Consider the following 228,117-nt stretch of genomic DNA (forward strand, 5'->3'; position numbering starts at 1 on the left):
CGGCGGCTTCGCCGGACAGGCCGGTGTTCTCGGCCAGCAGGTCGGAAAGTGTCGTCACGCTGGTACTCCTTCTCGGGGCAGCTCAAGTGAACCAGAGCGGGACCTTCCCGGCACCCGCCGGGGCGAGCCTGAGACACTGGTGGGCAGATCGCGACCAGGGAAGGAGCAGGCATGTCGAAGCGAGCCCGCAAGCGCCGCGACCGCCGGAAGAACGGCGCCAACCACGGCAAGAAGCCCAACAGCTGAGTTCGGGCACGAACAAAGGCCCCGGCGCGGCGCGCCGGGGCCTTCGTCGTCTTCGGGTCTACTCCGCGTTCTGCTCCAGCCGGACCTCGGTCCGCTCGATCGTCACGTCGCCGTGCCGCTGGACCGTCTGGTAGATCGACGCGCGCAGCTTCTGCTTGAACTCGTCGGGGGCGATGTCGCCTCCGCACTTGCGGTGCAACAGCTGCTTGAGCTGCTCGTCGATGCCGTACTCCTCGAGGCACGGCGGGCAGTCCTCGATGTGCTTGCGCAGCTGCGCGTCCCGTTCCGGACTGCACTCGCGATCCAGCAACAGGAAGATCTCGGCGAGCGCCTCGGAACAGCGGACGTCGTCCTTGTGCGGCTCACGACCGGTGGTCATCGCGCTACCTCCTGCTTCGCGCCCCGGATGAAGCCGCGCTCGCGCGCGACGTCGGCGAGCAGGTTGCGCAGCTGGGCGCGGCCACGGTGCAGGCGGGACATCACGGTCCCGATCGGCGTGTCCATGATCTCGGCGATTTCCTTGTAGGCGAAGCCCTCGACGTCGGCGAGGTACACGGCGAGCCGGAACTCCTCCGGCAACTGCTGCAGCGCGTCCTTGACGTCGCTGTCGGGCAGCCGGTCCATCGCCTCGACCTCGGCCGACCGCAGACCGCTCGAGGTGTGGCTCTCCGCCTGGGCGATCTGCCAGTCGGTGATCTCCTCGGTGGGCTGCTGCACCGGCTGACGCTGACGCTTCCGGTACCCGTTGATGTAGGTGTTGGTGAGGATCCGGTACATCCAGGCCTTGAGGTTCGTGCCCTCCTTGAAGGAGGCGAACGCGCCGTAGGCCTTGAGGTAGGTCTCCTGCACGAGGTCCTCGGCGTCCGCCGGGTTCCTCGTCATGCGCAGAGCGGCCGAGTACAGCTGATCCAGCAGCGGCATCGCGTCGCGCTCGAAGCGCTCGGCGCGCTCTTCGGCCGGCTCCTGCTCGGAGCCGGATTCGGGCACCGCGGGGTTCTGCGTGCTCGGCAAACCGTTCCCTTTCCCATCCGCGTCGAAGCGGTCCGCACCCGTGGCCGGGTACGCATACGACAGCTTCGAGGATACGCGGACGGGCTTCGCCGGGCCGGGTACACCGGCCAGCGGGGTGACGGCCTCCACACGGGCTCGTCGATCAGCAAGCTTTGACGGCACGTCCCTCACAACACCGCACGATCCGGGCACATTCCCCGCCGCGGGAAAAGGACTTGCGCCTCCCGGTTACCGTGCACGCCATGGCCGGGAAGGGAACGCCGGCGACCGCCCTGCTCGCGAAGCAGAAGGTCGCGCACCAGCTGCACGCCTACGACCACGATCCGAAGCACGAGTCCTACGGTCTGGAAGCGGCCGAGGCGCTGGGGCTCGAGCCCGACCGCGTGTTCAAGACGCTCGTGGCCGATGTGGACGGAAAGCTGACGGTGGGCGTGGTGCCGGTCACCGGGCAGCTGGACCTGAAGGCACTGGCGGCGGCGGTCGGCGGCAAGCGAGCGAAGATGGCCGAGGCGGCGGCCGCCCAGCGCGCGACCGGTTACGTCCTGGGTGGGATCTCGCCGCTGGGCCAGCGCTCGCGGCTGCCGGTGGTGATCGACGCGTCGGCGGAGAAGTTCGAGACGATCTACTGCTCGGCCGGGCGGCGCGGGCTGGAAGTGGAACTCGCGCCGGCGGACCTGGTGCGCCTGACGTCGGCCACGGTGGCGCCGATCCGGGCCTGACCACACGGCCGACGACAGCTCCGGGGCACCGAGGCGAGGGGTGCACGCTCCGTGGCGCGCCTCCGCAACGCGCACGGCAACGACCCACTCGGGGTGAGCAACCGCGGAACCGACCGCCGCCCCGCGGGACGGCCACGCCCTGCCATCGGCAACCACAGCGCCTCACCACCGTTGGCCACGCGCCGCCCGCAGGGGCGGCCTCACCCCACCGCCCGCGCCGGCAGCCGCAATGCCTGGCATCGCCGCGCCACCGGGGCGGCCTCGCCGCGCCACTCGCGCCGGCAACTGCGGCGCCGCACAACACGGCCACACGCCGCCCTGTGCGGGCGACCCCACCCCACCCCTCGCGCTGGCAGCCGCAATGCCTCACAACCGCCGCGCCGCCGGGGCGGCCTCACCCTGCCACCGCAACGCCTCACAACAGCCACACGCCGCCCGTGGGGGCGGCCTCACTCCGCCGCCCGTGGGCAACGGCAGCGCCTGCCACCGCCACGCGCCACCCCGTGGCTACCCCGCGGGCAACCCGCATTGCCTCGCCACCACCGCGCCACCGGAGCGGCCTCAGCCCACACCGGCCAGCAACGCCCCGCCAACGTCCCCACGGGGCTGCCTCACTCGACCGGCAACGGCAGCGCCTCATCACCGCCACGCGCCGCCCAGCAGCTATCCAGTCGCCGTCAGGGGAGCACGCGGCACCCACGCAGCCACCTCAGGTCAGCGGCCGCAGCACCTTCGCCAGCCACTCGTGCACCGTGCGGTACACCGACTCCAGGTCGGCGTCCAGGGCGTGCGTCCCGCGCACCACGACCACCTCGTGGTGCGGCCCCGGCTTCGGGCAGCCGAACGCGTCCGTCTCGCCCTGGACGACCAGCGTCGGCACCTCCACGGCGTCCAGTTCGGCCTGCCTGCTCTTCTCCGGCTTGCCCGGCGGGTGCTCGGGGAACGCCAGGCACAGCACCGCCACCGCCTGCCCGGCCGCCGCCGTCCGGCACGCCACCCGCGCCCCCGACGAGCGGCCGCCGAACACCATCGGCAGGTTGTCGAACCGGTCGCACAGCTCCTCGGCCACCGCGAGCCACGCCGCGTCCAGCTGCTTGGCCGGCGCGGGCGCCCGGCGGCCCGCCACCCGGTAGGGCTGCTCGACCAGCGCGACGTGCACCCCGGCCGCCTGTCCCGCGCGCGTGGCCGCCACCAGGTCCTTCGCCTCGATCCCGCCCCCGGCGCCGTGGCCGAGCATCAGCACCGCCTCCCCGTCCGGCGCGCAGTGCAGCTCCGCCCTGGCCGGGCCGTGCGGTGTCGGGATCTCGATGCGGGTCATGGCTTCGGCAGGTCGAACAGGGCTTCCGTGGCGTCCAGATCGGTCGCCGGCTCGGCCCGCTCGATCAGCTCGGGGCCGTTGTTGCGCACGTTGTTGACGCGGTCGGACACCGGCCGCAGCTCGATGGTCTCCATCAGGTCCATCGGCGGGGCCAGCAGCTCGTCGACCTCGGTGCGGTCCGGGTCGAGCCAGTCCGCCCAGTTCCGCTCGTGGATGACCAGCGGCATCCGGTCGTGCACGTCGGTCAGCCGCCCGGCCGCGTCGGTCGTGATGATCGAGAACGTGATCAGCTGCGGCGCGTCGGGATCCTTCGGGTCGCGCCAGGTGTCCCAGATCCCGGCGAAGGACAGCGAGTGGCCGTCCGGCCGGGTCATGAAGAACGGTTCCTTCTGCTTGCCCGTGCGCCGCCACTCGTACCAGCCGTCGGCGGGCACCAGGCAGCGCCGCCGGGCCAGCGACTTCTTGAAGGCCGGCTTCTCGGCGGCCGTCTCGGCGCGGGTGTTGATCATCCGGTTGCCGACGGAGACGTCCTTGGCCCAGAACGGCACCAGCCCCCAGCGCATGACGCGCAGGCTGCGCACGGCGGGCTCGTCCTCCAGGACCTGGCCGTCGGCGTCGCGCGGGTGCCGCTGCACCACGGTGACCACGTTCTTGGTCGGCGCGACGTTGTAGTCGGCCTCGCGGGCCTTGCCGTCGGTCTCGTCCACGGCGTCGAACTCCTGGGCCAGGTCGGCCGGGTTCTTCTTCGCCGCGTAGCGGCCGCACATGTCGCCCAACTCCTTCGAACCGGCTCCTGAAAACCCATCGTGACACGGGTGGCGCGCCACTGGCGAGCGGAATGGGGGATCATCTGTGCTCGGAAGGAGGGCACGGGGCTTGGCACGCAGGGACTGGCGCGATCTGGACGAAAGCGACGTCCGCGTGCGCCCGGGAAAGGGTTCGCGCCCGCGCAGCAAGCGCCGCCCGACCCACGCCGACGCCACCCAGGCGATGGTGATCGCGGTGGACCGCGGCCGCTGGACTTGCGCGATCGACAGCGACCCCGGCCGTCTGGTCACCGCCATGCGCGCCCGCGAGCTGGGCCGGACCCCGGTCGTCGTGGGCGACCAGGTCGGCCTGGTCGGCGACACCAGCGGCGAGCCCGGCACGCTGGCCCGCATCGTCCGGGTCGACGAGCGCACCAGCCTGCTGCGCCGCACGGCCGACGACACCGACCCGTTCGAGCGCGTCGTCGTCGCCAACGCCGAGCAGCTGCTCATCGTCACCGCGCTGGCCGATCCGCCGCCGCGGTCCGGGTTCATCGACCGCTGCCTGGTGGCCTGCTACGCCGGTGGCCTCCAACCGGTCCTGTGCCTGACCAAGGCCGACCTGGCGAGCCCGGACGAGCTGCTGTCCCGCTACGCCGAGCTGGACGTGCCCGCGGTGGTGACCCGCTTCGACGAGGATTCGCTGCCGCTGGCCGCCACGGTGCGCGGCCGGGTGTCCGCGCTCGTCGGCCACTCCGGGGTCGGCAAGTCGACACTGGTGAACCGGCTGGTGCCGGACGCCGAGCTGGCCGTCGGCGAGGTCAGCGCGATCGGCAAGGGACGGCACACCTCCGTGGCGGCCGTCGCGCTGCCGCTGCCCGACGGCGGCTGGGTGATCGACACGCCGGGCGTGCGGTCGTTCGGCCTGGCCCACGTCACCGCGAACGACATCGTGGCCTCCTTCGACGAGTTCGCCGAGGCGGCCGAGGAGTGCCCGCCGGGCTGCGGGCACCTGGGCCCGCCGGAGGACCAGGGCTGCATGCTCGACGAGGTCGAGGACAAGCGCCGCCTGCCGTCGCTGCGCCGCCTGCTGGCCTCCCGGGCCGGCATGGAGGTTTGATTTCCGCCCGTTCTGCGCATTCAGGTCGATGACAACCCACTTGGGGGACATTCGACTGAGGGATTCTTGTCATGCGCAAAATCGCTCTTCTGGCGGGTGCGCTGGCGCTGGTCGCCGGCACCACCGCCTGTGGTTCCACCACCGATTCGGGGCAGGCGAACGAGCCGCCCAAGCTGTTCGGCACCGCCCAGGAACTGGTGCTGGCCTCCTCCGGCAAGGCCGACCAGGTGCAGACGGCGAAGTTCACGCTCACCGGCACGGTGGCCGGCCAGCGGCTGGACGCCAGCGGGGAAGGCCGGTTCACCGGGCCCTCGCCCGCGATGACCATGACGATGAACGCCGCGGGGCAGAGCCAGGAAATGCGGGTCGTGGACAAGGTCCTCTACCTGAAGCTGCCGCCGGAGCAGGCGGCGCAGGCGGTCGAGGGCGGCAAGCCGTGGGCGAAGATCCCGGAGGACAGCGAGGCGGGCAAGGCCATCGGCGCGAGCATGGACCAGGCCGCGCAGGGTGACCCGACGCAGATGCTGGAGCAGATCCAGCAGGCCGGCACGATCACCCGCAGCGAGCAGACCACGCTCGACGGGCAGCAGGTCAGCCACTACTGGGTGAACATCGACGTCGCGAAGGCCACCGGCTCGCTCAAGATGGGCGAGCTGCCGCCGGAGGTGCTGGACAAGCTGAAGAACTCCGGCGCCGTCCTCCCGATGGAGGTGTGGCTCAACGCCGACCAGCTGCCGGTGCAGGTGACGCAGGACCTGACGCCGCTGATGCAGGCGGCGGGCGCGCCCGCCGAGGCGCAGCACGCCACGATGACGATGAAGTACCGCGACTGGGGCGCGCCGGTGAACGTCACGGCCCCGCCCGTGGATCAGGTCGGCGATCTGAAGACGGTGGGCTGAACGGCGTAACGCGGGAGACCCGTTCGGACATATCCCGGTTAGCCACCCGAGGGTGGGTGGACCGATCAAGGGGATTTCCGAATGAAGAAGACCGCTCTGGTCTCCGGCCTCCTGGCGCTGGTGCTCGGGCTGACCGCGTGTGGTGGGCAGTCCGGCTCCGGCGGCGGGAACGCCGGGCCGGCGCTGTTCGGCGATGTGCAGGAACTGGTCCGGGCGGCGTCGGCGAAGACGGGGCAGGCCCAGTCGGCGAAGTTCACCATTTCCGGCTCGATCGCCGGTCAGCAGATGACCGGTTCGGGTGAGGGCCGCTTCACCGACGGGGACAGCGCGATGGCCGTGACCATGACCGTCGGCGGGCAGATGCAGGAGATGCGCGTCGTCGACAAGGTGATGTACCTGAAGCTGCCGGAGGAGGCCCAGGCCGCGACCGGTGGCAAGCCGTGGGCGACGTTCCCGGCGGGCAGCGAGGCGGCGAAGGCGCTCGGCGCGAGCCTCGAACAGGCCGAGTCGAACGACCCGTCCAAGACGCTGGAGCAGATCCAGAAGGCGGGCCGGATCGACCGCAGCGAGCAGACCACGCTCGACGGGCAGCAGGTCAGCCACTACTGGGTGACGATCGAGGTCGCGAAGGCCGCCGACGAGCTGGCCGCGTCCGGTCTGCCCGCGGAGACGCTGGCGCAGCTGAAGTCGATGAACGTCACGTACCCGGTGGAGCTGTGGCTCAACGGCGACCAGCTGCCGGTGCAGGTCACGCAGGACCTCAGCCCGGTGATGAAGGCCGTCGGCGCACCGGCGGACGCGCAGCAGGCGTCGATCACGATGAAGTACAGCGACTGGGGCACCCCGGTCACCGTGGAGGCGCCGCCCGCCGACCAGGTGGGCGAGTTCAAGATCGGCGGCTGACACCGACCGGTAGTCACGGCGCGGTTCCGGTTTCCCGGGACCGCGCCGTTTCGGTTCTGGTCATCGGCGCTGGTGGCGGCCCGAGAGCCTGCGGCACGACGTCCGAGGCAGGCCCCGCCGCGTCCGGCGACGCGGGCGCTCGTCCGCGCCGCGACCGGGCCGGACGGCTAACCCATGTGCGGATAGCCGATCGCCGTGGGGGCGTCGAACGTCTCCTTGATCGACCGCGGGCTCGTCCAGCGCAGCAGGTTGAACATCGACCCCGCCTTGTCGTTCGTGCCCGAGCCGCGGGAGCCGCCGAAGGGCTGCTGGCTCACGATCGACCCGGTCGGTTTGTCGTTGACGTAGAAGTTGCCCGCCGCGAACCGCAGCGTCTGGTGCGCCTGCTGCACCGCCGCCCGGTCGTCGGCGAACACGGCGCCGGTCAGGGCGTACGGCGAGGTCCGGTCGACCAGCTCCAGGATCTCGCCGTAGGACGCGTCGTCGTAGACGTGCACCGCCAGGATCGGCCCGAAGTACTCCGTCGCGAACGCGGTGTGCGCCGGATCGGCCGACACCAGCACGGTCGGCTCGACGAAGTACCCGATCGAGTCATCGCAGTGGCCGCCGACCAGCACGTGGAGGTCGTTGTCCCCGTCCACGCTGTCCAGCAGCTTCCGGTGCTTCGCGAACGCCCGCGCGTCGATCACCGCCCCGCCGAACACCGACAGGTCCGTGACGTCGCCGTACTTCACGGTCCGCGTCAGGTCGGCCAGCTCGTCCCGCAGCCCGCTCTCCCACAGCGACCGCGGAACGTAGGCGCGCGAGGCGGCCGAGCACTTCTGCCCCTGGTACTCGAACGCGCCCCGCACGAGCCCGGCCAGCAGCTTCTCCCGGTTCGCCGAGGCGTGCGCGACGACGAAGTCCTTGCCGCCGGTCTCGCCGACGATCCGCGGGTAGCTCGCGTAGGAGTCGAGGTTCTCCGCGATCCGCCGCCACAGGAACTTGAACGTCGCCGTCGAACCGGTGAAGTGCAGGCCCGCGAACCCGGGATCGGCCAGCGCCACCTCGCTGACCGCGTGCCCGTCGCCGGTGACCAGGTTGATCACGCCCGGCGGCAGGCCGGCCTCCTCGAACACCTGCATCGTGTAGTGCGCGGCCAGCTGCTGGGTCGGCGTCGGCTTCCACACGACCGTGTTGCCCATCAGCGCGGGCGCGCTGGGCAGGTTCCCGGCGATCGCGGTGAAGTTGAACGGGGTGATCGCCACGACGAACCCGTCCAGCGGCCGGTAGTCCATCCGGTTCCACGCGCCCGGCACCGAGTTCGGCTGCTCGGCGAGGATCCGCCGCGCGTAGTGCACGTTGAACCGCAGGAAGTCGATCAGCTCGCAGGCGGCGTCGATCTCGGCCTGCTGCACCGACTTCGACTGGCCGAGGATCGTCGCCGCGTTGAGCGTGTCGCGGTACCGGCCCGCCATCAGGTCCGCGGCGCGCAGGAACACCGCGGCGCGCTCGTCGAACGGCATCTCCCGCCAGGCCGGGGCGGCCTCCTTCGCGGCGGCCACCGCGTCCGCGACGTCTTCGGGCGTGGCCTGCGCCGACGTGCCCAGGACGTGCGCGTGGTCGTGCGGCTGGACGACGTCGAAGGTGTCGCCGCCGGCCATCCGACGCCTGCCGCCGATCGTCTGCGGCAGCTCGTGCTTGTCGCCCTCCAGCTCGGCGATCCGGCGTTGCAGGGATTCCCGCTCGGGACTGCCCGGCGCGTAGGTCCGGACGGGCTCGTTGACCGGAACGGGCACGTTCGTGATGGCGTCCATGCCTACCTCCTGTGACGGGGCTTTTGGCCTGCCCCCAACGCTAGAGCAGGTCGAGGAGGAACGGCAGCTCCTGAGGCGCGTACCAGGCCAGTTCGTGGTCCTCGGCCTCGCCCAGGACGAACTCCGCGTCCGGGTCGCCGAGGTCGGCCGCGTCGATGACCCGGGCGGCCGCTCGCACCGCCTCTTCGGCCTCCTCCGCGTCGACGTGCACGGCGGCCACGTCCTCGTAGCTGATCGGCCCGGACAGCTTCACCACCGGCGCGTCCAGGTCCGGGCGCGGGGTCGCGTTGTCGACGTCGACCGAGATCACCACCCGGCGCGGCAGCTCCTTGGCGTCATCCTCCGCGGCGCCGATCAGCCGCAGCGACGCGCGCGCCGCGTCCAGCAGCGCGACGTACTCCAGCTCCTCGGTGTCCCCGCTGAGGTAGGACTCGCGCAGCGCCGGGGTGAGGGCGAACCCCGTCCCGCCGGGCGGCTGCAGCCTGCCGTCCGCCACCAGCCTGCGCAGCATTCCGATCGTGCCCGGAAGGTAGACCCTCACCAGCTCGCACCCTTCAGCTCTTCCAGCGAATCCTCGATCATGCCCGCGAGGACGTCCACATCGGACAGCGCCTTGCGGTCACCGTTCAGTCCGAAGTAGACGCCGCCGTGGTAGGACGTGACCCCGATGGCCAGCGCCTGGTTGCGCGCCAGCGGGATCACCGGGAACATCTCGGTCATCCTCGCCTGCCCGGCGTACAACGGTACCTGCGGCCCCGGCGAGTTGATGACCAGCAGGTTGAAGATCCGCCCGGAGAACGCCCCGGCCGCGCGCGCGGCCAGTGCGTGCATGGTCGCCGGGGCGAACCCGCCCACCTTGAGCATGGCGCGCGCGGCGACCGAGCGGCCGGAGTCGGCGTGCGCGCGCAGCGTGTGGCTGATGTGCTGCAGCCGCAGGACCGGGTTGGGCTCGCCGACCGGCAGGTCCACCAGGTACGGCTCGACCTGGTTGTTGACCAGGCCGGCCGGGGAGAATTCGACGGTGTCCGGTTCGAGCACGGCCAGCGGCACCAGCGCGCGCACGGTGGTGGCCTCCGACACGCCCTCGCCGCGGGAAAGCAGCCACTCGCGCAGCGCGCCGGTGATCGCGGCCAGGACGATGTCGTTGACCGTGACGCCGTGCTCGGCGCGGACCTTGCGGTAGTCCTCCAGGCGCGTGCGGACCACAGCGAACACCCGCCCGCCGGAGACGTGCCGGTTGAGCGGCCCGGACGGCGCCGGCTGCAGGACGCGGTGCAACGCGGCGGCGACCCCGCCCACGGCGTCGGTGACCTTGTCGGCGGTCGCGGTCAGGTCGCTCACCACGTCGCGCACGTTCTCGACGAGTTCACCCGGACGACGGACCGTCTCGCTGACCGCGTCGAGCACCAGCTGGGTGGCGCTGGGCGGGCGCCGCGGCACCCAGGTGTCCTCGAACGGCTCGCACGCCTGCGGCGTGGTGTCGAGGATCAGCTGTCCCAGCTCGACGGTGCCGCTGCCGTCCACGACGGACTCGTGGGTCTTGGTGACCAGCGCGATCCGGTCGCCTTCGAGGCCCTCGACGAAGTAGGCCTCCCACAGCGGGCGCTCGTGGTCCATCGTGCGCGCCATCAGGCGGGCGACCAGGTCGTACAGCTGGTCGTCGGTGCCCGGGGCGGGCAGCGCGGAGCGGCGGACGTGGTAGTTGAGGTCGAAGTCGACGTCGTCCACCCAGACCGGGCGCGCGAGGTGACCGGGCACGCTGACCACGCGCTGGCGGTAGCGCGGCAGATAGCCGAGGCGCTGCTGGATCAGGCACAGCACCTGCGCGTGGTCGAACCCGTCCCGCGGGCGCTCGAACACGGCCACCCCGCCCACGTGCATCGGCGTCGTGGCGTCCTCCAGGTAGAGGAACGACGCGTCGAGGGCGGAAAGACGGTCGGGCATGACGCGATCCTGACACAAGCTGGTGTACTTGTGCTCGTGCGTGAAACGACCGTCTCCCCCAAAGACCGATTCCTCACCGTCTACGGGCGCAAACCGGTCCTGGAAGCCCTGGACGACCCGGAGCTGCGGGTGGACAAGGTCATCCTCGCCGACACCGCCCGCGGCCCGGCCGCGGCGGAAATCCAGCGGGCCGCGCGGGCCGCGGGGGTGCCGGTGCAGCGGGCGAGCGCGCACCGGGTGAAGGTGCTGGCCGGCAACGGCAAGCAGGACCAGGGCGTGCTGGCGGACGTGGTCGCGCCCCGGATGCGACCGCTGAGCGCCGCGCTGGCCGACGCGCCGGCCCGGGTGCTGCTGCTCGACGGCATCACCACCCCGGCGAACGTCGGGATGATCCTGCGCACCGCGACGGCGGCCGGGCTCGGCGGGATCGTCGTGCCGCGGCGAGGGGTGGCGGCGCTGGATCCGCTGGTTGTGAAGGCTTCGGCGGGGGTGGCGTTCCGGGCGCCGGTCCTTCGCTGCGCGACGGCCGCCGAAGCCGCGTCGATGCTGGTCGAGGCGGGATACGGATTGTATGCACTTGGTGCACAAGGCCGTCCGTCGCTGTTCGAGGCGTCGTTGCCGGAGCGGGCGGCGTTCGTGCTGGGCGGGGAGACGGCGGGGGTGAGCGACGAGGTCGCCGCGCTGGTGACGGGATGGCTGTCGATCCCGATGCCGGGCGAGGTCGAGTCGCTGAACGTGTCCGCGGCCGCGGCCGTGCTGTGCTTCGAGCTGGTCAGGCGGGGAACAACGCGCTGAGTTCGGCGAGGGTGCCGGCGACCGAGGTGTGGTGCACGCCGACCATTCCGGCCGCGGCAGCGCCGTCGACGTTGGCGCGGGAGTCGTCGACCATGACGCATCCGGTCGTGGGGAGGCCGAGGCGTTCGGCGGTGAGGCGGAAGACGCGCGGATCCGGTTTGGCGATGCCGACCTCGCCGGAGAAGACGAACGCGTCGAAGTGCCGGGCGAGGTGCCCGCGACCGGCGCCACCATCCGCATTGGACAGTAGTGCGGTCCGGATACCGCGCTCCCGCAGCACATCGACGGCAGCGAGCAGTTCGGCGGCGTCCGGATCGGTCAGCACGCCGGCGTAATCGAGCACCAGTCCTCGCAGCACGACTCGACACTATCGGCCCGGATCACACCATCGGGCCACGGCTGTCCGGTTCTCCCGGGACTGCCGCTCTAGAGAGCGGCATGACTCGACTGAGGGGGACTGATGATGACGCTGCAGACGCTGCTCCAGTACGAGCCGAACAGGGGCACGACTCCGCCGGTCGTGATTCCGGGACAGGCGGGGGCGTCGCGGATCCGGATGCGCGGACGGCCCGGCGAGCCGCTCGAACTGCGCCACGCGCGGACCGTCCTGACGGCGATCCTGGAGGTCCGCGCCGGGCGGCGAGCGCCGGGCCAGCTGCGGACGGTGGTCACGCCGAGGATGTACCAGCACCTGCGGGTGGTGCCACCATCGCCGGGCCCGCGCTACACGGTGCGCTCGGTGCGGGCGAGCCAAAGCGCACCGGGCGCGGTCGAGATCTGCGGAACGGCGCACGCGGACCAGCGGGCCACCGCGGTGATGGCCAGGTTCGAACACTCCGAGGCCGGCTGGCGGTGCGGGTTCTTCACGGTGGTGCAGCCGCAGCGACACCGCTGACCTGCGCGGTTGCGGGGCCGGAGGCCGGTTCGTTCGCGGACCGGCCTCCCGGCGCCGCCGGTGCTTGGTGAGCAACGCTGCCGGGTGGAGCCGGCAGCAACTGGCAGACCGCCCGGATGCCCGTGGGCACCCGGGCGGTGGCGCTTCTTCCCCGCCTGCCGAACCGCCGCCCCGTGGGACTCCACCCCGCCCAGCAGGGGCGAGGCACACCGCGAAACGGAACCCCAAGCACGAAGGGCCGGCACCATCCGGCACCGGCCCCCGCGAAAGACCCAGCTCAGCGACGCTTCTTCGTCTTCTTCGCCTGCGTCCGAGCCGCCGCGCGACGCTCCCGCCGCGTGCCCGCCGCGCCCTGGCCGTCCGAGGACGCCGTCGCCGTCCCGCGGGACTGCACGCCGCCCTGCTCGGCCGGGCCGGAGAACGTCAGGCCCTGCTGCGGGTTCTCGTTGCCGAGCCCCTTGCCGCGCAGCGCGTTCGGCACCGCGGGGCGCGCCGGCTCGGTCTGCTGCGGCGGCACCGGCTGCGCGTGCCGCCCAGCCGCCGCCTGCGCCGGCGCGGCCGCGGCCGGAGTCGCCTCCTGGGGCTGCGCCGCCTCGACCTGCAGGTTGAACAGGAAGCCGACGGCCTCCTCCTTCAGCGAGTCCAGCATGGCGTTGAACATGTCGAAGCCCTCGCGCTGGTACTCGATCAGCGGGTCGCGCTGCGCCATGGCCCGCAGGCCGATGCCCTCCTTGAGGTAGTCCATCTCGTAGAGGTGCTCGCGCCACTTGCGGTCCATCACCGACAGCAGCACCTGCCGCTCCAGCTGGCGCATCGCGCCTTCGCCGACGCGGCCGTCGATGTCGGCCTCACGCCGGGCGTAGGCCGCCTTCGCGTCCTCGACCAGCGCGTCCCGGAGCACCTCGGCGCTGAGGTCCTCGTGCTCCTCCATCAGCTCTTCCCAGCTCACCGACACCGGGTAGAGCTGCTTGAGCGCGGTCCACAGCTTCTCGTGGTCCCAGTCCTCGGCGTAACCCTCGGACGTGGCGCCCTCGACGTAGGCGGTGAGCACGTCGACCAGCATGTGCTGCATCTGCTCAGAGAGGTCCTCGCCCTCCAGCACGCGGCGGCGCTCGGCGTAGATCACCTTGCGCTGCTGGTTCATGACCTCGTCGTACTTGAGGACGTTCTTGCGGATCTCCATGTTCTGCTGCTCGACCTGCGTCTGAGCGCTCTTGATGGCCCGCGACACCATCTTGTGCTCGATCGGCATGTCGTCGGGTAGCCGCATGGTCGTCATGACCCGCTCGACCATCACCGCGTTGAACCGGCGCATCAGCTCGTCGCCGAGCGACAGGTAGAACCGCGACTCACCGGGGTCGCCCTGACGCCCGGAGCGGCCACGCAGCTGGTTGTCGATGCGGCGGGACTCGTGCCGCTCGGTGCCCAGCACGTACAGGCCGCCGGCCTCGCGGACCTCCTCGGCCTCGGCCTTGACCTCGGCCTTGACCTCCTCGAGCACCTTCGGCCAGAGCGACTCGTACTCGGCGGAGTTCTCGACCGGGTCCAGGCCGCGCTCGCGCAGCCGCTCGTCGGCGATGATGTCCGGGTTGCCGCCCAGCACGATGTCGGTACCGCGGCCGGCCATGTTGGTGGCGACCGTGACCGCGCCCTTGCGGCCGGCGCGAGCGATGATCAGCGCCTCGCGGTCGTGGTACTTCGCGTTCAGCACCTCGTGCGGCACGTTCAGCTTGACCAGCAGCTTCGACAGGTACTCGGACTTCTCGACGCTGGTGGTGCCGACCAGCACCGGCTGCCCCTTGGCGTGCCGCTCGGCGATGTCCTCGGCGACCGCCTCGAACTTGGCCTCTTCGGTCTTGTAGATCAGGTCCGGCTGGTCCTTGCGGACCATCGGCCGGTTGGTCGGGATCGGCACCACACCCAGCTTGTAGGTCTGGTGGAACTCCGCGGCCTCGGTCTCGGCGGTACCGGTCATGCCGGAGAGGCGGTCGTAGAGGCGGAAGTAGTTCTGCAGCGTGATCGTGGCGAGAGTCTGGTTCTCCGCCTTGATCTCGACGCCTTCCTTGGCCTCGATCGCCTGGTGCATGCCCTCGTTGTAGCGACGGCCGGCCAGGATGCGGCCGGTGAACTCGTCGACGATGAGGACCTCGCCGTTGCGGACGATGTAGTCCTTGTCGCGCTTGTACAGCTCCTTGGCCTTGAGCGCGTTGTTCAGGTACCCGACCAGCGGGGTGTTCGCCGACTCGTACAGGTTGTCGATGCCGAGCTGGTCCTCGATGAAGGCGACGCCCTTCTCGGTGACACCGACGGTCCGCTTGCGCTCGTCGACCTCGTAGTGCGTGTCGCGCTTCATCAGCGGCGCCATGCGGGCGAACTCGACGTACCAGCGGGCCGACTGCTCGGCCGGGCCGGAGATGATCAGCGGCGTCCGCGCCTCGTCGATCAGGATCGAGTCGACCTCGTCGACGATGGCGAAGTTGTGGCCGCGCTGCACGCAGTCGTCCAGGCTCCACGCCATGTTGTCGCGCAGGTAGTCGAAGCCGAACTCGTTGTTCGTGCCGTAGGTGATGTCGGCGTGGTAGGCCTTGCGGCGCTCCGCCGGCGTCATCTCGGACAGGATCGCGCCGACCTCGAGACCGAGGAAGCGGTGCACGCGGCCCATCCACTCCGAGTCGCGCTTGGCGAGGTAGTCGTTGGTGGTGACGACGTGGACACCCTTGCCGGAGATCGCGTTCAGGTACACCGGCATGACCGAGGTCAGGGTCTTGCCCTCACCGGTCTTCATCTCGGCGACCTGGCCGAGGTGCAGTGCCGCGCCACCCATCAGCTGGACGTCGTAGGGGCGCTGGCCGAGCACCCGCAGGGCGGCCTCGCGGGCCACCGCGAACGCCTCGGGCAGCAGGTCGTCCAGCGACTCGCCGTCCCCGCCGTCGTGCCGCTCGCGGAACTCGGCGGTCTTGCCGCGCAGCTCGTCGTCGGTGAGGTCCTTCACCTCGTCTTCGAGGGTGTTGATGTGTTCGGCGATGTTGCGCAGCCGCTTGATCATCTTGCCCTCGCCCGCACGCAGCAGGCGGTTGAGAACCATCCGGTCGACCTCACTAGCTGTTGGGACGCACCCAGGCTCTGTCCCTGGACCGCGCCGTCTCCGACACCCTGTCCGGCCCGTGGTGCGGGCCGTGCGCACCCTCCATCGTAGGGAAGGAGCGCGCGTCGGCGCACGCAACGTGCGTACATGCGCGAAACGGCCCGCGCACTCCGGGCGCGCGGGCCGTTTTCGGACGCCGCTAGTGGTCGAGGCGGATCACGCCGTAGGCGAAGCCCTTGCGCCGGTAGACGACGCTCGGGACGCCGGCTTCGACGTCGTTGAAGAGGTAGAAGTCGTGTCCGACCAGCTCCATCTCGGAGAGGGCCTGGTCGATGGTCATGGGTTTGGCGGAGTGGTGCTTCTCCCGGACGATCCGGCCGGGGAGGTGTTCGGCCTCGTCGTCCCAGCGCTGCTGGGTGGGCAGCTCGATGTCCTCCGGGAGGGCGGTGCCGACCTCTTCGGCCGCGGGAGCGGGCGCCTCGAGCACTGCGGTGGACGCGCGGCCGGTGGCCGGCATCGCTCCCGCCGCGATGGCGTTCGACGTCGCTTCGGCGACGGATTCCGGGCAGCGGCGGCCGTAGTGGACGCGCCGGCGGTCGTGCATCTTGCGGAGGCGGTTTTCGAGCTTGTTCAGGGCGGTGTCGAGGGCGGCGTAGAAGTCACCCGCGGTGGCCTCGGCCCGGACGACCGGACCCTTGCCCCGGCCGGTGATCTCCACCCGCTGGCAGTTCTTCAGCTGCCTGCGGTTGGGCTCGTGGAACAGCTCGACCTCGTAGCGGTAGACCTTCTTGTCGTAGCGCTCCAGGCGCTCGAGCTTGTCACCGACGTGTGTGCGGTAGTGATCCGGCACCTCGACGTTACGGCCTTTGACGACGATTTCCATACACGACCTCCCTCATTGCGGAATGAGTTCGAGAGCTCTATCGATGGATCGGCGCCGACGCCGCTCCCGCCCGACCGGTCTGATGGCAGAACCGGGGGTCAATCTTCCGTCGGCGCCAGGGTCATCGGCTGTTCACCTCCCTGCCGGCGGGACTTGCTATAGCGCAGCACGCTAGCGCGGTAACGCGGATCACAAAACCCCCCGAGCCGGGGGATGTCACGGATCGGGAAGTGGTGACGGTGCGCGTCTGAACCCGTCCAGGCGCGTTGACCTGCTGCTCCGTTCGGAGCAGGCCGCGCGACCGGTTTTCACCTTGACATTGCGCCGTTCTCCGGCGTCCCGGCCCGTGGGTGACGAGACCGCGTTCCGGCCGCAGCACTCCCCCGGACGCTTGCGCGTGAGCCGCTCCGGCGTTCCAGGGCCTCATGTCCGGACAACGGCCGGCAGGGGCCCCGCGTTCCCGGCGAGGTGCGCCCGGCTGGGTGAAGCAGGGTTGGGCCGCCGGGCGCTGATCGCCGTTCAAGGAGTGAGCGACGCGCGGCCACCCCATCTCCGCGCCTGGCGCCACGACTACCGCCCCCGCCTCACAACCCGGAACGGCGCAGCCACCGCCCCGCCCCAAGCCCCAGGCGCGCGACCAGCGCCCCACCCTGAGCCACGCCGCCACCACCTCACCTCCCGCCCCTGACCGACGCAGCCACCGCCCCACCTCCAAGCCCAGGACCGACGCAGCCACCGGCCCCACCTCCAAGCCCAGGACCAGGCGACCACCACCCACCGCCCCACCGCTGCCAGCGGCGCGGCCGTTGCTCCATTTGATCTAATCCCCTCCGCTGGTCGCCGGAGCGCCCGGAACTGTCGGTCCCCCTCCGCACACTCTCCGCATGAACCTCGGAACCCTTGCCCTCGACCTGCTCCTCCCCGCGCTGTGCGCCGGCTGCGGCGTGGCCGGCGCCGCCTGCTGTGCGGCCTGCCTGCTCGAACTCGCGCGCCCGCACCCGGCGCCCCGCGGGGCGGCCGGGGTGCCGGTCTACGCGCTGGCTCCCTACGGCGGCACCCCGCGCCGCCTGGTGCTGGCCTACAAGGAGCGCGGCAGGCGCGACCTGGCCGATCCGCTGGGCCGCGCACTGGCCGGCGCCCTGCCCCATCTCCCCGAGGCCAGGGCAGCCCCGGACGGCACGTGGTGGCTGGTCCCGGCGCCGTCCCGCCGCTCGGCGTCCCGGCGACGAGGTGGCGCGCACCTTCTCCGCCTGGCCCGCCGGTGCGCCGCACACCTGGCCCTGGCAGGCCATGCGGCCGCCGTCGCCCCGGCGCTGGGCTTGTCGTCGCGCGCCCGGGACGCGGTGGGGCTCGACCGCGACCAACGGGCCCAGAACCTCGCGGGCCGCCTCCGGCTCGATCCACGGGGCCACCCACCACCCCGCACACCGGTCGTCCTGCTCGACGACGTGATCACCACCGGCGCGACGATCGCCGCCTGCACCCGGACGCTCGCCTCCGCGGGCTGGGAGGTGAGCGCAGCACTGGTACTGACGTCAGCGAGCTGACCGAAAGACTCGCCGTCCGTCACCCGTGGCGAGCACGCTCCACCGGGCACGGGTAACACCGCGCACGAACGTGCGGCGGCGGCAGCGCCAAACGGCGGGATCAGCCGCCCCAACGGCGGGATCAGCCGCCCCAACGGCGGGATCAGCCGCGCAACGGCGGTGCCCAACCGTCGTGGTGGCGGCGACACCCTCCCCGCCTGGAGGGCGGCGGCCGCCCGGCCGGGTGCCGGCTAGTGACGGGCAGGCAGTAGGCAACGGTCCCGGAGGCACCAGCGGCCGCCACTCGCCGACCCCAAGAGGCAACAGCCGATCAACCACCCCAAAGGCTGCAACAACCCAGCCCGAAAGCGGCAACCGCCCAAACCCCAGGCGACAACCGCCCACCCCCGAAGACAACACCCGCTCAACCGCCCTGCGGGTGGCGGCTGCTCACGGGCCGGCGGTGCAGCAACTCGAAACGGGACCACATCGCCTCGGCCGCCTCGATGGAACTGTTCGTGCGCTGCGGATCGACCGCGGCCAGCTGGGCCACGATCGCCTGCACCAGGGCCATTCCCGCGGTCAACGACGGAAAGAAGGTGACCCCTCGGCCGGAACCATCAACACCCGCTCGGCGGCACCCGCCAGGGCCGGGCTCGCGGCATCGCTGATCGCGAACACCCGCGCGCCCCGGTCATGGGCCTCGTTCGCCGCGCGGACGGTGCTCTCGTACAGCCGCCAGAAGCTGATCGCCACCAGGACGTCGTCGGCGGTGAGCTTCGCCGTGGCGTTGGCCAGTTCGGCGTCCCCCGCGGTCACCGCGTGCACGTCGTACCCGGCCAGGCGTGCGTTGTGCGCGAAGGCGATGCCGACGGCGGCGTAGCTGCCGTCCGCGATGACCGTCGTCCGCCGGGCCGCGGCCACCGCTTCCGCGACCGCGCGGATCTCGTCCTCGTCGAAACGCCGGTTCACCAGGGCCAGGCTGTCGAGGTCGCGCCGCAACGACGCGGACGCCGGCGAGCCGGCGCTGTGGTGCTCTTCGGCGACCTGGGGCGCGCTCAACGACGACAGGTACCGCGCCCGCAACTCCTGTTGCAACGCGGGCCAGCCGGCGAACCCGAGCGCCTGCGCCGTCCGGGTGACCGTCGCGACGTTGACCCCGGCCAGCCGGGCCAGGTCACTCGTCGAACCGAACGACGCCTGCCTGGGCTGCGAGACCAGCACGTCGACCACCGCCGCGGACTTCGGCCGCAACCCCCGCGGCGGCATCCGCTCGCGCAGCCACTCCTCGAGACCCTCGTCCGCCACCGCCAGCCCTCCTGCCGCGCACACCGTATCCCACCTGAAAGGTGTTACAGACATGCAAAGCGTATTGCAGTTCCTCCGATTTGCAGTTTATGTTGACCCGACCATCCCTCCCCCACCTCAACGGAAGGCGTGTCATGACCCTGCTGGCACGACTCGACCGGCTCCCGCTGAGCCGTCCGCACTACCTCCTCCTGCTGATCGGCGGGCTCGGCTACACCTTCGACGGCATGGACTCGGCCGTCGTCGCGTTCCTCCTGCCCAGCGCGAAGGAGGCTTGGGGCCTGAGCAACGGCGAACTCGGCCTCATCGGCTCGGCCACCCCGTTCGGGTTCCTCTTCGGCGCGATCGCGGCCGGCCTGCTCGGCGACCGCATCGGCCGCAAGAAGGTCATGATGTACGCGCTCGCCTTCTACGCGGTCTTCTCGGTGGTCGCCGCGTTCGCGCCGAACTACGAGGTCTTCCTGGCGGCGCGGGTGCTGGCCGGTACCGGGGCCGGGGCGGAAAGCGCGATCATCGCGCCGTTCCTGTCCGAGTTCGTGCCGGCCAAGCGGCGCGGCTGGTTCGTCGGGGCGCTCGCCGGGTTCTTCTCGTTCGGGTTCGTCGCGGCCGCGCTGCTCGGCCGGTTCGTGGTGTCCACGCTGCCCGAGGGCTGGCGCATCGCGCAGGTGATCACCGCGCTGCCGATCGTGCTGCTGCTGTGGTGGCGTCGTTCGCTGCCGGAGTCGCCGCGGTTCCTGCTCACCCAGGGCCGCGCCGAAGAAGCCGAACGGGTGGTCGCGAAGATCGAGCGGGACGTCGAGAAGGCCACCGGCAAACCCCTGCCGCCGGTACCGGAATCGGTCACCGAACCGCTCACCAGGACGCCGAAGGTCGGCCTGTTCACCGCGCTGAAGTTCCTGTGGAGCCGCAAGATGGCGCGTCGCACCGCGGTGATCTGGGCGGTCTGGTTCGTCATCACGTTCTCGTACTACGGCTTCTTCTCGTGGATCCCGACGCTGCTGATCGAACGCGGCATCACGGTGACCAAGAGCTTCGAGTTCTCGATCATCATCTACCTCGCCCAGGTGCCCGGGTACTTCTCCGCCGCCTGGCTGTCCGAACGCCTCGACCGCAAGCACACCATCGCGCTGTACCTGACCGGCTCCGCGGTGAGTGCGTTCTGGCTCAGCCAGATGAACGCGCCGTGGTCGATCACGCTGGCCGGCGCCGTGCTGTCGTTCTTCCTCAACGGCACCTACGCCGGCGTCTACTCCTACACGCCCGAGGTGTTCCCGACCTGGATCCGCGCCACCGGAACCGGCCTGTCCAGCGCGTTCGGCCGCGTCGGCAGCATTCTCGCGCCCTCGATCATCGGCGTCTTCGCGGCGAGCCTCGGGTTCGGCGGGGTGTTCGGCCTGACCACCGCGGTGCTCGCGATCGGCGTGCTGTGCGTGATGGTGTTCGGCCTGTCCACGGCCGGGCGCTCGCTGGAGGAACTGACCGAGGAGGGCGCGCCCGTCGCCGCCACGAAGGAGATGACCAAGTGACCGATCTGTCCACAGTGGAAGAACGAGTGGCGGAAGCCGTCGGCGCACGGCTGTTCACCGTGCTCGCCTGGTTCCCCGAGCGCCGCGCGATGCGCCGCGTCTACAGCAACCACCCCGAGCAGTACCCGGTCGGTGGGGAGAAGACCGTGGAGATCTCCGCGGGCTGGCTCCGGCAGTGCGTCGAGCTGCAGCAGCCCTACCTGGGCGCCGACCGCGACGCGGTGCGGGCGGTGTTCGCCGACGCCGGGCTGATCGAATCGCTCGGCTGCGGCGCGGTGATCAACGTGCCGGTCGTCGACGACGGCCGGACGCTGGGCGCCCTGAACATCCTCGACGCGGAAGGAAAGTACGACGAGGCGTCGGTGGCCGCGGCGGTGGAGCTGGCGCCGCTGGCCGTCCCGGCCCTGCGGAAGGTGGTGGACGCACGATGAGCGGGAACCTGTTGCTGCGCAACGCGACCCTGCTGGATCCGGAGACGGGTGAGTACACCGAGGGCGACCTGCGGTGCGCGGACGGCCGCATCGCCGAGACCGGCCGCGGCCTGAGCGCGGGGGACGCCCGGATCGAGGACGTGCGCGGCGCGGTGGTGCTGCCGGGGTTGATCGACGCGCACGTGCACGTCACCGCCTCGACCGCGGACCTGGGCTCGCTGCCGTCCACCGCACCGTCCTACGTGGCCCTGCAGAGCGCCCACACCATGGGCCGGATGCTGGACCGCGGGTTCACCACGGTGCGGGACGCGTCCGGCGCCGACTACGGCTTGGCCGACGCGCAGGCCGAAGGGCTGTTCCGCGGGCCGCGGCTGTTGTTCTGCGGGCGGGCACTGAGCCAGACCGGCGGGCACGGCGACAACCGCAACCGCGGCACCCGCGTGCACGACGACCACCCGTGCTGCGCCGGGCTGGGCCGGATCGCGGACGGGGTGGACGCGGTGCGCGAGGCAGCGCGGGACGAGCTGCGCAAGGGCGCCCACCACATCAAGGTGATGGCCTCCGGCGGGGTCGCCTCGCCCACCGACCGCATCGACTCGACCCAGTACTCGGCCGACGAGCTGCGTGCGATCGTGGAGGAGGCGGAGGCGGCGAACCGCTACGTCGCCGCCCACGCCTACACCGCGCGGGCCGTGAACCGGGCGCTGGAGCTGGGTGTGCGGTCGATCGAGCACGGCAACCTGATCGACGACCGCAGCGTGGAGCTGTTCCGCGAGCACGACGCGTTCCTGGTCCCGACGCTGGTCACGTACTGGGCGCTCAAGCAGGAGGGCCGCGAGTTCGGGCTGCCCGAGGCGAGCTGGCGCAAGGTCGACGAGGTGCTGGGCGCCGGGCTGGCCGCGCTGGAGCGGGCCGCGCGGGGTGGCGTGCGGATCGTGTACGGGACGGACCTGCTGGGCGGGATGCACCGGCACCAGAACCACGAGTTCCGCCTGCGGGCCGAGGTGCAGTCGCCGCTGGAGATCATCCGTTCCGCCACGACGGTGGCCGCGGAGCTGGTGAACATGGCGGGCGAGATCGGCACGCTGCGGCCGGGTTCGTTCGCCGACCTGCTGGTGGTGGACGGCGACCCGCTGGCCGACATCGGCGCACTCGCCGAGCCGAAGCACTTCCGGCACGTGATCCAGAGCGGCGAGATCATCCCCCGGTGACGCGACCCGCCGTTCTGCCCGGGCCGGCTCAGCCCGGGCAGAACGGCGATCCGCTCGCCGAGCACTAGCGCCCCGGCGCGTGATCGGCGGGATCGTCCCCGGGTGAGCGCGGCCGAGCGTTTTGCCAGGGCAGACCCAGCTCGGGCAGAACGGCACCCCCAGGCCGACACCGACGTGCTCGCGCCCAGCACGCCGGCAGGTGATCCAGAACGACGAAAACGCCCCGGGGTGATGGCGAGCCGCCGCTGCCCGGGTAGAAACCCCCGATCCGAACACAACTGGCGCCTGCTCCAGAAACGCCGCCGGCCGTTCTACCGGACAGGCTCAGCCCGGGCGGACGCGATCCGCCGGCCGGATGTCGGCGCGCTCGCCCAGCCCAAGTACCTGCGGCAATACTCCAGAGCAGCGGGATCCGGATGAGCGCGACCCGCCCTGCCCGCAGACGCGCCCCGCCCAAGCACCTCCGCCACATCCCCCACAGCGCCGCCAGCCGTTCGGCCCGGCAAAAGTTCAGCCCGGGTAGAACGGTGACGCGTTGCCGCCGAAGCTGTGGGGGTGTGGGCGCCACACCTCGCCCACGTCGGAGGCTGTCCAGAGGCCTCCGTCGTCCGCCACGACTATCGACCGGCCCGGTGCGGCGGTGATCGCGTGGACCGGGAGTGTCAGGTTCGAGATGTTGAACGGGTCCAGCCGCAGGCCGTCGATCGGGATCTTGACCACCGGTTGTGACGGCATGGTCGTCGCGGCGACCAGGGTGTCCTGGCTGAGCCAGTCGACGTCCACGACCCCGCCCAGCGTGCCGCCCTGCAGGATCCGCGGCGCGCGCAGCGTCACCGAGTCCTGGGTGCGCACCACGGACGCCACCAGCAGCTGCCCGCCGGCGACCACCGCCGCCCGCGCGCCGTCCCGGGACAACCGCAGCACGCTGATCGGCCCCACCTGGAGGATCTCGTCCGCGTTCACCACCTGCGGCACCCAGCTGCCGTCCGGCGTCCGCAGCGCGCGGACCACCGTCTGCCCGTCCACGACGGTCCACACCTCGCCCGAACCGTCCGCCGTGGCCGTGGGCCGCCAGGTGGGCCGGGTCATCGTCGCGCCAGCCAGGTCGACCGCCGCGGCCTCCCGCCCGAACTGGCCCACCCGCAACCGCTGCCGCCCATCGGCGTACTCGACGATCGCCAGCTGACGGCCGTCGATCGACTGCGCCGCGCTCGCCACCTGGTAACCGCTGCCCTGCCCGGCCGGACCCGAGATCAGCGAACCGTCACCCAGCGACCGCACCCGCCCGTTCACCGTCACCAGCCCGGGCTGGTCCGCGCTCGGCGACGCCAGCGCCGTGTAGGACGGCAGGTCGCTCGGCACCCAGTCCTCGTGCCCGTCCACCAGCGGCGCACCGTCGGACAACAGCCGCACCCGGTTCGTCGTCACCGACTGCAACGACAGCACGATCTGCGCCGCGATCAGCCGCCGCACGTCCGCCGTCTGGTCCGCCACCCCGGTCAGCGGCACCACGAGCGCACCGTCCGGCGCGGTCGTCACGTTGCCCTCGGTGTTCGCGTCCTCCGGCAGCAGGTTCCGCACCGCCCCGGCCAGGCTGGCCGACGGCCCGGCCAGCAGCAGCCCGACCACGCGCCCGGCCAGCCCGGTCTGCGGTTTGCCCGCCACGTACCGCAGGTCCGGCACCACCGTGTTCGAGTCCTGCGCGAAGAAGAACGCCTGAACCCGCACGTAGTTCGCGGTGAAGTCGCTGTAGGGCATCACCAGGTTCGGCGGCGGGTTCGTGATCCGCCACTGCCCGTCGGACTGCCGCCGCACCAGCAGCTTCAGCTCGACCGGCGTGCGCAGCGAGATGAACGCGCCGTCCTCACGCAGCGTGCCCAGGCCGGTGCCGCGCAGCACGACGTTGACCTCGTTCGGGTTCGCCGTGGTGTCCGCGCCGCTCGCCGGGACGGTCGCGAACACGTCGTCGATGATCGTGATGACCTTGCCGGGCGTCCACGCCTTGCCCGCGGCCTCGTCGAGGTACATGCGCGCGGCGGCGTTGTTGCTGATCGGCTGGGCGCTCGCGCGGACGAAGTCGCGGACGACGGTCAACGCGTCCAGGTCCTTCGCCGGCTGCGGCACGTCCGGGTTGACCGGCTGCCCCAGCTCCTGCTGCGGAACGGCGACGGGCTGCGACTCCTCGGGGACGTTCGCGCAACCGGCGGCCAGCACGAGACAGGCCAGCAGGGCGAACAGCCGCGGCAGGAGCTTCACACGTCCTCCTTGCGCATCTCGCCGATCGTGATCGTGTACTCGGTGGGCAGCCCGACCTGCAGGTGGCCGTTGGTCGCCGGCGCGTCGTCCGGCACCAGCGGCAGCGGGCTCTCCTCGAACGGCTCGCCCTGCTTGCGCGGCAGCGTCAGCCGGAAGCACGCCCCCTGCCCCGGCGCGCCCCACGCCTCCAGCTGACCGCCGTGCAGGCGCGCGTCCTCGTGGCTGATCGCCAGCCCCAGGCCGGTGCCGCCGGTGCGGCGGTTGCGGGACGGGTCCGCGCGCCAGAACCGGTTGAACACCAGGTCCGCCTCACCGGGCCGCAGGCCGACACCGTGGTCCCGCACCGTGATCGCCACGGCGTGCTCGTTCGCCGCCAGCGTGAGCCGCACCGGGTTGCCCTCGCTGTGGTCGACCGCGTTGGCCAGCAGGTTGCGCAGGATCCGCTCGACGCGCCGCGCGTCGATCTCGGCGAGCGTCTCCTCCTCCGGCAGCTCCAGCTCGATCTCGGTCTCCGCGTTGCCCGCGATCACCCGCACCTGCTCGACCGCCCGCCGCGCGATCGACGACACGTCGATGAACTCGGCCGCCAGCTCCTCGACACCGGCGTCCAGCCTGCTGATCTCCAGCAGGTCGCCGAGCAGCGCCTCGAACCGGTCCAGCTCGTCGACCAGCAGCTCGGTGGACCGGGCCAGGCCGGCGGGGAACTGCTCACGCGAGGCGTGCAGCACGTCCGCCGCCATCCGCACGGTGGTCAGCGGGGTGCGCAGCTCGTGCGAGACGTCCGAGGTGAACCGGCGCTGCAACGTGCCGAACTCCTCCAGCTGCCGGATCTGGTGCTGGATGCTCGCGGCCATCTCGTTGTAGGACACGGCGAGTTTCGACAGGTCGTCCTCGCCCGTCACCGGCAGCCGTTCGTCCAGCTCACCGCCCGCGAACCGGGCCGCGGCCGCCGCGGCCTGCCGCACCGGGCGCACGACCTGGCGGGTGACCAGGTTCGCGATGCCGGCCAGCAGCGCGAGCAGCACCAGGCCACCGACCAGCAGCGTGTTCTGCACCGTCTGGACCGTGCTCTGCTCCGCGGTCATCGGGAACAGCAGGTACAGCTGGATCGGGCGGCCGGTGCTGGTGACCGGCGCGCCGACGATCAGGTGGGTGGTGCGGGTGCCGTCCGCGTCGGTGTCGGTGTTGATCTGCCAGGCGACCTGGTTGTTCTCGACGAACCGCTGCAGGCCGTCCGGCACCTTCGTGATCGGGCCGGCCGAGTCGGTCGAGTCCTCCCCGCCCGCGGTCAGCACCGGCTCGAACGCGCCGGCCGCCGACGCCGCGGTGCCCTGGTCCTCCGACGAGCTGCTGGTGATCTTCTTCAGCGCGTTCTGCAGCCGGTCGGCCAGCGCGTCCTGGTCGCTGATGCCGACCAGCTCGTTCTCCGCGGTGCGCACGACCTGCAGGGTCTGCGCGACCGCGGCCTGCCGCTTGGTGTCGGTGAGCCGCTGGGTGATCTGGTTCTGCAGCACCATGCCCAGCACGAGCCCCACCGCCGAGGACAGGGCGAGCGTCGACACGGTCACCTTGAACTGCAGCGACCGCCGCCACAGCACGCCGAACGCGACGGCGCGACCGCGGGCGTAGGCACCCGCGCGGGGGGCCAGCCGCAGCACCGCGCGGACGAAGGCCAGGACTCTTCGCTTCATTTCGCTGTTACGGCGGGCCCGCCTTGTACCCGACGCCGCGGACGGTCAGGACGACCTCGGGGTGCTCGGGGTCCTTCTCGACCTTCGAGCGCAACCGCTGGACGTGCACGTTGACCAGGCGGGTGTCGGCCGCGTGCCGGTAGCCCCAGACCTGCTCGAGCAGGACCTCGCGGGTGAACACCTGGCGCGGCTTGCGGGCCAGCGCGACCAGCAGGTCGAACTCCAGCGGGGTGAGCGGGATGGACTTGCCCTCCCGGGTCACCTCGTGGCCGGGCACATCGATGGCCAGGTCACCGATGGTCAGCGTCTCGGCCGGCTCGGCCTCGGTGCGCCGCAGCCGGGCGCGCACGCGGGCGACCAGCTCCTTCGGCTTGAACGGCTTGACCACGTAGTCGTCGGCGCCGGACTCCAGGCCCAGCACGATGTCGACCGTGTCGCTCTTCGCGGTGAGCATGACGATCGGCACACCCGACTCGGCCCGGATCGCCTTGCAGACGTCGATGCCGTTCATGCCGGGCAGCATCAGGTCGAGCAGCACGAGATCGGGCTTCAGCTCCCGCAGGGCGGGCAGCGCCCGGGAGCCGTCCGCCACCACCGCGGTGTCGAACCCCTCGCCGCGCAGCACGATGGTGAGCATCTCCGCGAGAGCGGGGTCGTCGTCGACGACCAACACACGTGCCTTCATGACCACATATTCGCACTACGGAGACCGTTCGTGACGGCCGACCCTGCGAACGGCTCACGGACCCGCACGCCCGTTACCCCGGATGGACGAGCGCGGCGACGAGCCGGGCGTGGTCGACGCCCGCCGCGCCGTCCACCACGTGCCAACCGGACAACCAGGACACCGCCGCCAGCTCGTCGTAGACGGCGGCGCAGCGGGACTGCAGGTCGTCGTCGGACTCGAAGGCGTCCTTGGCTCGCCCGGCGTCGGCCGAGGCGCGGCGCTCGGCCCGCTCGGCGGCCACGGCGGGCGGCACGCGCAGCAGGATCTGGGCGTCCGGCAGCGGCAGGGCGAAGCGGTCGATCTCGATCTCGCGCACCCACCGGACGAACTCGCCGTCCGCGTGCTGCCGCAGGCGGGCCGCGCCGTAGGCGGCGTTGGAGGCGACGTACCGGTCGAGCAGGACGACGTCGTGGGTGGCCAGGTCGCGGCGCAGGTCGGCGGCGGCATCGCGGCGGTCGAGGGCGTAGAGCAGGCCCATGCCGTAGACGGAATCGGTGAGGTCACCGTGGCGGCGGTGCAGGCCCTCGTGGATGAGGTCGGCGTGCACGCTGCGGCCGTACCGGGGGAAGGCCTGGGTGGTGACCGTGTGGCCCTGGTCGTGCAGTGCCTTGGTGAGGCCGTCGGTCAGGGTGCGCTTGCCCGCACCGTCGAGCCCCTCGATGACCACCAGCCGTCCCACGCGCCCAGGTTATCGGGCGGCGGTCAGCGGACTTCGAGACCGTGCGCCTTCGCGGCGTCGGCCTGGCGCTGGTCGCGGGTGACCATCACGACGGACTCCCCGTCGGCCAGTCCGGTCGTGTCGTGCAGTGCGACGGCCAGGTGGATCGCGTCGAGCGTCCGGAGCGCGTGGTGGTCGGACACCAGCCGGTACGCCGCCGGCATGATCACCTGCGGCGCGAACGGGACGAGGCTCAACGCGCCCTCCCCACCGGCTTCGGCGTCGAAGCGCGCGAGCGCGAGCTTGGTGTCGCGGATCCGGCCGTTGTTCCACGCGGTCGCCATCGCACTGGCGAACTCGACCCGTGTCAGCTCGCTCGTCAGCACCAGGTCTTCGTTGTCCAGGAGCAGCTCGATCATCTGCTCGTGCTCGGGCTCGTCGGGGAGGAACGCCCGGACGACCGCGCTGGTGTCGGCGTAGAAGACCGTCACCACTCGCCTCGCGACCAGTCCAGGGCCTCACTGACGGCGGTTCCGCTGCCCTTCAGGACCTCGTCGAGTTGCTCGCGGGTGGGCACTGGCCCCTCGGGAGCGAACGAAACGATCTTGCCTTCGGCGAGCAGGCGTCGCTTGCGTTCCGCGCGGGACTCGGGGCGATCGACCGCCGCCTTGAGGAGCTCGGTGACGAACTCGTTCACACTGCGCCCCTCCGCCTCGGCTTTCGCCTTCACGCGGGCGTGCAGCTCGTCGTCGATGCGCGTGATCATCTGCCGCATACTGCGATGCTATCACGGGCAAGCCCCGATGATAGCACCGCAGAGTGGCCGTACGCGGTCAGTAGCGGTAGTGCTCGGACTTGAACGGGCCCTCGACGTCGACGTCGATGTACTCGGCCTGGTCCTTGGTCAGCTTGGTCAGCTCGCCGCCCAGCGCCTGGAGGTGGATGCGCGCCACCTTCTCGTCCAGCTTCTTCGGCAGGCGGTAGACCTCCTTGTCGTACTCCTCGTGCTTGGTGAACAGCTCGATCTGCGCGATCACCTGGTTGGAGAAGGAGTTCGACATCACGAACGACGGGTGCCCGGTCGCGTTGCCCAGGTTCAGCAGCCGGCCCTCGGACAGCACCAGCACGCTGTGCCCGTCCGGGAAGACCCACTCGTCGACCTGCGGCTTGATGTTGATCCGCCGGATACCCGGGTACCGCGCCAGGCCGGCCATGTCGATCTCGTTGTCGAAGTGGCCGATGTTGCCCACGATCGTCTGGTGCTTCATCCGCGCCATGTGCTCGGCCATCACCACGTCCTTGTTCCCGGTCGTGGTGATCACGATGTCGGCCTCCGGCAGCGCCGACTCCAGCGTCTTGACCTGGTAGCCGTCCATCGCCGCCTGCAACGCGCAGATCGGGTCGATCTCGGTCACGATCACCCGCGCGCCCTGCCCGGACAGCGACTCCGCCGCACCCTTGCCCACATCGCCGTACCCGCACACCACGGCGACCTTGCCGCCGATCAGCACGTCCGTGCCCCGGTTGATGCCGTCGATCAGCGAGTGCCGGATGCCGTAGCGGTTGTCGAACTTCGACTTGGTCACCGAGTCGTTGACGTTGATCGCCGGGAACAGCAGCTCACCCGCCGCCGCCAGCTGGTACAGCCGCAGCACGCCGGTGGTGGTCTCCTCGGTCACGCCACGCACACCCTGGCCGATCCGGGTCCACTTCTGCCCGTCCGCCGCCAGCGACGCCCGCAGCAGCTCCAGCACGACCTTCCACTCCTCGGAGTCGTTGTCGTCGGGCTGCGGCACCACCCCGGCCGCCTCGTACTGGGTGCCCTTGTGCACCAGCAGCGTCGCGTCCCCACCGTCGTCGAGGATCATGTTCGGACCCTCACCGTCGTCCCAGGTCAGCATCCGCTCGGTGCACCACCAGTACTCCTCCAGCGACTCACCCTTCCAGGCGAACACCGGCACCCCCCGCGGCGCCTCCGGAGTCCCGTGCGGGCCCACCACCACCGCGGCCGCGGCATGGTCCTGCGTGGAAAAGATGTTGCAGGACGCCCACCGGACCTCAGCACCCAGCGAGACCAGCGTCTCGATCAGCACCGCGGTCTGCACCGTCATGTGCAGCGAACCCGACACCCGCGCACCACGCAGGGGGTTCACCTCCGCGTACTCACGGCGCAGCGCCATCAGCCCCGGCATCTCGTGCTCGGCCAGCCGGATCTCCTTGCGGCCGAACTCGGCCAGCTCCAGGTCCGCGACGGCGAATTCCACCCCGTTGCGGGTGTCGTGCCACTTCGCAACGCTTTCGGGGGTCATAGCGGCATTTCCTCCAACGATCGACTCCACCTGAACAGTACCGTTGTCCGTTCATCGCAGGACACCCGGAAAAGGAGACAGCCGACGTGCCGCTTCCTGGCCCCGACACCCGAGTGGTCGAACTACGCGTGCCGGGCCTGTCCGGCACCAGCGGTGAGCAGCTGCTCGACGCGGCCGGGACGGTGGAGGTCGCCGGGGACGGGGTGGGCCGGGTCATCCGCCCGTCGGACCGGCTGCGGCGCCCGGCGCCCGGCCCGGTGCTGCAGGCGCTCGGCCGGTCGGTGCCGCGCACGCTGGAGGGGTACCTGTGGAGCGGCATGACCTCCGGGGGCGCGGCGAAGGCGGCGTGGGCGCTGCTGTTCCCGTTCTCGCTGGCCAACGTGGCGCACTGGATGCTGCCGCCGGTGCCGGCGGGCAGCCGCGCGGCGGCCGTGCTCGGCGGGCTGTGCCGGGGTGTGCTGCGGATCGCCGCGCTGCTGCTGACGATGCTGCTCGTCGCGCAGGTCGCGGTCATCACGCTCGACCTGTTCGCCGCGCAGTGCCTGGCGCCCGGCCGCCGCTGCCTGACCGGGCTGCCGGGCTGGATGCGCGACGTCGAGCAGGTCCGCCTGGCCGCGGGGCTGCTGCCGGTGGCGCTGGTGGTCCTCGTGCTGTACCGGGTGTCCGGGACGAACTGGACGGTCCGCGCGCACACGCCACCGCCGCCCGGCGACACGCTGCCCGGTGACGTGCTGCGCGGCGACACGGACTCGCCCGTGCTGCGCTGCGTGCACACCGTCGCCGCGCTGAGCACCGTCGCGCTGCTCGCCGTCGGCGGGCCGCTGGACGTGCCCGGCGACGTGTCCGGGCGGCTGCTGTGGGCCGCTTCGCTCGTGCTGACCGGGGTCGCGCTCGTCACGTCGGCGTCCGGGGCGCGGGACCTGCCGGGGTGGGCACGCGGCGGGCTGCTGTTCGTGGCGGTCGCGTTGCTGGTCGCGGTCGGCGTGCGCGGTGCGGTGCCCACCGGCTCGGACGCCACCGTCGAAGGCGTCGGCGCGGCGCTGATCGGCGCGTGGCTGGTGTTCGCGTTGCTGCTGGTACCCGCGGCGCTGCTGGCCCGCCGGACCTGGCGCGAGCTGCCGAAGCGGCTGCGCCCGTGGGCCGGTGGCTGGGCGGCGGCGCCCGCGCTGGCGCTCGCGGCGCTGCTCGGCGCCGGGTTCGGCGCGGGGCTGGCGACCGGGTTGCGGCGGCTGTCCGGGGCCGGTGACCTCCGCCTGCCGGACAGCTACCGGCTGGTGACCGCGCTGTGGGGTGGCGGCCTGGTGCTGGCGATCGTGCTCGGCGTGCTCGGGTTCGCCGTGGGCGTGCCGCTGCGACGGCGGTCGCGCGGGGTGCCCGCGATCGTGCGGATGCTGCAATCCCCGGCGGACGAGCAGGCCGCGGCCGCCGCGTGGGCCCGGTCCGCGTGGGAACGGCGGCACCTGCACCACCTCGCGCTCGGCGTGATCGCGGGCCTGTCCCTCGGCGCGGCCGCGCTGCTGGTGGCCTGGTACGGCTTCGGCACGCTGCCCGGCTGGCTCGACCCGCTGTCCGCGGCCGGGGTGTTCGGGCTCGGCGTGCTGGCCGTCGGGTTGCTGCGGGTCGTCTACACCGCGGCGACGAAGCCCGGGCGCAACCGGCACCTCGGGGCGCTGGCCGATCTCGTGTGCTTCTGGCCGCGGGCGGCGCACCCGGCGATCCCGCCGTGCTACGCGCTGAAGGTGGTGCCGGACCTCGCGGCCCGCGCGAAGGAGCACCTGGCCGAGCCGAACACGCGTGTCGTGCTGGGCGGCGAGAAGCTGGGCAGTGTCCTGGCGGTGATCGCGGCCGCGCGGCTCGTGCACAGCGTCTCGCCGGCCGACCGGGAACGGGTCGGCCTGCTCAGCGCGGGGTCACCGCTGCAGTGGGGGTACCAGCGCGCGTTCCCCGCGGTGCTGCCGCACGCCGCGCTCGCCGCGCTGTACGGGTCGCTGGACGGGCGGTGGCGCGGGCTGGCACGCGGCACGGACATCTTCGGCGGCGGCGTGACGACGTGGCGGCACCAGGTCGACGGCGACAAGCTCACCGGCGAGGGCTACCTGCCCGACGGCGGCTGGGGCGCGCTCCCGCCGGCCGCCGCGGGCGCGACCGGAGCCCTCGTCCTGGGCGGCGACCACTGGCTACCCGACCCGGTGCACCCGCCATCCGGTGCGCGCCGGTGGACCGCCGGGGTGCTGGGGCACGCGGACTACCTGGTGGACCCGGAATGGGACCAGGCGGTGGCGATCGCGGCCGGCCTGGAGACGCCGGGCAAGCCGGCCCGCGGGGAGGCCGAGCAGGTTCCCCTGTTCCCCGACCTCCCCCGGTTCCACCTGAACTTCGCCCGCTGAGCACAACGAAAAGGCCCCCTCCGCGCGAGGGGGCCTGTTCGCTACGGTCTCACGGCTTCGTCGGGTCGGCGCCGTCCACCGGCAGCGGCGTCTCCGTCGCCTGGCGCTTGCCCAGCAGCGAGTGCCGGCGGCTGTAGACGAAGTAGATGACCACGCCGAGCGCCATCCACGCCAGGAACCGCAGCCAGGTCAGCACCGTCAGGTTCAGCATCAGCCAGAGGCACGCCAGGATCGCGAGGATCGGCACCACCGGCACCCACGGCACCCGGAACGCGCGCGGCAGGTCCGGCCGCGTCCGGCGCAGCACCAGCACACCCGCCGACACCAGCACGAACGCGAACAGCGTGCCGACGTTGACCATCTCCTCCAGCTTGTTCGCCGGGAAGAACGTCGCCGCCACCGCGACCAGCAGGCCGACCAGAACGGTCGCGCGGGCCGGGGTGCCGCGGTCGCTCGCGCGGGCCAGCGAGCGCGGCAGCAGGCCGTCCCGCGACATCGCGTACAGCACCCGGACCTGGCCGAGCATCAGCACCATCACCACGGTGGTCAGACCGGCCAGCGCGCCGACCGAGATGACGTTCGCCGCCCAGTTGACGCCGTTCGCGGCGAACGCGGTCGCCAGCGTCTTGTGGCTGCCGTCGCCGGCGTCGGTCGCCAGGTCGGTGTAGGGCACCATGCCGACGACCACCAGCGACACCGCCACGTACAGCACGGTGACGATCGCCAGCGAGCCGAAGATGCCGCGCGGCACCGAGCGCTGCGGGTTCTTCGTCTCCTCCGCCGTGGTGGCGACGATGTCGAACCCGATGAACGCGAAGAACACCAGCGAGGCAGCGGCCAGCAGCCCGAACGGGCCGAACGAGCTGCTCGCCCCGCCCGCGATGACCGAGAACAGCGACTGGTCCACGCCCGACTCGCCGGCGGCCGCCTCCGCGGCCGGCGGGATGTAGGGCGTGTAGTTGGCGCCCTTGACGTAGAACAGGCCGAGCACGATCACGAACAGCACGATGCCGACCTTGATCGCGGTGATCACCATGGAGACCCGGGACGACAGCTTCGTGCCCATCGTGAGCACCAGGGCCAGCGCGATCACCAGGATCAATGCACCCCAGTCCACCGTGACGCCGCCGATGGCGAAGCTCGTCTTCGCCCCGTCGCCGACGATGTAGCCGAGCACCGTCTCCAGGTACGCCGACCAGCCCTTGGACACCGCGGCCGCGCCGACGGCGAGTTCCAGCACCAGGTCCCAGCCGATGATCCAGGCCATGAACTCGCCGAACGTCGCGTACGAGAACGTGTACGCACTGCCCGCGACCGGCACGGTCGAGGCGAACTCCGCGTAGCACAGCGCGGCGAGACCGCACGCGATCGCGGCGAACACGAACGCCAGCGACACCGACGGGCCGGCGTAGTCACCGGCGGTGCGCGCGGTCAGCGTGAAGATGCCGGCGCCGATCACGACCGCGACCCCGAACACCGTCAGGTCCCAAGCGGACAGGCTGCGCCGCAGCCTGGTATCCGGCTCGTCGGTGTCCTTTATGGACTGCTCAATCGACTTCGTGCGCCACAGCCCGTTACCTGGCAAGGGTGTCTCCTCCCGGTGTCCTGGGTCTCAGGTCCGGTTGGTCACCCTAACGCGAACGGGTGAGGCGAGCGAATCGGAGGTCAGACGAGTTGACGATCCAGGTCCGGCTCCAGGTAGATCAGCCGCGCGGACGGCACCCGCTCGCGCACCCGGGCCTCCGCGGAGTCGATCTCGCCGGCCACCTCCGACAGCTCCAGACGCGGGGCGAGCGCGAGCTTCGCGGCGACCAGCAGTTCGTCCGGGCCCAGGTACTGGGTGCGGATGTGGATCACGCGGTCGACCCGGCCGCCGGTCAGGGCCTCGCAGATGCTGTCCAGCTCGCGGTCGGTGGCGCCCTCGCCGATCAGCAGGCTCTTCATCTCGACGATCAGGATGATCGCGATGATGCCGAGCAGGACACCGATCATCACGGTGCCGATGCCGTCCCACACCGGCTCGCCGGTCACCACCGACAGCCCGACGCCCATCAGCGCGAAGACCAGGCCGAACAGGGCGCCGGCGTCCTCCAGCAGCACGACCGGCAGCTCCGGGGTGCGCGACTGGCGGATGAACTGCCACCAGGTCGCGTCGCCCTTGATCTTGCGGGACTCCGTGATCGCGGTCCGGAAGCTGTAGGTCTCCAGGCCGATCGCGACGACCAGGATGCCGACCGCGACCAGCGGGCTGGTCAGCGGTTCCGGGTGCTCGATCTTGTGGATGCCCTCGTAGAGCGCGAACACCGAACCGAGCGTGAACAGCATCAGCGCGACGACGAACGACCAGAAGTACCGCTCCCGCCCGAAACCGAACGGGTGCTCCCGCGTGGCCCGCCGCCGCGCCTGGCGCTGGCCCAGCAGGAGCAGGCCCTGGTTGGACGTGTCGGCGACCGAGTGCACCGACTCGGCGAGCATCGACGACGATCCGGTGATCAGGAACCCGACGAACTTCGCCGCGGCGATCCCGGCGTTGGCGATCAGAGCCGCGACGATCGCCTTCGTTCCGCCACTTGCCGACACGCTGACCCCCTGCTGAAGTCTTTCCGTTTTGTCGCAGTGAGCCTAGAGCTTCCCGCCTCAGCGCAGCAGTGGGAGTCCGCCGACCAGTTTGTCGATCTTGTTCCGCGGTCCCACCAGGCTCACGGCGTAGTACTCGAAGGCCTCCTCCTCGGTACCCGCCATCGCCTCGGTGTACTCCACGTAGGACCGGCTGGCCTGCGCGTGCTTCGACATGTCGGCGACGAAGATCCCCTCCCGGTTCGCGGCCTTCGTGCGGATCTGCAGCAGCTTGACGGCGTCCGCGGCCAGGATCGAGCAGCCGGTCCACGGCAGCCCGGCGTGCGGGCGCCCGGAGGCGTCCGCGACCTCCGGGCCGAGCAGCGACGGCAGGACCTTGCCCACCGCGGCGCCCAGGCACGCGGTGGCGTTGGCGACGAGCCCCGGCCCGAGCGAGGGATCGGCGACGATCACCCACTTGACCTTCGCGGTGCGGGTGGTGGCGTCGAGCTGAACCTCAACCTGATGATCTGTGGTCACGAGCGCACAAGTTAGGCAAAGATGTGAGTTGCATCCAGCAGAGCCGAACTTAATTCGACAGGAGACCCGTTTTGGCCGGTTTGGACGAACTTGATCAGGCACTGCTGCGGGAACTGCAGCGCGACGGACGGCGGACCAACCGCGAACTGGCCGCCGCGACCGGCGTCTCGCCGTCGACCTCGCTGGAGCGCATCCGGGCCCTGCGGGAGCGCGGGGTGATCCGCGGGTACAACGTCGACCTGGACCTGGCGAAGATCGGCCGCCCGGTGCAGGCGCTCATCGCGGTCCGGGTGCGCCCGCCGTCCCGGCCGGTCATCGATGCCTTCCGGGAATGGGTGACGCTGCTGCCCGAGACGCTCGGCGTGTTCGTGGTGACCGGCGGCGAGGACTTCCTCGTGCACGTGGCGGTGCCGGACAACGACAGCCTGTACGCGTTCGTCATCGACCGGCTCACGCAGCGCCAGGAAGTGGCCGACGTCCGCACGAACGTGATCTACGAGCACATCCGCAGCCGCGTGATCGAGCCGGCCTAGCGGGCCCGGAGCACCTCGACGCCGTCGCCGTCGAGTTCGTCGCAGTACGCCGTGCGGCCGGTCATCGCCATGATCAGCGCCAGCGTGCGGCCGCTGACCAGCGGGCCGGAGCCGGTGGCGAACGGGCCGTCGGTGGCCGCGAGCCGCAGGCCGCCGACGCGACCCTTGGCGGCGACGACGAGGTCGGAGCCCGCGTAGTACTCCGCCAGCCGGGTCAGCGTGGCGATCGGGTAGTCCCGGCGCACGCCGAGCGGCCGCCGGATGTCCTCGCCGTGCACGACCGCCTCGCCGAGCATCGCGACCACCGGCAGGGGCGGTTTGGTCGTGCTCGCCACCACGCGGCGGAACCGGGCGAGCGTGTCGGCCGGCGCGGCGCCCAGCTGCTCGGCCAGCCGCATCGCCACCTGGCGGTCGAAGTCGAACCGGCAGCGGATCACCCCCGCCAGCCATCGCACGGGGGTCAGGCTCGCGCCCGCGGTGAGGTGGGCCAGCACCTCGCGCACCGACAGCCCGGCGCACAACGACGGCGTGGCCCACTGCCCGTCCGTCAGATCGGCGAGGTCATCCGCGAGCGCGGCCCGTTCGGCGTGCACCAGCGGCCAGAGGTTTTCGGTCATGCCGGTGAGACCGCCCCGGCGCGCCGGAATCATCGCTACAGGCAGCCGGAAGTGGCGCGGAACAGTTGCGTCCGCCCGATTTCCGCCGGGTGCACGGCGACCGCCGGGTCCGACGCCGGCACCCACACCGACTGGCCGCGGCGCAACTCGATCTCCTGTCCGCTCTCCGCCTTGACCCGCACCGAGCCCTGGGTGCACAGCAGGATCTGCGGCTTGCCGTTGTCCACGGTCAGCGAACCGGTCTCCCCCGCTTCCCACTCGCACCGGGACAGCTCGAACTCCGGCGCGTCGGTCGTGTAGACCTCGCCGCACGCGGACGGCTCGCCACGCAGGATCGGCATGTCCGCGCACGTGAAGTCGACCACGCGGAGCAGCTCGGGCACGTCCACGTGCTTCGGCGTCAGCCCGCAGCGCAGGATGTTGTCCGAGTTCGCCAGGATCTCCACCGCGGTGCCGTGCAGGTACAGGTGCAGGTTCCCGGCCGGCAGGTAGATCGCCTCGCCCGCGCTCAGCGTCAGCCGGTTGAGCAGCAGCGCGGCCAGCACGCCCGCGTCGCGCGGGTGCGCCTCGCCCAGTTCGAGGATCGTCCGGCACTCCACGTCGAACTCGCCGTGGTCCTTCACGTGCAGCACGCACGCGTCGAGCACCTCGGGCAGCAGCTCGTCCAGCACCGGCTGCGGCAGCGTGATCCACGTGGTGAACAACGCGCGCAGGCCGTCGGAGTCCGGCTGGGCGGCCAGCAGCTCGGTGTACTTGGCCAGGCCCGGGGTCTCGATGGCGCGCAGCAGCTCGACCGTGCGTTCCGGCTCGCGGAACCCGGCCAGCGCGTGGAACTCGGTGAGCGCGCACACCAGCTCGGGCTTGGCGGTGGGGTCCGGGTAGTTCCGGTTCGGCGCGTCCCGCGGGATGCCGGCGGCTTCCTCGCGCGCGTAGCCCTCGGCCGACTGCTCGGCCGACGGGTGCGCCTGCATCGACAGCGGCTCCTCGACGGCGAGGATCTTCAGCAGGAACGGCAGCCGGTTGCCCCAGTGCTCGGCGCACTCCCGGCCCAGCTGGCCGAGCGGGTCGGCCTCGACGAGTTCCAGCAGGCTGCGCTCGACACCGTCCGGACCCACGATGCGCGACGGGTCGCCCGGGTGGGCGCCCATCCACAGCTCCGCCTCCGGGTGCGGCGCGGGCACCTCGCGGCCCAGCAGCTCGGGGATGGTCGTCCGGGACCCCCAGGCGTAGGGCCGCACCGCATTGCGCAGCAGCTCCACTGTCGTCTCAACTCCTTGGTTCTTCCAACCCCTCGCCCGATTCCCGCGGGATCGGGCCCGAACCGGCGTCAGGCGGACGCGGGCTCGTAGTGCCCGCCACCCCCGGTGGCGCCAGTGGCCAGCCCGAGGTAGACCGCGGCCAGCTCGAACCGTAGCGCCAGCACCCCGGCGCGCACAGGCTCGTCACCGACGATCTCGTCCGCGGGGGCGACCACTCCGGCACCGGGAAGCGTATGCGAAGCGTCGAGGCGCGCCGCGTCGACCGCCGGGCCGCTGTGCACCGCGAGCAGCAGCACCCGGTAGTTCGGCAGGTCGGTGTCCAGATCGGGGTCGGCGAAGATGTCCCGCTCGCCGGAGCTGTTCGCCGCCGCCTGACGCAGAGCGCGACGGGTCAGCGCCTGCCGGTAGTCGGCGATGTCGGCGACGACGCCGGCGAACGAGCCCAGCGCGTAGCCGGCGTGCTGGGCGACCGCGACCGCGATCGGGTCCAGCCCCCACAGCAGCGGGATCCGGTCGGCCAGGCGCAGGGCGAGCGCCTTGGCGGGGTTGGCGAAGGAGTCGCGGCCGAGGTGGCCGCGCTCGGCCTCGGCATCGAGCTGGTCGGCCAGCAACTGCACGTCGGCGACCAGCAGGCCGAGGGCGTTCGCGGTGAGCAGCCCGGCGGCCAGGCCGCGGGCGAAGGTCAGCTCGGGCGGCACCGGGACCCGCGGCACGAGCTGGACGCCCTTCCCGGCGACCGACGCCGCGACCGGGCCCTCGTTCGGCGCGGACAGCACCACCGTCGCGCCGTACCGCGCGGCCCGCTCGATGCCGGCGGCCAGCTCCCGGTCGAACGGGTCGTCGGTGTGCGCGAAGACGACGTCCAGCGCCCCGATCCACGGCGGCACCGCCTCGGAGACCAGGACCGGCGCCGGGCAGGCCGGGGCCAGCAACGCGTACAGCAGACGGGCCACGCTGCGGCTCACCCCGGGACGGACGACGAGCACGAGCGCCCGCGGACGGCCCAGGTCGAGCCGGTCGGCCAGCTCGGCGTCCGCGGCGACCTCGGCGGTGGACCGCACCTGGGCGCCGGCCATCGCCGCCGCCCTCAGCAGTCCTGCCGTGTCGGCCTCCGCCAGGCGCGCGGGGTCGTCCAGGAGGGTGTCGTCAAGCACCGTCGGCACGGGACTCACCCGGAATCGTGGCCTCGTCGAGCAACAGCACGGGGATGCCGTCCCGGACCGGGAACTCGCGGCCACAGGAGGTGCACGTCAGCGCGTCGGCCTCCGGGTCGCTCGCCGTTCCCGGGCGCAGCGGCGCGTGGTCGTCGGACGGGCACGCCAGGATCTCCAGCAACTGGGCATCGAGCGCGACTGCCATGTGGAACCTCCCTAGCTGCGAACGATCGCGAGGACTTCGTCGGTCAGCGCGCGGACCGCGTCCTCGTCGGCGGCCTCGACGTTGAGCCGCAGCAGCGGCTCGGTGTTGGACGGGCGCAGATTGAACCACGCCTTGCCCGGCAGCTTCACGGTCAGGCCGTCCATCTCGTCGATCTCCACGCCGGGACGGCTCGCGAACGCGTCCTTGACCGCGAGCTGCTTGGCGACCTGGTCGTCGACCGTCGAGTTGATCTCGCCGGAGGCCGCGTAGCGCGAGTACTCCGCGGTCAGCTCGGACAGCGGCCGCTCCTGCTCGCCGAGCGCGGCCAGCACGTGCAGCGCGGCCAGCATGCCGGTGTCGGCCCGCCAGAAGTCGCGGAAGTAGTAGTGCGCGGAGTGCTCGCCGCCGAAGATCGCGCCGGTGGCGGCCATCTCCTGCTTGATGAACGAGTGCCCGACGCGGGTGCGGACCGGCTTGCCGCCGTTCTCGGCGACGATCTCCGGGACCGCCTGGGAGGTGATCAGGTTGTGGATGATCGTGCCGCCCGGGTCCTTGGCCAGCTCGCGCACGGCGACCAGCGCGGTGATCGCGCTCGGCGACACCGGGTCGCCCTTCTCGTCGACCACGAAGCAGCGGTCGGCGTCGCCGTCGAAGGCCAGGCCCGCGTCGGCGCCGACCTCGCGGACCTTGGCCTGCAGGTCGACCAGGTTCTTCGGGTCCAGCGGGTTGGCCTCGTGGTTGGGGAAGCTGCCGTCCAGCTCGAAGTACATCGGCACGAGCTCGATCGGCAGTCCCTCGAACACGGTCGGGACGGTGTGGCCGCCCATGCCGTTGCCCGCGTCGACGGCGATCTTCAGCGGGCGGCTGCCGGACAGGTCGACCAGCTTGCGCAGGTAGGCGGCGTAGTCGCGGAGGACGTCCCGCTCGGTGACGCTGCCCGGCTGCCCGGCGAAGGACGGCACGCCCTGCTCGACGGTGTCGCGGATCTCGGCGAGCCCGGACTCCTGCCCCACCGGGGCGGCGCCCGCGCGGCAGAGCTTGATGCCGTTGTACTTGGCCGGGTTGTGGCTCGCGGTGAACATCGCCCCGGGCAGGTTGAGCGAACCGGAGGCGAAGTAGAGCTGGTCGGTGCTGCACAGGCCGATCGACACGACGTCCAGGCCCTGCGAGGTGACGCCCTCGGCGAACGCGGCGGCCAGTCCCGGCGACGACTCGCGCATGTCGTGGCCGATCACCACCGACGGCGACTCCGGCTTGATCAGCAGCGCGAAGGCGGCGCCGAAGTCCCGGACGAGGCCGGCGTCCAGCTGCTCGCCGACGACACCCCGGATGTCGTAGGCCTTGACGATGGCCGACAGGTCTGACACGCGCTCTCCCCGAGAGTTGTCCATGGGCTGCGGATACCCGAGAGCCTACCGGGGGAACGCTCGGCGGATGTGGCGTGACCTACGAGATCGGGTCGGGCAGCACCCGCAGGTGGCCGCGACGGCCGGAGGGACCCTCCGGTTCCGGTGGCGGGGCGGGCCGGTCGGACCGGCCGGCTTCGCGGACGGCCTCGGCCAGCGCCGTGAGCTCGTCGTCGGACCGGTCCGGGGCGGCGAACTCGCCCTCGTGCCGGACGACCTCCCAGCCCCGGGGTGCGGTGAGGCGGAGCGCGTGCTCCTCGCACAGGTCGTAGGAATGCGGCTCGGACGCCGTCGCGAGGGGACCGACCACCGCGGTCGAATCGCTGTAGGCGTAGGTAAGCGTGGCGACGGCCGGGTTCAGGCACCCCGTTCGCGAACACTTTCGTACGCTCGACACGATCGCAGACGATAGCGCTTCCCCCCGGCAAGTGCGCGCAGGCGCACCGGTGGGGGCCACCGACCGACGCCAACGCGTAACCTTCCGGATGTGTCTATGGCTCGAAGTTCCCGGCATCGGCGGCGCGTCCGCCGGGACCGGCATGGCCGCGGGCTGCGTGGGCCGCTGTACCCGGCGACCCTGCCAGCCGCGGCCAGCCGCGCGGAGAAGTTCGACCAGCTCGTGCTCGACGCGCTCGAGCCGATCGAGGCCCGGTGGCGGGACCAGCTGACGAAGCTGGACGTGGCGGTCGACGACGTGCCCGAGATCCGGGGCGCGGGCGGCCCGGCGGACGACGGGGTGCTCCACGACGGGGCGGTGCCGCTGTCCCGGCTGGTGCCGGCGGGCGTGGACCGGGCCGGCCTGCCGACGCGCGCGCGGATCGTGCTGTACCGGCGGCCGCTCGAGGCGCGGGCCAAGGACCCCGGCGAACTGGCCGAACTGGTGCACGACGTGCTGGTGGAGCAGGTGGCGGGCTACCTGGGCGTCGAACCGGACATCATCGAGGGCGGCGAGTAGTTCCCGGAACGGGTGGTTTTCCGGCGTCCGGTTCTCAGCCGGAGGCGGCGGCTGCCGGGCGCAGCCGCGGGCCAGCTTCACGGCGGCCAGCACCGCCCCACCCGACACCAGCACACCAGGGCTCAGGCGCGCGCCGGCTCCAGCGGGCGTGGCTCGCGCAGGCGGGTGGGCACCGCGGTCAGCAGGGTGAACAGCGCGGCCGCGATCTGCACCAGCAACAGCACGTCCCGCAGGGTCGAGGGGTGTTCGAGCGTCACCTCGGCCTGGGTGGTCGGCACCGCGACCGCCACCTGGTGCCCCCACGCCGGCACGATCGGCACCGGCTTGCCGTCCACCTGCGCGCGCCACCCGTCCTCGTGCTCGGCGGCCAGCACCAGCAGCCGCCCGGGCACGCCCTCCGACACCCGCACCCGCACGTCCGGCAGCTCCGCGTCCACCGGCGTCACCCCGAGCGTGCTGGTCGGCGCCTGCGACGTCACCGCCTGGCGCGCCACCCCGGGCGGGATCAGCACGACCTGCCCGCCGGGCTCCAGCAGCCGCAGCACCGGCCGCCCGTCGGACGTCGGCGCGACCGACGACGCCAGGTCGCCCGCCATCGTGACGATCGGTCGCGGATCCGCCCCCGCCGGGAGCACCACGAACAACGCCCCCGACGCCGCCGCGCCCGAGAGCGCCGCCCGCGTCCGCTGCGCTTCCGGGTTCACGAGCGCGTCCTGCCACCCGGCCAGCCGCCCGGGCGTCGCCGCGCTCACCGCCAGCTGCTCGTCCCCGAACCGCGGCATCCGGCCGCCCGTCTGCAGCGCGGGCGCGGGCCCGGTGCCCAGCACCAGCACCGACCGGCCGGTGCGGGCCAGCTCGTCAGCCTGGTCCGCCGCCAGCGCCGGCCCGCCGCCGGAGTGCAGCGGCCCGCCACTGCCCGCCACCACGACCCCGACGGCCAGCGCCACCACCAGCGCCGCCCCACCGGCGAGAAAGGGCTTTCCGGCCGCGCCGCGGCACGCCGACAGCACGATCCACAGCAGCCCGGCCCCGATGACCAGCAGCGGCACCCCCGCGAAGCCCGGGGACACCGGCCCGCCCTGCAGCGGCGTCACCGCCACCAGCCGCACGACCAGCAGCCCGGCGACCCCGAGCACCACCACGGCGAGCCCGGCCCCGGCCGCGCGGCCCGGCCGCACCGCGAACGCGATCACGGCGGCCAGCAGCACCGCGAGCCCGACCGGCCACGCCCCGGCGCCGCCCGGATCCAGCCCGGCCAGGTCGACCGCGGTCACCGGATCGCCCGGGCCGCTCAGCCCGTGCAGCACCAGCTCCGGGTGGTTGACCAGCACGGTCGGCCAGGGCATCAGCAACGCCAGCGGCACCAGCACCACGATGACCACCGACGCCGCGCGCTTGAGCAGCGGCGCGGGCGAGGGCAGCACGACGAACCCGATGACCAGCCCGGCCAGCGCGAGCAGGTGCGCCAGCGGCGAGAACGCGCCCAGCAGCGCCAGGCCCAGCGCGCACAGCGACGACGAGTGCAGCCACCGCTGCCCGGGATCGGACAGCACGCCCGCGATCCCGGCGATCACCGGCGGCAGCAGGATGTGGACGGCCACGACGTCGAGCCGGCCCTGCGCCACCCCGGCGGTCGCGGCGGGCAGCAGCCCGTAGGCGGCGGCGATCACCGCGCGGACCCACGGCTGCACCGGAAGCCGCCGGGTGGCGAAGAACGCCGACACCCCGGCCAGCGGAGCATCGGCGATCATCAGCAACGACACGAACCCGTGCGGGGTGAACACCGCACCGAAGATCCCGAGCACGGCCAGCGCGGCCGGCGCCGCGCTCGCGGTGCCGCCGTCCACGGCGTGCCAGCCGGCCAGGTAAGCCGACCAGACCTCGCTCAGCGAACCGGCTTCGAGGAGCCGTCCGCCGGCGAGGTCGAAGCCCAGTCGTCCCGCGTTCACCGACAGCCCGAGCGCGGCGAGCACCACGAAAACGCCCGCCACCGGGGCGATCCTGGCCACCGTCGAGATCCTGTCCGGGACGTTCACGTTGTCGGGCAAGGCTTCTCCAGTGGGCGGCGGCGATCGGTGAGATCTTCTGCCGCGCCAGCCTAACCGAGCCGACCGTGACTCCACGCACCCGCACGAGCACGCGCCAGCCCTGCCACCTCGTTGTGAAGCAGGTGTTAAATTTCCTTACACAGCCCGCTTTTTGAGCTTCCGACGCTCCCGTTCGGACAGACCACCCCAGATGCCGAAGCGCTCGTCGTGGGCCAGCGCGTACTCCAGGCATTCGCCCTTCACTTCGCAGCCCTGACAGATCCGCTTCGCCTCACGGGTCGAGCCGCCCTTCTCCGGGAAGAACGCCTCGGGATCGGTCTGCGCGCACAGTGCGCGGTCCTGCCACTCGGGGGGCTCGTCGTTGTCGAAGAGGTCGACGAGCTCGCCCAGTTCCACCTCCGGGCCTTCTCGCCACTCCACGACGTTCCCCCAATCCCTTCCGTCGGATTCCAACCGCACGTCCGCCTCCTCTGCTTCCACGCACTCCCCAGGCTGGCGGTCTTGCATCGCCGTACCCGTCGCCCCCTTGCAGCAACGAATAACAGCACTGTGATTACACCCGTGTAATGAGGCTAGGTCAAGCGGAGTAGCGAGGTTGGGGGATGCTTCTGCCCCGTCGCGCAAGCGGACACGCCGAACATCAACTCGCCAGGATGCGAGAGACTGGGCCCCGTGCAACGATCCGCGGTCCGACCCAGTCCTGTCTTCTTCGGCATTCTCGCACTCACCGTAGTGGGTGGTGTACTCGCCGCTTTCGGTCAGCCGAGCAACGACGATCCCATGACGGTGGGCGGCATCTTCCTGCTCGTCATCGGCGGGTGGGCGCTCTCGCTCACCCTGCACGAGTTCGGGCACGCCTTCGTCGCCTTCAAGGGCGGCGACTACGAGGTCGCCTCGAAGGGCTACCTCAACATGGATGTCCGCCGGTACACCGACCCGGTGCTCTCGCTCGTGCTGCCGCTGCTCTTCCTCGCCATCGGCGGGATCCCGCTACCGGGTGGCGCGGTGTGGATCAACCGGTGGGCGCTGCGCAACCGGGCGTTCGCGTCCTGGACCTCGCTCGCCGGGCCGCTGACCAACCTGCTGTTCGGCATCGTGCTGGCGGTCGCCGTGCAACTGATCCCGATGCCCCTCACCCTGCTGATCGGGCTGTCGTTCCTGGCGCTGCTGCAGATCGCGACGTTCGTGCTGAACATCCTGCCGGTGCCCGGTCTGGACGGGTACGGCGCGATCGAGCCCTACCTGTCCCCGGAGGCACGGGAGTTCGGCGCCAAGGCGCGGCCGTGGGCGCCGCTCGTCCTGTTCGCCCTGCTGTTCGCGGTTCCCGCGGTCGGAGCGACGTTCTGGGACGCCGTCTACTGGCTGTACGAGGTGTGCGGGGGCGACTCGTACTCGGCCCGGGTGGGCGGCGGAACCTTCCAGTTCTGGCGTTAGCGGTCAGGCCGCGCGGGCGAACCACTCGTCCGCGCGGCGCACGACCCGCTTGAGCCCGCTGCGCTCGCCGAGGTAGTCGCCGACCAGGCCGACCACCGGCAGCATCCCGACGGCCCGGTGGTAGAACCGGCCGTGCGGCCGCTTCTCCAGCTCGTCGGTGATGGCCATGAGCGAGCGGCCCATCCGCCACAGCGTCTTGCCGGCCGACTTCAGCGTGATGCGCCGCGGCCGGTGCTCCACCTGGGAGAACTCGCCGGCCAGCTTCGCGGTCTCGGCGTCCTCGTCGGCCGTCGAGTACTCCTCGTGCTTGCCCGCGGCGAGCGCGGCGTCGATGTCGCGCTGGAACAGCACCCACGCGACCAGCCGGACCTTCTCGCCGATGTCGGCGATGCCGTGCTCCTCGGCGATGGCGGTCAGCAGCAGCGCCTGCGCGGCCGTGCCCAGCGCGTCCTGCACCGGCAGCCGGTCGGCGAGCACGCCGCCGAGCCCGGGGATCGAGGTGACCAGCGACGTCAGCCGGCCCAGCCGGTTGACCCACCAGTCGATGTGGCCGTCCCGGTCCATCGCCTCCCACGCGGCCGACCCCGGCACGCGCACCGACGCCAGTCCTTCCAGGCGGCCGGGTGTGCGCAACGCGTGCAGCACCGGGCCGGACGCGCGCACGATCGGGCGCAGCACGGCGACGACCTGACGGTCGGAAATCGCTTCACCCACGACTGGTTGCACTCCTCTTCGGCGGCACGGCGAGCACGCCACCGAGGCTCATCGCCGCCGGCAGCGCCCCGCCGGCGATGAGCAGCAACGCTCGCCAGTCCTGCAGCAGCACGAGATCACCGCCGGGCCCGAACAGCCCGACGATCACAATCACCAGTACCCACGCGACGAGCGGGGCAAACGCGGCCCGCGGCGCGACCAGCCGCCCGGCCAGCCGCACGAGCAGCGGGGTGGTGAGCGCCGCGACGAGCACGGTGACCGGGAACGGGATCGTCCCGCCGACGTGGAGCGGCAGGAAGAACAGCTCGAGCACGGCCAGCAACGCCGCGTCGAGCACCAGCAGCACCAGCAGCAGCCTGGACACCTACAGCCCTCCGAACAGGTCGCGCTCCGCGCCCTCGGCCGGGCCGTGCACCAGTACATAGTGCTCGATTTCGTCGATGGGCTGCGCGATGCCGTTGGACAACGCGAACGCCGGGGGCCGGACGCTGATCTGCGTCTCGTGCGCGGCCAGGGCCGCGATCTTGGCGTCGAGGTGGTCCCGCACGTCGATGGCGGTGGTGATCTCCTCGTCCGGCGTGGTCGGCAGCTCGCCGTCGGCGGGCAGCCGCCACGGCAGGCCGGGCTCCTCCCGCAGGCGCGCCACCCCGCGGTCGAGGGCGTCGCGGGAGGCGGCGATGTGGAAGACCCGTCGCACGTACGGGGCATCCTGGACGGCGATCATGGTTACTGCGTGTGCCCGGATGTGGTCCGGGTGCCCATACCCGCCGAAGGCGTTGTAGGTCACGACCACATGCGGGCGCACGTCGTCGAGAACGGCCCGCAGCTGGGTGGCCTGCTCATGTGGATCTCCTCCGGAAAACGCGCGCGGGTGGCCGGCCGACGGCGTGCCCGCCATGCCCGAATCACGCCAGCGCCCGATACCTCCCAGATAACACTGCCGGGTCAACCCGAGCGCCCGGACGGCGGAAGCCAGTTCCCCCGACCGGTAGCCACCGAGCTGGTCCCCGGCCCACGCCCCGAGCTGGTCCAGACCCTTGGGGATGATCTCCCCCTCCTCGCCGAGTGTGCAGGTCACGAGGGTTGTGTCGACCCCTTCGGCGGCGTAGCGGGCGATGGTCCCGCCGGTCGTGATGCTTTCGTCGTCGGGATGGGCGTGCACGAGCAGGAGCCGGCGTGCGGAGGTAGCGGTCACGAGTTCAGGTTAATTAGAAGATTGTGTGGCGTTCCTGTCACAGGCGTATGACTAGTCCTTTCGTGGGGTCCACAAAGTGGGACGCGTCGGTTATTCTCCCCCGAGCTACGCACCGCGCCGTAGCAGGGGATATCCAAGAAGGGGTGCCCGTGCACCGAGTTCCGGGGGGAAGGTCAGGCGGCCACGAACGGCAACGCTCCTCACCCGTTCGAGTGAGGGACGGCGCGTCACTGTTCCATCACAATCTCACGCTGAGTGGCCGTCTCGGCTGTTCCTCTGCCTAGGTTGCACGACTACGGTGAGCAAACTCGATCACCTCGACAGTTCGCCGCCACAGGACGAGGCCGCCTCGCTACCCACGACGGCGTCGAGCAAGGAGAATGAATGTTAGGGAAGACCAAGTCACGTGCCGCCAGAATCGGCGCGCTCGCCGCGACCGCCGCGCTGGTCCTCGCCGCCTGTGGCGGTGGCGGCGGTGACAACAGTGGCGTCCAGACCGGGCAGGCGTTCGCCGAATGCGACGCCAACCCGAACGCGTGCAACTCGGCCGCCGCTGACCAGCTGCAGGACGGCGGTGACGTCACCTTCGCGATCGAGAAGAACATCCCGAACTGGAACGTCACGTCCGGTGAGGGCAACGTCTTCGAGACCGGCATGGTGACCAAGGGCATCCTGCCCTACACCTTCTACACGACGCCGGACCTCAAGCCGACCCTGGCCACCGACTTCGTGACCTCGGCCGACATCACCAGCACGAACCCGCAGACGGTGGTCTACAAGATCAACCCGAAGGCCGTGTGGTCCGACGGCACGCCGATCACGGCCGACGACTTCGTCTACAACTGGAAGGTCCAGAACGGCAAGGACTGCCCGGACTGCGCCCCGGCCAGCTCCTCCGGCTACAACCTGGTCAACTCCGTCGTGGGTTCGGACAACGGCAAGACGGTCACCGTGACCTTCGACCGGCCGTACACCGACTGGAAGAACCTGTGGAGCTCCTCGGGCGCCATGTACCCCGCCCACCTGGCCGCGCAGCACGGTGACGTGAACACCCCGGCCGGCCTGGCGGAGTCGTACAAGTGGTTCGGCGAGACGGTCCCGACCTGGTCCGGCGGCCCGTGGAAGATCGACAACTTCCAGAACAACGTGTCGATCACCATGGTGCCGAACCCCGCGTGGTGGGGTGCCAAGCCGAAGCTGTCGCGCGTGATCTTCCGGATCATCACCGACGCCTCGCAGGAGCCGACGGCCCTGCAGAACAACGAGGTCCAGGTCATCTACCCGCAGCCGCAGGTCGACCTGGTCAACCAGGTGCGCAACATCCCGAACGTGTCCTCCTACATCGGCCTCGGCCTGACCTGGGAGCACTTCGACTTCAACCTGAAGAACCCGGCACTGGCGAACAAGGCGCTGCGTCAGGCGCTCTACACCGCGGTCAATGTCCAGGGGATCATCGACAAGACCGTCGGCCAGTTCACCGACAAGGTGAAGCCGCTGCACAACCACAACTTCATGCCGGGCCAGGAGGGCTACCAGGACGTCATCTCGTCCACCGGCCAGGGCACGGGTGACATCAACAAGGCGAAGCAGATCCTCACCAGCGCCGGGTACAAGCTGCAGGGCGACCAGCTGATCGACCCGAGCGGCGCGCCGGTGCCGACCCTGCGGATGCGCTACACCGTGGGCAACCAGATCCGCCAGAACGAGTGCGAGCTGTTCCAGCAGGCCGCCAGCCAGCTGGGCGTCAAGGTCGACATCGTGCCGACCGACGACCTCGGTGACACCACCAGCAACGGTGACTTCGACGTGATCGTGTTCGCGTGGGTCGCCTCGCCGTTCCCGTTCTCCGGTGCCGAGCAGAACTGGACCACCGGTTCGGAGAGCAACTACGGCGAGTACAGCAACCCCCAGGTCGACCAGCTGATCGCGCAGGCCAACGCCGAGACCGACCAGGCCAAGGCGGCGGAACTGCTCAACCAGGCCAACCAGCTGATGGCCGAGGACGCGTACGTGCTTCCGCTGTACCAGAAGCCGACCTTCATCGCGTCGTACGACAACATCGCCAACATCCGCAACAACTCGACCCTCGACGGGCCGGTCTACAACATGCACGAGTGGGGCATCCGGAAGGGCTGATCGCTCCGCCGGAGTACATTACTGAGAAGTAATTCGGTGGGGGAGGCCGGCATCGCCGGTCTCCCCCACCCCCTAACCGCACGAAACCACCCCAACCAGACAGGTCGCGCCGCCCGGTTCCGCCGTCACGAGCGGCGTGCTGGTCGAACTTCAGCAGGAAGACCTCCATGCTCGCCTTCGCATTGCGCCGGCTGCTCGTGTCGGTGCCGATCCTCATCGTGTCGACGTTCGTCGTCTTCGTGATGGTGTCGCTGTCGGCCAACCCGCTCAGCGGTCTCCTCACCCGGAATCCGCCACCACCACCGCAGACCATCGCGGCCGAGACCCGCCGGCTGCACCTGGACCAGCCGCTCATGGAGCGGTACTGGAACTGGATCACCGGCATCTTCCGCGGCGACTTCGGCCCGTCCGTCAACTCGACGATGGACATCGGGTCCGAGGTCATCTCCCGCTTCGCCGTCACCTTCCGCCTGATCTTCCTCGCGATGATCATCGCGTTGATCCTGGCGATCGTGGTCGGCGCCGTCAGCGCCGTGAAGCAGTACTCGAAGCTGGACTACACGGCCACCTTCTTCGGCTTCCTCTTCCTGTCGATGCCCTCGTTCTGGCTCGCGGTGCTCCTCAAGCAGGGCGGCATCTCGGTCAACAACGCCGTGGGCGACCAGGTCTTCTACACGATCGGCGCGAGCTCGATCTACGTGACGGGCGGGTTCTGGGCCCACCTCACGGACGTGCTGGGGCACATGATCCTGCCGACCATCTCGCTGGCGCTGATCTCCTACGCGTCGTGGAGCCGCTTCCAGCGCGGCTCGATGCTCGAAGTGCTCAACAGCGACTACGTGCGGCTCGCCCGCGCCAAGGGCCTGTCCCGCGGCGTCGTGATGCGACGGCACGCGCTGCGCAACGCCCTCATCCCGCTGACCACGGTCACCGCGCTCGACCTGGCCTCGATCATCTCCGGCGCCGTCGTCACCGAAAAGGTGTTCCAGTGGCAGGGCGCGGGTACGTTCCTGCTGGACGCCATCGCCGCGAGCGACGTGTACGCCGTCGAGGCCTGGCTGTTGATCTCGGCGACCTTCGTCATCCTGTTCAACCTTGTCGCCGACCTGCTGTACGGCGTGCTCGACCCGAGGATCCGCCATGCCTGAGCGCTCGACCACCGAAACCACCGTGACCGCCCAGCTCCAGGACGCGACCCCGAAGGGGACGGTCGAGCGGGAGTTCACGGTCCAGGAACGCGGCCAGTTCCAGCTGGTCCTGCGCCGGTTCATGCAGCACCGGCTGGCCGTGGCGAGCCTGATCCTGCTGATCGTGATCGTGCTGCTGGCCTACGTCGGCGGCTGGCTGTGGAAGTACGGGCCCGAGGACATCACCCCGGACAACTCCGAGGGGCCGTCGCTGGCGCACCCGTTCGGCACCGACGCGGTCGGCAAGGACATGCTCGCCAACGTGCTGCGCGGCACCCAGATCTCGCTGCAGATCTCCGTGCTGGTGGCGATCTTCGCCACGGTCGTCGGCACTATCTGGGGTGCGGTGGCCGGCTACTACCGGGGCTGGATCGACACCATCCTGATGCGCATCGCCGACCTGGTGCTCACGCTTCCGCTGCTCGCCGTCGCCGCCGTGCTCGCCCACAACGTGGGTGGCAGCTGGTGGCTGATCGCCGTCGTCATCGCCGGCCTGTACTGGGCCTACGTGTCGCGCGTCGCGCGCGGTGTGGTGCTGTCGCTGCGGGAGAAGGAGTTCATCGAGGCGGCCCGCGCGCTCGGTGCCGGTGACGCGCGGATCATCTTCCGGCACCTGGTGCCCAACGCGCTCGGCTCGGTGATCGTGAACGCGACGATCCTGGTGTCCATCGGCATCCTGCTGGAGACCGCGCTGTCGTTCCTCGGCTTCGGCGTGCGGCCCCCGGACACCTCGCTCGGCCTGCTGGTGAGCAGCGCGCAGACGGCGGTCGACACCCGCCCGTGGCTGTTCTACTTCCCGGGCCTGTTCATCATCCTGATCGCGCTGACGATCAACTTCATCGGGGACGGGCTCCGCGACGCGTTCGACCCCCAGCAGACGAAGGTGCGCGCATGACCTCGTTCGACTCCCAGACGACGGCCGACCCCGTCCTCTCGGTGGAGGACCTGACCGTCCAGTTCCCCAGCGACGACGGCCTCGTGCAGGCCGTGCGCGGCGTGACCTACCAGCTCGGCCGCGGTGAGGTGCTGGGCGTGGTCGGCGAATCCGGCTCCGGCAAGTCGGTGACCTCGCTGGCGATCATGGGGCTGCTGCCCCGCACGGCGCGGGTCAAGGGCACGATCAACTTCAGGGGCCGGAACCTGCTGGAACTGTCCGAGAAGGAGATGACCCGGGTCCGCGGCAGCGGCATCGCGATGGTCTTCCAGGACCCGATGACGTCGCTGAACCCGGTCTACCCGGTGGGCGACCAGATCGCCGAGGCCATCACCGCACACCACGACGTGCGCAAGGACGTGGCCCGCAAGCAGGCCGTGGAGCTGCTGGACCTGGTGCGCATCCCGAACCCGCAGCAGCGGGCGACGGAGTACCCGCACCAGCTCTCCGGCGGTATGCGGCAGCGCGTGGTGATCGCGATCGCGATCGCCAACCGGCCCGAGGTGATCATCGCCGACGAGCCGACGACCGCGCTGGACGTGACCGTGCAGGCGCAGGTGCTGGACGCGCTGCAGGCCGCGAAGCAGGAAACCGGCGCCGCGATGGTGCTGATCACACACGACCTGGGCGTCATCGCCGGCCAGGCCGACCGGGTGCAGGTCATGTACGCGGGCAAGGTGGTCGAGGCCGGCACGGTCGACGACATCTTCTACACCCCGCGCATGCCCTACACGCTGGGCCTGCTCGGCAGCCTGCCGCGGCTGGACATCAAGACCGACCGGCTCACCCCCATCGCCGGCTCCCCGCCCTCGGTGGTCAACATGCCGCCGGGCTGCCCGTTCAGCCCGCGCTGCCCGATGGCGCAGGAGATCTGCGACGCCGAGGAGCCGGCGCTCGAACCGACCACGGACGGTCTGCACAAGGCGGCCTGCCACTTCAGCGACGAGCTGGCCGGCCGCGAAGCCACTGATCTGTTCAACCCGACCTCGGTCGACGACGTCGACGCGGTGGCCGCGGTGACTCCCGGGGAGAAGACCGAATGAGCGAGAGCGCAGCCGGCGTGCTGCCCGAGCAGGACCAGCGGACCCCGGTGCTGTCCGCCCGCAACGTCGTCAAGCACTTCCCGGTGCGCAGCGGCGGGCTGATCCGGCGCCAGATCGGCGAGGTCCAGGCCGTGTCCGGGGTGTCGTTCGACATCTACGAGCGGGAGACGCTCGCCCTGGTCGGCGAGTCGGGGTGCGGCAAGTCGACCACCGCGCGGGTGGTGCTGAACCTGCAGCCGGCCACGAGCGGTGAGGTGTTCTTCGAGGGCACCGAGCTGCACAAGCTGAACCGCAAGCAGATGCAGTCCCTGCGCAGGCAGATGCAGATCGTGTTCCAGGACCCGTACGCCTCGGTCGACCCGCGCATGCCGGTCAACGAGATCATCGCCGAGCCGCTGCGGATCCACAACCTGTACGAGAAGGGCGGCCGGGAGCGGGTGCGTGAGCTGCTCGCCACGGTCGGCCTGCGGCCCGAGCACGGCAACCGGTACCCGCACGAGTTCTCCGGCGGTCAGCGGCAGCGCATCGGCATCGCCCGTGCGCTCGCGCTGCAGCCGAAGCTGCTGGTGCTGGACGAGCCGGTGTCGGCGCTGGACGTGTCGATCCAGGCCGGTGTGCTGAACCTGCTGCAGGACCTGCAGTCGGAGTTCGGCCTGTCGTACCTGTTCGTCTCGCACGACCTGTCGGTGGTCCGGCACATCTCCAACCGCATCGCGGTGATGTACCTGGGCAAGATCGTGGAGACGGCGCCGTCGGAAGAGTTGTTCTCCAATCCGGCGCACCCGTACACGCAGGCGCTGATCTCGGCGATCCCGGTGCCGGATCCGCGCAAGGAGCGGTCGCGCGAGCGGATCGTGATCACCGGCGACGTGCCGAGCCCGGCGAACCCGCCGAGTGGGTGCCGGTTCCGGACGCGGTGCCCGAAGTTCGCGAACGAGTTGTCGGATGCGGAGCGGACCAAGTGCATCGACGAGGAGCCGTTGCTCGTCGATCGCGGACAGGGTCATCCGGCGGCTTGCCACTACGCACAGGCGCGGCAGTTGATCTGATTCTCGTGGCTTGCGGAGCCGCTACGCGGGTATCTACTGCGCCGGCTTCGCTTCGCTACGCCCGGATCTGCCCCTCCGAACCCGATCTTTCAGTGTTTGGCTGGGGATCGGGTTGCGGGAGAGGGGTGGCTGGCTTTCGTTGCCGGCCGCCGGTTGATCCAGCCGCGCGCCGCTCAGCGGGGGCTGCGGGTCCAGTTCACCGCTTCGCCGAAGGGGCCCAGCAGTGGGGGTCCCACCGTCATCCCGGAGATCCCCTGTCCCGTCGCCAGCGTGTCGGCCAGCTGGAACAGCGGCATCACCGTGTGCTGGGCCCACAGCTTCGGCTCCAGCTCGGCCAGCGCGTCGGCCAGGGGCTTCTTTCCCGTGAGCGCCTCTTCGATCGTCGTCTGCAGTGTCTCGTCGCAGACGGCGGCCGGGTTGGCCGGGATCACCGCGACGTTCGCCGACGGTGTGGACTGCCCGGGGCGGCATCCGAACGTCGAGGCGAGCACCGTCGCCGCGTCGCCGCCCACCGGGAGTGGCACCACCGCTATGTCGACCCCGACGGCACCCGAGTTGCCCGCCGGGGCGGTCGAGCCCTGGCTGACCGGCAACGCCAGCAGGTTGGCGAACAGGTCCCGCGGCTGGGCGTTCAGCGTGTTCACCTGGATGCCGGCCGCGATCAGCTGGTTGCTCAGCTCCTTGGCCATGCTCGCGTAGGGCTCCTGCTGCCCCGGCGACGCGACGACCAGCGTGAGCGCCTTGCCGTCCTTGCGCCAGATCCCGGCTTCCTTCACGTAGCCCGCCGCGGTCAGCAGCGACTCCGCCTTCGCCGGGTCCGGCACTCCGTACCCGGCGGGGATCGTGGGCGCGTACCCGGCCTGCGACGGCCACCGCACCTGCGCCTCGGCCCGCAGCCCGGCCGACGGGCCGCCTCCGGTGCCCTCGTCGATCAGGGCGTTCCGGTCGATGAACGCCGACACGGCCTCGCGGACCTGGTCGTCGACGAGCGGGCCGTTCGCCGGGCGCAGCAGCACCTCGGCCACCCGCGGCCCGGCCACCGTGGTCAGCTGGACCGCCGGGCCGAGCGCCTGGAACTGGTTCAGCCCGGCGCTGTCGGTGCGGGACATCACGAACTGGTCGTTGCCGCTGCGCAGTGCCCCGGCCAGGCCGGTGGCGTCCGACCGGCGCAGCACGATCTGGTCCACCGCGGCCGGCTTGTCCCAGTAGCGCTCGTTGCGCTCCAGGATGATCTCACCGCGCGCGTTGTCCCGCGTCTTGATCGAGAACGGGCCGCCGTAGGCCGGGAAACTGTCCTGCAGCGCACCCTGCCAGCCGCCCGGGGCGTCCTTGAGCAGGTGCTGCGGCAGCAGGTTCGAAAACAGCGTCTGCCAGCCCGGGTACGGCTCGGCGAACGTCACCTGGACGCCCTTGCCGCCCTCGCTGGGCTGGATGCCGCTGATCAGCCGGTACCCGGCGGGCTGCACGACACCGGGCTGGTCGCGCATCGCCTCGGCGAGGTAGACGAAGTCCTCCACCGCGATCGGCGCGCCGTCGGACCACGAGGCGTCCTGCCGGATCAGGTAGGTGACCGTGAACGGGTCGGTCGAGGTGACCTCGGCCGAGCGCATCAGCGTGGTGTCGAGCTGGTACTCGCCGTGGGCGTCGGGCCGGAACACCGACGGCAGCAGCATCTGCGACAGCGCCGTGGTGATGGTGGACTGGTCGGCCAGGTTGTGCGGGTTGTACCCGCCCGCGATGTCGTCGACGCCGATCACGATCTGCGACGCCGTCGGCACCGCGGGGGTCGACGAGTGGGCCACCGGCGAGGTCACCACCGGCGGCGGCGGGGTGCTGGTGCAGGCGGCGGCCACCGCGGTCAGCAACACCGTGACCAGTGCCGCCGCTTTACCGCTTCCCCGCACGCTGCCTCCCCTGATGAGCCCATGATGGTGTCACAAGGCCTGTAGCCGCGGTACCGAGATTGCCAGACCGGCCGGGACTCGCTGTCACCGGATCAGGTACCGCCGAAAGGTGGACGTTGCTGAGCGTGTCGTGGTTCCCCCGGACAACGAAACGGGGGACGTCCACCGCGATGGACGTCCCCCGCTCAGACCTCAGCCGCGCGACTTGGCGCGCGAACGCTCCTTGGCCCGCTGCGTGATCTCCAGCGTCACCTTCCGCACGCGCACCGCGTTCGGCGCGACCTCGACGCACTCGTCGGCGGCGCAGAACTCCAGCGCCTCCTCCAGGCCGAGCTTGCGCGGGCGCGCCAGGCGCTCCAGCTCGTCACCGGTGGAGGAGCGCATGTTGGTGAGCTTCTTCTCCTTGGTGATGTTGATGTCGAGGTCCTCGGCGCGCGGGTTCTCGCCCACGACCATGCCCTCGTACACCTCGGCGCCCGGCTCGACGAAGAACGTGCCGCGGTCGGCGAGCTGGATCATCGCGTAGGAGGTCACCGGGCCGGACCGGTCGGCGACCAGCGAACCGCTGTGCCGGGTGCGGATCTCGCCCGCCCACGGGTGGTAGCCCTCGAACACGTGGTTCGCGATGCCGGTGCCGCGGGTCTCGGTCAGGAAGTCGGTGCGGAACCCGATCAGACCGCGGGCCGGGAGCACGAATTCGAGCTTGATCCGGCCGGTGCCGTGCCCGCCCATGTCCTCCATGCGGCCCTTGCGCGCCGCGAGCAGCTGGGTGACCGCGCCCAGGTGCTCCTCGGGGATGTCCAGCGTGAGGCGCTCGAACGGCTCGTGCAGCTTGCCGTCGATGGTCTTGGTGACCACCTGCGGCTTGCCCACGGTCAGCTCGAAGCCCTCGCGGCGCATCTGCTCGACCAGGATCGCCAGCGCCAGCTCGCCACGGCCCTGGACCTCCCAGGTGTCCGGGCGCTCGGTGGGCAGGACGCGGATCGACACGTTGCCGATCAGCTCCTGGTCCAGCCGGGCCTTGACCAGGCGCGCGGTGACCTTGTCGCCGCCGTTGCGGCCGGCCAGCGGCGAGGTGTTCACGCCGATCGTCATCGAGATGGCCGGCTCGTCGACGGTGATCCGGGGCAGCGCCACCGGGTTCTCCACGTCGGCCAGCGTGTCGCCGATCGTGATGTCCGGGATGCCGGCGATGGCGACCAGGTCACCGGCCGAGGCCTCCTGCGCGGGCACCCGCTCCAGCGCCTCGGTGACCAGCAGCTCGGAGATCCGGACGTTCTGCACCGCGCCGTTCTCGCGCAGCCACGCGACGGTCTGGCCCTTGCGGAGCTTGCCGGCGTGGATGCGGATGAGCGCGATGCGGCCGAGGAAGTTCGACGCGTCGAGGTTGGTGACCAGGGCCTGCAGCGGGCTCTCCGGGTCGGCCTGGGGCGGCGGCACGTGGCGCAGCAGGGTGTCGAACAGCGGGTCGAGGTTCTCGCTGTCGGGCAGCTCACCGTCGGCGGGCTGCTCCAGGCTCGCCCGGCCGGCGCGCGCGGAGGCGTAGATCACCGGCAGGTTCAGAATCGAGTCCAGGTCTGTGTCTTCCAGGTCCTCGATGTCGCCCGCGAGGTCGAGCAGCAGGTCGTGGGTCTCTTCGACGACCTCGGCGATGCGGGCGTCCGGGCGGTCGACCTTGTTGACCACCAGCACGACCGGCAGGCCGGCCTGCAGGGTCTTGCGCAGCACGAACCGGGTCTGCGGCAGCGGCCCCTCGCTGGCGTCGACCAGCAGCAGGACGCCGTCGACCATGGCCAGGCCGCGCTCGACCTCGCCGCCGAAGTCGGCGTGGCCGGGGGTGTCGATCACGTTGATGGTGACCGGGCCGTCGGCGGTCTGGCGGCGGATGGCGGTGTTCTTGGCGAGGATCGTGATGCCCTTCTCACGTTCCAGCTCGCCCGAGTCCATGACGCGGTCGACGAGCTCGGCACGTTCGCCGAAGGCACCGGACTGCCGCAGCATGGCGTCGACCAGGGTGGTCTTGCCGTGGTCGACGTGCGCGACGATGGCGACGTTGCGGAGGTCGGTGCGGACCTTCTCGGCGGTTGCTGTGGGCACGCGAGGGCTCCTGAACATTTCGAAGGGATGAATCGCGGGCCCGCTTTGGCATACGCGATCCCGTTCAGGATACCCGGTACCACATTGTGACCAGGGCCACGGTGGATGATCACTTAGGTTCACCTAACCTAAGGGCACCTCGGAGCTGTGGAGTGGTGGTTTGGGCAAGAAGGACGCGGACCCGCGCAAGGTGGTCCGCAAGCTCATGAAGGCCGGCAAGGTCAAGAAGAAGTGCTGCCGGTCGAAGCCGCGCTGCAAGAAGTGCCCGGTCCTCGCACTCCAGCGGGCGAAGGCGGACCTGAAGAAGGCGGCCTAGGTGTACTTGGCCATCAGGTTGGTGGCAGTCGGCTGGTGATGGGTGGCTGCCGAGTGCGCCGCGGCGGTGTTGGGTGTTGTAGTGCTTGAGCCAGGGTGCAAGTGCGGTTGCTCGTTGGGTGTTGCTGGTGAAGACCCTGCCGGTAGGCCCACTCGGTGTGCAGGGTGCGGTGGTAGCGCTCGACTTTGCCGTTTTGCCAGGGGCAGTGGGGTTTGACGAACCTCTGGCGGATGCCGTGCTCGGCGCAGTCTGGCGTAGGGACCAGCGGTAGGCCCAGGCGTTGCCGGTCATCAACCGCTCGATCCGGGGATGCCGCGACGGGCGAAGGAAGGCAGGGCACGTCGCGCCTTTGTCGTCGGGCAGGATCGCGGAGCAGGCCGGCCGGGAGTGTTCATCGGCCAGGGAGTGGACGTCGTCGAACCCGACTTTGGTCGTGCGGTCCCGAGTGGTTTCCTGCTGGGTGCGGCCGTGGGCCCGCCACCCTCCTCCGCCGGGGATGCGGCCGATCTTGTTCACGTCCATATGCACCAGCTCGCCCGGTCGGTCGCGCTCATACCGCACCGCACTGGCCCTGCTTGACCGGATACCCGCCCCGGTCAACGGGTCCAGCATCGACAACGACGGAACCTGACGGCAGGCCAGTACCCGCGACACCGTCCGTGCCGGCACACCCAGTTCCGCGCCCAGCCAGCCCGGGGCTCCGACGCCCCCGCTCCCGCAGCTCGACGATCCGTCGAGATATGAGCCTGCAGCCACCCCGCGTGATATCGCTGGACGATCAGCAACATGCACAGAAACGTGGTGCGCGCATAACAGTGAGGCACGAAAGCCGCCGGTCAAGCGTGGCCCTAGACAAGCACACCCAACCAGGGGCTCCCCCATCTCAAGATCACCCCACCCCTACCAACGTCCTGGCCGAGTACACCTAGACGGCCAGCGCTTCGTTCACCAGGCGGAGTTCCGGCGCGGTGCGGGTGGCGCCGAACTCGACGATTTCGTGCCGCGCCAGCCGGCGCAGGTGGAACGGATCCGAGGCGAGGATCGCCTCCAGTTTCACGCGGGGCATCGGCCGCGTGATGATGACGCAGCCGGAATGCGGCGTGCGCCGCCCGGCGGTCAGGAACTCGCCTGACCGGAAGTGCCGGTCCAGCCATTTCGCGTGGTCAGCCAGGTAGTAGTCGACTTCCTCCACCGGGGCCGTGTAGTCGATCAGCACGATGTACATACCTTCACGGTAGCCCCGGGAACGGCCCCCGGGAAATGATTCTCAGCCATTTGCCAGTAATCTGTGCGACACCGGTTCGACAATCCAAAGAATTGCTTTCCGGAAGGCAATGTGGATATTACTTTCGGCCGCTGCTACGCTGCTGGTGTGCGCACGATCGCGAACTTCTGGTGGCCGCCGGCAGGCGGTCCCACCGACGTGCGCTGACACCAGCACCCACGACGAGGCCGCCCGCGCAGGCGGCCTTCGTCGTTCCCGGGGGCCGTGGCGGGGGTGGCCACCGACCCGAGGACACCACCGATGCGAATTTCCGGGATCACCCCGTCCGGCCACACCCACCTCGGCAACCACCTGGGCGCGATCCAGCGCTGGGTGACCGACGGCGGCCCGGACGACCTGTACTTCGTGTCCGACCTGCACGCCATGACGACCACCCACAACCCGGCGAAGCTGCGCGGGCGGACCAGCGAGATGCTGGCCGTCCTTGTGGCGGCCGGGATCCCCGCCGAGCGCGTGTTCGTGCAGTCGGACCTGTCCCGCGAGCTGGGCGCGCTCACCTGGATCCTGGAGTGCACCTGCAGCTACGGCGAGGCCGCGCGGATGATCCAGTTCAAGGAGAAGGGCAGCGGCCAGCCGGGCGTGCGGCTGAGCCTGCTGACCTACCCGGTGCTGATGGCCGCCGACATCCTGCTGCAGGGCGCGGCGGAGGTCCCGGTGGGCGAGGACCAGAACCAGCACGTGGAGCTGGCCCGCGCGCTGGCCCGGCGGTTCAACAGCACCTACGGCGAGGTGTTCACGGTGCCGCGGCCGGTGCTGCCGCCGACGGGCGCGCGGGTGCGGAACCTGTCCGACCCGGCGCGGAAGATGTCGAAGTCGGCGCAGGAGGAGGCCGGGGTGGTGTTCGTGCTGGACGAGCCCGACCTGATCCGCCGCAAGGTGCGCCGCGCGGTGACGGACGGGTTCAGCGGGGTCGCGTACGCGCCGGAGGAGCGCCCCGGGGTCGCCAACCTGCTGGAGATCCTGGCCGGCTGCCGGGGCGCGCGTCCGGCGGACGTGGCGGCGGAGTTCGCGTCGTACGGCGAGCTGAAGGAGGCCGTGGCGGAGGCGGTGATCGAGACGCTGCGCCCGATCCGGGAGCGGACGCTGGAGCTGCTGGCGGACCCGGCGGAGCTGGCCCGGATCCGCAAGGAAGGCGCGCACCGGGCCGCCGAACGCGGCGAGCACCGCCTGACCTCGGCGATGCGGCTCGTCGGCGCGGGCATGTGACCCGGGATTGCTGATCCGGCAACTTTCCGTGCCCGCGAGGAGCGCCCGTGCCAGGGGTGGCGGCCACGCCTCCCATCACGCGCCGTCGTGACCGCCCGCAGAGGACCGGTCAAGGGGACCGGGACGTGCTGGCGGGTCCCCTCGCCTACCTGCGCTGCGCTGGACCCTCACCCACGACGCCACGCCGGGCATCCTGGACGCTGACTCAGCGCAGCAGCAGCCGCAGGTCGGGGAGCAGTTCCAGGTCCGCGGGCAGCCACTGGACGCTGTCCAGGCCCGCCTCGTCGAGCCAGCGCAGCGCCTTGTGGTCCAGCGCCTCCGGCCGGGCGCGCTCGTCGGTCAGCGAGGCGGCGAACACGCGCAGCACCAGTCCGGCCCGCAACGGCACGTCCGGGCCGACCCGGGCGCCGACCGCGACCTCCACCCCGAGCTCCTCGCGACACTCCCGCCGCAGGGCGTCCACTTCGGACTCACCCGGCTCGACCCGGCCGCCGGGCAGCTCCCACAGGCCCGCCACCTCACGCGGATACGCGCGCTGCTGGGCGAGCAGGGACCGGCCCCGCACGATGGCCGCTCCCACGATCACCTTCACGAGGTGGAGACGTTACCGGCCGCCCGCCACACGATCTGGAAGCGGGCACCGCCCTCGGGGGACTCGCCCACCGACACCCGCCCGCCGCGCCGCCGCACGGTTTCGGCGACCATCGCCAACCCGAGCCCGGTGCCGCCGGAGGTGCGCGCCCGGTCGTCGCCGACGCGGTAGAACCGGTCGAACACCCGGTCGCGGTGCTCGGGCGGGATGCCCGGCCCGTCGTCGTCCACCACCACCCGCACGGTGGAGTGCCCGGGCAGCACCGACACGACGATCTGCGACGAGGCGTACCGGCAGGCGTTGCGCAGCAGGTTGTTCAGCACCAGCTCGACCTCGGAGTGCGCCGCGTGCGCCCACGCCTGCCCGACCACGCCCGTCACGCGCACCGCGGGCGATCCGGGCGGCAGGCGGTCCGCGGCCGCGCGCGCTTCGGTGAGCAGTTCGACCGCCTCGGCGGGCGGCAGCTCCCCGGCGTCGGACCGGGCCAGCGTCAGCAGCCCGTCCAGCAGCGCGGACAACCGCTCGGCCTCGGCGAGGATGTCGGCCAGCGTCTCCTGCGCCAGCTCCGGATCGGGGTTGGCGACGGCCACCTCGGCCTGCACGCGGATCGACGCAACCGGCGAGCGCAGCTCGTGCGCGGCGTCCCCGGTGAACCGCCGCAGCCGCTGGGCCGCCTCCTCCTGCCGCGCCAGCAACGCGTTGAAGTCCGCCGCCAGCGCACGCAGCTCGTCGTCGGCCTCGGGCAACGGCACCCGCTCCCCCGGCGGCAGCGCGCGGACCGTCCGGCGCAGCCGGCTCACCCGCCGCAGCGCGAACCGCACCACCAGCCAGGTCGCGACCGCGGCGAGCGCCGCGCCGAGCCCCGCGGCCCACAGCAGCCAGGTCGCCGCCTTCTGCACGGCCGCCCGCTGGCCCACCAGCCCGGTGCCGGCGGCGACCAGCCGCAGCTGCCCGTCCGGCGCGGTCGCCACCGCGCCCAGCCACCGCATCCGGTCCACGGTCACCGGCTGCCCGGCCTTGAGCGCACGCACGTCACCCGGCCCGAGCGGGGGCGCCGGACCGCCGTCGACCGGTGCGCCCGCGGTGTCGAGCACGCGCAGGACCACGCCGTCCGGCGGCCCGGGCAGCCCTCCCGCGGACACGGTCGCGACCGCCGGGCCGAGCGCCTCGGCCAGTTCGGTGTCCACGGAGGAGTCCCGCAGCGGCCCGAGCCCGCGCCCGGCGACAACGGCGAGGCCGAGCAGGAACGCCAGCGTGACCGCGGCGGCCGGCGCCGTGATCCGGAACTGCATGGACCGGCGTTCCCACCACCGGCGGAGGAAGCTCACCCGGGCAGGACCTCGTCCAGCGCCGCGTCGGAGGCCAGGTAGCCGTGCCCGCGCACGGTCCGCACCAGCGCGCCCGCGCCGACCGCGTCGAGTTTGCGGCGCACGTACCCGACGTAGACCTCGACGACGTTGCGGGTCGCCGCCTGCTCGTCACCCCACACCGCGCGCAGCAGCTCGTCCTTGGTGACGACCGTTCCGGCGCGCCCGACCAGCACCTCGAGCAGGCTGAACTCGCGCGGGCTCAACGCCACCGGCTCGTCGTGCCAGCGCACCTCGCGGGTGGCGCGGTCGACGACGAGACCCCCGATGCGCAGCGGCCCGCGCGTCCCCTCGGTGGCGGCGCGCCGCAGCACGGCGCGGATCTGCGCGACCAGCACGACGAACGAGAACGGCTTGACCAGGTAGCCGTCGGCGCCCAGGTCGAGCCCGTCGGCCTGGTCGACCTCACCGTCCTTGGCCGAGACCATCAGCACCGGCGTGGTGATGCCCTGCGCACGCAGCGCCTGCAGCACCCGGTACCCGGACAGGCCGGGCAGCATGATGTCCAGCAGCAGCACGTCGAACGACCCGGTCTGCGCCAGGCGCAGGCCGCTCGGGCCGTCGGGGGCGGTGACCACGTCCATGCCCTCCGCCCGCAGTCCGCGGTGCAGCGCCTTGCGCACGCCGGGCTCGTCGTCCACCACGAGAATCCGAGGGTTCACGATTGACAAGCATGCCCGGTTTTTCCAGCTCGGGCGCGCGCTCTCAGCGGTCTCTCAGCATCTCAGGTCCATCTCAGGGCCGACGGAGGAGTGTCAGCGGCGGGGAAAGAGCACACTGGTGCTCGCCGACACAGGGAGAGCGAAATGCAGCCGAAGACGAAGGCCATCACCGCGGCGGTCACGGGGTCCGCGCTCGGCGCCGCCGGGCTCGCGTGGCTCGCGATGCCGGCCACCGCGGGCGAGGCCCCGGAGCTGCCGGCGATCAGCGCGGAGGAGCTGGTGCAGTCGGTGGTCACCACCAAGACGCCGGCGCTGGCCGGCACGGTCGAGGTGGACAACAACCTGGGCCTGCCGGTCTCGGCCCTGCCGGGTGGCACGAGCCTGGACATCGACGCGGCCCGCGTCTACAACGACGGGGCGGGCAACAGCAAGCTCGCCATCGAGCAGGGCGCCAGCGAGCACACCGTGGTCCGCAACGGCGCGACCGTGTGGACGTACGACTCGGCGGAGAACGCGGCGACGAAGGTCACCGTGCCGCCCGAGGCGCTGCAGAAGCCCGGGGAGTACGAGCTGAGCGACCCGGCGACGGCGACGGCGCAGCTGCTCGCGAAGGTGCGGGAGAGCAGCACCGTGACCGTCGAGGGGACGGCCCGGGTGGCCGGCCGGCCGGTCTACGAGCTGGTGCTGACGCCGAAGCCGACCGAGCGCACGCTGCTGCGCGAGGTGCGCGTCGCGGTCGACGCCGAGAAGCGGGTCCCGTTGCGGCTGGCCGTGATGACCTACGGCACCTCCGACCCGGCGTTCCAGGTCGCGTTCAGCGACATCGCGTTCGCGCCGCAGCCGGCGAGCGAGTTCCAGTTCACGCCGCCGCAGGGCGCGAAGGTGACCGAGGAGCAGGTGCCCGCCGGCCGCCCGGAGCAGCGGGACCTGGAGAACGCGGTCCAGGTCAGCGGCGACGGGTGGGACAGCGTCGTCACCGGCACGTTCCCGGCCGACGCGCTCGCGCCGCAGCAGGGTGAGCGCGGCGACAGCGTCGACCCGAAGGCCCTGCTGGCGCAGTTCGGCAAGCCGGTCAGCGGCGCGTTCGGCACCGGCTACGTGATCACCACGAAGGTCGGCACCGCCCTGATCACCGACGACGGCCGCTTCGCCGCCGGCGCGGTGCCGGAGCAGGTGCTGGTCGAGGCTCTGGGAGCGAAATGACGGAGACACTGCCGGTGGGCGCTTCGGTCGAAGCGCCCACCGCGGGTCCGGCACTGGCCGCGCGGACCAGGGGGTTGCGCAAGGTGTACCGGACCGCGGTCGCGGTGGACCAGGTCGATCTGGACGTGCCGGAGGGCGCGGTGCTGGGCATGCTCGGGCCGAACGGCTCGGGCAAGACCACCACGATCCGGATGCTGCTCGGCCTGGTCCGCCCGACCGAGGGCGAGGTGGAACTGCTCGGCAGGCGGATGCCGGAGGGCGCGCAGCGGGCGTTGCCGGACGTCGGCGCGCTGGTCGAGGGGCCGGGCTTCCACCCGTTCCTGTCCGGGCGGGAGAACCTGCGCCGCGTCGCCGCCGCCGAGCCGCGGCTGTCGTCGGCGGCCATCCCCCGCGCGGTCGAGGACGCGCTGGAGCGGGTCGGGCTGGGGCACGCGGCGCACCGGCGCTACCGGGGGTACTCGCTGGGCATGAAGCAGCGGCTGGGGCTCGCCTCGGCGCTGCTCGTGCCGCGGCGGATGGTGGTGCTGGACGAGCCGACCAACGGCCTGGACCCGGCGGGCACGCGGGAGATCCGCCGGATCATCGGCGAGCTGCACGCCGAGGGCGTCACCGTGCTGGTGTCCTCGCACCTGCTCGCCGAGGTCGAGGCGACCTGCACGCACGTGGCCGTCCTGCACGACGGCACGGTGGTGGCGCAGGGCGAGCTGGACGAGCTGCTGGAGTCCGGCACGCCGTCGCTGGTGGTGTCCACTCCGGACGGTGACCAGGCGCTCACCGCGCTGCGCGAGAACCGCATCCCCGGCCGGCTCACGCCGGAGGGCGTGCGGGCGGACCTGAGCGCGGCGACCGCGCCGCAGGTGATCGAGACGCTGGTGCGGGCCGGGGTGTCCGTGCACGAGGCGAAGCGGGCCCGCACCGGGCTGGAGGACCTGTTCGCGCGGCTGACGCAGCGGGATTCCGAAACCGGTCGCCTGCCGGATGTGGACGAGGGGGCGGCATGACCGCGACACTGGACGCGACGCCGGTGGAACGGTGGAGTGTGCCGTTCCACCGGCTCTACCGCGCCGAGCTGCGGTGGATCTTCCGCCGCCCGCGCACCCTGATCGTGCTGGGCCTGCTCGCGCTGATCCCGGTGATCATCGGGATCGGGCTGACCATCGCGGCGAACAACGACGCCCAGCCCGGCGGCGGTGGCGGCAACGACTCGCTGCTGACGTCCGCGGCCGGGAACGCGCTGGTCCTGCCGCTGGCCACGCTCGGTGTGACGCTGAACCTGATGCTGCCGCTGATCACGGCGATGTCGGCCGGGGACGCGCTCGCCGGTGAATCGTCCGTGGGCACACTGCGCGGGCTGCTGCTCGCGCCGGTGAGCCGGGGCAGGCTGCTGATGATGAAGGCGCTCGGGGTGGCGACGTTCACGCTGGCCGCGGCGCTGCTGATGGCCGTGGTCGCGATGGCGACCGGGCTGGTGATCAACGGGACCGGTTCGCTGTTCACGCTGTCCGGCAACACGCTGTCCGTTGTGGACGCGATGGGCCGGGTGGCGCTGGCGGCGGCGTGGGTGACGCTGCAGCTGTGGGCGGTCGCGGCGATCGCGCTGGCGATCTCGGCGTGCACCGAGCACCCGATGCTCGTGGTGGTGTCGATACTGGCCGGCGTCGTGGTGTCGTCGGTGCTGCTCCTGCTCTCGGCGGTGGACTGGCTGCACCCGTTCCTGCTGCCGCAGTCCTGGACGGCGATCGCGGACATCCTGCGCGACCCGATCCCGGCCGACCAGCTGGGCGAGGGCGCCATCCGGGCCGCGTGCTACGTCGTGATCGGCCTGTCCCTGGCCTACGCGCGGCTGTCCACGAAGGACGGTTAGCCGACCAGGGCCACCCCGTCCGGGTCGAGGGCGAGGTGGATCTCGTCACCCGGGTTGACGTCGGCGGACACCGCCGCGACCGCGTCCACCGTGCCGGCACCGGTGCGGACGGAGAGGCGGACGTTGTCGCGGCGGTGCACCTTGCTCAGCACCTCGCCGGCGATCCCGGCGCTTGCCAGCCTAAGGCCGGTGGGGCGCAGGCCCAGCCGGACCGGCCCGTCGAGCGCCTCGGGCACGGCGACCTCGCCGAACGGGCAGCGCACGATCCCGTCCGCCGCCCGGCCGTCGACGACCGTGATGACGCCCAGGAAGCGCGCCACGTTCTCGTCGGCCGGACGGCGCCACACCTCGCGCACGGCCCCGGCTTGGCGGATCTTCCCCGCCTGCAGCACGGCGACGCGGTCGGCGAGCGTGAACGCCTCCTCCTGGTCGTGCGTGACGAGCAGCGCGGTGATCTTCGCGCTGCGCAGCATCTCGGCCAGGTCCACGGCCAGCTGTTCCCGCAGCCCGGCGTCCAAACCAGACAGTGGCTCGTCGAGCAGCAGCAGGCGGGGCTCCGGCGCGAGCGCGCGGGCCAGCGCGACCCGTTGCGCCTCACCGCCGGACAGCTCGGTCACCCGCCGCTTCTGGTAGCCGGCCAGGCCGACCAGGTCGAGCAGCCGGCTCACCCGCTCCGCGCGCCCGGCCGCCGGCATCCCGTGCATCCGCGGCCCGAACGCGATGTTGCCTGCCACGTCCCGGTGCGGGAACAGCTGGCCGTCCTGGAACACCAGGCCGAACCCGCGCTTGTGCACCGGCACCCGGGCCAGGTCGGCGCCGTCCCAGCGCACGCTGCCCGCGGTGATCGGCTCCAGGCCGGTGATCGCGCGCAGCAGCGTCGACTTCCCGGAACCGGACGGGCCGAGCAGCGCGAGCACCTCGCCGTCGGCGATCTCCAGGTCCACGCCCGACACGGCGGTGAAACCGCCGTACCGCACGGTCAGGCCGGACACGGTCAACGCCATCGTCAGAACTCCCCAACCCGGCCGGACGCGAGCCGGTCGATCACGATCACCGCGGCCGCGGTGACCAGCATGAGCAGGGCGCACGCGGCGTACGCCATCTGGTTGTTGAGCTGTCCCGGCCGCGCGATCAGCGCCGCGATCGCGACCGGCAGCGTCGGCGTCTGCGGGCGCGCCAGGAAGCTCGTCGCGCCGAACTCGCCGAGCGCGACCACGTATCCGAACCCGGCCGCCGCGACCACCGCGCGGAAGGTCAGCGGCACGTCGATCTCGCGCCACACCCGGGCCGGGCTCGCGCCGAGGGTGGCGGCGGCCTGGCGCAGCCGGTCGTCGATCGAGCGGACCACCGGCAGCACCGTGCGGATCACCAGCGGGATCACCACCAGCGCCTGCGCGAGCGGCACCAGCAGCGGCGACCGGCGCAGATCGCCGGGCAGCGCGTCGAGCGTGATGAGGTAGCCGAACCCGACGGTCACCGCGGACACGCCGAGCGGCAGCATCAGCGCGGCGTCCATCGACTCGCCGACCCCGCGCGCGAGCCGTCCCGGTGCGCGGCGCAACGCGACCAGCAGCACCGACGCCGACACCCCGATGACCATCGCCAGCACCGTCGCGTCGGTGGCGGTGCGCAGCGAGTTCAGCGCCGCCTCCCAGCCGGAGACCTGGAGCGTGCCGTCGTTGCCGGTGCTCGACAGCGCCCGGTAGCCGGCCAGGCTCCAGCCGTCCGCGGTGGACACCGAGCGCACCAGCAACGCGACGATCGGGGTCAGCAGCAGGCCGAGCACGACGACCGCGGCGCCGACGACGGCCCACTCCCCGCCGACCGGGCGCCGGGCGGTCTCCCGCCTCGACCGCAGCCGGAGCGCGCTCTCCCGGCGCTTGCGGGCCGCGGCGCCGAGCAGCAGCGCGGCCAGGACGGCGGCGATCTGCACCAGCGACAGCGCCGCCGCGCCGGTCAGGTCCAGCAGGTTCTCGGTGCGCAGGTAGATCTCGGTCTCCAGCGTCCGGTACCGCGCGCCGCCAAGGATCAGCACCACGCCGAAACTGGTGGCGCAGAACAGGAACACCACCGCGGCCGCGGACGTGATCGCCGGCATCAGCGCGGGCAGCGTCACCGAGCGGAACGCCCGCCAGCGGGACGCGCCCAGCGCGCGGGCGGCGTCCTCGGCCCGCGTGTCGAGCACCGCCCACAGCCCGGCGACCGTGCGGCCGACGACGGCGACGTTGAAGAACGCGTTGGCCAGCACGATGGAGATCCAGCCGCCGTCCGTCCACAGTGCCCGGAACGCCAGGCCCACCACCACGGTGGGCAGCACGAACGGGACCAGCACCAGCGTCCGGACCACCGCGACCCCGGGCAGCCGCACGCGCGCCAGCAGGAACGCGACCGGCAGCCCGGCGACCACCGCGATCAGCGTCGATCCGGCGGCCTGCGCGACGGTGAACCAGGCCAGCCGCCACGTCTCGCCCTCGGCCAGTGCCGCGAGCACCTCGCCGTCGACGAAGCCCAGCCGCAGGATCGCCCCGACCGGCCAGGCGAAGAAGACCACCAGGAACCCGAGCGGCAGCACGGCCAGTGCCGCCAGCCCGAGCCCGGTGCGGCTCAGTGGCCGAGTGCTGGTCACTGGCCGAGCAAGGAGCGCCACTGTTCGATCCACCGCTCACGCCCGGCCTGCACCGTCTCGGCGGGCAGGCTCGCCGGGTTCTGCGGCAGCGGGGCGGCCGTCGTCCAGGACGCGGGCAACGCCACGCCCTCGCGCGCCGGGTAGACGTACATGTTCTCCGCCACCGTCGCCTGGAACTGCTGGGACAGCAGGAAGTCGATCACCTTCCGGGCGTTGGCCGCGTTGGGCGAGCCGGCCAGCACACCGGCGTACTCGACCTGGCGGAAACAGGTGTCCAGCAGCGCCTTGGTGCGCGGCTTGCCGTCCTCACCGATCTCCGCGGCCGGCGAGGAGGCGTAGGACACCACGACCGGGCGCGGGCCCTTGCCGGAGGAGCCGGAGAAGTCCTGGCCGTAGGCCTCCTCCCAGCCGGCGACGGCGCGCATGCCGTTGTCCTTGAGGCGGGTCCAGTAGTTCTGCCAGTTCTGCTCGCCGTAGCGGGCGATGGTGCCGAGCAGGAACGCCAGGCCGGGCGAGCTGGTGGCCGGGTTCTCCACCACCAGCAGGTCCTTGTACTCGGGCTTGGCCAGGTCGTCGTAGGTCGCCGGCTCCGGGATGCCGCGTTCGGCGAACCAGGTGGTGTCGATGTTCACGCACACGTCGCCCAGGTCGACGGCGGACAGGCGGTGCTCGGAGTCCACGGCGTAGCGCTGCGGGCCGCGGTCGGCCTCGGGGCTGGTGTAGGGCGCGAAGACGCCCTCGGCGAGCGCGCGCGAGGCGAAGGTCGAGTCCACGCCGAAGGCCGCGTCGCCGATCGGGTTGGCCTTCGTGAGGACCAGGGTGTTGGTGAGCGCGCCCGCGTCGCCCTTCTTCACGACGTTGATCGTGATGCCGGTCTGCTGCTGGAAGGCGTCCAGGACCTGCTGCGGCGCGGCGAACGAGTCGTGGGTGACCAGCGTGACCGTGGCCGGGCCGTCTTCCGCGTCGTTGCCGGCCAGCGTGCAGCCCGCGGTCAGGGCGGCGACCAGGCCGACCAGGACGCCCGTGCGGAATTTCATGACCACTCCTCGCTCGTTCCGGCGAGAAAGGTCGGGGCCCTCCCTGCGCCGGCATGATCCGGATCAGGTGCGAACGGTCGCGGGGCGAACCCGCCTCTCAGCCCGGTGGACCCGGACTCCCGTGGCAACCGTGCAGCGTACCCGCCCCCGTACCACCATGGAGCACATGGCGGAACTACTGAGCGAAACCGAGATCTCCGAGGCCCTGAACAAGCTGCCGTACTGGCAGCGCGCGGGCGACGCGCTGGAGCGCACGGCCGAACTCGCCGACTTCCCGCAGGCCATTGCCGTGGTCAACCGGGTCGCGGAAATCGCCGAGAACGTGAACCACCACCCGGACATGGACATCCGGTGGCGCACCGTGACGTTCCGGTGCAGCACGCACTCCGCGGGCGGGATCACCGCGAAGGACGTGTCGCTCGCCGAGCGGATCGACGGCACGATCGACGCGCTGTGATCTAGGCCGGACCGGCAACATCGGAGCCGGTCTCGTGCGTTCCCCGGATGGAGGGAACGCATCATGAGGAAGGTTGTCGCGCGACTGGCCGCCGTGGGGGCCGCCGTCGCCGTGTTGCTGGGAGTGCTGGCCGGAACCGCGTCGGCGGTCTCGTCCACCGGGGTCGCCGCCGAACCGCCGAGCGAGACGCGCGCGGTGGTCGTCGGGACGCTGTCGTTCGGGTTGATGATCGCCGCGGCGGGCGCGGTGTTCTGGTACACGGCCCGCCACCGAGGGCCACAGGAGTGATTTCGGTCACGTCTGGTTCGGCGCGGTAACGACCACGGGTACGCGGGCGCTGTACGCGCAGAAGTCCCTGATCACCGCGAGGTTCGCCATGAACAGCACGCCCGCCCTGTCGCCGGCCCAGCGCGCCTGGATCACCGGCCTGGCCACCGCCATCACCCTGATCGCCGTTCTCGTGCTCGCCGCGCTGGGCTGATCCCAGCTGGTCAGCGGCCCGCCGGTGCGCCGGCGGGCCGTTTTTCTGCGCAGTTGATCTGTGTCCATGACCACGGATTGGTGACTTTTCCGTGTCCTATTCGTAATCTCACGGACGGCCATCCCCCGAACGGCCGAAACAAGTCCCCTCCCCGAAAATGGTGATCTTCCGAAATGGTGGGTCGACATAGATCCAAAGCGAAATCGCTGACAGTTTCCCTGGCGATCGGCCTGGCCGCGGCGTCCGTGCTGGGCTTCGCGGTGTGGCTGACCGGCAACTTCAGCCGGCAGGACACGGCGAGCATGGCGGCGCAGATGAAGCCGCTGCCGACGACCTCGACCCCGACGAGCACGTCGAGCAGCACGACCACCCCGCCGCCGCCCCCGCCGCCGGTGACGACCACGCCCCCGGTGGCACCCCCGCCGCCGACGACTACGAAGCCGACGCCGAAGTCCACGAAGACGACCCCGAAGACGACGACCAAGGCGGCGAACGCCTGCTCGTCGGTGCTGGAGGGCACGCTGCCCCACGTGGCGAAGGTGGGCAACCACATCGCGGCGAAGTTCGGCGTGGACGACATCGGAGGCCGCGCGGGCCGGGCCGGAACCAGCGACCACCCGAGCGGGCTGGCCCTGGACTTCATGGTGGACACGTCCACGGGCAACGCCATCGCCGACTACCTGCTGGCCAACCAGTCGGAGTTCAACGTCAAGTACGTGATCTGGCGGCAGCGCTACAACGACGGCAGCGGCTGGTCAACAATGGAAGACCGCGGCGGCGCCACGGCCAACCACTACGACCACGTGCACGTGTCCTTCAAGTCGAGCGGCTCGGTGAACGTGACCTGCTGAGCACGGCCGGTTTCGTGACGGTCCGGTGCACGTGACGCTGGCTGAGCACGGCCGGTTTCGCTTCGGTCGGGTGCACGTGACCCTGCTGGCTGCGGTCGGTCCCGTGACCACCGCCTCGGTCCGGTGCACGTGACCCTGCTGGCCGCGGTCGGTCCCGTGACGACCGCCTCGGTCCGGTGCACGTGGCCCGCGTGGTTCCGGAAACGCCCAGGCAGCCCCCGGCCTGGGCGTTTCCGTCTTTCCGGGGGCCACGGGCGCACGAGCCACAGCCCGACTCCGGCCGTCCCTGCGCTGAAGCACCCTTGACGGCACGACCTCGGACACCTCTTCGCCCCGAGATTCGAAGCGTGGACCAGGTCCGGCGCCGCTGTCCCGCTCGACACCTCCGCCCGGCTGCCGGCTATCCCCTGGCCACCAGGGAAACACGCCCGCATCAGACGTTGAAGCGGAACTCCACCACGTCGCCGTCGGCCATGATGTAGTCCTTGCCTTCCATCCGGACCTTGCCCGCGGAGCGCGCGGCGGCCATCGAGCCGGCCTCCATCAGGTCCTCGTAGGACACGACCTCGGCCTTGATGAACCCGCGCTCGAAGTCGGTGTGGATGACGCCCGCCGCCTGGGGCGCGGTCGCGCCCTGCGGGATCGTCCACGCCCGCGACTCCTTCGGGCCCGCCGTCAGGTAGGTCTGCAGGCCCAGCGTGTGGAACCCGGCGCGGGCCAGCGCGTGCAGGCCGGGCTCGGTCTGGCCGACCGACTCCAGCAGCTCGCGCACGGACTCCTCGTCGTCGAGTTCGAGCAGCTCGGCCTCGACCTTCGCGTCCAGGAACACGGCGTCCGCCGGCGCGACCAGCTTCGTCAGCTCCTCGCGCTTCGCCTGGTCGGTCAGCACGCCCTCGTCGGCGTTGAAGACGTACAGGAACGGCTTCAGGGTGAGCAGGCTCAGCTCACGCAGCAGCGCGGTGTCGACCTCCTGCTGCGCGGAGAACAACGTGCGCCCGCTGTCGAGGATGTCCTTCGCCTTCTGCGCGGCCTCCAGCGCGGGCCGGTTCTCCTTCTTGGTCCGGGCTTCCTTCTCCAGCCGCGGCAGCGCCTTTTCCAGCGTCTGCAGGTCGGCGAGGATCAGCTCGGTGTTGATCGTCTCGATGTCCGACGACGGGTCGACGCGGCCGTCGACGTGCACCACGTCCGGGTCGTCGAACACCCGGATGACCTGGCAGATCGCGTTGGCCTCGCGGATGTTCGCCAGGAACTTGTTGCCCAGGCCGGCGCCCTCGGAAGCGCCCTTCACGATCCCCGCGATGTCCACAAAGGACACCGTGGCCGGCACGGTACGGGCGGAGCCGAACATCTCGGCGAGCTTGTCCAGCCGCTCGTCGGGCAGCGGCACGACGCCGACGTTGGGCTCGATGGTGGCGAACGGGTAGTTCGCGGCGAGCACGTCGTTGCGGGTCAGCGCGTTGAACAGGGTCGACTTGCCGACGTTGGGCAGGCCGACGATACCGAGGGTCAGACTCACGGCTCCGAAGTCTACGGGGCGAGCCCGCCACCCGGCCCGGCAGCCGTTCGCCCACCCGGCCCGGCAGCACCTTCACCACCCGCCCCGGCACCCATTCGCGGCCCAACCCAGCAGCCGGTCCACCACCCGGCCCGGCAGCACCTTCGCCACTCCCCCGGCAGCACCTTCGCCACTCCCCCCGGCAGCACCTTCGGACGCGGCCCGGCGGCCGTCCACCGCCCGCCCGGCACCCATTCGCCACCCAGCCCTGCTGCCGGTCCACCACCCGGCCCGGCAGCCCGTTCACCACCCCGCCCGGCAGCGCCTCGCCACTCAGCCTGCAGCGCGTCGCCACCGGCCCGGCAACCCGTTCACGGCCATGTCGGATTTCCGCCAGTCGAGTGGCTGACCTGCTGGCAGGATCGAACCCATGACAGCCATCGCCGCACCGGCCGAGCAGGCGCTCTGGCGCGACCCCGAGCGCTGCTACCGCGCCGTCGCCTCGCGCGACGCCCGCTTCGACGGCCAGTTCATCACGGCCGTGCGCACGACCGGCATCTACTGCCGGCCGTCCTGCCCGGCGCTCACCCCACGGCAGGAGAACGTGCGGTTCTACCCGACCGCGGCCGCCGCCCAGGCCGCCGGGTTCCGCGCCTGCCGCCGCTGCCTGCCCGACGCCGTGCCCGGTTCGCCCGAGTGGAACGTGCGCGCCGACCTGGCCGCCCGGGCCATGCGGCTGATCGCGGACGGCGTCGTCGAGCGTGAGGGCGTGCCCGGCCTGGCCCGCCGGCTCGGCTACTCGGAACGCCAGCTCGGCCGGGTCCTGACCACCGAACTCGGCGCCGGGCCGCTGGCCCTGGCCCGCGCGCACCGGGCGCACTCGGCGCGGCTGCTCATCGAGCTGTCCGAGCTGCCGCTGGCCGACGTCGCGTTCGCGGCCGGCTTCGCCAGCGTCCGGCAGTTCAACGACACCATCCGCGAGGTCTTCGCCCGCACACCGTCCCAGCTGCGCACGGCCGCCGCCGCGGCACGCCGCCGCGCCGGCGCCGCCGAACCGGAAACGGGTACCGCCGGGACCCGGCTGTCCCTGCGGCTGCCGTTCCGCCCGCCGTTCGACGCCGCCGGGATCCTCGGCTTCTTCGCCGCCCGGGCGGTGCCCGGGGTCGAGTCGGCCGATGACCACAGCTACACCCGCACGCTGCGGCTCCCGCACGGCGCCGCGTCGGTGACCCTGACGCCGCAGGACGGGCACGTGCGCTGCGACCTGCGGCTCGCCGACGTCCGCGACCTCGGCGCCGCGGTCACCCGCGCCCGGCGCCTGCTGGACCTGGACGCCGACCCGGATGCCGTCGCCCGCGTGCTCGGCGCCGACCCGGCGCTGGCCCCAGCGGTCGCCGCGACCCCGGGCATCCGGGTCCCCGGCGCGGCCGACGGCGGCGAGCTGGTGCTGCGCGCCATGCTCGGACAGCAGGTCTCGGTCGCCGCCGCGCGCACCGCCGCGGCCCGGCTCACCGCCGCGCTCGGTGATCCGGTCCCGTGGCAGGACGACCTCCTGCTGTTTCCCACCGCCGAAGCCGTGGCCGAGCGGGGCCACGAGGTGCTCCGCGGGCCGCAGCGCCGCATCGACGCCATCCTCGGCGCCGCCGCCGCACTCGCCTCCGGCGAGGTCGACGTACACGTCGGACGCGACCCCGGCGAGCTGCGGGACGAACTGCTCGCACTCACCGGCATCGGACCGTGGACCGCCGACTACGTGCTGATGCGCGTCCTCGGCGCACCCGACGTGCTCCTCACCGGCGACCTCGTGCTCCGCAAGGGCGCCGCCGCACTCGGCATCGCCGACGACATCCCCGCCCTCACCGAACGCGCACAGGCCTGGCGACCGTGGCGGTCCTACGCCGGCATGTACCTGTGGCGCTCGAGCCAGGCCTGAACCCCGTAAGGAGAACCGACATGAGCATCGCCCACTGGTCCACAACCGACACCCCGGTCGGCCCGTTCACCGCCATCGTCGCGAGCGACGGCGCCGTCCTGGCCTCCGGCTGGACCGCCGAGCTGGCCGAACTGACTCCCCAGATCTCCCCCTCCCTGCGTCCGTCCGACCTCCGCGAGAAACACGACCTCGGCGCGGTCAGCACCGCGGTCCGCCGCTACCACGAGGGCGAGCTGGACGCGATCGACGACATTCCCGTACGCCAGCGCTCCGGCGAGTTCCTGCAGCACGCGTGGGACGTGCTGCGCACGGTGCCCGCCGGCAAACCGGTCACCTACAGCGAGTACGCCGCTCTCGCCGGCCGTCCCGCCGCCATCCGCGCCGCGGCCTCGGCGTGCGCCCGCAACGCGGCGGCGCTGTTCGTGCCCTGCCACCGGGTGCTCCGCATCGGCGGCGCACTGGGCGGCTTCCGCTGGGGCGTCGACGTCAAGCGCTGGCTGCTCGACCACGAAACCCCGTACCGCTCCTGAAGATTCACGCCATCTGCAGCTCCAGACTCGACCCGGTGCGGGACTTGCGCACCCGCAACCGGGTCGGGATCCGCTGCCGCAGCTCCTCCACATGGGACACCAGGCCGACCACCCGGCCTCCGGCTCGCAGGTCGTCGAGGATGTTCATCACCACGTCGAGGGTTTCGGCATCGAGCGTGCCGAAACCCTCATCGACGAACAGCGTGTCCAGCAGCGAGCCACCGGTCTCCGCCGCGACCACGTCGGCCAGCCCGAGCGCCAGCGCGAGTGACGCGAGGAACGACTCCCCGCCGGACAGGGTCTTCGCCGGCCGGACGGTGCCGGAGAAGTCGTCCAGCACGTCCAGTCCCAGGCCGCCCCTCGTGCCGTGCGATCCGGCCGCATCGGAGTGCACGAACGAGTAGCGGCCCTGGCTCATCGTCTGCAACCGCGCTGTCGCGGCGATGGCCACCTCTTCCAGCCGGGCCGCCAGGACGTACGACCGCAGCGACATCTTCCGCGCGTTCTGCCCGCGCCCGTTGACCACGTCGGTCAGCGCGTCGAGCTCCGCGAACTCCTCCTCCAGCGGCCGCAGCCGCTCCGTCGCGGCCGCCAACCGCTCGGCCAGCGTGCCCAGCGCATCCGCTTGCGCGGTCGCCGACCGGAGGACGGCGACCGCCGCCTCGGCCCGTTCCCGCGCTGCCTGGGCCTTCGCCCTCGCCGACTCGACGTCCACCTCGTCGTCCGGCCCGACCCCGAACAGTTCGGGCTCGTTCAGCGTCGCCCGTGCCGCCGCTTCGGCCGCACTGGCATCGGCCAGGTGCTTTTCCAGCTCCCGGACCGTCGCCTCGTCCCGGGCGGCGGCCCGCATCTCGTCCACGGTCTCGAAACCGGCCCGCCACAGGGCGTCCCGCACCTCGGCGCGCTGACGTTCGAGCTGCTCGGCGGCACTCGCGGCCGCGGACCGCGCCTCGGCCAGGGCGTCCAGCGCGCGCACGATCCCCGTCAGGTGCGCGCGGCGGGCGGCGACATCCGCGTGCTCGCCCCGCGCCTCCTCCAGCCGCCGTGCGCGTTCGGCGACGCGATCGGACAACGTCTGCCGCTGGGTCTCGGCAGCCGTCGCCGCCTGCAGCGCGGCCGACCGCTCCTTCTCCAGTTCCCGTTGCTCGGTTTCGGTGGCCTGCACCTGTTTCGCGAGCGGCACCCGCTGCTTCGCCAACGCGTCCAGACCCGCGATCTCCTTGCGCAGCACCGAGAGTTCCTCGTTCAGCTGGGCCCCGTCCCGCCCCCGCAGACGTTCGCGCAGCGCCGCGAGCTTGGTTTCGGCCTCGTGCTTGGCCGCCTCCGCGGCCTTGCGCCGCCGCTCCGCCCGGCTCTCCGCCTCTTCGGCCGCCTGCTCCTGCTCGGGCGAGACCGCTTCGGGCGCGGCCATGGCCGGGGCCGGGTGATCACACGAACCACACACCGGGCACGGCGATCCGGACGTCAGCCGGGCGGCCAGCTCGGCCGCCATCCCGTCCAGCCGCCACCGGCGCAGCTCGAGGAACCGCTCACGTGCCTCCTGGTGCTGGTCGATCGCCTGCCGGGCCAGCTCTTCGGCGTCCGTCAACGCGCGCTCGGCCGCGGGCAGGCGCTCCGCGTCCCGCACCGCGGCGACCAGTTCGGACTCGCGCTTGCGGACCTCACCGAACTTCGCCTCGGCGTCGATCGCGGTGTCCAGCCGCTCCCGCAGGTCCCGTGCCCGCTCCGGGATGCCGGCCAGCTTCTCCCCGAGCACCTCGACCCGGGCACGCGCCTCGGTCGCGGCCTCGGCGAACCGCTCGATGTCCCGCTGGTCGCGGACCTGCTGCGCGGCCTCGTCCACCAGCCCGGCGAGCGCACCGGCCTCCTCGCGCAGCTTCCCGGACAGCTTGCGCAGGTCCGCGGTGCCCACCCGCGCGTCCGCGAAACCCGTTGCGGCGAGCGCCTGCGCCCGGCGTTCCTCTGCCACGCGGGCCTCGTCCAGCTGGGTCGCGCACCGGTCCGCCTGAGCCGCGACACCGATCACGGCCGCCGCCCGCCTGGCGGCCTCGAGTTCACGGGCCCAGCGGTTCCGTTCCTCCTCCTGCTCGGCCAGCGCCGCGAGCCGCTGGTGCGCGTCCCGCACCCGGCGCACGCGTTCGGCCGCGGCGAGCCGCTCGGCCAGCAGCTCGTCAGCGGATTCCCGCGCCGCGCGCGCCCGCTTCTCGTCGTCCTGGGCCTGTTCCACGGTGGACCTGATGCGCTCGCCGGTGCGCGCGACCCAGCCCGCGATGTCCTCCTCGGGCACGTCCTCCCCGGCCACCTGCGCGAACCGCGCCGTCCACTCCCGCAATTCCAGGCGCTGCTGATCGAGTTCGCGCCGCCGGTCCGCGCGCCGTTCCCGGAACCACGCCTCGACGTCGGCGAACCGCTTGGTGCCGAAGAGCCGCTCCAGCAGCTTCTCCCGCTCGTCGGTGTCGGCACGCAGGAACCTGGCGAACTCCCCCTGCGGCAGCAACACGACCTGGAAGAACTGTTCCGCGCTCATCCCCAGCAGACGCTGGACCGTGCGGCCGACCTCGTCGATCCGGGTCAGACCCTCGGGAGGCTGGCCCGCGGGCGGCGGACCGACCCACCTGAGCACCGCCTTCGCCTGCTGTGTGGTCGTTCCTTCGCCACGCCGCTTCGGACGCTGGTACTCCGGGCTGCGCGACAACCGCAAACGCTGACCCTGGACGGTCAGTTCGAGCACGACCTCGGTCGGGTCCTCCGGATCCGCCAGATCGCAGCGCAACCGTTTGACCTGCCCGCGCGCGCCGGGCACGGTGCCGAAGAGCGCGAACGCCACCGCGTCCAGCAGCGTGGTCTTGCCCGCGCCGGTATCGCCGTGCAGGAGGAACAGCCCGTCGGCGCCGAGCGCGTCGAAGTCGACGACCTGCCTGGTCCGGTACGGACCGAAAGCCGCCACCTCCAGCCGGTGCAGTCTCATGCCGCGTCCTCCCTGTCCGCCTTCTCCAGGGCCGTCCGCAGCAGCGCGGCCTCACGCTCGTTCGGCGGAGCGCCCCGGCAGTCGTCGAGGAAACCACGGGCGATCTCCTCGTCCGACCGCCCGCGCACCGCCGCGGCGTACCGCAACGCCGAGGACGTCTTCCCGTTCTCCGGCTGCCACTCCAGGTGCACGGCGTGGGGGAAACGCTCCCGCAGCAACCGCATCGCGTCGACCGGGCGGACGTCGTCGGTGAGCGTGACCGACAGATAACACTCGGCCAGCTCGTCGTGCGCCGGATCGGCCAGCAGGTCAGCGAGGCGGCCGGTGAGCTTGGCGAGCCGGCGCGGCACCGGCAGCTCGTGGCGACGCACCTCGGCCAGGCCGGACGCGTCGAGGTCGACCAGCCACACCGATTTCCGTTGCTGCGCCTCGGAGAACGAGTAGGCGACCGGGCTGCCCGAGTACCGCAGGTGCTCGGCGAGCGTCTGCGGGCCGTGCAAGTGTCCCAACGCGACGTAGTCGGCGCCGTCGAACACCGCGCCGGGGACCTGTTCCACGCCACCGACCGCAATGGACCGCTCCGATTCCGTCGGCGCGCCACCGGTGACGAACGCGTGCGCGAGCACGACCGAACGGGTTCCCGGTGCACGCTCCGCCAGGTCGGCCCGGATGCGCCGCATCGCCTCGGTGAGCACGCCCGTGTGGCCCCGCGCCCCCGTCACGCCGAGCGCGTGCCGCGCCGGTTCCGGCTCCAGGTAAGGGATTCCGTAGATCGCGACCGGACCGTGGTCGTCGTCGAGCAGGACCGGGTCGGCGATGCGGTCGATCGTCGTGCGCAGGTGCAGACCGCCGGCGGCGGCGAACTCACCGAACGCTCCCAGCCGCGGCGCCGAGTCGTGGTTGCCGGACGTGAGGACGATGTGCGCACCGGCGTGCCGCAGGCGGCTCAGGGCGCGGTTGGCGACCTGCACCGCCTCGGCGGACGGCACGGCGCGGTCGTAGATGTCGCCCGACACGAGGACGACGTCCACCCCCTCGGCGGCCACCAGGTCCGCGAGGTGCGCGAGCACGGCGTCCTGCTCGGCGAGCAGGTCCAGGCCGTGGAAGGTGCGTCCGACGTGCCAGTCGGAGGTGTGCAGGAGTCTCACGCCGCCCAAGTTACGAGGGGGGTCCGACAGAATCCCGCAGACACCCCGCGATGCTTCACCCGAACGTGTGTTCGGAGTGGATTCGAGCGGGCGGGCCCCGTTTTTGTCGGTGCCCTCCGTCATGATGCGGTCACGTTCTCGACGATCAAGAAAGGAGGGCGGCAGTGGCCTCCACCGTGATCAGCACGGCAGCCGTCGCGATCGCTTTGGTCCTGGTCGTGGCGGTCGTCCTGCTGTGGCGGCTCTACAGCGACAGCATGCGCCGCGCGGACGCGGCGGCTCGCCAGGTCGAGGCCGAGCGGTCACGCGTGGATCAGCAGCAGGCGGCGTTGCGCCGGTACGAAGTGGCCTTCGCCTCGATCAGCGGCCGCGGCGAGCTGGGCGAGCAGGTACTGGCGGAGACCGCGCGGGCGCTGGGGTTGCGCGAGGGGCTGCACTACACACTGCAGACGGACCTGGGCGGTGGCGGATCGGCCAAACCGGACATGGTGCTGCGGGTGGGCGGTGACCGGAGCGTGCCGGTCGACGCTAAGGCGAGCCTGGCGTGCTGGGCAGAAGCGGTCGAGACCGACGATCCCGACGAGCGGATGGACGCGTTGCGGGTGCACGTCCGGAACCTCCGGTCCCGGGCGGCGGAGCTGGCGGGCAAGGGGTACCAGCGCTGGGCCGACGCGATCTACGGCACGGTGATGTTCGTGCCGTCCGACGCGGCCGTGGTGGCGGCGCTGGACACCGATCCCGAACTACTGCGGTGGATGCTCGACCGGCGGGTGTTCCTGTGCGGACCGACCGGGTTCGCGGTGGTGGCGTCGGCCGCGCTGTTCGCCGCGAGCGACCGGGCGGTGGTGGAGGACATCGAGCGGGTGCGGGCCGGCGCGGCGGCGGCGCACCGGGCGGCGGGCAACGCGATCGAGGCGCTCAACCTCAGCAGTACCCACCTGCAGCGGTTCCTGTCGGCGCGGCGGCGGGAGCTGGACGCGCTCGAGGGGTTCCGGGCGGCCGTGGCGCCGCTGTCGGACGCGGCGGCGAGCCCGACCGAGGTGGCCACCATCCGGAGGGGGGACGAGATGGCCGCGAGCTAGGGGAAAACTTCACGTTACCGGCACGTTGCCAACACGGCCGGGGCGGCCGAAACCGCTGATCAAGGCGGGTGCCGGGTGGGCCGATCCAGTGGTCTGAACCGCAACCTCCGCGGGATGGGGAGCCGTTGGGGCCGGCTACAGGTTACGGTGTTGCCTCGTGACCGCCATTCCCGATCGCCGGAGCGATTCCGACGCCGACGACATCCCGGTGCCGTGGGATCAGCGTCCCATCGTCGGGGAACGCCGCGGCTTGCCGTGGTGGGGTGCCGTGCTCCTCGCGTTCGGGCTGGCGGTGATCGGTGCGGTCATCGACATGCAGACGCAGAACACGCTCGGCTGGCTGTTCAAGGGCGCGTACTTCGTCGGCGCGGTGGGCGCTGTGGCGGGGGTGCAGCGGCGCAGCCTGTTCGGGCCGATGGTGCAGCCCCCGCTGGTCCTGGGGATCACCGTGCCCGGGGTGGTGCTGCTGGTCTCCGGGCTGCCGGACAACAGCGACATGCTGACGCGCGCGCTGGCCGTCGGCACACCGCTGATCAACGGGTTCCCGACCATGGCGATCACGACCGGCTGCACGCTGGTGCTGGGCATCGTCCGGATCTACCGCGAACGCAACCCGGACGCGGCGCCGAAGGCGAGCGACAAGCGGCCCACGGACCCGAAGCGTCCCGGCGGTGCGGGACGTGGCGGTGCCGCGCGGGGTGACGCGCCGCGTGGCCGCCGCCCGGCCGACGGGCGTCCCGGCTCCGGTGCGGGCTCTGGTTCTGGTGCCGGTTCTGGCTCCGGTGCGGGCTCCGGCTCTGGTGCGGACCGCCCTGCGGGGCAGGGCCGTGCCGCGGGTGCGGTCGCGGCGGCGCGTGGTGTGGCTGGTCGGCGCCCTGGACGCCGCCCGCCCGAGGACGATGCGCGCCGCGCCGCGGATGAGGCGCCGCGACGTGGGCGTCGGGGCGCGGACGGCGGTGCGCGCCGCCCGGCGGAGGACGACCCGCGCCGTGACGCCGCTGCCCGGGGCGCGAAGACCCCGCCTCCGGGGCGCCGCCCGCGGCAGCGCGCCGTACCGCCGGAGGACGCCGACCGCCGCGCCGGGGAGCCACGCACCGGCGGCCCCGCGGCCGACCGCCCCCGCCGGGTCCCCCCACGAGCCGGCGACCCACGCCGAGCGCCCGAGGGCCGTCGCGGAGGCACCCCACGCCGCCGCCCCTGGGACGACGAAGCCTGAACACCGGGCGACGCTCCCCCTGGGGCGAGGCCTGAACACCGGGCGACGCGCCCCCTGGGGCGAGACCGGAGCACGGGAACACGCCCCTGAGGCGAGCCCTGAACACCGGGCGACGCCCCCTCGGGCCGAGACCGGAGCACCGAGAACCACACCCCCTGGGCGGAACCGGAGCACCGAGAACCACACCCCCTGAGCGGAACCGGAGCACTGGGCAACAGCGTCCCGGGGGCATGACTTCAGCTCCGGGCCGCAGGCGTCCAGGAGGGCAACGGCCTCAGCCCCGACTGCATGCCCCAGGGGAACGCGACCCTGGGTGCGCCGGGACTACCCGGCCGGCGGGACCTGGCTCGAAGGCCTCTGGGCACGGCGGGACCCACCCCGCCGCGACGACTCCTGACCGCCGCTGGATGCGCCTCCCGGCACAAGCACCGGAGAACTCGCCTGTCTTGGAGTTGAAACACTCGCCTGTCCTGAAACAGCATCCGGCTGGAGTCGGATGCCTTGAAACAGCATGCGACTTGACGGCGGATGTCGTCGAGCAACAGCAGGCGTGGAGTAGACATGCTCACGATCGCTAGGGCTGGGGAAGGCCCACTGGCTGTCGGGTGAGGAGTTGGTTTCCGGGCTCAGCGGGGTGGGGCACGGTCGTGTGGGCATCACGGTCGGTTGCGGATCGCGTATACGAGGCCGGAGGGGACGAACTCGGCGTGGGGACTTGCCATCCGCGCGCCCAAAGTGCGCTTCCCATCCGCAGGGCCGGACGTGACAAGTGCCCGGGACGAAACTGTCCCGGGCACTCGAAACCCGCACCTACCGAAAGCAGCTCACCCAAGCACCCAGCCACCACGCGAACCAGGCGGTCGCTGGGGCCTGCCGGAAGCGATCCGACGCTCAGACGCTGCGCAGCTCGCGCGGTAGGGCGAACGCGATCTTCTCGTTGGCGGTCGTCACTTCCTGCACCTCGCCCCAGCCGCGTTCGGACAGCCAGGTCAGCAGGTCCATCACCAGCACGTCCGGCACCGACGCACCACTCGTCACGCCGACCGTCGTCACGTCCTGCAGCCACGCCTCGTCGACCTCGTGAGCAAAATCGATCAGGTGCGCGTCCCGGGCGCCGGCCTGCTTGGCGACCTCCACCAGGCGCTGCGAGTTCGACGAGTTCTTCGACCCGACGACCAGCACCAGATCACACTCCGGCGCCATCGCCTTCACCGCCGTCTGCCGGTTGGACGTCGCGTAACAAATGTCGTCGCTGGGCGGGTCCGCCAGGTTCGGGAAGCGGTCCTTCAGCTGGTCGACGCGCTCCATCGTCTCGTCCACGCTCAACGTGGTCTGCGACAACCACACCACCTTCGACGGGTCCCGCACCTCGACCTTCGCCGCGTCCTCGGCCGTGTCGACCAGCTGGACGTGCGTCGGCGCCTCACCGGCGGTGCCCTCGACCTCCTCGTGGCCCTCGTGCCCGATCAGCAGGATGTCGTAGTCCTGACCGGCGAACCGGTTGACCTCCTTGTGCACCTTCGTCACCAGCGGGCACGTCGCGTCGATCGTGCGCAGGTTGCGCTCCTTCGCCTCCGCGCGCACGGCCGGCGACACCCCGTGCGCCGAGAACACGACCAGCTCGCCCTCGGGCACCTCGGACGTCTCCTCGACGAAGATGACCCCGCGCTCACGCAGCGACTCGACCACGTGCCGGTTGTGCACGATCTCCTTGCGCACGTACACCGGCGGCCCGTACAGCTCCAGGGCCTTCTCCACGGCGACCACGGCGCGGTCGACGCCGGCGCAGTAGCCACGCGGCTTGGCCAGCAACACACGCTTGACGGGCTCGGAGACAGCAGTCATAGCTCCAGGGTACGGGCCGCCCGGCACCCGCACCCCGCCCCCACCGGGCACCCACCACCCGATTCGTGTGCATCCCGTCACGTCGCCACGCCGCGCCGGTTGGGCTGAACCGCCAAGGTGCGGCACGCTGTACCCATGAAGCCACTCCCGCTTCCCCTCCGCGTCGCGGCGGGCCTGGCCGTGACCGCCGCCGAACGCGCCCGCGACCTGCCCAAAACCCTGCTCGGGCTGCCGGTCACGGTGATCTCCGGCGTGCTCCAGTTCTCCATGCGCATGCAGCAGCAGATCACCGAGCTGGCCATCCGCGGTGACGACGCCCTCGCCTCGCTGCGCCCCGTCGAGGACACCCCGAGCTGGGCCACCTTCGACGAGGACCTCCCCGCCGACCAGCCGGCCGGCCAGTCCGCCGAGTCCGGCCAGCCGCGCACCGACCTCAACGGCCACCGCGCGGACGCGGTGCTCACCGACGTCGGCGACAGCCCCTGGGAACAGGAGGAACGCGCCCTGGGCGAAGAGCACGCCGAAGGCGAGTTCGACAGCCCGGCCGGCACTGCCGACGGCCCCCTCGGTCTGGCCAACTACGACGAGCTCACCCTGCCGCAGCTGCGCGCCCGCCTGCGCCGCTTCTCCCTCGCGGAGCTCGAGGAGCTGCTGGAGTATGAGCGCGCCCACGCCAACCGGGCGCAGTTCGTCGGCATGCTGGCCCGCCGCATCACCAACGTGCAGCGCGCCAACGCCGCCGGGGACGCCGAGGCGGAGTGAGCGCCGAACCCACCACCGCGGAGAACCCGTGGCCGGTGCGCACGGTCGCGCGCAAGATCGCCGAGTGGATCAACCGGCTCGGCTCGGTCTGGGTCGAGGGCCAGGTCACCCAGATCAACGCCCGCCCCGGCACGCAGACCGCGTTCCTCACCCTGCGCGACCCGGCCGCCGACGTCTCCATGACCGTCACCTGCCCGACCGGCCTGCTGCGTGGCATCGAACCGCCGCTGCGGGACGGCGCGAGCGTGGTCGTCTACGCCAAACCGACGTTCTACCTGGGCCGCGGCACCATCTCGCTGCGCGCCACCGAGATCCGCGCCGTCGGCATCGGTGAGCTGCTCGCCCGCATCGAACGGCTGCGCCGCTTGCTCGCCGCCGAGGGCCTGTTCGCCAAGGAACGCAAGCGCCGCCTGCCGTTCCTGCCCAAGGGCATCGGCCTGATCACCGGCCGCGCGTCCGCCGCCGAACGGGACGTGCTGGTCAACGCGCACAACCGATGGCCCGCCGCGCCGTTCCAGGTGGTCAACACCGCGGTGCAGGGCGTGCAGGCGGTGCCGCAGATCGTCAAGGCGCTGCAGATGCTCGACGCCGACCCGTCGGTCGAGGTCATCGTCATCGCGCGCGGCGGCGGCAGCGTCGAGGACCTGCTGCCGTTCTCCGACGAGACCCTGTGCCGCGCGGTCGCCGCCGCCCGGACCCCGGTGGTCAGCGCGATCGGGCACGAACCGGACACCCCGCTGCTGGACCACGTCGCCGACGTGCGCTGCTCGACCCCGACCGACGCCGGCAAGCGCGTCGTGCCGGACGTGAAGGAGGAGGCCGAGCGCGTCCGGCAGATGCGCGACCGGGCCCGCCGCGCGCTGCACGGCTGGGTGGACACCCAGTGCCGCCTGCTCGACCAGCTGCGCAGCCGCCCGGTGCTGGCCGACCCGCTGGGCCCGATCAACCGCCGCGCCGACGAGATCGAGCTGCACCGGGAACGCGGCCGGCGCGCGGTGCTCAACCTGGTCTCGCACGAGCAGGCCGCCATCGCGGGCGCGCGGGGCAAGCTGACCGCGCTCGGACCGGCGGCGACGCTCGAACGCGGGTACGCGGTCGTGCAATACCGCGACGACGCAGGCAACCTCCAGGTGCTCCGGCACATCTCTGAAGTAGCGGAGGGAACTCCGCTGCGCGTGCGCATCGTCGACGGAGCCGTGCACGCGGTCGCGCGATCCACCGAACCAGGAGAGTAGGAAGTGCTGCGTTCCGCTCGAGCGACGTTCCTCCCGCTCACCACCGACGCCGCGGCGCGGGCCGGCGCACAGGCCGTCCTCGACCGGGCCGGCGCCGCCGAGGCCGCGGCCGGCGCCTGCTGGGCGTCGCTGCTGGCCGGGTGCGCCGTGCCCGGCCGCTGGGACCTGGACACCCGCCTGCGGCAGCTGTCGGAAGCGACCTCGGCGTACGTCGGTGTGCGGTGGTGGTTCAACGAGGGCGCGCCGCACCGCAGGCGGGTCGCGCAGGCGCAGGGGTCCATCGAGCTGGCGATCACCGAGGGTGACGGCCAGGAGTTCGCCACCGCCTTCGCCGGTTACGACCACGCGATGGCGAGCGCGGTAGTGTGCGCTCGTCGACCCGCGAGGAGCACAACCCGGTGACCGAAGAACTCGGCTATGAACAGGCCCGCGACCAGCTCATCGAGGTCGTCCGCGAGCTGGAGGCGGGCGGCCTGTCCCTGGAACAGTCGCTCGCGCTGTGGGAGAAGGGCGAGCACCTCGCCAAGCTGTGCGAGCGTCACCTGGACGGGGCCCGCGAGCGCATCGAGGACGCGCTGAAGTCCGTCGAGGACGCAAACAGCGACGAAGGGTGACATTCGCCATCACGACGCTGCCCTGCGAGCCCGCGCGAGTCTGAGAGAATCGTTACCCGCGCCAGCACGACCCTGGAGGGCAGCAATGACCAGCGGCACCCCGTCCCCGAGCACGACGAGACGCAAGGAAGCGCCGGATCGCAACCTCGCGATGGAGCTGGTGCGCGTCACCGAGGCCGCCGCGATGGCGGCCGGCCGCTGGGTCGGCAAGGGCGACAAGAACGCCGGCGACGGTGCGGCCGTCGACGCGATGCGGCAGCTGATCTCGACCGTGTCGATGCGCGGTGTCGTCGTCATCGGCGAGGGCGAGAAGGACGAAGCCCCGATGCTCTACAACGGCGAAGAGGTGGGCAACGGGGACGGCCCGGCCTGCGACGTCGCGGTGGACCCGATCGACGGCACGACCCTGATGTCGAAGGGCATGCCGAACGCGCTGGCGGTCCTCGCGGTCGCCGAGCGCGGCGCGATGTTCGACCCGTCGGCGGTCTTCTACATGGAGAAGCTGGCCGTGGGCCCGGAGGCCGCGGGTGTGGTGGACCTGTCCGCGCCGATCGCGGAGAACATCCGCCGGGTCGCGAAGGCCAAGCACACCGAGGTCTCGGACGTGACGGTCTGCATCCTGGACCGGCCGCGGCACGAGAAGCTGGTCAAGGAGGTCCGCGAGGCGGGCGCCCGGATCCGGTTCATCTCCGACGGTGACGTGGCGGGCGCGATCGCCGCGGCCCGCCCGACCACCGGTGTCGACATGCTGCTCGGCATCGGCGGCACGCCGGAGGGCATCATCACCGCCTGCGCGATGAAGTGCCTGGGCGGCGAGCTGCAGGGCCGGTTGTGGCCGAAGGACGACGCCGAGCGCGAGAAGGCCATCGGCGCCGGGCACGACCTCGACCGGGTGCTCACCACCGACGACCTGGTGCGCGGCGACAACGTGTTCTTCTGCGCGACCGGCGTGACCGACGGTGACCTGCTGCGTGGCGTGCACTACCGCTCCGGCGGCGCGACGACCCAGTCGATCGTGATGCGGTCCAAGTCCGGCACGGTGCGGCTGATCGACGGCTACCACCGCCTGACCAAGCTCCGCGCGTACTCCTCCGTCGACTTCGACGGCGTCCTGACCGAGGCCCCCGACGACGACGTGGTGCCACCGCTGCCGTGAAACGTCTCCTGCTGATGGCCGCCGCCTGCCTGCTCGCCCTCGGTGGGGTCGCGGGCTCGGCGGCGGCCCGGCCGGACCTGGTCGGCGGGGTGTCCGCCGACCAGCCCTACTCGTTCGTCGCGTCGCTGCAGACGACCGCGGGCCGGCACTTCTGCGGCGCGTCGCTGATCGCGCCGCAGTGGCTGCTGACCGCGGCGCACTGCGTCCAGGACCAGCCCGCGAACACCTTCACCGCCCGGATCGGCAGCAACGACCGGACGCAGGGCGGTGAGGTCGCGCAGCCGGACCGGGTGATCACGCACCCGAGCTTCAACCCGTACGGGCCGGGCGGCGACATCGCCCTGGTCCACCTGGCGAGCCCGGTGCAGGCCACGCCGGTCGGGCTCGGCACCTCGACGTCGGTCGGCACGTCGGTGCGGCTGCTGGGCTGGGGCCAGCTGTGCCCGACACCGGGTTGCGGCTCCGCGCCCGTCGACCTGCAGCAACTGGACACGACCCTGGTCGACGCGGCCCGCTGCGCCGCCATCGACCCGCTCACCGAGCTGTGCACCGACTCGCCCGGTGGCAAGGCGGGCGCCTGCTACGGCGACTCGGGCGGGCCGGAGCTGGTCCGCGCCGGTGACCGGTGGCTGCTGCTGGGCCTGACCAGCCGCTCCGGCAACAACGATCCGGCGTGCACGACGGCGCCGTCGATCTACACCTCGGCCGTGGCCCACGCGAAGTGGATCACCGAGCAGACCGCGCCACCACCGCCGCCCACCCCGGCACCGGCGCCCACCCCGGCGCCGACCCCCACGCCGACGCCCACGCCGGCACCCACACCGAGCCCGACGCCGACGCCACCGCCGCCCGCCTGACCTCACAGATTGCTGGAGTGCCCGGGGAACAGGTGCGCCTCGGGGTCCAGGGTGACGGCGATGTTGTTGATCGCGGTCGCGGCCTCGCCGAACCCGGTCGCGATGAGCTTCACCTTGCCCGGGTACGCGGCGACGTCCCCGGCCGCGAACACCCGCTCCACGCCGGTCGCCATCGTCGAGTCGACCCGGATGGCGCGCTGGTGGATGTCCAGTCCCCAGTTCTCGATCGGCCCGAGGTCGGCGGTGAACCCGAGCGCGGCCACCACCGCCTGGGCCGGCAGCCGGATCGGCTCCTCGTCCTTGACCCGCACCTCGACCTCGGCGAGCGCGCCGTCCGGCCCCTCCCGCAGGGCCGTGACCTCGGCGTCGGTGATGATCCGCACCCCCAGCTCACGGGCCTGCGTGACGATCGACTCGGCGGCGCGGAACTTGGCCCGCCGGTGCACCAGCGTCACGCTGGCGGCCAGCGGGTGCAGCGCCAGCACCCAGTCGAACGCCGAGTCCCCGCCGCCGACGACCACGACGTCCTGCCCCGCGTGCGCGTCCAGCGAGGGCACGAAGTGGACCATGCCGCGGCCGAGCCAGCCGTCCCCGGCGGGCAGCGGGCGCGGGGTGAACTCGCCGATCCCGGCGGTGATCAGCACCGCGCGGGCGTGCACGACCTCACCGCCGTCGAGCACCACGTCCAGCCCGTCGTTCCCGCGGCGCAGCTCCTCGGCCTTGCGCCCGAGCAGGTAGTGCGGCTGCCACGGCGCAGCCTGCTCGACCAGCCCCTTGACCAGGTCCCGGCCGCGCACCGCGGGGAACCCGCCGACGTCGTAGATCAGCTTCTCCGGGTACATCGCGGTGACCTGACCGCCGGCTTCGGGCAGCGAGTCGACGACCGCCATCGACAGCCCGCGGAACCCGGCGTAGTACGCGGCGAACAGACCGGTCGGGCCCGCCCCCACGATCAGCACGTCCACTGACAGATCCATGGATCGACCGCCCTTTCGCCGTGATCCACCTCACCTCCGATCTAACCATTCCGGGTGCGCAAACACACGGAGCGAGCGCCCGGCGGACGGGCCAGACTCGGGTTATGGCTGAACAGGAATACCGGATCGAACACGACACGATGGGCGAGGTGAAGGTGCCCGTCGACGCGCTGTACCGGGCCCAGACCCAGCGCGCCGTCGAGAACTTCCCGATCTCCGGCCGGGGCCTCGAGCGCGCCCAGATCCGTGCGCTCGGCCTGCTCAAGGCCGCCGCGGCGCGGGTCAACGCCCGGTTCGGCGTGCTGGAGGGCGACCTGGCGAACGCGATCGCCGCGGCCGCCGACGAGGTGGCCGAGGGCAGGCACGACGCGCACTTCCCCATCGACGTCTTCCAGACCGGGTCCGGCACGTCGTCGAACATGAACGCCAACGAGGTCATCGCGACACTGGCGAGCCGGGCCCTGGGCGGTGACGTGCACCCGAACGACCACGTCAACGCCTCGCAGTCGTCGAACGACACGTTCCCGACGACGATCCACATCGCCGCCACCGAGGCCGTGCTGACCGACGTGATCCCGGCGTTGCAGCACCTCGCCGAGACCATCGAGGGCCGCGCGCAGGAATGGCAGGACATCGTCAAGTCCGGCCGCACGCACCTGATGGACGCCGTGCCGATCACGCTGGGCCAGGAGGCCGGGGCGTGGGCGGCGCAGGTCCGCTTCGGCATCGAGCGGCTGGAGTCCGGGCTGGGACGACTGGGTGAGCTGCCGATCGGCGGCACCGCGGTCGGGTCCGGCCTGAACGCGCCGGACGGCTTCGGCGCGGCGGTGGCCGAGGAGCTGGCGAAGGTCACCGGGCTGCCGCTGACCGAGGCCCGCAACCACTTCGAGGCGCAGGCCAGCCAGGACAGCGTGGTCGAGACCTCCGGCCACCTGCGCACGGTCGCGGTGTCGCTGGCCAAGATCGCCAACGACCTGCGGTGGCTGGGCTCGGGCCCGCGCACCGGGCTGGCCGAGCTCCAGCTGCCGGACCTGCAGCCGGGGTCGTCGATCATGCCGGGCAAGGTCAACCCGGTCATCCCGGAGGCGACGCTGCAGGTGGTCGCGCAGGTGATCGGCAACGACGCGGCGGTGGCCTACGCCGGTTCCCAGGGGAACTTCCAGCTCAACGTGAACCTGCCGGTCATCGCGCGCAACGTGCTGGAATCGGCGCGGCTGCTGGCCGCGGTGTCGCGCCTGCTGGCCGACAAGGTGATCGCCGGGATCACGGTCAACGAAGAGCGCACCAAGGCCTACGCCGAAGGCAGCCCGTCGATCGTGACGCCGCTCAACAAGTACATCGGTTACGAGGAGGCGGCCGCGGTCGCGAAGCAGGCGCTCAAGGAGCTGAAGACGATCCGCGAGGTCGTCATCGAGCGCGGCTACCTCGAGCAGGGCAAGCTCACCGAGGCCCAGCTCGACGAGGCCCTCGACGTGCTCCGGATGGCGCGCGGCGGCAAGTGAGCGGTGGCGGCCACCCGGGCGCCGGGTGGCCGCCACGGCCGGTCAGCGGCGGCGCAGGGACTTGTCCGCGAGCGCGGGCGGGGTGTAGTCGGGGTCGACCGCGTTGAGGTCGACGCCCGGCGGGACGATCTCGTCGATCCGGTCCAGCACGTCGTCGTCCAGCACCAGGTCCGCGCCGGCCAGCAGGTCGGCGAGCTGCTCCGGCGTGCGCGGGCCGATGATCGCCGAGGTGACCGCCGGGTGCGAGCGCACGAACGCGAGCGCCAGGTGCGTCAGCGGGCGGCCCAGGTCGGCGGCGACCTTCTTCAGCTCGTTGGTCGCCGCCAGCTTCGCCGCGTTGCCGGGCAGGGCCGGGTCGAACTTGTGGTTCTGCAACGCCACCCGGCCGGCCTGCAGGTCCACATCGGACGCCGTCGAGTACCGCCCGGACAGCCAGCCCGACGACAGCGGGCCCCAGGTCAGCACGCCCATGCCGTAGCGCTGCGCGGTCGGCAGGACGTGCCCCTCGATGCCCCGGTTGAGGATCGAGTACGGCGGCTGCTCGGTGCGGAACCGCACGTGCCCGCGCCGCTCGGCCACCCACTGCGCCTCGACGATCTGCTCGGCCGGGAAGACCGACGAGCCGATCGCGCGCACCTTGCCGGCCCGCACGAAGTCCGACAGCGCGGACAGGGTCTCGTCGATGTCGGTGGTGTGGTCGGGGCGGTGCACCTGGTAGAGGTCGACGTGGTCGACGCCCAGCCGCCGCAGGCTGGCGTCCAGCGCCTTGGTCAGCCAGCGCCGCGAGTTGCTGCCGGAGCCGCCGAGGCCGTAGAAGTGCCCCTTGGTCGCCAGCACGACGTCGTCGCGGCGCCCCTTGAGCGCCTTGCCGACGATCACCTCGCTCTCGCCGTCGGAGTAGATGTCGGCGGTGTCGACGAAGTTGATGCCCGCGTCGAGCGCGGTGTGGATCATCCGGACCGATTCGTCGTGGTCGCGGTTGCCCCACGCGCCGAACATCATCGCGCCCAGCGTGTACTCGCTGACCTCGATGCCGGTGCCGCCGAGAATCCGTCGTCGCATTTCGAGTTCCTCCCTCGTGGTGCCTGTGCCGACCACGTTCCCGCCGGTGGGAGGTCCGGACCAGGCAACGCTCGACCTGGGTCTGGCAGTACCAGGCAACGCGGTCGCCGCATCCGGATACTGGAGGCATGGACGGAGCTGAACTGGGGGCGTTCCTCAAGGCGCGCCGCGCGGCGCTGGACCCGCGCGACCTCGGCCTGCCGCAGGGTGTGACGCGGCGGCGCGTCGCCGGGCTGCGCCGGGAGGAACTGGCGCAGCTGGCCGGGATCAGCGTCGACTACCTGACCCGTCTGGAGCAGGGCCGCGCGCGGAACGTGTCGGAGGAGGTGCTCGATTCGCTCGCCCGGGCGTTGCGGCTCAACCCGGACGAGTGCACCTACCTGCACAACCTCGCGACGCAGCGGCGCAAGCGGAACGGACGATGCCCGGTGCAGCAGGTGCGCCCGGCCCTGCAGCAACTGCTGGACGCCATGTCGGTGCCCGCCTTCGTCTTCGGCCGCTACCTCGACGTGCTGGCCTGGAACCCGCTGGGCGGCGCGATCGCGTTCGACTTCGGGTCGTTGCCGCCGGAGGACCGCAACCTGCCGAAGCTGTTCTTCCTCAACGAGGCCGAAGCTCGCACCCTGCACCCCGAGTTCGACCAGGTCTGCGAGGAGGTGGTGGCGAACCTGCGGGCCGAGGCGGGCCGGTGCCCGGACGATCCCCGGCTGGCCCAGCTGATCGGTGAGCTGTCGCTGCGCAGCGACCCGTTCCGCCGCCTGTGGGCGAGCCACCACGTGCGGGACAAGGCCCACGGCCACAAGCGCATCCACAACCCGCTGGTCGGGGAACTGCACCTGCGGTACGAGACGCTGCGCCTGCCCGACGAACCGGACCAGGCGATCGTGACCTACACGGCGGAGCCCGGCTCGGAGTCGGAGCGGGCGCTGGGCCTGCTGGCCAGCTGGGTCGCCACGGACGACATCGATCAGGCGACGTTGCGCCGCGCCGCCGGCGGCTGATACTCGCGCGACCGGTCGGCGGGCTCGGCGAGTTCCCGGCCGGTTTCGTCGAGGCTGGTCCGGTCCACCGGCTCGGCGCCCGCCCGGTTGCCGGGCCACGGCCACCGGCCCTCGCGCCGCGCGACCAGCACCGCGCAGACCACGCCGAACAGCAGCGGCAGGTGGCTGGCCAGCCGTTCCCAGCCGACCCGGCCGCCGAGCACGTCGAACAGGGACAACCCGGCCAGCACGGCGGCGAAGCTGAGCAGGACCGGCAGCTGGCTGCGCGCCTGGCGCGGCTTGGCGGCCGCCCACAGCAGGGCGATCGCGATGGCGAAGTTGAACGCCGCGGCCTCGTGCTCGACGTGCGAACCGGGCTGGACGACCATCCCGTCGCCCATCCGCTGCGGCACGAACAGCAGCGACACCACAATGGACAGCTGGGCGACCGCGGTGATCACCAGCGCCCACCGCGGCCAGTCGTGCCGGGCCGGCCGGGCGGGCGCGTGGTCGAGCACGCGCCCGGCCACGTCCGGCGACGCCGCGGCCGGTTCCAGGCGCACCAGCCGCGTCACCGCCGCCGCCTCGTCCTGCCAGGCCAGGCAGGCCGCGCAGCGCGTCACGTGCTCGTCCAGCGCAGCCGGATCCACCCCCGGGTCCTCACCGTCGAGGGTGGCCGAGATCGCCTCGCGCGCGGTCGCACAGTCCATGTCTGCCAGGTCGTCCTATCCCGCGGGATAGTTCCCGCACCCCTTCGACCGCGGGGACCGGTTGGCCATAAGGTCATCGGCCAGGGCCTGCACTGGGAGGAACGCGCAATGGACGACGACGAGATCACCCGGCACGCCTTCCTGGCGGCACGCGGGATCGGGCGGCCGCCGAGCGTTTCGTGTCCGCGACCCAGCGCCAGCTGCACCGGCTGCTGACCTACCTGTCCGACCCCGGTGTGGCCGAGGACCTGGTGCAGGAGACCTATCTGCGGGCCTTCGCCGCGCTGCCGTCGTTCGCCGGCCGCTCGCCCGCCCGGATGTGGCTGCTGTCCATCGCCAAGCGCGTCGCGGCCGACCACCTGCGCACGACCCGCCGCCGCCCGCGGACCAGCCAGGTCGAGGACTGGGTGGCGACCGCCGAGCAGAGCGGGGCCCGGACGCCCGACCACGGCCGGCTCGTCGTGCTGCGCGAGCTGATCGCCGAGCTGGAGCCCGAGCGCCGGGAGGCGTTCGTGCTCACGCAGGTGATCGGGCTGTCCTACGCGGACGCGGCGGAGGTGTGCGACTGCGCGGTCGGCACCATCCGGTCCCGCGTGTTCCGCGCCCGCGAGGACCTGACCAGCGCACTCAACTCGAACGGGCGAGCGGCGTCACTCGGCTGAGCTCCAGCGGTGCTCGACGCGGGCGAGCCGCCAGTAGGCGATGGCGGCCACCCACACGACGACGAACAACCCGACGACGATGTAGCCGACGTTGTCCAGCTCGATGTCGGCGATCCAGTCGATCAGCGCGCCGGACCAGCCCAGGTCGTCCCTGGCCACGCCGACCAGTTCGATCGTGCCGATGACCAGCGCCACCGCGACGGACAGGCCGGTGATCGTGAGGTTGTAGTAGATCTTGCGGACCGGGTTGGCGAAGGCCCAGTCGTAGGCGAAGTTCATGAACGTGCCGTCGAGCGTGTCGAACAGGCTCATCCCGGCCGCGAACAGCAGCGGCAGGCACAGGATCGCGTACCAGGGCAGGCCGGCCGCGGCGCCGGACCCGGCGAGCGCCAGCAGGAGCACCTCGGTGGCGGTGTCGAACCCGACGCCGAACAGCAGCCCGACCAGGTACATCTGGCCGGGGCGGCGGATCGAGCGGGTGAGCCGGCCGAGGAAGCGGTTGACGAACCCGCGCGAGTCGAGCCGGGCCTCCAGCTCGGCCTCGTCGAAGCGGCCGCGACGCAGCTCGCGCCACACCTTCCAGATCCCGATCAGCGCGACCAGGTTGAGGATGCCGATCAGGTACAGGAACCCGCCGGACGCGCCGGTGGAGATGAGGCCGAGCACCCGGTGCGCGGACGAGCCGTCCTCGGTCCAGCTCAGGATGCCCTTCGCGCCGATCGCGACGAGCACCGCCAGCACGACGACCACGGTGGAATGCCCGAGGGCGAACCAGAACCCGACGGAGAGCGGGCGTTGGCCCTCGGCCATCAGCTTGCGGGTGGTGTTGTCGATCGCGGCGATGTGGTCGGCGTCGAACGCGTGCCGCATGCCGAGCGTGTAGGCCGTGAGCCCCAGCCCGAAGCCGAACACCTGCGTGCCGACGGCGTAGTGCCCGGGCACCACGAGCAACGCGAGGATCCCGAAGGCGACCGCGTGCAACACGACGATCGCCAGCAGCAACAGGCCCGTGCGGTAGGTGTCCTGCCTGCGCCAGGACAGGGTGGGTGAAGTCCCCATGGAGACCGCCTTCCAGCACCTCGTGGATGGTCCAATCGGTGCCGTGGCCGGTCTCCTGGCTTCGGATCGACATCCGCGGCCCGCCTTCCCGGACTCGCGTCCAGTGGCTGTCCCGGGCCGGGACTTCCCGTTCACAGTGGCGAGGGCCGCGCCGGTTTCACACCGGACTTCCCGAGCACCACGGCCCGCCCACGGTACGGTTCGGCCGCGCGGCGGAGCAAGAGCCATCCCAGTGACCGGGGCCCTACCGCTGGGGACGGGGAATGTGCTGGGTGTCGGCGGCCCTGCCCGGCTCTCCGGGCTGTCCGCTCAGCTCCCGGTCGCCTCCTCGATCAGCGACTTCGCGACCCGCTTCGCCGTCGCCACGGCCGTCGGCGTCACGTCGAGCGACGCGGCCACCGTCGCCCCCTCGACGAGGATCAGCAACGCCTCCGCCAGCCGCGCGGGGTTGCGCACCCCCGCCTCCGCCGCGATGTCCCGCAGGTAGCCCAGCAACCACCGTTTCGACGCCGCGATCACCTGGCGCCCCGGGTGGTCCGCCTCCGGCAGCTCGGCGTGCGCGTTGACGAACGCGCAGCCCCGCGTGTTCTCGGTCGCGAGCCAGTCCGCGAGCGCGTCGAACACCGCCAGCAGCCGGCGAGCAGGCGTCGACCGGCGGCCGGCGAACGAGTGGACCCGCTCGCGCCACCGCACGTCCCGGCGCCACAGGTAGAGCGCGACCAGCTCGGCCTTCGAACCGAACCGGTCGTACAGGGTCTTCTTGGTCACCCCGGCCTCGGCGGCGATCGTGTCCACGCCCACCGCGTGGATCCCGTTGTCGTAGAACAGCTTCCCGGCGACCGTGAGGATCCGTTCGGCGGCCGGGGTCAGCGGCTTGTCCGTCTCCACGACTTGACAGTACACCGACCGGTATAGCTACGGTAGCTATACCGACCTGTATACCGAAGGAGGCCGCATGCGGGGGAACGTCGTCGCCGGAACCGGTTTCGTCCTGTTCTGGAGCTCCGGTTTCGTGGGCGCGACGCTGGGCGCCCACTCCGGCGGCGCGGTGGCGCTCCTGGCCTGGCGGTTCCTCGCCGCGGGCCTGCTGCTGGGCGCGTGGTGGATCATCCGCCGCCGCTCGATGCGGCCCCGCGACGCCGCGATCCAGGCCGGTCTCGGCGTGCTCTCCCAGGGCGCCTACCTGTACGGCGTGTACGCGGCGGCGGATCTCGGCGTGGCGGCCGGGACGTCGGCGCTGATCGCCGCGCTGCAACCGATCGTGGCGGTGGTACTCAGCCAGTTCGTGCTGGGCGAACGCGCCGGGGCGCTGCGGTGGGCCGGGCTGGTCGTCGGGCTGGCCGGGGTGGCGCTGGTGGTGAGCGACGACCTGTCCGGCCGCCCGGGCACCCCGCCGCTGGCCTACGCGCTGCCGTTCCTGTCGATGCTCGCCCTGGTCGCCGCCACCCTGATCGAACGCAAGACGGCGTCCGCCGTGCCGCTCTGGGACGGCCTCGTGGTGCAGTGCGTGACCAGCGCGGTCCTGTTCACCGGCATCGCGGCGCTCACCGGAGACCTGACTCCGCCGGCGGATCCGGACTTCTGGGTCGCGGTCGGGTGGGTCATCGTGTTCTCCACGTTCGGGGGATACGGCTGCTACTGGCTGGTCCTGCGTCGTAGCTCGGTGACGACGGTGTCGAGCCTGCTGTACCTCACACCACCTACGACGATGGTGCTCGCCTGGCTCATGTTCGGCGATTCGATCACCCTGCGTGGTCTGCTCGGGCTCGTCGTCTGCCTGGGCGCGGTCGCCGTGGTCCTGCGTCCCCGGAAATTGTCGGTGGGTGGAGAGATGATGTCCGCATGCTCCTCGCCGACGTCGTCACAGCCTCCGCCTCGCTAGCGGCCACCCGCTCGCGCAAGGCGAAGGTCGCGACGCTGGCGGACCTGCTCAACCGCGCGGACGAGCGGGAACTGCCCGCCGTCGTGGCTTTCCTGACCGGCCGGCCCACCCAGGGCCGGATCGGCACGGGCTGGCGCACGCTGGCCGAGCTGGGCGCGAGCCCGGCCGACGAACCGAATCTGACAGTGGCCGAGGTCGACGCCGCCCTCGGCGAAGTGGGTGCCGCTTCGGGCAGCGGGTCGGCCAGGCGCCGGTCCGGCCTGCTGACCGGGCTGTTCACCCGGGCCACCGAAGCCGAACAGCAGTTCCTCTTCCGCCTGCTCACCGGCGAGCTGCGGCAGGGAGCGCTGGAAGGCGTGATGCTCGACGCGATCGCGGCGGCGGCGAACGTGCCCGCCGAAGCGGTCCGGCGCGCGTTCATGCTGTCCGGGCGGCTGCCGGTCACCGCGCTGGCCGCGGTCACCGGCGGCGAGGCCGCGCTCGGCGGCTTCGGACTCGAGCTGGGACGTCCGCTGCGGCCGATGCTGGCGTCCCCGGCGGAATCGCTCGACGAGGCGGTGCGCGAGCACCCGTCCGCCATCGTCGAGTACAAAATGGACGGAGCGCGGATACAGGTGCACCGCGACGGCGACGAGGTGCACGTCTACACGCGAACGCTGCGCGAGATCACCCAGCACGTGGGCGAGCTGGTGTTTCTGGTGCGAGCACTGCCCTGCCGGTCGGTGGTGCTCGACGGCGAGACGCTCGCGCTGACCGACGACGGCAGGCCACGGCCGTTCCAGGAGACGATGAGCCGGTTCGGCAGCACGCGCGAGGAGCAGGTGCGCGCGTTGCTGCTGCGACCGTACTTCTTCGACTGCTTGCACCTGGACGGCACGGACCTGCTGGACAAGCCGTTGCGGGAGCGCAACGAGGCGCTGCGCCGGGCGGCCGGCGAGCACCTCATCCCGGGGCGGAGCGAACCGCCGGATCCGAGCGCGATCCTCGCGGCGGCCCTCGACGCCGGGCACGAGGGCGTCATGGTGAAAGCGCTCGACTCGCCGTACGCGGCGGGGCGGCGGGGGCGGGCGTGGCTGAAGGTGAAGCCGGTGCACACGCTCGACCTCGTCGTCCTCGCCGCGGAGTGGGGCCACGGCCGCCGCACGGGGTACCTGTCGAACCTGCACCTCGGCGCACGCGACCCGGACGGCGGCCCGCCGATCATGGTGGGCAAGACGTTCAAGGGGCTCACCGACGAGTTGCTCGCGTGGCAGACCAAGACGTTCCAGGAAATCGAGACGCACCGGGACAAGTGGACGGTCCACGTCCGGCCGGAACTGGTGGTCGAGATCGAACTGGACGGCGCCCAGGTCAGCACCCGCTACCCGGGCGGTGTGGCACTGCGTTTCGCGCGCGTGGTGCGCTACCGCCCGGACAAGGACCCAGCCGACGCGGACACCATCGACGCCGTCCGCGCCACCCTCCGGAGGTGACGCCAGGAATCACGCCGCGACCACGAGCAGCCCCGGCCCAGGGCGGCCTCGTCCTGACACGGAAGCTGCCCGTGCAACCCGGTCAGCGATTTCGACCGGCGAAGCCGTCACGGCGACCGGCGATCACACCCGGCCGAGGAAGATCGGGTTCGTCATCGCGGCCATGGCGCCGAAGTTGAGACCAGCCGACAGGGCGGGAGCACCCGCCGAACCATCAGCAAGGGGGTGACGTACCTCAGCACGCACATAAGCCGACACCGCGGGCGTGGTCAGCCACGTCACGCTGCCACTTCCCGAAGCGGGAAGACTCTGCTGGAACACCTGCCCCTCGTCCGTGATCAGGCGCACGGTCCCGTTCGGCACGCCCGACACGTCCAGCCGCACGGCCACCTCGTCCCCGGCGGCCACGGCCAGACGGTCGCCGATGCCGGCGGCCTGCCCGCGCGGTCCGGTCGCGACGAGTGACAGGTCCACACCGGCCGACTCGGCGATCCAGCTCCGCCCGGCCTTGATCCCGTCGAGGATCGCGTCCCGGGTGAGCGCGTCGGCGAGGACGACGGTCTGCGGCAGGCCGATCGTCTGGCCGGGGTTGTGCGCGTCGCTGTTGCCCATCGCGGGCAGCCAGCTTCCCTTGCCGCGCACGGATTCCACCAGGGTGTTGTCCCATTCGGACACGGCGGCGTCGTCGTCCCACGTCCACGGGCCGTTCCACACCTCGACCGCGTCGAAGCCGGCGTAGCCGAACTTGAAGTTGCACCCGACCCACGGGCAGTACGGGTGCGCGGCGACGCAGAGGCCACCGGAACGGTGCACCTCACGCTGGTACTCGGGCAGTTCGCCGTCGCGGGACCGGTACCGCCAGTCGACGAACTGGCCGGGCCGCACGCCGAGCGCGAGCCAGTGTCCGTTGCGGGTGGTCACCTCCTCGCCGAGCATGATCAGCAGGTCGTCGCCGGCGAACTCGCCCCACGCGCCGTGCGACGACGACGTGTTGTGGTCGGTCGAGGTGATGAAGTCCAGCCCGGCCTCGCGCGCACCGGCGGCCACCTCGGACGGCAGGCGCCTGCCGTCGGAGTGGACCGTGTGCAGGTGGCAGTCGCCGCGGTACCACCGGCGGCCGCGCGTGCGGGTGCGCTCGGACGGGTAGTTCGGGCGGTACGGCGCGCCCGCGGGGCCGTAGGCGAGGGTCACCTCGACGCGGTAGTTCAGGCCCTGCGGCGCGATCGTGTACGGGCCGAGCACGACGTGCCACGTGCCGGGCGTGATGTCGCCGGGCAGGTAGCCGGGGGTGGCTTCGGTGCGGCTGATCGAGAAGCGGTCGCGGAAGCCGCCGGACCAGCCGCGGAAGCCGTTGCCGCCGAGCGCGGCGCCGCGGTTGTCGAAGATGCCGATGTCGCACGAGTTGCCGGGCGTCCCGCTGGGCACGGCCGGTTTGTCATAGGTGTAGACCACCGACAACTGGCTCACCCCGACCGGGACCTCCACCGGCAGGTACACGAAGTCGGCCGTGCCCGGCTCGAACCGCCCGGTCAGCACCTTGGTCTCGGTCCGCCCCTCGGCCGCCTCCGCGAACGTCACCGGCGCGAGCGTCACCGCGCCGGCCACCGACGCCGCCTGCAGGAAACCGCGTCGGGAAACTCCGCAACCCATGCACATGCGGCCATGTCATCAGCGGCGGGTGACCGTCGCGAGCCGCGTGCCGGTACACCGCGTGTCCATAACCTGAACGAACGTCACACTTCCGAGCTTAGGTACGGCTAAGCTAAGTTGCAGAGCGTGAACGAGCTCATGTCACCAACAGTGACCAGGACGACGCCTCGCCAGCTGTTGCTCCTGGTGTTCCTGCTGGTGGCGCTGGTCGTCGCGGTCGCGTTGAGCCTGGTCCTGGGTAGCAACGACCTGGGGCTGGGCACCGCGGTCCGGGTGCTGCTGCACGACGACGGCAGCGAAGCGGCGACGATCGTCCGCGAGGTGCGTCTGCCCCGCACGGCACTCGGCGTGCTCGCCGGTCTGGCGCTGGGCGCCGCCGGGGTCCTCATGCAGGGGCACACGCGCAACCCGCTGGCCGATCCGGGCCTGCTCGGCATCAACGCGGGCGCCGCGCTCGCGGTGGCGCTGGCCGCGCAACTGTTCGGGGTCGTCGATCCCGGTGGCCAGGTGTGGTTCGGGTTCGCCGGGGCGCTGATCGCGACCGCCGCGGTGTTCGCGATCGGCTCGAGCGGGCGGCAGCTGAGCCCGGTGCCGATGGCGCTGGCCGGTGCGGCCGTGATGGCGCTGCTGTCGACGTTCACGTCGCTGGTGATCCTCAGCGACAACCCGACGCTGGACGTCTACCGCCGGTGGGTGGTGGGTTCGATCAGCGGCCGCGACGCGAGCATCAGCCTGGGGATCCTGCCGTTCGTGGCGGCCGGGCTGGTGCTGGCGATGCTCAACACGCGGGCGCTGAACGCGGTGTCCCTCGGCGAGGACACGGCGCGCGGGCTGGGCCAGTCGGTCGCGGCGAGCCGGCTGGTGGGCCTGGCGGCGGTGACGCTGCTGGCCGGCGCCGCGACGGCCGCCGCCGGGCCGATCGCCGCGCTGGGGCTGATCGTCCCGCACGTGGTGCGCGCCGTGACCGGCCCCGACCACCGGTGGCTGGTCCCGTGCTCCGCCCTGGCGGGCGCGGTGCTGCTGCTGCTCGCCGACGTCGCGGGCCGCCTGATCGCGGGCCCGGCGGAGATCCCGGCGGGCATCATGCTGGCCATCCTCGGCGGCGGCGCGTTCGTGCTGATCGCCCGGCGCACCCGGCTGGTGAGGCTCTGATGGCAACCCTGGCTGCATCGCCTGGTGACACCACCCGCCGGGGCCGCACCGCTGCCTGGGCTCATGCAGCACCCGATTGCGCGGCCGCCGCCGTCCAGTTCTTGGTCGACCGGGACCGCCCCGGGGTCGCCGGCGTCTCACGCGCGGTGAGGGCCTCGGGCTGTTCCCGCGAAGGCGGGCGCGCATGACCGCCACCCTCGGCGCGCGGTGGAACACCCGCGCGGCCACCGTCTGCCTCGTCGTGCTCGGTGCGCTTCTGCTGGTCACCGCGGTGGGTGTGACGATCGGCGAGTACCCCATCGCGCTCGGGCAGCTTCCCGAGCTGCTCACCGGCGGCGGGCACCGGATCGACCGGCACATCCTGTTCGACCTGCGCGTGCCGCGGGCCGTCACCGGGTGCCTCGCCGGCGCGTGCCTCGCCATGGCCGGTGCCCTCACCCAGACCATCTCCCGCAATCCGCTCGCCACCCCGGACATCCTCGGCGTCACCGGCGGCGCCTCCGCCGCCGCGGTGGCGGTGATCGTCTTCGGGGGTGGCATCTACAGCCTCGCCAGCGGCATCACCACGATCGGCGTGCCCGCGGCCGCGCTCGCCGGTGGTCTCGTCGCCGCCGCGGCGGTCTACGGGTTCTCCTGGCGCCACGGAGTCGACGGCTTCCGGCTCATCCTCGTCGGCATCGGGTGCGGCGCCGTCCTCACGGCACTGACCAGCTGGCTCCTCATCCTCGCCAGCATCAACAGCGCCGCCCAGGCCACGGTCTGGCTCGTCGGCTCGATCAGCGCCGTGAGCTGGGACCAGACCGTCCCGCTGATGATCCTCGCCGCGCTCCTCGTCCCCGCCGCGCTCACCCTGCCCCGCACGCTCGCCGTGACGCAGCTCGGCGACGACGCGGCCGCCGGGCTGGGCGTGCGGATCCAGGCGGCGCGCCTGGGCACGATCGGCGTGGCCGTCGGACTGACCGCGGCCGCCGTCGCCGCCGCCGGGCCGGTCGGCTTCGTCGCCCTGGTGACGCCGCAGGTCATGCTGCGGCTGACCGGCGGCTCGCGCCCGCCGCTGGTCGCGTCCGCGCTCGGCGGCGCCCTGCTCGTCCAGGCGTCCGACCTGCTCGGCCGCACCGCGTTCGGCTGGGAAGTCCCGGTCGGACTGGTCACGGCCGCGATCGGCGCCCCCTACCTCATCTGGCTCCTCCTCCGACGACGTTGACCCCGAAGAAAGGTGACCCCATGACGACCACCCGCCGGACCTTCCTCACCGGCAGCCTGGCCGTGGCCGCGACCGGCCTCCTCGCCGCGTGCGGTTCGGGCGGCTCGGACCCGGCCGCGAGCGGCGGTGCCTGGTCGTTCACCGACGACCTGGGCACCAGGGTCGACCTCGACGCCCGGCCCACGCGCATCGCCGGCCTCAACGACGCCATCGCGTCCCTGTGGAACTACGGCATCACGCCCGTCGCGTCGTTCGGCTACACCGGCCTGGCCGACGACGTGAACTTCCGCGGCCGCGACCTCAGCCAGGTCAAGGAGGTCGGCCGCACCTACGGCGAGATCGACATCGAGGCGCTCGCCGCCGCCAAGCCGGACCTGATCCTCACCCACGCCTACCCGGTGGACAGCGCGGGCACGATCGACACCACCCAGCCGCTGTACGGGTTCAAGGACCTCACCCAGCAGAAGGCGGTCGCCGAGATCGCGCCGATCATCGCGCTGAAGATGGCCGGCTCGGCGACCAACGTGGTCGACCGGACGGTGGAACTGGTGAAGGCGCTGGGCACCGAGCCCGCCGCCGACGCCGAGCAGGCCTACGAGGCCGCGCGCACCCGGTTCCAGAACGCCACCGCCAAGGGCCTCACGGTGATGGCGATCGCCGCCTACCCGGGCGACGGCGTCTACATCTGCAAGGCCGCCGACGACCCGGCGCTGCGCAGTTACACCGAGCTGGGCCTGACCTACCCCGACCCGGGCGGCGCGAAGTACTACTGGGAGCAGGTGAGCTGGGAGAACATCGGCAAGCACCCGACGGACGTCGTGCTGTACTCGCTGCGCGCCATGGACAAGGACACGCTCCTGCAGCAGGCCACCTTCGCCCGGATGCCCGCGGCCGCGGCCGGGCAGGTGTTCCCGTGGGAGTTCTCGTCCATGGACTACGTGGCGCAGGCCCGCACGTTGAACAACCTGGCGGCGAACCTCGAGGCGGCGCGCAAGGTCGTCTAGATCCGGTCACCCCGGAAGGGATGGACCGGCCCTTGGAGACACACCCCTTCCGGGGCGAATTGACCGCTCCCCGCGCAGCGCGTCAGCTCAGCCGGGGGGTGCGCAACCCCTCCGGCGCCTCCGCGCCCGCCCGTGCCCACGCCACCAGCCCCGCCACGTCAATGCCGTACGGAGGTTCCGCCGCGTACGGCTCGATCGCCGCGGCGGCGCGGGTCAGCAGGGACGACGCGCCCTTCCGGTTGCCCCGCGCGGAGTGCGTCAGCCCGACCGCCAGCTGCGCCAGTCCCTTCCACAACGCACGATCCGGCCCGTCCGAGGACTTCCACGCGTCCTCGAACACCTCGTGCGCGTGGAAGGGCCGTCCGGCGTCCAGCAGGTTCTGCGCCTCCGCAAGCGTTTGCGCCGGGGTGCGCGCGATGCCTTCCGGCTGGCGTTCCACCCCCGGCGACCCGTACGGCAGCGGCCGCCCCAGCCCGTCGCGCGGGCGGGCGTTCCGCGGTTTGCCCTCGGCGTCCCGGTCCCGATCGGCCATGCGCCCGATTGTGCCGTAGTCTGGGGACTCGTGCGTTTTCTCGATGGCCACGGGCCCGCTCACGACCTCACTTACGACGACGTCTTCCTCGTGCCCAACCGCTCAGCCGTGGAATCGCGCTTCGACGTCGACCTGTCCACCGTCGACGGCACCGGCGCGACCATCCCGATCGTCGTCGCCAACATGACCGCCGTCGCGGGGCGGCGGATGGCCGAGACCGTCGCCCGGCGCGGCGGGCTCGTCGTCCTGCCCCAGGACGTCGACCCGGCGGCGGTCGCCGACATCGTCGCCTGGATCAAGAGCCGCCACACCACCTGGGACACCCCGCTGGTCCTCACCGGCGGTGACGCGGTCGCCGACGCCCTCAACCTGATCGGCAAGCGCGCGCACGGCGCCGTCGTCGTGGTCGACGAGCACGGCCGCCCGCACGGCATCGTCGACGAGGCCGCCTGCACGGGCGTCGACCGCTTCGCGCGCGTCACCGAGGTCGCCTACGAACCGCCCGTGACCTGCCCGCTGGACACCCCGTCCCGCGAGGTCTTCGAGCGCCTGCACGCCGCCGGCGCGCAGATCGCGCTGGGTGTCGACGCCGACGGCAAGCTCGCCGGCATCCTCACCCAGACCGCGGCGCTGCGCGCGGACATCTACACCCCGGCCGTGGACGCCCGGCGGCGGCTGCGGGTCGCCGCCGCCGTGGGCATCAACGGCGACGTCGCCGCCAAGGCCGAGTCGCTGCTCGCCGCGGGCATCGACACGCTCGTCGTCGACACCGCGCACGGCCACCAGGAGAAGATGATCGCCGCGCTGAAGGCCGTCCGCTCGGTCTCGCCCGCGGTGCCGGTCGTGGCGGGCAACGTCGTCACCGCCGAGGGCACGCGCGACCTCATCGACGCCGGTGCCGACGTGGTCAAGGTCGGCGTCGGCCCGGGCGCGATGTGCACGACGCGGATGATGACCGGCGTCGGCCGCCCGCAGTTCTCCGCCGTCCTCGAATGCGCGAAGGCCGCCCGCGAGCTGGGCAAGCACGTGTGGGCCGACGGCGGCGTGCGCCACCCCCGCGACGTGGCGCTGGCGCTGGCCGCGGGCGCGTCCGCGGCGATGGTCGGCTCGTGGTTCGCCGGCACCCACGAAAGCCCCGGCGACCTGCGCTACGACGAGCACGGGCGGCCGTACAAGGAGTCGTTCGGCATGGCGAGCAAGCGCGCCGTCGGCGCCCGCACGCGCACCGACAACGTCTTCGAGCGGGCACGCAAGGCCCTGTTCGAGGAGGGCATCTCGTCGTCGCGGATGCTGCTGGACCCGCAGCGCCCCGGCGTCGAGGACCTGATCGACGAGATCTGCTCGGGTGTGCGGTCCGCGTTCACCTACGCCGGCGCGCGGGACATCGAGGACTTCCACCGCCGCGCCGTGCTGGGCATCCAGTCGGCCGCCGGGTTCGCCGAAGGCCGGCCGCTGCCCGCGGGCTGGTGAGGAACGGGGCCGCCACCCAGCGGAGGCGGCCCCGCCTCGGGAACTACCCGTGGTCCTCCAGCATCTCGGTGACCAGCGCGGCGATCGGCGACCGCTCCGAGCGGGTCAGCGTGACGTGCGCGAAGAGCGGGTGGCCCTTCAGCTTCTCGATCACCGCGGACACGCCGTCGTGGCGTCCGACGCGCAGGTTGTCCCGCTGCGCCACGTCGTGGGTGAGCACCACGCGGGACGCCGTGCCCAGCCGCGACAGCACGGTCAGCAGCACGTTGCGCTCCAGCGACTGCGCCTCGTCCACGATCACGAACGAGTCGTGCAGCGACCGGCCGCGGATGTGGGTCAGCGGCAGGACCTCCAGCATGCCGCGGTCGAACACCTCGTCCAGCACGTCCTGGCTGACCAGGGCGCCGAGCGTGTCGAACACCGCCTGCGCCCACGGCTGCATCTTCTCCGACTCCGACCCCGGCAGGTAGCCCAGGTCCTGGCCGCCGACGGCGTAGACCGGCCGGAACACCACCACCTTGCGGTGCTCACGGCGCTCCATCACCGACTCCAGCCCGGCGCACAGCGCGAGTGCGGACTTGCCGGTGCCTGCCCGTCCGCCGAGCGAGACGATGCCGATGTCCGGGTCGAGCAGCAGGTCCAGCGCGATCCGCTGCTCCGCGGAGCGGCCGTGCAGGCCGAACGCCTCCTTGTCGCCGCGGACCAGCTTCACCTTCTTGGCCGGGGTCAGCCGGCCCAGCGCGCTGGAGCTGCCGGAACCGGCCACCAGCCGCAGACCGGTGTGGCACGGCGACTCGCCCACCTCGGGCAGCCCGTATTCGGCCAGGTCCACGAGACCGTCGCGGAACAACGCGTCGACCGCTTCCTGCGGGACCTCCACGTCGACCATGCCGGTCCAGCCGGACGGCGCCACCTCCAGCGCGCGGTACTCGTCGGCGGGCAGGCCGACGGCGCCGGCCTTGACCCGCAGCGGGATGTCCTTGGTGACCAGGGTGACCGCGTCGCGCTCGACCTTGAGGTTCAGCGCGCAGGCCAGGATCCGGTGGTCGTTGGAGTCGGTGCGGAACCCGGGCGGCAGGACCGTCGGGTCGGAGTGGTTCAGCTCGACGTGCAGGGTGCCGCCGGAGTCACCGATCGGGATCGGGGCGTCCAGGCGGCCGTGCTTGAGCCGCAGGTCGTCGAGCTGGCGCAGGGATTCCCGCGCGAACCAGCCCAGTTCGGGGTGATGCCGTTTCGCCTCCAGTTCACTGATCACGACCAACGGCAGGACCACGGCGTGCTCGGCGAATCTCGTGATGGCCCACGGGTCGGCCAGCAGAACCGAGGTGTCCAGGACGTAGGTGTGCTGCCCGGGAACGGGACTCGGGGGTTCTGCGGTGCCCTCCGCGGAATTCGATGAGCGGCCGGAGGCCTTACGGGGCGAACGCTGCGTAGTCACGACGGCATCTCCCTCGTGGACGTGGCACCACGCCCACACTCGCTGGGCCGGGCACCACCCTGGCTGGACCGCTCTTCGCTTCCGCTTACGCGTCAGCGCGCAGGGCCACGAGGGCCGGGTGCCGGCCCCCTCGTGGGTATCGCGAACGGCTCACGCGCCGTCTGCTCTACAACCGCCACTACCAGGGCCTCCCGTGATGGTCCGCAAGGTCACGAGCCATCACTTCGGAAGTTACCTGCGTTCGACGCTTCGTGCAGGCAGCCAGGCAGGTGATTCACCAGGTTGTCATCTCACCGTCGGTAGAGAACAAATCAGCGAATCGACACGGAACGTGTTGTCAAGTACCGAAACGGCGGTGCCGCCACGCGTAGTCACGGAGGGCGCGCAGGAAGTCGACCCGGCGGAAGGCGGGCCAGTAGGCCTCCGTGAACCAGAACTCGGAGTGCGCGGACTGCCACAGCAGGAAACCGGACAGCCGCTGCTCGCCGGAGGTGCGGATGATGAGGTCCGGGTCGGGCTGCCCCGAGGTGTAGAGGTGCTCGGAGATGTGGTCGACGTCGAGGATCTTCGCCAGCTCGCGGATCGACGTGCCCTCGTCGGCGTGCTGGAGCAGCAGCTTCTTGACCGCGTCCGCGATCTCCTGCCGCCCGCCGTAGCCGACGGCGACGTTGACCTCCATGCCGGTGCGCTTCTCGGTGCTCGCCGCGGCCGACTGCAGGCGCTTGGCGATCGGCCCGGGCAGCAGGTCCAGCGCGCCGACGACGCGGATGCGCCACGGGTTGCCCGCCTGCGCCAGCTCGTCGACGACGTCGGCGATGATCTCCAGCAGCGGTTCGAGCTCCTCGGTGGCGCGGCTGAGGTTGTCCGTGGACAGCAGCCACATCGTCACGACCTCGACGTCGGCCTCGCGGCACCAGGTGAGGAAGTCGGCGATCTTGCGCGCTCCCGCCCGGTGCCCGTCGGAGACGTCGGTGAAGCCGGCTTCCCGCGCCCACCTGCGGTTGCCGTCCAGCATGATCGCGATGTGCCGCGGATGCTTGCCTGCCGCCTGCTGGATCAGACGGCGGCTGTAAATGCCGTAGACAAGCTTGGACCCGAAGGAGCGAAGACTCACGTCCAACCAATGTACGCAGGGTCGGGAAGCGACGTGGGCCGGGCCACGGTTGACTGGCGCGGAACCTACGTCGCCGTAACCTTGTTGGTGTGACCGTTGAGACCGAACCCTTCGTCGACACCCGTCCCCGGCTCCGCGGCCATATCCACTTCTGGACGTTCTTCAGCGCGCTCGCCTGCGTGGCGACGCTGATCGCGTTCGCCGGCGCCACGGTGTCCGGCCTGGCCGCGCTGGCCACGTCGGTGTACGGGCTGACCGTCCTCGGCGTGTTCGGCGTCAGCGCGCTGTACCACCGGCGGATCTGGAGCCCACGCGCCTACCAGTGGATGAAGCGCGCGGACCACTCGATGATCTTCCTGTTCATCGCGGGCACCTACACCCCGTTCACGCTGCTGGCGATGTCGAAGCCCACCGGGTACGTCGTGCTGGGCGTGGTCTGGGGCGGCGCGCTGGCCGGGGTGGCGCTGAAGATGCTGTGGCCGGGCGCGCCGCGCTGGCTCGGCGTGCCGATCTACGTGGCGCTCGGCTGGGTGGCGATCTTCGTGCTGCCCGAGCTGGCCACGCACGCCGGGGTGGCCGCGCTGGTGCTGCTCCTGGTGGGCGGCCTGTTCTACACGGTCGGCGCGGTGTTCTACGCGGTGAAGTGGCCGAACTACTGGCCGGACACCTTCGGCTACCACGAGTTCTTCCACGCGTGCACGGTGCTGGCCGCGGTCTCGCACTACATCGCCGTCTGGCTGGCCCTGTACGCCTGACGCCGCTCGTCGAACGCGGCGAGGAAGGTGCGCACCATCGGCCGGGCCGCCGCACGGCTCACGGCGAACGCCGCCGCGAGCGCGACCACCAGGATCACGCCGCCGAGCCAGACCATCGTGTCGACGGGCAGCGTGTAGGCGCCCACGACCCGCACCGCGGACTCGCCGAGCAGGGCCACGCCCCACACGACCGAGAAGAGCCGCTCCGCCCGTCGGAAGGCCGGCGAGGTCCCCGAAAGCCCGTCCCACACCGCGGTCCTGGCGGGGTCACCCTTGGTGAACAGCGGCCGCAGCACCTCGGTCATCAACGGCTTCCCGATCACCACCGACGCCAGGATCCCGACGCCGAGGATGCTGGTCACCCCGCCGTCCTTGGCCAGCATCAGCCGGGGATCACCGGTCAGCAGGCTCGACAGCAGCCCGGTGGTGTTGACGACCAGCATCAGCACCGCCAGGACGTTGACCCGCCGCTCGCGGGCCAGGCACCACACCGCCCGCACCGCGGGGATCGCGCTGCTCCACGCCAGCGCGGCGATCGTGCTCAGGCCGGCGGCCTGGCTGAGCAGGAAGTAGGCGGCGACGGGAAGCCCGGCGTCGATGATCAGCGGGGCCAGGGCCGAGGTCTTGTTCGTCATGACCCCAGCTTCGCCCCCCGGCGGCATCCGGTGAGCATGCCGAACATCCGGTCCCGGGCATGACATTTGTCAGCCCAGCAGCCGCCGGAGGTAGTAGTCCACCGTGGCGACCGCGTCGGCCGGGGCGGTCTGCCCCAGCGCCACCTCGACGCCCAGCCCGGCGGCCACCTGGAACAGGACGCGGGCCTCCTGACGCGGGTCGAGGCCGGGCCGCTCGCCGGCCGCCGCCTCGACCAGCCCGGCCAGGAGACCGTACAGTTCGGCGTCACCGGCGGCCATGCCCTCGGCGATCTTCTCGTCGGTGAGGGCGCGGTTGAGGTAGGCGACGCCGAGCAGGATGAACTGCCACCTCTCCGCGGTGAGGCCGAGCATTTCGGTCAGCACCTCGCGCAGGATCCGCTCCGGCCCGGGATCGGCCAGCGCCGCCAGGCGCGCCCGGACCCGCGCGCTCGTTCGCCAGCTCCAGGGCGAACCCCAGCATGTCGTCCTTCGAGGCGAAGCAGTGCCGCACCCGCCCCATCGAGACGCCGGCTTCCGCGGCGACCTCGCGCAGGCTCACCGCCTCGATCCCGGGTCACGACGCAGCACAACTGGTCTGCCTCGTGGCCGGCATCCAGCTCGGCGCGGTTCCGTCGGTCCAGGCGATCCTCGGCGCGCGGCAGGGCGGGCTCTTCCACTGGCTCGACCTCACCGCCAAGAAGAAGCGGGCCTAACGCAGCATCGCGGGGCGGAGGAACGGTTCCGGCACCGCGAAGCCGTCCACCAGCAGCCGCGCGTGGGGGCGCAGCTCGGCGCACAGGTCGTTCACCGCGGCGACCACGGCCTTCGCCCGCGCCGAGGTCAGCCGACCGTGCTCCAGGAACCACGCGCGGTCCTCTTCGACGTTCGACAGCACGTACAGGTCGCACACCCGCTCCAGCAGCGCCCGCGCCTCCGCGTCCGCGCACCGGTCGATGGCCGCGACGAACGCCTCCAGCACGATCCGCTCGACGTGCACCCGCGCCGCCCGCAGCACGTGGTCCTGCGCGTCGTTGAAGACCTCGAACGGGTCGGCCTCCTCGGCCCGGCGCAGCCGCCGCGCGCAGCCCTCCAGCACGTGCTGCTCGCGGTCCTCGAACAGCTTCACCTGCCAGCCGCGGTCGAACAGCACATCGTCGTCGTCCCGGCCGGGCGCGGCGTCCACCAGCCGCTCGATCACCTTGCGCGCCGCGGTCCGCTCGATCACCGCGCCGACGAACTGCTCGGCCACGAACCGCGCCGTCGCCAGCGGGCTCAGGTCGGCGAAGTGGTCGCGATAGCTGGTCAGCAGGCCCTTCGCGACCAGCTGCAGCAGCACCGTGTTGTCGCCCTCGAACGTGGTGAACACGTCGGTGTCGGCCTTCAGCGCCGGCAGCAGGTTCTCCGACAGGTATCCCGCGCCACCACAGGCTTCCCGCGCCATCTGGATGCTGCGGGTCGCGTGCCAGGTCGCGATCGCCTTGATCCCGGCGGCGCGCGACTCCAGCTCGCGCTGCGCCCGCTCCTCGGCGTCGGCGGTGCCCTGGATGTCGTGCAGCGCCCGGGTCAGCTCCTCGTGCGCGAAGTGCAGCGCGTAGGTGCGCGCGATCGCAGGCAGCAGTTTCCGTTGGTGCGCGCGGTAATCCAGCAGCAGGGTCTCCCCGGACTCACCGGGACGGCCGAACTGGCGGCGCTTCTCCGCGTACCGGGTGGCGATCGCCAGCGCCCGCTCGGTGGCGTGGATCGCGCCACCCGCCACGCTGATCCGGCCGCGGATCAACGTGCCCAGCATCGTGAAGAACCGGCGGTTGTCGCTTTCGATCGGGCTCGTGTACGTGCCGTCCTCGGTGACGTCGCCGTAGCGGTTGAGCAGCGCGTCGCGCGGCACCCGCACGGAGTGGAACGTCAGGCGCCCGTTGTCGACGCCGTTCAGCCCCGCCTTGCGGCCGTCGTCCCCGATCTCCACACCCGGCATCGGCGCACCCGACTCGTCCCGGATCGGCACCACGAACGCGTGCACGCCGCGGCTTTCCCCGCCGGTGACGAGCTGCGCGAACACCACCGCCATCCGGCCGTGCCGCGCGGCGTTGCCGATGTAGTCCTTGCGCGCCTGCTCGTCCGGGGTGTCGATGACGAACTCGCGGGTGGCCGGGTCGTAGGTCGCCGTGGTGCGCAGGTTCTGCACGTCCGAGCCGTGCCCGGTCTCGGTCATCGCGAAGCAGCCGAGCAGGTCCAGGTCCATGATCCGGGCCAGGTACCGCTCGTGGTGCGGCGCCGTGCCGAGCAGCTGGATCGCGCCGCCGAACAGGCCCCACTGCACGCCGGACTTCACCATCAGCGACAGATCGCCGTAGCCGAGCATCTCGAACGACACGACCGAACCGCCGATGTCGCCCCCGCCGCCGTACTCGCGGGAGAAGCCGAGCCGGTGCCAGCCGCTCTTGGCCAGCTCGCGCAGGCGCTCCAGCACCCACGCCCGGTACTCCTCGGTGCTCAGGTCGTAGGGCTCGTCCAGGTCGTACCCGGCGAACTGCGCGCGAATCTCCCGGCGCAGCTGGGCCCACTGTCCATCCAGTACCGCGGTCAACGCATCGGGGTTCATGTTCCTACTCTGGCGTAACTTCCGCGGCCCCGCATGACGAGCTCAGCCGAGATCGGGCCCCTGGCGGCGCAGTTCGTCGACCTTCGACATGGCCTCGCGCAGCTCGCCGAGCCAGTCCTCGGCGTGCTGCCCGACGAGCCGGACAGCCCAGGCCAGGGCGTCCGAACGAGACCGCGCGACCCCCGCGTCGACGAGCGTGTCGAGAACCAGCCGCTCGGGCTGGCGCAGGCGGGTCATCACCGGCACCGACTGTGTGGTGAACAACTCTTCGGTGCCGCCCAGCCGGGCGCCCCAGGACACCTTGCGCTGGTACCGGTGCTCGGCCTGGCGCGCGATCTCGATGCGCTGCTCGCGGGTCTCCTCGCGGAACCGGCTGATGCGGCCGGATTCCGCGGCGGCGCGGGCGGCGTCGTCGGCGAACTCGTCGGTCAGCGCCGGGAGTTCGCCGACGACCAGGATCTCCTCGCGGTCGACCGTGATGTCCGGGGCGCCGGTGAACCAGCCGTCCGGCAGCCGTCCGGCGAACCAGCCCGCCGCGTCGTCGGCAGGCGGCACCTCGGCCTGCCCACGGCCCTTCCAGCCTCGTCCCCACTGTGCGTGTGTGCGCATGGTCCTCGCCTCCGCGATTACATGATTACGTTGCAACACACGCTACGCCGGAATCGACGCGTCAGACCCCGTGTTCACTCCCGGCGGACAAGACGGCGACCAGGTCGTCCGGGCTGGTCACGGGCCGGTCGCAGACGTAACCGCGGCAGACGTAGGCGGCCGCCTTGCCCGCCACCAGCGGCCGGTCCGCGAGCAGCGGCACGCCCTCCGCGTCCGGCTCGCCGGCCAGCACGACCGCGCCGCCGTGGGCGCGCCGGGCGGCCACCGAGCGCAACAGGTCGCGCTCGGTCGAGTCCGGCCCGGCGATCGCGACCTGGACCGGCCCGGCCAGCAGCGCCTCGGCCGCGGTGAGCCAGTGCCCGGCGAAACGGGGTGCCTTGGCGATGAGCTGCCCGGCCCGGCGGATCGCCTCCTCGGCGGCGGTCCGGTAGCGGGCCGCGCGGTCCGTCCCGACCAGCACCGAGGCGGTGACCAGCGCGTTCGCCAGCGCGGAGGCGCCGGACGGGCTCGCGTTGTCCGTCGGATCCGCGGGGCGGTGCACGAGGACCTCGGCGTCGTCGGCGGTGTCGTGGTAGGCGCCCGGGGTGTCCGCGACGGCGAAGTTGCCCAGCGCGATGTCCAGCAGGTTCGTCGCCTCCGCCAGCCACCGCGGGTCCCCGGTCGCCTGGTGCAGGGCCAGCAGGCCCTCGGCCAGGCAGCCGTAGTCCTCCAGCACCCCGGCCGCGTCACCGGCGGTCCCGTCCCGGGAGCTGCGGCGCAGGCGGTTGTCGCGGAGGTGGATCCCGAGCACCGCGGACGCGGCCTGCTGCGCCGCGGACACCCAGTGCGGCTCGTCGAGGGCCACGCCCGCCTCGCACAGCGCGGTGATCGCGAGCCCGTTCCAGGCGGCGATCACCTTGTCGTCCCGGCCCGGCTGCGGCCGCTCGTCACGCGCGGCCAGCAGCGCGGCCCGGACCCGCTCGAAGCGCTCCCGATCGTCCGGATCGCGCAGCAGCCGCAGGACCGAGGTGCCGTGCTCGAATGTGCCCGATTCGGTCACGGAGAACAGTTCCGCGGCCCACGCGCCGTCGTCGTCGCCGAGCACCTCACGCAGCTGCGCGGGCGTCCAGACGTAGGTCAGGCCTTCCTCGCCGAGGGTGTCCGCGTCGAGCGAGGCGGCGAACCCGCCTTCGGCCGTGCGCAGCCGGCCGAGCAGGAATCCGCCGGTCATCCGCGCGACCTCCGCCGCGTACGCCGAACCGGTGCGCCGGGCCAGGTGCGCGTAGACGCGCAGCAGCAAGGCGTTGTCGTACAACATCTTCTCGAAGTGCGGGACGATCCAGGACGCGTCGACCGAGTAGCGGGCGAAGCCGCCGGCGAGCTGGTCGTGGATGCCACCGCGCGCCATCGCCTCGGCGCAGGACTCCACCAAGGACAGCGCGGCGGCGGATCCGGTGCGTTCGTGGTGGCGCAGCAGGAACTCCAGCACCATCGACGGCGGGAACTTCGGCGCGCCACCGAAACCGCCGCGCTCGCGGTCGGCCTCCCCGCTCAGCTTCAGCAAGGCGGCGTCGAGCACGCCCGCGTCGACCGGGGCGGGCGGCAGCGGCCCGAGCTGACCGGCGAGGTGCTCGACGATCTTCCCGGCGCCCTCGCGCAGCTCGTCCCGACGGTCCTGCCAGGCCTGCGCGACGGCGACGAGGAGGTGCTGGAACGACGGCATGCCCGGGCGCGGCTGCGGCGGGTAGTAGGTGCCGCAGTGGAACGGTTCGCCGTCCGGGGTGAGGAAGCAGGTCATCGGCCAGCCGCCCTGGCCGGTCATCGCCTGGGTCGCGGTCATGTAGACCGCGTCGAGGTCCGGACGCTCCTCGCGGTCGACCTTGATGTTGACGAAGTGCTCGTTCATCAGGCGCGCGGTCTCGGCGTCCTCGAAGGACTCGTGGGCCATGACGTGGCACCAGTGGCACGCGGCGTAGCCGATGGAGAGCAGGATCGGCACGTCCCGGCGCCTGGCCTCGGCGAGCGCCTCGGCGCTCCAGGGCCACCAGTCGACCGGGTTCTCGGCGTGCTGCAGCAGGTAGGGGCTGGTCGCGGTGGCGAGTCGGTTGGCCATGACCCCAGGGTGTCACGGTGTCCGCGGCACCACAGTTCCTAGCAGCGCTAGTTGTCTAGCGTTGCTAGGATCACGTCATGTCCGCCATCAAGGAGCGCCGTGAACGTGAACGCGCCCAACGCCATCAGTTGATCATCACGGCCGCCCGGGAACTCGCGGAAACCGAAGGCTGGGAGGCGGTGACGACGCGGCGGCTCGCCGAGCGCGTCGAATACAGCCAGCCCGTGCTCTACAGCCACTTCAGCGGCAAGGACGCCATCGTGCGCGCCGTCGCGATCGACGGGTTCGCCGAACTGGCCGCCCACCTGCGCCGCGCCCGGCTGGCCAGCCCCGAGCCACCACAGGCCCTGCACGCGGTGAGCCGCGCCTACCTGGAGTTCGCCACCGAGCGGCCCGCTCTCTACCAGGCCATGTTCGTGATGCCGACGGATGTGAGGTTCGCGCACGCCGAGACGCCGCCCCAGCTGCGCGCCGGCTTCGACGAGTTCGTCCGCTGTTTCCGCCCGGACAACCCCCGGCGCGAACTGTCCGCCGAGGTCGTCTGGAGCGCGCTGCACGGCATCGCGGCGCTGTCGGACAGCGGCCGCATTCCCAGGGACTTCCAGGAGGAGCGGGTCGACCTCCTGGTCAGCCGGCTCGCCGACACTCCGGGCGGATCGGAGCCGGGCCGCTAACTGCTTTCGCTCTGCTGCGGCTGCTTGACCGGTTCGTCAGCCGTCTTCGTGGCCTTCTCCTCCGGCTCGGGGGCGTCGGCGCTCTCGGCCTTCTCCTCCGGGTCGAAGCTGGCCGGCACGCGCTTGAGGTGCTTGGTCATCGAGCGCACCAGCAGGGCGACGGCGATGAGGAACAGCAGGAGGATCAGGAAACCCAGCGGCGAGGACTTGCCGAAGTCCTCGCCCTGGCCGCCGTTGTCGCCGTTGCCCGGCTGCTGCGCGAGGACGAGGGCGGTCGTGGCGACCGGCGCCGTCACCGGCAACAAGAGACTCATGTGTTCACCTTCTCACGGACGCCCGCGAACAGGTCGTCCTCGGGCAGCGTGCTGTCCACCAGCGAGCGGACCAGCTCGTACTCCTCGGTCGGCCACACCCGGCGCTGCATCTCCAGCGGCACGAAGAACCAGCGGCTGTTCGGGTCGATCTGCGTGGCGTGCGCCTTCAGCGCCTCGTCGCGGACCTCGAAGTAGTCGGCGCACTCGATGCGCGTGGTGACCCGCTCCATCACGTCGGGGCGGTCCGGGTCCCACTTGCCCAGCCACTCCGCGTACGGCGACTCCAGGCCGGCCTCGACGAGGGCGTCGTGGAAGGCCTGCATGCGGGCGCGGGAGAAGCCGTGCATGTAGTACAGCTTCAGCGCCTGCCACGGCTCGCCCGCCTCGGGGAACCGGTCCGGCTCGGCCGCGGCGTCGAAGGCCGCCATGGAGACCTCGTGCGTGCGGATGTGGTCGGGGTGCGGGTAGCCGCCGTTCTCGTCGTAGGTCAGCACGACGTGCGGGCGGAACTCGCGCATGACCTTGACCAGCTCGCGCACCGGCTCCTCGAGCGGGGTGAGCGCGAAGCAGCCCTCCGGCAGCGGGGGCAGCGGGTCGCCCTCGGGCAGGCCGGAGTCCACGAAGCCCAGCCAGCGGTGCTGGATGCCGAGGATCTTGGCGGCCTTGGCCATCTCCTCGCGGCGGATGGCGGACATGTTGGCCAGCACCTCGGGGCTGTCCATCGCCGGGTTGAGGATGCTCCCGGCCTCGCCCCCGGTGCAGGTCACGACCATGACCTCGGCGCCCTCGGCGACGTACTTCGCCATCGTGGCCGCGCCCTTGCTCGACTCGTCGTCGGGATGGGCGTGCACCGCCATGAGACGCAGGCGCGATCCCGTTCCGGACATCAGCTCGTCAGAACCCACCATGCGTCCAACGACCCCTTCTGAATCCCTATTCCGCCCCGGAGAGATACTGCGGTTGCCTCCATTGTCCCCGGGGGTACGACAAGTTCGATCGGAGGCCCGGCTTGAGCACCGCCAGCGCCCCGCCGTCGCTGCCGGAAGGCCGCTACGGGCGGCCCCGCAGGCCGGCCCGCCGGTGGCGCGTGTGGGTCTTCACCGGGATCGCGCTGGTCGTGAGCTGCGCCGTCGCGTGGCTCGGGTACGTGAACCTGGGTGCCGCGCCCATCAGTGCGGAACGGGTCACGTTCGAGGAGCTGCCGGGGAACGCGATGACGATCTCACTCAACGTGACGCGCGACGAACCGGACCGCCCGGGCGTGTGCATCGTGCGGACGCGGGACCTCAGCGGCGCGGAGAGCGGGCGGCGGGAGGTCTACATCCCGCCGGGCGACAGCCGGGTCGACGTGGTGGTCAAGAGCATCGACCGGCCGGTCACCGCCGACGTGTACGGCTGCTCTTACGATGTTCCGGAGTATTTGTCAAGGAGTTAGCGGCCAACGGGGTGAATGACGCGCCGAATGCCCGGTTTCCGCGGTGGGGACCGGCGCTGACCTGCCCTGCCGTGGTACCCTGATCTACCGGCACGGCCCGAACGGGCCGTGTTTTTCCTTTATCCAGCCGCACTCGGTCGAGTGCGGCTGCCGGCATGAACACCCATGTCCGGCAGGCACGACGAGGAGATGGTGGCCGTGAGCGACACCCAGGTGACCTGGCTGACCCAGGAAGCCTACGACAGGCTCAAGCACGAGCTCGACGAGCTGATCGAGAATCGTCCGGTCATCGCTGCGAAGATCAACGCCAGCCGCGAAGAAGGCGACCTCCGGGAGAACGGCGGCTACCACGCCGCCCGTGAGGAGCAGGGCCAGCAGGAAGCCCGCATCCGCCACCTGCAGGAACTCCTGCGGTCGGCGAAGGTCGGCGAGGCCCCCAAGAACGACGGGGTCGCCGAGCCGGGCAAGGTCCTCACCGTGCGTTACGAAGGTGACGACGACGAGGAGAAGTTCCTGCTCGCCACGCGCGAAGAGGGCGCCGAAGGCGAACTCGACGTGTACTCGCCCGAGTCGCCCCTGGGCAAGGCCCTGCTGGGCGCCAAGGAAGGCGAGTCGCGCGAGTACGAGCTGCCCAACGGCAGCACGCAGAAGGTGACGCTGATCAAGGCCGTGCCCTACACCGGCTGAGCCCCCCACACTTCTTTCGGAGCGGCTGCTCCGGGCGGGAGCATCGCCCGGAGCAGCCGCTCCGCTGTGCGGGCCGTCCCCGGCCGCAGAACTCGCGTCCGCGGACGCAGAACTCGCGAGCAGGAACGCAGAACTCGCGAGCCCGAGTGTGGGACTCGCGGTCGCACCGGCGAGTTCCACGTTCAGTGCCGCGAGTTCCACGTTCAGTGCCGCGAGTTCCACGTTCAGTGCCGCGAAGCGTGCGTTCGCGAGACGAAGCCCGGCGCCTCGGAAACCGCGTAGCGTCACAGAACATGAACCCCATCTGCGTGACCTGCGGCATGCAGTACGCCGCCCCGCGCCCGGACTGCCCCATCTGCGAGGACGAGCGCCAGTACGTTCCCCCGGCGGGCCAGCAGTGGACCGACTTCGCCACGCTCCGGAGCGAGCACGAAGCCCTCATCAGGCAAGAGGGCGAAGGCATCACCGGCATCGGCTGCACCCCGAAGTTCGGCATCGGCCAGCGGGCGCTGCTCGTGGAAACACCCGGCGGCAACTTCCTCTGGGACCTCTCCGCCTACCTCGACGACACGATCGCCGACCACATCGCCGCTCGGGGCGGCATCACCGGCATCGCGATCAGCCACCCGCACTACTACACCACCTGCGTCGAGTGGGCGCGCGCCTTGGACGTGCCGGTCTACCTGCACGAGGGCGACCGTGAGTGGATCGGCCGCCCCGACGACCGCATCGAACTGTGGAGCGGGCAGACCAAGCCGGTCGGCGACGGCCTGACCCTGGTCAACCTCGGCGTGCACTTCACCGGCGGCACGGTCCTGCACTGGTCCGGCGGCGAGCGGGGCCGGGGCGCGCTGCTGTCCGGCGACATCGTCCAGGTGATCCCGGACCGCAAGTTCGTCGCGTTCATGTACAGCTACCCGAACCTGATCCCGGAGCGGCCGCCGGTCGTGCGCCGCGCCGCGGAGATCCTCGCCGGGTACCGGTTCGAGGCCGTCTACGGCGCCTGGTGGGACGCCGTCGTGCGGCAGGACGGGTACGACGTCGTGCAGCGCTCGGCCAAGCGCTACCTCGAGTTCGTCTCGTAGGCGAGCCGTTCCAGCAGCGGGCGGACGCGCGGCGGCACCGGCGTCGACAGGGCCAGCGACGTCGAGGTCCGGCGCACGCCCGGCACGTTGACCACGGCGTCGATGACCCGCTGCAGGTCGTCGTGGTCACGCGCCACCATCCGGACGAACAGGTCGCCCTGCCCGGTGGTGGCGTGCACCTCGCAGACCTCCTCGATCGCGTCCAGCGCCTCCGACACCGCGGCGCGCCTGCCCTGCGCGATCTCCAGCACCGCGAACGCGGTCAGCCCGTAGCCCATCGCCGCGAGGTTCAGCTCGGGCGGGAAACCGCCGAGGATCCCCTGTTCGGTGAGCCGGTCCAGGCGCGCCTGCACGGTGCCCCGCGCGACCCCGAGCCGGCGCGCGCACTCCAGCACGTTCAGCCGCGGCGAGTCGGTGAGCAGCAGCAACAGCCGGGCGTCGAGCGAGTCCACCGCGTCCTCCTGGTCACATTGCCCGATTTGGTAGATCATCCTGGGTCGACACTGGGCAGATTGTCCAGTGAAACTGGCGGCTGTTGCCCAGGATGCGACGAACTACGCATTCTGCCAGACATGACGAACGCTCTCGACGATGTCGACTACGACCAGTTGCGCCAGCTCGTCGGTTTGGTCGAGCACGATGAGACCGCCGACCCGTTCCCCGTGAAGTCCCTCGATGCCGTCGTGTTCATCGCCGGCAACGCCACCCAGACCGCGTGGTACTACCAGCACGCGTTCGGCATGCGGCTCGTCGCCTACGCCGGCCCGGAGACCGGGCAGCCGGACCACAAGGCGTTCGTGCTGAAGTCGGGCTCCGCGCGGTTCGTCATCACCGGCGGCGTGCGGCCCGATTCGCCGCTGCTGGACCACCACCGCCGCCACGGTGACGGCGTCGTGGACCTGGCCCTCGAAGTGTCCGATGTGGACAAGTGCGTCGCGCACGCGCGGGCCCAGGGCGCCACCATCCTGGAGGAGCCGCACGACGTCTCCGACGAGCACGGCACCGTGCGGCGGGCGGCGATCGCCACCTACGGCGAAACCCGGCACAGCCTCGTCGACCGCTCCCGCTACACCGGCCCGTACCTGCCCGGCTTCCAGGCGCGGGAGACGCCGCGGCGGAAGCGGCTGTTCCAGGCCGTCGACCACTGCGTCGGCAACGTCGAACTGGGCAGGATGGACTACTGGGTGGACTGGTACCACCGCGTCATGGGCTTCACGAACATGGCGGAGTTCGTCGGCGACGACATCGCCACCGAGTACTCGGCGCTGATGAGCAAGGTCGTCGCCAACGGCAACCACCGGGTGAAGTTCCCGCTCAACGAGCCGGCGATCGCGAAGAAGAAGTCGCAGATCGACGAGTACCTGGAGTTCTACGGCGGCGCCGGGTGCCAGCACATCGCGCTGGCCACCAACGACATCGTCGGCACCGTCACCGCGATGCGCGCGGCCGGCGTGGAGTTCCTGGACACCCCGGACTCCTACTACGACGACCCCGAGCTGCGGGCGCGGATCGGCGAGGTGCGGGTGCCGATCGAGACGCTGAAGGAGCACCGGATCCTGGTGGACCGCGACGAGGACGGCTACCTGCTGCAGATCTTCACCAAGCCCGTCGGCGACCGGCCCACGGTGTTCTACGAGCTGATCGAGCGGCACGGCTCGCTCGGCTTCGGCAAGGGCAACTTCAAGGCCCTGTTCGAGGCCATCGAGCGCGAGCAGGAGCGCCGCGGCAACCTCTAACCGACGACGGTGAACCCGGCGCGCTGGAGTTCGGCGTGCACCTGCTCGCAGTGGTCGGGGCCGCGGGTCTCCAGGTTGAGCTCGATCTCGACCTCGCCGAGGGCCAGCGCGCCGGAGATCCGCGAGTGCTCGACGTCGATGACGTTCGCGCCCAGGTCCCGCACCCGCGTGAGCACCGACGCCAGCGAGCCGGGCCGGTCCGGCACGCGCAGCCGCAGCGCGAGGTAGCGGCCGCCGGCCGTCATGCCGTGCTGGATGATCTGCAGCAGCAGCAACGGATCCACGTTGCCGCCGGACACCACGGCCACCACCGGCGCCGCGAACTCGCCCGGGTACTGCAGCAGCGCCGCGACCGCCGCCGCGCCCGCCGGCTCCACCACGAGCTTGCGCCGCTCCAGGCACAGCAGCACCGCGCGGGACAGCGACTCCTCCGACACCGTGAGTACGTCGTCGACCTTCGCGGCCACGTGCGCGTAACTCACCGGGCCGGGCTGGCCGACCGCGATCCCGTCGGCCATCGTCTGCATCTCCCGCAGCCGCACCGGTCCCCCGGCCGCGAGCGACGGCGGGAAGGCCGCCGCGTCCTCGGCCTGCACCGCGACGATCCGGATATCCGGCCGGGACGCCTTCACCGCGCACGCCACCCCCGCGACGAGCCCGCCGCCGCCGGTGGGCACCAGCACCGTGGCCGCCTCGGGCACCTGCTCCAGGATTTCCAGCCCGACGGTGCCCTGCCCGGCGATGATGTCCGCGTGGTCGAAGGGGTGGATGAACACCGCCCCGGTCCGCTCCGCGAACGCGATCGCCTCCGCGAGGGACTCCTCGAGGACGTCACCGTGCAGGTGCACGTCCGCGCCGTAGCCGCGAGTCGCGGCCAGCTTGGGCAGCGGCGCGCGGGTGGGCATGAAGACGGTCGACGAGATGCCCAGCAGCGACGCCGCGAGCGCGACACCCTGTGCGTGGTTGCCCGCGCTGGCCGCCACGACGCCGCGGGCGCGTTCCTCCGCCGTCAGGCCGTGCAGGCGCGTGTAGGCGCCGCGGATCTTGAACGAGCCGGTGCGCTGCAGGTTCTCGCACTTGAGGTGGACCGCGCCGCCGTGCGCCTTCTCCAGGTCACGCGCGTGCTCCATCGGCGTCACGCGGATGATGCCCTCGAGGAGCTTGCGCGCCTCGCGGATGCGTTCGACGTCCACCAGATCCATATCCCGGATCATGCCACTCCCACCTCACGGGTTTCGGTACCCTGGGAGCCGGTCAGTACGGCGAATCGGGAGTAGCCATGCCAGCGCGCAGCGAAACGGGCGGACGGGTCCGTCGTGCCACGCGTGCGGCCGGTCTGCTGCCGTTGGTCGCGGGCGTCACCTCCGCCCTGGCCCTCACCGGCGCGGCGGTCTACACCGTCGACCGGGCCGGCTGCGGTGATCCGGCCCAGTACATCCGGCACGACAACTACGTCGAGCTGGTCGGCGGGTGCGTGGACGGCTCCGACCTGCCGGGGATCCGCGCCGGCAGCACACCGGCCGACGCCAAGACGGCCGAGCTGAACAACTACCGGCCCTGAGTGGCGGGGAAGCGCCGGAGCGCTCCCCCGCCGCCTCGTCAGCCCAGCGCCGCGCGCAGGTCGTCGCTGAGGTCGCGGACGTCCTCGATGCCCACGGACAGCCGCAGCAGGTCGTCGGGCACCTGGAGCATCGAACCGGCCACGCTCGCGTGGGTCATCTGGCCCGGGTGCTCGATCAGCGACTCGATGCCGCCCAGCGACTCGGCCAGGATGAACAGCTGCGTGCGCGCCGCGGTGTCCAGCGCGGCCTGCCTGCCGCCGGTGTGGCGGAAGGAGATCATGCCGCCGAAGCGGCGCATCTGCTTGGCCGCGATGTCGTGCCCGGCGTGATCGGGCAGGCCCGGGTAGTAGACCTCGGCGACCTTCGGGTGCGCCGACAGCATCTCGGCGATCTGCTCCGCGTTGTCGCAGTGCCGGTCCATGCGCACGGCGAGGGTCTTGAGGCCGCGCAGGGTCAGCCACGCGTCGAACGGGCCGGGCACCGCGCCCGCCGCGTTGCGCAGGAAGAACAGCTGTTCGCGCAGCTCGTCCTCGTTGGTCAGCACCGCGCCGCCGACGACGTCCGAGTGCCCGCCCAGGTACTTGGTGGTCGAGTGCACGACGATGTCGGCGCCGAGGGCCAGCGGCGTCTGCAGGTACGGCGTGGCGAAGGTGTTGTCCACGACGAGGCGGGCGCCAGCCCCGTGGGCGATCTCCGCCAGCACCGCGAGGTCGGCGATGCCGAGCAGCGGGTTGGACGGCGTCTCGCACCAGATCAGCTTGGTTTCCGGGCGGACCGCGGCGCGCACTTCGTCCACGTTCGACAGGTCCGCGACGCCGTATTCGACGCCCCACACCTTCAGCACCTTGTCGATCAGCCGGAAGGTGCCGCCGTAGGCGTCGTTGCCCAGGACCAGGTGGTCGCCCGGCCGCAGCACGGTGCGCAGCACCGCGTCGGTGGCGGCCATGCCGGAGGCGAACGCCAGGCCGTGCCGCGCGCCCTCGAGCGAGGCCAGGGCCTGCTCCAGCGCGGTGCGCGTCGGGTTCGCGGTGCGGGAGTACTCGTAGTCACCCTCGCGGGTGCCCCCGACGCCGTCCTGGGCGTAGGTGGAGGTCTGGTAGATGGGCACGATGACCGCGCCTGTCCGCGGGTCAGGCTCCTGACCTGCGTGGATGGCGCGCGTCTCGAAGCCGGAGCGGGAAAGGTCGTGCGTCATTTCCCCAGCCTACGACCAGCCCTGCCGCACCCATCGCGCGGTGGGCGGCAGGCACGCCAGCACCAGGGTGCCGATCGCCGGCACGCACAGCACGCCGAGGTAGACGAGCGGGACGTCGCCGTCGAGGAGGCCGAGGAAGTACACCCCGAACGCGCCGAGCACGAGCACCAGCAGGTACACGACGAGGGCCGCGGCCGCGCCGATGATCGTCGCGACGCGGCCGAACTCCTTGGCCAGCACGAGCCCGACCCCGCCGGTGATGAGGGCGACGGCGAGCAGCAGGTGCGTGGCGAACGTCAGCAGGCTGCGCCCGAGGTCGCCGTCGCCGGCGAGCAGCACCGCGCCACCGGCCACGCCGACCAGGTGGAACAGGCCGCCGAGCAGGGCCAGGACGGCCGCGGTGATGCCGGTGCCGCCGCCGCGGGAGGACGTGGTGGCTTCGGATTGGGACGGAAAGGTCACCACTACCAACTACCAGCCGGGCGGTGCCGCAGGTACCGGAAGGTCCACGGAAGCACCGCGAGCACGAACACGAGCGGCCCGCCGACCACCGCGCCGACCCGCACGAACGCGTCGTCGGACGCGAAGCGGAACATGACCGCGAAGAAGTCCCCGAAGTAGCCGGGGTAGAGCAGGATCGGCTCGCAGATCACCGCGGCGACCGCGAGCAGCCCGCCGGCCAGCAGCAACACCGCGCCGGCGACCGCGCGGAAGAACGTTGTCAGCGCGCCGGCCAGCAGGACCAGCGCGGCCGCCGAGTAGACGGCGAGTACGCCGCGCACCTTGCCGTCCATGCCCGCGAAGCCGTGGTCGACGAAGAACTTCAGCGGCAGGTAGCCCAGCAGGCCGGCCAGCACCAGCCCGACCACGCCGGCGAGGATCGCGGTGGTCCCGTTGGGGCGCGGCTCGTGGCCGTTTCGACTCGTCACAGCGCTCCCGGGGAAATCGGACGTTTTCGGCGCTCACCCTAGCGGCGTTCCCAGCACACGGAAATCAACTGGGAAAAAGACGATGCCCCCGGCGCGGGGCCGGGGGCATCGCCTGCTGAGTTCAGCCGGTCACCACTGCTGCGGCGGTTGACCGGGCTGGCCGTACTGGCCGGGCTGCTGCGGCGGCTGGCCGTACGGACCCGGCTGCTGCTGCCCGTACTGACCGGGCTGGCCGTAGCCGGGCTGCTGCCCGTACTGGCCGGGCTGCCCGTAACCGGGCTGCTGGCCGGGCTGGCCGTACTGGCCGGGCTGCGGGAAGCCACCGCTCTGCGGGTTCGGCCCACCGGGCTGCCCGTACTGCGGCTGACCGGGGTGCTGGCCGAACTGACCGGGCTGCTGCCCCGGCTGCGGGAAACCGCCGCTCTGGGGGCCACCGAAGCCACCGGGACCGCCGAAGCCGCCCGGGCCGCCCTGCTGGCCGGCACCGTCGCCGAGACCGACGAACTGCTTCGCCGCCGGGACCAGGCCGGCGACACCGATCGCCAGCGCCACGATGCCGAAGATCAGTTGCGCGACCGGGATGCCCGGGAGGTCCGAGGCACCCTCCGGCATCGCCGCGAGGATCAGGATGCCGAACAGCAGCATCAGGAAACCGCCGACCGCCGTCAGGATCGGGGCGATCTTCTTCAGCGCCGGGCTGAGCTTGTTCGCCAGCGCGATCAGGACGCCACCGGCCAGCGCCGCGAGGCCACCGACCACCAGCATGATCATGTAGAACCAGAGCAGGCCCGGGCTGGGCAGCCCGAACTCGTCCGCCTGGTCCTTGATCGAGTCGTAGGCGTCGGAGTAGTCGGAGACATCACCGAAGTCGATCAGCGCGAAGATCAGGCCGAGCAGGCCGAGGAGCGCGGCGAGACCACCGGCGATCCAGCCGAAGAGCTGGTTGTTGCCACCGGCGCCACCGCCCTGCTGGGGGTAGCCCGGCGCGCCGAAGCCCTGCGGCTGGCCGAAGCCACCCGACGGCGGGCCGTAGCCCTGCGGCGGCTGGCCGTACGGGCCCGGCTGCTGCTGCCCGAACCCGGGCTGCTGCTGCTGGCCGAAGCCCTGCTGCCCGTAGCCCTGCTGGGGGTTCACGGCGCCGGGGTTGTCGGCGGCGCTCGGCGGCGGCGAGTACGGGATGGCCGGCGGCTGGGAGCCCGGGGGCACCAGCTGCGTGGACTCCGCGCCCGGCTGATCACCCGGGCCGACCTTCTGCGTGGCGTTGGGGTCGCCACCCGGCTGGACCACCTGGGTCGGCTCCGCCGTCTCGCCGAACGAACCGCCGCCCTCGGACGGCTGCTGCGACTGGCCGGGCTGCACGACCTGGGTGGGCTCCGAAGAGCCGAACGGGTTGTCTGGCTGTTGCTGGGGACCGCTCGGCGGGCCCTGAGGCGGCTGACCGCCACCCCACGGCTGGTTCGGCGGCTGCGGAGCGCTCATGTGGGTCTTGAACCCCCTCGAGAGGACTGACAGTGCGTATTCACGTTGATCTGGGTGGGCCACACGCTATCGGATACCGGTCATAGACGCTCGTAACGCCCCGACGGTTCCGCGCGATGAAACCCGGATCACCGTCCGGCGAGGTAGCTCAGCAGGTCGTGCCTGGTCAGCACGCCCGCCGGCTTGCCGTCGACCAGGACGAGCGCGCCGTCGGCGTTGGACAGCGCCTTCATGGCCGCCCCGACGCCCTCGCTCGCGCCGATGGTCGGCAGCGGCGGCGACATGTGCTTGTCCAGGCGGTCGGCGAGCTGGGCCTTCCCGGTGAACAGGGCCTCCAGCAGCTCCCGCTCGTTGACGGCGCCGACGACCTCGGCGGCCATCACCGGCGGCTCGGCGCTGACCACCGGCATCTGGCTGACGTCGAACTCGGACAGGATCGCGACGGCCTCGGCGACCGTCTCGTTCGGGTGGGTGTGGACCAGGTCGGGCAGCGATCCGGTCTTCGCGCGCAGCACGTCGCCGACGGTGGCGCCGGAGGAGTCCGGCGGCAGGAAGCCGTAGCCGGCCATCCACTGGTCGTTGAAGACCTTGCCCAGGTAGCCGCGGCCGCCGTCGGGCAGCAGCACCACGATCACGTCGTCCGGGCCGAGCCGCTCGGCGAGCTTGAGCGCGGCCGCGACCGCCATGCCGCACGAGCCGCCGACCAGCAGGCCCTCCTCGAGCGCGAGGCGGCGCGTGATCGCGAAGGATTCGGCGTCGGAGATGGCGATGATCTCGTCGGCGATGGCGCGGTCGTAGGTGCCCGGCCAGAAGTCCTCGCCGACGCCTTCGACCAGGTAGGGGCGTCCGGTGCCGCCGGAGTAGACCGAGCCCTCCGGGTCGGCGCCGACGACCTTGACCTTGCCCTGGGACGCTTCCTTGAGGTAGCGGCCGGTGCCGGAGATCGTGCCGCCGGTGCCGACGCCCGCGACGAAGTGGGTGATCCGGCCGTCGGTCTGCCGCCAGATCTCCGGGCCGGTCGAGTGGTAGTGGCTGGCCGGGTTCTCCTTGTTGGCGTACTGGTTGGGCTTCCAGGCGCCCTCGATCTCGGAGACCAGCCGGTCGGAGACGGAGTAGTAGGAGTCCGGGTGCTCGGGCGGGACGGCGGTCGGGCACACCACGACGCGGGCGCCGTAGGCCTTGAGCACGTTGCGCTTGTCCTCGCTCACCTTGTCCGGGCAGACGAAGACGCACTTGTAGCCCTTGCGCTGGGCGACCATCGCGAGGCCGACGCCGGTGTTGCCGGAGGTCGGCTCGACGATCGTGCCGCCGGGCCGGAGTTCGCCCGACGCCTCGGCGGCCTCGACCATCCGCAGCGCGATGCGGTCCTTCACGCTGCCGCCGGGGTTGAAGTACTCCACCTTCGCCAGCACGAGCGGCGCCAGGCCCTCGGTCAGGGAGTTCAGCTTGACCAGCGGGGTGTCGCCCACGAGGTCGACGATGTGCTCGACGTAGTCCACACCGACCAGGCTAGCTGCGCGGGTGTGACCTACGTCGAGGGTGGCGGGCTAGACGAGTAATGCTTAAGTTGGGGTGATGCCCGGAGTGAGGCGAAGGGTGTTCAAGATCAGTTTGTGACGACAGACCTGAACACCCTTCTCACCGCACTCTACGTCAAGATCGACGACCACCTCACGGGTCAGCGTCGGCGGGGCCGGCCACCGAGGCTGACCGACGCCGAGTTGGTCACCCTGGCCGTGGCCCAGGCGCTGCTGGGGTTCACCTCCGAGGCCCGCTGGCTGCGGTTCCTGCCCGCCCGGATGCCCGGCGCGTTCCAGTACCTGCCCGGCCAATCCGGCTACAACCGTCGCCTGCGTGCCGCATTGCCGCTGATCAAGCACGTGATGCGCTGGCTGGCGGCAGACACGGACCTGTGGACCGACACCACCTGGATCGTCGACTCAACCCCGGTCGAATGCGGACGATCCCGGCCCACCGTGAAACGGTCACAGCTGGCCGGCTGGGCCAAATACGGTTACTGCCGATCACACTCGCGCTGGTTCTGGGGCCTGCGCCTGCATCTGGTCTGCACCCCGGCCGGACTGCCCATCGCCTGGGCGTTGGCCGACCCGAAGATCGACGAGCGGCAGGTACTGATGGCTATCTGCGACCACGAACCTCGCCTGCTCACCGAACGCCCCGGACTGCTGATCATCGCCGACAAGGGCTACGTCTCCCGCGAACTCGACCACTACCTCACCGAGCGCGGCGTCCGGCTGATCCGACCGTCCTACCGCAACCGCAAGCCCCACCCCGGCGAACCGCTACTCAAGTCCATCCGCCAACTCATCGAGTCAGTCAACGACACGCTCAAAGGCCAGTTGGACCTGGAACGACACGGTGGGCGGACCATCGAAGGCGTCGGCATCCGCATCGCCCAACGTCTCCTGGCCCTGACCGCGGCGATCTGGCACAACCGCGCCACCGGCCAACCCACCACCCGATCCCTCACCGCCTACGACCACTAACCGAGATCGGAATTACTCATCTAGCCCCGCGGTCGGGTGAGGGCGGGACGGCGTCGAGGCCACCGGGCGGGGTGGCCGGGCTGTAGTGCCGCGCGGCGGCGGTGCTGTCCTCGACGGCCGGGCGCGCAGGTGCTCCGGCAACTTCCACCTTCCCCGGGTCATCGGGACCCGGGTGAAGCGGGCGCGCCATCGTGGCCGTCGTCGCGTAGGGGTTTGACCGCGCGCGCGAAAGGGGCAGGATGTAGGTAAGCACGCGCTTAGCCCGACCCGAAGGAGTGTCCCGCCATGCCTGAAGCCGTCATCGTCTCCGCCGCGCGTTCCCCGATCGGCCGCGCCGGGAAGGGCTCGCTGGTGAGCATGCGGCCGGACGACCTGGCCGTCCAGATGGTCCGCGCCGCCCTGGACAAGGTGCCGCAGCTGGACCCGAAGGACATCGACGACCTCATGCTCGGCTGCGGCCTGCCCGGCGGCGAGTCGGGCTTCAACATGGGCCGCGCCGTCGCGGTCCAGCTCGGCTACGACCACCTGCCCGGCTGCACCATCACCCGCTACTGCTCCTCCAGCCTGCAGACCACCCGGATGGCACTGCACGCGATCAAGGCCGGCGAGGGTGACGTCTTCATCTCCGCCGGGGTGGAGACGGTGTCGCGGTTCGCCAAGGGCAGCTCGGACTCCTGGCCCGACACGCACAACCCGATCTTCGCCGACGCCGAGGCCCGCACCGCGAAGACCGCGGCCGAGGGCAGCGACACCTGGACCGACCCGCGGGAGAACGGCGAGCTGCCCGACGTCTACATCGCGATGGGCCAGACCGCGGAGAACCTCGCCCGCCTGAAGAACGTCTCCCGCGAGGAGATGGACGAGTTCGGCGTGCGGTCGCAGAACCTGGCCGAGAAGGCCATCGCCGACGGGTTCTGGGCCAAGGACATCACGCCGGTCACCCTGCCCGACGGCACGGTCGTGTCGAAGGACGACGGCCCGCGCGCCGGCGTGACGATCGAGGGTGTGTCCGGCCTGAAGCCGGTGTTCCGCCCGGACGGCCGGGTCACCGCGGGCAACTGCTGCCCGCTCAACGACGGCGCCGCCGCGCTGGTGATCATGTCCGACACCAAGGCGAAGCAGCTCGGCATCACGCCGCTGGCGCGGGTCGTGTCGACCGGCGTGTCGGGCCTGTCGCCGGAGATCATGGGCTACGGCCCGGTCGAGGCGTCGCAGCGCGCGCTGGCCCGCGCCGGGATGTCGATCGGCGACATCGACCTGGTGGAGATCAACGAGGCGTTCGCCGCGCAGGTCATCCCGTCCTACAAGGACCTGGGCATCGACATCGAGCGCCTGAACGTCAACGGCGGCGCGATCGCCGTGGGCCACCCGTTCGGCATGACCGGCGCCCGCATCACCTCGACGCTCATCAACTCGCTCCAGCACCACGACAAGCAGTTCGGCCTGGAGACGATGTGCGTCGGCGGCGGCCAGGGCATGGCGATGGTCATCGAGCGGCTCAGCTGACCCCAGCCACGAGAAAGGGCCCGGTCGCAGGTGCGGCCGGGCCCTTTTCGCGCGTGGATCAGGCGCTGGCGCCGTTCTTGGCCACCAGGCAGAACGTGGTGGCGGGCTCGGGGTAGGTCAGCGCGCCGTCGACCTCGAGGCCCTCGCACACGGCCTCGTCGGCCTGGCCGGTGACGACCTTGACGAACTCGACCTCCGCCGTCGGGTCGGTGCACGGGACCCGCTTGTAGCCGTCACTGCCGGACATCACGTTGGCGAAGCAGTCACCGTCGTGGGCGTTGATCATCAGGCAGAGCTTGTACGAACCGCGGCCGGTGACGCTGTACTCGTCGTAGTCGGTGGTCGGGCAGCTCGCGGACGGGCTGTCGAGCTTGGCCGCGATCTTGACGTTGGCGCTGTCGTCCGAGCAGTCGATGCGGTCCGGGCTCTCACCGCGCTCGAACTTCTCGATGTGCAGGCAGTCGCCGACCTCGGCGCCGGCCGCGCCGAACTGACGCGACACGACCCAGCTACCGACCGCCAGCACGATCACCACCGCCGGGATCACGAAGCGGAGCCAGGTCAGCTTCTTCTTGGCGGGCTGGCCGGGCGGCGGGCCGAACGGCTGCCCCGGGGGCGGCCCGAACGCGCCGGGCTGTCCGGGCTGTCCCGGCGGCGGGAAGGCCGGCGGGGCGCCCGCGGGCTGCCCGGGCGGCGGCCCGAACTGGCCGGGCTGGCCGAACTGACCGGACTGGCCCGGCTGGCCCGGCTGACCGGGAGGCGGGCCGAACGCGCCGGGAGCGCCCTGGTTGCCGGCGGGCGGCTGGTTGCCGAACGGCGCCGGCTGCCCTCCAGGCGCAGCCGGCGGTGGGGGGACGCTCACACGAACCTCACAGATGTAAACGAGACAGTAGTGCCCGTATCCAACACTGCGTAGTCAACACAACGATCACCGGCCCACCGAAAGGGTGACGACACAACAAAAGGACACCCGGTTGGTCACCGGGTGTCCTTCTGCGGGCCGAACTACTAGTCGTTCTGCAGGTACGACAGCAAGCGCAGGATCTCCAGGTAGAGCCAGACCAGGGTGGTCATCAGGCCGAACGCGGCGAACCACGCCCACTTGGCCGGCATGCCCGCCCGAATCATCTGGTCGGCCGCGTCGAAGTCGAGCAGCAGGCAGAACGCCGCGACGCCGATGACCACGAGGCTGAAGATGATGGCGAGCGCGCCACCGTCCCGCAGGCCCATGTTCACGCCGAAGAGGCCGAGCACGAGGTTGGCGAGCATCAGGATCATGACGCCGACGAGGGCGCCGATGATCCACTTGGTGAGCTTCGGCGTCACCTTGACCGCGCCGGTCTTGTAGACGACCAGCATGCCGATGAACACACCGGCGGTGCCCAGGATCGCCTGCAGGGCGATGCCGGGGTAGAGCATCTCGAAGAGCCCGGTGATCGCACCGAGGAACACACCCTCGGCCGCCGAGTACAGCAGCGTCATCGGGCCGCTCGGCTTCTGCCGGAAGATCATGATCAGCGACAGCACCAGGCCGACGATCATGCCGCCGAGCATCAGCCCGAGGACCGGGCCGAGCGCGTTCGCGTCGGCCTGGCTCTGGGCCCAGATCGCCGCGAGGACACCGGTGATCAGGGCGACACCGAGGCTCATCCCGGTCTTGATGACGACGTCATCGACGGTCATGGGGCGTTCGGTCGCCGGCGCCTGCTGCGCGCCGTGGCCCGACGGCATCCCGTAACCGGGCATGCCCTGGGGCTGGTTGAAGCCTACGTTCGGCCCGTAGGAGCCGTATCCCGCGCCGCCGGTGGGCAAGTTGCGGAACGCTGGGTTGCTTGTGGATCGCACCTGATCCTCCTGGATCTACTGGCACCTGCATCAGGTTCAACGTCGGCAGCGCCCTGCCGGTTCCCGTCAAGTAAAGGCGACTTTACTCGCGCCCGCTGATCGTTTCGGGGACCCCGTGCACTATGACTGTGGTCACGGCGGCCAGCCCGGCGCACAATGCAGCCGGGCGACGACGCGGAGGGCAGGCACATGACCGGGTATCTCGTGACGGGTGCGACCGGGTTGATCGGACGTCAGTTCACCCCGCTGCTGCTCGCCAGGGAGGACGTGGACCGGGTGTTCCTCCTGGTCCGCGAGAAGTCGCGGGAGCGGCTGACCGACCTGGTCAACGGCTGGCCGCACCCGGAGAAGGTCACGCTGGTCGAGGGCGACCTCGGGCGCGAGGGCCTGGGCGTCGGCGAGGACGTGCGCGCCGAGCTGCGCGGGCGGGTCGCCGGTCTGGTCCACCTGGCCGCGCTCTACGACCTCACCGCCGACGACGCGACGAGCGTCAAGGCCAACGTCGACGGCACCCGCCACGTGCTCGACCTGGCCGCCGAAATCGACGCGGGCTGCCTGCACCACGTGTCGTCGGTGGCCGTGGCCGGCGACCACGAGGGCGTGTTCACCGAGGACATGTTCGACACCGGCCAGCGCCTGCCCACGCCCTACCACCGGACGAAGTTCGAGGCCGAGCGGCTGGTGCGGCAGCAGTCCGAGGTGCCGTGGCGGGTGTACCGGCCCGCCGTGGTGGTGGGCCACTCGCAGACCGGCGAGATGGACAAGATCGACGGCCCCTACTACCTGTTCCCCGCGATCAGCAGGCTCGCCGCGCTGCCGAACGTGCCGCTCGTCGGCCCGGACCTGGGTGACACGAACATCGTGCCGGTCGACTACGTCGCCAGGGCGCTGCTGGAGCTGGTGGTCCGGCCCGGGCTGGACGGGCGCGCGTTCCACCTGGTCAGCCCGGAACCGCAGTCGGTGGTGTGCGTCTACAACGCCTTCGCCCGCGCGGCCGGTGCGCCGACGATCAACGTCGAGCTGGACCGGCGGCTGTCCCGCGGCCTGCTGAAGCTGGCGCGGCTGGGCGAGCACGTGCCCGGGTTCACGATCACCCGCGATGCGTTCCTGGAGCGCCTGGGCATCCCGGCCGTCCTGCTGGACACGCTGTCGTTCCCGTCGGTGTTCGCCTCCGCCGCGACCCGCAAGGAGCTGGCGGCCAGCGGAGTCGACGTGCCGCGCATCGAGGACTACGCGCCCGCGCTGTGGCGGTACTGGCGCGAGCACCTCGACCCGTTCCGCGCCCGCAAGCACGGGCCGCGCGGTGAGCTGGACGGCCGTCGCGTGATCATCACCGGCGCGTCGTCGGGCATCGGGCGGGCGACCGCGCTGAAGGTGGCGGCCGAGGGCGGTGTCCCGCTGCTGGTCGCGCGGCGCGAGCCGGAGCTGGCGGAGGTCCGGGACGAGATCATCGCCGCGGGTGGATCCGCCTCGATCTACCCGGCCGACCTGACCGACGAAGAGGCCGTGCGCAAGATCGTCGACCAGATGCTGAGCGAGCACGGCCGCATCGACATGCTGGTCAACAACGCCGGCCGGTCGATCCGCCGCTCGATCAAGCTGTCCTACGACCGCTTCCACGACTACGAGCGGGCGATGGCGATCAACTACTTCGGCGCGGTCCGGCTGATCCTCGCGGTGCTGCCGCACATGGCCGAGCGGAAGTTCGGGCACGTCGTCAACGTGTCCTCGATCGGCGTGCAGGGCATCGCGCCGCGGTTCTCCGCCTATGTGGCGTCAAAAGCCGCGCTGGACTACTTCAGCAAGATCGCGGCGACCGAGACCCACGGCGACGGCATCACGTTCACGACCATCCACATGCCGCTGGTGCGCACGCCGATGATCCGGCCGACGAAGATCTACGACGCGTTCCCGACGAAGTCGCCGGACCAGGCCGCGAACATGGTGGTGCGGGCGCTGAAGAACCGGCCCAAGCACATCGGCACCCCCGAGGGGTACCTGATCCAGGCGGCGTACACGCTGCTGCCGGGGCTGGTCGACGCGGTGGCCTACGAGGGTTACCGCGTCTTCCCGGACTCCACGGCGGCCGGCGGCAGTGGTGAGCTACGCATCGGGAAGGGCGAGCGGCACCTGTCCCGCGCGGCGAACGCGCTCGTCAAGCTGACCAGGGGTTTCCACTGGTGAGTGACACACCGGGCGTGGCCTGACAGTGTTAACACGCTGTGCGCGGGTACGGTTTTCGCATGGTCTCTGAGCGCGACAGCCTGCTCCCGTTGCGGCGTGAGTACAACCAGGTGTGGCACGGCTTCGACCGCGGGCAGGTGCTGCAGTACCTGGATCACGTCGAGGCGAATCTGCGCCGGGTGATGGCCGATCGCGACAACGCGATGAGCCAGGTGGGCAACCTGTCGCGCGAGCTGGAGGGCGCGCGCGGGGAGATCGCGCGGCTGCGGAACCGGGTCGAGGAGCTGAAGCGGCCGCCGGAGCGGATCGAGGACCTCGACGAGCGCATGCAGCGCACGGTGGAGCTGGCGGAGATGCGGGCCGAGGAGATCACTTCGCGGGCGCAGGTCGCGGCGGAGGAGCACTGGAGCGCGACGACCGAGCTGTCCGGGAGGTTGCGTGAGCGGTACCAGAGCCTGCTGGCGGAGCTGGACACCCACGGGCAGGCGCTGCAGGCCGAGCACAAGCGCGCGCTGGAGGCGACGAAGGCCGAGGTCGAGCGGCTGACGGCGGAGGCAGCGCGGCGGCGGACGCAGCTGGACATCGAGGCCGAGCGCAAGCGGCGGACGGTGCAGCACGATTTCGAGCAGTCGATGGCCTCGCAGCGGGCCGCGCTGGAGAAGCACATCGCCGACCAGCAGACGGCGAGCAAGCAGCAGGCCGAGCGACGCATCGCGGAGGCGACGGCCGAGGCGAAGCGCCTGGTCGACGAGGCCACCACGAGGGCCCGCCGCCTGGTCGAGGAAGCGACCGCGCGGGCGGAGAAGCGCGAACGCGAGGCGCGCCAGCTGGTCGAACACCTGACGCGGATCAGCACGGAGGTCGCCGGACGGCTCCGCAAGACCGACGAGGTGCTGGCCCGCAGCCAGTCGGCGCTGGAGCCACTGCGCGAGGAGTCCGTGGTGGACCTGAGCCGCCCGGCGGAGACCCCCAGCGGCGACGGAATGCAGACGATGCCCGCGGTGAAGCCCGCCCCGGGACCGGGACCGGGGCCGGGACCGGGGCCGGCTCCGGCTCCGTCGGGCGACGGCGCGGCAGCAAGGCCCGCGGCGGCGGGTAACGCGGCAGCAGGTAGCGCGGCGGCGGCGAAGCCCGCTGCCGGGAGCGGTGTGGCCGGCACGGCCGGCGGCGCGGCAGCGAGGCCCACCCCGGCCGCGAAGCCCGCTGCGGGTGGCGCGGCTGGTCGCCCCGCTTCCGGGCCGCAGGTGGCACCGGGCGCGGATGGCCAGGGCGGTCCGGCCGCTGGTGGACAGGACGGCCGGGGCAGCAGCCCGAGTTCGAGCGGGCAGGGCGGCGGCTCCGCCACGAGCGGCCAGGGCAGCCCTGCCACGGGCAGCGGTCAAGGCGGTCCGGCGGCAGCTGGCCAGGGTGGCTCGGCCGGCCGGGGCCGGGGCAGCAGCCCGAGTTCGAGCGGGCAGGGCGGCGGCTCCGCCACGAGCGGCCAGGGCAGCCCTGCCACGGGCAGCGGCAAGACCGGCCCGGCGGCCGGAAAGCCCGCCCCCGCGAAGCCGGCCCCTACAGCCAAGCCCGGCGGAGGCGCCCGTCCCGTGACGGGCAAGCCGCCTGCGGCGCTGGCCGGTCCCGCGGCGCAGCCGGAAGGGCAGCAGCCGCCCAAGCCGCTCACGAAGCGGCCCCAGTCGAGCAAGAAGTAGCTGCCGCCCAGGGCGCTCCGCGCCAGCGGAGCGCCCTGGGACCGCCGCCGCGATCCGGCGGCGGGCACGGCAACGGACGTGCCCGTGCGGCCGCGCCGGCCCGGCCCTGCAACCGCACCCGCCCAGCCCCTGCGGCCACGGCAACAGACCGGCCCCCGCGACCGCACCCACCCAGCCCAGCCTCTGCGGGCATCCAGATCCCACCCGTCGCGCCACGGCCGGCTGCCAGCAGCCACCCGGGCGCGCGGCCGTTGATCGCGCCCCACCGCGCCGGGCCGCTTGTGAGCGGCCCCCGGCCCGGCGCTAAGGCAGCCGCGGCCAGGGGTTCTTCTTCTCCAGCTCCGCGGCCAGCGCCAGCAGCCTTCCCTCGCCGCCGGGTGGGGCCACCAGCTGCACGCCGATCGGCAGGCCGTTCGGGTGGCGGCCTGCCGGGACGGACATCGCCGGGTAGCCGGACAGGTTCCACAGGCCCGTGAAGCCCGCCAAGGCCACCGACGGCAACGCGTTCGCCAGGCAGGATCGCTCGTGCCACGCCCTCGCCTTCGGTGGCAGCGTCGCCAGCGTCGGCGTGATCAGGACGTCGTACCGGGCGAAGAACTCCGCCGCCCGCGCCGTCCACCGGCGGGCGGTGCCGGGCGTCACCAGCCGCCGCACGGCGTGCCCGATCCGCACGTGCCGCTGCGTCCGCGGCTGCAGCGTCTCCACCGGCAACCCCGCCGCCTGCTCGGCCGGCCCGGCGAACCACCGCGACACGATCCCGGCCACCGGCTCCACCCCGTACCGCGGCCGCGCCCGCTCGACCCCGTGCCCCGACGCCGCCAGCAGCTCCGCCACCCGCTCCACCGCCGCCGTCAACGAGCGCGGCACCGGCGCGTGCGTCAGCGGCACGTCCGTCGACACCGCGATCCGCAACCGTCCCGGCTCGCCGACCTCCGCCAGCCCCGGCCGGTCCGCCAGCACCGACAACAGCAACGCCGCGTCGGCGACCGTCGTGGCCAGGCTGCCGTGCGCGGACATCCCGAACCAGCCGTCCTCGGCCAGCACGTCCGCCCCCGCCTTGATCCCGACCAGCCCGCACATCGCCGCCGGGAGCCGGATCGAGCCGAGCCCGTCCGTGCCGTGCGCGACCGGCACCAGCCCCGCCGCCACCGCCGCCGCGCTGCCGCCGGACGAACCGCCCGCCGTGTACTCCGGCGCCCACGGGTTGCGCGTCACGGCCTCCGGCGAGTCGGTCATCGGCCAGATGCACAGCTCCGGCACGCGCGTGATCCCGACGATCACCGCCCCCGCCGCCCGCAACCGCCGCACGACCAAGTGGTCCGAACCAGCCGGGACGGCCGTGGCGGTCCCGCGCGTCACGGTCTCGCCCGCGACCCCGGCCACGTCCTTGACCGCCACCGGCACCCCGGCCAGCGGGAGCTCCGCCAGGTCCGCACGCGTCCGCAGGAGCCGCGCCTCGGCCACCGCCTCCGCCGCGCGCACCCGGCGGAACGCGCCCACGACCCGGTCCGCCGCCTCGATCCCCGCGATCACCCGTTCGGTCTCCCGCACCGGGTCCGCTTCCCCGGCCCGCACCGCCTCGGCCAGCGCCTTCGCCGTCACCACCATGTGCGAACCCTATAGAAGAAACCGCGACGCAATAACCGCTCACGTGACCGGTCGATCACACAGCGGCCCGGTCGGTGTCGGATTCGTCACGGTTCTCGGCGCACGAAACGTGATCAATCCGTGCACCCACCGTGAGACGGCCTGTTCAGCGCGATCCTCCGAAGTGGACCCGCGGCCGCGGGCTCGACCAGGACCCCTTGCGCCACAGCTAGAATCCGGTTCGGAAACCCCGGTACCCTCATCGATAAAGGTGTGCGATATCACAGGAGAAACGGACGCAGCACCGACCGCTGCAACCAATCGGAGCAAACGGCAAGACCATCCGGCGGAATAGCGCCCGCGGAACGCCTCGGCATTCCACAGTCCGGCGATGATCCGCGCGACCCCGTTAGTGCGGGCGTAACGGGATCATATAGCCGGACGACAATATCCGCGCGGCTGACGAAGTCCCGGACACCTCGACGGAGAGGCGTCCGGTGCGGACAGAACGTGAAGTTGACTCATACTTGTCCGGGCTGGTTCACTCTCCCGGTCGTACAACCCACTGCGGTTCCTGTGCGAAGCGTCAACTCGGGTCCGGGGGCCGAGGCCATCACATCGAGTTGCGGGAAGGCTCCTCAGAGCGTTGAAAAAGGTATTCGGAACACGTAGGCGGCGTGCTTCGATCCGGTCGAGGGTGCTCGCGATCGCGATCGTGCCCAGCGTCGCCCTGCTGCTCGCCGGCGTGGCGCTCGCGGGTTACCTGGTCGTGCAGGCGGTCAACGCCCGCGAGTTCGCGACGAAGGTCCACGACTCGGCCGAGCCGGGCGCCCTCTTCTTCGGCGCGGTGCGCGCCGAGCGGGTGCTGACCCTGCGCACGCTGGCCGGCAACGGCACCCCGGGCGCGGATCTGATCCAGGCGCGGGCCAAGACGGACACGACGGCCGCGCGCATGGCCACCGTCCTGCAGGACATGGTCGACGACGCCCCGGAGTCGGTGCGCCAGAGCATCGCCAAGACCAGCGCGAACTTCGCCCAGCTGCCCGAGCTGCGTCAGCGCGTGGACAGCAGGCAGGCGTCCCCGCTCGAGGCCTACGCCTTCTACAACCGCATCATCGACGAGTTCGCCACCGGTCTGAACGGCGTGGCCGAGGGCGCGCCGGACGCCCAGACCGCGTTCCTCCGCGTCACCGCGATGCCGCTGTTCACCGCGGCCGACGCGATGTCCCGCGGTGACGCGCTGGCGGCCGCCGGAATCGCCGGCCGCGGCCTGTCGGAGGAGGAGTTCCGCACCTACATCAGCCAGGTCGGCGCCTACCACGCCGAGCTGGCGGTCGCCGCCCCGCAGATGATCCCGTCGGTGCGCGCCAAGTACGACGCGCTGCTGGCCAGCCCGGCGTGGGACACGCTGAGCGTGGTGGAAAACGCTTTCCTGCGCGGCAACCAGGATTCGCTGCCCGTGCCCGAGGCGCAGTGGCGCGACGCCGCGACCCAGGTCGGCAACGCGCTGATGGGCCTCTACATCGAGCAGAGCTCCAACGCCACCAACGTCGGCCTGGACAGCGGTGACCGGACCCTGGTCACCTCGATCATCGCCGGCGCCGCCGCGCTGATCGTGTCGCTGGCGGTGTTCTTCTTCGCGTGGCGCCTGTCCAACCGGCTGATCCAGCGGCTGGGCCGGCTGCGCGAGGAGACCCTGGAGGCCGCCGAGACGCAGCTGCCGCAGCTGGTCGAGCGGGTCCGCACCGGTGAGGCCGTCGACCTCGACACCGAGGTCGCGCTGCTGGACCACGGCGACGACGAGATCGGCCAGGTCGCCGACGCGTTCAACAAGGCGCAGCAGACCGCGATCGCGGCCGCCGTGGACGAGGCCAAGACCCGTGAGGGCACCAAGAAGGTCTTCCTCAACATCGCCCACCGCAGTCAGGTGCTGGTGCACCGGCAGCTCAAGGCCCTCGACGAGGCCGAGCGCAAGCAGGAGGACCCGGACCAGCTGGACATGCTGTTCCGCCTGGACCACCTGTCCACCCGCGCGCGACGCAACGCCGAGAACCTGATCATCCTGGGCGGCGAGCGGCCGGGACGGCAGTGGCGCAACCCGGTCGCGCTGGCCGACCTGATCCGCGGCGCCACCGGGGAGACCGAGGACTACGCGCGCGTCACCGTCGGCAAGCTGCCGAACGTCGCGGTCGCCGGCCCGGTCGTCGCCGACCTGGTGCACCTGCTCGCCGAGCTGCTGGACAACGCCACGTCGTTCTCGCCGCCGAACTCGCGCGTCGAGGTGTTCGGTGACGTCGTCGGCAAGGGCGTGGTCATCGAGATCGAGGACCAGGGCCTGGGCATCGAGCCGGAGCAGGCCGAAGAGCTGAACGCGATGCTGCGCGAGCCGCCGGACTTCAGCGTCATGGCGCTGTCCGCGGAACCGCGTCTGGGCTTGTTCGTGGTCGCGCGCCTGGCGTCCCGGCACGGGATTTCGGTGACGCTGCGCGACTCCGCCTACGGTGGCACCCGGGCGATCGTGCTCGTCCGGTCCGAGCTGCTGGCTCCGGTGCCGCAGCCGGACGACGCGGCCCAGCCCGAGGAGGCGCTGGTCCCGGCCCAGAGCGCGCCGGCGCACCGGTGGCCCGATGAGGCCGACGCGCCACCGGAGCCGGCCACCAACGGGCACCACCAGGCAGAGCCGACGGCGCGGGTGGACCTGTTCCGCCCCACGGTCCCGGCTGCTCCGCCGGAGCCTGCGCCGCAGCAGCAGCACACGCCGCCGCAGCGCCCGCAGATCCCGCTGCGCGCGCCGCTGGACACCCGCGTGCCGATCGACACGCGCCCGCCCCAGGCCCGGCCGCCCCAGCACGCCGGACCGATCTCGCCGGACCGCCCGCCGCTGCCGCGGCGCCGACGGCAGCAGAACCTGGCCCCGCAGTTGAGGAAGGACGAGGAGACCGCGACCTTCAGCGCCGCCACCAACGACAGCCCGAAGCCCGACCACAGCACCGTGCCCGACGACAGCCCGGAGCAGGCCCGCAGCCGGCTCTCGGCGTTCCAGCAGGGCACCCGCCGCGCTCGCGAACAGGATCCGAGCACCACCGACATTCTGGGAGAGCACACGTGACGAACGCGGGAATCAACGAGCTGGACTGGCTCCTCGACGACCTCCTGCAGCAGGTCGTGGGAGCGGACCGGGCGGTTGTGCTGTCGGCCGACGGCCTGCTGATCGGCCGGTCGACCAACCTGTCCGAAGAGGACGGTGAGCACCTGTCGGCGGTGGCGTCGGCGTTCCAGAGCCTCGCCAAGGGCACCGGGCGCCACTTCGGCGGCGGCGCGGTGCGCCAGACCGTCGTGGAGATGGACCACGCGTTCCTGTTCGTCACCACGGCCGGGCACGGCGCCTGCCTCGCGCTGCTGACCGCCGCGGACGTCGACATGGGTCTGGTCGCGTACGCGATGAACATGATGGTCAAGCGGGTCGGTGCCGCACTGAGCGCGGCGCCACGAGTTGAGCAGCAAAGCACGCCATGATGATCAGGCGGGACGACGACACCTGGTTCGACGACGCGGCCGGACCGATCGCCCGGCCGTACACGATCACCGGCGGCCGCACCCACGCCGGTGACATCGACCTGCAGCTGCTGTCCCTCGTGGTCGCCCTGCCCGGCCTGGCCGAAGCGGCCACCATGGCACCGGAGTACGCCCGGATCGTGCGGCTGTGCCAGCGGCCGCTGTCGGTCGCCGAGGTCGCGGCGCACCTGGACCTGCCGGTGCCGATCGTGAAGGTGCTGCTGGCCGACCTCATCGAGCGCGGACACGTGATCTACCGGACGTCCCAGCCCATCTCCGACACCCCGGAACAACACGTACTTCAGGCGGTTCTCGATGGCATTCGCAGGCTCTGAGCCCCGGCGGAACGTCTCCGCCACCGTGGTGAAGCTGCTGATCGCAGGCGGCTTCGGGGTCGGCAAGACCACCATGGTCGGCTCGGTGAGCGAGATCTCCCCGCTGCGCACGGAGGAGGCGATCACCCAGGCCTCGGCCGGGATCGACGACCTCACCGGGGTGGAGAGCAAGACCACCACGACCGTGGCGCTGGACTTCGGCCGCATCACGATCAACCCCGAGCTGATCCTGTACCTGTTCGGCACGCCGGGGCAGGACCGGTTCTGGTTCATGTGGGACGAGCTCGCGCAGGGCGCGCTGGGCGCGGTGGTGCTCGCCGACACGCGCAGGCTGGAGAGTTGCTTCCCGGCGGTGGACTTCTTCGAACGGCGCGGGCTGCCGTTCGTGGTCGGCGTCAACTGCTTCGACAACGCCTACCGCTACGGCACCGAGGAGGTGCGCGCGGCGCTGGAGCTGGACGACACGGTGCCGATCCTGCTGTGCGACGCGCGGGACCGGGAGTCGACCAAGCAGGTGCTGGTGATCCTGATGCAGCACGTGATGGCGAACGCGGCACTGGCCCGTCGCTAGTCGACGGTGCCCCAGCGGCCGGGTGGGAGCACGATGAACCGGACCTTGCCGATGAGGTCGTCCACCGGGACCGGGCCCTGCTCCTCGCAGCGCGAGTCGCACGAGTTGTTGCGGTTGTCGCCCATCACCCAGACGTAACCCTCCGGCACCCGGACCGGCGGGAAGGAGTCCTGCCACTGGCGCGCCGGGTCCTGCCAGTGTATGTAGGGCTCGTCCAGCGGCCGGCCGTCGACGAGGACCCGGTTCCGGTCGTCGCAGCACTGCACGGTCTGACCGCCGGTGGCGATGATCCGCTTGACGAAGTCGCGCTCGTCCGGCGGCGCCAGGCCGAACACCGAACCGACGTCCTGGAGGAAGTGCACCACCGCGTTGTCCGAACGCGTGGTCGTCACCTCGTCGCCCACCCACGCCTCCGGGCCCTTGAACACCACGACGTCACCCGCCTCCGGGTCGGTGAAGTCGTAGGTGATCTTGTCGACCAGGATCTTGTCCCCGTAACACCCGGCGCAGCCGTGCAGCGTGGTTTCCATCGACCCCGACGGGATCGTGTACACCCGCGCGAAGAACTGCTGGAACACGAACGCCAGCACCAGCGCGACGACGATCAGGATCGGCAGCTCGACCCAGAACGGACGCTGTTTCCTGGGCCGCCGCCGCCACCGCCTCGCCGGGCGGGTGGTGCTCTCCTGACCTGCGTCCTCCGGGTTCGGCACCGCACCAGGCTATCGAAAACGGCGTCAGTAGGGGTTCACCCGGTCCCGGAACTTCGCGGCCACCTCGTCGGTGTCCGACTTCGGGTAGGAGATCCGGGCCGGGTCACCGTCCGATGTGTACCGGCTGTCCGCGTTCTGCGCGAGCTTGTCCAGCCACACCGCCGAACCGTATTCGGCCTCCTCACCCGTCGGGCCCTGCGAGCGGATGCGCGGGATGTTGAGCGGGTCGAAGTCGGCGGTGAACGGTGACGCGGACGGGTTCGAGCCGACCAGGAACGCGCCCTGGTAGCGGTAGCCCGCGCCCTGCAACGCCAGCTCCATGGGCCGCGGGTGGATGCCGAACGGCAGCGCGATCGTGGTCGGGTTCGCCCGCGGCGAGGCCCGCCGGATCAGCGCGTCCAGCTCGCCGATCTCGGCCTGCGCGGTCTGCTCGTCGGCCTCGCGCAGGTTCGCGTGGGTCCTGGTGTGGTTGCCGACGTCGAAACCGTGGTCCAGCAACCACGGGATGGTCCGGGCGCCACCGGGGTCGCCGAACGGCTCGGCGTTGACGTAGAACGTGGCGACCGGCCGGAACCGCGGGTGGCTGCGGGCGAAGTCGAGCATGATCGCGACGGCGGTGCCCGGCACCGGGTTGCCGTCCGGGCCGAGCGCGAACTGGCTCGGGTCGCCGTCGTCGAAGGTGAGCACCACGGGGTGCGTGCCGGCCGGGACGTCGATGCGGCCCGCGGTGAAGTCGGCGGCCGACACCGGGACGTAGCCCTCGCGGTCGAGCCGTTCCAGCTCGGCGCGGAAGTCGTCCGGCGTGCGGTCGTAGACCGATTCGGGTTCGGTCACGATGCGGTGGTACATCAGCACCGGGACCCGGCCCAGCTCGTTGGCGCGCACCGTGGCGGGCGCGGCCGGGGCCGCCGCCGGGGCGGACGAGCGCAGCGGGGCGAACGCGGCCCACCCCTCGCCGCCGTCGCTCTGCTCGTGCGGGTGGCCCTCGACGACCGTCGTGCACGCCGTGAGCAGGAACAGGACCGCGACGAGGGAAGCCAGCTTGGGTGTCACGCCTACCAACGTGCGCCGTCCGTAGCGCGGAGGCAACGGGGTGTAACCCGAAGGGATGGATTCCCGAATGACCCGCCTGATCCGGGGAATGTGCCCGCTGCTCGGCACACCGGCGCGGGAGGGTTACATGGGCAGGCAGCGGACACGGTCCCGGAACGCGGTTCTGGTCCTCGTGGCCATCGTCGCCACGGTCGCCATCGCCGCCACCCCGACGGTGGTGCAGTCGCTCCCGTTCGGGCTGGCCATCCAGGGCCTCGGCGACGGGGTCACCACCAACGCGGAGTCGCTGCGGGACATCCGGGTGCTGGCGGCCAGGGACAGCGACCTCGATCGGGTCACGGTCATCCTGGACGACCAGCCGGTGACCACAGCGCGTGACGGTGGCCGGCTGGTCCTGCCGCCGCTGAAGGTCGGCGACGGCGAGCACACCCTCGTCGCCCGGCTGCCGAACGAGATTCCGGGCCTGCCGGACGCCGAGGTGTCCCGCACCTTCCACGTCGACAACACCGCGCCGGAGCTGTCCTTCCAGCCGATCGAGATCAGCGACCCGCGCAAGCCGGTGACCCTGCGCGGCACGGCCAAGGGCGCGGACAAGGTCACGGTGCAGGGCGAAGAGGTGAAGGTCAACGAGTTCGGCAACTTCACCGTCACCATCCCGACTCCCCCGGCGAAGATCGAGATCGGCGCGCAGGACGCGGCGGGCAACCGCGCGGCCGGCCGGGTCCCGGTGCGCGCGCGGCACCCCGGCATGCGCGGCGTGCACATGACCGCGGTGGCGTGGACGGCGCCGGCGCTGCGCGAACCGGTGCTGCAGATGGCGCGGGACGGGTTGATCGACACGGTCCAGCTGGACATCAAGGACGAGAGCGGCGAGGTCGGGTACGCCTCGCAGGTGCCGCTCGCGAAGGAGATCGGCGCCGCGAAGAACTACTACGACCTGCACGGGGTCGTCGAGCAGCTGCACAAGGAGGGGGTCCGCGTCGTCGGGCGGCTCGTCGCGTTCCGGGACCCGATCCTGGCGCGGGCGTCGTGGGAGTCCGGCGAGCGCGACCGGGTCGTGCAGAGCGCCGACGGGCAGCCGTGGGCGGGCGGGTACGGCGAGTACGCGTTCACCAACTTCGCCAACCGCGAGGTGCGGGAGTACAACATCGCGCTGGCGACGGAAGCCGCGCGGGCCGGGTTCGACGACATCCTCTACGACTACGTGCGGCGGCCCGAGGGCCCGATCGAGCAGTTGCGGTTCCCCGGACTGGAGGGCACGCCGGAGGAGGGGATCGTGGACTTCCTCGCCGAGAGCCGCAACGCGGTGCGGGCCGAGGGCGCGTACCTGGGCGCGTCGGTGTTCGGGATAGCGGTCAACCGGCCGACGCAGATCGGGCAGGACATCACCGCCATGGCACGCAAGGTGGACTACATCGCGCCGATGATCTACCCGTCGCACTGGGGTCCGGGCGAGTACGGGGTCGCCGATCCGGAGTCGCAGCCGCTGGAGATCACCCAGCGGTCGCTGGCGGCGTTCGCCGAGAAGGCCGCCGGCACGCAGTCGGTGATCATCCCGTGGATCCAGGCGTTCAGCATGTCCGTCCACTACGGACGCGACCAGATCCGCGCGCAGCTGGACGGGGCGCGGGCCAACGGGATCGACTCGTTCCTGCTGTGGAACGCCTCGTGCAAGTACAACGCGGCGGACCTGGCGCCCTGACCGGTCAGACCGGGAGGGGTTCGATCTCGCCCGGGGTGGCGTAGCGGTACCGATCGCCCACCTTGATCTCCAGGTGCAGGTATCCCTCTTCATCGGACAGTACCGCGTGGACCGTCCCGATCAGACCGTCGCGCAGCCGCACCCGACTCCCGGCGGACACCGCGACCCCGGCGACCACCACCTCGTCGGTCTCCGGGCACACCGCGCCGGGGTCCCACCAGGTGTCCTCCGGGATGCCCCGGCGCAGGTACTGGATGCGTTCTTCGCTCTCCGGCACGAGGATCGGGTGGTCGTACAGGGTGACCGGCGCGGCCAGCACCGCGGCGTCGTTGTCGCCCAGCAGCACCGGCCACAGCCGGTGGCTTTCGCACTGCTCGGCGGCCGCACGAGCCCACGGCGGCGGCTCGGTCAGCGACACGAACCGGCCGGCGTTCACGGCGAGCACCACATGGACGGACAACATCGCGTGCCGCAGCGCCTCTTCGCGCGATGAGTCCGGCTCGTACCACTCGGTGGTGTTGACGACGTCGGCGCGCAACCGGATCCCGTTGCGGCCGCCCAGGACCCGCGCACTCAGCCGCAGCTCGCCGGTGACCGACCAGCTGCGGCGGACGAGTTTCCCGGCCCGGCCGAGGATTTCGGTCCGCTCGGCGCCGCCGACGACGAACGGGACGCAGGTGCGCTGGGCGGTCAGCTCGGCGACCGGCAGCACCGCGTCGATCTCGCGCTCGACCACCTCGTCCCAGGTGGTGTGCTCGGTACCGTCCACGGTCAGCGACGCCACCGGGTCGTACCCGCCGTCGGCGCCGCGGCGGCACACGACGCGCTCCTGGCTCTGCAGGAACCGCAGCCGGACGTGCAGCACTGCGTGCGAGCGCGGTTCGAGCAGGCACTCCACGCGGCAGTCGGCGAAGTCACCGGCCTGCGGCGACGCGAACGCCGGCGGCATCAGCACGCCGAAGTCCGGCGTCCGCGGGTGGTACAGGACGGCGTCGCCGATCGCCCTGGCGGTGTCGAACGCGGTGGTCATGCGACACGGTAGGACTGTAACGCATATCACACAAGCGCGATCGCCCGCGCTGGGGACGTAAACGCTGGTCAACAACGGTGCAGAGCCGATCGGCCACGTATCGTGGTTCACCCGATCAGCCCAGTTCTGCGGACCGGTAGGCGGGTACGGCTTGGGGACACCGGGAGGGCGGCCGATGCGCACCGAACTGATCGACGCCCTGCTCGAACTGCTGGCGCGCGAATCCGAGGACTTCGACGTGCACCGGTTCGCGCAGGACCTCGCCGAGCGCGCGGCGGTTCTCGGGCCGGCCCGCGACGCCGGGGTGGTGCTGTCGTTCCCGGCGGAGCCGGAGCGGATCACCGCCGGCACCGGAGCCGCGCCGGCGCTCGTGCGGTTCCAGCTCGAACACGACGAGGGGCCCGCGCCCGAATGCCTCCACAGTGGATCATCCGGTGGTGGTCCGTGGCCCCGGTTTTCCACTGCCTGCGCGGAAGCCGGTTACTCCTCAGTAGAAACTTTGCCGATTCTGGCGGACGGCCGGGTTTTCGGTGCGCTCTGTCTGTTCGACGCCGGCGGGAACGCGGGCGGGACCGGGCTTCGGCTGGCGCACGCCGCGGCGCTTCGCCTGGCCCACCAACGGGATCTGCACCAGCTCGGCGTGCGGTTGCGGCACCTGCAGACCGCGTTGGACAGCCGGATCGTCATCGAGCAGGCGAAGGGGATGCTCGCCGAACGGCACAAGATCGGTGTGGACACTGCGTTCGAGGGGTTGCGGCGGTACGCGCGTGACCACAACCAGCGGGTCGCGGACCTGGCGCGCGCGATCGTCGACGGCCGCGACCCGGTGCGGCCGAACGATTTCTGACGGTTTCCGGGGGACGAAGGGTCGTGTTCCGGACATTCGCCGGTTAGCATCGGGTTCCGCCGTCGCCAGGAGGCAGGCAGACGGCGGAGGAGGAACCCGCTCCGGACCCCGGCGGTGCCCGCTGTTGGAATGCTCGATGCGAGGGGAGCACCGGATGACGACCACGTCCCACGACCACCAGCTGCAGGCGGACGCTTTCCGCGTCGGGGACCGGCTGATGTACCTCGACCGCGACGACGACGGGCCGGACAAGGTGACCGTGCGCGTGGGTGTCGTGTCCGGGAAGTGCCGGACCGGCGAGGAGGGCCTGCTGGTGCCGATGACCGACGAGGACGGCGGGGAGCGGTGGATCGCCGCCTCGGACGTCCTGGGCAGCGGCTCGAGAGCGGGCAACCGTCATGAGACCGATCGGCCCGCGCGGTGGCGGCACCACCTGTCGCCCAGCGGACGGCACCATCGGCAGGAGGCGCCGGAGTCGTGAGGTGAGCCGGGCGTCCGGCTGGCCGGGCGTCCGGCGGTGGTTCCGGGCGGCCGGGGCGGTGGTTCCGGCAGCCCGGCGGTGGTTCCCGGCGGCCCGGCGGCGGTTCCCGGGCGTCTGTGCGGCGGTTCCCGGGCGGTCGGGCGGTGGTGCCGGGCGCCCGGGCGGCGGTTTCGGGCGGCCGAGCGGTGGTTCCGGGTATTCGGGCGGTTCCCGGGCGTCTGGGCGGCGGTTCCCGGGCGTCTGGGCGGCGGTTCCCGGGCGTCCGGGCGGCGGTTCCCGGGCGTCCGGGCGGCGGTTCCCGGGTGTCCGGGTGGCGGTTCCCGGGCGGTCGGGGCGGTGCTTCCGGGCGTCCGGGTGGCGGTTCCCGGGCGTCTGGGCGGCGGTTCCCGGGCGTCTGGGCGGCGGTTCCCGGGCGTCCGGGCGGCGGTTCCCGGGTGTCCGGGTGGCGGTTCCCGGGCGGTCGGGGCGGTGCTTCCGGGCGTCCGGGTGGCGGTTCCCGGGCGTCTGGGCGGCGGTTCCCGGGCGTCCGGGTGGCGGTTCCCGGGCGTCTGGGCGGCGGTTCCCGGGCGTCTGGGCGGCGGTTCCCGGGTGTCCGGGTGGCGGTTCCCGGGTGTCCGGGTGGCGGTTCCCGGGCGGTCGGGGCGGTGCTTCCGGGCGTCCGGGTGGCGGTTCCCGGGCGTCTGGGCGGCGGTTCCCGGGCGTCTGGGCGGCGGTTCCCGGGTGTCCGGGTGGCGGTTCCCGGGCGGTCGGGTGGCGGTTCCCGGGCGGTCGGATGGCGGTTCCCGGGCGGTCGGGGCGGTGGTTCCGGGCGCCTGGGGCGGCGGTTCCCGGGCGGTCTGGGGGTGGTGCCGGGCGCCCGGGCGGCGGTTTCGGGCGGCCGAGCGGTGGTTCCGGGCGGGCCCGGCGCCGGTTCCGGGCGTCCGTTCGGCCTCACCCGCGGAGGGGGCTCGGCGGGGGTGATTTTCGGGAGCCCTGCCCGGCCATCCCCTCGGCCAGCGCCGCGCGGGCCGCACCCTGCCACTCAAGCACGGCGTCCTTCTCGGCGCCCACCCGATCGGACTAGTCCGGAACAGTGTGCCCACCGCTCGCGCCGGTCATCAAACCTCGAAAATCATTTTGATCACGGGCGAGCGGGTTGTAGCGTCGCGGCGTTCGTGCGGCCTGAGGAGGTGAGACCCATTTTCGCGGTATCCGGTTGGGTTCTCCTCCCGAAAGGCATCACTCATGCGCTTCACCTCGGAGACGGCTGCTGACGGCGTCTCGGAACGTTCGTTCTCGCTCGGCGATGTGACCGGTGTGTTCTGGTCACCGGTTGGCGCCGTCGGCGGTCCGCTGGTGCTCCTGGCACACGGCGGCGGGCAGCACAAGAAGGCCCCGGGGTTGGTGGCACGAGCCCACCACTTCGTGCGGGCCTGCGGATTCTCGGTGGTGGCCATCGACGCGCCGGGCCACGGTGACCGGCCGCGCACCGAGCAGGACGAGCGGGCCCGCGCGCTGATCCGGCAGCGGATGGCGGCGGGCGAGCCGGTTTTCGACGAGATCGCGCGGGACAACGCCTCGCGGGCGGCGCAGGCCGTGCCCGAGTGGCAGGGGGTGCTGGACGCGCTGCCGGGGTTCGGGCCGGTCGGGTTCTGGGGCGTGTCGATGGGCAGTGCGATCGGGATCCCGTTGGCCGCCGCGGAGCCGCGGATAGCCGCGGCGGTGTTCGGGCTCGCCGGCGATCTGCTGGTGGAGGCCGCGCGAGGCGTGCGAATCCCGATCGAGTTCCTGCTCCAGTGGAACGACGAGCTCATCCCACGCGAGACGGGCTTGACGCTGTTCGAGGCGTTCGCGTCGGAGGAGAAGAGCCTGCACGCCAACCCCGGCCGGCACGCCGACGTGCCGCACTTCGAGCTGGAGAGCGCGGGGCGGTTCTTCTCGCGGCACCTGCGCTGAGGCCTGGGTAGTTGCGCGGGTGGGCACTTCGTGACGGCGCGAGTGGGCCAGTCGCAGGACGGTGAATGGACCGTTCACCCGCGGCCGGGGCAGCTGGGGCAGGCAATCGGCGCCGCGCTGGATCGCCTAGAGACGGGTGAGTGGGCCAGTCACACGGCGATGAACGGGCCATTCATCGGCAGCACCCGGCGGCGAGATGCGTGAGGGCTGGGCGGCGAAGCCCGCACCGGCTCCCCTGGCCGGGCGGGTGGGCCAGTCGTGAAGCAATGAATGGACCGTTCACTCGCCAGGGGGAGTTGAGACGGGGAGTCGGAGCCCGGGATGGGTCGCCCGGCCGCGTGAGTGGACCACTCGTATGCGGATGAACGGGCCATTCATCGGCAGCACCCGGCGGCGAGATGCGTGAGGGCTGGGCGGCGGAGCCCGCACCGGCTCCCCTGGCCGCACGAGTGGACCAGTCGTGAAGCAATGAACGGACCGTTCACTCGCCAGGGGGAGTTGAGACGGGGAGTCGGAGCCCGGGATGGGTTGCCCGGCCGCGTGAGTGGACCACTCGTATGCGGATGAACGGGCCATTCATCGGCGGCACCCGGCGGCGAGGAGCGTGAGGACGGGGCGGCGGAAACCGCACCGGCTCCCCAAGCCGCACGAGTGGACCAGTCGTGAAGCAATGAACGGACCGCTCACTCGCCCAAGGGAGTTGAGACGGGGAGTCGGAGCCCGGGATGGGTCGCCCGGCCGCGTGAGTGGACCACTCGTATGCGAATGAACGGGCCATTCATCGGCGGCATACGGCGGCGAGGAGCGTGAGGACGGGGCGGCGGAAACCGCACCGGCTCCCCAAGCCGCACGAGTGGACCAGTCGTGAAGCAATGAACGGACCGCTCACTCGCCCAAGGGAGTTGAGACGGGGAGTCGGAGCCCGGGGTCGGTCACCGGCGCTGCGTGAGTGGACCACTCGTATGCGGATGAACGGACCGTTCATCGGCCACAGGCGGTCGCCAGGTGTGCAAGGGCTGGGCGGCCCGGCGGGAAAACCGGGCCGCCCAGCACGTTCACGGTTGGCGGAGCCAACCAGCGGATCAAAGCTCCCAGAGCGCGGGGTCACGAGGCAGGATCAGCGGGTTCGCAGGCGCCTCACTGGCAAAGGGCACAAGGCATCATCAGCACCCCCAAGGCGCCTCACCAGCGAAGGGCCATGACCCACCGCCAGCACTCCGAAGGCGCCTCACCGACGAAGGACCACCACCGCCATCAGCAGTTCGACGGTGCCTCCTTCCCGGCGAACCTGTCGACGATCCACTTGTGGGCGTCCGCGTTGCCGGCGAATATGCCGCTCAGGTGGTCCGACACGTAGGTGCTCCACTGCTCCCGCACGCCCGCCGCGCAGTAGCGTTTGTGCAGTGCCTCCGCCTGGGGGGTGTTGACGATCTCGTCCAGGGCCGCGTGGTACTGGAACACCGGGACGCGTGGCGGGGCCGCCCCCAGCTTGTTCTCCGCCAGGCGCGCCTGCCACTCGGGCGTGTCCAGCGGGTTCGACGTCGTGTAATCGGAGATCTTCTTGAACGCGTAGTTCGTCAGCAGCTCCACCACACAGGCGTTCCGCTTGGCCTCCGCGAGTTGCTGCCGGCCCGTCTCGTTCAGGTACGAGTCCAGCCGCAGCTCCGGGTACGCCGCGTCCAGGCCGACCGCCGCGAACGCCAGGAAACCGAAACCCAGGTACCCGTCCAGCCCCTTCGCCACCTCGGTCAGGTCCGCGGGCACCCCACCGGCCACCGCGCCCACGAGGTTCATCTCCGGCGCGTACGTCGGCTGCTTCTCCGCCGCCCACAGCGCACCCCCGCCGCCCTGCGAGTAGCCCTGGAAGATCACCTTGGCGCCGTCGGACAAACCAGCCTGCGACAACCGCTGCGCGGCGCGCACCGAGTCGATCACCGCGGGGCCCATCGACTGGCCCGTGATGTACGTGGGCACGGTGGTCGGCGAGTAACCCTCGTAATCCGTCACCGCCACGGCATACCCGCTCGACAACGAGTCGTTGATCGCCGGCTGGTCGTACAGCGTTCCGCGCTCGATGGCCTTCGACGGGGTGCACTTGAACGCCGGCCCCTGCGTCCCCACCGCGAAACCGACGATCGGCGCCGTCGACCGGTCCACCCCCTTCGGCACCAGCACCGTGCCGGTCACGGCGTTGCGCTCCCCCAACGCGTTCGTCGACAGGTACATCACCTCCCACGCGTCCGCGTTCGCCGCGTTCATCAGCGGCACCGTCGGCCGCCAGCGGATCACGTCACCGGGGCTGCCCGCCGGGAGCGGTGACGGCGGGGTGTAGAACGAATCGTCGAACGGACCCGGCAACACCGGGCTCGCGGCGACCGCGGACGGCGGCGAAAACGCCACCGCGCCACCCGCGAACAACACCAAACCCACCAGCGCGGCCAGCAGCCGACGCCGGAACTCACGGTTCTTCACACGTTCCTCCTTCACAGACCAAGAGCCGGAGCGAGCACCGGCCACGAGTTGTGCAGTGCCCGTTCCCAATACGGCCAGCTGTGCGTGCCGGCGCCGTAGTAGTCCACAGTGGCCGGAACGCCCATCAGCTTCAGCTTGTCGGTGAAGCTGCGGGACGTGAGCAGCGCCGCCGGTTCCAGCGGATCCCACTGCCCCGGCGGATCGAGCGGGCCGGTCCGGCCATCGCCGCAGGAAATGTAGAGCGCGGTGCCGCGCAGGTCGTCGATGTGGTCGTACGGGTTGCGCGACCACCAGATCGGCCAGCTCGCCTTCTCGTCACCCCACAGGTCGAAGAAGTTGTAGTGCCCTGCCCGGATCAGAATGCCCTGGATCACCTCGGGCGTGCCGGGGAACAAGGTGTTCGGAATTCCGCTGTACGACGCCGCCGCGCCGAACATTCCCTTGTGGAGGAAGGCGTACGCGAGCGCGCCGTACCCACCGATGGAAACCCCGGCTACTGCTCGCCGCGTGCCACCGCGGTAACCGCGTTCGACGATCTGCCGGACCTCTTCCGTGTGGAACCGGTCCCAGTCCGGTGTGGACTTCAGCCCGAAGTTCCACCACTTCGTGTACATGCCGGCCTCGCCGTCGGAGGGCATGACGACGATCGCGTCCTTGTCCGCGGTGAACGCCTTCACGTCGGTGAACCGGTCCCACGACTGGTAGTCCGCCGGCTCGCAGCACCCGTGCAGCAGCCACAGCGTCGGCCAGGTCCGGGCGGGCTCGGCGCGCCACTTGACCGGCACGATCAACCGCACCATGCCGGTCCGGCCCAGCGCGGGCGAGTCGATCTCCAGGTCGACCGTCCGGTCGTCGATCCAGGTCTCGGTGACCACTTTCGCTCCGTCGTCGGCGCTGACCGTGGCGGCCGACACCGGCGCGGCCAGCGCGGCACCGGTGACCATGGCGACGACGGGTAACACCAGCAAGGCCCAGCGGCGACGGCGGCGCCCGGCCCGATCGGTTCTCATCGGTTCTCCTCGGGTGTTTCTCACAGCGGGATGTTGCCGTGCTTCTTCGCCGGCAGCGTCTGCCGTTTCGTGCGCAGCGTGCGCAACGCGCGCGCCACCTGCAGCCGGGTCTGGGACGGCGGCACGACCATGTCCACGTACCCGCGCTCGGCCGCCAGGTACGGGCTCGCGTGGTGCTTGCGGTACTCCTCGGTCAGCCGCCGCACAGCCACGGCACGCTCCTCAGTGGACAGTCGTGCCAGCTCGTGCCGGTGCAGCACCCCGACCGCGCCCTCGGCGCCCATCACCGCGATCTCCGCGGTCGGCCAGGCGAGGTTGACGTCCGCGCCCAGGTGCTTGGACCCCATCACCGCGTACCCGCCGCCGTAGGCCTTGCGCGTCACCACCGTCACCTTCGGCACGGTCGCCTCGGAGTAGGCGTAGATCAGCTTCGCGCCGCGCCGGATGATGCCCTGCCGCTCCTGCTCGGTCCCGGGCAGGTACCCGGGCACGTCGGCCAGCGTGAGGATCGGGATGCCGAACGCGTCGCAGAACCGCACGAACCGGGCGGCCTTTTCGGACGCGTCGATGTCGATCACCCCGGCCTGCCACAACGGCTGGTTCGCCACGATTCCGACCGAACGCCCCTCGATCCGCCCGAACGCGCAGATCATGTTGGGCGCGAACGCGCCGTGGATTTCGGTGAACTCGCCGTCGTCGACCAGCCGCCGGATCACCTCGGTCATGTCGTAGGCCTGGTTGAGCGAGTCCGGGATCAGCCGGTCCAGCTCGAGATCGGCCGGGGTGATCTCGCGGGACGTCTCGTCCACGTACTCCGGCGGCACGTCCAGGTTGTTGAGCGGCAGGTACCCGAGCAGCGTCTGCACCCAGTCGATCGCGTCGCGCTCGTCGGTCGCCCGGTGGTGCGCGTTGCCGGAGACCTCGCTGTTGACCGTCGCGCCGCCGAGCTGCTGCGCGGTGACGCGCTCACCGGTCACCGCGTGCACGACGTCCGGCCCGGTCACGAACATGTGCGAGGTGTCCTCGACCATGACGGTGAAGTCGGTGATCGCCGGCGAGTACACCGCGCCACCCGCGCACGGGCCCATGATCATCGAGATCTGCGGGATCACCCCGGACGCGTGGGCGTTGCGCCGCCCCAGCTCGGCGTAGTAGGCCAGCGACACCACGCCCTCCTGGATGCGCGCGCCGCCGGAGTCGTTGATGCCGATGACCGGGCAGCCGATCGACATCGCCAGGTCCATCACCTTGAGGACCTTCTCGCCGAACACCTCGCCCATGCTGCCGCCGAACACGCTGAAGTCCTGCGAGAACAGGCAGACCGGGCGTCCGTCCACAGTGGCATGGCCGGTCACCACGCCGTCGCCGTAGGGCCGGTTGCCGTCCATGCCGAACTCGGTGCAGCGATGCCGCGCGAACTGGTCCAGCTCCACGAAGGACCCGTCGTCGACGAGCAGGTCGATGCGCTCGCGGGCGGTCAGCTTGCCCTTGGCGTGCTGCCGGTCGATCGCGCGCTTCTCCGCGATGCGCACGGCTTCGTCCCGGCGGCCGGCCAGATCGGCGATCCGGTAGGCCGTCGTGGGAGCGAACGGGACGTCCACTGCGGTCCTCACTTCCGGGTTGTCCGGTCGCCGAGCGCGGCCGCGAGAACGGACACGTGCGGCGGGTCGATCATCGAGACGTGGTCTCCGGGCACCGGCACGATCTCCAGGGCCGGGCAGAACTCGTCCCAGCCCAGCGACTCGTCCTCCCGCAGGTAACGCGGGTCGAGCGCGGTGGTCAGCGGATGCGGTTCCTGCGCGCGGAACAGCAGCACCGGCCCGTCGTACCGGCCCGGCGAGTACCGTTCGGCCACCCGGGCGTCCACATAGGACGTGTACTGGTGGTGCAGCACGCCCTCCCCCAGCCCGGGCACCTTCTCCGCCAGCTGCCGCATGACCAGTCCGATCTGCTCGGCCTCGCCGAGCCGGGCCAGTTCGTCGCGCGGGATGTCCAGCGCGACGCCGTAGGTCTGCTCGATGTGCGTGGCGAACCGGTCGAACCGGTCCAGCAGCAGGTCCTCGGCGGGCGCCTCGGCCGGCCGCGGGAGGATGGTGTCGATCAGGAACACCAGCTCCACCGGCTTGCCCAGCTGACGCGCGCACTCGTAGGCGAGGCAGCCGCCGAACGACCACCCGCCGAGCCGGTAGGGCCCCTGCGGCTGGATCTCCCGGATCATGTCGAGGTACCGGGCCGCTTTGGCCTCGACGGTGTCCACCTCGTCCAGCCGCTCGAACCCGTAGACCGGGAACTCGCCGGGCAGGTCCCGCACCAGTCGCGTGTAGACACTCGACGGACCGCCCGCGGGGTGGAACAGGAACACCGGCGTCCCGGTGCCCGAACGCAGGCAGCGCACCGGCCCCGACCCCTCGATCCGGTCCCGCAGCAGGTCGGCCATCGCGGCGATCGTCGGCCGGTCGAACAGCTCCGCCGGCAGGTCCGGGAGTTCCGCCGACATCGCCGCCCGCAGCCGCGCCGGATCGCCGGGGAAGTCCTCGTGCACGCCGGAAAACCGGCCGAGCACGTCGTACCAGTGTCGGGCCACCCACCGCTCGGCGGGATCACGCGGCCCGACGACCACTTCAGTGACCGGGGCCGGACCGGCGTCGAACCCGGCCTGCTCCGCGAGGTGCGCCGCCAGTTCGGCGAGGCTCGCGCCACGCAGCAGCATCGGCACCGGCAGCGGGAGGCCGAAGTCGCGCTCGACCGCGCCGCGGGCGCGCATCGCGAGCAGCGAGTCCAGGCCGAGCTGGGTGAGCGGGACGTGCCGGTCGACCTGCTCGGGCGCGAACCCCATCAGCCCGGCGACCAGCGACGTGAGGTGGTCGGCGATGGCCGGGTGCGCGGTCGCCGGTTCCAGCGCGTCCAGGCCGGGCCAGGCCGGGGTCGTCACGCGCCGGGGCACGAGCAGGTCGAAGAACGGCCGGTCGGCCAGGCGCGGGAACAGCTCCAGCACCGCCTCCGCGTCGAGCCGGGCCACGCCGGTCGCCGCGCAGTCGCGGGCCAGCACGGCGTCCAGCGCTTCCAGCGCCTCGGCGGTGCCGAGCGGTTCGAGCACGGGGTTGGTCACACCGACCGCGGCGCCGGCTTCGCCCCACGCGCCCCAGTTGATCGTCGCGGCCGGGAGCCCCTGGGCGCGGCGCCAGGTGACCAGCGCGTCGGCGTAGGCGTTGGCGGTCGCGTACGCGGCCTGGCCGGGTGAGCCGAACAACGCGGCCGCCGACGAGTAGACCAGCCACCAGTCCAGGTCGTGGCCGAGCGTGGCCTCGTGCAGCCGCCAGGCGCCCGTCGCCTTCGGCCGCCACGCCGTCGTCAGCTGCTCGGGCGTTAGCGACACCGCCGCGCCGTCCGCGAGCACGCCCGCCGCGTGCAGGACACCGCGCAGCGGCACGCCTCCGCTGGTCGCGGCCTCGACGAGCCGGTCCGCGACCCCGGGTTCGGCGATGTCCCCTGCCACGACGACCGCGCCGGGGATGTCGGCCTCGCGCGCGGCTCGTCCAGACAGGACGATGCGGGTCGCGCCCCGCTCCGCCAGCCAGCGCGCCGCGACCAAGCCGAGCCCACCCAGCCCACCGGTGATCACATAGGCGCCGTCGCGCACTGCCGGCCGCTCGGCCGCGCCGAGCCGGGGCCGGGTCAGCTCCCGGGTGTGCCGGACGCCGCGGCGCCACGCGATCTCGTCGTCCGGGCCGTCCGCGCGCAGCTCGTCCGGCAGCCGGTCCAGCGACTCCGGGTCGACGTCGACCAGGCTCGCGTGCAGCTCGGGGTGCTCGAACGCGAGCACGCGGACCAGCGCGCGCAGGCACGCCAGGTCCGGACGGCCCGCCTCACCGGGATCGACCGCGGCCGCCGAGCCGGTCACCAGCCACAGCCGCGAGGGCGTCTCGGCGAGCTCGGCGACCACTCGCGTGACCTCGTGCACGAGCGCCGGGCCGTCCGCGTCCCGGGCGAACCACACCACACCGTCCGGGCGGGTCGCCAGCGCCGCACGCAGCGCTTCGCGGTTGCCGGGCGGGACCACGACCACGCGGTCGTCACCGAACCGCAGGCCCGGCTCACCGTGGTGCAGCAGCACCCAGGTGCGGTCCTCCTCGGCCGCGCCGGGCAGGTCGGTCCGCGTCCAGGTGGCCTCGAACAGCTTGCCGGACAACGGCACCGGTAGCGCGGCCCGCCGGAACCGGCGGGCGTGCACGTCGCGGAACTCCACCAGCACCGTGTCGTCGGCGGCGACGAGCTGGACCGTGCCGCGCAGGTCGTCGCCGGACAGCGAGCCGACGACCGCGTCCACCCGCGCGCCCGACCGCGGATCGCCCGCGACCGTGACCGCGCCGATCGACATCGGCAGGAACAACCCGTCCGCCTCGCGCAGCGCCGGACCGGTCGCGGCGGCCAGCGCGTGCAGGCAGGCGTCGGCCAGCGCCGGGTGCAGCACGTGCCCCGCGGGCTTCGGCATTCCGACGGCCGCCGACGCCCGCCCGGCCACCGCGGTGACGTCGCGGAGCAGCCGGAACGCCGGGCCGTAGCTCATACCCATCGCGTCCAGCGCGGCGTAGAGGTCGACCGGCTCGCCGTCGACGGCCCCCAGCGGCTCCAGCGGCACCGCCTCGCCTGCCCGGGCGGTCGCGTGGCACACCCAGCCGCCCGGTTTGGTGTGCACGCTGATCACGCCATCGGTCAGCGAGGTCGTGACCTCCTGCTCCGCGCCCAGCGGCAGGATCTGACGCAGCTCCACGTCGGTGACGCACGGCCCGGCCGCGGCCAGCGCCAGCTCCACGAACCCGGTCGCCGGGAAGATCGGCGTGCCGAACGCCGCGTGGTCGGCGAGCCAGGGGTGCCGGCCGGTGCCGATCTCGCCGCGCCACACGCGCTGGCTGCTGCCCGGCACCTCGGCGTGCGTGCCCAGGAACGGGTGCCCCGCCGTGCGCGCCGGGCGCCGTGCCCAGAACCGCTCGTGCCGCCACACCGTGCCGGGCAGGTCGGCGACCGGTTGTGCCGGCTCGCGAGCCGTCAGCACGGAGGGGTGACCGAGGACGTGCAGGCGGGCCAGGCTGGTCAGGAACGCGATCCGCTCGTCGGTCTTGCGGCTCGCGGTCGGCAACCCGGTCGCCCCGGCCTGCTCGACCGCCGCGAGGGCGACCGGATGCGGCGCGATCTCGACGAACGTGCCGTGCCCGTCCTCGACCGCCGCGGCCAGGGCCTGCGCGAACCGCACCGGCCGGCGCAGGTTCGCCGCCCAGTAGTCCACATCGAACAGTGGCTTGTCCCGGGGGTCGTCCAGGACGCTGGTGTAGCACGGAACCTCCGGGCTGCCCGGATCTACGGTGAGCCCCGCGCGGAACCGGTCGAGGATCGCGTCGACCGCGGGCGAGTGCCCGGCTCCGCTCACCGGCAGCAGCTTCGCGAACCGGCCCTGACCCTCCACATGCGACACCAGTGCGGCGACCGCGTCGGCGTCGCCGGTGACCGTGCACTGCGCCGCCGACGCGTACACCGCGACCTCGACCCCGGGAAATTCCGCGATCTCCGCGGCCGTCGCCTCGACCACCGCCATCGCGCCCGCACCGGCCGCGTCGATCTCGCCGAGCAGCCGGGCCCGGGTCGTCATCACGCGCAGACCGTCGGCGACGTCCAGCGCCCCGGCGACCACGGCGGCGGCCACCTCGCCCATCGACTGCCCGAGCACCGCCGCCGGGGTCACGCCGTGCGCGCGCCACAGCCCGGCGAGAGCGACCTGCATGCCGAACAACGCCAGCTGCGTCGCCGCCAGGTCCGGCGGTTCCCCGGTCAGCATGTCCCGCAGCGAGAGCCCGGCCTCGGCGCGGAACACCGCGTCGAGCCGGTCCACCTCGGCGGCGAACGCGGGCTCGGTGTCCAGCAGCCGCCGCCCCATGCCGGTCCACTGCGAGCCGTAACCGGAGAACACGAACACGGCCCCGTCGAGCCGGCCCTGCCCCGGCTCCACCTCGCGCAGCGCGGCCGCCAGCTCCGCACGCGAAGAGGCCACGACCGCGGCGCGCACCGGCAGGTGGTCGCGGTGGTGGGCCAGCGTCGAGGCCACCGCGCTCAGCGGCACGTCCGACGACTCGACCCAGCGCGCCAGCTCCGCGGCCCGGTCCCGCAGCCCGTCCGCGGACCGATCGGAGACGGCGAAGACGTGCGGGCCGTCGACGTCCGCGAACCTCGGGGTGGCGGGCCATTCCTCCAGCACGACGTGCGCGTTGGTGCCGCCGAACCCGAACGCCGAGACACCCGCCCTGGCCACGCCGGAGTACCGCGGCCACGCCGTTGGCTCCGTGACGACCCGCAGGCCGTCGAAGTCGATGTGCGGGTTCGGCTCCCGGTAGTGCAGGCTCGCCGGCACCCGGCGGCGGGACAACGCGAGCACGGTCTTGATGAAGCCGGTGATGCCGGCCGCGCCCTCCAGGTGACCCAGGTTGCTCTTCACCGAGCCGAGGAGCAGCGGCCGGTCCGCGTTCCGGCCCAGCACGCGCTTGAGCGCCCCGGCTTCGATCGGGTCGCCGAGCAGCGTGCCGGTGCCGTGCGCCTCCACGTAGTCCACCACGGACGGGTCCAGCCCAGCCACCGCGTAGGCGTCGCGCAGCAGTGCGGCCTGCGCCTCGGGGTTGGGCGCGGCGATGCCGTTCGACCGGCCGTCGGAGTTGACCGCGCTGCCGCGGATCACCGCCAGCACCCGGTCGCCGTCACGGCGGGCCGCGCGCAGCGGCTTCAGCACGACGACCCCGCAGCCCTCGCCGCGCGCGATCCCGTCCGCGGCCGCGTCGAACGGCTTGCACCGGCCGTCCGCAGCGAGCACCCCGGCCTCGGCGAAGTTCGCCGTGATCCCCGGCGACAGCAGCAGGTTCACGCCGCCGACCAGCGCGGCGCCGATCTCGCCGCGTTGCAGGCTCTGCACCGCCTGGTGCACGGCGACCAGCGACGACGAGCACGCGGTGTCGATCGTGAGGCTCGGGCCACGCAGGTCGAGCAGGTAGGACAGCCGGTTCGCGGCGATGCTCGCGGCGGCGCCGGTGCCCGACCACGCGTCGATCGCGGACACGTCGGTCATCGTGAGGTAGCCGTACTCGCTCGCCGACAGCCCGACGAACACGCCGGTCCGCGTGCCGCGCAGCGACGACGGCGGGATGCCCGCGTGCTCCAGCGCCTCCCACGCGACTTCGAGCAGCAACCGTTGCTGCGGGTCCATCGCCTCGGCCTCGCGCGGGGTGATGCCGAAGAAGGCGGCGTCGAAGCCCAGCGCGTCGTCGAGGAACCCGCCCCGGCGCGGCAGCGCGGCCAGCTCGGCGGCGGTCGCGAAGGATTCCCAGCGGCCTTCAGGCACCTCGCCGATCGCGTCGTCGCCGGATTCGAGGAATCGCCAGAACTCCTCCGGAGACGAGATGCCGCCCGGCAGGCGGCAACCGAGACCGACGACCGCGATCGGCTCGCCCGGCTCCGGAACCCACCGCGCCATCGACTCGCGTTCCACATCGGACAGTGCCGCGACGAGGTCGTTGATCGTCGGGTGTTCCCAGACCAGGGTCGCGGGCAGCGACCGGCCGAGCAGGCGCCCAAGGTCACCGGTCAACGTCATCGCGTCACGCGAGGACAACCCGGTCTCGTGCAGCGGTTTCGCCGGGTCGGCTTCGGCGGCGGGGATTCCGAGCGTGGTGGCCACCCGGTCCACCAGCCAGGCACGCAGGTCGGTCATGCCAGCCGCCGCGCGTCGAGCGAACCGTCCAGGTACCGCTGCCGGGTCAGGGCCCGGCTGATCTTGCCGCTCGACGTCCTGGGCACCTCGCCGGGTTCGGTGAACACCACCTCACGCAGCCGCAGGCCGTGCACCGCGGACACCTCGGACCGCAGCCACGCCGCCACCTCGTCGAAGTCCGCCTCGGCGTGGCGCGCTCGCTCCAGCACCACCACCGCGACCTCACCGTCCGCCCCGGGCACCGAGAAGGCGGCGGCCGAGTGCGGCCGGACCACCGGATGCGCCTCGACGGTCTGCTCGACGTCCTGCGGGTAGTGGTTGCGGCCGTCGACGATGATCAGGTCCTTCATCCGGCCGGTCAGGAACAGCTCGCCCGCGAAGATCACCCCGAGGTCCCCGGTCGCCAGCCAGTCGCCGGACTCGCCCGGCACCTGACGGCCGAAGGCCGCGTCCGGCCGGTTCCAGTAGCCCTGGCCGATGTTCGGGCCGCTGACCCAGATCTCGCCCACCGTCCCGTCCGGCACCGGAACGCCGCCCGCGTCCACGATCCGGATCCGCTGGCCGACCGGGCGGCCGCAGGACACCAGCGTGGTGGTGGCCCCGCCGGACGCGGGCGTCGCGGTCCCGGCCGCCAGCCGGTCCCGGTCGAACGTGACCTGCCGCGACGGCGACCCGGCGTCGGTCACCGACACCAGCACGGTCGCCTCGGCCAGGCCGTAGGACGCGCGGTGCACCTCGGGCCGCAGCCCGCACTCGGCGAAGGCGTCCTGGAACTTCGCGATCGTGGACGGCAGAACCGGCTCGCTGCCGTTGATCAGCGACACCACCCGGCTCAGCTCCAGGTAGCTCTTGTCCCGTTCGGACACCCGGGACGCGCTGTAGGCGTAGGCGAAGTTCGGTGCGGCGCTGATCGCGCCCGGGCTGGCCGACAGCGCACGCAGCCAGCGTTCCGGCCGCTCCAGGAAGGCCAGCGGATCCATCAGCACCGAGGTCAGGCCGCCGACCACCGGCGCGCCCACGCCGAGGATCAGGCCCATGTCGTGGAACAGCGGCAGCCAGCTCACCGTCGACGTGGTGCCACGCTCGCCGCCGTAGGCCCGCAGCGCCTGCCGCGCGTTGGTCACGACGTTGCGGTGCGTCAGCATCACGCCGGCCGGGCTGCGCGTGGACCCCGAGGTGTACTGCAGGTACGCCAGGTCGTCCGGGTCGGGTTCCGGCCACGCCCGGGTGCCGGGACCAGCCTCGATGGTGTCCACCACGACGATTTCCGGGTCGGTCACCAGGCCCTTCACGTCGTCGCGCTCGTCGTCGGTGGTCAGCACCAACGTGGGCGAGCAGTCGGCGAGCACCGCGGTGAGCCGGTCCCCGTGCCCGGGCAGCGACGGGGCGAACAACGGGACGGCGACCAGGCCGGCCCGGATCGCGCCGAGGAAGGCCACCACGTAGTCGACGGACTGGTTCACCAGGACGGCCGCGCGTTCGCCCGGTTCGGCCAGCCCGCGGGCGTGCTCGGCCACCGCGCTCACGCGGTCGTCGAGTTCGCGCCAGGTCAGCGAGATCGCGTGCCCGTCGGCGCTGGTGCGGTAGTCCAGGAACGTCACGGCGATCTCGTCACCCTGCACGCGGGACCAGTGTCCGAGCATGGTGGCGAACGAAGAATTCTCTGTCATCGAGTCCCTCGGGGAAATCCGTGCCCGAAAAATCCGTGCGGTGGAGGTTATTTTCGGGCTGAATGGGGTGTCAATCGGTGGTGACCGGCTTACTCACCGCGGGACGAGGATCCGGCGGACTCCGTTGTCACGGCGGGAAGAACTTTCCGCGCCGGGGCGCGGAACACCCACAAGGCGAGCACCGCGCCGGCGATTTCCAGGGCGGCCGCGACGACGAGCCCGGCCGTGTAACCAGTGGCGAGCGCGGGCCCGCCCAGCGCGCCTTCGCCGAGACGGGCGGCACGCACGGCGGTCAGCACCGCGCCGATCAACGCGACTCCCATCGCGCTGGACAGCTCCCGGGACGCGGTCAGCAGCCCCGAGGCCGTGCCCGCGTGCCGTTCTTCGATGATTTCCAGGGAATACGAGGTCAACGGTGTGGTCAGCGCCGAGCCCGCACCGATCAGGAGCAGACCGGGAATCCGCGGTGGCACCTCGGGGACGTGGTTGATCGCGGCCACCGCGAGCAGTCCCAGCGCCACCACCAGCAGCCCGGCGCAGACGGTCCGATGTGGACCGATCCGGGCCGTGATCGACGGCACGGCCGGGGTCACCGCCATGATGGCGACCGCGACCAGCACCAGCGGCAGCCCCGCCCCCACCGGGCTCAGGCCCAGCGAGTCCTGGTGCAGCAACGGCGTGAAGAAGAAGATCCCGGACACCCCGAGTCCCCACAGCAGTTGCACGGCCAGCGCACCGGTGAACACCCGCTCCCGCACCAGATCGCGCGGCACGAGCGGCTCCCGCGCGCGGCGTTCCCGGACGGCGAACCACGCGATCAGGGCCAGCCCGCCGAGCAGCGGCGCCGCCTCGGACAGCCGGGCGTCGTCGCCGAGGCCGACGAGCGCGGACGCGACCAGCACGAGCCCGGCCGTCACCAGCACCATCGCCGCGAGCGCCGGGCGCTTCGCGTCGCGCACCCGGCCGGTGCCCGCGGTCGCAGGCAGCAGCACGAGCATGACCAGCACGAACGGCAGGTTGCTGAAGAAGATCCAGCTCCAGCCCAGGTACTCGGACAGCAGCCCGCCCAGCGTCGGGCCGAGCGCCAGCGCCACCGCCAGGCACGCCGTCCACAGGGTCGCGCCGATGGCCCGCTGCCTGCTGTCCAGGTTGGTGCGCAGCAGGCTGAGCAGGGCGGGCACCAGGAACGCGGCGGCCAGGCCCTGCACCACGCGCGCGGCGATCAGCAGCGCACCGGTGGTCGCGAACCCGCCGGCGACCGCACCCAGCCCGAACGCGACGAGCCCGCCGCCCAGCGTCCCCCGCTGCCCCCACCGGTCCACCAGCGTCCCGGCGACCAGGAGCAGGCCGGCGAACGGGAGCATGTACCCGATGCTGACCCACTGGAGCGTCGCGAGGTCCAGCGAGAGGTCGTGCCCGATCGAGGGCACCCCGGCGGCGACGATCGTGTTGTCCAGGGTCGTCACGAACGCGCCGAGCGCGACGACCAGCAGCGTGCGGCCCGGGTTCACGGCCGCTCACCGCGCCGCGTCTTCGTCGTGGAAATCCTCTTCCAGCTGTTCCGGGCTGTAGTCGAGGTCGATCTGGTGCACCGGCATGCCGCGCGCGGCCTCGATCGCCTTGAGGCGGCGCATCGCGTGGTCGGCGGCGTACTCCATCACCCCGTCCAGCCGCAGGTCGAACGGGTCGCCGTCGAGCTTCTTCGTGGTCCACTCGATCTGCGCGATGGCGTGCGGCAGCAGCGCCTGCATCTCGTCCTGCACGACCTGCCAGTTCGCGTCGTCGGCGGCGACGTGGCGGCGGCAGGTGAAGGTGCCCCACGCCATGTGGCGCCGTTCGTCGTCGCCGATGCGGCGGATCAGCTCCTGCATCCCGGGCAGGATCCCGTGCGCCCGGCAGGCCCGGTTCCACACGAAATAGCCGGTCAGCGCGAGCACGCCCTCGACGACGTGGTTGTAGACCACCGAGGCACGGACCTGGTTGGCCGGGCTGGGGTCGTGGCGCAGCCGCTCCAGGGCGGCGGGCAACGCGTCGTAGAAGATGGCCCGGTAGCCGGGGTTGTCCTCGACGTGCTCGTGCAGGTTGCCGGTGACGCCGACGGCGTCCAGCCACAGCCGGAAGACCTGCGTGTGCTTGGCCTCCTCGAAGCAGAACTGGGTCAGGTACATCTCGTCGGCGAACCGGCCCTCGGCGGCCATCGCGGACAGGAACGGCTGGATGTCGTGCGTGACGGCCTCCTCGCCACCGGCGAACTGCGCGCACAGCATGGTCGCGGCGAACCGCTGCGCGTCCGACAGCGCCGCCCAGTCCCGCGCGTCCTGGCCGAAGTCGATGTCGGCGGGGTTCCAGAACTTCGCGTTGCCCTTGGCGAACAGGCGCAGCGGCAGGACGTCCCAGTTGAGGCCGCCCGCGCGCAACGCGGTGAACTCCTCGCGGATGGTGGTGGTCACAGCGTCCTCCCGGGGTGCACGGGTACGTCGAGCCAGGCCGGGTCGGCGGCGGTGGAGGCGAATCCGAGCCGTCCGCCGCCGGAGTTCCAGTCCAGGAACAACGGGTCCGTGGAGTCGATGACGAGCGCGAGGTGGTGTCCCGCGGCGACGGTGTAGGCGGTGGGGGTGAACACGAAGTCGACCGGCAGCGGCTGCCCCGGCGTCGCGGTTTTCCAGCTGTAGGGCAGGTAGCTGATCAGGCTGCCCAGGCCGAGCCGGTCGACGTCGTAGACGTAGGCGACCGCGGTGCCGGTCGCCGCGGGCGGGACCACCGTGAGGTGCGCGTGCATCGAGCCGCGGATTTCCACCGGCCGACCGGTGGGCGCCTGGCTCCACACCGCGCCGCTGTCCGGATCGACCTGGGGCAGGAAGATGTTCGGCGGGTTGCCGGTCAGCGCCTCCAGGCTGTAGGCCGCCAGCGGCAGCCCGCCGTCGGCGACCGTGTCCCGGTTGGCCGCGACGCCGTGGGTCCACGCGGCCGGCTGGTCCTGCAGGGTGTCCGCGCCCAGATACGTCCGGTGCGGCTCGCCGAGCACCTCGTCCCAAGTGGACCGGTACACCGGTGGCTGCATGCCGGGCCGGGCGCGGGTGACGACCGGTGGTTCGGTGGTGATCGAGGTGTCCGTGCCGGCCACGTGGGCGTCGAACCAGCGGTAGACCGAGGTCCAGGTGTCGCTGGGCAGGCCGAGCAGTCCGCCGGATTCGGTGGCGGCGTGGTCGCCGGGCAGGAACTCGGCGCGCTTCGGCCCGGTCAGGCGCTGGTAGAAGGCGGCCATCTGGCCCGGCGGGAACACGGTCTCGCTCCAGGTCTGGATGGCCAGCACCGCAGGGCGGTTCGCGTTGATCCGGTCCAGGTACGTCGCGGGCGAGCGGGGCCGGGCCCACTCGATCACCGCGGCGGAGTCGGCGTCGGAGATCCGCGGTTGCAGGTAGGTCCGCAGCATGACGTCGGTTTCCGCGCTGAGCGTGCCGTTGGCCTTGCCGGACAGGTAGAGCACCAGTCCGGCGAGCCCGTGCCGGGTGTCGTTCGTGCTCAGCGACGCGACCAGGTCCGCCCATCCGCTCAGCGAGGCCACCGCGCGGATCCGGGGGTCGAAGCCGGAGGCGATCAACGCGATCCCGGCGCCGTAGGACACCCCGCCCACACCGATGCGCGAGGGATCGGCGCCGGTGTTGCGCAGCGCCCAGTCGATGACGGTCGTGACGTCGCTGATGTCGTCCCGACCGGCCACCTCGACCTCACCGGTGGATTCGCCGAAACCCCTGGCGCCGTACGAAACCACCACGTAACCGCGGTTCGCGAGGTCGCGTGCCGGGATGATGTTCTGCGTCCGGCCACCACCCCACGCTCCGATGAGGACGGCCAGCGGGTGCGGTCCCGGTGACGACGGCTCCATCACCATCGCACCGAGCGCGACCCCGTCGGCCGCGTGGATGTCGAGGAACTCGGTGTCGAACCCCTCGGCCGCGGCGGGCACTCCGGGGAGCACGGCCCCCAGCAACGCGAGAACGACGGCGGTCACGCGGTGTTTCATGCGGCCGACGCTAACGATCAAAGCCTTGCCGCTCAACGGATCCGCCCGGCTTTGTCACGTGCGGCAGGAATCGGCGCGGCGGGATGCTCACACCGGCGCGAGGGCCACCAGTTCGCCGCGCCCAGCTTGACCATGACGGCGGGCACGAGCAGGCAGCGGATCACGATCGCGTCCAGCAGCACCGCGACGGTGAGCCCGACGCCGGCCTCACGCACCACCCGGCTGTCCACGAACGCGAACGCCGCGAACACCAGCGCCATGATCAGCGCGGCCGCGGTGATCGTCCGTCCGGTCGAGACGAGTCCCTCGACGATCGCGGCCCGCGTGTGCCCGGTGCGGCGCCACTCCTCCTGGATGCGGGAGATCAGGAAGACCTCGTAGTCCATCGACAGTCCGAACAGGCCGGCGAACAGGAACACCGGCAGGTACGGCTCGATCGGACCGCCGAACATCGCGACCACCACCCCGATCGTCGCGCCCGCGGTGAGCAGGTTCATCACCGCCGCCGTCAGCGGGATCAGCACGCTGCGGAACACCAGAGCCAGTACCAGCACCGAAATCGCCACGACGGCGGCCAGGAAGAGCGGCAACCGGCTGGTCACGGCGGCCGAGAAGTCGGCCTGCACGGCGACCGCGCCGCCGACGTGCCAGCCCGGGCCGGCGACCTCGCGCAGCCACCCCACCAGCTCGGCCGTCGCCGGATCGTCCGGTCCGGTGCGGGGTGTGACGGTGAGGACGGGTCCCGGCGCGACGCCCGCCCTGGTGGCGACGATCTCGCGGAGTGCTTCGGCGGCCGCCGGATCGGGCCGCTCGGGGACGAGGACGAGCTGGCCGTTCGCGCCCGGGCCGAACGCCTCGGTGAGCAGCGTGTCGGCGATCTTCGTCGGGCTGCCTGGTGGATCGTGCGCGGCGCCGGGCATGCCCAGCCGCAGCCCCAGCGCGGGCGCCGCCAGCACCGCGATGACCAGCACCGCGGCGACGGCGTACGGCGCGGGCCGCCGCGTGACCGAGCGGGCCAGCCCGGCCCAGCCGCGGCCCGGCGCGGAATGCCTGGGCAGCGTGCGCATGCCGGTGAGCCGCAGCAGTGCCGGGAGCAGCGTGAGCGCCGCCAGCATCGTGAGGGCGACCGAGACGGCCGAAGTGATCGCGATACCGTCGAGGAACGCCATGCCGACGGTGAACATGCCGGCCAGCGAGACGCAGACCGTGACCCCGGCGAAGACCACGCTGCGACCCGAGGTGGCCGCGGCGCGTTCCAGCGCTTCCGCCGGTGGCAGTCCTTCACGCAGGCCCTGCCGGTAGCGGGTGAGCACGAACAGCGCGTAGTCGACGCCCACGCCGAGCCCGAGCAGCGCGGCGATCTCCGTGCTGATCTTCGGCACGGTCAGCACGTGCGACAGCAACACGACCACGGCCAGCGCGGAGCCGACCGACACCGCGGCGGTCACCACCGGCAGCACCACGCACGTGAGCGAACCGAACGTGATCAGCAGGACAACCGCCGCCGCGAGCAGGCCGATACCGGCGTTGCCGAGGTTGGGTGCGCCGACGGTCATCGCGGCGAGCTGGCCCGAGACGCCGACGGTGAGGTTGTCCGTTTGTGCGGTTTCGACGAGTTGGCGGGCCAGCTCGGGCCCGAGTTGTTCGGCGGGCGCGTCGAAGGTGACGGTGATGACCGCGGTCCGCCGGTCGCCCGACACGAGTGGCGGCGCGACCTGGACGACGTGGTCCACAGTGGACAGCCGGCGGATCAGCGTGTCCACCTGGTCCCTGGCCGCGTCGATCGTGCCGGGCGTGGTGACGACGACGCGTTCGGTGTCACCCGTGGGCAGCAGCTCCGCGGCTCTGGTGCTGTCCGCGGCGGGCAGCGCGACCGTGTCCCGGTACGCGGCGCCGGTGTGCTGCGCGGCGAGCACAAGACCGGCGAGGGCGAGCAGCCACAGGACGATCACCCAGGGCGCGTGCCGGAAGCACCGCGAAGCGAGTCCTGCCATCCACCTCCTCCCAACCTGGCCGGAGCGCCAACCTAACCGCGGGGTCCGCCCGGGAACAGGGGTGACGAGGTTTTTCGCTTGCCGGTGACACATTTTCCGCGGCGGGTGCGTCCAGCCGTGACAGTCTCGGCGGCGAGCGTTGCGCGGCCTGGGCGGATGTGCGTTGATTCCGGGCATGGCGACGACGGCCGGAAACAGTCAGGCAAGCCGACTGTGGTTCTCGCTGCCCGCCGAGCTGGCCCGGCGGTTCCGTCCGCACGCGGACCGGCTGGCGACGAAGATCCTCGACGAGATCCAGCACGCGGTGCCCGAGTACGCCAAGCCGCTGGAGGGGCAGTTCGGCGAGGTGATCGTGCGCGCGATCGAGCAGGCCGTGCTGAGCTGCCTGGACAGCATCGAGGACACGCGGTCCACACCGGACCGCTGGGGCAAGCTGTTCCACGAGGTCGGCAGGCGCGTCTACCACGACGGTGGGAGCCTGAACTCGTTGCAGGCGGCCTACCGCGCCGGTGGTCAGGCGGCGTGGCGGTACGTGTCGAGCTTCGGCCAGTCGATGCGGCTGCCGGTGCCGATGCTGTGCGTGAGCGCGGAGGCGATCTTCGCCTACGTGGACGAGATTTCGTCGTACTCCGTGGAGGGGTACACGCTGGCCCAGGCGCGCGCGACGGGCACGCTGGAACGGCGGCGGCGACGGCTGCTGGAGCTGATCCTCGCCACGCCGCCGTCGTCCCCCGCGGCGGTGGCGTCGATGGCGAAGGCCGCGCAGTGGGAGGTGCCCGAGTGGGTCACGGTGGTGGCGCTGGAACCGTTGGCGGAGGAGCAGTTCGCGCCCGCTGTCGGCGAGGACGTGTTGCTGGACCTGGAAGGCGCTTCGCCGTGCCTGCTCACGCCCGACCCGGCGCGTGACCTGGCGGAGATGCCCCACTGGCGGGCGGCGGTGGGCCCGCGGGTGCGGGTTTCGGACGCCGCGACGTCGCTGCACTGGGCGCGGCGGACGCTGGAACTGGTGCGGGCGGGGGTCATCCCGGCCGCGCCGGTGGTGCACAGCGCGGACCACCTGACGACGTTGTGGCTGCTGCAGGACCGGTTCCTGGTGGATGAGCTGTCAGCCCGGGTGCTGGCCCCGTTCGGCTCGCTGACGCCGAAGCAGCGACTGCGGCTGGCCGAGACGCTGCTGGCGTGGCTCAAGTGCAACGGAAGCACACTGGAAATCGCGCGGCTGCTGGACATCCACCCGCAGACGGTGCGGTACCGGGTGGCGCAGCTGACGGAGCTGTTCGGCGACCGGCTGGGCGACCCGGAGGAGCGGCTGAAGATGCAGATCGCGTTGGAGGCGCACCACCTGCTGGGCACGCGGCCGGAGTAGGTGGCCCTATCCGTCCAGCTGATCCAGCTCCTCACGGAGCAGCTCCCGCTGCCACGGCGTCAGTCGGCGCAACTGCAGGTCCAGCACTGCGCGTGCCTGCGGTTCGCTGACGTCGAGCACCCGTTCCACCGCCGCCTGCGCCGACTCCAGGTCCGCGGACGCCCAGAGCGCGTCCAGCAGCTCGCGGCGGTGGTCGTACGCCCTCAGCAGCCCGCGCAGCACCGTGGCGCGGGCATCCCGCGCTCGGCTCGCCCGCGCGCGAAACAGCGCGGTGCGCAGGAAGGACTTCCCGAACAGCGCCGAGTCCTCCGGCTGCTCCGCCATGACCCGCTGCTCCACCACGTCGAACTCCGCGAAGATGTCACGCAGCTCCACCGCCGAGTAGGCCAGACCGCCGCCGAGGCTGCCCTGCGCGTACACCTCGGAATCGGACATCGCGGACCCGCCGTCACCGAAGGCGACCAAGCCGAAGTGGCCTCCCGGCACCAGCGCGCGCCGCAGCAGCGCGACATAGCTCAGCCGCCGGTGCGGCGCCAGGTGGTGGAAGCACCCGGAGTCGTAGACCAGGTCGTAGCCACCCCGCAACGGCGTCTCGAACACGTTCCCGCAGTGGAACGTCACCGACGCGCCGGCCGGCGTGCGCTCGCGTGCCCACGCGATCGCTGTGGACGACATGTCGACCGCGTCCACCTCGAAGCCCTGCTCAGCCAGCCACCGCGCGTTCCGCCCCGGCCCGCAGCCGACGTCCAGCGCTCGCCCCGGCGAAATCAGCCCCTGCGAGACCCACGAGACCAGGTTCTCGTCCGGTTTGTCCACCGAGAACGGCACGTCCCGGTCCGCATAGAACCCGTCCCACCCGCCGGTGGAAATCCCCGGTGCCACCATCCCGTCCAGCAGGCGCAGCACGTCCTCGACCGAGCGGATCTCCCGGGCCACCGTCATGGCCCGACTCTGTCAGCGGCGCCCCCGCTTCGGCAAGGCCGCCACGCCCGCCTCCGCCACCTCGGTGTCCTGCTCGACCGAGCCCGCGCTGACCCCGATGGCCCCGACCACCTCCCGGCCCCGCACCAGCGGAATCCCACCACCGAAGATCACCAACCCGCCGTTGGTCACCTCGATCCCGGACAGCGGCGCGCCCGGCGCGGCGGCCTCCCCCAGCTGGGCCGTCGTCATCTTCAGCAGCGCCGCCGTCCGCGCCTTGCGGATCGCGATGTCGATGCTGCCCAGGATCGCGCCGTCCTGCCGGGCGAACGCGATCAGGTGCCCGCCGTCGTCGACGACGGCCACGTTCATCGGCTGCCCGATCTCCTCGGCCTTCGCCAGCGCGGCCTCGAGAACCGGCTGGGCATCGGCCAGTGCGAGACGTGGTGCCACGTTTCCTCCTTCACTTGAGCGGAATTCCGACGACCATGCGGGCCGCGTTGTGCCCGAGCACCCGCGCGCGCGACAGCGGCCCGGTCAGCGCGGGCGAACCGGCCGGGCGCTTGGCGTGGTGGACGCACACCTCGTCCGCCACCCCGATCCCCACATCCAAAGTGGACTGGCAAGCAGCCGCGTACGCCAGGACGAGCGCGTCCCCCGCGGACACTTCCTCCACCACCAGCGGCACCCCCTCCTCCTCCATCCCGGCGCGGATCTCCCGCAACCAGGGCGACGAAGCGTCCCGGCACCGCACCACCACCGCAGGACCGCGCATCAGCCCGCCGTCTCCAGCGACACGGCCAGCGCGTGGCTCGCGACCAGCCCGGTGGCCACCGCGTTGCGCGGCCCCTCGCTGCCGCGCACATTGCCCGTCCCGCACACGATTCCCATCCCCGCCACCGCTTCGGCGATCATGTCCGGAATCTCGAAGTCCAGCGCGGACCCGCCGAGCACCACGACGAACCCGATCTGCCGCAGGTTCCCGCCCGGCGCCACCTGCTCCAGCGCGCGCACCGCGTTCACCACGAACACCTTGTGCTTCGCCGCGCGCCGCACCTGCCGGATCTTCTCCAGGTTGTGCCGCGTCGGCACCGGCCGCATCCCGGACTCGGACAGCACGACCACCCGCGCGAACGCCTCCGCGGGCAACGGCTCGTCGAAGAACCGCGCGGTGCCGTCCTCCATCCGCACGTGGAAGAAGCTCTCGGCCTTGGCCAGCGGGTACTTCTTGATGTCCTCGGCCAGCTCGCGGTTGTCCAGGCCCAGCTCGGAGTCGATCAGCTTCGTCACCAGGTCCCCGGCCCCGGCCAGGTGCACCGACCGCACCACGCCGTCCCCGGCCACGGCCGCGTCGGTGGACCCGCCGCCGAGGTCGAGGATCGCGACCGGCCGCCCGGTGCCCGGTGTGGTCAGCGCGCCCAGCACCGCCATGTCGGCCTCGACGCCGCCGATCAGCACCTCTACCCCCAGCGCCTCCCGCAGCTTCTCGGCCAGCAACCGCATCGGTCCCCGGCTGGTGCGCACCATCGCGGCGAGCGCGACGGCGTTCTCCAGCGCGAACTCGCCGGCCAGCGCGCCGGTGACCTCCTGCGGCACGAACGTGTCCACGGCCAGGACGTCCTGGATCCGCACCGCCCCCACCGCGGTGCCGGTCAGCTCGGACATCGTGTCGCGGACGCGCGCGAGCATCCCGCCGACGTGGGTGCCGGGCTCGCCCGTCGCGTCGGTGAGCGGCCGGACCCGGCGCAGGGTCGCCATGATCTCGGCGGCCCCGGCGTCGATCGCCACGGACCGGTTGACCTGCTCACCGATCAGCGTCAGGCTGCCGGCCGGGATGCGGCGGCCCGTCACGTCCCCGCTGGGCGTCCGCACCACGACCGCCGACCGGTTGCCGACCAGCGCCCGCGCGACCGGCGCGATCATCCGCGTCTGCTCGGCGTCCAGGTCGAAGACGGTCGCGATCCCGTACGAATTGGACAGGGTCCGGATGGTCCGACCCGGCTCGGCGACCTCGACCGCGGCCGGCATCCCGAGCGGCACCTTCTCCACCAGCGTGACCTCGTCGACCACCGGGATCGGCCGCGACAACCGGTTCGCGATCAGCGTCGCGTCGTCAGCGTGCACGATCGCGCCGGTGACCTCGACCCCACGCGCGACGGCCGCGTCGATGCCCGCGGCCGCGTCCTCGAAGTCCACTCCGGACCCGACCACGCAGATCACCTTCGAGCCCGGCACGCACCCGTCGAGCGATCCGAACGCGACGGTCTCACCGACACCCAGGCCCACCCCGCCGGGAGTGTCCGGGTTGTGCCCGATCATCGTCGACTCGGTCACGATCGTCTCGGTGATCGTCTCCATCGCCAGGCCGCTGATCACCGGCGTGGCCTCGTTGACCAGCACCGCGCTCAGCTCACGCACCCCACGCCCGGCGGAGGACAACGCCCGCCGCACGACCTCGACCACTCCGGGCACGTTGTCGGTCGTGCCCTTCACCCCGGACGTCGGCGTCAGCGCGCCGGACAGGTAGGTCACGTGCCCGCCCGGCGCGATCTCCGCGACGCAGGCCTCCGTGGTCGAGTTCCCGATGTCGACGCCAACCACGAGCGTCATCGCGATCAGCCCGCGTCGGCCAGCTGGATCCGCACGTCCAGCTCGACGGGTCCGGCGCCGGGCACCACGAACTCGGTCTCCTTGATGTGCAACAGCGCGGCCTTGGCCTGCCAGCGCGGGCGGGCCATGAAGTCGTTGCGCGAGGGCACCGGTTCCGGCGACTCGCCCTTGGCGTAGCGGGCGGCGTTGCGGCCGACCTTGCGGAAGGTTTCCAGGTCCATCAGCGGCGCCTGCGGGAACAGCTCCAGATTGGACAGCCGCACCAGGTCCTTCTGGTGGATCATCGTGGTGCCGCGGGACAGCAGGCCGATCGCGATGCCCGATCCGGACAGCTTCGCCGCCGCGTGCGCGATCACCGCGAGGTCCGAGCCGCCGCGGAACCGGATCACCCGCGCGTGCACGCTCTGCTCCTCGATGCCGGCGAGCAGCTCGCGCAGCACCTCGGCGTGCGGGATGTCCACGATGGTCTTGGTGAAGAAGTCCCCGAAGGCGGGCGACAACCCGATGACCACCTCGTCACTGCGCGTGCCCGGCCCGGCCGGCCCGCGCTCGTCGAGGGTGAGCGTGCGCCGGCTGCCCACACTGGTGTCCGTCATGGCACTCCTCCTCAGACGACTTCCTGCTCGGGGTTCTGGGCGCTCACCACGTGCCGGAGCCGTTTCATCTCTTCCCAGCGCGCTCCGGTGGGCCGGTAACCGCTGCCCGGGCCGGCGTAGTCGTTGACGTCGTTGATCGCGGACAGCGTCTCCAGCTCGGGCGTCAGGATCGCCGACGTGTGCAGCAGGTCCCCGGACACCCGCTGCCGCAACACGGCCAGCAGCGACTCGGCCATGTCGGTGAACCCGGCGCCGTCCAGGGCCTTGACGATGTCCACGCCGGTCACGCCGCGGTCCATCACCGACTGGGCCGCCTTGAGGTCCTCCAGCACGTCCCGCAGCGGCAGGTCCTTGCTGCCGTGCGCGTAGGTGACCGCCTCGACCTCCTTGTCGGTGATCGGCGGCAGGTCCAGCTGCGCGAACACGCCCTGCAGGGCACGCGCGGCCCGGTTGCGGGCGGCCAGGATCTCCGCCTCGGGCACGTGCCGCAGGCCGCCATCGACCTGGAGGTCGCGCTGCAGCACGTTCCAGTCGTCGTAGTCCTCGGCGTCCACATTGGATCCGGCGAACATGTTGTCGTAGTTGGGGGTCGAGGAGTAGCCCGAGCAGACGAAGTCGGTGCCGGGCAGCAGCTGCGGCAGCAGCCGGGCGACCCGGCGCATGTCCGAGTGCGAGAACGACTGGTCGTTGCCGGAGGCGCACTCCAGGTCGACCATGCTCGCGATCAGGTTCTCCGCGAGCACCGCGCGGATCCCGGCCGGCACCGCGCCGGGCACGCCGATGCAGCTGATCGACCCGTTCTGCAGGCCCTGCACCCCGGCGCCCTTGGTCACCAGGATGCAGCGGATCTCCAGGTACAGCATGGACTTGCCCTCGGCGTTGCCCATCTGCACCTCCGACCCGGTGCCCGAGGTGAACCGCATCTTGATGCCGCGCGAGGCGTAGGCCGAGGCGAGGAACGCCTTGGACCACGGGGTGTCGTCGCCGTCGCAGAACACCGGTTCGGTGCCGTACACCGAGATCGTCTCGGCGTAGGCGGTGATCCCGCGCATGCCCAGCTCCAGCTCGGTGGCCTCTTCGAGCGCGCACTGGGTCAGCACGCCGGGCGTCCCGGCCTGGGCGCCGACCTGCAGCGCGATCGCCACGAGCGGCGCGTACCGGACGACGCCGAGCGTGGTCTCCAGCTCGCGGAACCCGCGCAGCGAAGCCTCGGCGGCGTCGGCCGCGACCTGCACCGGGTTGTCCCGCGCGCTAGTCGCGTGGGCTTGGTTCGCCGGGGTGCGGCGGGCGCGCATCTTCTGCAGCGCCATCATCATCTCGACCACGTTCATGGTCTTGACGACCTCGAGCAGCTTCGCCGGGGTGAGCCCGCGGGTCAGCGCGAGCACGTCCTGCCGGGTGGCGCGCGGGTCGACCAGCAGGTGCGCGATCTCCACCGCGGGCACGGCCATCGCCTGCTCAGTGACCTCGGCGTCGATCGCGTGGTCGGCGATGAACTGGTCGAGGAAGTCGAACTCGGCCCGCGGCTTGCCGTCCATCTCGACGATCACGCCGTTCTCGACGCGGACGCCGGGCTCCGGGTCGTACGGGCTGTCCATCGCGACCATGCCGACCTCGGGCCACTCCTCGACGAACCCGTCGAGGTTGACCGGCCGCTGCTCCAGTGCCTCGGTCCGCTTGGACCGCCGTGCGCCCGTCATCGGCCGTCCTCCCGTGCCAGGATGTCGCGGCGTTCGTACACGTCGGCGGCTTCGCGGACGAGCTGCGCGCACAGCGTCGCCGAGTAGGTGGTTTCCAGCTCGTCGGCGATCGCGGCCAGCTGTTCCTTGGTGGAGGCGCGCGGCCGGAGCGAGTTGTAGATCGACAGCACCAGCTCGTCGGGCAGCGCGGTCAGCTCCGCCGCGCGGCGGAAGTTCTGCGCGAGCTGCGGGCGGCCGACGCGCTCGGCGATCTGGGCCTGCAGGCGCAGGGTCTCCGGCGCGATGCGCAGGTCCTCCGGCGCGACCTCACCGGCCAGCACGGCCGCCATGGTGAGCTCGTCGAGGCGTTTTCCGGTCGGGGTCTTCAGCAGTTCGGGGCGCCGCGCCGCGAGCGGGTAGTCCCGGCCCGGGTCGAGGTCCACCTGGCTCGGAGTAGTCACGGGCCGGACCGTAAGCGGCGTCACGTTGCATCAACGTTGCACGTCAGCGGAGGGACCAACCCCAGGAGACGCGTTGGCCACCCGCGCGGCGTGCTCCCCACTCGTCTCGGCGAATCGACCCGGTCCCGGCACCGAGTTCGCCGCCCCGGGTGCCGTGTGGCGATTCCGGGCAGCGAGTCGGCACCTCCCGCGCGGCGAGTTGCCGCTCCCGGCGGCGAGCTGGCCCCTCCCGGCGCCGCGTTCGCCCCTCCCGCTGGCGTGTTGGCCGCCTCGCGCGGCGTGCTCCCACTCGTCCCCGGTCCCGGCGACGCGTCGGCCCCCTCGCAGCGGCGCGTCGGCCACTCCCAGCGACGAGTCCGCCGCCCCGGCGACGCGTTCGCCGCCCCCGGCGCGTTCCCAAACCCCCTCGGCGACCGCGCCGAGCCACGGCGGCTGGGGCAGCGGCGCAACGTCGGTGCAACCCGCGTCTTCGCATCGTGTGCGGCACCCGACTGCGTCAAGGAGGACCCAGTGACCGATGTGGCACCCCTGCGCCGACCCTCCGCCCTGAACCGGCTGACCGGTGGCCGCGGCGATCTGCTCGCCGAGTTCTTCGGCACGTTCCTGCTCATCGGGCTCGGCGACGCGTGCGTCGCGATGGCCGTGGCCGGCCTGCCCGGCTCCGGCCGCACCGCCGGGGCCACCACGATCTTCCAGGGCACCGGCGACTGGCTGCTCATCGTGTGGGGCTGGGCGTTCGCCGTGGCCTTCGCGGTGTACGTCGCGGGCGGGGTCAGCGGCGCGCACCTCAACCCGGCGGTGACGCTCGCGATGGCCGTGCGCCGCCGGTTCCCGTGGCGCAAGGTGCCCGGCTACTGCGGCGCGCAGCTGGCCGGCGCGTTCACCGGCGCCGCGCTCGTGTACGCCGTTTACCACCCGGCGATCAGCGCGTTCGACGCCGCGGCCGGGACGCCGAAGAGCGAAGCCACGTTCTCGATCTTCGCGACCGTCCCGGCGCCCTACTTCTCGAACTGGTTCGGTCCGCTGCTCGACCAGGTCGTGGGCACCGCCGTGCTGCTGGTCGTGGTGCTCGCCCTGATCGACGCGCGCAACAAGGCAATCTCCCCCAAGATGGGCCCGCTGCTGATCGGGTTCACGGTGGCCGCGATCGGGCTGTCCTACGGCGCGAACGCCGGGTATGCGATCAACCCGGCGCGCGACTTCGGGCCGCGGCTGTTCGCGTTCTTCGCCGGCTGGGGCGACACCGCGATGACCGGCTACCTGTGGGTGCCGATCGCCGGCCCGCTGGTCGGCGCCGTTGTCGGGGCCGTGCTGTACGACTTCTTCATCGGCGACGTGCTGCACGCGCGGCAGGTGGCCGAGGAGAAGTTCGTGAGCTAGTCCTCGCCGAGGAGCCACTCCAGGCGGGCCGTCGCGACGGCCCGCCTGGGGTCGGCCGCCGGAAGCCGCCGGGTCAGGTGCTCGAACACCTCGACGTCGTCCCGGCCGGTCTCGCTCTGCGCGAACGCCCACAGCACGTCCGGGCCGGGGTGCCCGAGCACCGCGGCGCGCACGGCGGCCACCAGCTGCTCCCGCTCGGCGCGGATGGCCGGCGCGTCCGACCGGTTCAGCAGCGGCGCCGGGCAGGCCGCCACCGCCGCCGCCACGTCACCGCTGTTCAACGCCGCGCGCACGCGCAGGAAATCGGCGTCGACCTCGGCGCGCAGCTGGTACGGCTTGGCCCGCATCGCGTCGCCGCCGAGCTGGCCGCGCAGCCGGTGGATCTCCGCCCGCACGGTCGTCGGGTTGCCGTCGTCGCCGTAGAGCTGGAACGCCAGCTGCTCGGCGGTCAGCCCGGACGGGTGCAGCGCGAGCAGGGCCAGGATCTCCGCGCGCCGCAGGGTGAGCGGCAGCTCGCGGCCGTTGATCACGGCGGCCGGGTTGTCACCCAGGAAGGACAGCTCCAGCGTCGGCCGCCGCGTGGCCGTCGTCGACCGGACCCGCAGCAGGTAGCCCTCCGGCAGCGGCTCGACGTGCGCCTCCCGGCCGTCGTCGAGCAGCACCCGGTCGGCGTCCACCGCGACCCGCTTCGGCAGGCGCCCGAGCCGGTCGGCGGCGATCACCCGCCCGGTCGGGGTGAGCAGCGCGCCCGGCTCGCCACGCAGCCGCGCGAGGTGCGGCATGTTTTTCGTCAGCAGCTGGCCGTCCAGCCACTCCATCCGCCGCCGCAGGTGGCTCTCCGCGAGCTGCGCGGTGGCGTTGACCAGCGAAATCGTCGCCGGGTGCAGCGTGTCGAGCAGGCCGCTGACGTCGATCGCGCCGAGCAGGTCGCCGGTGTCCGGGTCGTGGATCGGGGCCGCCGCGCAGGTCCAGCCGTGGTAGGTCCGCACCAGGTGCTCGGCCGAGTAGATCTGCACCGGGGCGTCCAGCGCGAGCGCGGTGCCCATCGCGTTGGTGCCGATCGCCCGTTCCGACCAGCCGGTCCCCTCGCACAGCCCGACCGGGTCCGCCTGGCTGCACAGGCTCGCCGGGCCCTCGCGCCACAGGATCGTGCCGTCGGCGTCGGTGACGATCATGACGTGGCGGGACTCGTCGGCGATGCTGCCCAGCAGTTCGCGCAGGGTCGGCAGAACGGCGTGCAACGGGTGGGCGTCGCGGACGTCGGCCACCTCGTCGGGTGCGTAGACGATCGGCGGCCGGAAGTCGTCCGGATCGATGTGCGCGGCGAGTGACCGCTGCCAGGATTCGTGAATCACCGGACGGGGTGACACGGGCGCGCGGGAACCACTCAGGGTTGCTTCGCGAACCTGTTGCAGCACTTCGAACTGCGCCATCGGATCCGACGCCAGGTGCAGCGCCGTGGGGGCGGTGTTCACGGTTTCGGCGTCCATTCAGCACTCCGGCGGCGTCGGCGGGACTGGCCCCAGCAGCATGCCGGGCGGATCGCGGATTCGGCAACCGTTGCAACGACGCTGCAACGTCGCCTTCCCTAGCTTGGCGCCCGGTGCGCCGAAGCCGTTCGCACCGAACACCCGATCCAGGAGGCAGGCTCATGACGAAGTACGCCGCGCCGGGCGAAACCGGCAGCGTCGTCGCGTTCGAACCGCGGTATGACCACTTCATCGGCGGCGAGTACGTCCCGCCGGCCAAGGGCGAGTACTTCGAGAACCCGACACCGGTCACCGGCAAGACCTTCACCGAGGTCGCGCGCGGCACCGCCGAGGACGTCGACCGCGCGGTCGCCGCGGCCACCGGCGCCGCCGTCGCGTGGGGCCGCACCTCCCCCGCCGAGCGCGCCGCCGTGCTGCTCAAGATCGCCGACCGGATGGAGGCCAACCTCGAGAAGCTCGCGGTCGCCGAGTCCTGGGAGAACGGCAAGCCGGTCCGCGAGACCCTGGCCGCCGACATCCCGCTGGCCATCGACCACTTCCGCTACTTCGCCGGCGCCATCCGCGCCCAGGAGGGCGGTATCTCGCAGATCGACGCGGACACCGTGGCCTACCACTTCCACGAGCCGCTCGGCGTGGTCGGCCAGATCATCCCGTGGAACTTCCCGATCCTGATGGCGACCTGGAAGCTCGCGCCCGCGCTGGCCGCGGGCAACTGCGTGGTCCTCAAGCCGGCCGAGCAGACCCCGGCCTCGATCCACGTGCTGCTGAGCCTGATCGCGGACGTGGTCCCGGCCGGCGTGATCAACGTCGTCAACGGGTTCGGCGTCGAGGCGGGCAAGCCGCTGGCCCAGCACAAGGGCATCCGCAAGGTCGCCTTCACCGGGGAGACCACCACCGGCCGGCTGATCATGCAGTACGCCAGCGAGAACATCATCCCGGTCACCTTGGAGCTGGGCGGCAAGAGCCCGAACATCTTCTTCGCCGACGTCGCGGCCGAACAGGACGCGTTCTACGACAAGGCGCAGGAGGGCTTCGCGATGTTCGCCCTCAACCAGGGCGAGGTCTGCACCTGCCCGTCGCGGGCGCTGATCCAGTCGTCCATCTACGACCGGTTCGTTTCGGACGGCGTCGCCCGGGTGGAGAAGATCAAGCAGGGCCACCCGCTGGACACCGACACGATGATCGGCGCGCAGGCGTCCAACGACCAGTTCGAGAAGATCCTGTCCTACATCGACATCGGCAAGCAGGAGGGCGCGCAGGTCCTCACCGGCGGCGGCAAGGCCGACCTCGGCGGCGAGCTGTCCGGCGGCTACTACATCCAGCCGACGGTCTTCGCCGGGGACAACAAGATGCGGATCTTCCAGGAGGAGATCTTCGGCCCGGTCGTGTCGGTGACGAAGTTCGACGACTACGACGACGCCATCAAGATCGCCAACGACACGCTGTACGGGCTGGGCGCCGGTGTCTGGTCGCGTGACGGGAACACCGCGTTCCGCGCCGGCCGGGAGATCCAGGCCGGTCGCGTGTGGACGAACTGCTACCACGCCTACCCGGCGCACGCGGCGTTCGGTGGTTACAAGCAGTCCGGCATCGGGCGCGAGACGCACAAGATGATGCTCGACCACTACCAGCAGACGAAGAACCTGCTGGTGTCGTACTCGCCGGACGCGCAGGGATTCTTCTGATCATGAGCCGGGTGGATCTCACCGACGCCGCCGCCGACCTGCTGCGGCGGCTGGCCGGACGGCACGGTCCGCTGATGTTCCACCAGTCCGGTGGGTGTTGCGACGGCAGCGCACCGATGTGCTACCCGGCCGGGGAGTTCCGCACCGGTGGGTCCGACGTGCACCTCGGCGATCTCACGGTCGCCGGCGTGCCGGATCCGATCCCGGTGTGGATGTCGGCCGCCCAGTTCGAGTACTGGAAGCACACGCACCTGACCATCGACGTGGTGCCCGGCCGGGGCAGCGGGTTCTCGCTGGAGGCCCCGGAGGGTGTGCGGTTCCTGATCCGGTCGCGGTTGCTGACCGACGAAGAGTTGTCTCGATTGGACTGAAAGGACGGGCATGGGCGGGTACGCCGGCGTCTACGAGGAGAGTCTGCGTGATCCGGAGGGCTTCTGGCTGGCGGCCGCTTCGGCGATCAGCTGGTCACGGCAGCCGGGTCGCGCACTGGACGCCGCGCGCCCGCCCTGGTACCGGTGGTTCCCCGACGGCAGGCTCAACACCTGCTACAACGCGCTGGACCGGCACGTCCGGGCCGGGCACGGCGACCGGGACGGGTTGATCTACGACTCGCCGGTGACCGGTTCTTCCGCGCGGTACACGTATTCCGAGTTGCTGGACGAGGCGTCGCGGTTCGCCGGTGCGCTGCGCGGGCTCGGTGTCCGGCGCGGCGACCGGGTGGTGATCTACCTGCCGATGATCCCGCAGGCGGTGATCGCGATGCTGGCGTGCGCGCGGCTGGGCGCGGTGCACTCGGTGGTGTTCGGCGGGTTCGCGCCGAAGGAGCTGGCGGTGCGGATCGCCGACGCGCGACCGAAGGTCGTGGTCTGCGGATCGTGCGGCATCGAGCCGACGCGGGTGATCGAGTACAAGCCCATTGTGGACGAAGCGGTGGCGTTGTCCGGTGAATCGCCCGAGGTGGTGGTGTTCCAGCGGGAGCACGTGCGGGCGACGCTCCGGCCGGGCGAGCACGACTGGAACGCGTTGGTGGAGTCGGCGTCTCCAGTGTCCTGTGTGGAGGTTGCGGCGACGGACCCGTTGTACGTGCTGTACACGTCGGGGACGACGGGCAAGCCGAAGGGTGTGGTGCGGGACAACGGTGGTCACGCGGTCGCGCTGGCGTGGTCGATGGCGAACATCTACGACATCGGGCCGGGGGACGTGTGGTGGACCGCGTCCGACGTCGGGTGGGTCGTCGGGCACTCCTACATCGTGTACGGACCGCTGCTGGCGGGCGCGACGACCGTGCTGTACGAGGGGAAGCCGGTCGGCACGCCCGATGCCGGGGCGTTCTGGCGGGTGATCTCGCAGTACGGGGTGAAGGCGCTGTTCACGGCGCCGACGGCGATGCGGGCGATCAAGAAGGTGGACCCGTCGGGCTCGTTGCTGCGTGCGATGCCTTCGTTGCGGACGCTGTTCCTGGCCGGCGAGCGGCTGGATCCGGAGACGTACCAGTGGGCTTCTTCGGCTTTGGACGTGCCGGTGGTGGATCACTGGTGGCAGACCGAAACGGGGTGGGCGATCGCGGCCAGCCCGCGTGGCCTGGAGCCGCTGCCGTTGAAGCCGGGTTCGCCGAGCGTGCCGATGCCGGGGTACGACGTGCGGATCCTGTCGGAGTCCGGCGAGGAGGTGCCGCGTGGGTCGGAGGGCGCGGTGTGCGTCCGGTTGCCGCTGCCGCCGGGCACGCTGCTGGGCCTGTGGAACGACGACGAGCGGTACCTCTCGTCATACCTGTCCCGCTATCCCGGCTACTACCTGACCGGCGACGGTGGATATGTCGACGAGGACGGCTACCTGTTCGTGATGGGCCGGACGGACGACGTGATCAACGTGGCCGGCCACCGCCTGTCGACGGGTGCGATGGAGGCGGTGCTGGCGGCGCATCCCGCGGTGGCGGAGTGCGCGGTGGTCGGGGTGGCGGATTCGTTGAAGCGCCAGTTGCCGCGGGGTTTCGTGGTGCTGAAGGCGGGCGCGTCCGCGGAGGGCCTGGAGGAGGAACTGGTAGCCGCCGTCCGCCGCGACATCGGTGCCGTAGCAGCCTTCCGCTCCGTGACGATCGTCGACGCGCTACCGAAGACGAGGTCGGGAAAGATCCTGCGCAAGTCGATCCGGGGCATCGTGGAAGGCCGCTCGGAACCAATCCCGTCGACGATCGAGGACCCAGCGGTGCTGGAAAAGCTACGCGAGCTGCTTTCAGGGGCGTAGGGATTCGCCGGATCCTCGATGCCCCAGGCGAAGTTCCACGTCCACCCGCGTCCCGTCCCGCAGCACGGCACGCGTCAGGACGCCGTCGCGCTGCCGGAGCAGCTGGGTGATCGCGTCATCCCGCGGCTTCTTGCGGACACTCTTGCCAAGCCGCCGTGCGCGATGCCGGATCCGCTGGGTTGCCCCGGCCTCGGCCAGATGTTCCAGGAGGTCGATCAGCCCCGCGACCCCACACCAGCGCGAGCCTGAGCAGCCGGTCCCAGGGCGGCGGAGTGGGCGCCCCCGCGGTCAGCCGCGCGACGTCGGAACAGCGCTGTTCGAGGACAGGGAGCAGGTCTCATACTGATCACGTGAGGCTGCGGACCCACATCGCCAACTCGCCGGAGGTGTCCGACCACCGGTTGGCCCCCTACCGCGAGCGCGTCGCGCGGCTGCTCGACTCGGACGGCCACCCGGCGGGCTACCTGATGTTGGTCGCGGACGTCTGGTACGAGGCCCTCGGCCCGTGGTGGCGCCGCCGGTGGTCCGCGGGCCAGGAGCGGCTCAACTGGTGGGCAGAGGTGCTCACCGACGGCGAGTGGACCTGGAGCGACGGCGGCTGGCTCGACATCGAGGAGGCGGTGGCCGAGCTGTCCTCCGGCACCTTCGACTTCTACGGCCGCGAACTCACGATCGCCTGGCTGGACGGCGAGGAGGCCGCCGAGGTGCGAAACCGGATCTTCGGCCGCTGAGCGCGCCGCCACTCCACCTCAGGCCGACTCGTCGCGCACGAGCCGGCGAAGCCGCCTGACCTCGGCGATGAGCCGTGGCACGTCGGTTCTGGCCGCAGCGATGAAGCGGGCGTTCTCGTCCCACCGCTCGTCGGCACCGCACACGTACCGCGGGTGCTGGACCAACGTGGCGGCGATGACCGTCCCGGGGTCGAAGTTCGCCCGGTCGCCGACATGCTCCTCGTCAGGGATCGTGCTGATCGCCACGAGGTTCATCGCCCAGTCGTCGTCGAGGAGGTGGAAGTACCAAGGCCCCGGAGTGGTCGCGTTGATCCGGGCTTCGATCGAGCTCAACTCGTGGTCGCTCAACGATCCGGATTCATCCGCCATCGCCACGGGAACATCCTCCCTCGGACCCCGACGCGCAAGGCGCAATGCAGCCGAGGCGACCTGAAGACGCCGGGTGCGGTCCAAGCGCGATGTCGTTACCCGAGAACACCACTTCCTGTGAGTCCCCGGGACCGGGGGGCCGACGATCCTCAGCCCCAGCCCGCTGACCTGCGGTTCAGTGCCCCCGACGGGGTTCGAACCCGCACTGAATCGATTTTAAGTCGACTGCCTCTGCCGGTTGGGCTACGGGGGCACCGTCAGCCTAAGCGAACGGTGCCCGCGACCCCAGCGCAGGTCAGCACATCCCGGCCCGCACCGCAGGTCAGGACTTCGAAGCCCGCGCGAACTCTTCCTTCGGGTTGTTGATCTGCCCCAGCGACACGACCTCACGCCGGAACAGGCCGCCCAGCATCCAGTCCAGCAGGATGCGCACCTTGCGGTTGAACGTGGGCATCGCCTTGAGGTGGTAGCCCCGGTGGAACAGCCAGGCCGGGAAGCCCTTGATCTTCAGGTTCAGCGCGTCCGCCACACCCTTGTGCAGGCCCAGCCCGGCCACCGCACCGAGGTTCTTGTGGAAGTAGTCCGTCGGCTGGCCGCCGCGCAGCACCTTGATGATGTTCTTCGCCAGGTGCCGCGCCTGCCGGACCGCGTGCTGCGCGTTCGGCGGGCAGGTGGCCGTCGGGTCGGACTCGGTGCGCGACAGGTCCGGCACGGCCGCGTTGTCACCCGCGGTCCACACGTCCGGGTGGCCGACGACCTGCAGCGCGGCGGTCGCCTCGACGCGGCCGCGCTTGTCGATCGGCAGGTCCGAGTTGGCCAGCACCGGGTTGGCCTTCACACCCGCGGTCCAGATGATCGTGTCGCTGTCGAACTCGGTGCCGTCGGACAGCACGACGTGCCCGTTCTCGAACGACTTCGCCGCGGTCGACAGGTAGACCTCGATGCCGCGCTTCTCCAGCTGCTCGACCGTCCACACGCCGAGGGTCTCACGGACCTCGGGCAGGATCCGGCCGGCGGCCTCGACCAGCACCCAGCGGATGTCCTCCGGCTGGATGTTCTCGTAGTACCGCGTCGCGAACCGGGTCATGTCCTCGAGCTCGGCCAGCGCCTCGATGCCCGCGAACCCGCCGCCGACGACGGTGAAGGTGAGCAGGCGCTTGCGCAGCTCCGGATCCAGCGTGCTGGCCGCCTCGTCGAGCTTGGTCAGCACGTGGTTGCGCAGGTAGATGGCCTCACCGATGGTCTTGATGCCGATGCCCTCTTCGGCCAGGCCGGGGATCGGCAGCAGCCGGGCGACGGCGCCGAGCGCGACCACGAGCACGTCGTAGTTCAGCTGCTCGATGTGCCCGTCGGCGGCCTCGACCGTGACGGTCTTGCGCTCGTGCTCGATCTTGTTGACCCGCGCCGTGAGCACGTGGCAACGCTTGAGCACTCGCCGCAGCGGCACCACGACGTGGCGCGGTTCGATGGCCCCAGCCGCCGCTTCCGGCAGGAACGGCTGATAGGTCATGTGCGGCTGAGGGTCGACGATCGTCACGGAGGCTTCGTTGGCGCGGAGCTTCTTCTGGAGTCCCAACGCGGTGTAGAGCCCGACGTAACCGCCACCCAGAATGAGGATCCGAGTCGGTTCCGACTTCGCTGCGGCCATAGACACATCTTCCCACTCCCACAAGCCGGGCGCGCGTAGACCCTCCCCACCTGTGACCAGGGTCGCGGACCAGCGCGAAACGATTCAGAGGAGCCCGGCCACCGCGCCCGCACGGCCCAGCACGTCCCGCAACTTGGCCGGGGTGAGGCGTCCGGTGAAAGTGTTCTGCTGCGAGACGTGAAATGACCCAAAAAGGTGAAGATCAGGGGTCCCCGGCAGGACGAAGTGAGCGCCGTGGCCGAACTTGGGCGCCGGTTTCGGCACCGTCCAGGTCTGCGCGAGCACCGGCAGCAGCGCCTGCCAGCCGAACGCGCCGAGCACGACGACCGCGCGGAGTGTCGGAAGTAACAGCTCGAACTCCCGCACCAGCCAGGGACGGCAGTTGTCCCGCTCCGACGGCAGCGGCTTGTTGGCCGGCGGGGCGCACTTGACCGGCGCGGTGATCCGCACGCCCTTGAGTTCCAGGCCGTCGCCGATGTGGGTCGAGGTCGGCTGGGAAGCCAGGCCCAGGTCGTAAAGCGCCTGGTAGAGGAAGTCGCCGGAGCGGTCACCGGTGAACATGCGGCCGGTGCGGTTGGCGCCGTGGGCGGCGGGCGCGAGCCCGACGATGGCCAGCGACGCGTCCGCCGGCCCGAACCCGGGCACCGGCCGTCCCCAGTACGTCCAGTCGGCGAAGGCGGCCCGTTTGGTCGCGGCGACCTCCTCGCGCCAGGCCACCAGGCGCGGGCAGCGGCGGCACCCGGTGACCGCCGTGTCCAGTTCGGCCAGGGTGTGGAGCTTTCGTCGGGTCACATCGTCAGTGTGCTCCGCTAGGTTGGCGATCATGCCGGAAACCCCCGAAGAGGAGACGAAGACCGAGGCCGCGCCCGAACCGAGCGACGACCTCGTCACCACCCAGCACACGCTCACCGTCAAGCGGCGCAAACTGTCCTACACCGCGCAGACCGGACGAATCGTGCTGCGCAAGGAAGTGCACACCGACGGCAAGTTCGACGGGCACGCCGCCAAGGCCGAGGTGTTCCTCACCTCCTACACGCTCGACGGCGCGGAGCCGGGTTCGCGGCCGGTGACGTTCGCCTTCAACGGCGGCCCGGGCTCGGCGAGCGTGTGGCTGCACATGGGCGTGCTGGGGCCGCGCCGGGTGGTCTCCGGCGACGTCGACTCGCCCGAGCCGCCGCCGTACCGGGTGGCCGACAACCCGGAGACGCTGCTGGTGCACAGCGACCTGGTGTTCATCGACCCGGTGTCCACCGGCTACTCGCGGCCGAAGAAGGGCGAGAGCGCCAAGGACTTCCACGGGTTCACCGCGGACGTGGAAGCGGTCGCGGAGGTCATCCGGCTGTGGACGTCGCGCAACGGGCGGTGGCTGTCGCCGAAGTACCTGGCCGGCGAGTCGTACGGCACGCTGCGCGCGGCGGCGCTGGCCGGGCACCTGCAGGAGCGGCACGGGTTCTACCTGAACGGGCTGATGCTCATCAGTTCCGTGCTGGACATGGGCACGATCCGCTTCACCGAGGGCAACGACCAGCCGTACCCGCTGTTCGTGCCGACGTACGCGGCGATCGCGCACTACCACGGCAAGCACGGCAAGCGGAAGCTGGCCGACGTGCTGGCCGAGGCGGAGGAGTTCGCCGCGCGCGAGCTGCCGTGGGCGCTGCAGCGGGGTTCGCGGCTGACACCGGAGGAGAAGGCGGCGGCGGTGCGCAAGCTGGCGTCGCTGACCGGGCTGGACGAGTCCTATGTGGACCGGGTCAACCTGCGGATCGAGCACGTGCGGTTCTTCACCGAGCTGCTGCGGGAGCGCGGGCTGACCACGGGCCGGATGGACGGCCGCTTCACGACGTGGGAGCCGGACGGCGGACGCGAGCTGATGAGCGACGACGCGTCGGTGTCGCGGATCATCGGGGCGTATTCGGCTGGTTTCAACCACTACGTCCGGTCCGAGCTGGGGTACGAGAACGACCTGCCGTACGAGGTCCTGTCGATGGACGTGGTGCGGAACTGGTCCTACTCGGAGTTCGAGGGCCGCGCGGTGTCGGCGGTGGAGGCGCTCAGCGCGGCGATGCGGGCGAACCCCCACCTGAAGGTGCACGTGGCCCTGGGCTACTACGACGGCGCGACGCCCTACTACGCGGCCGAGCACGTCCTGGCGCACCTGCAGATCCCGGAGAACCTGCGGAGCAACATCGAGTCGGCCTACTACCCGGCCGGGCACATGATGTACGTGCACGAACCGTCGCGCGTGCAGCAGTCGAAGGACCTGGCCGACTTCGTGCGGTCGAGCAGCAACCGCTGACGAGTCGGGGGCCGCCTCGCGGTTCGAGGCGGCCCCCGACTCGCGATAACGGATCAAGAACGGTGTTCAATTCGGTGAAACGACCGTTCCCGCCGTCCCGACACACCTTGGGTGAACGTTGATCAACCCCGAGAGGCGGCTATGCGGGAGCGCAACAGGAGAACATGGCGGTGGGCGGCCGCGCCCGGAGCGGTTGTGCTCCTGGCGACCGTCGGTGCGTGCGGAGCCGGAACCTCGCCGGGAACGCCGGGCGGACCGACCGCGAGCAGTTCGGCGGCTCGGGCGAGCGCACCGAGTTCCGCGGCACGCACCACGGCCGGCTCGGCCGAGCTGATCACCGTGCCTGACGTGTCCGGGCTGAACCACCAGCAGGCCCAGGACACGATGCAGGCCGCTGGCCTGTACAACCTGCGCGAAGTCGACGGGAAGGGCCTCGGCCGGGTGCTCGTCGTCGACAGCAACTGGGTTCAGGTCGGCCAGGACCCGCCCGCGGGCACCAAGGTCACCGCGGACACGGTGATCACCCTGACCGCGATCAAGTACACGGACCGCTGAACGCGAGAAGGGCCGCCCCGCCACCACGGGAGCTCCACCGCCGGTGGGACGGCCCACCGCGATACTCATCGCGCGGTCAGCCGCGCTCCTCGCGCCAGCGAACGGTCTCGACCGCGACGCTCACCACGGCCAGCACGCCGAGCAACCAGGCGACCCACGCGGGCCAGCCCAGTGCGAGCGCGGTGACGGACGAGCACACCGGTGTCACGGCGAAGATGTACGGGCGATGCCGCATGGCCGCTCCTCACTTTCCCGGTCCGGAACCGGTGATCGCGTCCGAGAAGTATAGCCCTGCTGACCTGCCGTGACGGCGCTCTTGGGCGGCCGCCCCGGGGCATCCACGCTCCCCGGAGCGGCCCCTCGACACCTCAGCCGCGCAGGTACGCGGCTCCCCGGGTCACCGCTGCGTACGCGTCCACCGCTCCGTGGCCGTAGAAGCCGTTGAACGAAGGCGTTCCCTGGCAGGTCGCGGTGTACGTCGCGTCGCGGCCTTCGTCCAGGTAGTCCACCGTCGGTGGCACCGGGCACGGGATCTCCGCCGCCGTCCCCTCGATCACCCGCTGCACCGCGTCCGGGCTCATCGTGAGACCGCCGCGGCCCGCCCGGCCGTACTCGGACACGATCAGCGCCGCCACCCCCGTCGCGTGCGGGGCGGCCATCGACGTGCCCTGCAGGAACTGGTAGTACGCGACCCGGCCGTCCTTCGTGACCGCCTTCTGCACGCCCGCGGCCGCACCGTCGGGAGTCACGTTGCCGTCCGCGTCGATCATGCCCTCCGCGACGCCCACGTTGCGCGGGTACGCGGACAGGATCTGGTTTTCGTTGGTGCGGTACCAGTCCGTGCCGAACCCGTCGCGGAAGAAGCCGCCCGGCGCGGACACCGAGATCTGCTCGGTGCCGTAGTTCGAGTAGTCCGCCTTCGCGCCGGACGGGCCGAACGCGGAGACCCCGATGGTGTGCGGCCCCTCGACCGGCAGCGACAGGCAGGTCGCGTTGTCGATCGTGCGGGGGTGGTTCGACGACGCCGGGTAGTCCGGGCTCGTCGTGTCCGGCTGCGGGGCGCCCAGGTCGGTGTGCTGGTTGCCCAGCGCCGCGACCTCGGTGACGCCCTTGCGGTAGGCGTAGTTCATCGCCCGCGTCACGGCCTCGGTGATGGTGCGCTGCTCCATCTGCTGCTCGGCCGAGTCGGCCGGGTTCGCGGCGCAGTTGTAGAGCCACGGGTCCACGTAGAAGGACATGTTGACGACGTCGATGCCCGCGTCGCCGGCGTAGGTCAGGGCGTCGACGACCGGCTGGAGGAAGAAGTACCCGGCGTCCTGGCCGGCGCGCAGGTTCACCAGCGTCACGTTCGGGGCGACCCCGGAGATGCCGAACCCGTCCGCGGCCGCGGCGATCGTGCCGGCGACGTGCGTGCCGTGCCCGTTGTCGTCGTGGTCGGCGGGGTCGACGCAGCCGCGGAACTCACACGGCCCGTCCACGACCGCGCCGGTCGGGTCGGCCGGGATGTCGCGGGTGAAGTTGCGGGACGCGGCGCGGTCGAAGTTCGGCGCGATGTCCGGGTGCGAGCCGTCGACGCCGGTGTCGATGACGCCGACCTTGACGCGCTTGTCGCCCGGCTGCACGGTGCGCGCCATGTCCGAGCGCACCGACTTCAGGCCCCACAGCTGGTCGTCCAGCGGGTCGGTGCCGGTGGCGGTGGTCGCGCCGCGGCTCCTCGGCGCCTGACGGCCTTCCTTTTCCACGTCGGACCGCTTCGGCGCGACCCTGCCGGTGGGCGCCTGGCCGATCGCCGTCGCCTTCGCCGCGCCGTAGACGTCGTCGTCGGCCGACACGCGCTGCACGAAACCGTTCGCCGGGGCGCTCGCGGTGATCAGGCCGACCGCGCGGTTGGTGCGCAACACGGTTCCGCCGGCGTCGCGGATCGCCTGCTCGGCGGCGGCGACACTCTGCTCACCGGCGGCCAGCACGGTGAACTCCGTGACCGGCCCGGACGGCGCGGCGGGTTGGGCACTCGCGCTGGGAAGAACGACGGCCCCGCCGATCAGCGGGACCGCGAGCGCCGCGACGAGCAACCTGGTTCGTCTCAAGGAACTCCTCCTCATCAGGGTGAAGAGGAAGTTACCTCCGCGAACAGGCGAACCGGTACGAAAACCCTACCTTCGTCGGGTGCCGAACAGGCCGCGCGCTCGGCGGCACCGGCCCCGGCGATCTGCCCGGCCTCGCCGAACCGGGCGCTGCTCGGCCTCACGGGCTTCGCCGGTATCGCCCCCGGCGGCGACCAGGCCGTGGCGGTTGCGCATCGCCGGCGGCAACCGGCCGCCGCGTCCGGATTGGGGGTGCCGTCGATCATGACGGCGCCGAGTTCGAGTGCCTTGCCGCCGGCCTCCCCGCGGCCGACGTGAGCCGGGTCTGGCGAACCGTGGCTCAGACGAGCGAGAGCGCGATACCGTCGAGGATGTCGTGCTCGCTGACGACCAGCTCGGCCGGCCCGCCGCGGCGGCCGATCTCCTCGGCGAGGATCTGCACGATCAGCCCGCCGCCGCCGATGACGTCCACCCGGCCGGGGTGGATCACCGGGTTCGTGGCGCGCGCCTCGTGGTCGGCCTCCAGCAGCTGCCCGGACACGCGCGTGATGTCGGCCGGGGTCAGGCGCGACAGGTGCGTCCGCTCCGAGTCGTACTCGGGCAGGTCCTGCGCCACCGCCGACAGCGTGGTCACCGTGCCCGCGACACCGATCCACGTCCGGGCCTTCGACACGTCCACCACGTCGAACGCCTCGGCCAGCACGCCGGTCGCGAACTCGCGCGCGGCGACGATCTCGTTGGAGGTGGGCGGGTCCGACTGCAGCGCCCGCTCGGTGATCCGCACGCAGCCGATGTCCACCGACTTCGCCGCGGTGATCGAGGCGCGCTTGCCGTCCCAGTCGCCGAGCACCAGCTCGGTCGAGCCGCCGCCGACGTCGACCACCAGGAACGGCCCGTCGTCGGGGTCCTGCTCGCCGACCGCGCCCAGGAACGACAGCCGGGCCTCCTCGTCGCCGGAGATCACCTCGGCTTCGACGCCCAGCACCTCGCGCGTCATCGCGAAGAACTCGTCGCGGTTGCTCGCGTCGCGGGTCGCCGAGGTGGCGACCATGCGCACCTTCTCCACGCCCTTGCGGCGCGCGGCGATGGTGTAGTCCGTCAGCGCGTCACGGGTGCGCTGCAGCGCCTCGGGAGCCAGCCGGCCGCTGGCGTCCACGCCCTGCCCGAGCCGCACGATCCGCATCTCCCGATGCAGGTCACGCAGGTCGAAGGTGCCGTCGTGACGCTCGGTCAGCTCGGCCACCAGCAGACGGATGGAGTTCGTTCCACAGTCGATCGCGGCAACACGGGGCATGCGCCCACCCTACGGGGTGGGCCCGGTCGTCGATCCCGTGGTCGAGGTCTCCGCGCCCGTCTCCGGCGGCGCGCACGGCGACGGCGTCTCCGATGCCGGGGGTGTCGTGGTGGTGGTCGTCGAGGTCGGCGACGTGGTGGTCTCGCAGGTCGGCGAGGTTTCCGGTGGCGTGGTCGTCGTCGTGGTTGTCGTGGTCGTGGTCGTCGTGGTGCTGCCGGTGGTCGTGGTGGTGTTCAGGTCGGTGCGCCCGGCCGGCGAGGACGGGGTGGTGACCGGTGGGGCCGCGAGGATCGTCGGCGGCGGCGTCACCGCGGGCGGGGTGGGGACGGCGGTCGCGGAGGGCGCGCCGATCGGCACGTCGCTGTCCGGCAGCAGCGCGACGCCGCTGCGGTAGGCCTCGGCCCAGCGGATCACGGTCTCGACGTAGGCGTCGGAGTTGTTGTAGCGGTAGATGGCGGCGCGCAGCTGGGCCGGGTCGGCGAGGTCCAGTCCGCCGGAGCACAGGTAGCGCGCGGTGGCCAGGGTGGCGTCGTAGATGTTGTTCGGATCGGCGACGCCGTCGTGGTTGCCGTCGGCGGCGTAGAAGTTCCAGGTGGTCGGGATGAACTGGGTGGGGCCGACCGCGCGGTCCCACACCGTGTCGCGGTCCCAGCGGCCGTCGTCGCTGTCCGGGATCGCGGCCACCGGGCCGACGCCGTTGAGCTGCGGGCCGAGGATGGGCTCGCGGGTGGTGCCGTTCGCGTCGACGTACCCGCCGCGCGCGTGGTTGGACTCGATGCGGCCGATGCTCGCGATCAGCGCCCAGTCGATGTGGCACTCGGGTCGTTCCCGCGTCATCAGGTCGGCGGCGTTGCGGTAGGCCTTGAGCGCGGTGCCGGGGATGCCGAGCGGGCCGGCGGGGAGTTCCTCGGCGGGCACTGGTTCCGGCGGTTTGGGCAGCTCGCCGTTGACGCTGACGCGCAGGATCTCCGGTGGCGACCCTTGTACTGGGCCGATCGCGCGGGTCTGGTCGACCGGCGTGGTGGTCGACCAGGTCTCGGTGCCCCCGCCTGCCAGGCCGGCCGGGATGACGGCGAGGACGCCCCCCATCGCGGCGAGCGTGGTCTTGTGGGCGAGGCCGATTCTTCGCGCCTTGCGGCGGGCAGCCCTCACACGAGTCCGGCGCACATTCTCTTCCCTCCCCGAGCAGACGACACATCCGATGCTGAACGGCAGGATGTGAAGTCCGTGTTACTGCATGGTGCATCGCGGCGAGGGGGCGGAAGTGTTAGCCGGAAGTTCCAAAGCCGGTGGCGGTTCTTGTCGGCCGGATGCGGGTTTTGGCTCGTACGAACGGACCATTCGTGGGTGAGCGAGGGGGAATCTCGTTGAGCGCGAGGTGCCCAGCCGCGTGCCGTTGAACGGACCTTTCAAGCGGCGAACGGCCCACTCACGCGGCTACGACTGGCCCACTCACGCGGGAACGAACGGCCCACTCACGCGGTTGCCACTGGCCCACTCGCACAAGTGCGAGCCGTCCACTCGCGCGGTTGCGAGCCGGTCCGCTCGCATGGTTACGACTGGTCCACTCACGCGGGGTTGAACGGTCCGCTCCCGCAGGACCGAACGGTCCACTCACGCGAGCACGACTGACCCACTCGCACGAGATCGAACCGTCCACTCGCCCGGTTGCGACTGGCCCATTCACGCGAGAGCGGGCGCTGGTTCCCCCGCGAGTGCGGGAGCCGCGAGTACGGGCGCCACAACCGCCCCCCTCCGACCCAGACCCCAGCCCCCACGGGCGGACCGCCGCGAACGACCCCAGGCGGCTACCCCTCCGCGGCGCCGGCCGCGCAGTCGCCGCTTGGCCAGTCGTCCTTCAGCAGCTCCAGCGTCTCGTCGCCGAAGGGGTTCACCCCCGGGCCCATCGCGAGGCTGTGCGCGAGGTGCACGTGCAGACACTTGACCCGCCCCGGCATGCCGCCCGCCGTGACCTCGTGCCCCAGCGGCTCCAGCGCGTCCCGCTGGGCGAGGTACGACTCGTGCGCCCGCCGGTAGGCCGCCGCCAGCTCCTCATCGACCGCGAGCCGGTCGGTCATCTCCTTCATGATCCCGGACGCCTCGAGCCGCCCGACCAGCGACGTCAGCCGGGGGCACGTCAAGTAGTACAGCGTCGGGAACGGGGTGCCGTTCTCCAGCCGCGGGTTGGTCTGCACGACGGACGGGTGCCCGCTCGGGCAGCGCGCGGCCACCGCCCGCAGCGCACGCGCGGGCCGTCCGAGCTGCTCGGAGATGATGATCCGGTCGGCCTCGGTGACCAGTTCGAACGAGGGCAGGTCCGTCTTGCTCACGAACCCATTGTCGCAGCCACCGCCCGCTCAACCGCCGACGGTGCTCCACAGCTGCTGGTACCACGCGCCGTCACCGGAGGCCACCGGGTCCGGCTGCGCCTGCTCCTGCGCCTTGGGCGCGTCCTCGGGCAGCTGCACCATGTAGGGCGTCTCGCCGGGCATGACGTACCGCAGCCGCCGCCGTGCCTCCGCCTCGACCTGCGCCGGGTCGGACACCGCGGCCTTGCGCTGCTCCAGCAGTGCGACGTCGTGCTGCAGCTGCGCCTGCCGCTGCTCCTGCTCGGCCACCTCGGCGCGCTGCGCGAGGTAGGTGCGCAGCGGCACGGCGACCGTGAACGCCAGCGCGCACACCACGATCGCGAGCACCGCGGCCCGCCGCGTCGTGGACATCCCGAGCACGCGCGCCGCACCGGTGCCCGGCTTCCCCTGGCTCCGGCGCAGGCGCGCCTTCCCGGCGGCGACCCGCCGGGCGAGCTGCGGACGGCGCGCGGGCGCCCCCTCCGCACGACGGGCCGGTGAGCCCTCCGTGCGGCGGGGGCGCCTCGCGCGCTGGGTTCCGCGTTGCGTCATCTACCCCGGTCAGCTCTCCGTCGAGAACCGCGGGAACGCCAGCTCACCGGCGTAGCGGGCGGCGTCGCCGAGGGTCTCCTCGATGCGCAGCAGCTGGTTGTACTTCGCCACGCGCTCGCTGCGCGCCGGGGCACCGGTCTTGATCTGGCCGACGCCAGTCGCGACCGCGAGGTCGGCGATCGTGGTGTCCTCGGTCTCGCCCGAGCGGTGGCTCATCATCGACTTGTAGCCGCTGGAGGTGGCCAGCGCGATCGCGTCGAGGGTCTCCGACAGCGTGCCGATCTGGTTCACCTTCACCAGCAGCGCGTTCGCGGCGCCGCGGTTGATGCCGTCCTCGAGGCGGTCCGGGTTGGTGACGAACAGGTCGTCGCCGACGAGCTGGACGCGGTCGCCGATCTGCTGGGTCAGCGCGACCCAGCCGTCCCAGTCGTCCTCCGACAGCGGGTCCTCGATCGACACGAGCGGGTAGGCGTCCACCAGCTCCTGGTAGTAGGCGGCCAGCTGCTCGGCGGTGCGCTTGCTGCCCTCGAACGTGTAGGAACCGGCGGAGAAGAACTCGGTGGCGGCGACGTCCAGCGCCAGCGCGATGTCGCGGCCCGGCGCGTAACCGGCCTTCTCGATGGCCGTGGTGATCAGGTCCAGCGCCTCGCGGTTGCTGGACAGGCTCGGCGCGAACCCGCCCTCGTCCCCGAGACCGGTCGCCAGGCCGCGGCCCTTCAGCACCGACTTGAGCGAGTGGTACACCTCGGTGCCCCAGCGCAGCGCCTCGCGGAACGACTCCGCGCCGATCGGGGCGATCATGAACTCCTGGATGTCCACGTCGGTGTCGGCGTGCGCGCCACCGTTGAGGATGTTCATCATCGGCACCGGCAGCACGTGCGCGTTCGGGCCGCCCAGGTAGCGGAACAGCTCCAGCTCGGCCGATTCGGCGGCGGCCTTCGCCACCGCGAGCGAAACGCCCAGCAGCGCGTTCGCGCCCAGGCGGGACTTGTCCGGGGTGCCGTCCAGGTCGACCAGCTTCTGGTCCACGATCCGCTGGTCGACGGCGTCGACCCCGGCCAGCTCCGGGCCGATCTCGTCGAGCACCGCGGCGACCGCGCGCTCGACACCCTTGCCGTTGTAGCGCTTGGGGTCACCGTCGCGCAGCTCGACGGCCTCGTGTTCGCCGGTGGACGCGCCCGACGGAACGGCGGCCCGCGCCAGCGTGCCGTCGTCGAGAGCCACCTCCACCTCAACGGTCGGGTTGCCACGCGAATCCAGGATCTCGCGCGCGCCTACCTGCTCAATGACCGCCACAACTGCTCCTCATCGGTTTGTCCAGCGAAGACGCGACCAGCGTAGCCGCCATCGCCGTTCACCCGGTGGAGGCACGCGTCACTCGCCGGCCCGGACCTCCTGCCACCCGGACGGCAGATCCGCGGTGTCCGAGATCTGCTGCCAGAACGTCCAGCTGTTGCCCCCGCAGTCCAGCACGGTGAACACGCGCGCGCCGTAGGGCTGGTCCTGCGGCGGCGGCACGTCGCAGCCCTCGCCCAGCGCCGCGCAGACGTGCTCGTGCTGCGCGTCGGCGTCGGGCACGTACACGACGTTGAGCTGCCCGACCGGACGGTCCACGCCCTTGGCCTCCCAGTAGTCGGAGCCGACGGCGGCGAGCAGGATCTCGGCGTCACCGGCGCCGACCACGGCCTGGAAGACCTGGCCGGAGGCGTCCACGTAGCGGACCTTCTCGGTGAAGCCGAAGACGCGCACCAGCCAGTCCAGCGCCTCCGTGGCATCCGTGTAGTACAGGTAGGGCGAGAGTCCCAGATACCGCGGTTCTTCGCTCATGACCGGTTAGTGCATCATGCCGCCCCGAGCCACCCTCTTCGCCCCTGCCGAAACGCGCTTGTCGGGGGTAACGTCGATCAGAAGATGGATGACTCAGAGACCCCGCGGGGAACAGCAGGCCGGCACCCGCTGCACGCGTTTCGCGAGGCGGAGGATCTCGTCGAGAAGCGCCGTCCGCTGGACGCGCTGAAGGCGCTCCAACCGGTGCTGGAGGCCGAGCCGGACAAGCCGAGCGTCCAGCTGCTGGCCGGGCGCGCCTACTTCCACTCCGCGCAGCTCAACCGCGCCGAGCAGGCGCTGACGCGGGTGCTGGAACTCGATCCGTCGGACCACTACGCCCGCTTCGTGCTGGGACGCACGCTCCAAAGGTTGGGACGGCTGGTCGAAGCTCTGGGACAGCTGCGCATGGCCTGGGCGATGAACCCGGTGCCGGAGTACCAGGACGCGTTGTCCGAGGTGAATGCGCGGGTTCGGTTGCGGGAGGGCTGATCTCGGGCGTCCGCTGGGCACGTCGCCGTGTTGGGTGGCGGTTCAAAGATCAAGGGATGTCCTCACCGGACGGGCAGGCTCCGGGATGACCACCCAGCTCGGGTTGTGTTCAAAGATCAAGCGCGTGGCGCTGCCTTGGCGAGGGTGGTGGCGGTGTCGAAGATCAGCTGCGCCTGCGGCGCCAGAGTGGGGCTGCCGGTGATCGCGGCCCACCAGCCTTGCGGGGTGGCCAGGTCGGCGCCCGTCGAGCAGAGGGATCTCGCCACCGTCAGCGCCGCGTCGTCGATGTCCTTCGGGTCCGGTTGCTTTCCGTCGCCCGTGGCGCGGGCCGACCACTGCTTCCACGTCTCCTCCGGCACCGGGAGCGGGCCGGTGCCGACCGCTTCCGCCTGGCCGATCGCGGCGAGCGTGGTCCAGGACAGGTGGCATCCGGACCACTCCGCGCGCATCCACATCTCCGCCCGGCCGTAGCCGGCGAGCAGGCGGGCCGGCAGCTTCGTCGCCGCGGCGACCTCGTTCGACCAGGTGTCCAGCGCCTTCAGGTCCGACTCGCGCGGGCGGTCCTCCGGAGCGAGCCGGGCCGGCGGCGGTGCCGTCGCGCCCACCGGTGGCTCCGAGGTCCGCGCGGCCAGCGCCGGCTGGACCGGCGGCGGGTCCTCGCCGGGACGCGTCACGCCGATGGTCAGGATGAGCACCAGCCCGGTGCCGGCCACCGCCGCCCCGATGAGGACGCGGAGGGAAAACCGCCGGATCCGGGCGTCCCCCGGCTGAGTGGGTTCTGCCACCCGAACAGGTTATCCAGTCCCCCTGCCGGAGGGATCACACAACCGAAAAGTAGCGGCCGATCGGCGAGGTTACCCGATCCGGCGAACAAGATCGGGATGAACTCCCGGAGCAGCGGGGCCGGCGCTGTCCGGCTACTGGGGCGAGTCGCTGTTCGGCTGAGGCCAGTGGGCGCGCCACGCGTCGGCGGCCATCGACGCCGGGTCGAGGCCGGCCGCGCGGGCCGACTTCTCCGCCGACCGCACGTCCGCCGCGAACCGCTTCGCCACCGCACGCAACTCGCCCTCCGGATCGACGCCCGAGCGCCGCGCGGAAGCTGCCAGCCGGAACAGCTGCTCGGCGGACGAGTCGCCGCCGGGGAACAGGTCCGCGGGCAGCCCGGCACGGCCGGTGCGTTGCCCCAGCTTCCCCGCCAGCGCCACCGCCGGCTGGCCGAGCGCCACACCGTCCACACTGGACTCACGTCGCTTCTCGGCCTGCTTCAGCTCCTCCCAGCGCACCTGCTGGTGCGCCGCGGTGTGCACGCGCTCGGCGTCGGTGAACACGTGCGGGTGCCTGCCGACCAGCTTGGCGACCAGTGCGTCGGCCACCGCGTCGATGTCGAACGGGTCGCCGGCGTCCTCGGCCGCGACGCGCGCGTGGAACAGCACCTGGAGCAGCACGTCACCCAGCTCCTCGCGCAGCGCGGCGCGGTCGCCCTCCTCGATCGCGTCCAGCAGCTCGTAGGTCTCCTCGACCAGGTACTGCCGCAGCGAATCGTGCGTCTGCTCGGCGTCCCACGGGCACCCGCCCGGCGAGCGCAGCCGGTCCATCACCCGCGCGGCCTCGACCAGGCCCGCCCCGGGCGGCTGCGTGATCACCCGGGAACCGGCCCGCACCAGGGCGGCCACCGCCGGATCCGCGGCGTCCGCGGCGAACAGCACCACCGGCCCGGGCTCGGCGGCCAAGTCCTCCGGCGCCGGCTTCGCGCCCAGCAGATCGGCCAGCTCACTGTCGAGACCCGACGCGTACACCGCGTGCGCGCCACGCAGGAACGGCATGGCCGCCGGCGGGATCCCGGCGTCCGGGTAGGGCAGGAGCACGACCGTCACGGCTGCGCGGCACCCTTCACCGGCACCACGACGCCGGTGGTCTCGGCGCTGCTCGGGGCGAGGTTCATGGCCACAGGATCCCACACGCCGTAGCGCGGGTTGATGCGAACGCCGGCCTCCTCGACGTACGGCTGGAGCAGCCGCTGCCCGATGGCCGCGAGCTGCGCCGGCGACGGCTGCACGGCCTGCTCGCCCGACGACGGCGCGTTCAGGTTCCGCTCACGCACGATCGCCACGATCCACACCGCCTGCTCCTGGCTCGGCTGGAACGCGACCACCGTGCCCGGCGGCACCCCGAACAGGACCAGCGTGGCGAGGTCCGGGGCCTGCGCGGCGGGAACCGCTTCACCGACGCTCGTCCGGACCCCCGCGGCCGCGTCGGCGCGGATGACCTCGGCGGCCGCCGCCGGGCTCGCGGCCATCTGCTCCGCCTTGGCGATCGCCTGCTCCCGCCGGTCGAGCGGCTGGGCGCCACCGAGATCGGAGGACACCGAGGTGTAGTCGAAGGTGACCGACATGCGGTCGAGGTACTTCTGCCCCAGCGCCTGCAGCAGCAGGCTGTCGGTGATCACCTCGCGGTGGTCGCGCACCCGGTTGGCGATCTGCTGCGCCAGCTGCGACGGATCCGCGCCCGCCGTGGACACCGGATCGGCCAGCGGGTCGTCGGCGAGGAACTGGTCGAGCAGCCGCGGGTCGACGGCCAGGCCCTCCCGCTGGGCGGCGCGCGCGAGGACGTCGTGGACCACCAGCTGACGCACGATCTCGCGGCCGAGCAGGTCCAGCTTGTGCTGCTGGGACAGCTGCTGCGCGGCCGGCTGCTCCAGCACGGCCTTGTCCAGCAGGTCCTGCACCTGGTCGACGGTGATCTCGCGGTCGCCGACGATCACGGCGGCGCCCACCTGGCTCGGCCCGGACCCGCACCCGGCGAGCAGCAGGCAGGCGGCGAGCGCGGCGAGGAGCGATCGGGAGCGACCCATGATCCGCATCACAGGCGTTACCCTCTCACACCCGCCCGCGCCGCGGGACTCCCGCGCGGAAAATGCGGACGAATATTGTTGAACGATCCTCTTGTAGATTCGCCCCTGGATTTAGTACCTTCCGCTGCGTCGACATCGAACCGGGAGGACGGATCATGAAACTGCGCAAGACCCTGCTCACCGCGGGCACGATCGCCACCGTCACCACAGCCGTACTGGCGGGAACGGGCGTCGCCTCAGCGGACGTGGACTACGACCACGTCTGGCCGGACAACGACGGCACCGCGAAGGTCTACGTCAAGGAAAACGGCGACGTGCTCAGCGTGTGCGACACGAAGGCCGACGGGAAGGCGGCCCGGATGCACGTGTACGTCGGCGACGAGGGGGATCCGCGGTACTCGGCCTACGCCACGAACGGCAAGGGGACCTGCGTGACGCGCCGCGCCAAGGACGGAGGCGCCTACAACCTCCCCGAGGGGAGGCGGATCTGGGTCTACTTCGGCAACGAGGACGGCGCCGGCAACTGGACCAGCAGGTCCTACGTGAACGACCACTGAGCCGACCGAGACGGGCCCCACGACCAGGCGGGTGTCGTGGGACCCGGACGTCACTGCCCGTCCGGCCACCGCACGTGCGCGTCGTGCTCGGGGTGCTTGCGCAGGTGGGCCGCGATGAACGGGCACAGCGGCACGATCGTCTTGCCGCGCCGCACCGCGTCCTCGATCACCGCGGACGCCAGCTTCGAGCCGAGCCCCTGCCCGGAGAACGCGTCGTCGATCTCGGTGTGGGTGAAGATCACGTTGTCCCCGCGCTCGCGGTACTCGGCGAACCCGCCCAGCTCGTCCCCGACGAAGATCTCGTAGCGGCTCTTCTCCTCGTTCCGCGTGACCACGGGTTCTCCTAACCGACGGGTGCGGGTTTCTTGGTCAAGTTGATCAGGAGCTTGGTGCACCAGTCCAGCAGGGCGTCGTCACGCAACGCGGGAGCGCCCATGCGGCCACCCGCCGGGCCCTCGGTCGGCTTGGGCACCGACACCATCCGCATCGCGGCCTTGTAGTTCGCCTTCGGGTACAGGCGCTTGAGCCGGACCATCTGCGAATCCATCAGCTCCAGCGGCGCGAACCGGATGTTGTTGCCCTGGGCGGAAACCTCGGTGACGCCCGCCGCGCGGCAGACGTGCCGGAACCGCGCCACCGCGAGCAGCCGCTGCACCGGGGCGGGCGGCTGGCCGTACCGGTCGATCAGCTCCTCCTCGACCGCGCGCAGCTGGTCGTCGTCCACCGCCGCCGCGATCTTGCGGTAGGCCTCCAGCCGCAGGCGCTCGCCGGGGACGTAGTCGTGCGGGATGTGCGCGTCCACCGGCAGGTCCACGCGGACCTCGCGCAGCTCCTCCTCCTCGGCGGGCGCGTCGCCGGCGCTGCGGCGGAACACGTCGACCGCCTCGCCGACCAGCCGCACGTACAGGTCGAACCCGACGCCCGCGATGTGCCCGGACTGCTCGGCGCCCAGGATGTTCCCGGCGCCCCGGATCTCCAGGTCCTTCATCGCGACCGCCATGCCCGCGCCCAGCTCGGTGTTCTGCGCGATCGTCGCGAGCCGGTCGTGCGCCGTCTCGGTCAGCGGGCTCTCCGGCGGGTACAGGAAGTAGGCGTACCCGCGCTCCCGCCCGCGGCCGACGCGACCGCGGAGCTGGTGCAGCTGCGCCAGCCCGAGCAGGTCGCCGCGCTCCACGATCAACGTGTTCGCGTTCGAGATGTCCAGACCGGTCTCCACGATCGTGGTGCAGACCAGCACGTCGTACTCGCGCTCCCAGAAGCCCTGGATGATCTTCTCGAGCTTGTCCTCGTTCATCTGGCCGTGCGCGGTGACCACACGTGCCTCGGGCACCAGCTCGCGGATCCGGCGCGCCGCCTTCTCGATCGAGGACACCCGGTTGTGCACGTAGAACACCTGGCCGTCACGCAGCAGCTCGCGCCGGATGGCGGCGGCGACCTGCTTGTCGTCGTAGGCGCCGACGTAGGTCAGGATCGGGTGCCGGTCCTCCGGCGGGGTCAGGATCGTGGACATCTCGCGGATGCCGGCCAGCGACATCTCCAGCGTCCGCGGGATCGGCGTCGCCGACATGGTCAGCACGTCGACGTGCGTGCGCAGCGCCTTGATGTGCTCCTTGTGCTCGACGCCGAACCGCTGCTCCTCGTCGACGATGACCAGGCCCAGGTCCTTGTAGCGGATGCCGGTCTGCAGCAGCCGGTGGGTGCCGATCACGATGTCGACCGTGCCGTCGGCCAGCCCGGCCAGCGTCGCCTCCGCCTCGATCTTGTCGGTGAACCGGGACAGGCCCTTGATGTTGACCGGGAACGACGCCATCCGGCCCGCGAACGTGTTGAGGTGCTGCTGGGCCAGCAGCGTCGTCGGCACCAGCACCGCGACCTGCTTGCCGTCCTGGACTGCCTTGAACGCCGCGCGCACGGCGATCTCGGTCTTGCCGTAGCCGACGTCACCGCAGATGACGCGGTCCATCGGCACCCCGCGCTCCATGTCCGCCTTGACCTCGTCGAGGGCGGCGAGCTGGTCGTTGGTCTCGGTGAACGGGAACGCGTCCTCCAGCTCGCGCTGCCACGGCGTGTCCGGGCCGAACGGGTGGCCCGGCGAGGCCTGGCGGGCGGCGTAGAGCTGCACCAGCTCGGCGGCGATCTCCTTGACCGCCTTGCGCGCCCTGGCCTTGGTGTTCTTCCAGTCCGAGCCGCCCAGCTTGTTCAGCGTGGGCAGCTCGCCGCCGACGTAGCGGGACACCTCGTCGAGCTGGTCGCTCGGCACGTAGAGCCGGTCGCCCGGGTGGCCGCGCTTGGACGAGGCGTACTCCAGCACCAGGTACTCGCGGGTGGCGCCGCCCACCGTGCGCTGCACCATCTCCACGAACCGGCCGATGCCGTGCTGGTCGTGCACGACGTAGTCGCCCGGCTTGAGCGCCAGCGGGTCGACGGCGTTGCGGCGGCGCGAGGGCATCTTCGCGCCCAGATCACGGGTCGACGATCCGGCGGTGGCGCCGCGGCCGGTCAGGTCGGCCTCGGTGAGCACGACCAGCCGCAGCTCGGGTGCGACGAACCCCTCGGCGAGGCCACCGCAGGCGACCGTCACGATCCCCGGCGCGGGCGGGCTGAGGAGGCCGTCCGCGGCGTGCGTGGCGGAGATCCCGGCGGTGGACAGCTGCTCGACCGCGCGGGTGGCGGTGCCGTGCCCGGCCACCACCAGCACCGCGGTGCCGCCCGCGGCCAGGTGGGCGCGCAGGTCGGTGACCGCGCGCTCCAGGTCGCCGCGGTAGGCGGGCGAGGCCTCCACACCGATCTGGATGACGTCGGCGTCCTCGCTGGTCAGCTGCGACAGCGTCCACCACGCGCGACCGGTCTCGCCGGCGTGCTTGGCGGCCTCTTCGAGGTTGCGGTAGGCCGACGCGCCCAGGTCGATCGGGGCCTGCCCGCCGCCGGCCGCCGACATCCAGGACGCCTCCAGGAACTCCTGGCCGGTGCGCACGAGGTCGGCGGCGCGGGCGCGGATCTTCTCCGGGTCGGCCAGCACGACGTGGGTGCCCTCGGGCATGGCGTCGGTGAGCAGCTCCAGCTCGCCCTCGCACAGCACCGGGATGAGGGCCTCCATGCCCTCGACCGGGATGCCGCCGGCCAGCTTGGTGAGCATCTCGGCCAGCTGCGCGTCGGCCGCGTACCGCTCGGCCAGCTCGCCGGCGCGCGCCTTCACCTCCGGCGTGAGCAGCAGCTCGCGGCAGGGCGGGGCGTACACGTAGGACAGTTCGCCGGGCAATGACCGCTGGTCCGACACCGCGAACGCGCGGACCTCGCTGACCTCGTCGCCCCAGAACTCGACGCGGTACGGGTGGTCGGCGGTCGGCGGGAAGACGTCCAGGATGCCGCCGCGCACGGCGAACTCGCCGCGCTTCTCGACCATGTCCACGCGCGTGTAGGCCAGTTCGACGAGCCGGTCCAGCAGGCCCTCGAACTCCTCCTCCTCGCCGGCCCGCAGCTCGACCGGCGCGAGGCTGCCCAGGCCCGGCGCCATCGGCTGGATCAGGCTGCGCACCGTGGCCACCACCACGCGCGGAGCGCGGCCGGTGTGCAGGCGGTGCAGCACGTCCAGGCGGCGGCCGACGGTGTCCGCGCGGGGCGACAGGCGCTCGTGCGGCAGCGTCTCCCAGGACGGGAAGTCGGCCACCGCCTCCGGGCCGATCAGGCTCGCCAGCGCGGCCGTCAGCTCCTCGGCCTCGCGGCCGGTGGCTGTGACGGCCAGCACCGGCCGGCCCGCCCCGGCGTCGGCGGCCAGTGCCGCGACCACCAGCTGGCGGGTGGCCGTGGCGCCGGACAGTTCCAGCAGGGGCGCGCCGGCCCGCTCGACCACCGCGCGCAGGGCGGGGTCGGGCAGGACGGCGGAGAGCAGGCCGGACAACTGCGGATCGGACACGGAAACGATCTCCCTGGAGCACGCGGGCACACCCCTGCCCGGGTTCACGGAGGGATCAGGGGCTCTCGGGTTCCAGGGTACGTCGCAGGGGCGACAAAATTTCGGCGAGTCCCGCGAGCTGGTGGTCGATCACCCGCGGATCGAGGGCCGCGACGCGCAGCAGGATGTGCCGCGCACCGGCGTCGACGAAGCGCCTGAGCTGGGCGATCAGCTCGTCCGGGCCGCCGGAGATCATCACCTGGATCTGGCCCACCCAGTCGAGTGGCGCCTGGTAGGTCGCCTGGCAGTACTCCTCCAGCGCGGCCGTGCCCGCGCCGAGGTGGACGGTCGCGAACAGCGCGGGCGTGACGTCGCGGCCGTGCTCGCGGATGGTGGCCAGGCCGCTGGCGTAGTCGGCCGGGTCGGGCGGGTAGGGCAGCCAGCCGTCGTAGAGCTGCCCGGCGCGGCGCAGCGCGGCCGGCGTGAAGCCGCCGAGCCACACCGGCGGGCCGCCGGGCTGGGCGGGGCGCGGCACCTCGGGCAGCCAGTCGTAGTGCAGGACCTTGCCGTGGAAGGACTTCGGGCTGCCGGTCCACAGCTGCCGCCACAGCGCGACGGTGTCGTCGAGGTGCGAGAAGCGGGTCTTGAAGTTCACGCCGGCCAGGTCGAACTCGTGCTCGCTGCGGCCGGGGAAGCCGGCGCCGACGCCGAGGATCAGGCGTCCGCCGGAGACGAGGTCGAGCGAGGAGAGCGTGAGCGCGGCCTGCACCGGGTGGCGGTACGCGGGCATCAGGACCGCGGTGCCGAGCCGGACGGTTTCGGTGGCCTGCGCGACGGCGGTGAGCAGGGTGAGCGGTTCGACCCGGGCGCGCGACAGCGAGTCGCCCACCCAGACCGAGTCGAAGCCGAGGCGCTCGGCGCGCACGGCGATGTCCACGATGTCGCCGACGGAACCGCCGGCTTCGAGCTGGGCCTGCCCGGCGGGCAGGAGGAGTCCGATCTGCATGCCGCCGAGACTCGCCGCCACGGCGGTATGGCGGCAATTCCCGCCGGGGAATGCCGCCCGACCGCAGAACTCACGCGCAGGAGCGTAGAACTCGCGCGCCGGAGCGTGGGACTCTCGCGCAGGAGCGTGGGACTCGCGCGCAGGAGCGTGGGACTCGCGCGCAGGAGCGTGGGACTCGCGCGGGGCGCGAGTTGAACGTTCGGGCGCGCGAGTCCCACGTTCGGGACGGTGAGTTCTGCGTTCGGGACGGTGAGTTCTGCGTTCGGGACGGTGAGTTCTGCGTTCGGGACGGTGAGTTCTGCGTTCGCGCCGGTCAGGCGGGGCCGCCCGGCCCGAGGTCGAACGGCTGGCGCACCGGCAGGTCGGGCTGCTCGGTCTCCACGACCTCCACCAGGTCGTCCGGCCGGACGCGCGGCGGCAGCTCGCCGAACCGCGCGAAGCGGAGGAAGTCCAGCTCTTCGTCAGTGAACCGTTCGGACACCGGCACCTCCAGTCGGTCATTCCCCGCGGGGAATGGCGGGCAGCGCGCTCCCGGGAGTAAGCATGCGGGGTGACGACGGCATTCGGAAGTGCCCTCAAGGACTGGCGCACCCGGCGGCGCCTGTCCCAGCTCGAACTCGCCCTGCGCGCGGGCACCACGCAGCGGCACGTCAGCTTCATGGAGAGCGGCCGGTCGGTGCCCGGGCGCGGCATGGTCGTGCGCGTGGCCGAGTCGCTGCAACTGCCGCTGCGCGAACGCAACGCGCTCCTGCTCAGCGCCGGCTACGCCCCCAGCTACCCGGAAACCGACCTGTCCGATCCGGCGCTGCGGCCGGTGCTCGACGCGCTGGAACGGCTCCTCGACGGCCACGAGCCGTACCCGGCGATCGTGGTGGACCGGTTCGGCGACCTGGTCGCGACCAACAAGGCCGCCGGCATCCTCACCGAGGGCGCCGCGCCCGAGCTGCTCGAACCGCCGGTCAACGTGCTGCGCCTGGCCCTGCACCCGCGTGGCATGGCACCCCGCATCGCAAACTTCGACGACTGGGCCCGGCACGTCCTGGAGCGGCCCCGGCAGGAGCAGGCGAAGGCGCCGCACCCCCGGCACGCGGAGCTGCTCACCGAGCTGGAGGGCTACCTGCCCGGCCCACCGAACCTGGACGCCGACCACCTCGGGTTCGCCGTGCCGCTGGTCCTGCGCACCTCGCGCGGCGAGATGCGGCTGCTCACCGCGATCACCACGTTCGCCACGGCCGTCGACGTGACGGTGTCGGAACTGCGGCTGGAGACGTTCCTGCCCGCCGACGACGAGACCGCCCACATCCTCACGCGATGAGCGACCCGCCGGCCTTGCCCACCAGCAGCGCGGCCACCACCCACAGCACCGCCGCGGCCACGCTCACCGCCAGGAACCGCGGGTACGGGACCGCCGCCGCGCCGGCCACCCGCGGCATCAGCGTCCGCGCCCCGGCGAGGAACCGCGCGGCGAACACCGCCACCACCCCGTAGCGCGCCATGCGTGACTCGACCCGGCGCCAGCGCGGCGAGCGGATCCGCCGCCCCAGCCGGCGTCCCTCCAGGTAGGCCAGCTGGTCCCCGCACACGGCCGCCGCGGCGACGACCGTCATCGCGAGCCACAGGTTCACCGTCCCCTGCCCGGCGAGGAACCCGACGAGCAGCAGGGTGGACAACGTCGGCAGCACGATCCCCGGCAGCAGCGCGGTCTCCGCGGCGATCACCGCCGCCGCGACGAGGTAGACCAGCACGGGCGGGAGGGTGGCGATGGCGTCGATCACGGCGTCACGGCCGCTCGGTGCACGAACGCGGGCGGCAGGTTGCCCCACACCACCCGGCTGCGGCCGACGAACCCGAACCGCCGGGCCAGCGCGGCCTCGAACCGCCGGGCGGCGGGCAGCCACGCGGCGTGCAGGTAGGCGAAGGTCGCGAACCGGCCGCCCGGCGCGAGCACCTCGCCGACCTGGTCGAGGACGCGGTCCTGGCGGTCGCCGGGGAACAGCGACCACGGCAGCCCGGACACCACGACGTCCGCGGCGCGCACGTGACCGGCCAGGTGTTCGGCGGAGCCGGTGATCACCTCGACGCCGGGGTGGCGCCGGGCGAGGTCACCGGCCAGCCGCGGGTTGACCTCGACGGCCGTCAGCCGGGCGCCAGGTCTCAGCCGCGCGAGCAGGGCTTCGGTGAACACCCCGGTGCCGGGCCCCAGCTCGACGACGTGGGCGGCCCGCTCGACCCCGATGCCGGCGACCACGGCCGCCGCCAGGCGCCGCGAGCTGGCCGCGATCGCGCCGGTGTGCGCTGGAGCGCGGAGGAATTCCCTGGTGATGGACATGTCATTGACGCTAGGAACGCCGGCGTCCGATCACCTCGGCATCGCGGCCGCATCGTCTCCTCCTCGAGGAGGAGACGATCGAGACCGGGACTTCACCGGACAACGGGCACAATGACCGCATGCGCCGCATCGGGGCCGTACTGCTCGCCGGACTGGCCGTCACGGCTTGCTCGTCTTCGCCCGCCCAGGACCTGCCGTCGACCCCCGCCACGGTCGCCGCGCCCACCACGGTCAACGGGCGGAGCCTCGCGCTGGAGGTGGACGTCGTGACCGGCGGCCTGCAGCACGGCTGGGACGTCGGCTTCCTGCCCGACGGCTCGATGCTCGTCACCCAGCGGCCGGGCCGGCTCGCGCTGATCGAGGGCACCGCGGTCACCCAGGTCGCCGCCGACTTCTCCGACGTGTGGGCCCGCGGCGAGGGCGGCCTGATGGGCATGGTCGTGCACCCGGACTTCGCCACCAGCCGCGAGTTCACCACCTGCCAGACGCACCAGGAGAACGGCCGCGCCGTCGACATCCGGCTGGTCACCTGGTCGCTGTCGGCCGACAAGCGCAGCGCGACGAAGGTGCGCGACCTGCTGACCGGGCTGCCGGTCAACCAGAGCGGCCGGCATTCCGGGTGCCGCCCGGAGATCGCCGCCGACGGGGCGCTGCTCGTCGGCACCGGCGACACCGCCCGGCCGGACGTGTCGCAGGACCGGCACAGCCTCGGCGGCAAGATGCTGCGCATCGACCTGCACACCGGCGCGCCGTTGCCGGACAACCCGTTCATCTCCTCGGCCGACCCCGACGAGCAGCGGATCTACAGCTTCGGGCACCGCAACATCCAGGGCGTGGCCGTGCGGCCGGGCACCGGTCAGATCTTCGCCGGCGAGCACGGGCCGACGTTCGACGACGAGATCAACCTGATCCGGGCCGGCGGCAACTACGGCTGGGACCCGTCGCAGGGCGGCACCGTCGACTCCTACGACGAGGACGTGCCGATGACCGACCTGCAGCGGTTCCCGGACGCCGTCCGGCCACTGTGGACCTCCGGGGAGATCACCGAGGCGATCTGCGGCGCGGCCTTCGTGTCCGGGCCGCAGTGGGGCGCGCTGGACGGCAGGCTGGCCGTCGTGGCGCTCAAGGGCCAGAAGATGCTGATGTTCACCCTGGACGCCGCGGGCGCGGTCACCGAGGTCTACCTGCCGGCCGAGTTCGACGACACCTACGGCCGCCTGCGCGCGGTGCGCAGCGGCCCGGACGGCGCGTTGTACGTGACCACGTCGGACGGCAGCGACGACAAGGTCCTGCGCATCACACCGGCTGCTTAGCGCGCGCGGACCGGTTGCTCAGCAGGTAGCCCACGGCGATGACGGCCGCCACGACCGGCGTGACGTACAGCGCGATCCGGGTGTCCTCGCTGAACCCGAGCAGCACCACGACCAGCGTGAGGAACGCCAGCGCGAGGTAGCCGGTCCACGGCGCCCCGGGCATGCGGAACTCCGACGCGGGCAGCTCGCCGCGGTCGCTGCGGCGGCGGTACCGCAGCTGGCAGACGACGATGATGCCCCAGGTCCACAGCACACCGACGGTGGCGACGCTGGTGATGTAGGCGAACGCCTTCTCCGGCACGAACGCGTTGATCAGGATGCCGGCCGCCATGACGACCGCGGACGCCGTGATGCTCGCCGCGGGCACCTGCCGCTTCGACAGCCGGGTGAACGTGGCCGGTGCGGACCGGTGGACCGCGAGGGTGCGCAGCATCCGGCCGGTCGAGTAGATGCCGGAGTTGCACGACGACAGCGCCGCGGTCAGCACGACGAACTGGATGATCCCGGCGGCGCCGTGGATGCCGACCGCGTCGAAGGCCCGCACGAACGGGCTCTCGCCCTCGTGGAACTCCGTCCACGGCACCAGGGACAGCAGCACGACCAGCGCGCCGACGTAGAACACGCCGATCCGCACCATGACGCTGTTGATCGCCTTGGGCAGCACGACCCGCGGGTTCTCCGCCTCACCCGCGGTCAGCCCGATCAGCTCGACGCCGAGGTAGGCGAACATGACGCTCTGCAGCGCCAGCAGCGCGCTGCCCGCGCCGTGCGGCAGGAACCCGCCGTCGCTCACCAGGTGCGCGAACGAGGCGTGCTCACCGGCCGGGCCGATGCCGAACACGATGACCGCGAGGCCGAGGACGATCGCCCCGACGATGGTCACCACCTTGATCATGGAGAACCAGAACTCGAACTCGCCGAACACCTTGACCGAGATCAGGTTCGCCAGGAACAACAGCCCCAGCACGACCGCCGCGGTGACCCATTGCGGCACCTGCGGGAACCAGTACTGCACGTAGATCCCGGCCGCGGTGATCTCCGCCATCGCGGTGACCACCCACATCAGCCAGTACACCCACCCGGTGGCGAACCCGGCGAAGCGGCCGACGAACTCCTCGGCGTAGTCGACGAAGCTGCGCGACACCGGCCGGTACATCAGCAGCTCGCCGAGCGCGCGCATGATCAGGAAGATGACCGCGCCCGCGACGGCGTAGGAGGCGATCAGCGCGGGCCCGGACGTCTCGATCGCCGCGCCGGCGCCGAGGAACAGCCCCGTACCGATCGCGCCACCGATCGCCATCATGCTGATCTGCCGGTTCTTCAGCCCCCGGGCGTAACCCTCGTCGGTCCCCTGGTCGCTCATGGCCCTCCCGTCTACGGCTGGTCCAGACCCTAACGGGGGGTTCACAGGCGGCAGCTTGGGGCACTTTGTCATGGTCGATTTCTGATGGTAGATTTCGACCATGCCACGTCGTGCACTGGACAACCCCCTGGTCCTCCCGGTCCTGGGACTCCTGCTCGAATCGCCGATGCACCCGTACCAGGTGTTCACGGAGTTGCGTACGCGCAGCGCGAGCGCCATCAACCGGGGCACGCTGTACGACGTCGTGGAGGCGCTGGCCGCGGCGGAGTGGATCGCTCCACAGGGCACCGAGCGCAGCGGCAACCGCCCCGAACGGACCGTCTACGCGCTCACCGGCGCCGGCCGCGACGAGCTGGTGCGCAGGCTGGACAGCCGGATCCGGGAGCCGAAGCGGGAGTTCCCCGAGTTCCTCGGCGCGATCGCCTACGTCGGCGCGCTCGGGCCCGACGGCGCGGTCGCCGCGCTGGCCGAGCGCGCGCGGCGGTTGTCCGAACGGGCCGACGCCGATCAGGAGCGGCTGGCCGCGGTGCTGGACAGCGGCGTGCCGCGCCTGCACGTCATCGAGGCCGAGTACGCGCTCCACCAGACCCGCGCCGAGATCGCGTGGGTCGAGAACCTCGTCGCCGAAATCCGCGGCGGCTCACTGACCTGGCCGTGAAAGGACCGACCATGCTCTTCGGCATCTACCCCGGCGGCGTCACCGGAACCGACTCCGGCCAACTGACCAGTGGACCACCCGACGATCCGGCGCGGATCACCCAGGCGCTCACCGCGTTGCGGGAACGGGGACCGTTCCTCGTGCGCGCCTACCTCGGGTTCGATGACTCCACTCCGGACGGTCCACACGCGACAGTCACTCCGGCCGGAGCCGCGCGGTACACCGGAAACGGCCGCGTGCTGGACCTCGTCGCGCAGTACCAGTCGCCGAGCGGTGATGTGGACGGCTACCGCGCGTTCGTGCGGCGGCTGGTCGAGCAGTACGGCGCGGTCACCGGCACGCTGCAGATCGCCGAGGAGCCGAACGTGCCGGACAACCCGGTGCTCGACGGCTACTACCCGCGCGTGATCGAAGCGATCGTGGCCGGTGTCGCGGCGGCCAAGGAGCGGGCGGCGGAACTCGGGCACGATCTGCGGGTCGGCTTCAACACCACGCCGCTGTTCGGGCCGGGCGCGTCGTTCATCGCGGATCTGGCGCAGGCAGGCGGCGCGGAGTTCGTGCGCCAGGTGGACTACGTCGGCCTGGACTTCTTCCCGGACGTCTTCCGGCCGGTCGGCCCGGCCGAGCTGGGCGCGGCGGTGGCGGGCCTGCTGCGCCACCACCGCGAGAACGTCCTCGCGCCGGCCGGTTTCGGTGACGTCCCGCTGCACATCACCGAGCACGGCTGGCCGACCGGCCCGGACCGACCGGCCGAGCGGCAGGCCGAAGTGGTGGAGACGGTCGTCCGGGCCGCCGCGGACGCGGGCGTGAGCTGCTACACCCACTTCTCCCTGCGCGACGCCGACAGCGCCCAGCCCGGCCTGTTCCACCAGTTCGGCCTGCTGCGGGACGACTACACCCGCAAGCCCGCCTTCGACACCTACCGGAAGCTGATCGCCGAGTTCACCAGGTGACCGGCAGTTCGTGCACCCCGTAGATGTTCATGTCGGTGCGCAGCTTCACCTCGTTCGCGGGGATGGCGAGCCGGAGGTCCGGGAAGCGGCGCAGCAGCCCGCCGAACCCGGCACGCATCTCCAGGCGGGCCAGCTGCTGGCCGAGGCACTGGTGGACGCCGTGCCCGAAGGACATGTGACCGCGGGCGTTGCGGTGCACGTCCAGGGCGTCGGGTTCGTCGAAGCGCCGGGGGTCGCGGTTGGCGGACAACAGCGAGACCACCACCGTCGACCCCTGCGGGATCGTTTCGCCGCCGAGTTCGAGGTCCTCGGTGGCGTAGCGGTAGAAGACGTCGGCGACGGACAGGTAGCGCAGGAGTTCCTCGACCGCCCCGGGCACCAGTTCCGGGTTCGCCCGGAGTTCGGCCATCTGCTCGGGGTGCTCCAGGAGCGCGAAGGTGCCCAGCCCCAGCATGTTGGCGGTGGTCTCGTGCCCGGCGAGCAGCAGCAGGAAGGCGATGCCGGTCAGCTCCTCGATGCTGAGGTCGTCCTGGCGGGCCAGGTCGGACAGGATGTCCTCGCCGGGCTCGGCGCGCTTGAGGGTGACCAGCTCGCCCAGGTACCCGGTCAGCGCGCCGACCACGGCGATCTTCTCCTCCAGCCCGATGTCCTTGACCATGAACCGCGCGGCGTTGTGCTGGAAGGTCTCCCGATCCTCGTAGGGCACGCCGAGCAGCTCGCAGATCACCAGCGACGGCACCGGCAGCGCGAACTCCTTGACCAGGTCGACCGGCGGGGTGAGGCGCGCCATCTCGTCCAGGTGCCGCTCGGCGATCTCCTTGATGTGCTCTTCCAGCTGCTTCATCCGCTTGACCGTGAAGGCGCCGGTGAGCCTGCGCCGCAGCCGGGTGTGGTCCGGCGGGTCCATCGAGATGAACATGCCGGGCATCTGCGGGGACGGCTCGGTCTGCGGCGGCATGCCCGGGGTCGGGTACGGCACGTGGATGATGCCGAGGTCCAGGCGGGAGCTGAACCGGGTGTCGGCCAGGACCTGGCGGACCTCGTCGTAGCCGGTGACGAGCCAGCCCTCGTGGCCGTCCGGGAAGACCAGCGGGCAGACCGGGCGGGACTCGCGCAGGCGGGTGAACTCGCCGGGCGGGTCGAAGGGGCCGGCGTCGCGATCCGTGGGCAGGCCGTTCGGGATGGGAACCGTCTGAGTCACCGGATGTCCTTTCGTGGCGGTTGCTGCGTCCCACGATCACCGGCCGTGCTGACACGAGGCTGACACGGCTCTGACATCACGATCGGGGCCGGTCGGCGAGCTTGAGCCACACGACACCGGCGATGATCACGGTGAGCCAGCACGCCTTGGCCAGGGTGAGGGTCTCGTCGAAGAAGACCGGGCCGAGCAGCGCGGCCCCGGCGGCGCCGATACCCGCCCAGACCGCGTAGCCGATGCCCACGTCGATGGTGCGCAGGGCGAGGCTCAGGGCGAACAGCGTCAGCAGGAAGAAGACGACCGCGACGAGCGACCAGGAGAGCACGGTGAAGCCCTGGCTGCCGCCCACGGACAGCGCGTAGCCGATTTCGAAGACGCCGGCGAGCAGGAGGACGAGCCAGGCCCGGGCGCGGCGGGTGGTGGTGTTCGTGCGCGTGGCGGTGCCGGTCGACATGTCAGGCCACCCCGCTCAGCTGGAGGCCGACGACGCCGGCGATGACGGCGGCGATCCCGGCGATCTTGCGCCAGTCGAGACGCTGGCCGAAGAGGAGCACGCCGAGGACGACGATCCCGACGCCGGCGACGGAGGTCCAGATCGCGTAGCCGACGCCGACGTCGAAGGTCAGCAGCGCCAGGCTGAGCAGGTAGGTGGCGATGCCACCGCTGACCAGCGTGGCGACGGTCCAGCCGGGCCGGGTGAAGCCCTGGGCCTTGCCCGCGGAGATGGCGACGGTGATCTCGAAGATGACCGCGACACCGAGGTAGAGCCAATGCACGACGGATGTCCTTTCACGGGGGTGGGTTGCGTGTGCGGCCCCTATCGTGAAACTTGACACCGGTGTCAATTGCAAGAGTCGGACGGTCTGGAGGAGGCCTGATGCGCATCGGTGAGCTGGCCGACGCCACCGGGGTCAGCACCCGGTCCCTGCGGTACTACGAGGAGCAGGCCCTCATCCGCTCCGAGCGCACCCCCGGCGGGTGGCGCGACTTCGACAGCTCGATGGTCGAGCGGGTCGTCCTGATCCAGCACCTGTTCGCGGCCGGCCTGTGCAGCGCCACGATCAACGAACTGCTGCCCTGCCTGGAAGCCCCGCCCGAGGAACGCACGGGGGCGATGGAGGAGTTGCTCGCCCAGCAGGCCGAGCGCCTGGAGGCCAAGCGCCGGGACATCGAGCGCGAGCTGGACATCCTGCGGGCGCTGCGCAACGAGACGGCGCTGCCCGGCCACGCGGCTTGATCAGCGCCGCTGTGCCTTCGACTCGGCGCGGCAAGGCGCTCAGTTCAGGCGCAGTTTGGGCTTGTGCTCCAGGTGGGACAGCCCGTTCCAGGCGAGGTTGACCAGGTGCGCGGCGACCTCGTCGCGCTTGGGGCGGCGCGCGTCGAGCCACCACTGGCCGGTCAGGGCGACCATGCCGACGAGCGCCTGCGCGTAGAGCGGCGCCAGCTTGTCGTCGTAGCCGCGGGCGTCGAACTGCTGCGCGAGGATGTGCTCGACCTGCATCGCGATGTCGTTGAGCAGCGTCGAGAACGTGCCGGAGACGCTGGCCACCGGCGAGTCGCGGACCAGGATGCGGAAGCCGTCGTGCGACTCCTCGACGTAGGACAGCAGCGCGCCGGCCGCCTGCTCGAGCATCGCCCGCGGGTGCCCACCGTACAAAGTGGACACCATGCGGTCGAGCAGGGACTGCATCTCGCGGTCGACGACGACCGCGTAGATGCCTTCCTTGCCACCGAAGTGCTCGTACACCACGGGCTTGGAGACGTTGGCCCGGTGGGCGATCTCCTCGATGGAGGTACCGTCGAAGCCCTTCTCGGCGAAGAGCTTGCGGGCGACGTCGAGCAGTTGCTGCCGGCGTTCCGCGCCCGTCATCCGGACGCGTGACACCGGCCCCGGAGGCCGCACCCCGGTGGCCTCACGCTTCGCTCGACGTCGTCCCGCCACTCGGAGAGACTATTCGGTTGCCAGGCGGGCGAGCCGCTGCGGGGTGGGCCAGCGCACGTTGTGCACCCACCCGAGCTTCTCGAACGCCCAGATCACGCGGGCGGAAATGTCGATCTGCCCGCGCTTGACACCGTGCCGCGCCGAGGTCGGGTCGGCGTGGTGCAGGTTGTGCCACGACTCGCCGAAGGACAGGATCGCCAGCGGCCAGAAGTTGGCGGACTTGTCCCGCGCCGCGAACGGCCGCTCGCCGATCATGTGGCAGACCGAGTTGACCGACCAGGTGACGTGGTGCAGCACGCACACCCGCACCAGACCGGCCCAGAAGAACGCGGTGACCGCGCCCCAGAACGACCAGGTGATCAGGCCGCCGAGCAGGGCGGGCAGGGTCAGCGTGAGCAGGGTCCACAGCGGGAACAGCTCGTCGACCTTCTTGATGGCCGGGTCCTTGAGCAGGTCCGGCGCGAAGCGCTCGGCGTTGCTCGTGTCCCGCTCGAACAGCCAGCCCATGTGGGCGTGCCAGAAGCCCTTGGCGATCGCCAGCGGCGAGGTGCCGAAGGCCCACGGCGAGTGCGGGTCGCCGTCGCGGTCGGAGAACGCGTGGTGGCGCCGGTGGTCGGCGACCCAGGTGATCACCGGGCCCTGCACCGCGAAGCTGCCCGCGATGGCCAGCGCCACGCGCAGCCACGGCTTGGCCTTGAACGAGCCGTGCGTGAAGTAGCGGTGGTACGAGACGGTGATCCCGAGACCGCTGATGACGTAGAAGGCTATGAACAGCCCGACGTCCACCCAGCTCAGTCCCCACCCCCAAGCGAATGGCACGGCGGCGATGAGCGCGGCCAGCGGGAGTATCACGCCGAGGTAGACCGAGAACTGAACACCGGCGCCTCGCTGACCGGCGATGACCGGCTTCGGGCCCTTGGTCTGAGGTGGTTCCATGACCGGAGTGGATGTCATGCGCAACACTTCTTCCTACCTGGGAAAACCTACAAAGGTCTGCCTTACCTACGTTTCCGTAAGTTACGGTACAGGAGGTTTTGCCCCCTGGGGAGACGTCTAAACACCCGACTCAACCCCAGGACTGGCGCGGTTTTCCGATGTCGCTATCCTGACCAGGCACGATCCGCCGTGGTGTAATTGGCAGCACCTCAGATTTTGGTTCTGATAGTTCAGGTTCGAGTCCTGGCGGCGGAGCTGCCGTGCCCTACCCCGACGTGCCCGAAGGGGGTGCGCCACGCTGCAAGGCGAGAGCGGACAGAAGACCAGGCGGCCGGCACTGGCCGAGCTCTCCGATGCCTGGCTGGCCGGGCGCGCCCGGGAACTGATCGCGGCCGTGCAGCACACCGAGCACGGCGAGCAGCTGGAGATCGTCCGCACGATGGACGAGCTGCTCGACGAGGCCCAGCGCCGCGGCGAACCGGTCCTGGTGTCCCAGCTCCTGCGGGCCGCCGCGCTGGGACGGCTGGTCACCCGCGGTCTCGCGGCCGAGGCCGAGCCCCTGCTCGACGAGATGCTGGCCCACACCCGCCGCCACGGCCTGGCGCTGTTCCGCGCCGACGCGCACGCGCTGCGCGGCCGCCGTCTCGTACTGGCCAAGCAGGAGGACGCGGCGCTGACCGAGATCGCCCGCGCGCTGGCGATCCTGGACGACTCGAACTCCCCGGACATGCACATGTCCCGCCGGGAGTGGGCCAAGACGCAGTCCAGCGCGCTGGTCGACTGCTGGATCGTGCTGAACCAGCTGGGCGTGTACGAGGCGGCCGAGGAGGTCATCGCCCGCGCCCACCAGGCCATCCGCGAGACCGCGGGCCCGCACGAAATCACCCTGCAGCTGATGAACCGCATCAAGATGCTGCTGGGCTGGGGCTTGCGGCTGGAGCGCGTCGAGCGGCACGAGGAGGCCGCGGCCAAGTTCAGCACGGCCGCGTCGATGGCGGTCGCGGTCGAGGCGCCGTTCGCCGAGTCGCTGTTCCCGCGGCGGATCGGCGTGCCTGCCGTGGACCAGGTCGGCGTGCTCGCGGCGGCCCTCGCGCTGGCCGCGCCGGACGGTTCGCACGCCGACCGGCTGCAGCGGCTGCTGATCGAGCCGGGCTACCCGCACGAGCAGGTCATCGTCACGATCGCGCTGGCCCGCTGCCTGGAGCAGACCGGCCAGCGCGACGACGCGCTCAAGGCGCTGTACGCGACCAAGCTCAACCTCGCCGAGGACAACTCGATGCCGTCGATGCGCCTGCACCTGATGCGGGAGATCGCGCGGCTGGACAGCGAGGCCGACAGCGAGGCGTCGCGTTCGCTGGCGGAGTACTCGGCCGCGCTGGAGGTCGAGCTGTGGCACATGCGCGAGTCGCAGCTGGCGACCCTGGACACCCGCCGCGAGCACGAGCGGCTGTCCGCGCAGCACGGCGCGATCAGCCAGCAGGCGCTGCAGGACCCGCTGACCGGCCTGCCCAACCGGCGTGCGCTCGACGAGCACCTGCGCACGCTGTCCGCGTCGACCACCGCCCAGCCGCTCGCGGTCGCGCTGATCGACCTGGACGGCTTCAAGGGCGTCAACGACCAGCACTCGCACGCGGAGGGCGACGACGTGCTGCGCGTGGTCGCCTCGACGCTGCGGGACGCGCTGCGCGGCGACGACATCGTGGCCCGCTACGGCGGTGACGAGTTCGTCGCGCTGCTGCCCGGGGCGCCGGTGTCGGCGGCCAAGCAGGCGCTCGGCCGTGCGGTCACCGCGGTCGACTCGCTGCCCCACCACCTCTCGCACGGGGTCACCCTGTCGGTGGGCCTGGTGTCGCTGCGCCCGCAGGAGCGCGCCGACCAGGTGCTGGCCCGTGCCGACGCGGCGATGTACCAGGCGAAACGCGGCGGCGGCAACCAGGTGGCGACGGCCCAGTCGGCGGCGGGCGAGCCCCATACCGCAGAGGCGGAACCCGGCCCGGACGGCGACCCGGAGTCGGCTGCCGGGGAAGACACGTAGGATCGGGCCCCGCCACCACCCGTCCCGGATTCGTTGGGAGTGCCGTGACCGGCCCGCTGAGCACCGTCATCCTCGCCGCGGGCGAGGGCACCCGGATGCGTTCGAACACCCCGAAGGTGCTGCACCTGCTGGCCGGGCGACCGCTGGTCGAGCACGCCGTCCGGGCCGCAGCCGGGCTCTCGCCGGACCACCTCGTGGTCGTCGTGGGACACGGCCGGGAGGCCGTCGCCGAGCACCTGGGCACGGTCGGCGAGGCGCTGGGGCGGCCCGTCGCGACCGCGGTGCAGGAGAAGCAGAACGGCACCGGCGACGCCGTTTCGTGCGCCTTGTCCGTTCTGCCCGAAGGACTTTCGGGCACGGTCGTCGTCAGCTACGGCGACGTCCCGTTGCTGGACACCGAAACCCTGGCCGCGTTGCTGGCCGAGCACCGCGAGAACGGTCACGCGGTCACCGTCCTGACCTCCGTGGTCGCCGACCCGACCGGCTACGGCCGGATCGTGCGCGACGCGGCCGGCGCGGTCACCGCGATCGTCGAGCAGAAGGACGCCACGCCCGAGCAGCTGGAGATCGACGAGATCAACTCGGGGGTGTACGCGTTCGACGCGGCCGTCCTCGCCGACGCGCTGACCCGGCTGTCCACCGACAACGCGCAGGGCGAGCTGTACCTGACCGACGTGCCGGCGATCGCCCGCGGCGACGGCCGTGGCGTGGGCGCGCTCGTGGTGGACGACCCCTGGCTGACCGAGGGGGTCAACGACCGCGTCCAGCTCGCCGCGATCGGCGCCGAGCTGAACCGCCGCCTGGTGCAGCGCTGGCAGCGCGCCGGGGTCACCGTGGTGGATCCGGCGTCGGTGTGGCTGGACGTGGGCGTCGAGCTGGCCCGTGACGTCGTGATCGAGCCGGGCGTGCAGCTCAAGGGCGCGACGAAGGTCGGCGAGGGCGCGGTGATCGGGCCGGACACCACGCTGACCAACGTGACCGTCGGCGCCGGCGCCCAGGTGGTCCGCGCGCACGGCTACGACTCGGAGATCGGCGAGGGCGCGAGCGTCGGCCCGTTCGCCTACCTGCGGCCGAACACCAAGCTGGGCACCAAGGGCAAGATCGGCACGTTCGTCGAGACCAAGAACGCCGACATCGGCACCGGCACGAAGGTGCCGCACCTGACCTACGTCGGGGACGCGACGATCGGCGAGTACAGCAACATCGGCGCGTCCAGCGTGTTCGTCAACTACGACGGCGTGCGCAAGCACCACACCACGATCGGCTCGCACGTCAAGACCGGGTCGGACAACATGTTCGTCGCGCCGGTCACCGTTGGTGACGGTGCGTACTCGGGCGCTGGCACTGTGATCAGGCGGAACGTCCCACCGGGGGCGCTGGCGGTGTCGACTGGACCACAGCGCAATATTGAAGGCTGGGTGCCTCGCCGCCGGCCGGGCACCCCTGCGGCGGAGGCGGCCCAGGCCGCGCTCGCCGCGCAGGAAAACCAGGAAGAGACCGAGCGGGAGTCGTCTGATGAGTCCTAAGTCTGGCACGCCGAAGAAGAACCTCATGCTCTTCTCCGGCCGCGCACACCGGGAACTCGCGGAGGAGGTCGCTGAGCACCTCAACGTGACGATCACCCCGCAGACGGCGCACACTTTCGCCAACGGCGAGCTGTTCGTGCGTTTCGAGGAGTCGGTCCGCGGCACGGACGCCTTCGTCATCCAGAGCCACACCACGCCCATCAACGAGTGGGTGATGGAGCAGCTGATCATGGTGGACGCGCTCAAGCGCGCCAGCGCCAAGCGCATCACCGTGGTCATGCCGTTCTACCCGTACGCGCGGCAGGACAAGAAGCACAAGGGCCGCGAGCCGATCTCGGCCCGGCTGATCGCCGACCTGTTCAAGACCGCGGGCGCCGACCGGATCATGACGGTCGACCTGCACACCGCGCAGATCCAGGGCTTCTTCGACGGCCCGGTGGACCACCTGTTCGCGCAGACCCTGCTGGCCGACCACATCAAGAAGACCTACGGCGACGCCGACATCGCCGTGGTCTCGCCGGACTCGGGTCGCGTGCGGCTGGCCGAGAAGTGGGCCGCGCAGCTGGGCGACCGGCCGATCGCGTTCATCCACAAGACGCGTGACCCCGACAAGCCGAACCAGGCCGTGGCCAACCGCGTCGTCGGCCAGGTCGAGGGCAAGCTGTGCATCCTGGTGGACGACATGATCGACACCGGTGGCACGATCGTGAAGGCCACCGACGCGCTGCTCGCCGAGGGCGCCGCGGACGTCGTCATCGCGACCACGCACGGCATCCTGTCCGACCCGGCCACCGAGCGGCTGTCCAACTGCAAGGCGCGCGAGGTCATCGTCACCAACTCGCTGCCGATCGCGCCGGAGAAGCACTTCGCGAACCTGACGGTCCTGTCGATCGCGCCGCTGCTGGCGGAGGCGATCCAGCAGGTGTTCGAGGACGGCTCGGTCACCAGCCTGTTCGACGGCAACGCCTGAGTTCTCCCCCGGGCCTTCCGCCGCTGGCGAAACCAGCGGCGGAAGGCCCGTTCCGTTCGTAGCGTCACGGGCATGACCGACTTCCGTTTCGGTGTTTCCCTGCGGTTCCTGACCGGGCATGACGACTGGGCGGCCAAGTGCCGTCGCGCCGAGGAGCTGGGCTACGACACCATCACCATCCCCGACCACCTGGGCATGCCGGCCCCGTTCCCGGCGCTGGTGGCGGCCGCCCAGGCCACCGAGCGGGTGCGGGTCGGGCACCTGGTGCTCAACGCGCCCTTCTACAACCCGGTGCTGCTGGCCCGCGAGATCGAATCGACCGCGTTGCTCACCGGCGGCCGGCTGGACGTCGGGCTCGGGTCCGGGCACATGAAGTCCGAGTTCGACGACGCCGGGCTGCGGTTCGCGCCGCCCGCCGAGCGGATCGAGCACCTGGCCCGGACCGTGGACGTGCTGCGGGACCGCCTGGACGACGTGCCGCCGCTGCTGATCGCGGGCAACAGCGACGGGGTGTTGCGGCTGGCCGCGGAGCACGCCGACATCGTCGGCTTCGCCGGCCTGAAGCACGCACGGGGCTTCCCGCCGGGCACGTTCGACCTGGCCGGCGCGGACGAGCTGGACGAGCGGGTGGGGTTCGTGCGGTCGGCGAGCACGCGGCCGCTGGAGTTCAACATGCTGATCCAGAACGTCGTGGTGGCCGACGATCCGGTGCCCGCGCTGACGGAGTGGCTCGCCGACGAGCCCGCCGAGCTGGGCTGGTCGGCGGAGCGGCTGGTGGCGGCGCCGCAGGTGCTGGCCGGGACGCCGGAGGAGATCGCCGCGAAGATCCGGGCGATGCGGGACCGGTACGGGTTCACCTACTTCACGGTGTTCGAGATGTTCCTGGAGGAGTTCGCGCCGGTGATCGCGCTCCTACGGTTCTAGCTCGGCGGCGACGTCCCGTTTGAGCGCGTCCGGGTCGACGACGGCGACGGGTTCGGCGGTCACCGACGGTGCGGCCTGGAGCCTGGTCGCACCGTCGGTGCGGGGCAGGGTGAACTTGACCGAGCAGGAGACGTCGGCGGCGGTGTCCAGGGGCAGCACGACCTCCCGTGCGCAGGTGCGGGCGCCGAGGGCGTCGGAGGTGACGGTCGAGGTCAGGTTGATGCGGGCGGCGGCGCTGGGGGCCGCGCCGAGCAAGCGGTTGTCGACGCGGACGGTGTCCGTGCAGGCGCCGTTGGCCGCGCAGCGCAGGTCGTGGTCGGTGACCCGTGCGGCGACGACCGGCCCGGCGATGAGGGGCTGTCCGAGGTCGGCGACTTCGTCGTCGAGCCGGTCACGCAGGCCGGGCAGGTGCACGTCGCCGAGTGCGATCTCGTGCGGCCCGAGTTCGTCGGCGACCGGCCCGAGGAACGCGGGCGGGAAGCCGAGGACGCGGTGGGGCGAGGTGGCGGTGACGCGCAGCCCGGCGAGGTCGAACACGTCGCCCACCCGCACCGGTGGCACACCGCGCGGCAGGGCGGCCCGCAGCGCGGCGGCGACCACCTGCGGCGGCAGGAGACGCCCCGGGTCGAACGGCATGCCGCGGTCGGCCCTGGTCCACTGGGCACCGAACCGCTCCGCGCGGGGCGCGGACATGCCCTGGCGCTGCCAGTGGGCCGGGGAGGCGCGGACGTAGAGGGAGCCCCCCACGCGGAGGGCCTGGACGGGTTCGTCGCCGAGCCGGAACCGCCCCTCGGCGAGCCCACCCTTGGTGACGACCAGGGTGGTATCGCCCACCCGATAGGCGACGGCCGGTTCAGCAGCGAGAGCCGACAGAGCCGAGTCAACGATTGAGAGCGGATCCGGCGCCGCGGGACGCGGGGGAGCCTCACAGGAGACGAGCAGAACGAGGACGAGCACCGCGAGACCGCGCAGGCGCATCCGACCCCTCGCTCCCCACTGGAACGGCAGTTGTGAATGAGACGCACATTCAGGTTCCAGAGTTCCTGACCGAAGAAGCTGTCATCCGATCGGTGCACACAGAAGGTAGAAACCACCGACGAACCGGCACCCGGCAACGCAAGAAGACCGACCACGCCCCGGACCTCCCCCGCTCCCCGATCCACAGCCGATCTTTGGTCGCCGACCAGGCGTGTCAAGGTACTCTTTCCCGCCTTGACACGACTGCTCGGCGACCGAAACACAATCCGGAATCGGGGGCGGGGGAGGTCGGCACCCAAGGCGTCCGTCCGGCGCCGTAGGCGCCTTCGCCCGAAGGGCGACTCCGCCCGGGTTCGTGCGCTTGCGACCCCACCGCGCCCTTGCCGCGCCGGGTGATTACACTGAACAGGTTGTCTCGGCGAGGCGGGCTCCATGCTGCACCCGGTGCCCGACGTGATCGACGCGGCGGCTTGAGGTCCGCTGCTCGAGCATGTCCGTGGAACTCGCCGCCGGTACGACCACCCGCCATCTGCGCCGCCACGCAAAATGTTTGAAGGAGTGCTACACCGTGTCCGAGGTACGTCTGTCCGCCGAGCCCCGCACCGAGTTCGGCAAGGGCGCCGCGCGCCGCACCCGTCGCGCCGGCAAGGTTCCCGCCGTGCTGTACGGCCACGGTACCGACCCCCGTCACCTGGCCCTGCCCGCTCTGGAGTTCGCCCGCGTCATCCGTGAGAACGGCAGCAACGCCGTCCTCACCCTCAACCTCGACGGCGACACCGAGCTGGCCCTGACCAAGACGGTCACCGTGCACCCGATCAAGAACTACATCGAGCACGTCGACCTGCTGGTCGTCCAGCGGGGCGAGAAGGTCACCGTGGACGTCCCGGTCGTGCTGACCGGCGACCCGGCCCCGGGCACCCTGCAGGTGCAGGAGGTCGACACCCTGTCCATCGAGGTCGAGGCCCTGCACATCCCGGAGCAGTTCGAGGTGTCCATCGCGGGCGCCGAGGCCGGCACCCAGATCCTCGCCTCGCAGGTCACCCTGCCCGCCGGTGCTGTCCTGCTGACCGACCCGGAGAGCCTGGTCGTCGCGGTCAACGAGGCGCAGGCCACCTCCGCGGAGCCCGCCGAGGAGACCGGCGAGGAGCCGGCCGAGAGCACCGAAGAGTAAGTGAGTTCGGACGTCCCCGGGGCCGGCGAGCAGGTTCTGCTCGTCGGCCTCGGCAATCCCGGCCCGCGTTATGCCGGCAACCGGCACAACGTGGGCTTCATGGTGCTCGACGAACTCGCCGCCCGCGTCGGCGGCAAGTTCAAGACCCACAAGTCCGGCGCCGAGGTCCTGGAGGGCCGCCTCGCCGGGCGCCGTGTCGTGCTGGTCAAGCCGCGGTCGTTCATGAACGTCTCGGGCGGCCCGGTGGCCGGGGCGGCGAAGTTCTACAAGGTCGACCCGAGCGGTGTGGTCGTCGTGCACGACGAGCTGGACCTGCCGTTCGGCGGGCTGAAGCTCAAGCTCGGCGGCGGCGAGGGCGGCCACAACGGGCTGCGGTCGATCAGCAAGTCGCTCGGCACGCGTGACTACTACCGCGTGCGTTTCGGCATCGGGCGGCCGCCGGGCCGGATGGACCCGGCCGATTTCGTGCTCAAGGACTTCTCGTCGGTCGAGCGCAAGGACCTCCCGCTGGAGCTGGACCGGTGCGCCGACGCCGTCGAGGCGCTGATCGGCAAAGGGCTGACGGCGGCCCAGAACGACTTCCACGCTGGGTGAACGGTGGTCACCCACAGGTGTGGGTCACACCGCTCTATGGAGTTCCAGGGGCACGAATGCCCTTCCGGAGGTTTGATCCGGCAGCTAGGACGGGATTAGGGAAGTTGTCCCGACCACGCTGAACTGGAGTACTCCTCATGTCCCTTTCCGCCGAAGACGTGTATCGAGTCGAGTTCGGTAACGCCCCCATCGGCCGGCGCGGGTACGCCAAGCACGAGGTCGACGAGTTCGTCGAGCGCATCGCCAGGACCCTGGCCGGCGAGGACGACCTGACGGCCGCCGAGGTGCATCACGTCATGTTCAGCAAGCCCCTGCTCGGCAAGCGGGGCTACGACGAACGCGAGGTCGACGAGTTCCTCGACCAGGTGGAAGACGAGTTCGCCCGCCGCGGCGGCCGCCCCTACCCGGTGCCCGAGGCGCGGACCGTGACGCAGGCGACCGCCCCGCGCACGGAAGGCGCCCCGACCGAGATCCCCAAGGTGACCCTCCCGGACTAACCCGACCGCAGAACTCACGCGCACGATCGCAGAACTCACGCGCACGACCGCAGAACTCACGCACAGGAACGCAGAACTCGCACGCCGGAAGGTGGGACACGCGCGCCCGAAGGTGGGACACGCGCGCAGGAGCGTGGGACTCGCGCACCCCGCGAGTCCCACACTCCGGTCCGCGAGTTCCACGCTCAGCGCCGCGAGTTCCACGCTCAGCGCCGCGAGTTCCACGCTCAGCGCCGCGAGTTCCACGCTCAGCGCCGCGAGTTCCGCGCTCGGCGCGGCGAGTTCTGCGCTCCGGCGCGCGAGTTTCACCGTCGCGGAGGGTGGGGTGTCGTCAGGAGCTGGCGTTCCGCGCGATCGCCTCGGCGTACTGCACCGCCGTCGCCGCGCGTTTGACCTTTCCGGACGGTGTCTTGGGCAGGCTGCCGGCCGGCAGGACGACCACCGCGTACGGCCGGGCGTCCACCGCGTCGCGGACCCGGGCCGCGACCTCCTTCTGCAGCCGCCGCTCGGCTTCGGCATCACCCGCCAGCTTCGACTCCAGCACCACCGCGAACCGCTCCCGCCGCGTCCCGGCGTCGATCCGCACGGCCACCGCGTTGCCCGCCCGCACCCCCTCCACCGAGGTCGCGGCGCGCTCGATATCCGTCGGGTAGATGTTGCGGCCGCCCATGATGATGACGTCCTTGCGGCGCCCGCAGATCACGATCTGCCCGTCGACCAGGTACCCGAGGTCGCCGGTCGCGAGCCAGCCGTCCGCGTCCTGCGTCGGCTTCGGGCCCTCCATCGTCAGGTACCCGGGCGTCACGGCCGGCCCGGTCAGCTGGATCTCCCCCACCTCGCGGTCACCGAGCACCTTGCCGTTGTCGTCGACGATCCGCGCCTCCAGCCCGTCCAGCGGACGGCCCAGCACGGCGAACGAGCGGACCTCCTCGGTCCCGCGGCGCGGATCGCCCTCGGGCACCGGCACCGCGCGGTTGTCCGTCTCCAGCGCGTCGGCCTCGATGACGTCCAGCGTCAGGCCGGTGAACAGCGGCGCGAACGACACCGCGAGCGTCGCCTCGGCCATGCCGTAGGCGGGGAACACGCACTCCGGCGGCATCTTGAACCGGGCGCCGCCGTCGACGAACGCCTGCACGGCGGACTCGTCGATCGGCTCGGCGCCGTTGAGCGCGATCCGCAGCGTGGACAGGTCGTAAGCGTTTTCGTCCTCGACCCGCGCGAGCCGCTTGCCCACGATCGCGTACGCGAAGTTCGGCGCGGCGGTCGTGGTGGCGCGGTACTTGCTGATCAGCTCGGGCCAGATCAGCGGGCCGGTGAGGAACTCCGCCGGGGTGATCTTGATCAGCTCGACGCCGAACGTCATCGGCACGGTCAGGAACCCGACCATGCCCATGTCGTGGAAGGTGGGCAGCCAGGACACCATGATGTCCTCCGCGAAGTCGAACTCCGCCCGCTCCACCATGGCCTTGACGTTGGTGTAGAGGTTGCCGTGGGTGATCCGCACGGCCTTCGGGTCGGCGGTCGAGCCGCTGGTGAGCTGCAGCAGCGCCAGGTCGTCCTCGCCGCGCGGCACCGGCTCGGCGATCGGCTCGCCGTCGAACAGGTCGGTGATCATCCGGAACCCGATGTTGTGCTCGGTGAGCACCGGCGCGAGCGCGTCGAACGGCTCGCCGAGGACGACGAGCTTCGCGTCGATCATGCCCAGCACCTTGACGGTGTCCTCGGCCCACAGCGCGAGGTCGGTGCGCGGGGTGGGCTGGTGCAGCATCGTCACGCTGCCCCCGGCGAGCCACACCGCCTGCACCGTCGGCGCGATCAGGGCCGGCGCCCCGGCCAGCACGGCGACGGCGCTGCCCGGCTCCAGTCCCCCGGCGACCAGCGCGCCGGCCATGCGCCGGGCCTGCTCGTGGACCTCGGCCCAGGTCCGGCGGACCGGTTCCTTCGGCTCCCCGGTGACCATGCCACGCAACTGACCACCCTCCGCAGCGGTGCGGACGAGCGTCTCCACGAACCGACTCATGGCGCTCACCTTATCGGGGGGCGCGTGAGGTCGGCGGAGATGTCGAGAACCGGGCCGCGGCTCCGATCTCCTGGTGTAGACACCCTATGAGGAGGCACCCGTGAAGTACTTGCTGATCATGCACGTGAACCCCGCCGTCTGGGAGTCGCTGACCGAGGAGGAGCGCACCGCGATCATGACCGGGCACGGACCGTTCATGGACGCGATCCGGGAGTCCGGCGAGTTCATCGGCACCCACGCGCTGGCCGACCCGTCGAACAGCGCCGTCGTGCGGGTGCGCGACGGCCTCCCGGTGGTGACCGACGGCCCGTACCTGGAGGCCAAGGAGTACCTGGGCGGGTACTACCTGGTCGACGTCGAAAGCCGGGAACGCGCCCTGGAGCTGGCCGCGATGATCCCGGACGCCGAGGTCGACGGCCTGGGCATCGAGGTCCGTCCGGTGATGTTCTCGGCGGGCACGGAGATGTGAGACCCGGTGCCGGGCGGGAGCGGCCCGCCCGGCACCGGCTCGTCAGGCGGCGCGGGAGCCGGCCGAGGCCATGCCCAGCCAGGTGTGCGGGTTGCCCTGCCAGCACCAGCCGAGCTTCGGCGCCCGCTTGCTGATCCAGATCGCCGGCACCCGCCGGTCCCCGCAGCGCGAACCACCCAGCGAGAAGCACTTGTTCTTGACCAGCACCTCCGGGAAGTGCGTGATCAGGGCGATGCCCTCCTCGATCGTGAGCGGGGTGCGGCCCCGGCCGGCGATCACCGCCATCGCGTCGTCCGGGACGGCACCGCAGAACTCCTCACCGCGCTCGACGTCGAGCAGCAGGTAGGCGTCCGCGGCCGGCAGGTCCACGGTGGCCACGAACCGGTCGAGCGATCCGGGTTCGAAGGAGTGGTCGACGAACCCGGGCAGGCGCCCGTTGTGCAGGGCCGTGTGCGGCATCGTCTCCTCGATCGGGGCGGCTTTGCGGGTCACGACCAGCAGGAACGGCACGCGGCCCGCGTCCGGGACGGGGTCGCCGGACGGCGCCGCGGCGCGCAGCGGCTCGACCAGGGCCCGGAAGCCGTCCTCGTCGAGCCCGGCGAGCTCCGGGTAGCCGCGGTCCACCAGGTTGGCGACCTGACGGTCGAATTCGGCGGTCACGCCCGCACCTCCTCGATCGCCGCGATGTCGGCCGGACTGCCCGACATGATCGTCCGCACGTGCCGGGTGACCAGCTCGACCGGCCAGTCCCACCAGGCGGCGCGCTCCAGCCGTTCGACGTCCTCCGGGCTGTACCGGGCGCGGATCGGCCGGGCCGGGTTGCCGCCGACGATCGTGTACGGCGGCACGTCGGCGGTGACGACCGCGCCCGCGGCGATGATCGCGCCGTTGCCGATCCGCACGCCGGGCATGACGGTCGCGCCGTAGCCGAACCAGACGTCGTTGCCCACCACCGTGTCGCCCCGGCTGGGCATGTTCGTGACGAGGTCCAGTGTGGACTCCGCCCACGCGCCGCCGAACATGGTGAACGGGTAGGTCGACACCCCCATCG

The 228,117-nt window shown here is 71.7% G+C and carries 211 protein-coding genes, 2 tRNA genes, 5 pseudogenes and 2 riboswitches (2 of these 220 only partly in view); of the genes and pseudogenes, 93 read left to right on the forward strand and 125 right to left on the reverse strand.

Going from position 1 to position 228,117, the window contains the following annotated elements:
• Positions 1-58 carry the start of a sensor histidine kinase gene (locus L1857_RS31795; protein ID WP_094008955.1) on the reverse strand. The gene continues 1,448 nt to the left of window position 1, outside the view, so 58 of the gene's 1,506 nt are visible here — the first part of the coding sequence; its start codon is at positions 56-58; the stop codon falls past the left edge of the window.
• Positions 59-171: 113 nt separating this feature from the next.
• Here L1857_RS31795 and L1857_RS35850 point away from each other — a divergent pair, with 113 nt between their 5' ends.
• On the forward strand, positions 172-246 hold the full coding sequence (locus L1857_RS35850; protein WP_369794341.1) for a 50S ribosomal protein bL37: 75 nt from the start codon (positions 172-174) through the stop codon (positions 244-246).
• Between the two features lie 58 nt (positions 247-304).
• On the opposite strand, the gene rsrA is transcribed toward L1857_RS35850, so the two are convergent.
• Positions 305-625 (reverse strand): mycothiol system anti-sigma-R factor, encoded by a 321-nt coding sequence (gene rsrA / locus L1857_RS31800; protein WP_116113770.1) that lies wholly within the window; start codon positions 623-625, stop codon positions 305-307.
• Positions 622-1,257: a sigma-70 family RNA polymerase sigma factor gene (locus L1857_RS31805; RefSeq protein ID WP_094008968.1), complete on the reverse strand. Its 636-nt coding sequence runs from the start codon at positions 1,255-1,257 to the stop codon at positions 622-624. Before L1857_RS31805 ends, rsrA begins: the two co-directional genes overlap by 4 nt.
• Positions 1,258-1,499: 242 nt before the next feature.
• On the opposite strand from L1857_RS31805, the gene ybaK reads away from it, so the two are divergent.
• Complete coding sequence (gene ybaK, locus L1857_RS31810; RefSeq protein WP_094008953.1) at positions 1,500-1,976, forward strand: Cys-tRNA(Pro) deacylase; 477 nt, start codon at positions 1,500-1,502, stop codon at positions 1,974-1,976.
• A gap of 709 nt (positions 1,977-2,685) precedes the next feature.
• On the opposite strand, the gene L1857_RS31815 is transcribed toward ybaK, so the two are convergent.
• Both L1857_RS31815 and L1857_RS31820 read right to left on the reverse strand, forming a co-directional pair.
• Positions 2,686-3,294, reverse strand: a complete 609-nt coding sequence (locus L1857_RS31815; protein WP_094008952.1) for an alpha/beta hydrolase family protein — start codon at positions 3,292-3,294, stop codon at positions 2,686-2,688.
• Positions 3,291-4,061, reverse strand: a complete 771-nt coding sequence (locus L1857_RS31820; RefSeq protein ID WP_094008951.1) for an SOS response-associated peptidase — start codon at positions 4,059-4,061, stop codon at positions 3,291-3,293. Before L1857_RS31820 ends, L1857_RS31815 begins: the two co-directional genes overlap by 4 nt.
• A 109-nt stretch (positions 4,062-4,170) precedes the next feature.
• On the opposite strand from L1857_RS31820, the gene rsgA reads away from it, so the two are divergent.
• From rsgA to L1857_RS31835, 3 genes are all read left to right on the forward strand, one after another.
• The gene (gene rsgA / locus L1857_RS31825) at positions 4,171-5,160 is read left to right on the forward strand and encodes a ribosome small subunit-dependent GTPase A (RefSeq protein ID WP_116113775.1); all 990 of its coding nucleotides are present in this window, start codon (positions 4,171-4,173) and stop codon (positions 5,158-5,160) included.
• A gap of 71 nt (positions 5,161-5,231) precedes the next feature.
• Entirely contained in the window at positions 5,232-6,059 is an 828-nt protein-coding gene (locus L1857_RS31830; protein ID WP_205413378.1) for an SCO4651 family lipoprotein, read from the forward strand.
• An 81-nt stretch (positions 6,060-6,140) separates the two neighbouring features.
• Positions 6,141-6,962, forward strand: a complete 822-nt coding sequence (locus L1857_RS31835; RefSeq protein ID WP_116113780.1) for an SCO4651 family lipoprotein — start codon at positions 6,141-6,143, stop codon at positions 6,960-6,962.
• Between the two features lie 167 nt (positions 6,963-7,129).
• Here L1857_RS31835 and pruA read toward each other — a convergent pair whose 3' ends face one another.
• The 3 genes from pruA to L1857_RS31850 are packed head-to-tail and all read right to left on the reverse strand — an operon-like array spanning position 7,130 to position 10,702.
• Positions 7,130-8,758 carry an L-glutamate gamma-semialdehyde dehydrogenase gene (gene pruA / locus L1857_RS31840; RefSeq protein ID WP_116113782.1) on the reverse strand — a complete coding sequence of 543 codons (1,629 nt, stop codon included), beginning with the start codon at positions 8,756-8,758 and terminating at the stop codon, positions 7,130-7,132.
• A 40-nt stretch (positions 8,759-8,798) separates the two neighbouring features.
• Positions 8,799-9,299 carry a DUF6912 family protein gene (locus L1857_RS31845; protein WP_094008946.1) on the reverse strand — a complete coding sequence of 167 codons (501 nt, stop codon included), beginning with the start codon at positions 9,297-9,299 and terminating at the stop codon, positions 8,799-8,801.
• Entirely contained in the window at positions 9,296-10,702 is a 1,407-nt protein-coding gene (locus L1857_RS31850; RefSeq protein ID WP_249467157.1) for a WS/DGAT/MGAT family O-acyltransferase, read from the reverse strand. The genes L1857_RS31845 and L1857_RS31850 overlap by 4 nt, the downstream gene beginning before the upstream one ends.
• Before the next feature lie 30 nt (positions 10,703-10,732).
• Here L1857_RS31850 and L1857_RS31855 point away from each other — a divergent pair, with 30 nt between their 5' ends.
• Complete coding sequence (locus L1857_RS31855) at positions 10,733-11,497, forward strand: TrmH family RNA methyltransferase (protein ID WP_116113789.1); 765 nt, start codon at positions 10,733-10,735, stop codon at positions 11,495-11,497.
• On the opposite strand, the gene L1857_RS31860 is transcribed toward L1857_RS31855, so the two are convergent.
• Positions 11,475-11,855, reverse strand: coding sequence for an HAD-IA family hydrolase (locus L1857_RS31860; RefSeq protein WP_116113791.1), 381 nt, complete (start codon positions 11,853-11,855; stop codon positions 11,475-11,477). The genes L1857_RS31855 and L1857_RS31860 overlap by 23 nt on opposite strands.
• A 102-nt stretch (positions 11,856-11,957) precedes the next feature.
• Here L1857_RS31860 and L1857_RS31865 point away from each other — a divergent pair, with 102 nt between their 5' ends.
• Positions 11,958-12,392: an Rv3235 family protein gene (locus L1857_RS31865; RefSeq protein ID WP_094008942.1), complete on the forward strand. Its 435-nt coding sequence runs from the start codon at positions 11,958-11,960 to the stop codon at positions 12,390-12,392.
• A gap of 277 nt (positions 12,393-12,669) precedes the next feature.
• Here the strand turns inward: L1857_RS31865 and secA are convergent, their stop codons facing one another.
• Together secA and hpf are read right to left on the reverse strand one after the other, a co-directional pair.
• Positions 12,670-15,477: a preprotein translocase subunit SecA gene (gene secA / locus L1857_RS31870; protein ID WP_249467160.1), complete on the reverse strand. Its 2,808-nt coding sequence runs from the start codon at positions 15,475-15,477 to the stop codon at positions 12,670-12,672.
• 199 nt (positions 15,478-15,676) lie between these two features.
• On the reverse strand, positions 15,677-16,360 hold the full coding sequence (hpf, locus tag L1857_RS31875) for a ribosome hibernation-promoting factor, HPF/YfiA family (RefSeq protein WP_094008940.1): 684 nt from the start codon (positions 16,358-16,360) through the stop codon (positions 15,677-15,679).
• 884 nt (positions 16,361-17,244) lie between these two features.
• On the opposite strand from hpf, the gene L1857_RS31880 reads away from it, so the two are divergent.
• The gene (locus tag L1857_RS31880) at positions 17,245-17,907 is read left to right on the forward strand and encodes a ComF family protein (protein ID WP_249467165.1); all 663 of its coding nucleotides are present in this window, start codon (positions 17,245-17,247) and stop codon (positions 17,905-17,907) included.
• 403 nt (positions 17,908-18,310) lie between these two features.
• On the opposite strand, the pseudogene L1857_RS31885 reads toward L1857_RS31880, so the two are convergent.
• Positions 18,311-19,155: pseudogene (locus tag L1857_RS31885) on the reverse strand (MurR/RpiR family transcriptional regulator).
• A 173-nt stretch (positions 19,156-19,328) separates the two neighbouring features.
• On the opposite strand from L1857_RS31885, the gene L1857_RS31890 reads away from it, so the two are divergent.
• Genes L1857_RS31890 through L1857_RS31900 form a run of 3 tightly spaced genes read left to right on the forward strand, consistent with a single transcriptional unit; the run spans position 19,329 to position 22,362 of the window.
• Complete coding sequence (locus L1857_RS31890) at positions 19,329-20,720, forward strand: MFS transporter (protein WP_094008937.1); 1,392 nt, start codon at positions 19,329-19,331, stop codon at positions 20,718-20,720.
• Positions 20,717-21,151, forward strand: a complete 435-nt coding sequence (locus L1857_RS31895) for a GAF domain-containing protein (RefSeq protein WP_094008936.1) — start codon at positions 20,717-20,719, stop codon at positions 21,149-21,151. The genes L1857_RS31890 and L1857_RS31895 overlap by 4 nt, the downstream gene beginning before the upstream one ends.
• Positions 21,148-22,362 carry a metal-dependent hydrolase family protein gene (locus L1857_RS31900; RefSeq protein ID WP_094008935.1) on the forward strand — a complete coding sequence of 405 codons (1,215 nt, stop codon included), beginning with the start codon at positions 21,148-21,150 and terminating at the stop codon, positions 22,360-22,362. The genes L1857_RS31895 and L1857_RS31900 overlap by 4 nt, the downstream gene beginning before the upstream one ends.
• A gap of 510 nt (positions 22,363-22,872) precedes the next feature.
• Here L1857_RS31900 and L1857_RS31905 read toward each other — a convergent pair.
• The 7 genes from L1857_RS31905 to ahcY all read right to left on the reverse strand — a co-directional run bounded on the left by L1857_RS31905 (position 22,873) and on the right by ahcY (position 30,003).
• Positions 22,873-24,618: an LpqB family beta-propeller domain-containing protein gene (locus L1857_RS31905; protein ID WP_249467168.1), complete on the reverse strand. Its 1,746-nt coding sequence runs from the start codon at positions 24,616-24,618 to the stop codon at positions 22,873-22,875.
• On the reverse strand, positions 24,615-26,309 hold the full coding sequence (mtrB, locus tag L1857_RS31910; RefSeq protein WP_240323325.1) for an MtrAB system histidine kinase MtrB: 1,695 nt from the start codon (positions 26,307-26,309) through the stop codon (positions 24,615-24,617). The genes L1857_RS31905 and mtrB overlap by 4 nt, the downstream gene beginning before the upstream one ends.
• 7 nt (positions 26,310-26,316) lie before the next feature.
• Positions 26,317-26,994 carry an MtrAB system response regulator MtrA gene (gene mtrA, locus L1857_RS31915; protein ID WP_094008932.1) on the reverse strand — a complete coding sequence of 226 codons (678 nt, stop codon included), beginning with the start codon at positions 26,992-26,994 and terminating at the stop codon, positions 26,317-26,319.
• 73 nt (positions 26,995-27,067) lie between these two features.
• Positions 27,068-27,715: a dTMP kinase gene (locus tag L1857_RS31920; RefSeq protein ID WP_116112500.1), complete on the reverse strand. Its 648-nt coding sequence runs from the start codon at positions 27,713-27,715 to the stop codon at positions 27,068-27,070.
• A 23-nt stretch (positions 27,716-27,738) separates the two neighbouring features.
• Positions 27,739-28,185 (reverse strand): type II toxin-antitoxin system VapC family toxin, encoded by a 447-nt coding sequence (locus tag L1857_RS31925; protein ID WP_240323324.1) that lies wholly within the window; start codon positions 28,183-28,185, stop codon positions 27,739-27,741.
• On the reverse strand, positions 28,182-28,469 hold the full coding sequence (locus L1857_RS31930; RefSeq protein WP_116112496.1) for a toxin-antitoxin system HicB family antitoxin: 288 nt from the start codon (positions 28,467-28,469) through the stop codon (positions 28,182-28,184). The genes L1857_RS31925 and L1857_RS31930 overlap by 4 nt, the downstream gene beginning before the upstream one ends.
• A gap of 58 nt (positions 28,470-28,527) precedes the next feature.
• On the reverse strand, positions 28,528-30,003 hold the full coding sequence (gene ahcY, locus L1857_RS31935) for an adenosylhomocysteinase (protein ID WP_116112493.1): 1,476 nt from the start codon (positions 30,001-30,003) through the stop codon (positions 28,528-28,530).
• A gap of 86 nt (positions 30,004-30,089) precedes the next feature.
• Here ahcY and L1857_RS31940 point away from each other — a divergent pair, with 86 nt between their 5' ends.
• Positions 30,090-32,390 carry a hypothetical protein gene (locus L1857_RS31940; RefSeq protein WP_249467171.1) on the forward strand — a complete coding sequence of 767 codons (2,301 nt, stop codon included), beginning with the start codon at positions 30,090-30,092 and terminating at the stop codon, positions 32,388-32,390.
• A gap of 49 nt (positions 32,391-32,439) precedes the next feature.
• On the opposite strand, the gene L1857_RS31945 is transcribed toward L1857_RS31940, so the two are convergent.
• The 3 genes from L1857_RS31945 to L1857_RS31955 all read right to left on the reverse strand — a co-directional run bounded on the left by L1857_RS31945 (position 32,440) and on the right by L1857_RS31955 (position 35,486).
• On the reverse strand, positions 32,440-33,975 hold the full coding sequence (locus L1857_RS31945; RefSeq protein ID WP_249467174.1) for an amino acid permease: 1,536 nt from the start codon (positions 33,973-33,975) through the stop codon (positions 32,440-32,442).
• Between the two features lie 80 nt (positions 33,976-34,055).
• On the reverse strand, positions 34,056-34,970 hold the full coding sequence (locus tag L1857_RS31950) for a cation diffusion facilitator family transporter (RefSeq protein WP_094004749.1): 915 nt from the start codon (positions 34,968-34,970) through the stop codon (positions 34,056-34,058).
• Positions 34,971-35,027: 57 nt separating this feature from the next.
• The gene (locus tag L1857_RS31955; RefSeq protein ID WP_094004748.1) at positions 35,028-35,486 is read right to left on the reverse strand and encodes a DUF2000 domain-containing protein; all 459 of its coding nucleotides are present in this window, start codon (positions 35,484-35,486) and stop codon (positions 35,028-35,030) included.
• An 80-nt stretch (positions 35,487-35,566) separates the two neighbouring features.
• Between L1857_RS31955 and L1857_RS31960 the strand changes: the two genes are divergently transcribed.
• A complete protein-coding gene (locus L1857_RS31960; protein WP_094004774.1) occupies positions 35,567-36,019 on the forward strand; it encodes an Lrp/AsnC family transcriptional regulator in 453 nt (150 codons plus the stop codon).
• Here L1857_RS31960 and L1857_RS31965 read toward each other — a convergent pair.
• The 6 genes from L1857_RS31965 to L1857_RS31990 all read right to left on the reverse strand — a co-directional run bounded on the left by L1857_RS31965 (position 36,016) and on the right by L1857_RS31990 (position 41,057).
• Entirely contained in the window at positions 36,016-36,636 is a 621-nt protein-coding gene (locus tag L1857_RS31965) for a maleylpyruvate isomerase family mycothiol-dependent enzyme (protein ID WP_205413340.1), read from the reverse strand. The genes L1857_RS31960 and L1857_RS31965 overlap by 4 nt on opposite strands.
• A gap of 35 nt (positions 36,637-36,671) precedes the next feature.
• On the reverse strand, positions 36,672-37,895 hold the full coding sequence (gene manA / locus L1857_RS31970) for a mannose-6-phosphate isomerase, class I (RefSeq protein WP_116112483.1): 1,224 nt from the start codon (positions 37,893-37,895) through the stop codon (positions 36,672-36,674).
• Positions 37,896-37,963: 68 nt separating this feature from the next.
• Positions 37,964-39,058, reverse strand: coding sequence for a hypothetical protein (locus L1857_RS31975; protein ID WP_094004746.1), 1,095 nt, complete (start codon positions 39,056-39,058; stop codon positions 37,964-37,966).
• Positions 39,042-39,254 (reverse strand): Trm112 family protein, encoded by a 213-nt coding sequence (locus L1857_RS31980; RefSeq protein ID WP_094004745.1) that lies wholly within the window; start codon positions 39,252-39,254, stop codon positions 39,042-39,044. The genes L1857_RS31975 and L1857_RS31980 overlap by 17 nt, the downstream gene beginning before the upstream one ends.
• An 11-nt stretch (positions 39,255-39,265) precedes the next feature.
• Positions 39,266-40,621: a phosphomannomutase/phosphoglucomutase gene (locus L1857_RS31985; protein WP_249467177.1), complete on the reverse strand. Its 1,356-nt coding sequence runs from the start codon at positions 40,619-40,621 to the stop codon at positions 39,266-39,268.
• 79 nt (positions 40,622-40,700) lie between these two features.
• The gene (locus tag L1857_RS31990) at positions 40,701-41,057 is read right to left on the reverse strand and encodes a DUF3499 domain-containing protein (RefSeq protein ID WP_094004743.1); all 357 of its coding nucleotides are present in this window, start codon (positions 41,055-41,057) and stop codon (positions 40,701-40,703) included.
• A 96-nt stretch (positions 41,058-41,153) separates the two neighbouring features.
• On the opposite strand from L1857_RS31990, the gene L1857_RS31995 reads away from it, so the two are divergent.
• A complete protein-coding gene (locus tag L1857_RS31995) occupies positions 41,154-41,615 on the forward strand; it encodes a metallopeptidase family protein (RefSeq protein ID WP_094004742.1) in 462 nt (153 codons plus the stop codon).
• A 122-nt stretch (positions 41,616-41,737) separates the two neighbouring features.
• Here L1857_RS31995 and L1857_RS32000 read toward each other — a convergent pair whose 3' ends face one another.
• On the reverse strand, positions 41,738-43,663 hold the full coding sequence (locus L1857_RS32000) for a hypothetical protein (protein ID WP_116112473.1): 1,926 nt from the start codon (positions 43,661-43,663) through the stop codon (positions 41,738-41,740).
• A gap of 135 nt (positions 43,664-43,798) precedes the next feature.
• Complete coding sequence (locus tag L1857_RS32005; RefSeq protein WP_026153473.1) at positions 43,799-44,122, reverse strand: WhiB family transcriptional regulator; 324 nt, start codon at positions 44,120-44,122, stop codon at positions 43,799-43,801.
• Positions 44,123-44,335: 213 nt separating this feature from the next.
• On the opposite strand from L1857_RS32005, the gene L1857_RS32010 reads away from it, so the two are divergent.
• A complete protein-coding gene (locus L1857_RS32010) occupies positions 44,336-45,097 on the forward strand; it encodes a site-2 protease family protein (RefSeq protein WP_094004740.1) in 762 nt (253 codons plus the stop codon).
• Positions 45,098-45,100: 3 nt separating this feature from the next.
• On the opposite strand, the gene L1857_RS32015 is transcribed toward L1857_RS32010, so the two are convergent.
• Genes L1857_RS32015 through mshB form a run of 3 tightly spaced genes read right to left on the reverse strand, consistent with a single transcriptional unit; the run spans position 45,101 to position 47,006 of the window.
• Entirely contained in the window at positions 45,101-45,811 is a 711-nt protein-coding gene (locus L1857_RS32015; RefSeq protein WP_198958177.1) for a hypothetical protein, read from the reverse strand.
• Positions 45,804-46,175: a hypothetical protein gene (locus tag L1857_RS32020; protein WP_094004738.1), complete on the reverse strand. Its 372-nt coding sequence runs from the start codon at positions 46,173-46,175 to the stop codon at positions 45,804-45,806. The genes L1857_RS32015 and L1857_RS32020 overlap by 8 nt, the downstream gene beginning before the upstream one ends.
• Complete coding sequence (gene mshB, locus L1857_RS32025) at positions 46,176-47,006, reverse strand: N-acetyl-1-D-myo-inositol-2-amino-2-deoxy-alpha-D-glucopyranoside deacetylase (protein ID WP_094004737.1); 831 nt, start codon at positions 47,004-47,006, stop codon at positions 46,176-46,178.
• A gap of 384 nt (positions 47,007-47,390) precedes the next feature.
• On the opposite strand from mshB, the gene L1857_RS32030 reads away from it, so the two are divergent.
• From L1857_RS32030 to L1857_RS32050, 5 genes are all read left to right on the forward strand, one after another.
• Positions 47,391-49,142: an ABC transporter family substrate-binding protein gene (locus tag L1857_RS32030; RefSeq protein WP_094004736.1), complete on the forward strand. Its 1,752-nt coding sequence runs from the start codon at positions 47,391-47,393 to the stop codon at positions 49,140-49,142.
• Between the two features lie 167 nt (positions 49,143-49,309).
• Entirely contained in the window at positions 49,310-50,290 is a 981-nt protein-coding gene (locus L1857_RS32035) for an ABC transporter permease (RefSeq protein WP_094004735.1), read from the forward strand.
• Positions 50,283-51,224, forward strand: coding sequence for an ABC transporter permease (locus tag L1857_RS32040; RefSeq protein WP_094004734.1), 942 nt, complete (start codon positions 50,283-50,285; stop codon positions 51,222-51,224). Before L1857_RS32035 ends, L1857_RS32040 begins: the two co-directional genes overlap by 8 nt.
• Complete coding sequence (locus L1857_RS32045; RefSeq protein ID WP_094004733.1) at positions 51,221-52,306, forward strand: ABC transporter ATP-binding protein; 1,086 nt, start codon at positions 51,221-51,223, stop codon at positions 52,304-52,306. Before L1857_RS32040 ends, L1857_RS32045 begins: the two co-directional genes overlap by 4 nt.
• Positions 52,303-53,355: an ABC transporter ATP-binding protein gene (locus L1857_RS32050; RefSeq protein ID WP_094004732.1), complete on the forward strand. Its 1,053-nt coding sequence runs from the start codon at positions 52,303-52,305 to the stop codon at positions 53,353-53,355. Before L1857_RS32045 ends, L1857_RS32050 begins: the two co-directional genes overlap by 4 nt.
• 173 nt (positions 53,356-53,528) lie before the next feature.
• Here L1857_RS32050 and L1857_RS32055 read toward each other — a convergent pair whose 3' ends face one another.
• Together L1857_RS32055 and typA are read right to left on the reverse strand one after the other, a co-directional pair.
• The gene (locus tag L1857_RS32055) at positions 53,529-55,259 is read right to left on the reverse strand and encodes an ABC transporter family substrate-binding protein (protein ID WP_369806792.1); all 1,731 of its coding nucleotides are present in this window, start codon (positions 55,257-55,259) and stop codon (positions 53,529-53,531) included.
• Positions 55,260-55,451: 192 nt separating this feature from the next.
• A complete protein-coding gene (gene typA, locus L1857_RS32060; RefSeq protein WP_116112467.1) occupies positions 55,452-57,374 on the reverse strand; it encodes a translational GTPase TypA in 1,923 nt (640 codons plus the stop codon).
• Positions 57,375-57,516: 142 nt separating this feature from the next.
• Here typA and L1857_RS32065 point away from each other — a divergent pair, with 142 nt between their 5' ends.
• The gene (locus L1857_RS32065; protein WP_167481539.1) at positions 57,517-57,672 is read left to right on the forward strand and encodes a hypothetical protein; all 156 of its coding nucleotides are present in this window, start codon (positions 57,517-57,519) and stop codon (positions 57,670-57,672) included.
• 39 nt (positions 57,673-57,711) lie between these two features.
• Here L1857_RS32065 and L1857_RS32070 read toward each other — a convergent pair.
• Positions 57,712-58,496, reverse strand: a pseudogene (locus L1857_RS32070) (integrase core domain-containing protein); the annotation flags it as partial.
• 101 nt (positions 58,497-58,597) lie between these two features.
• Entirely contained in the window at positions 58,598-58,897 is a 300-nt protein-coding gene (locus tag L1857_RS32075; protein WP_027934134.1) for a YciI family protein, read from the reverse strand.
• A gap of 300 nt (positions 58,898-59,197) precedes the next feature.
• Here L1857_RS32075 and trpS point away from each other — a divergent pair, with 300 nt between their 5' ends.
• Complete coding sequence (gene trpS, locus L1857_RS32080; RefSeq protein ID WP_116112465.1) at positions 59,198-60,163, forward strand: tryptophan--tRNA ligase; 966 nt, start codon at positions 59,198-59,200, stop codon at positions 60,161-60,163.
• 205 nt (positions 60,164-60,368) lie between these two features.
• On the opposite strand, the gene L1857_RS32085 is transcribed toward trpS, so the two are convergent.
• Genes L1857_RS32085 through L1857_RS32095 form a run of 3 tightly spaced genes read right to left on the reverse strand, consistent with a single transcriptional unit; the run spans position 60,369 to position 62,784 of the window.
• Complete coding sequence (locus tag L1857_RS32085) at positions 60,369-60,755, reverse strand: (deoxy)nucleoside triphosphate pyrophosphohydrolase (protein ID WP_249467181.1); 387 nt, start codon at positions 60,753-60,755, stop codon at positions 60,369-60,371.
• Positions 60,752-62,047 carry a sensor histidine kinase gene (locus L1857_RS32090; protein WP_162831170.1) on the reverse strand — a complete coding sequence of 432 codons (1,296 nt, stop codon included), beginning with the start codon at positions 62,045-62,047 and terminating at the stop codon, positions 60,752-60,754. The genes L1857_RS32085 and L1857_RS32090 overlap by 4 nt, the downstream gene beginning before the upstream one ends.
• 32 nt (positions 62,048-62,079) lie before the next feature.
• On the reverse strand, positions 62,080-62,784 hold the full coding sequence (locus L1857_RS32095; RefSeq protein ID WP_162830641.1) for a response regulator transcription factor: 705 nt from the start codon (positions 62,782-62,784) through the stop codon (positions 62,080-62,082).
• Between the two features lie 144 nt (positions 62,785-62,928).
• Here L1857_RS32095 and L1857_RS32100 point away from each other — a divergent pair, with 144 nt between their 5' ends.
• From L1857_RS32100 to L1857_RS32110, 3 genes are read left to right on the forward strand one after another with little or no spacing between them, the layout of a single operon-like run.
• A complete protein-coding gene (locus L1857_RS32100; protein WP_116112457.1) occupies positions 62,929-63,987 on the forward strand; it encodes a LolA family protein in 1,059 nt (352 codons plus the stop codon).
• Complete coding sequence (locus L1857_RS32105; RefSeq protein ID WP_116112455.1) at positions 63,984-64,988, forward strand: ABC transporter ATP-binding protein; 1,005 nt, start codon at positions 63,984-63,986, stop codon at positions 64,986-64,988. The genes L1857_RS32100 and L1857_RS32105 overlap by 4 nt, the downstream gene beginning before the upstream one ends.
• Complete coding sequence (locus L1857_RS32110) at positions 64,985-65,851, forward strand: ABC transporter permease (protein ID WP_094004725.1); 867 nt, start codon at positions 64,985-64,987, stop codon at positions 65,849-65,851. The genes L1857_RS32105 and L1857_RS32110 overlap by 4 nt, the downstream gene beginning before the upstream one ends.
• On the opposite strand, the gene L1857_RS32115 is transcribed toward L1857_RS32110, so the two are convergent.
• The 3 genes from L1857_RS32115 to L1857_RS32125 are packed head-to-tail and all read right to left on the reverse strand — an operon-like array spanning position 65,848 to position 69,514.
• Entirely contained in the window at positions 65,848-66,855 is a 1,008-nt protein-coding gene (locus L1857_RS32115; protein ID WP_094004724.1) for an ABC transporter ATP-binding protein, read from the reverse strand. The two genes, L1857_RS32110 and L1857_RS32115, sit on opposite strands and share 4 nt — an antisense overlap.
• 2 nt (positions 66,856-66,857) lie before the next feature.
• Positions 66,858-68,459, reverse strand: coding sequence for an ABC transporter permease (locus tag L1857_RS32120; RefSeq protein WP_249467529.1), 1,602 nt, complete (start codon positions 68,457-68,459; stop codon positions 66,858-66,860).
• A 14-nt stretch (positions 68,460-68,473) separates the two neighbouring features.
• Positions 68,474-69,514 (reverse strand): thiamine ABC transporter substrate-binding protein, encoded by a 1,041-nt coding sequence (locus L1857_RS32125; RefSeq protein WP_116112452.1) that lies wholly within the window; start codon positions 69,512-69,514, stop codon positions 68,474-68,476.
• A 22-nt stretch (positions 69,515-69,536) separates the two neighbouring features.
• Positions 69,537-69,647, reverse strand: a riboswitch (TPP riboswitch).
• Positions 69,648-69,680: 33 nt separating this feature from the next.
• On the opposite strand from L1857_RS32125, the gene L1857_RS32130 reads away from it, so the two are divergent.
• The 3 genes from L1857_RS32130 (at position 69,681) to L1857_RS32140 (ending at position 71,303) form a co-directional block, all read left to right on the forward strand.
• Entirely contained in the window at positions 69,681-69,971 is a 291-nt protein-coding gene (locus tag L1857_RS32130; protein ID WP_094004723.1) for a 4a-hydroxytetrahydrobiopterin dehydratase, read from the forward strand.
• 63 nt (positions 69,972-70,034) lie between these two features.
• Entirely contained in the window at positions 70,035-70,259 is a 225-nt protein-coding gene (locus L1857_RS32135; RefSeq protein WP_094004722.1) for a hypothetical protein, read from the forward strand.
• Between the two features lie 366 nt (positions 70,260-70,625).
• The gene (locus tag L1857_RS32140; RefSeq protein WP_233157173.1) at positions 70,626-71,303 is read left to right on the forward strand and encodes a VldE C-terminal domain-containing protein; all 678 of its coding nucleotides are present in this window, start codon (positions 70,626-70,628) and stop codon (positions 71,301-71,303) included.
• 433 nt (positions 71,304-71,736) lie between these two features.
• On the opposite strand, the gene ychF is transcribed toward L1857_RS32140, so the two are convergent.
• Positions 71,737-72,819 (reverse strand): redox-regulated ATPase YchF, encoded by a 1,083-nt coding sequence (ychF, locus tag L1857_RS32145; protein WP_094004721.1) that lies wholly within the window; start codon positions 72,817-72,819, stop codon positions 71,737-71,739.
• Between the two features lie 409 nt (positions 72,820-73,228).
• On the opposite strand from ychF, the gene L1857_RS32150 reads away from it, so the two are divergent.
• Together L1857_RS32150 and L1857_RS32155 are read left to right on the forward strand one after the other, a co-directional pair.
• Complete coding sequence (locus tag L1857_RS32150; RefSeq protein WP_094004720.1) at positions 73,229-74,731, forward strand: AlkA N-terminal domain-containing protein; 1,503 nt, start codon at positions 73,229-73,231, stop codon at positions 74,729-74,731.
• 20 nt (positions 74,732-74,751) lie between these two features.
• Positions 74,752-75,261, forward strand: coding sequence for a methylated-DNA--[protein]-cysteine S-methyltransferase (locus L1857_RS32155; protein WP_094004719.1), 510 nt, complete (start codon positions 74,752-74,754; stop codon positions 75,259-75,261).
• Positions 75,262-75,265: 4 nt separating this feature from the next.
• Here the strand turns inward: L1857_RS32155 and L1857_RS32160 are convergent, their stop codons facing one another.
• Positions 75,266-78,229 (reverse strand): AAA family ATPase, encoded by a 2,964-nt coding sequence (locus L1857_RS32160; protein WP_249467185.1) that lies wholly within the window; start codon positions 78,227-78,229, stop codon positions 75,266-75,268.
• Positions 78,226-79,377: an exonuclease SbcCD subunit D gene (locus L1857_RS32165; RefSeq protein WP_162830727.1), complete on the reverse strand. Its 1,152-nt coding sequence runs from the start codon at positions 79,375-79,377 to the stop codon at positions 78,226-78,228. The genes L1857_RS32160 and L1857_RS32165 overlap by 4 nt, the downstream gene beginning before the upstream one ends.
• Positions 79,378-79,541: 164 nt before the next feature.
• Here L1857_RS32165 and rmuC point away from each other — a divergent pair, with 164 nt between their 5' ends.
• Positions 79,542-80,459 (forward strand): DNA recombination protein RmuC, encoded by a 918-nt coding sequence (gene rmuC / locus L1857_RS32170; RefSeq protein WP_094004716.1) that lies wholly within the window; start codon positions 79,542-79,544, stop codon positions 80,457-80,459.
• Positions 80,460-80,616: 157 nt separating this feature from the next.
• The gene (locus tag L1857_RS32175) at positions 80,617-81,675 is read left to right on the forward strand and encodes a DUF6542 domain-containing protein (protein ID WP_094004715.1); all 1,059 of its coding nucleotides are present in this window, start codon (positions 80,617-80,619) and stop codon (positions 81,673-81,675) included.
• Positions 81,676-82,566: 891 nt separating this feature from the next.
• Here L1857_RS32175 and L1857_RS32180 read toward each other — a convergent pair.
• Entirely contained in the window at positions 82,567-83,520 is a 954-nt protein-coding gene (locus tag L1857_RS32180) for a 4-hydroxy-3-methylbut-2-enyl diphosphate reductase (RefSeq protein ID WP_094004714.1), read from the reverse strand.
• A gap of 135 nt (positions 83,521-83,655) precedes the next feature.
• Between L1857_RS32180 and L1857_RS32185 the strand changes: the two genes are divergently transcribed.
• From L1857_RS32185 to L1857_RS32210, 6 genes are all read left to right on the forward strand, one after another.
• The gene (locus L1857_RS32185) at positions 83,656-84,282 is read left to right on the forward strand and encodes a lipid droplet-associated protein (RefSeq protein WP_116115141.1); all 627 of its coding nucleotides are present in this window, start codon (positions 83,656-83,658) and stop codon (positions 84,280-84,282) included.
• The gene (xseA, locus tag L1857_RS32190; protein ID WP_249467188.1) at positions 84,279-85,517 is read left to right on the forward strand and encodes an exodeoxyribonuclease VII large subunit; all 1,239 of its coding nucleotides are present in this window, start codon (positions 84,279-84,281) and stop codon (positions 85,515-85,517) included. The genes L1857_RS32185 and xseA overlap by 4 nt, the downstream gene beginning before the upstream one ends.
• Before the next feature lie 3 nt (positions 85,518-85,520).
• Entirely contained in the window at positions 85,521-85,919 is a 399-nt protein-coding gene (locus L1857_RS32195; RefSeq protein WP_094004711.1) for a hypothetical protein, read from the forward strand.
• On the forward strand, positions 85,916-86,131 hold the full coding sequence (locus tag L1857_RS32200) for an exodeoxyribonuclease VII small subunit (RefSeq protein WP_094004710.1): 216 nt from the start codon (positions 85,916-85,918) through the stop codon (positions 86,129-86,131). The genes L1857_RS32195 and L1857_RS32200 overlap by 4 nt, the downstream gene beginning before the upstream one ends.
• Before the next feature lie 85 nt (positions 86,132-86,216).
• Entirely contained in the window at positions 86,217-87,287 is a 1,071-nt protein-coding gene (gene glpX, locus L1857_RS32205) for a class II fructose-bisphosphatase (protein WP_094004709.1), read from the forward strand.
• Positions 87,284-88,144: a S1 family peptidase gene (locus L1857_RS32210; RefSeq protein ID WP_249467191.1), complete on the forward strand. Its 861-nt coding sequence runs from the start codon at positions 87,284-87,286 to the stop codon at positions 88,142-88,144. Before glpX ends, L1857_RS32210 begins: the two co-directional genes overlap by 4 nt.
• A gap of 2 nt (positions 88,145-88,146) precedes the next feature.
• Here L1857_RS32210 and L1857_RS32215 read toward each other — a convergent pair whose 3' ends face one another.
• Positions 88,147-89,121 carry an NAD(P)/FAD-dependent oxidoreductase gene (locus tag L1857_RS32215; RefSeq protein WP_162830607.1) on the reverse strand — a complete coding sequence of 325 codons (975 nt, stop codon included), beginning with the start codon at positions 89,119-89,121 and terminating at the stop codon, positions 88,147-88,149.
• A 104-nt stretch (positions 89,122-89,225) separates the two neighbouring features.
• Here L1857_RS32215 and L1857_RS32220 point away from each other — a divergent pair, with 104 nt between their 5' ends.
• Positions 89,226-90,623: a class II fumarate hydratase gene (locus tag L1857_RS32220; protein WP_116113579.1), complete on the forward strand. Its 1,398-nt coding sequence runs from the start codon at positions 89,226-89,228 to the stop codon at positions 90,621-90,623.
• A 42-nt stretch (positions 90,624-90,665) separates the two neighbouring features.
• Here the strand turns inward: L1857_RS32220 and L1857_RS32225 are convergent, their stop codons facing one another.
• The gene (locus tag L1857_RS32225) at positions 90,666-91,685 is read right to left on the reverse strand and encodes an aldo/keto reductase (RefSeq protein WP_116113576.1); all 1,020 of its coding nucleotides are present in this window, start codon (positions 91,683-91,685) and stop codon (positions 90,666-90,668) included.
• Positions 91,686-91,813: 128 nt separating this feature from the next.
• On the opposite strand from L1857_RS32225, the gene L1857_RS32230 reads away from it, so the two are divergent.
• Complete coding sequence (locus L1857_RS32230; RefSeq protein WP_094004705.1) at positions 91,814-92,686, forward strand: helix-turn-helix domain-containing protein; 873 nt, start codon at positions 91,814-91,816, stop codon at positions 92,684-92,686.
• On the opposite strand, the gene L1857_RS32235 is transcribed toward L1857_RS32230, so the two are convergent.
• On the reverse strand, positions 92,653-93,375 hold the full coding sequence (locus L1857_RS32235) for a zf-HC2 domain-containing protein (protein ID WP_094004704.1): 723 nt from the start codon (positions 93,373-93,375) through the stop codon (positions 92,653-92,655). The two genes, L1857_RS32230 and L1857_RS32235, sit on opposite strands and share 34 nt — an antisense overlap.
• A 108-nt stretch (positions 93,376-93,483) precedes the next feature.
• Between L1857_RS32235 and L1857_RS32240 the strand changes: the two are divergent.
• Positions 93,484-94,037: pseudogene (locus tag L1857_RS32240) on the forward strand (sigma-70 family RNA polymerase sigma factor).
• On the opposite strand, the gene nicT reads toward L1857_RS32240, so the two are convergent.
• The gene (gene nicT, locus L1857_RS32245; RefSeq protein WP_116113584.1) at positions 94,026-95,078 is read right to left on the reverse strand and encodes a Nickel transporter NicT; all 1,053 of its coding nucleotides are present in this window, start codon (positions 95,076-95,078) and stop codon (positions 94,026-94,028) included. The pseudogene L1857_RS32240 and the gene nicT sit on opposite strands and share 12 nt — an antisense overlap.
• Before the next feature lie 46 nt (positions 95,079-95,124).
• Positions 95,125-95,294, reverse strand: a riboswitch (cobalamin riboswitch).
• Positions 95,295-95,405: 111 nt separating this feature from the next.
• Positions 95,406-95,984, reverse strand: coding sequence for a TetR/AcrR family transcriptional regulator (locus tag L1857_RS32250; protein ID WP_094004702.1), 579 nt, complete (start codon positions 95,982-95,984; stop codon positions 95,406-95,408).
• A 67-nt stretch (positions 95,985-96,051) separates the two neighbouring features.
• Here L1857_RS32250 and L1857_RS32255 point away from each other — a divergent pair, with 67 nt between their 5' ends.
• Together L1857_RS32255 and L1857_RS32260 are read left to right on the forward strand one after the other, a co-directional pair.
• Positions 96,052-96,978, forward strand: a complete 927-nt coding sequence (locus tag L1857_RS32255; RefSeq protein WP_249467195.1) for a DMT family transporter — start codon at positions 96,052-96,054, stop codon at positions 96,976-96,978.
• The gene (locus tag L1857_RS32260; RefSeq protein ID WP_116113567.1) at positions 96,939-98,450 is read left to right on the forward strand and encodes an ATP-dependent DNA ligase; all 1,512 of its coding nucleotides are present in this window, start codon (positions 96,939-96,941) and stop codon (positions 98,448-98,450) included. The genes L1857_RS32255 and L1857_RS32260 overlap by 40 nt, the downstream gene beginning before the upstream one ends.
• 123 nt (positions 98,451-98,573) lie before the next feature.
• Here L1857_RS32260 and L1857_RS32265 read toward each other — a convergent pair whose 3' ends face one another.
• Positions 98,574-100,106 (reverse strand): CehA/McbA family metallohydrolase, encoded by a 1,533-nt coding sequence (locus L1857_RS32265; protein WP_240323373.1) that lies wholly within the window; start codon positions 100,104-100,106, stop codon positions 98,574-98,576.
• A gap of 120 nt (positions 100,107-100,226) precedes the next feature.
• Between L1857_RS32265 and L1857_RS32270 the strand changes: the two genes are divergently transcribed.
• The 3 genes from L1857_RS32270 (at position 100,227) to L1857_RS32280 (ending at position 103,460) form a co-directional block, all read left to right on the forward strand.
• On the forward strand, positions 100,227-101,252 hold the full coding sequence (locus L1857_RS32270; protein ID WP_249467197.1) for a FecCD family ABC transporter permease: 1,026 nt from the start codon (positions 100,227-100,229) through the stop codon (positions 101,250-101,252).
• A 184-nt stretch (positions 101,253-101,436) separates the two neighbouring features.
• Complete coding sequence (locus tag L1857_RS32275) at positions 101,437-102,456, forward strand: FecCD family ABC transporter permease (RefSeq protein WP_116113562.1); 1,020 nt, start codon at positions 101,437-101,439, stop codon at positions 102,454-102,456.
• 20 nt (positions 102,457-102,476) lie between these two features.
• Positions 102,477-103,460, forward strand: coding sequence for an ABC transporter substrate-binding protein (locus L1857_RS32280; protein WP_094004697.1), 984 nt, complete (start codon positions 102,477-102,479; stop codon positions 103,458-103,460).
• A gap of 82 nt (positions 103,461-103,542) precedes the next feature.
• Here the strand turns inward: L1857_RS32280 and L1857_RS32285 are convergent, their stop codons facing one another.
• Positions 103,543-103,992 carry a DUF309 domain-containing protein gene (locus tag L1857_RS32285; RefSeq protein WP_094004696.1) on the reverse strand — a complete coding sequence of 150 codons (450 nt, stop codon included), beginning with the start codon at positions 103,990-103,992 and terminating at the stop codon, positions 103,543-103,545.
• Between the two features lie 30 nt (positions 103,993-104,022).
• Here L1857_RS32285 and guaB1 point away from each other — a divergent pair, with 30 nt between their 5' ends.
• Positions 104,023-105,462, forward strand: coding sequence for a GMP reductase (gene guaB1 / locus L1857_RS32290; protein WP_249467200.1), 1,440 nt, complete (start codon positions 104,023-104,025; stop codon positions 105,460-105,462).
• A 43-nt stretch (positions 105,463-105,505) separates the two neighbouring features.
• On the opposite strand, the gene phoH2 is transcribed toward guaB1, so the two are convergent.
• Positions 105,506-106,900 carry an RNA 5'-3' helicase PhoH2 gene (phoH2, locus tag L1857_RS32295; protein ID WP_162830606.1) on the reverse strand — a complete coding sequence of 465 codons (1,395 nt, stop codon included), beginning with the start codon at positions 106,898-106,900 and terminating at the stop codon, positions 105,506-105,508.
• A 337-nt stretch (positions 106,901-107,237) separates the two neighbouring features.
• Entirely contained in the window at positions 107,238-108,014 is a 777-nt protein-coding gene (locus L1857_RS32300) for an isoprenyl transferase (protein ID WP_094004694.1), read from the reverse strand.
• Between the two features lie 89 nt (positions 108,015-108,103).
• Here L1857_RS32300 and trhA point away from each other — a divergent pair, with 89 nt between their 5' ends.
• Positions 108,104-108,769, forward strand: coding sequence for a PAQR family membrane homeostasis protein TrhA (gene trhA / locus L1857_RS32305; RefSeq protein ID WP_094004693.1), 666 nt, complete (start codon positions 108,104-108,106; stop codon positions 108,767-108,769).
• Here the strand turns inward: trhA and L1857_RS32310 are convergent.
• From L1857_RS32310 to L1857_RS35855, 3 genes are all read right to left on the reverse strand, one after another.
• Positions 108,736-109,404 carry a VC0807 family protein gene (locus tag L1857_RS32310; protein ID WP_116113553.1) on the reverse strand — a complete coding sequence of 223 codons (669 nt, stop codon included), beginning with the start codon at positions 109,402-109,404 and terminating at the stop codon, positions 108,736-108,738. The genes trhA and L1857_RS32310 overlap by 34 nt on opposite strands.
• Before the next feature lie 69 nt (positions 109,405-109,473).
• Positions 109,474-109,788 (reverse strand): TetR family transcriptional regulator C-terminal domain-containing protein, encoded by a 315-nt coding sequence (locus L1857_RS32315; protein ID WP_249467203.1) that lies wholly within the window; start codon positions 109,786-109,788, stop codon positions 109,474-109,476.
• Positions 109,670-109,963 (reverse strand): TetR/AcrR family transcriptional regulator, encoded by a 294-nt coding sequence (locus L1857_RS35855; RefSeq protein ID WP_205413368.1) that lies wholly within the window; start codon positions 109,961-109,963, stop codon positions 109,670-109,672. The genes L1857_RS32315 and L1857_RS35855 overlap by 119 nt, the downstream gene beginning before the upstream one ends.
• Between L1857_RS35855 and L1857_RS32320 the strand changes: the two genes are divergently transcribed.
• Positions 109,884-110,117, forward strand: a complete 234-nt coding sequence (locus L1857_RS32320) for a hypothetical protein (RefSeq protein ID WP_205413370.1) — start codon at positions 109,884-109,886, stop codon at positions 110,115-110,117. The genes L1857_RS35855 and L1857_RS32320 overlap by 80 nt on opposite strands.
• Here L1857_RS32320 and L1857_RS32325 read toward each other — a convergent pair.
• The 3 genes from L1857_RS32325 to L1857_RS32335 form a co-directional block, all read right to left on the reverse strand.
• Positions 110,114-112,003 carry an acyl-CoA dehydrogenase family protein gene (locus tag L1857_RS32325; protein WP_116113548.1) on the reverse strand — a complete coding sequence of 630 codons (1,890 nt, stop codon included), beginning with the start codon at positions 112,001-112,003 and terminating at the stop codon, positions 110,114-110,116. The two genes, L1857_RS32320 and L1857_RS32325, sit on opposite strands and share 4 nt — an antisense overlap.
• Positions 112,004-112,045: 42 nt before the next feature.
• Complete coding sequence (locus tag L1857_RS32330; RefSeq protein ID WP_116113546.1) at positions 112,046-112,612, reverse strand: hypothetical protein; 567 nt, start codon at positions 112,610-112,612, stop codon at positions 112,046-112,048.
• A 61-nt stretch (positions 112,613-112,673) separates the two neighbouring features.
• Positions 112,674-114,704 carry a thioredoxin domain-containing protein gene (locus tag L1857_RS32335; RefSeq protein ID WP_249467206.1) on the reverse strand — a complete coding sequence of 677 codons (2,031 nt, stop codon included), beginning with the start codon at positions 114,702-114,704 and terminating at the stop codon, positions 112,674-112,676.
• A 77-nt stretch (positions 114,705-114,781) separates the two neighbouring features.
• Between L1857_RS32335 and L1857_RS32340 the strand changes: the two genes are divergently transcribed.
• Positions 114,782-115,378 (forward strand): TetR/AcrR family transcriptional regulator, encoded by a 597-nt coding sequence (locus L1857_RS32340; protein ID WP_116113541.1) that lies wholly within the window; start codon positions 114,782-114,784, stop codon positions 115,376-115,378.
• Here L1857_RS32340 and L1857_RS32345 read toward each other — a convergent pair.
• Together L1857_RS32345 and mca are read right to left on the reverse strand one after the other, a co-directional pair.
• Complete coding sequence (locus tag L1857_RS32345; protein ID WP_094004686.1) at positions 115,375-115,692, reverse strand: hypothetical protein; 318 nt, start codon at positions 115,690-115,692, stop codon at positions 115,375-115,377. The genes L1857_RS32340 and L1857_RS32345 overlap by 4 nt on opposite strands.
• Entirely contained in the window at positions 115,689-116,600 is a 912-nt protein-coding gene (gene mca, locus L1857_RS32350; RefSeq protein ID WP_116113538.1) for a mycothiol conjugate amidase Mca, read from the reverse strand. Before mca ends, L1857_RS32345 begins: the two co-directional genes overlap by 4 nt.
• A 101-nt stretch (positions 116,601-116,701) precedes the next feature.
• Between mca and L1857_RS32355 the strand changes: the two genes are divergently transcribed.
• From L1857_RS32355 to L1857_RS32365, 3 genes are all read left to right on the forward strand, one after another.
• Positions 116,702-117,127 carry a DUF4307 domain-containing protein gene (locus L1857_RS32355; RefSeq protein ID WP_094004684.1) on the forward strand — a complete coding sequence of 142 codons (426 nt, stop codon included), beginning with the start codon at positions 116,702-116,704 and terminating at the stop codon, positions 117,125-117,127.
• A 189-nt stretch (positions 117,128-117,316) separates the two neighbouring features.
• Entirely contained in the window at positions 117,317-117,814 is a 498-nt protein-coding gene (gene greA / locus L1857_RS32360) for a transcription elongation factor GreA (RefSeq protein ID WP_094004764.1), read from the forward strand.
• A gap of 293 nt (positions 117,815-118,107) precedes the next feature.
• Entirely contained in the window at positions 118,108-118,899 is a 792-nt protein-coding gene (locus L1857_RS32365) for an MBL fold metallo-hydrolase (protein ID WP_116113536.1), read from the forward strand.
• Here L1857_RS32365 and L1857_RS32370 read toward each other — a convergent pair.
• On the reverse strand, positions 118,878-119,390 hold the full coding sequence (locus L1857_RS32370) for an Lrp/AsnC family transcriptional regulator (protein WP_094004682.1): 513 nt from the start codon (positions 119,388-119,390) through the stop codon (positions 118,878-118,880). The genes L1857_RS32365 and L1857_RS32370 overlap by 22 nt on opposite strands.
• Positions 119,391-119,471: 81 nt before the next feature.
• On the opposite strand from L1857_RS32370, the gene hppD reads away from it, so the two are divergent.
• Positions 119,472-120,635, forward strand: coding sequence for a 4-hydroxyphenylpyruvate dioxygenase (hppD, locus tag L1857_RS32375; protein WP_094004681.1), 1,164 nt, complete (start codon positions 119,472-119,474; stop codon positions 120,633-120,635).
• On the opposite strand, the gene ilvA is transcribed toward hppD, so the two are convergent.
• Positions 120,632-121,837 (reverse strand): threonine ammonia-lyase, encoded by a 1,206-nt coding sequence (ilvA, locus tag L1857_RS32380; protein ID WP_249467531.1) that lies wholly within the window; start codon positions 121,835-121,837, stop codon positions 120,632-120,634. The genes hppD and ilvA overlap by 4 nt on opposite strands.
• A 77-nt stretch (positions 121,838-121,914) precedes the next feature.
• On the opposite strand from ilvA, the gene L1857_RS32385 reads away from it, so the two are divergent.
• Positions 121,915-122,196: a hypothetical protein gene (locus L1857_RS32385; protein WP_094004679.1), complete on the forward strand. Its 282-nt coding sequence runs from the start codon at positions 121,915-121,917 to the stop codon at positions 122,194-122,196.
• A gap of 38 nt (positions 122,197-122,234) precedes the next feature.
• On the opposite strand, the gene L1857_RS32390 is transcribed toward L1857_RS32385, so the two are convergent.
• The 5 genes from L1857_RS32390 to L1857_RS32410 form a co-directional block, all read right to left on the reverse strand.
• On the reverse strand, positions 122,235-123,392 hold the full coding sequence (locus tag L1857_RS32390) for a cystathionine gamma-synthase (protein ID WP_094004678.1): 1,158 nt from the start codon (positions 123,390-123,392) through the stop codon (positions 122,235-122,237).
• A 9-nt stretch (positions 123,393-123,401) separates the two neighbouring features.
• A complete protein-coding gene (locus L1857_RS32395; protein ID WP_233157169.1) occupies positions 123,402-123,854 on the reverse strand; it encodes a hypothetical protein in 453 nt (150 codons plus the stop codon).
• 2 nt (positions 123,855-123,856) lie between these two features.
• Entirely contained in the window at positions 123,857-124,321 is a 465-nt protein-coding gene (locus L1857_RS32400) for a hypothetical protein (RefSeq protein WP_094004676.1), read from the reverse strand.
• 129 nt (positions 124,322-124,450) lie between these two features.
• Positions 124,451-125,800 (reverse strand): hypothetical protein, encoded by a 1,350-nt coding sequence (locus tag L1857_RS32405; protein ID WP_233157168.1) that lies wholly within the window; start codon positions 125,798-125,800, stop codon positions 124,451-124,453.
• Positions 125,801-125,928: 128 nt separating this feature from the next.
• Entirely contained in the window at positions 125,929-127,299 is a 1,371-nt protein-coding gene (locus tag L1857_RS32410; RefSeq protein WP_094004674.1) for a cystathionine beta-synthase, read from the reverse strand.
• Between the two features lie 114 nt (positions 127,300-127,413).
• Here L1857_RS32410 and L1857_RS32415 point away from each other — a divergent pair, with 114 nt between their 5' ends.
• Both L1857_RS32415 and L1857_RS32420 read left to right on the forward strand, forming a co-directional pair.
• The gene (locus tag L1857_RS32415) at positions 127,414-128,307 is read left to right on the forward strand and encodes an IS982 family transposase (protein WP_249464663.1); all 894 of its coding nucleotides are present in this window, start codon (positions 127,414-127,416) and stop codon (positions 128,305-128,307) included.
• Positions 128,308-128,592: 285 nt separating this feature from the next.
• Positions 128,593-129,813 carry an acetyl-CoA C-acetyltransferase gene (locus tag L1857_RS32420; protein WP_116109487.1) on the forward strand — a complete coding sequence of 407 codons (1,221 nt, stop codon included), beginning with the start codon at positions 128,593-128,595 and terminating at the stop codon, positions 129,811-129,813.
• Between the two features lie 58 nt (positions 129,814-129,871).
• Here L1857_RS32420 and L1857_RS32425 read toward each other — a convergent pair whose 3' ends face one another.
• Together L1857_RS32425 and L1857_RS32430 are read right to left on the reverse strand one after the other, a co-directional pair.
• Positions 129,872-130,675: an LppU/SCO3897 family protein gene (locus tag L1857_RS32425; protein ID WP_094004672.1), complete on the reverse strand. Its 804-nt coding sequence runs from the start codon at positions 130,673-130,675 to the stop codon at positions 129,872-129,874.
• A 146-nt stretch (positions 130,676-130,821) separates the two neighbouring features.
• A complete protein-coding gene (locus L1857_RS32430; protein ID WP_094004671.1) occupies positions 130,822-131,658 on the reverse strand; it encodes a Bax inhibitor-1/YccA family protein in 837 nt (278 codons plus the stop codon).
• A gap of 189 nt (positions 131,659-131,847) precedes the next feature.
• On the opposite strand from L1857_RS32430, the gene L1857_RS32435 reads away from it, so the two are divergent.
• Positions 131,848-133,842, forward strand: a complete 1,995-nt coding sequence (locus L1857_RS32435; protein WP_249467209.1) for an SDR family oxidoreductase — start codon at positions 131,848-131,850, stop codon at positions 133,840-133,842.
• A 59-nt stretch (positions 133,843-133,901) separates the two neighbouring features.
• Entirely contained in the window at positions 133,902-135,533 is a 1,632-nt protein-coding gene (locus L1857_RS32440; RefSeq protein ID WP_240323040.1) for a coiled-coil domain-containing protein, read from the forward strand.
• 303 nt (positions 135,534-135,836) lie between these two features.
• Here the strand turns inward: L1857_RS32440 and L1857_RS32445 are convergent, their stop codons facing one another.
• Positions 135,837-137,141, reverse strand: coding sequence for an amidase family protein (locus L1857_RS32445; protein WP_205413166.1), 1,305 nt, complete (start codon positions 137,139-137,141; stop codon positions 135,837-135,839).
• Between the two features lie 676 nt (positions 137,142-137,817).
• On the opposite strand from L1857_RS32445, the gene L1857_RS32450 reads away from it, so the two are divergent.
• From L1857_RS32450 to L1857_RS32465, 4 genes are read left to right on the forward strand one after another with little or no spacing between them, the layout of a single operon-like run.
• Positions 137,818-140,229, forward strand: a complete 2,412-nt coding sequence (locus L1857_RS32450) for a sensor histidine kinase (protein ID WP_116109486.1) — start codon at positions 137,818-137,820, stop codon at positions 140,227-140,229.
• Complete coding sequence (locus tag L1857_RS32455; RefSeq protein WP_020421504.1) at positions 140,226-140,636, forward strand: roadblock/LC7 domain-containing protein; 411 nt, start codon at positions 140,226-140,228, stop codon at positions 140,634-140,636. Before L1857_RS32450 ends, L1857_RS32455 begins: the two co-directional genes overlap by 4 nt.
• Positions 140,636-141,010, forward strand: a complete 375-nt coding sequence (locus L1857_RS32460; protein WP_017984828.1) for a DUF742 domain-containing protein — start codon at positions 140,636-140,638, stop codon at positions 141,008-141,010. The genes L1857_RS32455 and L1857_RS32460 overlap by 1 nt, the downstream gene beginning before the upstream one ends.
• On the forward strand, positions 140,991-141,581 hold the full coding sequence (locus L1857_RS32465) for a GTP-binding protein (protein WP_094004668.1): 591 nt from the start codon (positions 140,991-140,993) through the stop codon (positions 141,579-141,581). The genes L1857_RS32460 and L1857_RS32465 overlap by 20 nt, the downstream gene beginning before the upstream one ends.
• 2 nt (positions 141,582-141,583) lie before the next feature.
• Here L1857_RS32465 and lepB read toward each other — a convergent pair.
• Positions 141,584-142,294: pseudogene (gene lepB / locus L1857_RS32470) on the reverse strand (signal peptidase I); the annotation flags it as partial.
• 24 nt (positions 142,295-142,318) lie between these two features.
• Positions 142,319-143,347 carry a polysaccharide deacetylase family protein gene (locus L1857_RS32475; protein ID WP_249467210.1) on the reverse strand — a complete coding sequence of 343 codons (1,029 nt, stop codon included), beginning with the start codon at positions 143,345-143,347 and terminating at the stop codon, positions 142,319-142,321.
• A 127-nt stretch (positions 143,348-143,474) separates the two neighbouring features.
• Between L1857_RS32475 and L1857_RS32480 the strand changes: the two genes are divergently transcribed.
• Positions 143,475-145,049, forward strand: a complete 1,575-nt coding sequence (locus tag L1857_RS32480; RefSeq protein ID WP_116109497.1) for a putative glycoside hydrolase — start codon at positions 143,475-143,477, stop codon at positions 145,047-145,049.
• A 4-nt stretch (positions 145,050-145,053) separates the two neighbouring features.
• Here the strand turns inward: L1857_RS32480 and L1857_RS32485 are convergent, their stop codons facing one another.
• On the reverse strand, positions 145,054-146,079 hold the full coding sequence (locus tag L1857_RS32485; RefSeq protein ID WP_249467215.1) for a hypothetical protein: 1,026 nt from the start codon (positions 146,077-146,079) through the stop codon (positions 145,054-145,056).
• A gap of 175 nt (positions 146,080-146,254) precedes the next feature.
• Between L1857_RS32485 and L1857_RS32490 the strand changes: the two genes are divergently transcribed.
• From L1857_RS32490 to L1857_RS32500, 3 genes are all read left to right on the forward strand, one after another.
• Positions 146,255-146,926, forward strand: a complete 672-nt coding sequence (locus L1857_RS32490; RefSeq protein WP_094004664.1) for a GAF and ANTAR domain-containing protein — start codon at positions 146,255-146,257, stop codon at positions 146,924-146,926.
• 154 nt (positions 146,927-147,080) lie between these two features.
• The gene (locus L1857_RS32495; RefSeq protein ID WP_094004663.1) at positions 147,081-147,407 is read left to right on the forward strand and encodes a hypothetical protein; all 327 of its coding nucleotides are present in this window, start codon (positions 147,081-147,083) and stop codon (positions 147,405-147,407) included.
• Positions 147,408-148,631: 1,224 nt separating this feature from the next.
• Positions 148,632-149,342, forward strand: coding sequence for an alpha/beta fold hydrolase (locus tag L1857_RS32500; protein WP_116109482.1), 711 nt, complete (start codon positions 148,632-148,634; stop codon positions 149,340-149,342).
• A 1,254-nt stretch (positions 149,343-150,596) separates the two neighbouring features.
• Here L1857_RS32500 and L1857_RS32505 read toward each other — a convergent pair.
• From L1857_RS32505 to L1857_RS32545, 9 genes are all read right to left on the reverse strand, one after another.
• Positions 150,597-151,814 (reverse strand): lipase family protein, encoded by a 1,218-nt coding sequence (locus L1857_RS32505; protein WP_094004661.1) that lies wholly within the window; start codon positions 151,812-151,814, stop codon positions 150,597-150,599.
• 11 nt (positions 151,815-151,825) lie between these two features.
• Positions 151,826-152,824 (reverse strand): alpha/beta hydrolase, encoded by a 999-nt coding sequence (locus tag L1857_RS32510; protein ID WP_094004660.1) that lies wholly within the window; start codon positions 152,822-152,824, stop codon positions 151,826-151,828.
• Between the two features lie 20 nt (positions 152,825-152,844).
• Positions 152,845-154,437 (reverse strand): acyl-CoA carboxylase subunit beta, encoded by a 1,593-nt coding sequence (locus L1857_RS32515; protein WP_249467218.1) that lies wholly within the window; start codon positions 154,435-154,437, stop codon positions 152,845-152,847.
• On the reverse strand, positions 154,434-160,571 hold the full coding sequence (locus L1857_RS32520; RefSeq protein ID WP_249467220.1) for a type I polyketide synthase: 6,138 nt from the start codon (positions 160,569-160,571) through the stop codon (positions 154,434-154,436). The genes L1857_RS32515 and L1857_RS32520 overlap by 4 nt, the downstream gene beginning before the upstream one ends.
• Complete coding sequence (locus tag L1857_RS32525) at positions 160,568-162,241, reverse strand: fatty acyl-AMP ligase (protein ID WP_116109479.1); 1,674 nt, start codon at positions 162,239-162,241, stop codon at positions 160,568-160,570. The genes L1857_RS32520 and L1857_RS32525 overlap by 4 nt, the downstream gene beginning before the upstream one ends.
• 89 nt (positions 162,242-162,330) lie before the next feature.
• The gene (locus L1857_RS32530; protein ID WP_249467223.1) at positions 162,331-163,752 is read right to left on the reverse strand and encodes an MFS transporter; all 1,422 of its coding nucleotides are present in this window, start codon (positions 163,750-163,752) and stop codon (positions 162,331-162,333) included.
• A 6-nt stretch (positions 163,753-163,758) separates the two neighbouring features.
• On the reverse strand, positions 163,759-164,691 hold the full coding sequence (locus tag L1857_RS32535) for a R2-like ligand-binding oxidase (protein WP_116109477.1): 933 nt from the start codon (positions 164,689-164,691) through the stop codon (positions 163,759-163,761).
• Positions 164,688-166,265 carry a CocE/NonD family hydrolase gene (locus L1857_RS32540; RefSeq protein ID WP_116109476.1) on the reverse strand — a complete coding sequence of 526 codons (1,578 nt, stop codon included), beginning with the start codon at positions 166,263-166,265 and terminating at the stop codon, positions 164,688-164,690. The genes L1857_RS32535 and L1857_RS32540 overlap by 4 nt, the downstream gene beginning before the upstream one ends.
• Before the next feature lie 32 nt (positions 166,266-166,297).
• Complete coding sequence (locus L1857_RS32545) at positions 166,298-168,259, reverse strand: MMPL family transporter (protein WP_249467227.1); 1,962 nt, start codon at positions 168,257-168,259, stop codon at positions 166,298-166,300.
• A 175-nt stretch (positions 168,260-168,434) separates the two neighbouring features.
• Here L1857_RS32545 and L1857_RS32550 point away from each other — a divergent pair, with 175 nt between their 5' ends.
• Positions 168,435-169,625 carry a PucR-like N-terminal domain-containing protein gene (locus tag L1857_RS32550; RefSeq protein WP_116109474.1) on the forward strand — a complete coding sequence of 397 codons (1,191 nt, stop codon included), beginning with the start codon at positions 168,435-168,437 and terminating at the stop codon, positions 169,623-169,625.
• 6 nt (positions 169,626-169,631) lie between these two features.
• Here the strand turns inward: L1857_RS32550 and L1857_RS32555 are convergent, their stop codons facing one another.
• The 7 genes from L1857_RS32555 to L1857_RS32585 are packed head-to-tail and all read right to left on the reverse strand — an operon-like array spanning position 169,632 to position 175,892.
• Positions 169,632-170,567 (reverse strand): class I SAM-dependent methyltransferase, encoded by a 936-nt coding sequence (locus L1857_RS32555; RefSeq protein ID WP_198958175.1) that lies wholly within the window; start codon positions 170,565-170,567, stop codon positions 169,632-169,634.
• A gap of 12 nt (positions 170,568-170,579) precedes the next feature.
• Positions 170,580-170,999, reverse strand: a complete 420-nt coding sequence (locus L1857_RS32560) for a GlcG/HbpS family heme-binding protein (RefSeq protein WP_094004652.1) — start codon at positions 170,997-170,999, stop codon at positions 170,580-170,582.
• Between the two features lie 10 nt (positions 171,000-171,009).
• Entirely contained in the window at positions 171,010-171,321 is a 312-nt protein-coding gene (locus tag L1857_RS32565; RefSeq protein ID WP_116109473.1) for a glycerol dehydratase reactivase beta/small subunit family protein, read from the reverse strand.
• A complete protein-coding gene (locus L1857_RS32570) occupies positions 171,321-173,156 on the reverse strand; it encodes a diol dehydratase reactivase subunit alpha (protein WP_116109472.1) in 1,836 nt (611 codons plus the stop codon). Before L1857_RS32570 ends, L1857_RS32565 begins: the two co-directional genes overlap by 1 nt.
• A 5-nt stretch (positions 173,157-173,161) precedes the next feature.
• Positions 173,162-173,752: a propanediol/glycerol family dehydratase medium subunit gene (locus L1857_RS32575; RefSeq protein ID WP_116109471.1), complete on the reverse strand. Its 591-nt coding sequence runs from the start codon at positions 173,750-173,752 to the stop codon at positions 173,162-173,164.
• A gap of 11 nt (positions 173,753-173,763) precedes the next feature.
• Positions 173,764-175,452: a propanediol/glycerol family dehydratase large subunit gene (locus tag L1857_RS32580; RefSeq protein ID WP_094004648.1), complete on the reverse strand. Its 1,689-nt coding sequence runs from the start codon at positions 175,450-175,452 to the stop codon at positions 173,764-173,766.
• Entirely contained in the window at positions 175,449-175,892 is a 444-nt protein-coding gene (locus L1857_RS32585) for a diol dehydratase small subunit (RefSeq protein WP_249467229.1), read from the reverse strand. The genes L1857_RS32580 and L1857_RS32585 overlap by 4 nt, the downstream gene beginning before the upstream one ends.
• Before the next feature lie 510 nt (positions 175,893-176,402).
• Here L1857_RS32585 and L1857_RS32590 point away from each other — a divergent pair.
• Entirely contained in the window at positions 176,403-177,272 is an 870-nt protein-coding gene (locus L1857_RS32590) for an MIP/aquaporin family protein (RefSeq protein WP_116109469.1), read from the forward strand.
• Here the strand turns inward: L1857_RS32590 and L1857_RS32595 are convergent.
• The gene (locus L1857_RS32595) at positions 177,269-178,762 is read right to left on the reverse strand and encodes a GAF domain-containing protein (RefSeq protein ID WP_094004645.1); all 1,494 of its coding nucleotides are present in this window, start codon (positions 178,760-178,762) and stop codon (positions 177,269-177,271) included. The two genes, L1857_RS32590 and L1857_RS32595, sit on opposite strands and share 4 nt — an antisense overlap.
• A gap of 161 nt (positions 178,763-178,923) precedes the next feature.
• Here L1857_RS32595 and adh point away from each other — a divergent pair, with 161 nt between their 5' ends.
• From adh to L1857_RS32620, 5 genes are all read left to right on the forward strand, one after another.
• Positions 178,924-180,447: an aldehyde dehydrogenase gene (gene adh / locus L1857_RS32600; RefSeq protein ID WP_116109468.1), complete on the forward strand. Its 1,524-nt coding sequence runs from the start codon at positions 178,924-178,926 to the stop codon at positions 180,445-180,447.
• Between the two features lie 2 nt (positions 180,448-180,449).
• Positions 180,450-180,818, forward strand: coding sequence for a DUF779 domain-containing protein (locus tag L1857_RS32605; protein ID WP_198958174.1), 369 nt, complete (start codon positions 180,450-180,452; stop codon positions 180,816-180,818).
• A gap of 10 nt (positions 180,819-180,828) precedes the next feature.
• Positions 180,829-182,691 carry a propionyl-CoA synthetase gene (locus tag L1857_RS32610; RefSeq protein ID WP_116109467.1) on the forward strand — a complete coding sequence of 621 codons (1,863 nt, stop codon included), beginning with the start codon at positions 180,829-180,831 and terminating at the stop codon, positions 182,689-182,691.
• An 18-nt stretch (positions 182,692-182,709) separates the two neighbouring features.
• On the forward strand, positions 182,710-182,940 hold the full coding sequence (locus tag L1857_RS32615) for a hypothetical protein (RefSeq protein WP_094004642.1): 231 nt from the start codon (positions 182,710-182,712) through the stop codon (positions 182,938-182,940).
• A gap of 101 nt (positions 182,941-183,041) precedes the next feature.
• Entirely contained in the window at positions 183,042-183,422 is a 381-nt protein-coding gene (locus tag L1857_RS32620; protein ID WP_233157162.1) for a hypothetical protein, read from the forward strand.
• 18 nt (positions 183,423-183,440) lie between these two features.
• Here the strand turns inward: L1857_RS32620 and L1857_RS32625 are convergent, their stop codons facing one another.
• The 4 genes from L1857_RS32625 to L1857_RS32640 form a co-directional block, all read right to left on the reverse strand.
• Positions 183,441-183,875, reverse strand: a complete 435-nt coding sequence (locus L1857_RS32625) for a hypothetical protein (RefSeq protein ID WP_233157161.1) — start codon at positions 183,873-183,875, stop codon at positions 183,441-183,443.
• A 95-nt stretch (positions 183,876-183,970) separates the two neighbouring features.
• Positions 183,971-184,044, reverse strand: a tRNA-Leu gene (locus L1857_RS32630).
• 69 nt (positions 184,045-184,113) lie between these two features.
• Positions 184,114-185,439, reverse strand: coding sequence for an NAD(P)/FAD-dependent oxidoreductase (locus L1857_RS32635; protein WP_162830510.1), 1,326 nt, complete (start codon positions 185,437-185,439; stop codon positions 184,114-184,116).
• Positions 185,440-185,523: 84 nt separating this feature from the next.
• The gene (locus L1857_RS32640) at positions 185,524-186,264 is read right to left on the reverse strand and encodes a uracil-DNA glycosylase (protein WP_094004640.1); all 741 of its coding nucleotides are present in this window, start codon (positions 186,262-186,264) and stop codon (positions 185,524-185,526) included.
• On the opposite strand from L1857_RS32640, the gene L1857_RS32645 reads away from it, so the two are divergent.
• The 3 genes from L1857_RS32645 (at position 186,263) to L1857_RS32650 (ending at position 188,290) form a co-directional block, all read left to right on the forward strand.
• Positions 186,263-187,735 carry a S10 family peptidase gene (locus L1857_RS32645; protein ID WP_116109466.1) on the forward strand — a complete coding sequence of 491 codons (1,473 nt, stop codon included), beginning with the start codon at positions 186,263-186,265 and terminating at the stop codon, positions 187,733-187,735. The two genes, L1857_RS32640 and L1857_RS32645, sit on opposite strands and share 2 nt — an antisense overlap.
• 218 nt (positions 187,736-187,953) lie before the next feature.
• The gene (locus tag L1857_RS35510) at positions 187,954-188,082 is read left to right on the forward strand and encodes a hypothetical protein (protein WP_255407865.1); all 129 of its coding nucleotides are present in this window, start codon (positions 187,954-187,956) and stop codon (positions 188,080-188,082) included.
• Positions 188,075-188,290, forward strand: a complete 216-nt coding sequence (locus tag L1857_RS32650; RefSeq protein ID WP_233157159.1) for a PASTA domain-containing protein — start codon at positions 188,075-188,077, stop codon at positions 188,288-188,290. The genes L1857_RS35510 and L1857_RS32650 overlap by 8 nt, the downstream gene beginning before the upstream one ends.
• Before the next feature lie 76 nt (positions 188,291-188,366).
• Here L1857_RS32650 and L1857_RS32655 read toward each other — a convergent pair whose 3' ends face one another.
• The 8 genes from L1857_RS32655 to L1857_RS32690 form a co-directional block, all read right to left on the reverse strand.
• Complete coding sequence (locus tag L1857_RS32655) at positions 188,367-188,525, reverse strand: hypothetical protein (protein WP_158224402.1); 159 nt, start codon at positions 188,523-188,525, stop codon at positions 188,367-188,369.
• A gap of 133 nt (positions 188,526-188,658) precedes the next feature.
• Positions 188,659-190,377 carry a S8 family serine peptidase gene (locus tag L1857_RS32660; protein ID WP_429728183.1) on the reverse strand — a complete coding sequence of 573 codons (1,719 nt, stop codon included), beginning with the start codon at positions 190,375-190,377 and terminating at the stop codon, positions 188,659-188,661.
• Between the two features lie 337 nt (positions 190,378-190,714).
• On the reverse strand, positions 190,715-191,668 hold the full coding sequence (locus L1857_RS32665; RefSeq protein ID WP_249467231.1) for a Ppx/GppA phosphatase family protein: 954 nt from the start codon (positions 191,666-191,668) through the stop codon (positions 190,715-190,717).
• Positions 191,669-191,677: 9 nt separating this feature from the next.
• Positions 191,678-192,820: a lytic transglycosylase domain-containing protein gene (locus L1857_RS32670; RefSeq protein WP_116109463.1), complete on the reverse strand. Its 1,143-nt coding sequence runs from the start codon at positions 192,818-192,820 to the stop codon at positions 191,678-191,680.
• A 656-nt stretch (positions 192,821-193,476) separates the two neighbouring features.
• Positions 193,477-193,998: a DUF501 domain-containing protein gene (locus L1857_RS32675; RefSeq protein WP_116109462.1), complete on the reverse strand. Its 522-nt coding sequence runs from the start codon at positions 193,996-193,998 to the stop codon at positions 193,477-193,479.
• 27 nt (positions 193,999-194,025) lie between these two features.
• Complete coding sequence (locus L1857_RS32680; protein WP_162830512.1) at positions 194,026-194,568, reverse strand: FtsB family cell division protein; 543 nt, start codon at positions 194,566-194,568, stop codon at positions 194,026-194,028.
• Positions 194,569-194,577: 9 nt separating this feature from the next.
• Positions 194,578-195,864, reverse strand: a complete 1,287-nt coding sequence (eno, locus tag L1857_RS32685) for a phosphopyruvate hydratase (protein WP_094004598.1) — start codon at positions 195,862-195,864, stop codon at positions 194,578-194,580.
• A 78-nt stretch (positions 195,865-195,942) separates the two neighbouring features.
• Complete coding sequence (locus L1857_RS32690; RefSeq protein WP_094004597.1) at positions 195,943-196,395, reverse strand: VOC family protein; 453 nt, start codon at positions 196,393-196,395, stop codon at positions 195,943-195,945.
• Between the two features lie 84 nt (positions 196,396-196,479).
• Between L1857_RS32690 and L1857_RS32695 the strand changes: the two genes are divergently transcribed.
• The gene (locus tag L1857_RS32695; protein WP_094004596.1) at positions 196,480-196,884 is read left to right on the forward strand and encodes a tetratricopeptide repeat protein; all 405 of its coding nucleotides are present in this window, start codon (positions 196,480-196,482) and stop codon (positions 196,882-196,884) included.
• Positions 196,885-197,000: 116 nt separating this feature from the next.
• Here the strand turns inward: L1857_RS32695 and L1857_RS32700 are convergent, their stop codons facing one another.
• From L1857_RS32700 to L1857_RS32710, 3 genes are all read right to left on the reverse strand, one after another.
• Positions 197,001-197,669, reverse strand: a complete 669-nt coding sequence (locus tag L1857_RS32700) for a lysozyme family protein (protein WP_094004595.1) — start codon at positions 197,667-197,669, stop codon at positions 197,001-197,003.
• Positions 197,670-197,801: 132 nt separating this feature from the next.
• Positions 197,802-198,758, reverse strand: a complete 957-nt coding sequence (locus tag L1857_RS32705) for a nucleoside triphosphate pyrophosphohydrolase (RefSeq protein ID WP_094004594.1) — start codon at positions 198,756-198,758, stop codon at positions 197,802-197,804.
• Positions 198,755-199,735, reverse strand: coding sequence for a SurA N-terminal domain-containing protein (locus L1857_RS32710; protein WP_369806790.1), 981 nt, complete (start codon positions 199,733-199,735; stop codon positions 198,755-198,757). Before L1857_RS32710 ends, L1857_RS32705 begins: the two co-directional genes overlap by 4 nt.
• A gap of 155 nt (positions 199,736-199,890) precedes the next feature.
• On the opposite strand from L1857_RS32710, the gene L1857_RS32715 reads away from it, so the two are divergent.
• Positions 199,891-200,292: a hypothetical protein gene (locus L1857_RS32715; RefSeq protein ID WP_094004593.1), complete on the forward strand. Its 402-nt coding sequence runs from the start codon at positions 199,891-199,893 to the stop codon at positions 200,290-200,292.
• Positions 200,293-200,342: 50 nt separating this feature from the next.
• On the opposite strand, the gene L1857_RS32720 is transcribed toward L1857_RS32715, so the two are convergent.
• The 4 genes from L1857_RS32720 to L1857_RS32735 all read right to left on the reverse strand — a co-directional run bounded on the left by L1857_RS32720 (position 200,343) and on the right by L1857_RS32735 (position 205,671).
• Entirely contained in the window at positions 200,343-200,627 is a 285-nt protein-coding gene (locus L1857_RS32720) for a GNAT family N-acetyltransferase (protein ID WP_094004592.1), read from the reverse strand.
• 8 nt (positions 200,628-200,635) lie between these two features.
• On the reverse strand, positions 200,636-204,205 hold the full coding sequence (mfd, locus tag L1857_RS32725) for a transcription-repair coupling factor (protein WP_429728188.1): 3,570 nt from the start codon (positions 204,203-204,205) through the stop codon (positions 200,636-200,638).
• 55 nt (positions 204,206-204,260) lie between these two features.
• Positions 204,261-205,190, reverse strand: a complete 930-nt coding sequence (locus tag L1857_RS32730) for an LLM class flavin-dependent oxidoreductase (protein ID WP_094004591.1) — start codon at positions 205,188-205,190, stop codon at positions 204,261-204,263.
• 313 nt (positions 205,191-205,503) lie between these two features.
• A complete protein-coding gene (locus L1857_RS32735) occupies positions 205,504-205,671 on the reverse strand; it encodes a hypothetical protein (RefSeq protein WP_167481462.1) in 168 nt (55 codons plus the stop codon).
• A 69-nt stretch (positions 205,672-205,740) separates the two neighbouring features.
• Here L1857_RS32735 and L1857_RS32740 point away from each other — a divergent pair, with 69 nt between their 5' ends.
• The gene (locus L1857_RS32740) at positions 205,741-206,505 is read left to right on the forward strand and encodes a helix-turn-helix transcriptional regulator (protein WP_094004752.1); all 765 of its coding nucleotides are present in this window, start codon (positions 205,741-205,743) and stop codon (positions 206,503-206,505) included.
• Here L1857_RS32740 and L1857_RS32745 read toward each other — a convergent pair.
• Entirely contained in the window at positions 206,495-206,965 is a 471-nt protein-coding gene (locus tag L1857_RS32745; protein WP_115944301.1) for a DedA family protein, read from the reverse strand. The two genes, L1857_RS32740 and L1857_RS32745, sit on opposite strands and share 11 nt — an antisense overlap.
• A complete protein-coding gene (locus L1857_RS32750) occupies positions 206,962-207,519 on the reverse strand; it encodes a class I SAM-dependent methyltransferase (RefSeq protein WP_094004590.1) in 558 nt (185 codons plus the stop codon). Before L1857_RS32750 ends, L1857_RS32745 begins: the two co-directional genes overlap by 4 nt.
• 119 nt (positions 207,520-207,638) lie before the next feature.
• Here L1857_RS32750 and L1857_RS32755 point away from each other — a divergent pair, with 119 nt between their 5' ends.
• Positions 207,639-208,832: a PQQ-dependent sugar dehydrogenase gene (locus L1857_RS32755; RefSeq protein ID WP_116109459.1), complete on the forward strand. Its 1,194-nt coding sequence runs from the start codon at positions 207,639-207,641 to the stop codon at positions 208,830-208,832.
• Here L1857_RS32755 and L1857_RS32760 read toward each other — a convergent pair.
• Positions 208,816-210,195 (reverse strand): amino acid permease, encoded by a 1,380-nt coding sequence (locus tag L1857_RS32760; protein ID WP_116109458.1) that lies wholly within the window; start codon positions 210,193-210,195, stop codon positions 208,816-208,818. The two genes, L1857_RS32755 and L1857_RS32760, sit on opposite strands and share 17 nt — an antisense overlap.
• Positions 210,196-210,295: 100 nt before the next feature.
• On the opposite strand from L1857_RS32760, the gene L1857_RS32765 reads away from it, so the two are divergent.
• Entirely contained in the window at positions 210,296-210,853 is a 558-nt protein-coding gene (locus L1857_RS32765; protein ID WP_094004587.1) for a PadR family transcriptional regulator, read from the forward strand.
• 11 nt (positions 210,854-210,864) lie between these two features.
• Positions 210,865-211,806 (forward strand): hypothetical protein, encoded by a 942-nt coding sequence (locus L1857_RS32770; protein ID WP_094004586.1) that lies wholly within the window; start codon positions 210,865-210,867, stop codon positions 211,804-211,806.
• On the opposite strand, the gene L1857_RS32775 is transcribed toward L1857_RS32770, so the two are convergent.
• The 3 genes from L1857_RS32775 to L1857_RS32785 form a co-directional block, all read right to left on the reverse strand.
• Complete coding sequence (locus tag L1857_RS32775) at positions 211,796-213,007, reverse strand: cytochrome P450 (protein ID WP_116109456.1); 1,212 nt, start codon at positions 213,005-213,007, stop codon at positions 211,796-211,798. The two genes, L1857_RS32770 and L1857_RS32775, sit on opposite strands and share 11 nt — an antisense overlap.
• A gap of 76 nt (positions 213,008-213,083) precedes the next feature.
• On the reverse strand, positions 213,084-213,458 hold the full coding sequence (locus tag L1857_RS32780) for a DMT family transporter (protein WP_094004584.1): 375 nt from the start codon (positions 213,456-213,458) through the stop codon (positions 213,084-213,086).
• Position 213,459: 1 nt separating this feature from the next.
• The gene (locus L1857_RS32785; protein ID WP_094004583.1) at positions 213,460-213,780 is read right to left on the reverse strand and encodes a DMT family transporter; all 321 of its coding nucleotides are present in this window, start codon (positions 213,778-213,780) and stop codon (positions 213,460-213,462) included.
• 101 nt (positions 213,781-213,881) lie between these two features.
• Here L1857_RS32785 and L1857_RS32790 point away from each other — a divergent pair, with 101 nt between their 5' ends.
• A complete protein-coding gene (locus tag L1857_RS32790; protein ID WP_094004582.1) occupies positions 213,882-214,241 on the forward strand; it encodes a MerR family transcriptional regulator in 360 nt (119 codons plus the stop codon).
• 39 nt (positions 214,242-214,280) lie between these two features.
• Here L1857_RS32790 and L1857_RS32795 read toward each other — a convergent pair whose 3' ends face one another.
• Complete coding sequence (locus L1857_RS32795; RefSeq protein WP_094004581.1) at positions 214,281-214,874, reverse strand: TetR/AcrR family transcriptional regulator; 594 nt, start codon at positions 214,872-214,874, stop codon at positions 214,281-214,283.
• A gap of 81 nt (positions 214,875-214,955) precedes the next feature.
• Positions 214,956-215,882, reverse strand: a complete 927-nt coding sequence (locus tag L1857_RS32800) for an acyl-CoA desaturase (RefSeq protein WP_369806788.1) — start codon at positions 215,880-215,882, stop codon at positions 214,956-214,958.
• Positions 215,883-216,065: 183 nt separating this feature from the next.
• On the opposite strand from L1857_RS32800, the gene L1857_RS32805 reads away from it, so the two are divergent.
• From L1857_RS32805 to L1857_RS32825, 5 genes are all read left to right on the forward strand, one after another.
• Positions 216,066-216,137: transfer RNA gene (locus L1857_RS32805), tRNA-Gln, on the forward strand.
• 139 nt (positions 216,138-216,276) lie between these two features.
• Positions 216,277-217,917: a GGDEF domain-containing protein gene (locus tag L1857_RS32810; RefSeq protein WP_094004579.1), complete on the forward strand. Its 1,641-nt coding sequence runs from the start codon at positions 216,277-216,279 to the stop codon at positions 217,915-217,917.
• A 44-nt stretch (positions 217,918-217,961) separates the two neighbouring features.
• Entirely contained in the window at positions 217,962-219,443 is a 1,482-nt protein-coding gene (glmU, locus tag L1857_RS32815) for a bifunctional UDP-N-acetylglucosamine diphosphorylase/glucosamine-1-phosphate N-acetyltransferase GlmU (protein WP_116109454.1), read from the forward strand.
• Positions 219,433-220,413 (forward strand): ribose-phosphate diphosphokinase, encoded by a 981-nt coding sequence (locus L1857_RS32820; protein ID WP_116109453.1) that lies wholly within the window; start codon positions 219,433-219,435, stop codon positions 220,411-220,413. The genes glmU and L1857_RS32820 overlap by 11 nt, the downstream gene beginning before the upstream one ends.
• A gap of 72 nt (positions 220,414-220,485) precedes the next feature.
• Complete coding sequence (locus L1857_RS32825) at positions 220,486-221,337, forward strand: TIGR03621 family F420-dependent LLM class oxidoreductase (RefSeq protein WP_249467233.1); 852 nt, start codon at positions 220,486-220,488, stop codon at positions 221,335-221,337.
• Here L1857_RS32825 and L1857_RS32830 read toward each other — a convergent pair.
• The gene (locus L1857_RS32830) at positions 221,326-222,171 is read right to left on the reverse strand and encodes a hypothetical protein (RefSeq protein ID WP_240323035.1); all 846 of its coding nucleotides are present in this window, start codon (positions 222,169-222,171) and stop codon (positions 221,326-221,328) included. The two genes, L1857_RS32825 and L1857_RS32830, sit on opposite strands and share 12 nt — an antisense overlap.
• Before the next feature lie 712 nt (positions 222,172-222,883).
• On the opposite strand from L1857_RS32830, the gene L1857_RS32835 reads away from it, so the two are divergent.
• From L1857_RS32835 to L1857_RS32845, 3 genes are all read left to right on the forward strand, one after another.
• Complete coding sequence (locus L1857_RS32835; RefSeq protein ID WP_094004574.1) at positions 222,884-223,486, forward strand: 50S ribosomal protein L25/general stress protein Ctc; 603 nt, start codon at positions 222,884-222,886, stop codon at positions 223,484-223,486.
• Positions 223,487-224,080: an aminoacyl-tRNA hydrolase gene (pth, locus tag L1857_RS32840; RefSeq protein WP_094004573.1), complete on the forward strand. Its 594-nt coding sequence runs from the start codon at positions 223,487-223,489 to the stop codon at positions 224,078-224,080.
• Positions 224,081-224,217: 137 nt separating this feature from the next.
• A complete protein-coding gene (locus L1857_RS32845; RefSeq protein ID WP_094004572.1) occupies positions 224,218-224,577 on the forward strand; it encodes a DivIVA domain-containing protein in 360 nt (119 codons plus the stop codon).
• A 331-nt stretch (positions 224,578-224,908) separates the two neighbouring features.
• Here L1857_RS32845 and L1857_RS32850 read toward each other — a convergent pair whose 3' ends face one another.
• Positions 224,909-226,597, reverse strand: coding sequence for a fatty acyl-AMP ligase (locus L1857_RS32850; RefSeq protein ID WP_116109450.1), 1,689 nt, complete (start codon positions 226,595-226,597; stop codon positions 224,909-224,911).
• Positions 226,598-226,697: 100 nt separating this feature from the next.
• Between L1857_RS32850 and L1857_RS32855 the strand changes: the two genes are divergently transcribed.
• On the forward strand, positions 226,698-227,066 hold the full coding sequence (locus tag L1857_RS32855; protein WP_116109449.1) for a YciI family protein: 369 nt from the start codon (positions 226,698-226,700) through the stop codon (positions 227,064-227,066).
• A 42-nt stretch (positions 227,067-227,108) separates the two neighbouring features.
• Here L1857_RS32855 and L1857_RS32860 read toward each other — a convergent pair whose 3' ends face one another.
• Positions 227,109-227,726, reverse strand: coding sequence for a DUF5701 family protein (locus L1857_RS32860; protein WP_249467235.1), 618 nt, complete (start codon positions 227,724-227,726; stop codon positions 227,109-227,111).
• Positions 227,723-228,117 (reverse strand): annotated as a pseudogene (locus L1857_RS35515) (CatB-related O-acetyltransferase); it runs 249 nt beyond the window's last position. The gene L1857_RS32860 and the pseudogene L1857_RS35515 overlap by 4 nt, the downstream one beginning before the upstream one ends.

It is taken from the genome of Amycolatopsis thermalba (assembly GCF_023376025.1).
GTDB lineage: Bacteria > Actinomycetota > Actinomycetes > Mycobacteriales > Pseudonocardiaceae > Amycolatopsis_E > Amycolatopsis_E thermalba.

Excerpts from the sequence above, each read along its gene's own strand:
- rsrA (WP_116113770.1), bottom strand. The coding sequence starts at position 625 with ATGACCACCGGTCGTGAGCCGCACAAGGACGACGTCCGCTGTTCCGAG.
- ybaK (WP_094008953.1), top strand. The coding sequence starts at position 1,500 with ATGGCCGGGAAGGGAACGCCGGCGACCGCCCTGCTCGCGAAGCAGAAG.
- L1857_RS31815 (WP_094008952.1), bottom strand. The coding sequence starts at position 3,294 with ATGACCCGCATCGAGATCCCGACACCGCACGGCCCGGCCAGGGCGGAG.
- L1857_RS31820 (WP_094008951.1), bottom strand. The coding sequence starts at position 4,061 with ATGTGCGGCCGCTACGCGGCGAAGAAGAACCCGGCCGACCTGGCCCAG.
- L1857_RS31830 (WP_205413378.1), top strand. The coding sequence starts at position 5,232 with ATGCGCAAAATCGCTCTTCTGGCGGGTGCGCTGGCGCTGGTCGCCGGC.
- L1857_RS31835 (WP_116113780.1), top strand. The coding sequence starts at position 6,141 with ATGAAGAAGACCGCTCTGGTCTCCGGCCTCCTGGCGCTGGTGCTCGGG.
- pruA (WP_116113782.1), bottom strand. The coding sequence starts at position 8,758 with ATGGACGCCATCACGAACGTGCCCGTTCCGGTCAACGAGCCCGTCCGG.
- L1857_RS31850 (WP_249467157.1), bottom strand. The coding sequence starts at position 10,702 with ATGCCCGACCGTCTTTCCGCCCTCGACGCGTCGTTCCTCTACCTGGAG.
- L1857_RS31865 (WP_094008942.1), top strand. The coding sequence starts at position 11,958 with ATGATGACGCTGCAGACGCTGCTCCAGTACGAGCCGAACAGGGGCACG.
- secA (WP_249467160.1), bottom strand. The coding sequence starts at position 15,477 with ATGGTTCTCAACCGCCTGCTGCGTGCGGGCGAGGGCAAGATGATCAAG.
- hpf (WP_094008940.1), bottom strand. The coding sequence starts at position 16,360 with ATGGAAATCGTCGTCAAAGGCCGTAACGTCGAGGTGCCGGATCACTAC.
- L1857_RS31880 (WP_249467165.1), top strand. The coding sequence starts at position 17,245 with ATGAACCTCGGAACCCTTGCCCTCGACCTGCTCCTCCCCGCGCTGTGC.
- L1857_RS31890 (WP_094008937.1), top strand. The coding sequence starts at position 19,329 with ATGACCCTGCTGGCACGACTCGACCGGCTCCCGCTGAGCCGTCCGCAC.
- L1857_RS31900 (WP_094008935.1), top strand. The coding sequence starts at position 21,148 with ATGAGCGGGAACCTGTTGCTGCGCAACGCGACCCTGCTGGATCCGGAG.
- mtrB (WP_240323325.1), bottom strand. The coding sequence starts at position 26,309 with ATGAAGCGAAGAGTCCTGGCCTTCGTCCGCGCGGTGCTGCGGCTGGCC.
- mtrA (WP_094008932.1), bottom strand. The coding sequence starts at position 26,994 with ATGAAGGCACGTGTGTTGGTCGTCGACGACGACCCCGCTCTCGCGGAG.
- L1857_RS31930 (WP_116112496.1), bottom strand. The coding sequence starts at position 28,469 with ATGCGGCAGATGATCACGCGCATCGACGACGAGCTGCACGCCCGCGTG.
- ahcY (WP_116112493.1), bottom strand. The coding sequence starts at position 30,003 with ATGACCCCCGAAAGCGTTGCGAAGTGGCACGACACCCGCAACGGGGTG.
- L1857_RS31965 (WP_205413340.1), bottom strand. The coding sequence starts at position 36,636 with ATGACCGAAAACCTCTGGCCGCTGGTGCACGCCGAACGGGCCGCGCTC.
- L1857_RS31980 (WP_094004745.1), bottom strand. The coding sequence starts at position 39,254 with ATGGCAGTCGCGCTCGATGCCCAGTTGCTGGAGATCCTGGCGTGCCCG.
- L1857_RS31995 (WP_094004742.1), top strand. The coding sequence starts at position 41,154 with ATGGCTCGAAGTTCCCGGCATCGGCGGCGCGTCCGCCGGGACCGGCAT.
- L1857_RS32030 (WP_094004736.1), top strand. The coding sequence starts at position 47,391 with ATGTTAGGGAAGACCAAGTCACGTGCCGCCAGAATCGGCGCGCTCGCC.
- L1857_RS32035 (WP_094004735.1), top strand. The coding sequence starts at position 49,310 with ATGCTCGCCTTCGCATTGCGCCGGCTGCTCGTGTCGGTGCCGATCCTC.
- L1857_RS32040 (WP_094004734.1), top strand. The coding sequence starts at position 50,283 with ATGCCTGAGCGCTCGACCACCGAAACCACCGTGACCGCCCAGCTCCAG.
- L1857_RS32045 (WP_094004733.1), top strand. The coding sequence starts at position 51,221 with ATGACCTCGTTCGACTCCCAGACGACGGCCGACCCCGTCCTCTCGGTG.
- L1857_RS32050 (WP_094004732.1), top strand. The coding sequence starts at position 52,303 with ATGAGCGAGAGCGCAGCCGGCGTGCTGCCCGAGCAGGACCAGCGGACC.
- typA (WP_116112467.1), bottom strand. The coding sequence starts at position 57,374 with ATGTTCAGGAGCCCTCGCGTGCCCACAGCAACCGCCGAGAAGGTCCGC.
- L1857_RS32075 (WP_027934134.1), bottom strand. The coding sequence starts at position 58,897 with ATGTACATCGTGCTGATCGACTACACGGCCCCGGTGGAGGAAGTCGAC.
- trpS (WP_116112465.1), top strand. The coding sequence starts at position 59,198 with ATGCGAATTTCCGGGATCACCCCGTCCGGCCACACCCACCTCGGCAAC.
- L1857_RS32090 (WP_162831170.1), bottom strand. The coding sequence starts at position 62,047 with ATGCAGTTCCGGATCACGGCGCCGGCCGCCGCGGTCACGCTGGCGTTC.
- L1857_RS32100 (WP_116112457.1), top strand. The coding sequence starts at position 62,929 with ATGCAGCCGAAGACGAAGGCCATCACCGCGGCGGTCACGGGGTCCGCG.
- L1857_RS32105 (WP_116112455.1), top strand. The coding sequence starts at position 63,984 with ATGACGGAGACACTGCCGGTGGGCGCTTCGGTCGAAGCGCCCACCGCG.
- L1857_RS32110 (WP_094004725.1), top strand. The coding sequence starts at position 64,985 with ATGACCGCGACACTGGACGCGACGCCGGTGGAACGGTGGAGTGTGCCG.
- L1857_RS32115 (WP_094004724.1), bottom strand. The coding sequence starts at position 66,855 with ATGGCGTTGACCGTGTCCGGCCTGACCGTGCGGTACGGCGGTTTCACC.
- L1857_RS32125 (WP_116112452.1), bottom strand. The coding sequence starts at position 69,514 with ATGAAATTCCGCACGGGCGTCCTGGTCGGCCTGGTCGCCGCCCTGACC.
- L1857_RS32130 (WP_094004723.1), top strand. The coding sequence starts at position 69,681 with ATGGCGGAACTACTGAGCGAAACCGAGATCTCCGAGGCCCTGAACAAG.
- L1857_RS32135 (WP_094004722.1), top strand. The coding sequence starts at position 70,035 with ATGAGGAAGGTTGTCGCGCGACTGGCCGCCGTGGGGGCCGCCGTCGCC.
- L1857_RS32140 (WP_233157173.1), top strand. The coding sequence starts at position 70,626 with ATGGTGGGTCGACATAGATCCAAAGCGAAATCGCTGACAGTTTCCCTG.
- L1857_RS32150 (WP_094004720.1), top strand. The coding sequence starts at position 73,229 with ATGACAGCCATCGCCGCACCGGCCGAGCAGGCGCTCTGGCGCGACCCC.
- L1857_RS32155 (WP_094004719.1), top strand. The coding sequence starts at position 74,752 with ATGAGCATCGCCCACTGGTCCACAACCGACACCCCGGTCGGCCCGTTC.
- L1857_RS32160 (WP_249467185.1), bottom strand. The coding sequence starts at position 78,229 with ATGAGACTGCACCGGCTGGAGGTGGCGGCTTTCGGTCCGTACCGGACC.
- L1857_RS32180 (WP_094004714.1), bottom strand. The coding sequence starts at position 83,520 with ATGACTGCTGTCTCCGAGCCCGTCAAGCGTGTGTTGCTGGCCAAGCCG.
- L1857_RS32185 (WP_116115141.1), top strand. The coding sequence starts at position 83,656 with ATGAAGCCACTCCCGCTTCCCCTCCGCGTCGCGGCGGGCCTGGCCGTG.
- glpX (WP_094004709.1), top strand. The coding sequence starts at position 86,217 with ATGACCAGCGGCACCCCGTCCCCGAGCACGACGAGACGCAAGGAAGCG.
- L1857_RS32215 (WP_162830607.1), bottom strand. The coding sequence starts at position 89,121 with ATGGATCTGTCAGTGGACGTGCTGATCGTGGGGGCGGGCCCGACCGGT.
- L1857_RS32220 (WP_116113579.1), top strand. The coding sequence starts at position 89,226 with ATGGCTGAACAGGAATACCGGATCGAACACGACACGATGGGCGAGGTG.
- L1857_RS32225 (WP_116113576.1), bottom strand. The coding sequence starts at position 91,685 with ATGCGACGACGGATTCTCGGCGGCACCGGCATCGAGGTCAGCGAGTAC.
- L1857_RS32230 (WP_094004705.1), top strand. The coding sequence starts at position 91,814 with ATGGACGGAGCTGAACTGGGGGCGTTCCTCAAGGCGCGCCGCGCGGCG.
- L1857_RS32235 (WP_094004704.1), bottom strand. The coding sequence starts at position 93,375 with ATGGACTGTGCGACCGCGCGCGAGGCGATCTCGGCCACCCTCGACGGT.
- L1857_RS32255 (WP_249467195.1), top strand. The coding sequence starts at position 96,052 with ATGCGGGGGAACGTCGTCGCCGGAACCGGTTTCGTCCTGTTCTGGAGC.
- L1857_RS32260 (WP_116113567.1), top strand. The coding sequence starts at position 96,939 with ATGCTCCTCGCCGACGTCGTCACAGCCTCCGCCTCGCTAGCGGCCACC.
- L1857_RS32265 (WP_240323373.1), bottom strand. The coding sequence starts at position 100,106 with ATGTGCATGGGTTGCGGAGTTTCCCGACGCGGTTTCCTGCAGGCGGCG.
- L1857_RS32275 (WP_116113562.1), top strand. The coding sequence starts at position 101,437 with ATGACCGCCACCCTCGGCGCGCGGTGGAACACCCGCGCGGCCACCGTC.
- L1857_RS32280 (WP_094004697.1), top strand. The coding sequence starts at position 102,477 with ATGACGACCACCCGCCGGACCTTCCTCACCGGCAGCCTGGCCGTGGCC.
- L1857_RS32285 (WP_094004696.1), bottom strand. The coding sequence starts at position 103,992 with ATGGCCGATCGGGACCGGGACGCCGAGGGCAAACCGCGGAACGCCCGC.
- L1857_RS32310 (WP_116113553.1), bottom strand. The coding sequence starts at position 109,404 with ATGACGAACAAGACCTCGGCCCTGGCCCCGCTGATCATCGACGCCGGG.
- L1857_RS32320 (WP_205413370.1), top strand. The coding sequence starts at position 109,884 with ATGTCGTCCTTCGAGGCGAAGCAGTGCCGCACCCGCCCCATCGAGACG.
- L1857_RS32325 (WP_116113548.1), bottom strand. The coding sequence starts at position 112,003 with ATGAACCCCGATGCGTTGACCGCGGTACTGGATGGACAGTGGGCCCAG.
- L1857_RS32330 (WP_116113546.1), bottom strand. The coding sequence starts at position 112,612 with ATGCGCACACACGCACAGTGGGGACGAGGCTGGAAGGGCCGTGGGCAG.
- L1857_RS32335 (WP_249467206.1), bottom strand. The coding sequence starts at position 114,704 with ATGGCCAACCGACTCGCCACCGCGACCAGCCCCTACCTGCTGCAGCAC.
- L1857_RS32340 (WP_116113541.1), top strand. The coding sequence starts at position 114,782 with ATGTCCGCCATCAAGGAGCGCCGTGAACGTGAACGCGCCCAACGCCAT.
- L1857_RS32345 (WP_094004686.1), bottom strand. The coding sequence starts at position 115,692 with ATGAGTCTCTTGTTGCCGGTGACGGCGCCGGTCGCCACGACCGCCCTC.
- mca (WP_116113538.1), bottom strand. The coding sequence starts at position 116,600 with ATGGTGGGTTCTGACGAGCTGATGTCCGGAACGGGATCGCGCCTGCGT.
- greA (WP_094004764.1), top strand. The coding sequence starts at position 117,317 with ATGGTGGCCGTGAGCGACACCCAGGTGACCTGGCTGACCCAGGAAGCC.
- L1857_RS32365 (WP_116113536.1), top strand. The coding sequence starts at position 118,108 with ATGAACCCCATCTGCGTGACCTGCGGCATGCAGTACGCCGCCCCGCGC.
- L1857_RS32370 (WP_094004682.1), bottom strand. The coding sequence starts at position 119,390 with ATGATCTACCAAATCGGGCAATGTGACCAGGAGGACGCGGTGGACTCG.
- hppD (WP_094004681.1), top strand. The coding sequence starts at position 119,472 with ATGACGAACGCTCTCGACGATGTCGACTACGACCAGTTGCGCCAGCTC.
- ilvA (WP_249467531.1), bottom strand. The coding sequence starts at position 121,837 with ATGGATCTGGTGGACGTCGAACGCATCCGCGAGGCGCGCAAGCTCCTC.
- L1857_RS32385 (WP_094004679.1), top strand. The coding sequence starts at position 121,915 with ATGCCAGCGCGCAGCGAAACGGGCGGACGGGTCCGTCGTGCCACGCGT.
- L1857_RS32390 (WP_094004678.1), bottom strand. The coding sequence starts at position 123,392 with ATGACGCACGACCTTTCCCGCTCCGGCTTCGAGACGCGCGCCATCCAC.
- L1857_RS32405 (WP_233157168.1), bottom strand. The coding sequence starts at position 125,800 with ATGAGCGCTCCGCAGCCGCCGAACCAGCCGTGGGGTGGCGGTCAGCCG.
- L1857_RS32420 (WP_116109487.1), top strand. The coding sequence starts at position 128,593 with ATGCCTGAAGCCGTCATCGTCTCCGCCGCGCGTTCCCCGATCGGCCGC.
- L1857_RS32435 (WP_249467209.1), top strand. The coding sequence starts at position 131,848 with ATGACCGGGTATCTCGTGACGGGTGCGACCGGGTTGATCGGACGTCAG.
- L1857_RS32440 (WP_240323040.1), top strand. The coding sequence starts at position 133,902 with ATGGTCTCTGAGCGCGACAGCCTGCTCCCGTTGCGGCGTGAGTACAAC.
- L1857_RS32445 (WP_205413166.1), bottom strand. The coding sequence starts at position 137,141 with ATGGTGGTGACGGCGAAGGCGCTGGCCGAGGCGGTGCGGGCCGGGGAA.
- L1857_RS32460 (WP_017984828.1), top strand. The coding sequence starts at position 140,636 with ATGATCAGGCGGGACGACGACACCTGGTTCGACGACGCGGCCGGACCG.
- L1857_RS32465 (WP_094004668.1), top strand. The coding sequence starts at position 140,991 with ATGGCATTCGCAGGCTCTGAGCCCCGGCGGAACGTCTCCGCCACCGTG.
- L1857_RS32480 (WP_116109497.1), top strand. The coding sequence starts at position 143,475 with ATGGGCAGGCAGCGGACACGGTCCCGGAACGCGGTTCTGGTCCTCGTG.
- L1857_RS32485 (WP_249467215.1), bottom strand. The coding sequence starts at position 146,079 with ATGACCACCGCGTTCGACACCGCCAGGGCGATCGGCGACGCCGTCCTG.
- L1857_RS32490 (WP_094004664.1), top strand. The coding sequence starts at position 146,255 with ATGCGCACCGAACTGATCGACGCCCTGCTCGAACTGCTGGCGCGCGAA.
- L1857_RS32495 (WP_094004663.1), top strand. The coding sequence starts at position 147,081 with ATGACGACCACGTCCCACGACCACCAGCTGCAGGCGGACGCTTTCCGC.
- L1857_RS32500 (WP_116109482.1), top strand. The coding sequence starts at position 148,632 with ATGCGCTTCACCTCGGAGACGGCTGCTGACGGCGTCTCGGAACGTTCG.
- L1857_RS32510 (WP_094004660.1), bottom strand. The coding sequence starts at position 152,824 with ATGAGAACCGATCGGGCCGGGCGCCGCCGTCGCCGCTGGGCCTTGCTG.
- L1857_RS32520 (WP_249467220.1), bottom strand. The coding sequence starts at position 160,571 with ATGACCGACCTGCGTGCCTGGCTGGTGGACCGGGTGGCCACCACGCTC.
- L1857_RS32525 (WP_116109479.1), bottom strand. The coding sequence starts at position 162,241 with ATGACAGAGAATTCTTCGTTCGCCACCATGCTCGGACACTGGTCCCGC.
- L1857_RS32540 (WP_116109476.1), bottom strand. The coding sequence starts at position 166,265 with ATGAAACACCGCGTGACCGCCGTCGTTCTCGCGTTGCTGGGGGCCGTG.
- L1857_RS32545 (WP_249467227.1), bottom strand. The coding sequence starts at position 168,259 with ATGGCAGGACTCGCTTCGCGGTGCTTCCGGCACGCGCCCTGGGTGATC.
- L1857_RS32550 (WP_116109474.1), top strand. The coding sequence starts at position 168,435 with ATGGCGACGACGGCCGGAAACAGTCAGGCAAGCCGACTGTGGTTCTCG.
- L1857_RS32555 (WP_198958175.1), bottom strand. The coding sequence starts at position 170,567 with ATGACGGTGGCCCGGGAGATCCGCTCGGTCGAGGACGTGCTGCGCCTG.
- L1857_RS32565 (WP_116109473.1), bottom strand. The coding sequence starts at position 171,321 with ATGCGCGGTCCTGCGGTGGTGGTGCGGTGCCGGGACGCTTCGTCGCCC.
- L1857_RS32570 (WP_116109472.1), bottom strand. The coding sequence starts at position 173,156 with ATGACGCTCGTGGTTGGCGTCGACATCGGGAACTCGACCACGGAGGCC.
- L1857_RS32575 (WP_116109471.1), bottom strand. The coding sequence starts at position 173,752 with ATGACGGACACCAGTGTGGGCAGCCGGCGCACGCTCACCCTCGACGAG.
- L1857_RS32580 (WP_094004648.1), bottom strand. The coding sequence starts at position 175,452 with ATGACGGGCGCACGGCGGTCCAAGCGGACCGAGGCACTGGAGCAGCGG.
- L1857_RS32595 (WP_094004645.1), bottom strand. The coding sequence starts at position 178,762 with ATGGACGCCGAAACCGTGAACACCGCCCCCACGGCGCTGCACCTGGCG.
- adh (WP_116109468.1), top strand. The coding sequence starts at position 178,924 with ATGACGAAGTACGCCGCGCCGGGCGAAACCGGCAGCGTCGTCGCGTTC.
- L1857_RS32605 (WP_198958174.1), top strand. The coding sequence starts at position 180,450 with ATGAGCCGGGTGGATCTCACCGACGCCGCCGCCGACCTGCTGCGGCGG.
- L1857_RS32610 (WP_116109467.1), top strand. The coding sequence starts at position 180,829 with ATGGGCGGGTACGCCGGCGTCTACGAGGAGAGTCTGCGTGATCCGGAG.
- L1857_RS32615 (WP_094004642.1), top strand. The coding sequence starts at position 182,710 with ATGCCCCAGGCGAAGTTCCACGTCCACCCGCGTCCCGTCCCGCAGCAC.
- L1857_RS32635 (WP_162830510.1), bottom strand. The coding sequence starts at position 185,439 with ATGGCCGCAGCGAAGTCGGAACCGACTCGGATCCTCATTCTGGGTGGC.
- L1857_RS32645 (WP_116109466.1), top strand. The coding sequence starts at position 186,263 with ATGCCGGAAACCCCCGAAGAGGAGACGAAGACCGAGGCCGCGCCCGAA.
- L1857_RS32640 (WP_094004640.1), bottom strand. The coding sequence starts at position 186,264 with ATGATCGCCAACCTAGCGGAGCACACTGACGATGTGACCCGACGAAAG.
- L1857_RS32655 (WP_158224402.1), bottom strand. The coding sequence starts at position 188,525 with ATGCGGCATCGCCCGTACATCTTCGCCGTGACACCGGTGTGCTCGTCC.
- L1857_RS32665 (WP_249467231.1), bottom strand. The coding sequence starts at position 191,668 with ATGCCCCGTGTTGCCGCGATCGACTGTGGAACGAACTCCATCCGTCTG.
- L1857_RS32680 (WP_162830512.1), bottom strand. The coding sequence starts at position 194,568 with ATGACGCAACGCGGAACCCAGCGCGCGAGGCGCCCCCGCCGCACGGAG.
- L1857_RS32690 (WP_094004597.1), bottom strand. The coding sequence starts at position 196,395 with ATGAGCGAAGAACCGCGGTATCTGGGACTCTCGCCCTACCTGTACTAC.
- L1857_RS32695 (WP_094004596.1), top strand. The coding sequence starts at position 196,480 with ATGGATGACTCAGAGACCCCGCGGGGAACAGCAGGCCGGCACCCGCTG.
- L1857_RS32710 (WP_369806790.1), bottom strand. The coding sequence starts at position 199,735 with ATGGGTCGCTCCCGATCGCTCCTCGCCGCGCTCGCCGCCTGCCTGCTG.
- L1857_RS32715 (WP_094004593.1), top strand. The coding sequence starts at position 199,891 with ATGAAACTGCGCAAGACCCTGCTCACCGCGGGCACGATCGCCACCGTC.
- L1857_RS32730 (WP_094004591.1), bottom strand. The coding sequence starts at position 205,190 with ATGCAGATCGGACTCCTCCTGCCCGCCGGGCAGGCCCAGCTCGAAGCC.
- L1857_RS32750 (WP_094004590.1), bottom strand. The coding sequence starts at position 207,519 with ATGTCCATCACCAGGGAATTCCTCCGCGCTCCAGCGCACACCGGCGCG.
- L1857_RS32755 (WP_116109459.1), top strand. The coding sequence starts at position 207,639 with ATGCGCCGCATCGGGGCCGTACTGCTCGCCGGACTGGCCGTCACGGCT.
- L1857_RS32760 (WP_116109458.1), bottom strand. The coding sequence starts at position 210,195 with ATGAGCGACCAGGGGACCGACGAGGGTTACGCCCGGGGGCTGAAGAAC.
- L1857_RS32765 (WP_094004587.1), top strand. The coding sequence starts at position 210,296 with ATGCCACGTCGTGCACTGGACAACCCCCTGGTCCTCCCGGTCCTGGGA.
- L1857_RS32770 (WP_094004586.1), top strand. The coding sequence starts at position 210,865 with ATGCTCTTCGGCATCTACCCCGGCGGCGTCACCGGAACCGACTCCGGC.
- L1857_RS32780 (WP_094004584.1), bottom strand. The coding sequence starts at position 213,458 with ATGTCGACCGGCACCGCCACGCGCACGAACACCACCACCCGCCGCGCC.
- L1857_RS32790 (WP_094004582.1), top strand. The coding sequence starts at position 213,882 with ATGCGCATCGGTGAGCTGGCCGACGCCACCGGGGTCAGCACCCGGTCC.
- L1857_RS32795 (WP_094004581.1), bottom strand. The coding sequence starts at position 214,874 with ATGACGGGCGCGGAACGCCGGCAGCAACTGCTCGACGTCGCCCGCAAG.
- L1857_RS32800 (WP_369806788.1), bottom strand. The coding sequence starts at position 215,882 with ATGGAACCACCTCAGACCAAGGGCCCGAAGCCGGTCATCGCCGGTCAG.
- L1857_RS32820 (WP_116109453.1), top strand. The coding sequence starts at position 219,433 with ATGAGTCCTAAGTCTGGCACGCCGAAGAAGAACCTCATGCTCTTCTCC.
- L1857_RS32825 (WP_249467233.1), top strand. The coding sequence starts at position 220,486 with ATGACCGACTTCCGTTTCGGTGTTTCCCTGCGGTTCCTGACCGGGCAT.
- L1857_RS32845 (WP_094004572.1), top strand. The coding sequence starts at position 224,218 with ATGTCCCTTTCCGCCGAAGACGTGTATCGAGTCGAGTTCGGTAACGCC.
- L1857_RS32850 (WP_116109450.1), bottom strand. The coding sequence starts at position 226,597 with ATGAGTCGGTTCGTGGAGACGCTCGTCCGCACCGCTGCGGAGGGTGGT.